Source organism: Neobacillus sp. NPDC093182, assembly GCF_044754045.1.
On record NZ_JBIVOI010000002.1, the window covers coordinates 398,370 to 568,306 of the forward strand.

General features: G+C 38.9%; 171 protein-coding genes, 7 tRNA genes, 1 rRNA gene, 6 pseudogenes, 1 riboswitch and 1 other annotated feature (1 of these 187 only partly in view). Of the genes and pseudogenes, 46 read left to right on the top strand and 139 right to left on the bottom strand.

Annotated elements, in window-relative coordinates; all coding sequences use genetic code 11:
- Positions 1 to 376 carry the 5' portion of a glucuronate isomerase gene (uxaC, locus tag ACIQAA_RS06535; protein WP_402616592.1) on the bottom strand. Its footprint begins 1,028 nt before the window's first position, so only the first 376 of its 1,404 coding nucleotides appear in the window; it begins with the start codon at positions 374 to 376; its stop codon lies beyond the left edge, outside the window.
- Between the two features lie 237 nt (positions 377 to 613).
- Between uxaC and ACIQAA_RS06540 the strand changes: the two genes are divergently transcribed.
- Positions 614 to 1,810 carry an ROK family transcriptional regulator gene (locus tag ACIQAA_RS06540; RefSeq protein ID WP_402616595.1) on the top strand — a complete coding sequence of 399 codons (1,197 nt, stop codon included), beginning with the start codon at positions 614 to 616 and terminating at the stop codon, positions 1,808 to 1,810.
- Positions 1,811 to 2,000: 190 nt separating this feature from the next.
- On the opposite strand, the gene ACIQAA_RS06545 is transcribed toward ACIQAA_RS06540, so the two are convergent.
- Positions 2,001 to 3,407: an MFS transporter gene (locus tag ACIQAA_RS06545; protein WP_402616598.1), complete on the bottom strand. Its 1,407-nt coding sequence runs from the start codon at positions 3,405 to 3,407 to the stop codon at positions 2,001 to 2,003.
- Positions 3,408 to 3,786: 379 nt separating this feature from the next.
- Positions 3,787 to 5,202 carry an MFS transporter gene (locus ACIQAA_RS06550; protein ID WP_402616601.1) on the bottom strand — a complete coding sequence of 472 codons (1,416 nt, stop codon included), beginning with the start codon at positions 5,200 to 5,202 and terminating at the stop codon, positions 3,787 to 3,789.
- 389 nt (positions 5,203 to 5,591) lie between these two features.
- Between ACIQAA_RS06550 and ACIQAA_RS06555 the strand changes: the two genes are divergently transcribed.
- Positions 5,592 to 6,110: a DinB family protein gene (locus ACIQAA_RS06555; RefSeq protein ID WP_402616603.1), complete on the top strand. Its 519-nt coding sequence runs from the start codon at positions 5,592 to 5,594 to the stop codon at positions 6,108 to 6,110.
- Between the two features lie 97 nt (positions 6,111 to 6,207).
- On the opposite strand, the gene ACIQAA_RS06560 is transcribed toward ACIQAA_RS06555, so the two are convergent.
- The 4 genes from ACIQAA_RS06560 to ACIQAA_RS06575 are packed head-to-tail and all read right to left on the bottom strand — an operon-like array spanning position 6,208 to position 8,335.
- A complete protein-coding gene (locus ACIQAA_RS06560; protein ID WP_402616605.1) occupies positions 6,208 to 6,816 on the bottom strand; it encodes an exonuclease domain-containing protein in 609 nt (202 codons plus the stop codon).
- 47 nt (positions 6,817 to 6,863) lie between these two features.
- Positions 6,864 to 7,037, bottom strand: a complete 174-nt coding sequence (locus ACIQAA_RS06565; RefSeq protein WP_402616608.1) for a hypothetical protein — start codon at positions 7,035 to 7,037, stop codon at positions 6,864 to 6,866.
- Positions 7,038 to 7,042: 5 nt separating this feature from the next.
- Positions 7,043 to 7,612 carry a TetR/AcrR family transcriptional regulator gene (locus ACIQAA_RS06570; protein ID WP_402616611.1) on the bottom strand — a complete coding sequence of 190 codons (570 nt, stop codon included), beginning with the start codon at positions 7,610 to 7,612 and terminating at the stop codon, positions 7,043 to 7,045.
- A 15-nt stretch (positions 7,613 to 7,627) separates the two neighbouring features.
- Positions 7,628 to 8,335, bottom strand: a complete 708-nt coding sequence (locus tag ACIQAA_RS06575) for an MBL fold metallo-hydrolase (protein WP_402616613.1) — start codon at positions 8,333 to 8,335, stop codon at positions 7,628 to 7,630.
- Positions 8,336 to 8,649: 314 nt separating this feature from the next.
- Here ACIQAA_RS06575 and ACIQAA_RS06580 point away from each other — a divergent pair, with 314 nt between their 5' ends.
- Positions 8,650 to 9,162: a DoxX family membrane protein gene (locus ACIQAA_RS06580; protein WP_402616615.1), complete on the top strand. Its 513-nt coding sequence runs from the start codon at positions 8,650 to 8,652 to the stop codon at positions 9,160 to 9,162.
- Between the two features lie 42 nt (positions 9,163 to 9,204).
- On the opposite strand, the gene ACIQAA_RS06585 is transcribed toward ACIQAA_RS06580, so the two are convergent.
- A complete protein-coding gene (locus tag ACIQAA_RS06585) occupies positions 9,205 to 9,435 on the bottom strand; it encodes a hypothetical protein (RefSeq protein WP_402616618.1) in 231 nt (76 codons plus the stop codon).
- Positions 9,436 to 9,667: 232 nt separating this feature from the next.
- Positions 9,668 to 10,114: a hypothetical protein gene (locus tag ACIQAA_RS06590; RefSeq protein ID WP_402616621.1), complete on the bottom strand. Its 447-nt coding sequence runs from the start codon at positions 10,112 to 10,114 to the stop codon at positions 9,668 to 9,670.
- Positions 10,115 to 10,334: 220 nt separating this feature from the next.
- Between ACIQAA_RS06590 and ACIQAA_RS06595 the strand changes: the two genes are divergently transcribed.
- Together ACIQAA_RS06595 and ACIQAA_RS06600 are read left to right on the top strand one after the other, a co-directional pair.
- Positions 10,335 to 11,129, top strand: a complete 795-nt coding sequence (locus ACIQAA_RS06595; protein ID WP_402616624.1) for a nucleotidyltransferase domain-containing protein — start codon at positions 10,335 to 10,337, stop codon at positions 11,127 to 11,129.
- Positions 11,130 to 11,254: 125 nt separating this feature from the next.
- Positions 11,255 to 12,556 (top strand): NCS2 family permease, encoded by a 1,302-nt coding sequence (locus ACIQAA_RS06600; protein WP_402616627.1) that lies wholly within the window; start codon positions 11,255 to 11,257, stop codon positions 12,554 to 12,556.
- A gap of 38 nt (positions 12,557 to 12,594) precedes the next feature.
- On the opposite strand, the gene ACIQAA_RS06605 is transcribed toward ACIQAA_RS06600, so the two are convergent.
- A complete protein-coding gene (locus tag ACIQAA_RS06605) occupies positions 12,595 to 13,242 on the bottom strand; it encodes a glycosyltransferase (RefSeq protein WP_402616630.1) in 648 nt (215 codons plus the stop codon).
- A 502-nt stretch (positions 13,243 to 13,744) separates the two neighbouring features.
- Here ACIQAA_RS06605 and ACIQAA_RS06610 point away from each other — a divergent pair.
- Together ACIQAA_RS06610 and ACIQAA_RS06615 are read left to right on the top strand one after the other, a co-directional pair.
- Positions 13,745 to 14,044, top strand: a complete 300-nt coding sequence (locus ACIQAA_RS06610; RefSeq protein WP_402616633.1) for a YfjL-like protein — start codon at positions 13,745 to 13,747, stop codon at positions 14,042 to 14,044.
- Between the two features lie 13 nt (positions 14,045 to 14,057).
- Positions 14,058 to 14,498, top strand: a complete 441-nt coding sequence (locus ACIQAA_RS06615; RefSeq protein ID WP_402616636.1) for a hypothetical protein — start codon at positions 14,058 to 14,060, stop codon at positions 14,496 to 14,498.
- Positions 14,499 to 14,546: 48 nt separating this feature from the next.
- Here the strand turns inward: ACIQAA_RS06615 and ACIQAA_RS06620 are convergent, their stop codons facing one another.
- A complete protein-coding gene (locus ACIQAA_RS06620) occupies positions 14,547 to 15,038 on the bottom strand; it encodes a GGDEF domain-containing protein (RefSeq protein ID WP_402616639.1) in 492 nt (163 codons plus the stop codon).
- Positions 15,039 to 15,760: 722 nt separating this feature from the next.
- Between ACIQAA_RS06620 and ACIQAA_RS06625 the strand changes: the two genes are divergently transcribed.
- The gene (locus tag ACIQAA_RS06625) at positions 15,761 to 16,234 is read left to right on the top strand and encodes a hypothetical protein (RefSeq protein ID WP_402616642.1); all 474 of its coding nucleotides are present in this window, start codon (positions 15,761 to 15,763) and stop codon (positions 16,232 to 16,234) included.
- Between the two features lie 421 nt (positions 16,235 to 16,655).
- Here the strand turns inward: ACIQAA_RS06625 and ACIQAA_RS06630 are convergent, their stop codons facing one another.
- On the bottom strand, positions 16,656 to 17,333 hold the full coding sequence (locus ACIQAA_RS06630) for an AlkZ-related protein (RefSeq protein WP_402616645.1): 678 nt from the start codon (positions 17,331 to 17,333) through the stop codon (positions 16,656 to 16,658).
- 1 nt (position 17,334) lies between these two features.
- Positions 17,335 to 17,880 (bottom strand): HD domain-containing protein, encoded by a 546-nt coding sequence (locus tag ACIQAA_RS06635; RefSeq protein WP_402616647.1) that lies wholly within the window; start codon positions 17,878 to 17,880, stop codon positions 17,335 to 17,337.
- A 188-nt stretch (positions 17,881 to 18,068) separates the two neighbouring features.
- Between ACIQAA_RS06635 and ACIQAA_RS06640 the strand changes: the two genes are divergently transcribed.
- Both ACIQAA_RS06640 and ACIQAA_RS06645 read left to right on the top strand, forming a co-directional pair.
- On the top strand, positions 18,069 to 18,245 hold the full coding sequence (locus ACIQAA_RS06640) for a hypothetical protein (protein WP_307197443.1): 177 nt from the start codon (positions 18,069 to 18,071) through the stop codon (positions 18,243 to 18,245).
- A gap of 131 nt (positions 18,246 to 18,376) precedes the next feature.
- Complete coding sequence (locus ACIQAA_RS06645; protein WP_402616651.1) at positions 18,377 to 19,156, top strand: alpha/beta hydrolase; 780 nt, start codon at positions 18,377 to 18,379, stop codon at positions 19,154 to 19,156.
- Between the two features lie 41 nt (positions 19,157 to 19,197).
- Here ACIQAA_RS06645 and ACIQAA_RS06650 read toward each other — a convergent pair whose 3' ends face one another.
- Both ACIQAA_RS06650 and ACIQAA_RS06655 read right to left on the bottom strand, forming a co-directional pair.
- Entirely contained in the window at positions 19,198 to 19,713 is a 516-nt protein-coding gene (locus ACIQAA_RS06650; protein ID WP_402616653.1) for a hypothetical protein, read from the bottom strand.
- Between the two features lie 157 nt (positions 19,714 to 19,870).
- Positions 19,871 to 20,323, bottom strand: coding sequence for a DUF2269 family protein (locus ACIQAA_RS06655; protein WP_402616656.1), 453 nt, complete (start codon positions 20,321 to 20,323; stop codon positions 19,871 to 19,873).
- Between the two features lie 139 nt (positions 20,324 to 20,462).
- Between ACIQAA_RS06655 and ACIQAA_RS06660 the strand changes: the two genes are divergently transcribed.
- Positions 20,463 to 20,846, top strand: a complete 384-nt coding sequence (locus ACIQAA_RS06660; RefSeq protein ID WP_402616658.1) for a DUF454 family protein — start codon at positions 20,463 to 20,465, stop codon at positions 20,844 to 20,846.
- A gap of 56 nt (positions 20,847 to 20,902) precedes the next feature.
- Here ACIQAA_RS06660 and ACIQAA_RS06665 read toward each other — a convergent pair.
- The 11 genes and pseudogenes from ACIQAA_RS06665 to ACIQAA_RS06715 form a co-directional block, all read right to left on the bottom strand.
- Positions 20,903 to 21,157: pseudogene (locus tag ACIQAA_RS06665) on the bottom strand (GNAT family N-acetyltransferase); the annotation flags it as partial.
- A 38-nt stretch (positions 21,158 to 21,195) separates the two neighbouring features.
- Positions 21,196 to 21,390: a hypothetical protein gene (locus ACIQAA_RS06670; RefSeq protein WP_402616661.1), complete on the bottom strand. Its 195-nt coding sequence runs from the start codon at positions 21,388 to 21,390 to the stop codon at positions 21,196 to 21,198.
- Between the two features lie 11 nt (positions 21,391 to 21,401).
- Positions 21,402 to 21,911, bottom strand: coding sequence for a GNAT family N-acetyltransferase (locus tag ACIQAA_RS06675; RefSeq protein ID WP_402616664.1), 510 nt, complete (start codon positions 21,909 to 21,911; stop codon positions 21,402 to 21,404).
- A 9-nt stretch (positions 21,912 to 21,920) separates the two neighbouring features.
- Complete coding sequence (locus ACIQAA_RS06680) at positions 21,921 to 22,922, bottom strand: glutathione S-transferase family protein (RefSeq protein ID WP_402616667.1); 1,002 nt, start codon at positions 22,920 to 22,922, stop codon at positions 21,921 to 21,923.
- A gap of 17 nt (positions 22,923 to 22,939) precedes the next feature.
- Complete coding sequence (locus ACIQAA_RS06685; RefSeq protein WP_402616669.1) at positions 22,940 to 23,389, bottom strand: GNAT family N-acetyltransferase; 450 nt, start codon at positions 23,387 to 23,389, stop codon at positions 22,940 to 22,942.
- On the bottom strand, positions 23,386 to 23,892 hold the full coding sequence (locus tag ACIQAA_RS06690) for a GNAT family N-acetyltransferase (RefSeq protein ID WP_402616671.1): 507 nt from the start codon (positions 23,890 to 23,892) through the stop codon (positions 23,386 to 23,388). The genes ACIQAA_RS06685 and ACIQAA_RS06690 overlap by 4 nt, the downstream gene beginning before the upstream one ends.
- 184 nt (positions 23,893 to 24,076) lie before the next feature.
- Positions 24,077 to 25,711 (bottom strand): methionine--tRNA ligase, encoded by a 1,635-nt coding sequence (gene metG / locus ACIQAA_RS06695; protein WP_402616674.1) that lies wholly within the window; start codon positions 25,709 to 25,711, stop codon positions 24,077 to 24,079.
- 251 nt (positions 25,712 to 25,962) lie between these two features.
- Positions 25,963 to 26,237, bottom strand: a binding site (T-box leader).
- A 51-nt stretch (positions 26,238 to 26,288) separates the two neighbouring features.
- Positions 26,289 to 26,435, bottom strand: coding sequence for a hypothetical protein (locus ACIQAA_RS06700; RefSeq protein WP_402616677.1), 147 nt, complete (start codon positions 26,433 to 26,435; stop codon positions 26,289 to 26,291).
- An 81-nt stretch (positions 26,436 to 26,516) separates the two neighbouring features.
- Positions 26,517 to 26,954 (bottom strand): GNAT family N-acetyltransferase, encoded by a 438-nt coding sequence (locus ACIQAA_RS06705; RefSeq protein ID WP_402616680.1) that lies wholly within the window; start codon positions 26,952 to 26,954, stop codon positions 26,517 to 26,519.
- A 19-nt stretch (positions 26,955 to 26,973) separates the two neighbouring features.
- Positions 26,974 to 27,843: an NAD-dependent epimerase/dehydratase family protein gene (locus ACIQAA_RS06710; protein WP_402616683.1), complete on the bottom strand. Its 870-nt coding sequence runs from the start codon at positions 27,841 to 27,843 to the stop codon at positions 26,974 to 26,976.
- A gap of 159 nt (positions 27,844 to 28,002) precedes the next feature.
- Entirely contained in the window at positions 28,003 to 28,287 is a 285-nt protein-coding gene (locus ACIQAA_RS06715; RefSeq protein ID WP_402616686.1) for a YggT family protein, read from the bottom strand.
- A gap of 231 nt (positions 28,288 to 28,518) precedes the next feature.
- Between ACIQAA_RS06715 and ACIQAA_RS06720 the strand changes: the two genes are divergently transcribed.
- The 4 genes from ACIQAA_RS06720 to ACIQAA_RS06735 all read left to right on the top strand — a co-directional run bounded on the left by ACIQAA_RS06720 (position 28,519) and on the right by ACIQAA_RS06735 (position 32,606).
- Positions 28,519 to 28,884 carry an SCP2 sterol-binding domain-containing protein gene (locus tag ACIQAA_RS06720; RefSeq protein ID WP_402616688.1) on the top strand — a complete coding sequence of 122 codons (366 nt, stop codon included), beginning with the start codon at positions 28,519 to 28,521 and terminating at the stop codon, positions 28,882 to 28,884.
- Between the two features lie 169 nt (positions 28,885 to 29,053).
- Entirely contained in the window at positions 29,054 to 29,806 is a 753-nt protein-coding gene (locus tag ACIQAA_RS06725) for a DeoR/GlpR family DNA-binding transcription regulator (protein WP_402616691.1), read from the top strand.
- Positions 29,803 to 30,729 (top strand): 1-phosphofructokinase, encoded by a 927-nt coding sequence (gene pfkB / locus ACIQAA_RS06730; protein ID WP_402616693.1) that lies wholly within the window; start codon positions 29,803 to 29,805, stop codon positions 30,727 to 30,729. Before ACIQAA_RS06725 ends, pfkB begins: the two co-directional genes overlap by 4 nt.
- A 2-nt stretch (positions 30,730 to 30,731) precedes the next feature.
- On the top strand, positions 30,732 to 32,606 hold the full coding sequence (locus ACIQAA_RS06735) for a PTS fructose transporter subunit IIABC (protein ID WP_402617102.1): 1,875 nt from the start codon (positions 30,732 to 30,734) through the stop codon (positions 32,604 to 32,606).
- Positions 32,607 to 32,649: 43 nt separating this feature from the next.
- Here ACIQAA_RS06735 and ACIQAA_RS06740 read toward each other — a convergent pair whose 3' ends face one another.
- The 3 genes from ACIQAA_RS06740 to ACIQAA_RS06750 form a co-directional block, all read right to left on the bottom strand.
- The gene (locus ACIQAA_RS06740) at positions 32,650 to 33,453 is read right to left on the bottom strand and encodes an HAD family hydrolase (protein ID WP_402616696.1); all 804 of its coding nucleotides are present in this window, start codon (positions 33,451 to 33,453) and stop codon (positions 32,650 to 32,652) included.
- Positions 33,454 to 33,549: 96 nt separating this feature from the next.
- Positions 33,550 to 33,993: a hypothetical protein gene (locus ACIQAA_RS06745; RefSeq protein WP_402616699.1), complete on the bottom strand. Its 444-nt coding sequence runs from the start codon at positions 33,991 to 33,993 to the stop codon at positions 33,550 to 33,552.
- A 136-nt stretch (positions 33,994 to 34,129) separates the two neighbouring features.
- Entirely contained in the window at positions 34,130 to 34,318 is a 189-nt protein-coding gene (locus ACIQAA_RS06750) for a hypothetical protein (RefSeq protein WP_402616701.1), read from the bottom strand.
- A gap of 139 nt (positions 34,319 to 34,457) precedes the next feature.
- Between ACIQAA_RS06750 and ACIQAA_RS06755 the strand changes: the two genes are divergently transcribed.
- Both ACIQAA_RS06755 and ACIQAA_RS06760 read left to right on the top strand, forming a co-directional pair.
- Complete coding sequence (locus ACIQAA_RS06755) at positions 34,458 to 34,664, top strand: zinc ribbon domain-containing protein (protein ID WP_402616704.1); 207 nt, start codon at positions 34,458 to 34,460, stop codon at positions 34,662 to 34,664.
- Between the two features lie 28 nt (positions 34,665 to 34,692).
- On the top strand, positions 34,693 to 34,962 hold the full coding sequence (locus ACIQAA_RS06760) for a DUF3949 domain-containing protein (protein WP_402616707.1): 270 nt from the start codon (positions 34,693 to 34,695) through the stop codon (positions 34,960 to 34,962).
- Between the two features lie 67 nt (positions 34,963 to 35,029).
- Here ACIQAA_RS06760 and ACIQAA_RS06765 read toward each other — a convergent pair whose 3' ends face one another.
- A complete protein-coding gene (locus tag ACIQAA_RS06765; RefSeq protein ID WP_402616709.1) occupies positions 35,030 to 35,437 on the bottom strand; it encodes an NUDIX hydrolase in 408 nt (135 codons plus the stop codon).
- Between the two features lie 98 nt (positions 35,438 to 35,535).
- Between ACIQAA_RS06765 and ACIQAA_RS06770 the strand changes: the two genes are divergently transcribed.
- From ACIQAA_RS06770 to ACIQAA_RS06785, 4 genes are all read left to right on the top strand, one after another.
- Positions 35,536 to 35,685 carry a hypothetical protein gene (locus ACIQAA_RS06770; protein ID WP_402616712.1) on the top strand — a complete coding sequence of 50 codons (150 nt, stop codon included), beginning with the start codon at positions 35,536 to 35,538 and terminating at the stop codon, positions 35,683 to 35,685.
- Positions 35,686 to 35,908: 223 nt separating this feature from the next.
- The gene (locus tag ACIQAA_RS06775) at positions 35,909 to 37,162 is read left to right on the top strand and encodes a dicarboxylate/amino acid:cation symporter (protein WP_402616715.1); all 1,254 of its coding nucleotides are present in this window, start codon (positions 35,909 to 35,911) and stop codon (positions 37,160 to 37,162) included.
- A gap of 190 nt (positions 37,163 to 37,352) precedes the next feature.
- Entirely contained in the window at positions 37,353 to 37,976 is a 624-nt protein-coding gene (locus ACIQAA_RS06780; protein ID WP_402616718.1) for a chromate transporter, read from the top strand.
- Positions 37,977 to 37,995: 19 nt separating this feature from the next.
- The gene (locus ACIQAA_RS06785) at positions 37,996 to 38,538 is read left to right on the top strand and encodes a chromate transporter (protein ID WP_402616721.1); all 543 of its coding nucleotides are present in this window, start codon (positions 37,996 to 37,998) and stop codon (positions 38,536 to 38,538) included.
- A gap of 29 nt (positions 38,539 to 38,567) precedes the next feature.
- On the opposite strand, the gene ACIQAA_RS06790 is transcribed toward ACIQAA_RS06785, so the two are convergent.
- The 12 genes from ACIQAA_RS06790 to ACIQAA_RS06845 all read right to left on the bottom strand — a co-directional run bounded on the left by ACIQAA_RS06790 (position 38,568) and on the right by ACIQAA_RS06845 (position 51,404).
- A complete protein-coding gene (locus tag ACIQAA_RS06790) occupies positions 38,568 to 39,281 on the bottom strand; it encodes a response regulator (protein WP_402616724.1) in 714 nt (237 codons plus the stop codon).
- Entirely contained in the window at positions 39,274 to 40,884 is a 1,611-nt protein-coding gene (dcuS, locus tag ACIQAA_RS06795; RefSeq protein WP_402616727.1) for a DcuS/MalK family sensor histidine kinase, read from the bottom strand. Before dcuS ends, ACIQAA_RS06790 begins: the two co-directional genes overlap by 8 nt.
- Before the next feature lie 121 nt (positions 40,885 to 41,005).
- On the bottom strand, positions 41,006 to 41,905 hold the full coding sequence (locus ACIQAA_RS06800) for a hypothetical protein (protein ID WP_402616730.1): 900 nt from the start codon (positions 41,903 to 41,905) through the stop codon (positions 41,006 to 41,008).
- A gap of 147 nt (positions 41,906 to 42,052) precedes the next feature.
- On the bottom strand, positions 42,053 to 42,568 hold the full coding sequence (locus ACIQAA_RS06805) for a TetR/AcrR family transcriptional regulator (RefSeq protein WP_402616733.1): 516 nt from the start codon (positions 42,566 to 42,568) through the stop codon (positions 42,053 to 42,055).
- 135 nt (positions 42,569 to 42,703) lie between these two features.
- Positions 42,704 to 43,231: a DUF3231 family protein gene (locus ACIQAA_RS06810; protein ID WP_402616736.1), complete on the bottom strand. Its 528-nt coding sequence runs from the start codon at positions 43,229 to 43,231 to the stop codon at positions 42,704 to 42,706.
- Between the two features lie 67 nt (positions 43,232 to 43,298).
- On the bottom strand, positions 43,299 to 45,002 hold the full coding sequence (locus ACIQAA_RS06815; protein ID WP_402616738.1) for a GMC family oxidoreductase N-terminal domain-containing protein: 1,704 nt from the start codon (positions 45,000 to 45,002) through the stop codon (positions 43,299 to 43,301).
- Positions 45,002 to 45,673, bottom strand: a complete 672-nt coding sequence (locus ACIQAA_RS06820; protein ID WP_402616741.1) for a hypothetical protein — start codon at positions 45,671 to 45,673, stop codon at positions 45,002 to 45,004. The genes ACIQAA_RS06815 and ACIQAA_RS06820 overlap by 1 nt, the downstream gene beginning before the upstream one ends.
- Positions 45,674 to 45,830: 157 nt before the next feature.
- Entirely contained in the window at positions 45,831 to 45,995 is a 165-nt protein-coding gene (locus tag ACIQAA_RS06825) for a hypothetical protein (RefSeq protein ID WP_402616742.1), read from the bottom strand.
- Between the two features lie 710 nt (positions 45,996 to 46,705).
- Positions 46,706 to 48,172 carry a glycoside hydrolase family 32 protein gene (locus ACIQAA_RS06830; RefSeq protein ID WP_402616745.1) on the bottom strand — a complete coding sequence of 489 codons (1,467 nt, stop codon included), beginning with the start codon at positions 48,170 to 48,172 and terminating at the stop codon, positions 46,706 to 46,708.
- 11 nt (positions 48,173 to 48,183) lie between these two features.
- A complete protein-coding gene (locus ACIQAA_RS06835) occupies positions 48,184 to 49,017 on the bottom strand; it encodes a carbohydrate ABC transporter permease (RefSeq protein ID WP_402616748.1) in 834 nt (277 codons plus the stop codon).
- Positions 49,014 to 49,958 (bottom strand): carbohydrate ABC transporter permease, encoded by a 945-nt coding sequence (locus tag ACIQAA_RS06840; RefSeq protein ID WP_402616751.1) that lies wholly within the window; start codon positions 49,956 to 49,958, stop codon positions 49,014 to 49,016. Before ACIQAA_RS06840 ends, ACIQAA_RS06835 begins: the two co-directional genes overlap by 4 nt.
- A 66-nt stretch (positions 49,959 to 50,024) precedes the next feature.
- A complete protein-coding gene (locus ACIQAA_RS06845) occupies positions 50,025 to 51,404 on the bottom strand; it encodes an ABC transporter substrate-binding protein (protein ID WP_402616754.1) in 1,380 nt (459 codons plus the stop codon).
- Positions 51,405 to 51,617: 213 nt separating this feature from the next.
- Between ACIQAA_RS06845 and ACIQAA_RS06850 the strand changes: the two genes are divergently transcribed.
- On the top strand, positions 51,618 to 52,607 hold the full coding sequence (locus ACIQAA_RS06850) for a LacI family DNA-binding transcriptional regulator (protein WP_402616757.1): 990 nt from the start codon (positions 51,618 to 51,620) through the stop codon (positions 52,605 to 52,607).
- Positions 52,608 to 53,267: 660 nt separating this feature from the next.
- Here ACIQAA_RS06850 and ACIQAA_RS06855 read toward each other — a convergent pair.
- The 5 genes from ACIQAA_RS06855 to ACIQAA_RS06875 all read right to left on the bottom strand — a co-directional run bounded on the left by ACIQAA_RS06855 (position 53,268) and on the right by ACIQAA_RS06875 (position 56,698).
- Positions 53,268 to 53,531 carry an HAD hydrolase-like protein gene (locus tag ACIQAA_RS06855; RefSeq protein WP_402616760.1) on the bottom strand — a complete coding sequence of 88 codons (264 nt, stop codon included), beginning with the start codon at positions 53,529 to 53,531 and terminating at the stop codon, positions 53,268 to 53,270.
- 129 nt (positions 53,532 to 53,660) lie between these two features.
- A complete protein-coding gene (locus tag ACIQAA_RS06860; protein ID WP_402616763.1) occupies positions 53,661 to 53,915 on the bottom strand; it encodes a MerR family transcriptional regulator in 255 nt (84 codons plus the stop codon).
- 45 nt (positions 53,916 to 53,960) lie between these two features.
- The gene (locus tag ACIQAA_RS06865; protein ID WP_402616766.1) at positions 53,961 to 54,569 is read right to left on the bottom strand and encodes an FMN-binding negative transcriptional regulator; all 609 of its coding nucleotides are present in this window, start codon (positions 54,567 to 54,569) and stop codon (positions 53,961 to 53,963) included.
- Between the two features lie 152 nt (positions 54,570 to 54,721).
- The gene (tagU, locus tag ACIQAA_RS06870) at positions 54,722 to 55,654 is read right to left on the bottom strand and encodes a polyisoprenyl-teichoic acid--peptidoglycan teichoic acid transferase TagU (RefSeq protein WP_402616769.1); all 933 of its coding nucleotides are present in this window, start codon (positions 55,652 to 55,654) and stop codon (positions 54,722 to 54,724) included.
- Between the two features lie 330 nt (positions 55,655 to 55,984).
- On the bottom strand, positions 55,985 to 56,698 hold the full coding sequence (locus tag ACIQAA_RS06875; protein ID WP_402617105.1) for a CAP domain-containing protein: 714 nt from the start codon (positions 56,696 to 56,698) through the stop codon (positions 55,985 to 55,987).
- A 389-nt stretch (positions 56,699 to 57,087) separates the two neighbouring features.
- Between ACIQAA_RS06875 and ACIQAA_RS06880 the strand changes: the two genes are divergently transcribed.
- The gene (locus ACIQAA_RS06880) at positions 57,088 to 57,948 is read left to right on the top strand and encodes an AraC family transcriptional regulator (RefSeq protein WP_402616772.1); all 861 of its coding nucleotides are present in this window, start codon (positions 57,088 to 57,090) and stop codon (positions 57,946 to 57,948) included.
- 56 nt (positions 57,949 to 58,004) lie between these two features.
- Here ACIQAA_RS06880 and ACIQAA_RS06885 read toward each other — a convergent pair whose 3' ends face one another.
- The 4 genes from ACIQAA_RS06885 to ACIQAA_RS06900 form a co-directional block, all read right to left on the bottom strand.
- Entirely contained in the window at positions 58,005 to 59,282 is a 1,278-nt protein-coding gene (locus ACIQAA_RS06885) for an FtsW/RodA/SpoVE family cell cycle protein (protein ID WP_402616775.1), read from the bottom strand.
- Between the two features lie 7 nt (positions 59,283 to 59,289).
- Positions 59,290 to 59,697, bottom strand: coding sequence for a PadR family transcriptional regulator (locus tag ACIQAA_RS06890; RefSeq protein WP_402616778.1), 408 nt, complete (start codon positions 59,695 to 59,697; stop codon positions 59,290 to 59,292).
- Positions 59,698 to 59,699: 2 nt separating this feature from the next.
- Positions 59,700 to 60,224, bottom strand: a complete 525-nt coding sequence (locus ACIQAA_RS06895) for a sigma-70 family RNA polymerase sigma factor (RefSeq protein WP_402617107.1) — start codon at positions 60,222 to 60,224, stop codon at positions 59,700 to 59,702.
- A gap of 176 nt (positions 60,225 to 60,400) precedes the next feature.
- On the bottom strand, positions 60,401 to 60,901 hold the full coding sequence (locus ACIQAA_RS06900; RefSeq protein WP_402616781.1) for a YbaK/EbsC family protein: 501 nt from the start codon (positions 60,899 to 60,901) through the stop codon (positions 60,401 to 60,403).
- Between the two features lie 355 nt (positions 60,902 to 61,256).
- Between ACIQAA_RS06900 and ACIQAA_RS06905 the strand changes: the two genes are divergently transcribed.
- Positions 61,257 to 61,490 (top strand): hypothetical protein, encoded by a 234-nt coding sequence (locus ACIQAA_RS06905; protein ID WP_402616783.1) that lies wholly within the window; start codon positions 61,257 to 61,259, stop codon positions 61,488 to 61,490.
- Between the two features lie 187 nt (positions 61,491 to 61,677).
- Here ACIQAA_RS06905 and ACIQAA_RS06910 read toward each other — a convergent pair.
- The 22 genes and pseudogenes from ACIQAA_RS06910 to ACIQAA_RS07015 form a co-directional block, all read right to left on the bottom strand.
- Positions 61,678 to 61,812: pseudogene (locus tag ACIQAA_RS06910) on the bottom strand (FMN-dependent NADH-azoreductase); the annotation flags it as partial.
- 338 nt (positions 61,813 to 62,150) lie between these two features.
- A pseudogene (locus tag ACIQAA_RS06915) lies at positions 62,151 to 62,497 on the bottom strand (zinc-binding dehydrogenase); the annotation flags it as partial.
- Positions 62,498 to 62,500: 3 nt separating this feature from the next.
- Positions 62,501 to 65,143 (bottom strand): aconitate hydratase AcnA, encoded by a 2,643-nt coding sequence (gene acnA, locus ACIQAA_RS06920; RefSeq protein WP_402616786.1) that lies wholly within the window; start codon positions 65,141 to 65,143, stop codon positions 62,501 to 62,503.
- 24 nt (positions 65,144 to 65,167) lie between these two features.
- A complete protein-coding gene (locus ACIQAA_RS06925) occupies positions 65,168 to 66,109 on the bottom strand; it encodes a hydroxymethylglutaryl-CoA lyase (RefSeq protein WP_402616788.1) in 942 nt (313 codons plus the stop codon).
- A 14-nt stretch (positions 66,110 to 66,123) separates the two neighbouring features.
- The gene (locus ACIQAA_RS06930; protein ID WP_402616791.1) at positions 66,124 to 67,335 is read right to left on the bottom strand and encodes a CaiB/BaiF CoA transferase family protein; all 1,212 of its coding nucleotides are present in this window, start codon (positions 67,333 to 67,335) and stop codon (positions 66,124 to 66,126) included.
- A gap of 127 nt (positions 67,336 to 67,462) precedes the next feature.
- Positions 67,463 to 68,647 (bottom strand): FAD-dependent monooxygenase, encoded by a 1,185-nt coding sequence (locus ACIQAA_RS06935; RefSeq protein WP_402616794.1) that lies wholly within the window; start codon positions 68,645 to 68,647, stop codon positions 67,463 to 67,465.
- A gap of 37 nt (positions 68,648 to 68,684) precedes the next feature.
- A complete protein-coding gene (locus tag ACIQAA_RS06940; protein WP_402616796.1) occupies positions 68,685 to 69,749 on the bottom strand; it encodes a cupin domain-containing protein in 1,065 nt (354 codons plus the stop codon).
- 179 nt (positions 69,750 to 69,928) lie between these two features.
- Positions 69,929 to 70,762, bottom strand: coding sequence for a fumarylacetoacetate hydrolase family protein (locus ACIQAA_RS06945; RefSeq protein ID WP_402616798.1), 834 nt, complete (start codon positions 70,760 to 70,762; stop codon positions 69,929 to 69,931).
- Positions 70,763 to 70,796: 34 nt separating this feature from the next.
- Entirely contained in the window at positions 70,797 to 72,260 is a 1,464-nt protein-coding gene (locus ACIQAA_RS06950; RefSeq protein WP_402616799.1) for an MmgE/PrpD family protein, read from the bottom strand.
- The gene (locus ACIQAA_RS06955; RefSeq protein WP_402616802.1) at positions 72,226 to 73,032 is read right to left on the bottom strand and encodes an enoyl-CoA hydratase/isomerase family protein; all 807 of its coding nucleotides are present in this window, start codon (positions 73,030 to 73,032) and stop codon (positions 72,226 to 72,228) included. Before ACIQAA_RS06955 ends, ACIQAA_RS06950 begins: the two co-directional genes overlap by 35 nt.
- Positions 73,033 to 73,061: 29 nt before the next feature.
- A complete protein-coding gene (locus tag ACIQAA_RS06960; protein ID WP_402616805.1) occupies positions 73,062 to 74,222 on the bottom strand; it encodes an acyl-CoA dehydrogenase family protein in 1,161 nt (386 codons plus the stop codon).
- Between the two features lie 42 nt (positions 74,223 to 74,264).
- Positions 74,265 to 75,233 carry a hydroxymethylglutaryl-CoA lyase gene (locus ACIQAA_RS06965; RefSeq protein ID WP_402616808.1) on the bottom strand — a complete coding sequence of 323 codons (969 nt, stop codon included), beginning with the start codon at positions 75,231 to 75,233 and terminating at the stop codon, positions 74,265 to 74,267.
- 9 nt (positions 75,234 to 75,242) lie between these two features.
- Complete coding sequence (locus ACIQAA_RS06970; protein ID WP_402616811.1) at positions 75,243 to 76,436, bottom strand: CaiB/BaiF CoA transferase family protein; 1,194 nt, start codon at positions 76,434 to 76,436, stop codon at positions 75,243 to 75,245.
- 25 nt (positions 76,437 to 76,461) lie between these two features.
- Positions 76,462 to 77,433, bottom strand: coding sequence for an electron transfer flavoprotein subunit alpha/FixB family protein (locus ACIQAA_RS06975; protein WP_402616814.1), 972 nt, complete (start codon positions 77,431 to 77,433; stop codon positions 76,462 to 76,464).
- A gap of 39 nt (positions 77,434 to 77,472) precedes the next feature.
- Positions 77,473 to 78,240 (bottom strand): electron transfer flavoprotein subunit beta/FixA family protein, encoded by a 768-nt coding sequence (locus ACIQAA_RS06980; protein WP_402616817.1) that lies wholly within the window; start codon positions 78,238 to 78,240, stop codon positions 77,473 to 77,475.
- Positions 78,241 to 78,410: 170 nt separating this feature from the next.
- A complete protein-coding gene (locus tag ACIQAA_RS06985) occupies positions 78,411 to 79,592 on the bottom strand; it encodes an MFS transporter (protein WP_402616820.1) in 1,182 nt (393 codons plus the stop codon).
- 94 nt (positions 79,593 to 79,686) lie between these two features.
- Entirely contained in the window at positions 79,687 to 81,126 is a 1,440-nt protein-coding gene (locus ACIQAA_RS06990; protein ID WP_402616823.1) for an aldehyde dehydrogenase family protein, read from the bottom strand.
- A gap of 50 nt (positions 81,127 to 81,176) precedes the next feature.
- On the bottom strand, positions 81,177 to 82,682 hold the full coding sequence (locus ACIQAA_RS06995; protein ID WP_402616826.1) for a tripartite tricarboxylate transporter permease: 1,506 nt from the start codon (positions 82,680 to 82,682) through the stop codon (positions 81,177 to 81,179).
- Between the two features lie 12 nt (positions 82,683 to 82,694).
- The gene (locus ACIQAA_RS07000; RefSeq protein ID WP_402616829.1) at positions 82,695 to 83,147 is read right to left on the bottom strand and encodes a tripartite tricarboxylate transporter TctB family protein; all 453 of its coding nucleotides are present in this window, start codon (positions 83,145 to 83,147) and stop codon (positions 82,695 to 82,697) included.
- 89 nt (positions 83,148 to 83,236) lie between these two features.
- Positions 83,237 to 84,256 carry a tripartite tricarboxylate transporter substrate binding protein gene (locus ACIQAA_RS07005; protein ID WP_402616832.1) on the bottom strand — a complete coding sequence of 340 codons (1,020 nt, stop codon included), beginning with the start codon at positions 84,254 to 84,256 and terminating at the stop codon, positions 83,237 to 83,239.
- A 100-nt stretch (positions 84,257 to 84,356) separates the two neighbouring features.
- Positions 84,357 to 86,093 (bottom strand): thiamine pyrophosphate-requiring protein, encoded by a 1,737-nt coding sequence (locus tag ACIQAA_RS07010; protein ID WP_402616835.1) that lies wholly within the window; start codon positions 86,091 to 86,093, stop codon positions 84,357 to 84,359.
- Positions 86,094 to 86,117: 24 nt separating this feature from the next.
- A complete protein-coding gene (locus ACIQAA_RS07015) occupies positions 86,118 to 88,193 on the bottom strand; it encodes a (Fe-S)-binding protein (protein WP_402616838.1) in 2,076 nt (691 codons plus the stop codon).
- 281 nt (positions 88,194 to 88,474) lie between these two features.
- Here ACIQAA_RS07015 and ACIQAA_RS07020 point away from each other — a divergent pair, with 281 nt between their 5' ends.
- Entirely contained in the window at positions 88,475 to 89,356 is an 882-nt protein-coding gene (locus tag ACIQAA_RS07020; RefSeq protein ID WP_402616841.1) for a LysR family transcriptional regulator, read from the top strand.
- A gap of 258 nt (positions 89,357 to 89,614) precedes the next feature.
- Here ACIQAA_RS07020 and ACIQAA_RS07025 read toward each other — a convergent pair whose 3' ends face one another.
- The 4 genes from ACIQAA_RS07025 to ACIQAA_RS07040 all read right to left on the bottom strand — a co-directional run bounded on the left by ACIQAA_RS07025 (position 89,615) and on the right by ACIQAA_RS07040 (position 93,924).
- Positions 89,615 to 90,676 carry an AbrB family transcriptional regulator gene (locus tag ACIQAA_RS07025; RefSeq protein WP_402617110.1) on the bottom strand — a complete coding sequence of 354 codons (1,062 nt, stop codon included), beginning with the start codon at positions 90,674 to 90,676 and terminating at the stop codon, positions 89,615 to 89,617.
- A 102-nt stretch (positions 90,677 to 90,778) separates the two neighbouring features.
- A complete protein-coding gene (locus ACIQAA_RS07030) occupies positions 90,779 to 91,756 on the bottom strand; it encodes a VOC family protein (RefSeq protein ID WP_402616844.1) in 978 nt (325 codons plus the stop codon).
- A gap of 77 nt (positions 91,757 to 91,833) precedes the next feature.
- On the bottom strand, positions 91,834 to 93,003 hold the full coding sequence (locus tag ACIQAA_RS07035; RefSeq protein WP_402616847.1) for an acyl-CoA dehydrogenase family protein: 1,170 nt from the start codon (positions 93,001 to 93,003) through the stop codon (positions 91,834 to 91,836).
- 24 nt (positions 93,004 to 93,027) lie between these two features.
- Entirely contained in the window at positions 93,028 to 93,924 is an 897-nt protein-coding gene (locus ACIQAA_RS07040; RefSeq protein WP_402616850.1) for an alpha/beta fold hydrolase, read from the bottom strand.
- Positions 93,925 to 94,103: 179 nt separating this feature from the next.
- On the opposite strand from ACIQAA_RS07040, the gene ACIQAA_RS07045 reads away from it, so the two are divergent.
- The gene (locus tag ACIQAA_RS07045; protein WP_402616853.1) at positions 94,104 to 95,909 is read left to right on the top strand and encodes a V4R domain-containing protein; all 1,806 of its coding nucleotides are present in this window, start codon (positions 94,104 to 94,106) and stop codon (positions 95,907 to 95,909) included.
- An 83-nt stretch (positions 95,910 to 95,992) separates the two neighbouring features.
- Here ACIQAA_RS07045 and ACIQAA_RS07050 read toward each other — a convergent pair whose 3' ends face one another.
- On the bottom strand, positions 95,993 to 97,294 hold the full coding sequence (locus tag ACIQAA_RS07050) for an MFS transporter (RefSeq protein WP_402616856.1): 1,302 nt from the start codon (positions 97,292 to 97,294) through the stop codon (positions 95,993 to 95,995).
- 525 nt (positions 97,295 to 97,819) lie between these two features.
- On the opposite strand from ACIQAA_RS07050, the gene ACIQAA_RS07055 reads away from it, so the two are divergent.
- The 3 genes from ACIQAA_RS07055 to ACIQAA_RS07065 are packed head-to-tail and all read left to right on the top strand — an operon-like array spanning position 97,820 to position 99,937.
- The gene (locus tag ACIQAA_RS07055) at positions 97,820 to 98,293 is read left to right on the top strand and encodes a flavin reductase family protein (RefSeq protein ID WP_402616859.1); all 474 of its coding nucleotides are present in this window, start codon (positions 97,820 to 97,822) and stop codon (positions 98,291 to 98,293) included.
- Positions 98,294 to 98,307: 14 nt separating this feature from the next.
- The gene (locus tag ACIQAA_RS07060; protein WP_402616862.1) at positions 98,308 to 99,102 is read left to right on the top strand and encodes a 2-keto-4-pentenoate hydratase; all 795 of its coding nucleotides are present in this window, start codon (positions 98,308 to 98,310) and stop codon (positions 99,100 to 99,102) included.
- Positions 99,103 to 99,148: 46 nt separating this feature from the next.
- Positions 99,149 to 99,937, top strand: a complete 789-nt coding sequence (locus ACIQAA_RS07065) for an adenylyltransferase/cytidyltransferase family protein (RefSeq protein WP_402616865.1) — start codon at positions 99,149 to 99,151, stop codon at positions 99,935 to 99,937.
- A 93-nt stretch (positions 99,938 to 100,030) separates the two neighbouring features.
- Here ACIQAA_RS07065 and fsa (ACIQAA_RS07070) read toward each other — a convergent pair whose 3' ends face one another.
- Entirely contained in the window at positions 100,031 to 100,690 is a 660-nt protein-coding gene (gene fsa, locus ACIQAA_RS07070; protein WP_402616868.1) for a fructose-6-phosphate aldolase, read from the bottom strand.
- A 468-nt stretch (positions 100,691 to 101,158) separates the two neighbouring features.
- Positions 101,159 to 101,302 carry a hypothetical protein gene (locus tag ACIQAA_RS07075; RefSeq protein ID WP_402616871.1) on the bottom strand — a complete coding sequence of 48 codons (144 nt, stop codon included), beginning with the start codon at positions 101,300 to 101,302 and terminating at the stop codon, positions 101,159 to 101,161.
- 878 nt (positions 101,303 to 102,180) lie between these two features.
- Here ACIQAA_RS07075 and ACIQAA_RS07080 point away from each other — a divergent pair.
- Positions 102,181 to 102,492, top strand: coding sequence for a winged helix-turn-helix transcriptional regulator (locus ACIQAA_RS07080; protein ID WP_402616874.1), 312 nt, complete (start codon positions 102,181 to 102,183; stop codon positions 102,490 to 102,492).
- A gap of 14 nt (positions 102,493 to 102,506) precedes the next feature.
- Here ACIQAA_RS07080 and ACIQAA_RS07085 read toward each other — a convergent pair whose 3' ends face one another.
- Complete coding sequence (locus tag ACIQAA_RS07085) at positions 102,507 to 103,604, bottom strand: Gfo/Idh/MocA family protein (RefSeq protein ID WP_402616877.1); 1,098 nt, start codon at positions 103,602 to 103,604, stop codon at positions 102,507 to 102,509.
- Positions 103,605 to 103,938: 334 nt separating this feature from the next.
- On the opposite strand from ACIQAA_RS07085, the gene ACIQAA_RS07090 reads away from it, so the two are divergent.
- Positions 103,939 to 104,703: an IclR family transcriptional regulator gene (locus tag ACIQAA_RS07090; protein ID WP_402616881.1), complete on the top strand. Its 765-nt coding sequence runs from the start codon at positions 103,939 to 103,941 to the stop codon at positions 104,701 to 104,703.
- A gap of 58 nt (positions 104,704 to 104,761) precedes the next feature.
- On the opposite strand, the gene ACIQAA_RS07095 is transcribed toward ACIQAA_RS07090, so the two are convergent.
- From ACIQAA_RS07095 to cdaS, 19 genes and pseudogenes are all read right to left on the bottom strand, one after another.
- On the bottom strand, positions 104,762 to 105,394 hold the full coding sequence (locus ACIQAA_RS07095) for an FMN-dependent NADH-azoreductase (RefSeq protein ID WP_402616884.1): 633 nt from the start codon (positions 105,392 to 105,394) through the stop codon (positions 104,762 to 104,764).
- 257 nt (positions 105,395 to 105,651) lie between these two features.
- Entirely contained in the window at positions 105,652 to 105,867 is a 216-nt protein-coding gene (locus ACIQAA_RS07100) for a hypothetical protein (RefSeq protein WP_402616886.1), read from the bottom strand.
- Positions 105,867 to 106,487: a pirin family protein gene (locus ACIQAA_RS07105; protein ID WP_402616889.1), complete on the bottom strand. Its 621-nt coding sequence runs from the start codon at positions 106,485 to 106,487 to the stop codon at positions 105,867 to 105,869. The genes ACIQAA_RS07100 and ACIQAA_RS07105 overlap by 1 nt, the downstream gene beginning before the upstream one ends.
- 308 nt (positions 106,488 to 106,795) lie before the next feature.
- Positions 106,796 to 107,251: a CBO0543 family protein gene (locus ACIQAA_RS07110; protein WP_402616892.1), complete on the bottom strand. Its 456-nt coding sequence runs from the start codon at positions 107,249 to 107,251 to the stop codon at positions 106,796 to 106,798.
- 67 nt (positions 107,252 to 107,318) lie between these two features.
- Positions 107,319 to 108,416, bottom strand: coding sequence for a GerAB/ArcD/ProY family transporter (locus ACIQAA_RS07115; RefSeq protein ID WP_402616895.1), 1,098 nt, complete (start codon positions 108,414 to 108,416; stop codon positions 107,319 to 107,321).
- Between the two features lie 20 nt (positions 108,417 to 108,436).
- Entirely contained in the window at positions 108,437 to 109,546 is a 1,110-nt protein-coding gene (locus tag ACIQAA_RS07120) for a Ger(x)C family spore germination protein (protein WP_402616898.1), read from the bottom strand.
- A complete protein-coding gene (locus tag ACIQAA_RS07125) occupies positions 109,533 to 111,056 on the bottom strand; it encodes a spore germination protein (protein ID WP_402616901.1) in 1,524 nt (507 codons plus the stop codon). Before ACIQAA_RS07125 ends, ACIQAA_RS07120 begins: the two co-directional genes overlap by 14 nt.
- Positions 111,057 to 111,193: 137 nt before the next feature.
- A pseudogene (locus ACIQAA_RS07130) lies at positions 111,194 to 111,505 on the bottom strand (Ohr family peroxiredoxin); the annotation flags it as partial.
- A 223-nt stretch (positions 111,506 to 111,728) separates the two neighbouring features.
- A complete protein-coding gene (gene wrbA / locus ACIQAA_RS07135) occupies positions 111,729 to 112,340 on the bottom strand; it encodes an NAD(P)H:quinone oxidoreductase (protein ID WP_402616904.1) in 612 nt (203 codons plus the stop codon).
- Positions 112,341 to 112,441: 101 nt separating this feature from the next.
- Positions 112,442 to 112,861, bottom strand: a complete 420-nt coding sequence (locus tag ACIQAA_RS07140; protein WP_402616907.1) for a DoxX family protein — start codon at positions 112,859 to 112,861, stop codon at positions 112,442 to 112,444.
- Positions 112,862 to 112,886: 25 nt separating this feature from the next.
- Entirely contained in the window at positions 112,887 to 113,501 is a 615-nt protein-coding gene (locus ACIQAA_RS07145; protein WP_402616910.1) for an alpha/beta hydrolase, read from the bottom strand.
- Between the two features lie 2 nt (positions 113,502 to 113,503).
- Positions 113,504 to 114,445 (bottom strand): ring-cleaving dioxygenase, encoded by a 942-nt coding sequence (locus tag ACIQAA_RS07150; RefSeq protein WP_402616913.1) that lies wholly within the window; start codon positions 114,443 to 114,445, stop codon positions 113,504 to 113,506.
- Between the two features lie 91 nt (positions 114,446 to 114,536).
- The gene (locus ACIQAA_RS07155) at positions 114,537 to 115,145 is read right to left on the bottom strand and encodes a flavin reductase family protein (protein ID WP_402616916.1); all 609 of its coding nucleotides are present in this window, start codon (positions 115,143 to 115,145) and stop codon (positions 114,537 to 114,539) included.
- 23 nt (positions 115,146 to 115,168) lie between these two features.
- A complete protein-coding gene (locus ACIQAA_RS07160) occupies positions 115,169 to 116,107 on the bottom strand; it encodes a ring-cleaving dioxygenase (protein WP_402616919.1) in 939 nt (312 codons plus the stop codon).
- 92 nt (positions 116,108 to 116,199) lie between these two features.
- A complete protein-coding gene (locus ACIQAA_RS07165; protein ID WP_402616922.1) occupies positions 116,200 to 116,598 on the bottom strand; it encodes a DoxX family protein in 399 nt (132 codons plus the stop codon).
- A 59-nt stretch (positions 116,599 to 116,657) separates the two neighbouring features.
- The gene (locus ACIQAA_RS07170; RefSeq protein WP_402616925.1) at positions 116,658 to 117,080 is read right to left on the bottom strand and encodes a MarR family winged helix-turn-helix transcriptional regulator; all 423 of its coding nucleotides are present in this window, start codon (positions 117,078 to 117,080) and stop codon (positions 116,658 to 116,660) included.
- Positions 117,081 to 117,202: 122 nt separating this feature from the next.
- Positions 117,203 to 117,606: pseudogene (gene spxA, locus ACIQAA_RS07175) on the bottom strand (transcriptional regulator SpxA).
- A 200-nt stretch (positions 117,607 to 117,806) separates the two neighbouring features.
- Positions 117,807 to 119,132 (bottom strand): glycoside hydrolase family 18 protein, encoded by a 1,326-nt coding sequence (locus tag ACIQAA_RS07180; RefSeq protein ID WP_402616928.1) that lies wholly within the window; start codon positions 119,130 to 119,132, stop codon positions 117,807 to 117,809.
- A 30-nt stretch (positions 119,133 to 119,162) separates the two neighbouring features.
- On the bottom strand, positions 119,163 to 119,792 hold the full coding sequence (gene cdaS / locus ACIQAA_RS07185; protein ID WP_402616931.1) for a sporulation-specific diadenylate cyclase CdaS: 630 nt from the start codon (positions 119,790 to 119,792) through the stop codon (positions 119,163 to 119,165).
- 235 nt (positions 119,793 to 120,027) lie between these two features.
- On the opposite strand from cdaS, the gene ACIQAA_RS07190 reads away from it, so the two are divergent.
- The gene (locus ACIQAA_RS07190; protein ID WP_402616934.1) at positions 120,028 to 120,522 is read left to right on the top strand and encodes a hypothetical protein; all 495 of its coding nucleotides are present in this window, start codon (positions 120,028 to 120,030) and stop codon (positions 120,520 to 120,522) included.
- 121 nt (positions 120,523 to 120,643) lie between these two features.
- Here ACIQAA_RS07190 and ACIQAA_RS07195 read toward each other — a convergent pair.
- The 6 genes and pseudogenes from ACIQAA_RS07195 to ACIQAA_RS07220 form a co-directional block, all read right to left on the bottom strand.
- Positions 120,644 to 121,615 (bottom strand): annotated as a pseudogene (locus ACIQAA_RS07195) (glucose-6-phosphate isomerase); the annotation flags it as partial.
- On the bottom strand, positions 121,608 to 122,267 hold the full coding sequence (gene fsa, locus ACIQAA_RS07200; protein WP_402617113.1) for a fructose-6-phosphate aldolase: 660 nt from the start codon (positions 122,265 to 122,267) through the stop codon (positions 121,608 to 121,610). The gene fsa (ACIQAA_RS07200) and the pseudogene ACIQAA_RS07195, both read right to left, overlap by 8 nt.
- A 27-nt stretch (positions 122,268 to 122,294) precedes the next feature.
- Entirely contained in the window at positions 122,295 to 123,188 is an 894-nt protein-coding gene (gnd, locus tag ACIQAA_RS07205; protein WP_402616937.1) for a phosphogluconate dehydrogenase (NAD(+)-dependent, decarboxylating), read from the bottom strand.
- A 100-nt stretch (positions 123,189 to 123,288) separates the two neighbouring features.
- Positions 123,289 to 124,791, bottom strand: a complete 1,503-nt coding sequence (zwf, locus tag ACIQAA_RS07210; RefSeq protein WP_402616939.1) for a glucose-6-phosphate dehydrogenase — start codon at positions 124,789 to 124,791, stop codon at positions 123,289 to 123,291.
- A 41-nt stretch (positions 124,792 to 124,832) separates the two neighbouring features.
- Positions 124,833 to 125,501 (bottom strand): ribose-5-phosphate isomerase RpiA, encoded by a 669-nt coding sequence (gene rpiA / locus ACIQAA_RS07215; RefSeq protein ID WP_402616941.1) that lies wholly within the window; start codon positions 125,499 to 125,501, stop codon positions 124,833 to 124,835.
- A 33-nt stretch (positions 125,502 to 125,534) separates the two neighbouring features.
- The gene (locus ACIQAA_RS07220) at positions 125,535 to 125,675 is read right to left on the bottom strand and encodes a BA3454 family stress response protein (RefSeq protein WP_402616943.1); all 141 of its coding nucleotides are present in this window, start codon (positions 125,673 to 125,675) and stop codon (positions 125,535 to 125,537) included.
- A 335-nt stretch (positions 125,676 to 126,010) separates the two neighbouring features.
- On the opposite strand from ACIQAA_RS07220, the gene ACIQAA_RS07225 reads away from it, so the two are divergent.
- A complete protein-coding gene (locus tag ACIQAA_RS07225; protein ID WP_402616946.1) occupies positions 126,011 to 126,451 on the top strand; it encodes a YaiI/YqxD family protein in 441 nt (146 codons plus the stop codon).
- 73 nt (positions 126,452 to 126,524) lie between these two features.
- On the opposite strand, the gene ACIQAA_RS07230 is transcribed toward ACIQAA_RS07225, so the two are convergent.
- Positions 126,525 to 127,712 carry a helix-turn-helix domain-containing protein gene (locus tag ACIQAA_RS07230; RefSeq protein WP_402616948.1) on the bottom strand — a complete coding sequence of 396 codons (1,188 nt, stop codon included), beginning with the start codon at positions 127,710 to 127,712 and terminating at the stop codon, positions 126,525 to 126,527.
- Between the two features lie 256 nt (positions 127,713 to 127,968).
- On the opposite strand from ACIQAA_RS07230, the gene ACIQAA_RS07235 reads away from it, so the two are divergent.
- Complete coding sequence (locus ACIQAA_RS07235; RefSeq protein WP_402616950.1) at positions 127,969 to 129,576, top strand: glucose PTS transporter subunit IIA; 1,608 nt, start codon at positions 127,969 to 127,971, stop codon at positions 129,574 to 129,576.
- 115 nt (positions 129,577 to 129,691) lie between these two features.
- Here the strand turns inward: ACIQAA_RS07235 and ACIQAA_RS07240 are convergent, their stop codons facing one another.
- Entirely contained in the window at positions 129,692 to 130,075 is a 384-nt protein-coding gene (locus tag ACIQAA_RS07240; RefSeq protein ID WP_402616953.1) for a MazG nucleotide pyrophosphohydrolase domain-containing protein, read from the bottom strand.
- Between the two features lie 489 nt (positions 130,076 to 130,564).
- Between ACIQAA_RS07240 and ACIQAA_RS07245 the strand changes: the two genes are divergently transcribed.
- Complete coding sequence (locus tag ACIQAA_RS07245) at positions 130,565 to 130,984, top strand: (deoxy)nucleoside triphosphate pyrophosphohydrolase (protein ID WP_402616956.1); 420 nt, start codon at positions 130,565 to 130,567, stop codon at positions 130,982 to 130,984.
- Positions 130,985 to 131,022: 38 nt separating this feature from the next.
- On the opposite strand, the gene ACIQAA_RS07250 is transcribed toward ACIQAA_RS07245, so the two are convergent.
- Positions 131,023 to 131,697, bottom strand: a complete 675-nt coding sequence (locus tag ACIQAA_RS07250) for a uracil-DNA glycosylase (protein WP_402616958.1) — start codon at positions 131,695 to 131,697, stop codon at positions 131,023 to 131,025.
- Positions 131,698 to 132,135: 438 nt separating this feature from the next.
- Between ACIQAA_RS07250 and ACIQAA_RS07255 the strand changes: the two genes are divergently transcribed.
- Positions 132,136 to 132,444, top strand: coding sequence for a DUF3870 domain-containing protein (locus ACIQAA_RS07255; RefSeq protein ID WP_402616960.1), 309 nt, complete (start codon positions 132,136 to 132,138; stop codon positions 132,442 to 132,444).
- 111 nt (positions 132,445 to 132,555) lie between these two features.
- On the opposite strand, the gene ACIQAA_RS07260 is transcribed toward ACIQAA_RS07255, so the two are convergent.
- The 14 genes from ACIQAA_RS07260 to ACIQAA_RS07325 all read right to left on the bottom strand — a co-directional run bounded on the left by ACIQAA_RS07260 (position 132,556) and on the right by ACIQAA_RS07325 (position 150,555).
- Positions 132,556 to 133,767: an acyl-CoA dehydrogenase family protein gene (locus tag ACIQAA_RS07260; protein ID WP_402616963.1), complete on the bottom strand. Its 1,212-nt coding sequence runs from the start codon at positions 133,765 to 133,767 to the stop codon at positions 132,556 to 132,558.
- Positions 133,764 to 134,978, bottom strand: coding sequence for a CaiB/BaiF CoA transferase family protein (locus ACIQAA_RS07265; protein WP_402616966.1), 1,215 nt, complete (start codon positions 134,976 to 134,978; stop codon positions 133,764 to 133,766). Before ACIQAA_RS07265 ends, ACIQAA_RS07260 begins: the two co-directional genes overlap by 4 nt.
- Positions 134,979 to 135,046: 68 nt before the next feature.
- Positions 135,047 to 137,065, bottom strand: coding sequence for an oxidoreductase (locus ACIQAA_RS07270; RefSeq protein WP_402616968.1), 2,019 nt, complete (start codon positions 137,063 to 137,065; stop codon positions 135,047 to 135,049).
- 71 nt (positions 137,066 to 137,136) lie between these two features.
- Positions 137,137 to 138,075 (bottom strand): glutarate dioxygenase GlaH, encoded by a 939-nt coding sequence (gene glaH, locus ACIQAA_RS07275; protein ID WP_402616971.1) that lies wholly within the window; start codon positions 138,073 to 138,075, stop codon positions 137,137 to 137,139.
- Positions 138,076 to 138,399: 324 nt separating this feature from the next.
- On the bottom strand, positions 138,400 to 138,738 hold the full coding sequence (locus ACIQAA_RS07280; RefSeq protein ID WP_402616974.1) for a DUF3870 domain-containing protein: 339 nt from the start codon (positions 138,736 to 138,738) through the stop codon (positions 138,400 to 138,402).
- A 27-nt stretch (positions 138,739 to 138,765) separates the two neighbouring features.
- Complete coding sequence (gene lhgO / locus ACIQAA_RS07285; RefSeq protein ID WP_402617116.1) at positions 138,766 to 139,980, bottom strand: L-2-hydroxyglutarate oxidase; 1,215 nt, start codon at positions 139,978 to 139,980, stop codon at positions 138,766 to 138,768.
- Between the two features lie 50 nt (positions 139,981 to 140,030).
- A complete protein-coding gene (locus tag ACIQAA_RS07290; RefSeq protein WP_402616977.1) occupies positions 140,031 to 141,473 on the bottom strand; it encodes an aldehyde dehydrogenase family protein in 1,443 nt (480 codons plus the stop codon).
- A gap of 50 nt (positions 141,474 to 141,523) precedes the next feature.
- Complete coding sequence (locus ACIQAA_RS07295; protein ID WP_402616980.1) at positions 141,524 to 143,005, bottom strand: sodium:solute symporter family protein; 1,482 nt, start codon at positions 143,003 to 143,005, stop codon at positions 141,524 to 141,526.
- Positions 143,002 to 143,196, bottom strand: coding sequence for a DUF3311 domain-containing protein (locus tag ACIQAA_RS07300; RefSeq protein ID WP_402616982.1), 195 nt, complete (start codon positions 143,194 to 143,196; stop codon positions 143,002 to 143,004). The genes ACIQAA_RS07295 and ACIQAA_RS07300 overlap by 4 nt, the downstream gene beginning before the upstream one ends.
- A gap of 184 nt (positions 143,197 to 143,380) precedes the next feature.
- Positions 143,381 to 144,808, bottom strand: coding sequence for an amino acid permease (locus ACIQAA_RS07305; RefSeq protein WP_402616985.1), 1,428 nt, complete (start codon positions 144,806 to 144,808; stop codon positions 143,381 to 143,383).
- 70 nt (positions 144,809 to 144,878) lie between these two features.
- Positions 144,879 to 146,054: a Glu/Leu/Phe/Val family dehydrogenase gene (locus ACIQAA_RS07310; protein ID WP_402616987.1), complete on the bottom strand. Its 1,176-nt coding sequence runs from the start codon at positions 146,052 to 146,054 to the stop codon at positions 144,879 to 144,881.
- A gap of 104 nt (positions 146,055 to 146,158) precedes the next feature.
- Positions 146,159 to 147,631, bottom strand: coding sequence for an aldehyde dehydrogenase family protein (locus ACIQAA_RS07315; protein WP_402616990.1), 1,473 nt, complete (start codon positions 147,629 to 147,631; stop codon positions 146,159 to 146,161).
- A 76-nt stretch (positions 147,632 to 147,707) separates the two neighbouring features.
- The gene (locus ACIQAA_RS07320; protein ID WP_402616992.1) at positions 147,708 to 149,426 is read right to left on the bottom strand and encodes a thiamine pyrophosphate-binding protein; all 1,719 of its coding nucleotides are present in this window, start codon (positions 149,424 to 149,426) and stop codon (positions 147,708 to 147,710) included.
- A gap of 70 nt (positions 149,427 to 149,496) precedes the next feature.
- Positions 149,497 to 150,555 carry an aromatic ring-hydroxylating oxygenase subunit alpha gene (locus ACIQAA_RS07325; protein ID WP_402616995.1) on the bottom strand — a complete coding sequence of 353 codons (1,059 nt, stop codon included), beginning with the start codon at positions 150,553 to 150,555 and terminating at the stop codon, positions 149,497 to 149,499.
- Positions 150,556 to 150,894: 339 nt separating this feature from the next.
- Between ACIQAA_RS07325 and ACIQAA_RS07330 the strand changes: the two genes are divergently transcribed.
- Positions 150,895 to 152,265: a sigma-54 interaction domain-containing protein gene (locus ACIQAA_RS07330; RefSeq protein WP_402616998.1), complete on the top strand. Its 1,371-nt coding sequence runs from the start codon at positions 150,895 to 150,897 to the stop codon at positions 152,263 to 152,265.
- 373 nt (positions 152,266 to 152,638) lie between these two features.
- On the opposite strand, the gene ACIQAA_RS07335 is transcribed toward ACIQAA_RS07330, so the two are convergent.
- Complete coding sequence (locus ACIQAA_RS07335; protein ID WP_402617001.1) at positions 152,639 to 153,913, bottom strand: amidohydrolase; 1,275 nt, start codon at positions 153,911 to 153,913, stop codon at positions 152,639 to 152,641.
- Between the two features lie 53 nt (positions 153,914 to 153,966).
- On the opposite strand from ACIQAA_RS07335, the gene ACIQAA_RS07340 reads away from it, so the two are divergent.
- Positions 153,967 to 154,530, top strand: a complete 564-nt coding sequence (locus ACIQAA_RS07340) for a hypothetical protein (protein ID WP_402617004.1) — start codon at positions 153,967 to 153,969, stop codon at positions 154,528 to 154,530.
- A gap of 404 nt (positions 154,531 to 154,934) precedes the next feature.
- On the opposite strand, the gene ACIQAA_RS07345 is transcribed toward ACIQAA_RS07340, so the two are convergent.
- The 3 genes from ACIQAA_RS07345 to ACIQAA_RS07355 all read right to left on the bottom strand — a co-directional run bounded on the left by ACIQAA_RS07345 (position 154,935) and on the right by ACIQAA_RS07355 (position 157,364).
- Positions 154,935 to 155,564 (bottom strand): YczE/YyaS/YitT family protein, encoded by a 630-nt coding sequence (locus tag ACIQAA_RS07345; RefSeq protein WP_402617007.1) that lies wholly within the window; start codon positions 155,562 to 155,564, stop codon positions 154,935 to 154,937.
- Positions 155,565 to 155,862: 298 nt separating this feature from the next.
- On the bottom strand, positions 155,863 to 156,360 hold the full coding sequence (locus tag ACIQAA_RS07350; RefSeq protein ID WP_402617009.1) for an LURP-one-related/scramblase family protein: 498 nt from the start codon (positions 156,358 to 156,360) through the stop codon (positions 155,863 to 155,865).
- A gap of 452 nt (positions 156,361 to 156,812) precedes the next feature.
- On the bottom strand, positions 156,813 to 157,364 hold the full coding sequence (locus tag ACIQAA_RS07355; RefSeq protein ID WP_402617012.1) for a YhcN/YlaJ family sporulation lipoprotein: 552 nt from the start codon (positions 157,362 to 157,364) through the stop codon (positions 156,813 to 156,815).
- Between the two features lie 148 nt (positions 157,365 to 157,512).
- Between ACIQAA_RS07355 and guaC the strand changes: the two genes are divergently transcribed.
- Entirely contained in the window at positions 157,513 to 158,496 is a 984-nt protein-coding gene (guaC, locus tag ACIQAA_RS07360) for a GMP reductase (protein ID WP_402617015.1), read from the top strand.
- Between the two features lie 558 nt (positions 158,497 to 159,054).
- On the opposite strand, the gene ACIQAA_RS07365 is transcribed toward guaC, so the two are convergent.
- Positions 159,055 to 159,915, bottom strand: a complete 861-nt coding sequence (locus ACIQAA_RS07365; RefSeq protein WP_402617018.1) for an EamA family transporter — start codon at positions 159,913 to 159,915, stop codon at positions 159,055 to 159,057.
- Between the two features lie 392 nt (positions 159,916 to 160,307).
- Positions 160,308 to 161,156: a DegV family protein gene (locus tag ACIQAA_RS07370; protein WP_402617021.1), complete on the bottom strand. Its 849-nt coding sequence runs from the start codon at positions 161,154 to 161,156 to the stop codon at positions 160,308 to 160,310.
- Between the two features lie 336 nt (positions 161,157 to 161,492).
- On the opposite strand from ACIQAA_RS07370, the gene ACIQAA_RS07375 reads away from it, so the two are divergent.
- From ACIQAA_RS07375 to ACIQAA_RS07405, 7 genes are all read left to right on the top strand, one after another.
- Positions 161,493 to 162,575, top strand: a complete 1,083-nt coding sequence (locus ACIQAA_RS07375) for a branched-chain amino acid aminotransferase (protein WP_402617024.1) — start codon at positions 161,493 to 161,495, stop codon at positions 162,573 to 162,575.
- Between the two features lie 308 nt (positions 162,576 to 162,883).
- Entirely contained in the window at positions 162,884 to 163,348 is a 465-nt protein-coding gene (locus tag ACIQAA_RS07380) for a M15 family metallopeptidase (RefSeq protein ID WP_402617027.1), read from the top strand.
- Between the two features lie 185 nt (positions 163,349 to 163,533).
- A riboswitch (Lysine riboswitch) is annotated at positions 163,534 to 163,713 on the top strand.
- Between the two features lie 127 nt (positions 163,714 to 163,840).
- Positions 163,841 to 164,719: a 4-hydroxy-tetrahydrodipicolinate synthase gene (dapA, locus tag ACIQAA_RS07385; RefSeq protein ID WP_402617029.1), complete on the top strand. Its 879-nt coding sequence runs from the start codon at positions 163,841 to 163,843 to the stop codon at positions 164,717 to 164,719.
- 193 nt (positions 164,720 to 164,912) lie between these two features.
- Complete coding sequence (locus tag ACIQAA_RS07390) at positions 164,913 to 165,755, top strand: hypothetical protein (RefSeq protein WP_402617032.1); 843 nt, start codon at positions 164,913 to 164,915, stop codon at positions 165,753 to 165,755.
- Between the two features lie 115 nt (positions 165,756 to 165,870).
- Positions 165,871 to 166,350, top strand: coding sequence for a DUF2243 domain-containing protein (locus tag ACIQAA_RS07395; RefSeq protein ID WP_402617035.1), 480 nt, complete (start codon positions 165,871 to 165,873; stop codon positions 166,348 to 166,350).
- On the top strand, positions 166,351 to 167,139 hold the full coding sequence (locus ACIQAA_RS07400) for a cytochrome c oxidase assembly protein (RefSeq protein ID WP_402617038.1): 789 nt from the start codon (positions 166,351 to 166,353) through the stop codon (positions 167,137 to 167,139).
- Between the two features lie 178 nt (positions 167,140 to 167,317).
- Positions 167,318 to 167,503, top strand: coding sequence for a hypothetical protein (locus ACIQAA_RS07405; protein ID WP_402617040.1), 186 nt, complete (start codon positions 167,318 to 167,320; stop codon positions 167,501 to 167,503).
- 88 nt (positions 167,504 to 167,591) lie between these two features.
- On the opposite strand, the gene ACIQAA_RS07410 is transcribed toward ACIQAA_RS07405, so the two are convergent.
- The 10 genes from ACIQAA_RS07410 to rrf form a co-directional block, all read right to left on the bottom strand.
- Positions 167,592 to 168,062 (bottom strand): SRPBCC family protein, encoded by a 471-nt coding sequence (locus ACIQAA_RS07410; protein ID WP_402617043.1) that lies wholly within the window; start codon positions 168,060 to 168,062, stop codon positions 167,592 to 167,594.
- 25 nt (positions 168,063 to 168,087) lie between these two features.
- Positions 168,088 to 168,951 (bottom strand): nitroreductase family protein, encoded by an 864-nt coding sequence (locus ACIQAA_RS07415; RefSeq protein ID WP_402617046.1) that lies wholly within the window; start codon positions 168,949 to 168,951, stop codon positions 168,088 to 168,090.
- Positions 168,952 to 169,088: 137 nt separating this feature from the next.
- Positions 169,089 to 169,162 (bottom strand) — tRNA-Ile (locus ACIQAA_RS07420).
- 6 nt (positions 169,163 to 169,168) lie between these two features.
- A tRNA-Gly gene (locus ACIQAA_RS07425) sits at positions 169,169 to 169,242 on the bottom strand.
- A gap of 13 nt (positions 169,243 to 169,255) precedes the next feature.
- Positions 169,256 to 169,330, bottom strand: a tRNA-Gln gene (locus ACIQAA_RS07430).
- Positions 169,331 to 169,366: 36 nt separating this feature from the next.
- Positions 169,367 to 169,442: transfer RNA gene (locus tag ACIQAA_RS07435), tRNA-His, on the bottom strand.
- 39 nt (positions 169,443 to 169,481) lie between these two features.
- A tRNA-Met gene (locus tag ACIQAA_RS07440) sits at positions 169,482 to 169,558 on the bottom strand.
- Positions 169,559 to 169,635: 77 nt separating this feature from the next.
- A tRNA-Val gene (locus ACIQAA_RS07445) sits at positions 169,636 to 169,711 on the bottom strand.
- Positions 169,712 to 169,729: 18 nt separating this feature from the next.
- Positions 169,730 to 169,804, bottom strand: a tRNA-Glu gene (locus ACIQAA_RS07450).
- Between the two features lie 39 nt (positions 169,805 to 169,843).
- Positions 169,844 to 169,937 (bottom strand): 5S ribosomal RNA (gene rrf, locus ACIQAA_RS07455); the annotation flags it as partial.

Here is a 169,937-nt window from a genome sequence, read left to right on the forward strand (position 1 = left end):
TTTCACGTGCAGTTGAAGGGCTTAGTAATTTCTCAATCCCAAAGTACATTTTCAACTCCATGTGAGTCCAATGATAAAGCGGGTTACCAATTAAGTTTGGCACCGTTTCTGCCCAAGCAGCGAATTTCTCCCAATCTGAACCATCACCAGTAATGTATTTCTCGCCAATACCGTTCATACGCATGGTACGCCATTTATAATGGTCTCCGCCCAGCCATAATTGAGTAATGCTTTCATATGACTTATTTTCCCAAACCTCTTGTGGATCTAAGTGGCAGTGGAAGTCAAAAATCGGTAACCCCTGTGCTGCATTTTCATATAATTTTATGGATGTTTCTGTATCTAACAAGAAGTCTTTGTCTAAAAAAGTTTTCATTCGACACCCTCCAATTACTACTATTTTCTGTAAACCCTTACAAATTTATTAGATAATTTCATGAAAGTTTTCCTTAATTTGTTTAGTAAACAAATTAATTACATTACTAACTTATCATGTTTAATTTGTTAAGTCAATTGACAGTTTATATTTTTTTGCTATTCGACAGAGACCTACATCAGATAACCTGTTATACTATTGTTATAGTAGAAAAGTCGCTCGAAATGGAGGATACAAATGATTACCGGTGACGCGTCATATATAAAAAAAATTAATCGCTCGATTATTCTTCGAGAGATTGTCAAAGAAGGTTTAATTTCTAGGGCAGATTTATCAAAAGTAACAGCTCTTACACGTGCGACCATCTCAGCACAGGTAGCCGACTTATTAGACGAAGGTCTCATAATAGAAACACAGCTTGAGCATTATACTGTTGGAAGAAAACCTATTATGCTTTCCATTAACAGTGAGGCAGGTTACGCTCTTGGCATTGACCTTGATTATGACCATATTTCTTTTACGGTTTCTGATCTTTCGGGAACTCCGATCAACTCCAAAAGGATAGAAACAAATACGACAGACTACAAAGAGATACTAAATCTTTTAGTTGAGCATATAAAAGTGTATAAATCTGAATACGCTTACAGTCAATATGGAATTATCGGAATTGTTATTGCCATTCATGGTCTAGTTGGAAAAGATGAAACAATACACTATGTACCACGCTTACGCTGGAATAACATTACCCTTAAGAATGATATTGAAAGACAAATCGATATCAACGTTTATATAGAAAACAATGCGAACCTAAGTGCTTTTGCCGAGCGGGTTTATGTGCATCATGAAACAGATAACTTATTATCTGCTACTCTTTATTCCGGTATAGGTCTCGGAATGATGATGAACAACGAGTTTTTCCGCGGGCATGACGGATTTGCTGGTGAGATTGGCCACATGATTGTTGTACCAAACGGTATTCAATGCAATTGCGGAAATAAGGGTTGCTGGGAAAGATATGCCTCTGAAAATGCAATTTTCAGGCATTTATCAGATACTAGGAAAATGAAGTCTGTGTCATATGAAGATATCCAAAAATGGCTTGATGAAGATGACGAAGAAGTCTATCAGTTAATGGAACAATTTATTTTTTACCTCTCAATTGGTTTAAATAATATGATCAATATGTACAATCCTGACGTGCTTGTGCTTGATAGCGAGCTCCTGCGTATGTATCCGAATGCTCTCGATAAAATAAGAGGAAATTTGAATTCTTCTATTAGTCATTACCGTGCACTACAGATTTCTTCAATAGGAAGAAACTCCGCTGTTCTTGGAGCTTGCGCTCTTGCCATTAAACATTTTTTAGAAGTTCCGATGTTGAACTTAAAATATGATTTTCAGCCAAATAATAAAAATGCAAGCGTTAACATATAGCGTTCAGCTCATTACTTTGCAAATGATCCCCTTTCACTTTACGAAAGGGGATCTTCTTTATATTATTTCTTTCTGTTGTTTAAGCCAACGAGACTCTTCTCTGCCCGCGACTAGCATTCAAAACAAAAATGTTCAAAAAAAGATAAGATTGTTAAGGAACAGTCATAACAATCTTACCTCTTATGAAATATTAAGCTTTTCTTCTTGCAGCTAAATCCATTGCAAGTTGTGTAGTACGCTTTTTGTTTAATGGATATAAGAATACAATCATTAGGAACACGACACCAAGTGTAAGTGCAGGTACTAAAGTTGCAAGTGTATGAATTCCTTGTAATGTTTCAGCCGATTGTACCTCGGCACCCGCATTGTAACCAACGGCTGCAATCGCTGCACCGCCGGCACCACCAGCAACCGCTTGTCCGATTTTACGTGCCATTGAATAGATTGAATAAACGGTACCGTCTTCTCTGAGGCCTGTTAAATACTCGTGATAATCTATTACGTCTGTAACAAACGCCCACACTACAAGGTTAAACACACCATAACCAAACATAGCAACTGTTAATACACCAATAAATTGTGTTGCTGTTAAATTCGGAAGGAAATATAGAACTCCGTATACAAGCGCGGCGACTAATAATCCGCCGGAAGCCACTTCTTTTTTACCAAATTTCTTAACCAATGGTTGAATAAATGGCATGGCGATAAATACAGCAACTGCTTGAAGAAGACCTACTATACTTAATGCTTTAGCATTCGTGAAATAATCCTTAAATAGATAAACGTTAACCGTACCAATTAACATAAAGACAACCATGAATGCCAATGCAGCCGCAAGGAACACCATTAATGGTTTGTTTTTCGTAAGCCCCTTCATGGTTTGACCAAAATTGACTTTTTCTTTATTTGATTCATCCATAACGATACGTTCAACAGATAATTTATAACAAGCAAGGTAACAAGCAAGTGCTAGTCCACCGAAAATTAATGCTGCGAGAATGAAGCGATTCGCATCCGGTTTATTATTAACGAATAAAATAATTGGGCCAACTACGTTAATAATTAAACCTGCCATTTGACCACCTAACGTTCTCCAGCTTGATAAGGAAGTACGTTCTACCGGATCACCAGTAATCACTGAAGCCATGGAGCCATAAGGAATATTAACAGTCGAATATAATGTTCCCCACACAATATATGTGACATATGCATAAGCTAGGTAAAACCCTTCAGACATGCCAGGTATCTTTACGAACATCAAAATACCCATGATTACAAGTGGAAATGACATTCTTAAAATCCATGGTCTAAATTTTCCTTGAGCAGTTGCCTTTCTCGTATCAATGAAACGCCCCCATGTTACGTCGGCAAAAGCATCCCAAAGACGGGCGACCGTGAATAATAGTCCGACATGAGCAGGATTAATATGAAAAATATCCGTATAAAATACCATCAAGAATGAGGCGGCTAGGATAAAGAAGAAATCGTTTCCAAAGTCTCCAAACAAGTAACCTAATTTATCTTTAAAACCAAATGGACGTACTGTTTTCCCACCAGATTGTGGGGATTCTACTTTCTTTTGCAATGCTTGAGCCATTTCTATACCCTCCCAATAAAGTATTCTAAAAAATCTTTTCTAAAATGATGATATTGCTTTGAAACTATTTTGTGTAACCCCATACTAAATTACACACAACAAAAGACTGACTTCTCGAGAGTGTTTTCTGTTTTAATTAATTTGTTTAATAAACCAACAAATTAATTACACACTTAGAATATACCCATTTTTGATATTCGTCAATAATATTGTAAGCGGTTGTAGTGGTAAGTTTGTTTGAAAACAATGGTAGGCCGTCAGCGACTTCTATTTTTCACCCAATAACCATTAATCCCCTTTAAGCAATATGCAAAAAGGGGTTACTAAAATAGAAAAAGGCAGCAAACAGTTGTTGCTACCTTTTTCTTCAAAATATAATTTAGTTTTTATATGATTTTCTTTTTTCAACTAAATCAAGTGCAAGTTGTTCTGTGCGTTTTTTGTTTAATGGATAAAGGAATACAATCATTAAGAATATAACAAACAGTATCACCGCTGGTACTAATGTAGCAAGTGTATGAATTCCTTGCAGCGTTTCAGCTGATTGAGCTTCGGCACCCGCATGGTAACCCACCGCTGCAATCGCTGCACCACCAACACCACCAGCAACTGCTTGTCCAATTTTACGAGCCATTGAGTAGATAGAGTAAACGGTTCCATCCTCACGCAGTCCAGTTAAATATTCGTGGTAATCAATGATGTCTGTAACGAAAGCCCAAATAACTAGGTTGAAAATTCCATATCCAAACATACCAACTGTTAATACTGCGATAAATTGTGTTGATGTTAAGTTAGGTAAGAAATATAAAACCGCATATACAATTGCTGCAAGTAAGAGACCAGCTGAAGCCACTTCTTTTTTACCAAATTTTGAAACTAACGGTTTTACCATTGGCATCCCAACAAATACCGCCACTGATTGAAGAAGACCAACCATACTTAATGCTTTAGCGTTTCCAAAGAAATCTTTAAATAAATATACGTTTACAGTTCCAATTAACATAAAGCAAACCAAGAACAATAAAGAAAGAGTAAGGAACACAATGAGTGGTCTGTTTTTACCAAGACCTTTTACCGTTTTGCCAAAGTTCGCTTTTGGTTTATTTGTTTCATCGATTACAATACGTTCAACAGATAATTTATAGCATGCCATATAACAAGCGATTGCAAGAACACCGAAAATGATAGCGCCTAAAAGGAATCGATTTGCATCTGCTTTATTGTCAACAAACAAAATCATTGGTCCTACAACATTAATGATTAACCCAGCTAAGTTCCCCCCTAATGTTCTCCAGCTAGATAATGCCGTACGTTCAACAGGATCACCTGTGATGACAGAAGCCATAGAGCCATAAGGAATATTAACAGTCGAATATAATGTTCCCCAAATAATATAGGTTACATATGCATACGCAAGGTAAAATCCATCAGACATTCCTGGAATATGAACAAACATTAATATACCAGTAATGACAAGTGGAAATGACATTCTAAAGATCCAAGGTCTGAACTTTCCATTCTTTCCTGCTTTCCTCGTATCGATGAAGCGACCCCATGTAATGTCGGCAACTGCATCCCATAAACGTGCAATCAGGAATAGTCCCCCGACGGCAGCTGGATTAAGACCATATACATCGGTGTAATAAACCATAAGGAAAGCTGCAACTAGAATAAAGAAGAAATCGTTTCCAAAATCACCGAATAAGTAACCCAACTTATCTTTCATACCGAATGGACGTACTGCTTTCCCACCATTTTGTGGGGTTTCAACTTTCTGTTGAATTGCTCTAGCCATCATTAACCCTCCTATTAACCGTTTTAAAATAATAATGTAAACCCTTTAAATAATTGCTAAGACATTTGAAGCTTTTTTTATGAATCCCTTTACAAAAATACTCAATGCATATTTTATTAACTTCTCGAGAGTGTATAAATACCCCGATTAATTTGTTTAATGAACTAACAAACTAACTGTATACATAGAATATCACCCTCGACAAAATTCGTCAATAATATTTTGTAAGCGTAAAACAAATTTTTTTCTTCATTTTGTGAGTCTTCCATCTTTAAACAATTGAGCTTCTGAGTTTATCGATTCAAACAGTTTTAATATTGTGATAGGATAAATTTAGTAATGAAGATATTTCCAAAGAAAAATAAGAATTGAGAGGAGTGGAACATTCAATGCTTCAACGTCCAATAGAAAACGAATATCCAGAATATTATCAGCCTTATATTAAACTGGTTCCCAATGGTGAGATTGTAAAGATTTTGCAGGAAAATCTTTTAGCGGTGGCTAAGCTTTTTAAAGGGCTTTCCGAAGAGGAGACTAACCTTCGTTATGCTCCGGGAAAATGGAGTGTAAAAGAAGTGCTTGGACATATAATCGATACGGAAAGAATTATGACCTATCGCCTGCTTCGTGTAAGCCGCGGGGATCAAACTCCTCTAGCCGGCTTTAATGAAACAGATTATGTTGAAGCAGCCCAAACCGATAACCTATCGATGGAGGCAATCCTTGAAGACTTCCAAGCAACAAGAAATGCAGCCATCACCCTAATTAAAAACACCCCTGCAGAAGCATGGGCAAACAAAGGCAATGCAAACGGAATGGAAATCACCACAAGAGCGATCGCCTACATCATCGCTGGACACGAAATGCATCACCGTAAAATCGTTGAAGAGAGATATCTAAAACAGTAATGGTGTAAGTGCCTTGGTGCCTGTCACCACCCGTGGACACTGTCCACCTCAGGCGGACATTAAAAGACATACAGTCGGGTGACTGTATGTCTTTGGTTTATCCCATTTTAGTTCGGGTTGCCGCTGGCTGATATTTTCGCATCGGGCCATTTTCTAGGACTTCTTGAAGATAGAGAGTTCCACTAGGACTTGTTTTTCTGAGCAGGTCCATGAGGTATGTAATATCGTCAAGCGCTCTATGTGTTTGATGATTTGTAATTTGGTAAGCCTGCAATAGTGTCAGCAGTTTACCATTTGGAAAGCCATAGTTTTTCCATTTCACACCGCGCATGGTGCAATACCATTTTAAATCATTCACTTCTGGGTACATATGATAGAGAAAACTTCGGTCAAAGGAAGCATTGTGCGCAAAAACGGAATCTGCACGATGGAAATAAGATTTAATCTTTACATCGGTGAAACTCTTCCCTGCTACTAATTCATAGGGAATCCCATGGATTTGATACGCCCGGTCATAGTTTCGTCTGGCAGAACTAGATAAGGGTTCTCTTAAAAAAGAATCTTCCTCAATTATTTCTTGAATCTCTCCCGTATCTGTTCTATAAGAAAACAATTTCAGTGCAAGTTCTATTACTTCGTCGGTAGTCGGCCCTAATCCTGTTGTTTCCACGTCCAACACTAAACCTAACTTCTCAAATTTACGCATAAATTTCAGTCCTTTAATCAAGATATTACTACTATTATAACATCTTATTAAAAAAAGAAGACTTGCCATTTGGCAAGTCTCTTACGTTTAGGAAAAATCGTATTATTTTCTTTTGTTTTCAAGGCTTTGGTAATTTTTAGTTTAATTTTACCTCGCGATATCTGCGATAATTCAAATATATCCACGATAATCTCAATATTCGGCGATACTGTTTTTCCCATAAAAACTAACTCTCTTGAATGCCTTGTATAAAGGCATTGATGATAATCTCCAAACTCTCATCCAAATTTAACCTCATTTTAAATCCGCCACTCTTTTCTAATGAGGAAAAGCCGTGTAAAATGCTTCGAAGCCCTCGTACTGCATGTAAGGCAGTGTCCCCTTCTAATCTATACGCCTGTAAAACACGCACAGTGAGGTCAACGATTTTAGAACCGGCATGCTGAATGTCCGCATCTTCCATATCCGGTGCCATCAAGGTTGCCTCATAGAGCCCAGGATGCTTCCGTGTAAAATTAATATAGGCTTTACTTATAGTCAGTACGGCTTCGTCTCCAGACACTCCGATGGCAGCTTGAGCTAATATTGCATGCAGCCGGTCTATCCCATAAATCGCCATTTTCTTTCTTAACCCGCCCAGCCCATCAAAATGGTTATATAAAGACGGAGGACGGATTCCTAATTTCTTCGCTAGATTTGCCAGCGTAACTTCCTGCATTCCATATTGGTCCGCTAACTCCGTTGCTGCTTCCAGAATCTCTGTTATTTCAAGTCCAACCTTTGGTCTTGGTGACATCCATCTCTAACTCCTTTAGTTCAATTTCTGCTCAAAACGTTTAATCGCCTTTTCCATTTCCCCTGCCGGATTCTCCAGCATTTCACCATGTCCGACAGCAAGAAGCTTAGGCTGGTAACTCACTAACTTCATTACACTAGCTAATGAAGTTTCCTTACTCCATGTACCAAGGGCTGGAAACGGAAACCATGGCTTCATGTCTCCTGCTGCTGCTAGCCCGCCTCTAGTTTGGTAGGCGTCTCCTGCAATCAGGGCTTTCGTGCGAGTATCAATGAACGACATCGACCCCGGTGTATGCCCCGGAGTTTCAATTGCTGCCAATGATCCGATTAGGTCTCCTTCTTTTAATAGTACATTTGCTCTGGTCTTCAGCTTCTTTGGGACGCCGCCCTTAATTGGAGTCTGGTGCTCATGCGCATCAAGCGAAGTGTCACCATTCAATATTCTGTTATCCCTCACCGAAATATAAACCGGTACATCTGGAAGGTCTTCCTTTATCCTATCAAGTGCACCCACATGATCCTCATGTGCATGAGTCAAAATTATTTTTGTAATTGGTTTCCCAATCATTTCTGCAGCCTTAATTATTCCCTTCTTACTATATGGAAGAGCTGCGTCAATCAAGGTTAATCCAGCCTCTTCCTCAACCAAATAACAATTAACCGGAAAGACACTTGCCATAAATGTAACCTGATATAAAAAACCGTTATTGAGCAACCTCACATTCCCCAACCCCTTTAACTAATATCATTAGTTTTATCTTAACTAATGATATTAGTTTTATCAAGAGCTTTTTGTAAAAAAAACTCCTTCCCTTTTCATTCGTATACCGCTTAAGTGAAGGTCCGAAAAAGGCGATTTCCGAATTGAAGAGCAGCATTATTCAATTTTGCAATAAAGCATTGTTTACAATTTGTTCAAATCTTTTTTACAGATATGTGAAATAATGAGCATTTTACCCTCAATTCAAGATTTATTTGTTATATTAGCAGTGTAATAAATATCTAAAACATATTTAACAAGGAGATGGCTTTAAAATGTTTATGAACTTTTTAAGAGAAAGTAAAATCGCGGCTGGAATATTAACAGTCTTACGTTTATATCTAGGGTATTCTTGGTTTACTGCAGGTTTAGGCAAGTTAACAGGCGGCGGGTTCGATGCTTCTGGTTTCTTAAAAGGAGCAGTTGCTAATCCAGTAAAAGGCCCAGATGGCAACATGGTTTACGGCTGGTACGTTAACTTCCTAGAAAGCTTTGCTTTACCAAACATTGATGTGTTTAACTTCATTGTTCCTTGGGGTGAAACATTAATCGGTTTAGGACTTATGCTTGGATGTTTAACAACAGCTGCTATTGTTTTTGGACTAGTAATGAACTTCTCTTTCTTCTTAGCAGGAACAGTATCTCATAACCCAACAGACATTTTCTTAGGATTCATCATCTTAACTGCTGGTTACAACGCAGGCCGCATTGGTCTTGACCGCTGGGTGGTTCCATTCATCCGCAAAACTGTTTTCAAAGGCAAAGAAACAGCAAAACAACTTGCGTAACAAAAAGTGCCTCAATCACATGTTGATTGAGGCACTTTATTATTAATAAATATTATCTTCTTCACCGCTTTCAAAACCTACACGATCCTGATACCAATTAGTAATTTGCGTAAGGATAGCAAATACTAAAAAGAAATTCATCGCCCATACATTAATAAATGGTGCCAAGCCGCCAAATTCAATTCCATGATACCCTTTAATTTTCATCACGATCAACGATTCTATAAAAATTAAAACAAAACCCAAGACACCAGCAACCGCCATTCTAATCATCCCGTTCCCTCCCTATCTACAATTTATGTTTAACAGATTTCCATTATATTAATAAAATAAATTTGACAATTTTGTGAATTTTATATCCCTATTATATGGCAAATTTCATAAGGACAACAACAAAAATCATTTGTGTTTTAGGAAGAAATTTTTTAACAGATTGAAAGATGAAGAAAGAGGCTTATAGTTATTGTTTTGAGGTAAAACGGAAGGATTTCATAATCATAGCTGATTACTTTTTTATCCAACGATATAATGATGTGCAGAACGTTACTATAGAAGCATAAATGAGGAACGTGTGAAAATTAACAAAGATCGTATTTGTGTATTGATTTAACCACGGAAAGCTGTAAATCTTTGATTCTTCATTCGCAGGCGGTCCGCCTAATTTCCGAATTAACTCGGAAACGTATGCAAATTCTAACACACTTGCAGCTAGCAGGACGATAAAGGAACCAACCATAATATCTCGCAAAGTGGAAGCTTTAAATGACGCTTCCTTAAGTTTTAAAAACAACTCATATCCAAAAAGAGCAAATGTCAACACGACGAATGGAAAAATAAGAATGACAGGATTACCATTATCTGAAAAGGACTCAGGACTAAATGTAAATTCCCTAACCATAACAATCGCAATGATACAAAGCAGGAAATAGATAATTATTTGCCTTGATAACATCACATCTCCCCCTATTAAAATAACTAAAAAAGGAATAATGCCTTATTGTTTATATATTCAAGAATAAGGACGTTATTCCCAGGTTATCAATAGACAAGTCAGAAGAAAGGATACAACGTGTCAAGATGACATACTATACTGTATTATAATAGGTTTTATATTAACTATGGAAATGATATGGAAAGCAGCAACTTAACAAAAGGTAAATGAGGTTTTATAATTGTTAGAACATATCTTAAAGGTACTCAAACAAATTGAAAAAGAGTATGATGTAAAAATCCTATATGCCTGTGAATCAGGCAGCAGAGCCTGGGGCTTTCCCTCCATTGATAGCGATTATGATGTCCGATTTATTTATGTTCATAAAAAGGAATGGTACCTCTCTATCGATCAAAAGCGCGATGTGCTGGAAGTCCCGAAGCATGATAAGCTTTCCATCCAAGTAGACAAACTGCTGGACTTGAATGGCTGGGAACTAGCCAAAGCATTGCGGTTATTTCGCAAATCGAATCCGCCGCTGCTGGAATGGCTGCATTCAAATATCATTTACTACCAGGGGTCCTCTGCAATCAATAAAATGAAAGAGTTAGAAAGCCAAATTTTTTCTCCTACATCTGGTATTTACCATTATTTAAAAATGGCAAAAGGTAATTACAGAGATTATTTAAATCGGGAGGAAGTTAAAATAAAAAGATATTTCAACATATTCCGCCCGCTGTTAGCAGCGAGATGGATTGAAATGCACCATGCATTTCCCCCAATTAAATTTACTCAACTGGTCGAGGATAACCTTCCAACCAGGGAGATTAAACTAGTACTCGACGATATTATCATGCTAAAAAAAGCGGGTGAAGTTCTTGATCCAAATCCTAGAACTGAGCTCATCAATCACTTCGTTGAAGCCGAGATTGACCATTTAGAGAAATATGCAAGGGAAGTATCAGTAAATAAATCCGACCCAACCGAACTCTTAAATCAATTGTTTCGAGAAACACTTGAGGAAGTTTGGGGTTAACATATAAAACTGCCACTATTAAAGATTGTGGCAGTTTTTATTTTTCAAGGAAAGCTTGAAAAACACACTAAAAACGAATATTATATAAAGGTTGTCAAAAAACGTTCGTGTTTTGGAGGAGCCTTATGTTTAAACTAAAAGAAAACCAAACAAATACAAAAACAGAACTGCTTGCGGGAATTACAACCTTCTTTACAATGGTCTATATTGTGGTTGTTAACCCAGTCATTCTTGCGGACGCGGGTGTTCCGTTTGAACAAGTCTTTACCGCAACTATTATCTCTGCAGTTGTTGGGACACTTTGGATGGCACTGTTTGCAAATTATCCAATCGCGATTGCACCAGGTATGGGGCTTAACGCATATTTCGCCTATTCCGTCGTTGGCGGCGGGCAAAATATTAACTACGAGACAGCCTTTGCTGCTGTTTTTATTGCTGGTATTATTTTTGTTATCTTATCTTTAACACCTTTTAGAGAAAAATTAATCGACGCGATTCCAGATAATCTCAAACATGGGATTACAGCAGGTATAGGTTTATTCATCGCTTTTATTGGGTTAAGACTTACACACATTATTACAGCTCATCCTACCAATCTTGTTGGATTAGGTGATCTCCAATCTCCTTCAGCCCTGCTTGCAATCGTCGGATTAGCGATTACACTCATTCTGATGGTGCTGCGAATCAATGGAGCTTTATTTTTTGGAATGATTATTACAGGATTTATTGCCTTTTTTACGAACCAGCTTTCTTTTGATCAAGGCTTTGTTTCGTTACCCTCTCTCCCTGAGGGTTTAATTGCAGGCAATCCGCTGACAGCTATAAGTGATGTCATTGAGCACAGTCTATATGCAGTGGTTTTTTCATTCATTCTAGTAACAATCTTTGACACGACCGGAACAATGATCGGTGTTGCAAACCAGGCTGGATTGATGAAAAATGGAAGATTACCACGTGCACGTCAAGCATTGCTCTCCGACTCTGTTGCTACATCCATCGGAGCCATGTTTGGTACAAGCCCAACAACTGCTTATATTGAATCCACTTCAGGGGTTGCGGCTGGCGGACGGACAGGATTAACTTCCCTAACCGTTGCTGTTTTGTTTATTCTATCGGCATTTTTTGGACCTCTTGTCAGTGCTGTTTCAGGAATTTCTGCGATTACAGCACCTGCCCTTATCATTGTCGGAAGTATGATGATGGGAAGCATTGCAAAAATTAAATGGAATGAATTAGATGAAGCTTTTCCAGCATTCCTTGTGATACTAAGCATGCCTTTAACATCCAGCATTGCCACCGGTATTGCACTTGGTTTCATCAGCTACCCGCTTCTGAAGATAGCGAAAGGAAAATGGCGTGAAGTTCATCCACTGCTATATGTTTTCGCTGTATTGTTCTTTTATCAACTTGCATTTTTACCGCATTAAAAAATGGAGTCCCAACCACTAAGTTGGGCTCCATTTTTTTAAAACTTATCTGGGAACTGCTTGATAATCCCATCTGTAATAGCGTCTGACATATGCAGCAGATGAGCTAAATTTTTATCAAAGGCAGCAATATCAGCATTGTAATCCTTATTAATTCTTGCCGCTACACTTTGTGTGACCAGTTTTAAATGCATGTAAAACATTTCTTTTATTTCATTTTTGTTAAAATGAGGGTTTGCAGATATTAGAAAATCGGTAATTTCATCTGCGTTTTTAAACCATTGATCATTGTACTTTTTGAAATCTGGCTGATTACCACTTTTGGCGGCGGCCAGCACTTTACCAGCAATTTGTATATGCTCTCTTAACAGCAGTGCAAGCTTGTTACCCACTTCCTCACCATAAAAGGGTTTAATCGCATTTCCAATATCATCTTGATTTTTCAATAATCTAGCTAGTACAACTTCTTGGTCCTCATGCCCTGCTATTGCACTTACTACATACCTTTCAGTCCAAAAAGCATGCTCCGTCCATAGTACCCTCATATCAGCCATCAGCTGGGCAGCTTTTGGACTTAGCTCTTGCGTTTGCCTCTCTGATTGCTTGCTGCCTTCCGCATTTGTGAATGCTGGGCAGATTAATACTAATGAGAGAAACAAAATCATGATTTTTGATAAACGTTTCATTCGATTCATCTCCTAATAATAAATTAAACTAGTCAATTTATTATTAGATATTTTATCCATTTTCACTCACACAGAAAAAATTTGATTTTTGCATCTTCATAAATTCCACATAACTTCTCTATAACTTCTACAAATGTTTATTCTATTATAAAGATAACTTATTTGAGACTTAGGTTTTAGGAACCTTATTCTTAAAAACTTCCCATAATTTGATTGGTACCCGGGTACCAATCTTTTTTTTGCCTAATATGTCATCTTCACAAATTCCACATAACTTCTTTATAACTTCTACAAATGTTTTTCCTATTATAAAGGTAACTTAATTGAGTCTTAAGGTTTAAGGAACCTAATTCTTAAAACTTCCCATAATTTAGCTTGGTACCCGTGTACCAGGCTCTTTTTTTTTTGCCCATTTTAAAAAACTAGCGGTACCAAATAGTGTAATTTTACACTATAATGAAAATACAATAATAGTAAGTTTCGCTAAGGGGTGTGTGTATTTATGAAGGGAAAAGCAATGTTATTGTCCATTCTTATTTTTGTGCTGATCTCGTCCGGATTTGTTTACTTCTTTTTCAAAGGCAGCCCTGTCACAAAGGAAAAAGGCAGGGAAATCGTAACCAGCTACCTTGAGGAAAATTACCCTGAAGAATCTTTTAAGATTACAAACATTGCCTATTATCCTGGTGAAGGCACGTATATCGTTCACGTCATTTCGAAGGATGGAAACATAGAAGGCGATATTGATGTTAGAAATGGAAAGATTATAACAGAAGGCGGGGAATTTCCATTTCGGGAATGAGAGGTGATACTTTTTGAATCTCCCTAAAGGAATCACGGGTTTTCGCTCAATAAAAGCTAAAGAACTCCCGTTAATGGATTCCATTCCATTTAAACAACTGAGCCACACATTTGTACGAGAGTTGGGTGGAGAGATTAAAGGATTCAGTAAACCTTTCTCTCATAGAAACCACTTCAGCGTCGAATATATGCTCCGTGGAGAATCATATTTTGTTTTTCTCAATTGCCATCATCCATTTGTGGCCTTTGCCTTAAGAGGGGAGGAATTTACCTTTCTTGATATTCCAGTAATGACAGCAAAATACAAACAGTACTATACTGTCTTAACAAAGGAGTATTTGGATACACCTTTATCGTTGGAACATCTATCGTCATTATCAAAAGCGGAATTAGAGCAAGTTTCATATTGGAAACCCATGACTGTTGGAGAAGTTATTTTTAATAATTGGGATTAAGAATCGGTTCATATATGTACAAAAAGGGTCAGTGCCTGGCACTGACCTTTACTTAATATAACTAACTTGATTCCTTCCACAATTCTTACATCGATATAAACCTTTATCTGCACGATTCAATAAAGAATCAATATTGTCTCCTGGTTTAGAATGGGTAACCCCAAAACTTGCTGTAAGGTTTCCCGCCCCTTTGAAATGATGGTTAGCCACTACTTTCCTAATATCCTCCGCAAGCTTAACAGTTTCTTCCCCTGCCATACTAGAGATGATAATGAACTCTTCCCCACCCCAGCGTCCAAAAAGCTCTCGACTAGTAAGGTGTTGCTGGATAAGTTGTGCTAACTCTACGAGGACCTCATCACCAACTTTATGCCCAAAGCTATCATTCACTGATTTAAAATGGTCAATATCAAAGAAAATGATGGAAAAGCCTTCTCTCTTGTCCTCAAAAGCTTTGAGTTTCTTTTCAAGCCATTCATCAATCCTTAGACGATTGGCAATTCTCGTTAATGAATCGTAGTAGGCATGCTTTTTAAACATTTCAAGATCTCATAAGTCTTAAACACATGCTGCGCATAGTAGAGAACGATAATGTAAACCAGGTTAGCAAAGTAATACTGACCCAGCGAATCAATCGATTCTGAGGAAAGAACGTGTAAATACATAATTCCAATAACAAAGGTTGTAAGAAATATGACTATGGAGTAGTATAACCCTCGTTTCGTACCAAGGGTTAAGAAAAAGAACAAGGTGATAATCGGCATCCAGATGATAAAATCTCCAAGAGACCCCTGCATCTACAACCATAAAGTTACGGACAGCATCAAAAAAAGTCGTAACTTGATAATAGCTGACTAATGCCAAATTGGAGTATTCAGTGAATTGTATAAAAAGTCTTTTGTATAAGAAAAACCAACTAATAATAAACCAAATTGAGAGAATGTTATTAATGGTAAAATCGAATGTGTTTAGGCCATCTACATTTTGTAGAAGCGTATTAGAGATGAGAGAAATAACAATACAAGGTACAACCCATAAATAAATGCGTATCTTAAGCTCATTAAGTTATTCAAATCTCTTTAACATTAGATGATTTCATCTCCCAACTACACATCTATCCACTATTATATCAAACATATTATTAGGAAAACTATAATGTAATAATTGTTAAATATTTAAGTTTAACCATATGCTGAAATCCTCCCCCCTTTGCATATCCCATACACGGATGGGCACATTAAAAAATAAAAAAGGGAAATTTCATGATAGGACTTTTGATTGCAATTGTCACCTTTAATTATTTGGGTTTTAAAACAAATAAATTACTAAGCGGGAACCAAATTTTACATATTTGGTTATTTACCATTGCCCTTCAAGTGCTTTTCGACCTTTTTATTGAATTTAAGTATCATGCTTACTGGTACTTTGACAAGGAATTAGACTGGCGGGGAGTATTCCCTCATGTGTTCCTCATTCCGCCAGTAAATATGTTTTTTCTAAATTGGTTCCCTTATAAAAAGGGATGGATGAAACAAGTAATTTATTTAACTAGTTTTATAATGGCCATTTTAAGCTACGAACTCATTACTCTGCTGCCTGAGCCATGGGGATACTTTCACTATGGCTGGTGGAAACTATGGCATGCGTCTATCTTGGACCCTATCCTGTTACTTATCTTATTAGGTTTCTATAAGTGGATTTGTAAATTAGAAAAAAAAGCGTGTTCCAAGTATTGATTGGTCTAGCATCTGTTCTGATGACCACATGTGAAACTGGTTTTTAGCTTCATGGAATTATACATGATATTTGCTTGTCTGCCCTTTTTGGTTTGGGGATTTCTTTTGGAATGAAGGCATTCCATAAACTTTTTATCACAGTAACAAGAAGAGCTTCCACGCTTAAGACAAAGATCATGTTTGTAGCAGCAGGAATCTACATCATTGATAGGTGCTCCTGGACCGCTGCAGCCAGGTCCACACCATCTATAACCAGGAAAAATACAGAGCGAAAACGTTTTTCTTCTACAATTCATATTTTTCATCTCCTTTTTAATATAATATGAAGTTGCAGGGCAGCGGGGACATGCTAGTATCACGGCTGTCTGAAAAAATGCCCTTTTACTGGATACGCAAAAAAAGGAAATCATAGTGATTTCCTCTATAATCCAAATATTTTATTAATAGATTTCATTGCCTCAGGACTGCAAATGGCAGCAAAATGATCTTTTAACATCATTTTAGCATCTTCCACTTTGATCGTATTTTCCTTAACGCTATGATTCTGTGCCCAATATTCCATTGTCTCAAAAGAAGTACTGCTCCAGCCGTTTTTCTCTCCAGCTTCGTTTGTCTTTGCCTTCGTTCCAGAAACTACAATATCCATGGAACCCTGTAAGTCAAGCAAAGCATGATCAAATGGCTTCTTCTTATCTTTATCCTTCATTCCTGCCTCGACTCTCAGAACTCTTGTGTCTATGCCTTCATTCTCGCTAATAAGTGTATACAGCTCGACGGCTTCTTTTGACATAAGCCCATCCTGATAACGATCCTTTACGGATACAGAAGTCCCCAAAATTTTGCAAATCAATGGTAACAATTCAGTAGATATGAGAACGGATTTCTTTTTAACAAACTTTCCATAAGCGGCTGCTCCATCTCCAGGAAATTTAGCACGCCACATCCATGGATCCAGCTCGGAACCAGTATACCAATGCTCTTTCAACGTTATACTGTCGAGCGAAGGATAATCAGGGATGAGCTTTGCCAAAGGCAGAAATCCAATTTCTTTTATTACATCTATCGCTTCTTCATATGTATGAACCTTGTAATCCTTCATCCTAAGTCAACTCCCTGAAAAGTCTATCTACTTCAGCTCGTAATTCAGTTAGTAATTCAAAAGAAGATTGGGTGCCCAAACTATCTACAACATTGGTGTAATACCACTTTTGCTGCTCTTTACCAGCATTAAATCTACTCCAAACCTCTTCGCCAACTTGTTCATAATCTCTAATGATTGAACGGATATTATGAAGTTTATCAGCACAGACCACAGCACGAACATCCTCGGAAGCAGTTTTTAAAAATTCAATAGTATGCTCCTTCCTATCCTTCCATGATAGGGATTTATCAGGTTCTGAACTGCCATCAACAATCTCAGCTATTTTTGATCCAAATTCCCTTTTGATTTCATCAAGTGTTAGTGGCGTATCCTCGACAGTGTCATGTAAGATTCCAGCTGCAACGATTTCCTCACTGTACCCTTTCCTTAATAACATAAATCCTACAGTGACAGGGTGTGTAATATAAGGAATATCGGTGTTTTTCCGATATTGTCCTTCATGACTTTTACTAGCTGTCAGCAGAGCCTTTTCTAAAATATCCACTTTTTGACCTTCCTTCCATCATTCTAACAATCCTTTATTTTTACCTTATTTCAACATGTTATACAAATCTCCTTCTTACTTTTCAAAATGGATAATTTATTTCAAAAGAAAATATGTGTAATTTGTCCAATCACATACTTTTATACAAGCATATTCTGTAGTACAAGCCTGAAAAGGGGGGATATGGAATGAGTAATGATAGAAGACGTCGTGATGATGATCGCAGAGAAGTCAGAAGAGTATTTATTGATGCAGAAGAAGTTATTATCCGTGCTGATAGAGTAAGAATTGTTGGCGATGATGACAGAAGAGACGACAGAAGAGATGACAGAAGAGACGACAGAAGACGCCCATTCTGGTTTTAATCAGTTTGTCTAGGGAATAATTGATTCCTCAGGCTGGTGAGACAAAAAAATCTCATCAGCCTGTTTTTATTGCTCCTAAACGTTAAAAATATGGTAAATTAATGAAGTAGAATATAAGAATAGCAGGTGATATGGTGCTAGAAAAATATCATGTTTATATGTCCTCATTCGAACAGGAAAGAATGATTAGAGTGTATTTGCCTGTAAATTACTATGAGTCAAACAAACGTTATCCCGTATTATATATGCACGATGGGCAAAATGTTTTTGAAGATGAAGGTGCTATTAAAGGTGTATCTTTAGGATTGAAGGATTACTTAGATAGCAGCAAAGTAGAAATAATCGTAGCGGCCATTGATTTAAACCCTGAAGGAGAAGAACGCATTAACGAATACTGCCCATGGGTCAATGGTGCGATCGCTGAAAAAATAATTGGTCACCCTGTTTCTGCAGGCGGTAAAGGTGATCTATACTTAGAATTTATTGTAAATGAACTTAAGCCGTTAATAGACCGTAAATGCCGAACTATTAAGGATCATACTTCAATGGCAGGAATTTCGTTAGGAGGACTTATCTCTACATATGCTGCATGCCGATACCCACAAATTTTCAAGCGAATTGCGGCTATATCACCTGGATATTATCGGAACCAAGAGGAACTTGAGGTATACGTAAGAAATTCCGACCTGTCCGAAATCGAGAAGTTTTATATGGATTTTGGCACTCATGAAGTCAGTGGTGATAAGGAACTTAATAACGAGTTTTCAGAAATGATTCAATCCATCTATGAAATCGTTAGCAGTAAAATTGCTGATACCCGCTATGAAACTGTTCAAAGTGGAGAGCACAACTATACATCGTTTAAAAAGCGAATAGGTGAAGTGATATCTTATCTTTATTCCGATTTGTGAGGTTCAAAAAGGTATGGTCGAGGATGACCATACCTTTTATGTTACTTTTCAGCAGCTATAGTTACCGAATAGGCCGCTCTTTTGATTTTTTCGGTCACTATGAACCTTTTATTGTTACCGTAATTCCTGCTCTTTTCATTTATCGGCACTATGAATCTCTTATTGTTACCGTAAATTCTGCTCTTTTCACTTATCGGCACTATGAGCCTCTTATTGTTACCGTAATTCCTGCTCTTCTCATTTATCGGCACTATGAACCTCTTATTGTTACCGTAAATTCTGCTCTTTTCACTTATCGGCACTATGAATCTCTTATTGTTACCGTAAATTCTGCTCTTTTCACTTATCGGCACTATGAACCTCTTATTGTTAACGTAAATTCTGCTCTTTTCACTTATCGGCACTATGAGCCTCTTATTGTTACCGTAATTCCTGCTCTTCTCATTTATCGGCACTATGAATCTCTTATTGTTACCGTAAATTCTGCTCTTTTCACTTATCGGCACTATGAGCCTCTTATTGTTACCGTAATTCCTGCTCTTCTCATTTATCGGCACTATGAGCCTCTTATTGTTACCGTAATTCCTGCTCTATTCACTTATCGGCACTATGAGACTCTTATTGTTACCGTAATTCCTGCTCTTCTCATTTATCGGCACAATCCATCCTCTTATGTTACTCGAGCCATCTGTGTTTGGTCACCTTGGGCGGAAACTAAAAAGGTTTTAGTATCATTAAAGCGATAATGACAATAAAAATAGCATTTTCCAAATGTTCATAACGGAATAGTATTCTTGATAAACGATAATACTCTTCAGGAATTTCCTCGCCTTTATGTGACGCTAACAAAGCCTTAACCGGTTTAGATCTTGGTGATAATACAAGCGGGCCAATTGCCAATGCAGCTAAAAAGAGAACAAGACTTGTTACATACCAGCCCATACGAAACAGACTGGGATTCATGAGGCCCATGATTAAACCTGTGATGAGTAAAAGTGTACCGCCTACCATTACAAAGATATGCAGTTTATGTCGAATGGCATAGGAATGCCTTAACTCAGTCATGGTTTTTCCCGACTTTACCACTGTGGTTAAAATAAACCCAGGACCCATTCCCATAATCGCCGAAAAAATATGTAAAACTACGAGAATTTTATAGAAAGTCATTTGACCAACCCCCATTATCTTGACTCCATTATTCTAACATAATGGTGGTTGAAACGGTTTTTATGTACTTATTCTGTCAAAAAACTTTCTTTTTTTTAATGCTATAATATAGTTAAATAAGACAGAAGGGGCAGCAAACATGAGTAAAATTATTAAATTTCTATATATCATCATCGGTTTTATTGCCCTGGGTTTGGGAGTTTTGGGTCTTGTTTTACCAGTGTTACCGACAACTCCATTGCTTCTTTTAGCCTCCTACTGCTTTGTGAAGGGGTCTGAACGATTCGAGCGTTGGTTTAAAGGAACAACTCTTTATAAACGTCATTTAGAGACCTTTGTAAAAGAGAGGGCCATGACCTTAAAACAAAAATTGACGATTTTGTTATTTGCTGACGTGATGATCGCCATTCCTTTTTTTATCCTAGAAAGCTTTTTCGTCCGGCTCATGCTGGTATTGATTGTTTTTTATAAATATTATTACTTTATCTATAAAATAAAAACGGTGCCAGAACCAAATAAATAACCGAGAGCGAGGAAAACACTCCAAGCTCTCGGTTATTTATAGTTGACGACAATATCTCAGTGATATGTAGTCTTCCCCATCTGCATTTCCATACCCATTTTGTTCATGCTGAAAAATAAATCCTCTTGCTTCATAAAAAGGGATTCCTTTCTCATTCCCTTTTTGCACGAAACCCACTGCTCACTGGCATTAAATTCTTCTTTCTCCTGTTTCGTAATCGCCTCAAGCAACATGGTTCCAATACCTTTATTGCGCCGGTTAGGATTCAGATACAACACAAAAACTTCTCCAGCTGTATCATTGATCATTCCTCCACCTCCGGCACCAACTACTTCATCATTTTCGACCGCTACAAAGTAGCCTCCCCAATCCTGCTGGTTTTGGTTACTTCATCTAAAATTCTGTCGGTGTTGTAGAACTCGCTTATGATTCTCTCAATATATTCTTCTGAATGACTTTCACCATATGTAGCACGATATCCATCAGAACACACTTTTGCTATTCCTTGAACATGGCTAGGGTTTGCTTTGGAAATTTTAATCATAGTGCGACTCCTTAATCTTTATTAAGAGAAAGTCGATAGGCTTTTACAATGATTCCATCGTTAGCAGGTTCAAAGTCGTGTTGTGGCAGTCGTTCAAATCCCATTCGCTCATATAATTTCATTGCAGTCTCCATGAATTCTCCGGTATGCAGCCCAACCGCATGACAGCCCTTCGCTTTAGCCCGTTGAATACATTCGGCAACTAAAGCGGCCGCAACACCTTTTCCTCGCATTTCCGGTAATACAGCAAGCATTCTAATTTCCGGATAATCCAGTATTTCCACATTTCCTTCATACGCATCGATATTAGCCGGAAACAGAACCACACTTCCTGCAATCTTCCCATCGATTTCAGCTACTATTCTCTCAACACCTGGAAGTCTATCACCCTCCGATAAAATTGCCTGCTTTAGAGCCAGCCAATGACCTTCAGGAATTTCTGCTGAATGTTCTAGATAAGCGTTGACCCTTTGCTCTCGTAAATAAGGTAATTCATTTTCCAAAGCTTCTCGAATGATCATAGTACTCTCCTAATCAATTAAAAATTTTTCTACCTTATTGCTTATATTCTGACGATTATGTTCTGAATAAAGTCCAGATAAATCCGGCCCCTTAGGCAAAATACCATTATGACCGTTTTGATCATTGCTTGCTATGTGATTCGAAAGATGATAATGTCTCTTAATCGCATCAAAATCAGTAGTATCACCAAAACCAGGAGTTTGATACAAATCACTTACATACCCCCAAAGGTGTGGAAAATCTACGATCCGGTTACGATTGGTTTTAAATGCTGAATAATAAGCTGCATCGAAGCGAATTAATGTTGCATATAGCCGTACATCTGAGTCAGTAATATAGTCTCCGAATAAGAAACGTTGTTTTGATAGCCGCTCTTCTAGTTCATCTAATCTTGCAAATAAAGTATCATATGCCTGTTCATATGCTTCCTGAGACTGAGCAAAGCCACATTTATATACCCCATTGTTGACTTCATTGAAGATGATTTCATTTAAGGCATCAATCTCTCCACGCAAAGATTCCGGATATAAATTTGGGGCATTTTCCTTATGAAAGGCCGACCAATCTGTTTCTAAATAGTTTGTTAGTTTGAAATAATCATTGTTCACAACCTTTTGTTCCTTCACATCCACGATGACAGGAACGGTCGGTCTCCCTGAATAATCTGGATCAGTCTTTTTATAAATTTCACTCATATAGCGAATTCCAAGTACAGGATCTACTCCATCTTCATCTAAAGAAAATTCCCAGTCTACATGCGGAAGTTTAGGTCGCATCGGGCTTGCCGTACCTAGACTAATTACCTCCTCTAAACCAAGAATTCTTCTTACAATCACTGAGCGATGTGCCCACGGACAGACTGCTGACCATAATAAACGATATCGTCCTGCCTCTACAGGAAGCTCGCCTTCACCGAATCCAAACGGTGTATTAAATCTATTTTTTTGCCGTTTAAACGACCCATCCCCGCTAATTTCAGCAGCAAGACTTCCCTGCTCTTTTTGTACCATCTAAAAGCACCTCTTTTTTATAGCTTATAAAAATAATAACGGAATTCCTCATCTAACTTAAATCCTTGTTTCTCCCAAAACGCCCATGCCTTCTTATTTGTATGTTCGACCGAAAGTTCAATACCTTTCGACTTTGTTAGCAGAGTAAATTCCTTCACCTTCGCAAAAAGCTGTGTTCCAACGCCGCTCCCCCTAAATTCCTCTGCTATAAAAAAGTCGTTTAAGAGCCACACACGCTGGAGGGTTAACGAAGAAAAGACAGGATAAAGCTGTGCAAAGCCAACCACTTCATCCTCATGCTGTGCAATAAAAATGACCGATTCCATGTGTTCGAATTTTTCAAATAGGAACTGTTCCACCATCACCGGGTCTTTTTGCTGCTTAAAATACTCCCGGTAAGAGTCAAATATAGGTACTATTTTTGATAAATCCTGTATGGCTGCTTGTCTAATCGTAAGTTTGGTCATTTTAAATGAAGCACCCTATGCTCATCGTCCAAATAAACGCCATTCAGTTTCATCGCTTTTTCTTCTAGTCCAAATACTTTAAATCCCAGTTTTGTATATAGCTTCTTTGCTGGCTCATTACTTGCCACAACGGATAAGTTAATTTTTTCGATTGCTTCTATTGATTTAGCTTTATTGATTGCCTGTGTGAGCAATGCTTCTCCCACACCTGCTCCTTGTTTCTCTGGAGTCACATACATCGCAAAGATGTTTGCTCTATGCTGTATTTTCTCGGATTTTTCTTGCAATAGCGTTACAACCCCAATTAGCTCATCACCTTCAAACGCCCCAAATGTGTAATTTCCTTCTGTTGAAAGATTATTTTCAACTTGATCAATCGGATTTTCTCTTTTTATTGCGTCCTCATAACTAGTTAAAAAAGCTTCCGGAGCCTGCTGTAAAGCTTCTAATCTAAGATCCCAGTATTTTTCTGCATCCGAAGAGGTTAGTTGCCTAATTTCCATGAGACATCCTCCTTTAACAATCTATAATATACCTACTATATTACTAAAATTCAAAAAAGATAGAAAATAAAAAAGAGCGTCGGTACCTATCGGAGGTCATTCTATGAGAAACCGTTCATGATGACCACTTTTCGCTTTTTATTTGATTTTTGGTCATCATGGAACCTTTATGGTGACCACTTATTTAAACAGTTTGTTTATTTAATCTTTCAAGCTCTTCTTCGATTCTAGAGGGATCAATTCTTTCAAATAATGGCTCAACATTGGACAGAACGATTGGTTTAACCAAAAATGGTTTCCAGTTTGTCTCTGAAATATTGAGCATATTCATAACCTTTTCGCTCGAAAATGGGAGAAACGGTGTTAAGATATGTGCAATGTTAGCAATTAAATATACGCAATCGGCTAGGGTTTGCTTGCAAGACTCTTCGTTTTCGTGGATTTGCTTCCACGGTTGTTGCTCATCAAAGTATTTATTAGAATAGCGCACCAGCTCAAATACTTTTTCCAATCCTTGTTTGAAAGTGGCCTCTTCAATTAAGCGGCCAGTATCCTTATATAAAGTATCGACCTCATCTTGGAGTACAGAAGAAACAACTTTATCGGGAACAATACCATCAAATGATTTTGTAATAAATTTCAACGTTCGATTTACAAAGTTACCATATGCCCCTAATAATTCGCTGTTATGACTATAGATGAATTCCTTCCACGAAAAATCTGCATCCCTGCTTTCTGGTGCGTTAATCGTTAGAAAGTACCGGATAGAATCTGGATCATATCTGTGTAAAATATCAGGAACCCATACTGCCCAATTCCTGCTGGTCGATAATTTCTTTTTTTCCAAGGTCACATACTCATTGGAAACGATATGTGTAGGTAATGGTTCCTTTCCGAGTCCAGCCAGAATCCCTGGCCAAATAATCGAGTGGAATGGAATATTATCCTTCCCATGAATGTAATAGGATGTAGCAGAAGCATTCCAAAACGATGAATCATCCTTACCAGCTTCTTTTGCCCAAAGCTTGCTGGCGGTATAGTATCCCGAAACAGCCTCAATCCAAACATAGATTTTCTTTTCTTCATAACCAGCCACAGGGACACTCACTCCAATAGGTAAATCCCGAGAAACTGCTCGATCCTGTAAACCTTCCTTTAAATACCTCTTCGTAAGAGAAATAGCATTCTCCCGCCAAAGCTTGTTATTTTCCGCTGTTTGTACATAGTTCTCCAAATGAGCTTGGAATGAGCTTAAGGAAAAATAGAAATGCTCAGTAAATCTTGTAGCAGGCGGATTTCCGCATATTTTGCATCTGCTATGCAGCAATTCATGGGGTTCTAAAATAGTTGAGCAATGATCACATTGATCCCCGCGAGATGGTTCTTTGCATACAGGGCAGATTCCTTCCACATATCGTTCCGGCAAGAATTGGGCACATTCCTCACAATAGGTTTGTTCAATTTCTTTTTTATAGATATGACCCTTTTCAAGCAGCTCAAAAAAAATCTCCTGAACCAATTTGTGGTGATGTTCGGTATCGGTTCGAGTATAGCAATCATATGAAAATCCTAATTTTGAAAAGCAATCTAGGAATTCCTGGTGATAACGATCTGTAATGACTTGAGGACGTACTCCTTCCTGTCTCGCACGAATCGTTATAGGCGTTCCATTACAATCGCTTCCTGAAACATAAAGTACTTGTTCCCCTTTCAAACGGTAGTATCTCGCTAAAATATCCCCAGGCAGCAAACTTGATATATGACCAAGATGCAAGGAACCGTTCGCATAGGCCCATGCCCCTCCGATAAAAATACTCATCCAATAAAACCTCCTTTTTTCTTTTAAAAATAAGGCAGTGTTAAAATTGGCTGTTGATTTGCGCTCCAGGCGCTACGCTTTCCGCGGGCTCGCCCGTGAGCCTCCTCGGTCGTGACGACCTGCGGGGTCTCACTCAGCTCGTTCATCCCGCAGGAGTCGAGCGCCTTCCGCTCCAATCAACAGGTTCTAAGATCAACAGTATTCTTTAACACAGCCAAAAAAATAAAAAAACCCCGCCCTCAACTGTAAAAGTTAAGGACGAGGTTTGATAATCCACGTGATACCACCTTATTTCGCAAAATAGCTCACACTATTTGCCTTAGCAAGTACGGAGTACGAATCTACTCTTATACTGTGACATGGATAACGAGTGCCAAAACTCGTCGCAGCCTACTAATACCTTTAAGTATGTTCAGTACGAAGCTCAGAGACCATTTTTCAAATGAGTGTTTTTGCTTCTTTTCAGCTACCGAAGCTCTCTGTGAAAAAACCATGCCATTCTACTTTTTCTCTTCTTTGCCTTTATTTGATAAATTTAACAATATAGTATTCGAATGATTTCAAAAAGTCAATCAAATTATTCGTCCGACCTGCCCGAATCATTCTTATGATGAGTGGAGCTATGCGGGTTCCCTTCTGTAATGACACGGTCAATATCCAGATAAGGTTTTCCGCGCAGCGCATCGTTAGATATAATCGTTGTATTTTGTTCATTATTATTCATAATAACTACCTCCTCTTTGATGGATTAAATTTCCCTCTAGAAGTAGTTTGTGTTAATTACTAAAATTTACAACCATATCCTTTACAATGAAAAATAATAAAAGTAATTTGATTCCTTTTTGAATCCTATTTTTTCATACAGGCTCTGTGCCGTTACATTATCATGACCTGTCTCTAATGACACGCCTTTTGCACCTGTTTCCTCTGCAAATTCAATCGCCTTTTTAATTAACTTCTCCCCAAAACCCTTTTTTCGTGCAGACGCATTGATATATAAATCGTTCAGGACCCATGACCGTTTCATACTCACAGAGGAAAAAGTAGGATATAGCTGAACAAAGCCAACCGGATTAGTCTCATCATAGGCGATGAAAACTACTGATTCATCGTTTACTAACCTTTCTTTTAAAAAAGACTTTGCACCTTCAACGTTTGATTCTTGATTATAAAATATTCGATACGAATCAAATAGCTCCGACAAAGAATTTAAATCATTTATTGTTGCCCTTTGTATCATCATATTTTCCCCCTTTATTTTTCTATGAATAGTGCGGAATTAAAGATTTTAAAAGACTATCTAATGATGTAAAACGGAAGCCCAATGACTGAACCAGACTGGTATTCACTGACCACGACCCAGGTAAATTATAGGGAGATGGATGACCGTCTTCACTTAATTTTGCTTCTGTTTCAATTAGTTTCTCAATTAATCCGATTAAGTCGCTCAAACTGATATCTTCCTCGGAGCCTGGATTAATGGGCCCTTCATAGTCCGACTTCGCCATACTTAATAAAAAGGAAGCCGCTTCGCCTGAGTCAATAAAACTATATCTAAAGTCAGGATGTTCAATGAACATCGGTTTTCCTTCTTTTACCTGCTCAACATGGAATTGTAAACGATTCGTATAATCGTCTTTTCCAATGATTATCGGAAAGCGGACGGCAACGACCGGGAAGTCAGCATTCTGAAAAAGGATGGCTTCGGCTGCTCGTTTTGCTTCCTGATATCCAACATAGCCTATGTATTCTCTTCTGGATTTTAATACTGGCTGATACTCGAATGGATTGAAACTTTCCTCCAAATGATGGGTCCCAAAGTCATAAACTGCCTGACTCGATGTAAAGATATACTTTTGAACTTTTCCATTTAGTGCTTTCAGTGTATCAAGTGCTTCTTGTGAGGAGTAGCAGGTTTGATCAAATACAACATCCCATTTTTTATCCTTAAAAGCTTTTTCTAGTGACTCTGCATTTTCACGGTCTATTATCAATCGAGAAACTTGATTACCAAAGGCATCGGACGCGAGACCTCTTGTTGCAATGGAAACCTCGACCCCTTCGTTGATTAATAATTGTACCAGCCGCTTTCCAACAAATTGTGTTCCCCCAAGTATTAACGCTGATTTCATCCTAATCTCCCCTTTAGATCATCCTATTCTCTAGAATACCTCAATTTACCATTTAAGTGGTACTCTCAACATGACCTGAATCAAAGGAAAATTTTTAAAAAACAGCAATAGGGCTTTACTTACGACAAAGTAAGTAAAGCCCTATATGTACGTTTTTAATTAAAATGCACCGAGCATGATTAATAATTGGCGAAGACCCTCTAAAGCAAATCTCCCTATAAAGCTGTACGCAAAAATCGCAATGATTGGTGAAAAATCAATCATACCCAGCGGCGGGATAAACTTCCTAAAGATAGATAGGTAAGGATTAACCAGTCTGCCAACGAGCGACCCTATTTTGGATGTTTGAAATTGCGGAAACCAGGAACCAAAAATATTAATCAAAATTAACCAATAATAAATATCATAGATATAATTTGCTATTACTAAAATATTTGTGCCCAAATTTATTCTTCCTATCTATAATTTTTTTCGATACTGCTACTGTACATATACGTATTATACTCAATAAGGTTTCAAATATATCTATATTTTTAACTAAAATTGTTTAATTTCTCAAAAGAATGAAGACTCTAAAAAGTTCAGAAAAAGTTCACCTCCTTCGCAGTTCCCAATTAGTATTATAAAACTATGAAATAGGCTTTGGTTTTACTAATTTCTAGGGGGAATTACTAAATGGCAAAAGCAATAAGAGAGTATTCTTTGGAAGACCTAATGGAAAGAATTGAAGAAATCTTCAATCAAAATCCCGGTCCCATTAAAGGTTTTGACGCTGTTGTTCAGTATGACGTTTATGGCGAAGAAAAAGGAACCTATCAGCATTATTTTAAAGATAGAAAACTAACCATAAAAAAAGGAATAGAAACCACCCCAACCTGCACTATGCAGTTATCGTACGATAATTTCAAGAAATTTTTATTAGGAAAACAAAGCGGAACGATGGCGCTGCTTACTGGAAGAGTTCGAGTGTTAGGAAACTTGAGTACAGCCATGAGGATTGAGACCATTTTACGTCGATACAATATTAGAGAACCATTTTAAATTTATTTTGGGAACACTATCTGTTACAAGGATGCTAAAGAGGCATCCTTTTTTATTTGGTGCTTTTTGAATGAAAAAGAATGTTTTTGAATTTTTATGATTGATTTTTATTGTTTTCAATTGTAAAATGAAATTAGTAATCATGAAAGCGTTTTAGGAGGCGGTAATGATGTTAGAGCCAGAACGCCATCAAATTATATTAGAAGCATTAAAAGTTAAAAATTCTGTAAAGCTTCAAGAACTCGTGGAATTAACAAATTCCTCTGAGTCAACCATCCGAAGAGATCTTATACAGTTGGAACAAGGAAAATTTCTCAAGAGAGTTCATGGGGGTGCTGCAAGGCTGCAAGGAAAGCTGCAGGAACCAAGCATGATGGAGAAATCCTCCAAAAACCTTCAACCAAAACGTCAAATTGCACAATACGCTGGGAGCTTAGTAGAAGAAGGAGACTGTATATATTTAGATGCAGGTTCCACCATATTTGAAATGATTCCTTTCCTTCCAGAAAACATCGTGGTCGTAACAAACGGATTAACACACGTAAATGAACTACTTGAAAAAAATATAAAAACTTTTTTAATAGGAGGCTATGCTAAGCCATCCACGAAAGCCTTAATTGGACGCGGGGCATTAGATAGTCTAGAACATTATCGTTTTGATAAGTGCTTTCTGGGTGTAAACGGAATTCACTCACAATTTGGCTATACCACACCCGACCCTGAAGAGGCAATGGTTAAAAAATTAGCAATGTCATTAACACGTGAAGCATTTGTGGTGTCGGATGAATCAAAGTTCTCAGAGATTGCTTTTGCAAAAATTGCTGACTTACATCTGGCAACGATTATCACAAATGAATTAGACCCTGATACGCAGGAGCAATATCACAGCAAAACAAAAATTAAGGTGGTTGTTACATCATGATTTATACCGTTACGTTAAACCCATCACTTGATTATATCGTAGAGGTAGACCAGGTAACGCTTGGTGAATTAAACCGTACAAAAAAGGAAACCAAATTTCCAGGCGGAAAAGGAATTAATGTTTCTCAAGTTTTAAAAAGATTAGACGTTGACAGTCATGCTCTTGGATTCTTAGGCGGTTTTACCGGTGAATATATTGAAAAATTCCTAACATCCAAAGGTATACACACAGACTTTGTAAATGTTACTGAAGATACACGAATAAATGTAAAACTTAAATCTGATAAAGAAACAGAAATAAATGCAAAAGGCCCCAACATTACAAAAGAAAACTTCGAAGCCTTAAAAGGAAAAATTAGAGAACTAACAAGTGAAGATATCCTTGTGCTCGCTGGCAGCATCCCATCTACTATGCCAGAAAGTACGTATGAAGAGCTTGTAAAACTATGTAATGATAATGGCACGAAATTTGTTGTCGACGCGGAAGGTGAATTACTTAAAAAGGTACTTCCATTAAACCCCTTCCTAATAAAACCTAATCATCACGAGCTCGGTGACTTATTCAATACAGTTATCAACTCTTGTGAAGAGGTCATTCCTTATGCAAAAGAGCTTGTAAAACAAGGTGCTCAAAACGTGATTGTATCTCTTGCCGATAAAGGAGCTGTCCTGATCAATAAGGACCTGGCCTTAATTGCTACTAGCCCTAAAGGTGATGTGAAAAGCTCAGTTGGTGCAGGAGATTCCATGGTGGCTGGTTTTATCGCTTCCTATGAAAAAACAAAATCGATAGAAGAAGCTTTTCGTTTTAGTGTGGCAGCTGGCAGTGCGACTGCCTTTTCAATCGGATTATGCACACGCGAAAAAATGGAAGACTTGCTCCCTCAAGTACAAGTAGAAAAGTCGAACCTAAGAGGAGAATGATGATGAGGATTACAGAGCTTTTAACAAAAGAAACCATCAACCTTGCATTAACAAGTACAACAAAGACCGGGGCAATTGAAGAGTTAGTAACAGTTTTAGACAATGCAGGTAAGTTAAATGACCGCTCAGAATATAAAAAAGCCATTATTAAAAGAGAAGAACAAAGCACAACAGGGATTGGTGAAGGTATTGCGATCCCCCATGCAAAAACAAACGCTGTTAAACATGCAGCAATTGCATTCGGAAGATCAAAAGCTGGTGTAAACTATGAATCTCTTGACGGGCAGCCTTCCCACCTCTTCTTTATGATTGCAGCTACAGAAGGGGCAAACAATACACATTTAGAAGCACTTTCTCGACTTTCTACGATTCTATTAAAAGATGAAGTACGAAAACAGCTATTAGAAGCTAATAGTGCTGATGAGGTCTTAACGATCATTAATTCTTATGATCAAGAGGAAAAAGAAGAAGAACAATCGATGGCTGGCAAGAAACAATTTATTGTTGCTGTAACAGCTTGTCCTACTGGTATTGCCCACACGTATATGTCTGCGGATTCACTAAAAGCAAAAGCAGCAGAAATGGGTGTTGATATTAAAGTTGAAACAAACGGTTCCGGCGGGGCTAAAAACGTTTTAACACCTGAAGAGATTGAAAATGCTGTTGCCGTTATCGTAGCGGCTGATACAAAAGTTGAAATGAATCGATTTAATGGAAAGCATGTAATTGAAACAGCCGTCGCTGATGGGATTCGTAAGCCAAAAGAACTCATCGAACGAGCATTAAAACAAGACGCTCCACTATACAGCGGCAACGGAAAATCTAGTCAGGAAAGCGAACAAACTGGTGGAAGAGGATTCGGAGCAACTATTTATAAGCACTTAATGAACGGTGTTTCTAATATGCTTCCGTTTGTTGTCGGCGGCGGTATCTTAATCGCAATCAGTTTTATGTTCGGCATTAATTCAGCAAATCCTGATGATCCAACCTATCATCCAATAGCTGAAGCACTAATGACGATTGGCGGAGGAAATGCCTTTGCCTTAATGGTTCCAATTTTAGCAGGTTTTATTGCCATGAGTATTGCAGACCGCCCTGGTTTTGCTGCTGGTATGGTCGGCGGAATGCTGGCAACAAGTGGCGGAGCTGGATTTTTAGGCGGGCTTGTTGCAGGTTTCTTAGCAGGTTATTTAGTAGTAGGATTGAAAAAGATTCTATCTGGCATGCCATCTTCTCTTGAAGGAATTAAAACCATCTTGTTATATCCTTTATTAGGGATTGCTTTAACCGGCTTCATTATGTTATTTGTTGTTAATAAGCCTGTTGGTGCTTTAAATACAGCTATTTCTGATTGGTTATCTGGTTTAGGTACAGGAAATGCTGTATTACTTGGAATTATTTTAGGATTAATGATGTCGTTTGATATGGGTGGTCCAGTCAATAAGGCAGCTTATGTATTTGGTACTGGGTTACTAGCAAATGGTGTCTATGAACCAATGGCTGCGATTATGGCGGCAGGTATGGTTCCTCCATTAGCCATTGCCATTGCAACAACATTATTTAAGAAAAAGTTTAGCAAACAAGATCAAGAAGCAGGCAAAGTGAACTATATTATGGGACTTTCTTTTATCACAGAAGGAGCTATCCCATTTGCAGCAGCTGATCCACTTCGTGTTATCCCTTCTGTTATGGCGGGTTCAGCGGTTGCTGGTGCTTTATCAATGATGTTTAGTATCGGACTTCGCGCTCCACATGGTGGATTATTCGTTATCCCACTGGTTGACGGCAGCTGGCTAATGTATTTGCTTGCCGTTGTAATTGGTTCAATTGTTGCTGCTTTATTAATGGGCTTCTTGAAAAAGCCAGTTTCTAACTAAATGATTAAAAGCCCAAATTCCTTCGGGAGTTTGGGCTTTTTGATTATTTTTCATTATTAAGTAAATGACGAACAGCATAGGCAAAGCCATCTTCATCGTTGGATTTAGTAATGATGTCTGCTTTTTGCTGTACATGAAGCGGTGCATTAGCCATTGCAACAGATGTGGTTGCTGCCTCAAATTGCGCAAGGTCATTTCCGCCATCACCAAAAGCAATAATCTCTTCAAAATCAAGATTCAACATTTTCTGGTACCGCAGTAATGCTTTTCCTTTATGCGCTTCATTTGAAGTGATTTCTACATTATTTGGGAATGAAGAAGCCATTGAAATATCAAATTTACCCTCGAGAGCCATCTTAACCTCTTCGACTTTTTCTAATTCATCATGGTGTGTTAAAGCTATTAATTTATAGATTTTCAACTGATCTTTTTCAAGAATCTCATCATAATTGAAATCTTCAAAAAGAATATTTAACTCTTCTTTGCTTTTTTTATGCAGCGGAGGTAAAGTGGATGGAAATCCTCCATAATTGGTATACACTAGTATTCCAACACCTAATCCCTTTAATATCGGAAAAATTTCTCTATACATTTCTTGCGATATAGTCGCCTCATATAAAAGTTCTCTTGTTTGCGAAAATAAAACAGCTCCGTTGACACAGAAAATTGGAATCTGTAAATTTTCTAATGCTTTTATTTTAATGACGTCGCCATAAGCACGACCTGTGTTCAAAATAACTTCATGACCATCTTCAAGTAATTCATGAATGGTTTGCAGGCTGGCTTCAGTTATATCATGTTCAGAATTTAACAAAGTACCGTCTAAATCGATTGAGAAACATTTCATCGTGTAATCTTCCTCTCCCCTATCTTTCTCAAAGACTACTATATCAGATATTCCATGAATACAAAAAGTTTAATTCTGGCAGATGTCAAGGGGACATTAAGGATTGGGATGTCCATTTGCATTTTCATTTTTTCTTTCTTTTAAGATATCTTGGATGATTTCCATATGAAACGCTGCCCATGCTTTTTCACTAAAATGGATAATCACACTGACTGCTAGTGTAAAGATATAAACGATACAAAAACCTGCCCACAGCCATTTTCCCTCATGAAATAAATAGGCAGATAATTGCTTTGAAAATAAAAGTAGCAGCCAGGGGGCAGAGGAAACCAGAATAGGAATCATTCCTGACCCGTTGTATTCTTTTATCATTCGGTAGTGAATCAATTGCAAAGTATTGCTGTCAAGAGACTTGTATAGAGTTTGGATTTCTTCGATTTCTTGATATTCCTTCATGCTTTTGATGGTATCGCCATTTTGTACCGTTCTCTTCAAGCGCAGAAAAACCTTATGAGCGTCCCCTTTTGTAGAAAAAATCACCAGCGCATCCCCTCCATTGTATAGGATTTCCAAGATGGCTATTTTTTTATTAAAAAAATTTAATCAAACGTTTGATTAGTTTTTACAAAACAAAAAGAAGCGTGTTGATATACGCTTCTTTTTGTTAATAGAGATATTATTCTCCTTCGTTAACGATAATTTTATATCCTTCTTGTTTGGGCCCATCTTCATAAACTTCTCGTGATACGATGTAAAAGGTTTCCTCTTTATCGTCAGTGATTACCATCTCACTTGGACTTTTATCAACGGCTGCAGCCTCTAGGCTGAAATAACCCATACCTAACATGGAAACATCAAATGCCACTTTCATCCCTCTTTTCTAGTTTTATTGCATTTTACCCTTTTTCATGTAAGGGTACAAGCTAAAATATTTGATTATTATGAAACATTTTGACTGCCCTTTCCGTAAATAAATGGAAAGGTTCATAACAGGGGGGATCGCAATGAGCGAAAAAGGGTGTATAAAATGTGGTTCTAGAGATACGGGACAAAAGGAAGTTGCTATGACTGGAACGGGATTATCAAAAATATTCGATGTTCAACACAACACATTTATTGTTATCTTTTGTAAAAACTGCGGGTATTCCGAGTTTTATAATAAGAAATCATCCACTTCCTCCAACATCCTCGATCTATTTTTCGGTGGGTAATAGACAAAATAAAAGGGGGTAATTCTAGATGAATGAAGTTTTAATGATATTTGTTGGCAGTTACATTCTATTATCTTTGATTTTAATACCTTTTCAATATCGATATGTTGAGCAAATGGAAAAGATGCGGAAAGTGAATGAGAAGAAGGGTATCAGTCAAAGTGAAATGATGGAAAATATGAAGTTTGAAGAGCAGATATTACATGCCAATGTACAGGGAAGTATGATTTTCTTCCTTGCAAATATCTTAGCAACGATTGTCTATAAAATGAAACAACGTCAAAAAGTGGCGAGATAACTTTCTTCTCAAGCAAAAATCGGCACCAGGAATGGGTGCCGATTTTGTTTTATGTGTTTTCATGAAATCAAAAACCAATGTAAAAAGGGTGCATTTTCTCATCTAAACAATATTCAATTCTTTGCCTAAAATTATTCCAGGTGACCATTTCCAATGCTTCTTCTAGTTTGTAAAAACCTACTTCTAAACTCTCTGGGCTGGTTGTTAATTCCCCGCCGACAGGTTTCCCTAAAAATAATGTGTTACAAACGGATCCGTCTATATTTTGAAAGATTCCACAAAACTTAACCACCTCAATGTCGATTCCAGATTCTTCTTTTGTTTCCCTGATTACGGCGTCCGTTAAGGATTCCCCTTCTTCCACCTGACCGCCAGGTATTTCCCAGCCTCTTCGCGGGCCTTTAATCAGTAATAGTTCATTCTTGTCATTTAAGACAACCGCTGCTGCAGAAACAATATGTTTTGGTACAGTCATTTTTTCTCCCCCACTCGGTCTCTATAGATATAATCTAATCAATCTCGTTGAATTTGTCATTTACTTTTCAACCATACTATTACATGGAGGTGTAAATAATGCCAAAAAATAATCCAATTGAATTTACAGGGAAAGTTCTTAATCAAAGGAACCAACTAACTGGTCCAGATGATCCGGGCAAGAGAGGCTATCCGGAACGGCCGAAGAATGTTTCTATTCAGGATTCAAACAGTAAAAAGGACCAATAATACTCCAGATAGGCTGCCAATAGGGCAGCTTTTTCTATGGCAAGCAGCCTTCCCTATGTTCCCCCTCATAGCAAAAACAAGTAACCACTCTTGCTGCTTATTTTAATTACAAAACGATTTATAAAGTATTATAAACTATTTTAATTGTTCACAAAATTGTAATATATCTATAATTCAATAAATTGAAATCGTTTTCAAAAAAATCAAATAGGAGGCATGGATAATGAAAATTAATTTTAAGAGTCTCACAACACAGGTTATTCTGGGAATTCTTCTTGGTATTTCTGTCGGTTTTGTTGTTCCTGAGATTGGCTCACAACTAAAGGTTATTGCAGATATTTTTATTAAACTAGTAAAAATGGTGATTGCTCCAATTATTTTCCTGACCATCGTAATTGGAATCGCAGGTATGGGAGATTTAAAGAAAGTTGGTAAAATCGGCGGGAAGGCTTTACTCTACTTTGAAATCGTCTCCACCATCGCTCTAGCAATCGGAATTATTGTAGCTAATGTTTTTAAGGCCGGAAAAGGGATTGATGCAGAAGCTGGTAAAGGCGACATCTCCCAATACACAGAAAAAGCAGCCGAAACGAGTCACGGATTTATGGATTTTGTGGTATCAATTATTCCTGATAGCTTTATAGGCGCGTTTGCAAATGGTGAATTATTGCCAGTACTTCTCTTAGCTATAATGTTCGGGGCTTCTTTGGCCCACTTAGGTAAAAAAGGAAAACCAGTTATTGAGTTTTTTGAAAGAACGGCTGAGGTGTTCTTCGGAATCGTTAATATCATTATGAAAGTTTCTCCGTTTGCGGCATTTGGTGCTATGGCTTACACGATTGGAGAATTTGGAGTTGAATCATTATTCTATCTTGGCAAATTAATGGGCTCCGTTTATATTACTATGGCATTATTCATTGTTATAGTTCTTGGCGGTATTGCCAAATTGTACGGTTTCAGTATCTTCAAATTCATCGCTTTTATAAAAGAAGAAATCCTTTTGGTCATCGGAACATCATCATCGGAAGCAGCACTGCCAAAAATGATGGAAAAGCTTGAAAAATACGGCTGTTCAAAGCCCGTTGTAGGATTGGTTCTTCCAACAGGATATTCCTTTAACCTTGATGGAACTTCCATTTATCTCTCAATGGCGGCATTATTCATCGCTCAGGCCTACGGAGTAGACCTAAGTATTTGGCAGCAAATTACCCTTCTTGCCATACTAATGTTGACTTCAAAAGGGGCAGCAGGCGTCACAGGATCAGGTTTTGTAACACTTGCAGCCACACTAGCCGTATTCCCATCCATACCTGTGGAAGGAATGGCACTTATTCTAGGCGTTGACCGATTCATGTCAGAAGCACGCGCTATCACAAACCTCATCGGAAACGGAGTAGCCACCGTCGTCATCTCCAAAACAGAAGGTGAATTCAAACCAGTCCAAGAAGTTCCAGACAAAAACCAAATCACAGCCTAAACCACCAAAATGTGAGCCCCTCCGGCTCACATTTTTTTATTCTCTTCTTTCCCTTTCATTGACTGTCACCAGTGACTCTAAATTACATTTGTTGCCATTTACCCATCTTGTTTCTTTTGGTACCTTTATATATGGTGCTAGATTCATAGGAGGCACGCTTTCTTTAGTTTTTTTGGAGAGAAGGATTTTTATGACTGTTGAATGGAAATTGATATTTGAGATTTTTTGGACGTTTACTAAGATCAGTCCTGTGACGTTTGGCGGGGGATTTGCGATGATCCCCTTAATCATAAAAGAGATAGTTGAAAAGAGAAAATGGTTAACAAATGAAGAGATTACGGATGTCATAGCCTTATCTCAAACAGTGCCAGGCGCGGTTGCCGTGAATTCAGCGACCTTTATCGCGCATAAAATTGGCGGAATCAGAGGCGCTTTAGCTGCAATGATTGGCGTTTCGCTTCCAACCTTTTTAATTGTCCTTTCTATAGGAGTGTCTTATTTTTACTTGGATGATAACCCAAAGCTAGAAGCAGCCTTTGTATCCATCCGCGTTACCATTGTAGCAATCATTGTGTATGCAGCCATTAAAATAGCTAAAACAGCTATATTTGATAAGACTACATTTTTCATAATGGTCGCAGGAGTACCAGCACTGTTTTTTATCCATCCAATTGTAGCCATCTTTCTTGGGGCGATTACGGGATTAATCGTAGTTTCCGTTAAGACAAAATTAGGCTGCATGATTGAAATGAAGAATAGTAAGGAAGAAGACCCAGCCAATGATCCTGAATATTACATGGGTGCCGGAATTTAAGAATAAGGAGGTGAACGGAATGGTGTTGCTGGAACTTTTTCAAACCTTTTTTATCATGGGGTTTGTTTCATTTGGCGGTGGTTACGCTATGATCCCTATTATTGAATCAGCAGTAACAGAATACGGCTGGATGTCTTCAGAACAGTTGACGAATATCATTGCAATTTCTGGTATGTCTCCTGGTCCCGTTGCTTCTAATAGTGCCATATTAATAGGTTATACAGCGGCAGGCATTAGCGGTGCTATTGTATCTGCTATAGCTATATTACTTCCTTCGCTACTCTTAGTGATTAGTGTTGCAGCCTTTTTTTTAAAATTGCACCATAATCCAGTGGTTGAAAAAATGTTTTATGGCTTAAAACCCATAGTAACGAGTTTAATTATATTTGCTGCCATTAAATTTGCTTTAGCCAATAATCTGGTTACCTTCGATTTATCCTTCCGTTCGATAAGCTTAGTCATCATATTTGGACTATCCCTATTTGCCTTATTAAAACTTCGGTGGAATCCAGTTTATGTCATTCTACTTTCCGGCTTGGTGGGAGTAGCCCTATATTCTTAAAAAATAAAAAAGTGGCAATCGCCACTTTTTCATAGATACATAGATATTTGTTTTAGCTGGTCCTTCTTTAATGTGTAAAAATAAACAGGTCTGCCAATTCCATACGTTAATGACTCCTCTAGGACTCCAAGCTGGGTTAGATATTTCAAGTATTTTCGCACAGACACTCTGGAAATATATGTACTTTCGGCAATTTCGTCGGTTGAAAAAAGGGTTCCATCCTTCGATTTAATCACATTAATAATGTTCTGCAGCGTACTATTGGTTAACCCTTTAGGCAAAGCCTGCGTTAATTCCCCAGAAGCCCTCTGATCACCATGAAGAATTCTATCATCTAAATCTTCCTGATTAAGTACTTGTTTTCTTTCAAATAAGGCGGATTTATCTTTATATTTCTCCATTGCCTGACTAAACCGCTCAAACTCAAATGGTTTAATTAAATAATCTGCTGCTCCAAGCCTTAAGGCGGTTTGAATTTTTTCTGTATCAGCTGCCGCTGTGATGAGAATGACATCGACAGCCATTTTTTGTTCTCTAATAAAATGAAGCAGTTCAAGACCATTCATACCTGGCATATAGACATCAAGCAAAATGAGGTTAACCTTTTCCTTTTCAAGAAACTCTTTGGCATCCTTTACGTTATGAACAATGCCAGATAAACTAAAACCTTTTATTTCTTTTAGATATCGTTTATTAAATTCCGCTACCATCGGGTCATCTTCAACAATCAGAACCTTAATCATGATTTACCCCCTTAACCTCATATGGAATGGTTATATGAATCTCTGTTCCAAGCAAAGATTTAGAATCAATGGTCATTTCCCCGCCTAAGTTTTCAATGCTTTTTGTAACCAGATAAAGGCCAAAACCACGGTTTTCCCCTTTTGTGGAATACCCTTTTTCAAGTACGTTCCTTTGAATCTCATCAGGAATTCCGGGTCCTGAATCCAATACTTCCAATGTTAATAGCTTTTCCGAATAATGAAGGGTAACATTTAGTGTTTTATCGATAGAATCTGCCATCGCCTCAATGCCATTATCTATTAAATTACCAAGAATGGTGATTAACTCATGGGTAACTTTTGAGTTCGCCGGCTCAGGAATGACCGTATGAACGTCAATGTTAAACTCCACTTGTTCCTCCCTGGCATAGCTTAATTTCCCCATAAGAAAACCAGCCAGTGCAGGGTCTTTAATATGTTGCGTGATGTTTCCTAGCTCTTGGTTGTGGTGGCCGACTAACGCACGAATATAATCAGAAAGTTCATCGTGACACTTCATTTGCACCATTCCTAGGATTACATGCAGACGATTCATAAATTCATGGGACTGGGCACGGAGTGCTTCCGCATAGATTTTCACACCTGTTAATTGCTCAGCCAACTGATTTACCTCTGTCTTGTCCCTAAAGGTTGAAATCGCCCCAACCACCTCGCCATTTACAATAAGCGGAACGCGATTGACCAGGATGGAAACCCCGTTAATCATTTGTTCCTCATCCAATTCAGGTTTTCCCATCTCCAGGACTTGGTCTAGTCTGGTTGATGGCAGATACTCATGGATTTTCATCCCAACCGGGTCCTTAGAAAGCCCCGCCTTTTTAAAAATTTGCCTTGCAGATCGATTAACCAGAGTAATGGTTTGTTCATTATCAACTGCAATAATTCCCTCATGTACGGACTGAAGCATCGTACTCCGTTCCACAAAAATTTTGGCAATCGCAAAAGGTTCAAGTCCAAAAAGGATTCTCTTAATATACCTAGCTAGTAATACAGCACCAATGATACCAACAAGTATACCTAATACGGTAACCGTAAGAATACTTCGATGGCTTTTACCTAAAGCTTCTTCTACACTTTCCAACGCAATGCCGACTGCCGCCACACCAATCTGGTCGCCGGTCACATTGTAGATGGGTGTAAAGGCACGTAAGGATTCCCCTAATGTCCCATTGGAGCTTGATACATACTCTTTCCCTTTAAGTGCCTCCTTTTCATCACCGCCAACAAAGTGTTTTCCAATTTGTTCTGGATTCGGATGCGACTTCCGTATCCCGTTCATATCCATAACTACTATAAACATCATGTCTGTGGCAGCTTGAATACTTTTCGTATACTCCTGGATTTCCATAGATTTTTGGTCATCCTCTAATGCCTCGATAATAATATGAGAGGTTGCAACCGACCGCGAAACAAGCCTTGCTTTCTCCTCTTGATGTTTTCGGATATTCTCACTTACCGTGCTACTTATCAATAAATCCGTAATCATTAATGATACAAGTACCACTAAACAAACGAAGAAAATGATGACCGTGCTTAATTTAAACTTAAATCGTTGAGTTCGCACATGAAATCCCCCACTTTCAACTCTATCTATTATTTTAGCAATATTTGCACTAGTAGGGAAAAGATAAATTATTATACAAGAAGGTGCAGTGACCGTATAGCCTCTTCTTTTTCATATTCGGTCACTCCAGCACCTCTCCAGTAACTGTGAATTCTCTTCTTTTTATGATTAGCAACCAGCATGCAGTGCATACTGTTCCAAACCAAATAAGCAATAATAATAAAGCAATGATAGGTAATATGGATAACTGAAAAATAGATTGCCCAAATGCAGTTTGGAGGCCTAACAGTAATACCATGAGCATCCAAGCAATGCTGCCAGTATGAATTAGAACTTTTTTAAATCTTTCATTGACCAGAGCCTTTTCCAGGAGCCAAGCAGGTAGAATTAATGTTTGCAATGCATGGAATCCCACTCCATGAAGGACTAATAAATTGCCAGCCTCCCCTGTAAGCCGGTCTTGAAGAAGAATCATCCATATCCCCGCAATATTTGCTGCTAAGACTGAGAGAAATGCATAACGGATCCCCATTACCAGCAATGGTCGTTCATGAGGTTGTTTCATACGTAAAAAATGGACCATAAGCACAATGGCTAATGTAACAAGTACTAATGAAATAACCCCAAATAGCATTCCAGCAGCGATATCGATTACCGTTCCTTCACGTGAAAATCTTGGATTAATGCCTCTAAAGTTCTGAAGTGATTCAATGGCATATGAATATAAGCTTGCGATGATAAAAAACCAACGAATAACTTTTCTCTTTCTTTCTCCAAATCTTGCAAGGGGCAGAATGGCAGCAATGGATAGGATAAACATACCTATAGCAGCATTAAAAGAAAAAGCATCTTTCACATTCCCTTCTGGCGCAATGATAGGGTCGTTAAAAAAGATAAAAATAGCAATGCCTGCTGATAGTAAACATCCGATTATTCCTGTGATTACAAGGGCTCTTTCTCCTTCAAAAAGCTTAACAGAGGGTTCATTTTCAATTTGACTAACTTTCAAAACCTTCCACATAAAAATCCCTGCTTTCCACCATTTATTTATCAATCAATAAATAACACTTCAAAAAAATATTCAACCAATTAAAGATTTTCTCGTTTTATTTATTTATCAATCAATAAATAACGCTTCAAAAAAAGGAGAGCTATCACGCTCCTTTTTTCAACAATGATCTTTGCCATGAGTTAATTGCGGCAGATTCAATACTTCAGCTAAGGTTATTAAAAGCCCTGTTCCAATAAAATGGGCAGCTGTTTCCTTTGCACTTGGTATGCCTGCTTTATTAAATTTCAAGGTTAAGGATTCAAAAATCTTAAGAAACAAGCTGCTGACATGTTCCCGAATACCCGGATCAGATATAGCGTGTGCCTGCATCACCATCAATACTTCATCACGATGTGTTTGAATGATTTGTTCAAACGCATGCCCCATCGTTTCAATTAATTGCTCCGCAGGTGCATTAACTTGAGCAAAAGTATCATAGATCCGGCTAAATGCACGATCAATCACTGCCTTGAATAATTCTTCCTTGTTTTCAAAAAAATGAAACACATAAGGCTGTGTAACTCCAGCAGCCTTTGCCACCATTGCAGTGGTTGCTTTATAATACCCCCTTTCAGCGAAGACTCCTACTGCGTTTTCTATTATGATTTCCTTTTTATCTTCTCGTACTACCACGTTTGCTACCATCCTTATTTATTGATTGATAAATAAATATTATTCAACCCAAACACAAATGTCAATAGGCTTTTTATTTTTCTCATATTTAAAAAAGCCACAGATTTTTTCTGCGACTTAAGTGTACATTAAAAACTATGCTTTGTAATAAGGAGGAATTCGAAGCCACTCATGCCTATCTAAATACTGTTTCACCGTTAAGCCAGCTGTTGTTTTCTTCAAGATTATTTTTGAAAAAATTAAACCAACATCTGCCCGAATAGATTCAGTAAGTCCTTTGGAAGCATAATTAACTCCCATAGCAAGATTATAGGACATTAAATTAGCTATTTCTTCATCATTTAACTTAGCACCCTCTGGTATATTCCGATAATCGCCAACCGGTTTTTCCGGTGTTGACTGTGGAAAAGGTACACCTTCCTTCATGAGAAACTCTCTAAGCTCGTCTCTAATCGGAATATGTACGTTTTCCATAATATCCTTTAAAATTTGCTTCAGTTCCGGATCTTGGGCAAGATTGTAACCGATTTCCTCATTTCGCATGGTTGTTTCAGTACCTAAAAGAAAAAACCATAGGTTAGAAACCTCCATCACATTTAATGGTCTTTTCTCGCCGTCCATAAATGGTTGAAATATATCTTGAATTAGTTCGAATACTTTCATGTTAGAAGATCCCACCAAACTTTGATTAGTTATGATGGTAGCTTTTCCATTTAGTCAATAAAGCATGCTAGTTGAAATACTTTTCAAATAGTTTTTCCGCCGTACGGGTAGCTAATGCCTGCGTCGTAAGGGTAGGATTGACTCCGCCCAAACAATTATAATGGACGCTGTTGTCAGAGATATATAACCGTTTTACTTGAAATGATTCGCAATCTTGATCAACGACAAAGCCCATACGCATTGTACTTTCAATATGAATCATCATTCCTGCAGGCCAATTTGTCCATATTATTTTTTTTGCCCCCGCCTTCTTTAACAGGTCTGCTGCTATTTTAACAAGTTGACTTCGTTTCCGGCTTGATTTGCTGGTAGGCTGATAGCTCACAACTGGGACAAATCCATTTTCATCACTAATTAATGGATCGAGAGTAATCCCGTTTCGCTGATCCACTTCATCATCAGTACTTACTAAAATATTTAAAGTTTGACGGTAGGAGTCCATTGATTCTTTTATTTCATAACCATATAGACGCCCCTTTATATCCCATGAATCATCCATGTCAGGCATGTTTAGGAAAGAGTATCCAGACTCACTCACCGCATAAAAAGAAGCTGTTAAGCCCGGACTCATCCCAACCGACTGCAGCGCACCATATCCCGGATAATCCAATCTTGCTCCGCATGTATTACCCACAAAGGGATTAACATCTGGTGTCCCCAAAATTGGAATCAAATCCTTTTCCTCAAATATCCCGGATACCCAGTCCATGTAATGATTAACCAATCCTCTTCCTACCCATGGATTATCAGGCAGTCCTGAATTTAACCAAAGCCGTGGACTTTCAATGCTTCCGGATGCCAACACGATGATTTCTGCCCTTAGCTCTTCCTGCTCCCCCGTCCAAGTATCCCTGATATTTACTCCAATCGCTTGAAGCCCTTTTGACTGGTTATTTTCTGTTACTATTTTTATAACAAAGGCATTTGGTCTAATACAGACATTTCCTGTCTTTAAGGCAAGTGGCACATAGCTGACATTCGTGGACCGTTTTGCAATTTTATCCATAGATGGGCCATGTGGACAGCCGTTGATGCAATGCCCCGCAAGCGTGCAGCCTTCCATCCAGGATAATTGTTCGTCTGTGATGTTTGGATTTATTATATTTTCATTGGGAGGCAAAATTGCATTCGGCTGTGGCCTATAACCTGGACCTGTCACATCCAATGTAGGAATCAAATTCCATCCTGCCTTTTTTGCACCATAATAAAATAATTCTTCCTTTGCCGTCGTGGCAGCGAAATTCACCGGTAATGTCGCTTCCACCTTTTCATAATATGGTACAAGTTCCCGGTAAGAAAGCGGCCAGACATTATCAATTGCTGCTGGATATGCCCGGGGACAATTAGCCGTATAGGTTTGGGTTGTTCCTCCAACACCGGAGCATTGCCAAATTACGCCTTTTTGGTTAGCGTTCCGAAACCATTGGGAACGACTTCGATCCGCCGGGCCCCATCGAAACCTTCCTGAAACTAAATCATTCATATTCATTTCAAACTTGTTTAATAATTGTTTATATAGCATGACATCCAAGTCATCATTTGTGGAACTGGATACTCCTCCGGGCTGTAAATTTGGATTGGGCCACTTTTTATTCCCGTACCAGGGACCAGCTTCTAAAACCAAAACCTTTAATCCCAATTCTCCCAGCTCTTTTGCTATAACAGCTCCTCCGCCGCCAGCACCAATTACAATCACGTCTTGATTAGCCATTAGTCAACCACCTTCTTGTGCTGGATGATTGCTAAGAACCCGCGAAAATCCCGGTATCCAAAAGATGGACCTGGATATTGGGCCTGGAACCATCCAGGTGAAAAATATTCGACTCTTCTGTATTCAGGAGAAAATAGTCGTGTTGTTCCGTACGCTGTCCATTCCGAATAGTGGCCAAACATGGGAAGCTCATTTAGTACATCCATCATATTTTGAACGAGTCCCGGGTTATTTTTGTATGGAATGCTCAAGTTTTCAAGATTAATGTCTAGGCGTTCTATTAGGGTAATCGCCCTTAACCTATCTATTGGCGAAAGTGCAGAGAAAGGACCCCCGCTAGGATATGTTGTTACATTTAATGGGTAGAGAATCTGCCCCTTCTGGATTAATCGGGCAGATCCTGCGTCCAGTAATTCAGCAGTGGATTTTACCATGGAACCATTAACTAACTTAAGCTGCTCTTTTACAGGGAAAGAAATTGAATGATCTAATATCCAAATAACATATTCATAAACATGTAATTCCTGTGCACCTGCCACGTGAACAGTTCCTATATACTCTTTATATTTAAGATGGGTTGGAATGATAGCATGAACTAGTGCCTGAAAAGTGGACGTGATATAAGGATTTAAGGATCGTTTCCATCCACTTGCTTCCGAAATTTTCCCCACCTCCTTTAAAGAATGTTTCTTACCCTTCCTATTAATATTTATGTTTTCACTCTTATATGTATGGTAGTTAATTGGTAAAGAAAATCAATCTCTGACATTTCCCCTTATCATAAATATGGCGAACAGTGACTGCACACTGTTCGCCTGAATGTTTCGTCTAACTTTTTAACGCTTCTTGTTCAACCTTTTCCATGAATTCCTTCACTACGACATTGTTGCTTTTCTCACTGCCGAGCTTCAACATCGTTCTTCCTTGCTTATGCTTTCTACATAGTTTATAGGCATTGGAAATAATGCTGGATTCCTTTAGAAAGTTCTCCAAACAGAACAGGACTTCTATAGCACAAAAAGCCGATACCCTAAGACAATAAGGTATCGACTTTTTTATTGAACGCTCTTCAACAATATCGCCCGATTGTTGAAGAACAATAGCTAGTTCAAGTAAAGAACTATTTTGTCATGGAACAGCTACAATATAAGCAGTAAGAATAGAAGATCTTATTACTTAAAGATTAGATGATATTTTTGAAACGATTAAAAATAGAAGGCTATGCATAGGGATACCTCACGCAAAAGGAACCTTCATAAACAAGGGCCTTTCTAGATAGAAAGGCCCTCTACTCACTGTTACATTTCTTATTAATCTTTCCTTACAAGTAGTGAACAGCACTCCACATGTCCGAAGTGTATGTGACAACACATGTGATGCTGGTGTGTTTTTCACAAATTTAATAGTTCTATTTTTGATTCCAATCAAAAATGAACCGCCAATTGATATTAGCGGTCATAATACAGCATTTCCTCTTTGAGAAGAAAAAAAATTTAATACTCCGTTTTGATCAACTGATACAAATGCTAGCCCTTCTCCCCATCATCGCTTCGTAAACAATATGATGTCCTATTCCCCTGAAACAAAAACTCATAGTATCTTCATTTTTATTGTCTACTTAACAACGATAAGTGAATCATACCTCTTTAATTGATTTGCTGACTCCTATATATACAACTTCTCTGCCATAACTGTTAATGACCTTACGACAAAGTATTTTCATGACAAAATGTGCCATAAATGACTTGTTTTAATTCCGCATTACATTGACCAAGAATCGAAATATCTTTTCCTTTATCCTGATCATACGCTGTAAAACTGATTACCTTCTCCCCAGAATTTATGAACAGCTCAATAGAATGACGGTCGATGAAGAATTCTAGCGTCAGGTCTTCATTGGCGTTTAAGGCATCTGTAATGTTGATTTGGTCCTGACTGCTGTAATCAGACTCAAATGAAATCATGGTGTTCTCAACATCTACTTCTATCCGGGTAGACTTCGTTTCACTTTTGTTTAACTCCACTGTAAAGCGCTCCGTGTTCGATGAAGATACACTCATGTACAAATAGCCTGTACGTTCACCTTTGAAATCAATCTTTTCACCCGCATTTAATTGTATTTTTTCATAAATAGCAGAAGGATTGAAATACTGTTCGATTTCAATGGCTGGTTGTTGAATTAAACGATGATTCTCGATGCTCAATTTTCTCGGCAGTGATATCATCCCATTAAATCCATATTCTTTCGGCGGTGTTGTTTGATGCCAGCGGTGCATCCAGCCAATTAGCAATCGTTCGCCGTTTTTCCCCTCCGTTGATTGCGGCGCATAAAAGGTATGGCCATAATCAAGAAGACCGTCGCTTTCCGTTTTAAATATTCCTTTTTCAAAGTCCATCTCACCTATAACGTAAGCCGTTTTATTATCTACTTCCGCCTGAAACTCCGGATCACAAGGCATAATTGAGAAGAGCAGTACATCCTTATTGCCGATACGGAACAAATCAGGGCATTCTAAAAGTATATTTTCCTCTTCTTTACTTTGGTAAATGGATGAATAGAAAGTCCAGTCTACTAGATTACTTGACTTAAACATAATAATTTCCCCACGTCGCTTTTCATTTCTAACCGATAACACGCAGTAATAGACTCCATTTACCTCCATCACTTTTGGATCTCTAAAATCACAAATCAGATACCCTTCAGGCAATTCTTTCTCACCGATGACAGGGTTATTTTCATATTTTTTAAAATTGATTCCATCTTCGGAAATAGCAATACATTGACGTTCAATGATTTGTGGTTCATCTCGGTCAAAACCAATGTTAGGATCGATATGGCCTGTGTATATTAAGAATAGTTTTCCATCCTTTTCAATGGCACTCCCGGAAAAACACCCATTGGCATCATACACTTTATCATTGGCCATTGCGACTGGCTTATGATTCCAATGAACAAAATCAAGAGTCGTCGCATGGCCCCAATGCATGTCATTCCAGACGATATCATAAGGGTAGTACTGATAAAACAAATGGTATTCTCCTTGATAAAAACAAAAACCGTTCGGGTCATTTATCCACCCAATCTCAGGTGAGAAATGAAAAAATGGCCGGTTCGTCACCTTTTGTTTATTGTTTTGAATATATTGGTTTGCTTTTTCTAATTTATTCATAGTTCTCTCCTCTATTTGATGCCGCTTCGCATCGAACCTTCAACAATGTATTTTTGGAAGATCATATATAAAACCACAATTGGAACGGTCACAATCGTTAATGCCGCCATAATATGACTCGTAAAAATATTATAGGTGTCGCTGAAAATCGCATTTAAGGCAACCTGGATTGGCATTAAATTTTCATTAGAAAGCGCCATGACCGGCCATAGGAAATCGTTCCATGAAGCCAAGAACGTCAGAATCCCCACCGTAATATACATGTTCAAACTTGATGGAACGACAATTCGAAAGAAACACCCTACCTCACCTAGTCCATCAATTTTTGCAGATTCAATCAATTCTCCTGGAAAGGAGAGAAAGTGCTGTCTAAATAAAAAGATATTCATGACATTGACCAAAAACGGAATTAAGTATCCTGGTACTGTATTGATCATCCCTATTTCGTTCACCACTAAAAATAATGGTAGAATGGTCGCTTCGATCGGGACAATCATAAGGGCGATGATAAAAATTAGAATGGCATCTTTAAAAGGGAACTTGAATCTGGCTAAGGCATACCCTGCCAACGAGTTAATGGTTAAACCAAAAATAACTGTTACAGATGCATAAATCAAGCTGTTCAACAAGTTTCCAAATATATTATAGTAGCCCAACAACTCTGCATATGATTTAAGTGATAGGTCCGAAAATCTAGGAATGATTGCAAAAATTGTACCGATATCCTTGTAGATTACCTCGTCGATTTTAAAAGAAGAAAGAATCATCCAGACGAGAGGAACAAGGAATTGCAATGCCAAAACAGTTGCCAACATGTAAAATAATACTTTTTTTACAATCTTCACGCCGTTTTTTCCTCCCTAAACATTTTCTTAATTCCAATTGATAACACAACCAAGAAAATAGTAAACATTAAGGTGATTGCACTTGCATAGCCAATATTTCTGTGACGGAACCCATACTCATAAATGTATTGTAAGATGGTTATCGTCGAATAATCAGGTCCCCCTCCTGTCATGACCATTGGTTGTACAATTAGCTTAAATGCTTGAATGATGGTGGTAATGACAAGAAACATGGTAATCGGTTTCAGTGATGGAAGAGTAATATACCAAAATTTGTGCAATACACTTGCGCCATCAATATCAGCTGCCTCATATAACTCATGGTCGATATTTTTTAAACCGGCCAAGAAAATCATCATCTGATAGCCGCATCCAGACCAAGCAGAGATGAAAACAATCGTAAGCATCGCCTGGCTTGCACTTGTTAAAAATGGTTGTTTGGATAAACCGATGTTGGAAAGAACTTCGTTGATCAGTCCAGATGTCGGGTTTAACATAACGGTCCACAAAATTGAAATGACAACCAGTGACAAAACAGCTGGCGAAAAATAGGCGGTTCTGAAGAAACCGTTCCCTTTGATTTTTTTGTTGATAATAAGAGCAAGTCCGAGAGCCATTGAAAGCTGGATAGGCACCACTAGCACTACAAATTTCAATGTGTTGAAGAAACTATTAAATAACACTTCATCCGACATCATTCGTTTAAAATTCTCTAAACCAGTAAATTGCTTCTCATTTGGTTTTAATAAATAATAATCGGTAAACCCGTAGGTGAAAGCTAATCCAATAGGCAGGACAATAAAAAGTATTGACAACACCATCGCCGGCGTTAAAAATCCAAATGCGGATAAAATATCGCCTCGTTTATAGTGCTCGCTTTGTCTATTGTGTTCAGAAAGATTCCTCACTGTTACAAATCGTTTATAATTTAGACTTCTCACCTTTACACATCCTTTATCCTTTGCATAAGAGGTGAGACAAAAAGTCTCACCTCGCCATTGAATAGACTATTTTCTGTATTTCTCAAATTCCCCATCAATTTTTTTGCTGGCATCATCTAAATATTTTTTGATGGTTTTTGGGTCTGTTGCTTTATTTTGTGCAATCTTTAAAACGACATCTTTTGAGAACGTTTCAGATAAATATGGGTATCCTGGAGATACTGGACGAGATTTATTCGTGTTCTCTACTTGATATTTTAATACCTTCCAAGCTTCATTGTGGTATGGATTTTCCGTATCCGTATCAATCACGTCAATAGAATTGATTCTGCCTGGAATAGCACCGTTTGCATGATAATATTCTTTATGCGCTTCATCATTATTGAGCCATTCCATGACTTCTACAGTCTGTTTAACGCGCTCTTCATCTTCAATTTGACCATTACGGACAAAGGCCCAGCTTCCAGATGGCGTGTATAAACCGTCAAAATTTTCACTCATTTTCGGATAGCGGACCGTCTTAAATTTAAGGTTAGGATAGTTATTTACAATATCGCTTACAAACCAGAATCCACTTACAGATAAGGCTGCTTTCCCTGTATGGAATGCTTTTTCAGATTCTGACGCACTTGCTAGCGGTGACCCTTCAAATAATTTAGAAAATTTAGTTAAAGCTTCTACAGACTTTTCACTGTTTAATACGCCGTCTACCTTTACACCATCTTCTGCTACAATATTTGCATCATTGCCCCACAATAAAGGAGTGAAAAAATAAGTACCTAATTCGTATGCACCACCAGGAATTTCCCATAATGATAAACTGACAGCCACTTCATAATCTTTAAATGCCGGATCGTTTGTTGTTTTTGCAAAATCATCTATCTTTCTGGCAAGGGTCACAAATTGATCCCATGTCCAGTCTTCATCACTGCTTGGCACCATTGCTTTAATGTCTTCTGGCAAGGCATTTATGATATCTTCATTGTACATTACAGCTACACCGGAATCTTGGTAGCCCATTGCATAAAACTTCCCATCAACCGTTCCTTGATCAATCATCGCTTCGGTGAATCCATCTTTAAAGCCTTCTGACATATGACCATCTAATTCACCCAGAATTCCTGATTCAACGTATGCTGCCACATCAGGACCATCTAGAGTAAAAATATCAGGTACACTATTAGAGGTAATGGCTGCATTCAATTTGTCAATATACCCAGAACCAGCGCCTGCTCTCGTTATATTTTTTATTTCAACCTGAAGCTTGTCCGGGTTTGCTTTATTATATTTCTTTACCCGTTCAGAAAACATTTTCCCTTCTGGATGATCCGCTGAAGCTTGTGTCCAAATGACAATTTTTTCTTTGTCGCTAGCCTGTTTTGAATTGCATCCTACTAATGAAATGGCTAAGACTAATGCTGAAACTAACAAAATTAACTTTTTCATACTGCCTTTTAACCCCCTAGTTAAGAATATTTCGTGAAAACGTATTCACACTTTCTGATTTCATGTTACAATATGGAAAAATGTGTGTCAACAATTTTTACAAACGCTTTCATTAATCCAAAATATATATTATACTAAAAAAGATAATACCTTTAATTTAAAATATTTATATATTAAAGAATACGTTTTCTCAGCGCTTGAAAGGAGCCCTGTATGAGTAAACTTACGATGAAAGAAATTGCGAAACTTGCAAATGTTTCACAAGCCACTGTATCACGGGTGATTAATGGTAATAAAAGCGTCAATGAAGAGGCTGCAAAACGGGTACTTAAAGTCATTGAAGAAGTAGGGTTTATCCCAAATAATGCGGCCCAAACATTAAAAAGAAGCCACTCAAACATTATCGGTGTCTGTGTGACCGAGACCTTTAACCCATATTTCGTTGAATTGATTGATATACTAGAACTTGAGGCGCGTAAACGTGGATACAATATTTTATTGCACAACTCAAAACACAATCCGATTACCGAATGGGAAAGCATCCAAAATTTCATTGCCCGGCAAGTAGACGGAATTATCCTTGTCCCAAATGGTGAGTACAATATCCAACGATTGAACAAACTTGCTATCCCAACTGTGATCATAACGAAAAATCGAGAATCTCTAGATAGTATCGGTCTTGATCACATGCAAGCTGGAAAGATCGCTGGCGAGAATTTTATCTATGCAGGTCATAAAAAATTTGGGTTTATCGGGACGGTTCCTGATAAGAAGCATTTGGGCTATGAAAGTGTCTTGTATGAAAACGGTTTTGAGTTAAACAGTTTAATCAAAGTTAAACAGACCTCGACAAATAATTTTTTGATCCAACAAGACATAGAAGCATATTTTAATCAGGCTGACCGCATCGATTTCACATGTGTCTTCGCTGCAAACGATATCATGGCGCTTGAATTCTTGAAAGCCGCTCAAAAAAGGGGACTCCGTATCCCTGAAGATATCAGTTTGATCGGCTTCGATGATACGTATCTTGCTAAAATCATGGGGATTTCCAGTATCCATCAACCAATCGAAGAAATGGTCAAAACCACCATTGAGATTCTTCTCAATCGAATTGAAAATGAAGTCTCATCAGAAGAAAAAATCAATATACAATTGGCCCCTACATTAATTGAAAGAAAAAGCTCTAATTTTAAAAGATAGCAATATCACTTTGGCTGTAAAAAGGGGCTATAATACTATATTAAAGATATGATTAATATCACAGAACTTATTTCAAAAGAAGGCAACTTTCCCTTATTGTCAGAAACCATATCCAATGACGGTGTTTTCGGAAACGAACATGTCGGTGGCTAAGAATATTCGCCACCGACATGTTCGTTTCCTTTTTATTTTCGCCATATTTATTGGCATTTTATGGTTATAAATACCATTGAATTCCGTAGTAATTTGTATTAATCTCGATAAAGAAAAAGGACCTGAAGGTCCTTAAAACGGTAGTCATCAATTACTCTCTCGACAGAGTCTTCGTCGACTAACTCTTGTTTTCGGGAAACCGCGTCTAACAGGCATTCTGTACATAAACGGTTGGTTAAGCGCAGATTTCCGCGCGTTTCCTTGTAAACCAATTTAAGCGATGATTCAGTGAAAACCTGTCGTTTCTACCAGTTTATTGAATAAAAATATAGTAACTATTTTTTAGAAACCAAAATCAATTTGTGTAGGGAGTATTGACAGTTTCGTTCATATCAGTACAATCTTTCACAAACACCTTACTATCATTACCATAATTATTCAATTTTTTCTTGAGATTCTTCCTCCATTGAATGGCCCGTTTGTTGAAAAATAAAATAAACCCCTTAATTAATAAAAGCCTTTGTTTTCGTTGAGGAAAGGCTTTTTTTGACGAGTTTCTTCTATTAAGTTTTTGGAGTGATTAGGTAATAAAGTTTCCCATGCTTGAGGTAGAGGAACCCCCATAATTTCCCGATATTTTTCGATAGGTGTTTGTCCTTCCCACTTACCTAATGATGTTAAATAGTTAAAAGTATCTTCCAAAGACAACTCTAAAATTTTATTTGTTTGATATAATGTTCCATCCATATCAAAGATTATTGATTCTAACATCGCTTTCTCTCCTAACTTTTTCTTTTAATTAATCACAAAATTAAAGGTTATTTTGTGGAATTATTATGTCATTTTAGCAGGCAAATTGCATTAAAAGGTGGCCGTTATTTGGTTGCCACTTCATTGCCGCTAGCTATATAACACGACATCGAGGGTGGCTGCCATGACAGAAATCATTTCCTGTATCGTAAACCCAAATCTCCTAAGCTTCACTAAGAGAATTGCTAAAAAGTAGCTTCCATCATCATAATAGCGGTAATTGTTTTCGGGATAAATGTAGGCAGGTTCTAGTAACTTTACTTCTGCATAATATCGTAACGTTTCTTTGCTTAATCCGGTCATCTTCGAAAAATCACTAATCTTGTACAGATATCTCCCCCCCACCTAAATAATAAACTGTGTGGTACTCCACACAGTCAACCATTACTTTTATTCATTATTTTTCTTCATAAGTTGTGCTATATGTATATCATTTTGATCTGTACTTTTTTCTAGTTGCTTAATAATTAGTTCTTGTCTAGCTGCCGGATGATTTTGACTTAGTTTGGCTTTCCCCTCTATTTTGTTAATGTTGATTTTAAAACCTACAATGCCTTTACTCATGCCCTTAATAAAATTTTCATCAACATTTTCTAAATGATAGGAGCTATCTGGTTTTTCATATTTATTTACCATGTCTGCCAATGAATCAAATACTTCCTTCTCTTCCTCGACAATCTCCAGCTCTCCATAAACGTGTACCGCAACATAATTCCAAGTTGGTACTGCTTGATTGGTCTCGTACCATGATGGTGAAATATAACAGTGCGGGCCTTGAAAAATCACTAGAACATTTTGATTTTCGATATCCTTCCACTGCTCGTTCTGCCGGGCAAAATGTCCATACAAAAAACCTTTCTCTTTATTCAAAAGGAGTGGCAGATGAGTGGCGTAAGGTTCTCCATTATGCTGGGAAAACAATGTAGCAAAGCTATTTTTATCAATAAAATCATAGATAACTTCATCATTTTTGATAGTAAAATGTTTTGGTATATACATATCTTTCATCTCCATTTAAAAGGTACTTAAAATATTTCTATTTCGGATTATAAAAACCTTCTTTTGTATAGTTAACCATTCAGGTTTAGAAAAAGAAAAGAACTGGCTATGATAATCGCCAGTCCTTTAATCGGAATTTTAAGCTAATAAAATCAGCTATCAGTATTCATTTCTAATTGAGCTTTCAGTTCATCCTGAATGCGCTTTTGTTCTGCTAGAGTTACCATTCCATAATAGATATTTTCAATCATTTTTCCTTCTGATTGTATGGTCAGCTGTTCGATGTTTTTTCCAGCTTCTTTATAATTCTTTTGGATGTTAATCATTTCTTCGAAGGTAAGATTCGTTTTGACATTGCTGCCAATTGCTTGAAAGATATCCGGGGCTTTCGATAAGCTTGAGATGCTCGCACCCTCTTTGATTACTGCTTGAATCACTTGGCGCTGGCGTTCTTGGCGGCCAAAGTCGCCATTCGGATCATCGTATCTCATTCTGATGAAAGCTAATGCTTCCTCACCATTCAGATGAATCTTACCTGCAGGAAAACTATTTTCTTCTACTTTAAAAGCAAGATCATTCTCGACATTAATCCCGCCCACTGTATCAATAATATCCTTAAAGCCTTCCATATTAATTTTCACGTAATAATCTATCGGAATATCAAGGAATTCCTCCACCGTATTTACCGCCATTGGAACTCCGCCAAATGCGTAAGCATGGTTAATCTTATCTTCTTTCCCCTTACCGACAATCTCTGTCATCGTATCTCTTGGAATACTTAGCATTTTTACAGAATTATTGTTTGGGTTTACTGTTAACACAATCATCGTGTCAGAACGTCCGCTATCTCCTTCACGCTCATCAACACCAAGCATTAAAACAGAAAATGGTTCTTTCCTCTCTAAGGCTTCAGGCTGCTTCTTCTTACTTTGTTTGTCTTCGAGAGGTTCATGCATAGTTGCTACTGCCTTATTAAATGAATGATAGACTGTAAACCCATAAATGCCACCAGCAATAAGTAGAATAAATAATAACAAGCCTATTATATTTCGCCAGTTAAGCCTCCGCCTTTTCCTCGTTCTCATTTCATGGTCTCCTAACCAAAATCAGCATTTTAAAACTAGGTTACCAAAGGGTTGTGTCAAAGGAATTACAGGTACATGTCGATTTATTGTTTTTTACTTTACATTTTTACTAGTTTATCGACATAATTTGGAGGAAATATTGTTAATCAAATGTTTAATTAAAGTCAGCTTAGCCCCTTTAGTAAACCAACTTTATTTATTTCCTAGAAAATTTTTTGTCGATTAGTGATTTTCATTTCTTTCTAAAAGTCTACAAACACTGCAAAATAAATAAAAGATTGCACTAAAAAAGCCCGGGGAAAATTTATCCCCAAGCTATTTTTATTTGATTTATTTGCCGATAAACTCTTGAGTCCAATAATTGCCTTGTGCGACATACCCAACACCAATATAGTTAAAGTTCGGGCTAAGGATGTTCTTGCGGTGCCCTTCACTATTCATCCAAGCTTTGACCACTTCTTCAGGAGTTCGCTGACCCATGGCAATATTTTCACCTGCATATCGATACGAGATTCCGTATTTTTTCATCATATCAAAAGGAGAACCGTATGTTGGGCTTGTATGGCTAAAGTAGCCATTTGCAGACATATCACGTGATTTTTCACGTGCCATTTTGCTTAGTGTTAAATCTACTTTAAAGGCAGGTAAGCCATTCTTTGCACGCTCTTGATTGGTAAGGTCGACCACTTTTTGCTCATAAGCATTTAAAGCACTTGCCGTTTGTGTGGTTGTAGTTGGTTGTGTTGTTGTCACAGGCTGTTGCTGCTGATCAGGTTGTGGAGTCGTTGATTGAGCAGGCTGCTGTGTTTGTGCTGGTTGTGTTGGTTGTGTTTGGACTGGCTGCTCAACAGAAAATTTATATCCAAAACTAGCAAGGTATTTTTCTATTACACTATTAATTTCATTCAGATTTGATCCATGATATACATAGACCTTCTCCTGAACAACAGGAGTATAACTAGCAGCCTCTGCTTTATTTAATGCTGGATTTGCCATTACGACTGCAGCCGCAGCAGCTATGGTTAAAAGAGCCTTTTTCTTAATCATTAATTACTCCTCCTACATTTGCTGTTTTTAACAAATTCATCGTAACATACGATTTTTGTCATATTTAAGGGAGGATTTTACAGGTATAAAACTACCATACTTATTTATTGCTCCAAATCCTTATTTATCCATTAAAATGCAAGCGTTTAAGAATATTTACTCCTTATTCACTTTTATTCCATTTTCAGGAAGCGTAACCGGTATTTATATAAAAATAGAGGGTTGACAACCTTCTAAAAAAAGAATGTTTTTAACAAATATTTCAGAAAAGTATCATTACTAACAGAAATATTAATCAATAAAAAATACTATCTGTTAAAATAGAGCAGAAAATGACAGGATTAAGAACGTAGCCGTTGTTACTATGTACATAGGGAGTGAGCGATATGGGATGGGTAGAATCATTACAGAAAGCAATCGATTATATGGAAGATCATTTACTTGATGATCTTCCAATTGAAAGTATAGCGAAACAAGCAAATGTGTCGGAGTTTCACTTTCAACGTATTTTTTCAGTACTAACAGACATAACTGTTGGTGAATATCTCCGGCGCAGACGTCTAACACTTGCTGCACAAGAACTTTCAACTACTGACAGCAGGATTCTTGATGTTGCCTTAAAATATGGCTACGACACTCCCGAATCTTTTGCAAAAGCTTTCCGCAGACAGCATGGGTTCACACCAAGTCAGGCACGTAATTACACAGGAAAGCTGAAATCTTACAACCGCATGTCTATTCAGGTAAATTTGAAAGGAGCCGAACCTATGAATTACAAAATCATGGAAAAAGAGAGTTTTAAAGTTGTCGGGGTAAAGCGCGAGTTTTCATGCGAAAATGGAGAGAATTTAGCTGGGATACCTAAAATGTGGGATGATGTCCATGTTGATGGAACAAATGATATATTATTTCAATTAAATAATGGTCAAATTAAAGGTGTCCTAGGGGTATGTGTCGATAAACGCGCAGCTGGTTCTCCATTAATGGATTACTGGATTGGTACAGATCATAAGGGAGACACACCTGAAGGTCTTTTGGAACTTGAGATTCCTGCTTCAAAGTGGGGAATATTTGAAGTACACGGAGCTATGCCGGATGCTATGCAGAATACTTGGAAACAAATTATCTCGGAATGGTTTCCATCTAGCCATTATCAGCATGCGGGAACCCCAGATTTAGAAGTCTACTCAAATGGAAATCCATCCAGTTCTGATTATTATTCTGAAATTTGGATTCCACTGAAATAAGGTCAATTACAAAAGAAGACCCTGATAACTGGCCGTTATCAGGGTCTTCTTTTTCATTAGTTTGTAAATACCATATCTTTACGGCGGTAAACACTTAACACTGCGCCTATTAATACTGCATTAAGTATTGTAGGCATTACTCCATAACTAATGAATGGTAAGGACATTGTCGTCATAGGGAAGAACCCAAGTACCATTCCAATATTGCTTACCAACTGAACGCCGTAAAGTGCCACACCTCCTATCAAAAGAAGTTTCCCATAAGAATCCTTTATTTTTGGCTGGATGGCGATCATTCTTGCTGCAAAAAGCAAGAGAATCACAATCAGCAAAGCTCCAAAAAGCCAGCCGTAGTAATAGGTAAAGCTTACAAAAACAAAATTTGTATGCGCTTCTGGAATAAAGTTTTTTGGTGTAGGCTGACCAAACCAGCCGAATAATCCAGCGCTGGCCATCAGTTCTTGAATTTTAAGAATCATGAATCCTGCACTGTCTGCATACTTTTCTGGCTCAAATAACACTAGCAGTCTTACAATTTGATAAGGCTTAATAAATTGCCAAGCTACAATGCCTAATATTATTAGTAAACTAATTGTACCACCCGTAATGATCAATTTTACCTTCTTGCTAAACTTACTCCACCATAGCATAACGAATACCATCACAACATACAGATAGACCGTCGGAATACTCGCCGCTGCTAGAAATAGAAGGATTGGGCTAAGTAACAATAAAAAAAATTGCCAAATTCTTAATTTTTCATTGTTGAAAAACGAAGCCCAGGCAAGATAGAAGAACGGTAAGGCCATCAGACTTTCGATAGTAACAGGTCCAAGCTTAAGCAGCGGCACCCCATTTATCATTGTATTAGAGAATAACACTAGGCTAAACAACAGCAAATTCCCCACCGTATAAAATACCCATCCTCGTTTTTTCCATTTTCGGTAATCTGCCAGCATTAATCCCACTGTCGCAGTAATCCCAAGCAGGACAATAAGAATTTTATAGATTAAAAAGTGGATGCTTTCCATGTAACCCAGAGATATCATTGGCAAGAAACTAAGCCCTAAAGTCGTCGTTAGCAGGATTACCAGCCACCAATCAACCTTTGGACGGTGAAGCTTGTTCATCTGGATACCTAATTTTGTAGGGCTTCCCATTTGTTCGACTGCTTTTTCTTCCGCCTCACTTTCTGGTAATCCTTTCTCCATCCAGATCCTTTTTGCTTCCTTTAGATGATAATTCAATTCATTTGCTACGTATGCCTTTGCTTCCTTTGATCGGATTTGGTTAGTGACCTCATTTAAGAAAATTTGTTTTTTATTATTCGACATAAACTAGTCACCCCTCTAGCAATTCCTTAAATACAAATCTTCTTTTTGTTTGCTTTTGTTCTGCCTTGTTTAACAATTTCCTGCCTTTATCCTTTAACCAATAATATTTAGCTCCTGAATCATCCCAGTTGGTTTGGATGCATCCAGACTGCTCTAACCGATGTAACACGGTATACAAAAAACCTTCGTTGTTTTCAAATTTCAGAATCCCCCGTCCCCGAAGAAGCCCTGTTAATTCATGTCCTGTTTTTTCTTGAACAAGAAGCTGCAAGACTGCAAGTAAGATATCCTCATCGCTTTCTTCCTGTTGATTTATTTTTCTGCGTATTGCCTTTTGATGGTCCTCTGAAAAAGTTAAGTCAGCAAATGTTCTCTTATCCATTACTTTCTTCAAATTCTTTAAACGATCCTCCACGCTTATTCCTCCAATCGTTCCTTGAGAAGTTCTTTAGCTCGTCTTAGTCTGGTTTTAACGGTATTTACGCCTGTTTCTGTTACGGCAGCGATTTCCTTGATTGGCAAATCTTCGTAGTAAAAAAGGTATATCACTTCCCGATATATAATCGGGAGTGTCATAATCGCAGCTATTAATTCATCATCTTCTTCTCTTTGGATGACAGTCTGCTCGACCAGTTCCTTATTCGTACCGTGGATTGGTATTTCTTCACCTGCTGTAACCACATTCTTTTGATACCAGCTTCTGTGAAAATCCTTGCAATGATTAATGGCAATCCGCCACAACCAGGTTCTCAATTTTGCTTTTCCGCTATATGTATGGAGGTTTTTATAGCATTTAACAAAGATGTCTTGAGTTAAATCCTCCGCAATCGCTATATTATTTACGTAGGAATACGCCAGCTGCAGAATCTCTTGTCCATACTGATTCATAATTTCATCAATGATGAGTTCTTTATCTTCTATGGCCGTTCCCTCGATTATCATTTCTTCCACCACTTTCACTCTCCTTCCTATACTTAGACGATGTCACCTGTTAGGAAGTTTTTAAAATCTTTCTTCTTCCAAAAAAAGAAGCCTAGAATAAGTTAACCTTATCCTAAAGCTTCTTTGTTTCATTTACTAGGTTGGACGAACGCAAGCGAAACATATTAATTTGTTTTTTAACCAACCTTCTCTACATGCTCAGACTCTTCCCAACCTTTACAAACATCCACCCATTCCTTAGCATATGAATAGCGATAAATCTCTTCATTCGTTAGTTCAATCGCTGAATTGGTGCTGCCACAGGCTGGGAAAAGAATCTCGAACCTTTTCATGGAGACATCTAAGTAAACATCTAGTTCATCTTTTAATCCGAATGGGCAAACTCCACCGATTGCATGGCCGGTCTGCTCCAGCACTTCTTCCGGAGTCAGCATTCTGGCCTTGAACCCAAAGGTATGGCGAAATTTTTTGTTATCAATTTTCACATCTCCGGCAGCGACAATCAAAAGGGCTTTTTCACCTTCTCCTCTAAATGATAAAGTTTTTGCAATGCGGGCCGGAATAACTCCAATTGTTTCGGCTGCTAAATCCACTGTTGCACTTGATGTGTCAAATTCCATTACATCTTGTTCTCTGTCCCATTGCCTGAAATGGGCTTTTACACTTTCGATTGACATCCTGTCCATCCTTTCCTACTATTTATTATGGAAAATAATAACACACTTTAGTTAGGAAAAGCGAAAAGAGGCTCATGGTCCAATCAAACCTAATAGTCTCCGTTTTGTTAAGCTTGACAAAATGTACACTTTTAATAAAGTTATAATTGATATGCAGAATATCTACATCATTTTCTGCATATCAATTGTTGTGTGGAATAGCCGATTCCTGGCAGCATAATGCATGTGAAAGAAGGTAGTTTATTTTGATTCAAAGACAAATCCACAGTTCACTAAAAGTATTACTCGTTTCAAATCTAGAAGAATCAAAACAATATTATAGGGAATTCTTGGATGCGAGGTAACTGAATGGTGGGTGATTCGTGATGGTTTCTCTGGATTAGGGATTAAATTACTTCAAGCTAATTCTCCTGAAGATGTTAGACCAAATAAGACCGCAAGAGGATATACTCAAACTGCCCCAGATGTTTATTGTTATGTAGAGAACTGGACTGCACTCGATGAACTCTATGCAGAATTTAAAGAAAAGGGTGCTAGAATAATCATCGAACCCTGGATTGATGGGGCTGCGGTCCGTGGAAAGAATTAGCCATTGTGGACCCTGATCACTATTGCATTGCGTTTGGTGGAACCAATAAAGTCAATTAGTATGTTTAATCAAACGTTTGATTAATTTTTTTACTCAGCAGCCAATTAAAACACGTTAAAAAAAGGAGCTTGAAAACCAAGCTCCTTTTTTAAATCGTCAATAATTAAACAGCTACTGGTGATAATTTCTATGCTGCTTCTTTTACTTTTTCTAAACCTTCAGCAATAATCTGTTCTGCTTGTGCCGGCATTGCAGCGTGACCTTCGATAATGACTTCGTCTACGATTTCCATACCGAATACGCCGCCAACTACGTTTTTAACTTCCTTAGTAACGGAATTGGCTGAAATTTACCCTCAGGCTTATAAAGGAATTAATAGGATTAAAAGAGGCTGGAGCCAATAGTCATAGACATGTGGCCCAGCCTCTTGATTTAAATATTCCACGACTTGTACTTGATGGTATTGAAGTTAGTCGGATCATTAGTTGGGACTCGTAAAGATTTAGATTAACCTTTTTAATATTTACTAAGTAAATCGCACCAACGTTGGTTGAAACAGAAAAAATATTTTACACTAGCAGTTACACTTGTGCTGTTTAAAATCAAAGAGAGACGTGAATATGCAATTATTTAAAGTCCAATGTACCACTGCCAATCCGTATTTAAATCCATAGTTTCTGATGATAAACCTACTACGACTACCTTACCATAAGCACGTACTGCATTAACTGCTGAGTTAAATGCTAATTTAGAAACTGCTGCGACTACTGCAGCATAGGCTCCACCAACTTGTTCTTGAATAATTTTATCAACTTCCCCTTGTGTAATAGGGTTGATTGTTATATCTGCACCTAATTCTTTGGCTAGTACTAACTTATCATCATTAATATCTACTGCTAAAACTTTAGCATTGAACACATGTTTAGCAAATTGGATAGCAAGTTTCCTAATCCACCACAACCATAAACTACAATCCATTGACCAGCTTTAATCTCAGAAACTTTGATATTCTAAACTTCTAATCTCTCTACCCATTGGTCTAGGATATTTTGAAAAACACCCTTTTTCAAATATAGCTTAATCTCCATGCGGGTATCCAAACGCAACACTGTCTGGAACGCGGTCCTTGAGCCATCCGGTTTAATGGCTTCGACCCTCACCTTTTGAAGCGGACTGAGCGGCTCGTTCAACCCTATGATAGAATAGGTCTCTAGGCCGTTCAGATTCATCGATTCATAGTTTTCGCCAGGCATAAATTGAAGGGGCACAATCCCCATCATGGCCAGGTTACTGCGGTGGATGCGTTCAAAACTTTCCGCTATGACTGCCTTAACGCCGAGCAGATAAGTGCCTTTAGCAGCCCAATCCCTTGCACTCCCCATCCCATAGTCTTTACCGGCTAAGATGATCAGCGGCGTATTTTCCTGTTGGTAAATCATGGAGGCAGAATAGACATCCATTTCTTCCCCGCTCGGTACATAGAGGGTGAAACCGCCTGTTTTCTCTACTAGTTTATTCTTTAGCCTCGGATGGGCAAAAGTCCCCCTGACAAGTACCTCGTGATTTCCTCGTCTCGAACCGTAAGAATTGAAGTCGGCGGGTTCGACGTCATGCTGAAGAAGGTATTGTCCGGCAGTACTCTCATAAGGAATGTGGCCGACCGGCGAAATATGGTCTGTTGTAACGGAATCACCAAGCATTAACAAAACTCTGGCTAGGGGAATATCTCCTGGCTGGTATTCTTTGATCTCTGCTTTGAAGAAAGGAGATGCTTTAAAGTACGTGGACCGATCATCCCACCTAAAAATCGGATGATCATCATATTCTAGATCCTGCCATCTATCGTCGCCTTTAAACACATTTTCGTAGGCTTCGAGAAATACATCGGATGAAATCGTGGAATCTATCAAGCTAGTAATTTCCTCGGAACTCGGCCAAATATCCTTCAAATAGACCTCTTTGCCCGATGCAGATCGACCCAGCGGTTCGGACTCCAAATCAATATCTATGGTGCCTGCGATAGCAAAGGCGATGACTAAAGGAGGAGAGGCCAAATAGTTAGCTTTGACTAAGGCGTGAATGCGTCCTTCAAAATTACGGTTTCCGCTTAATACGGCAGCTACCGTCAAATCATGCTCCTGAATCGCATTTTCTACTTTTTCATCCAGTTTGCCGCTGTTGCCAACACATACTGCACATCCGTAACCAGCATGATAAAATCCCAGCTTTTCCAAATATGGCAGCAACCCTGCTTTTTGCAAATACGCTGTTACCGCCTTCGAACCAGGTGCCAAAGAAGTCTGAATGGTTTTTGGTACGGTTAAGCCTTTCTCCACCGCCTTCTTGGCCAAAAGACCTGCACCTATCATATTGAAGGGGTTTGATGTATTCGTACAGCTTGTGATGGCTGCAATCACGATGGATCCATCTTTTAATGGTGTGCTCCTGATATTTATAGTGTTATCCTCGTTAGGAGAAAGGGATTTGGGAAACGATTGTCTCACCGCGCGAAGCGGCATTCTGTCTTGCGGACGCCTCGGGCCAGAAACACTCGCTTCCACCGACTGTAAATCAAACATCAAAAGGTCGGAATAAGCTTTTCTATTCCTACTGGAATCGGATATATGGAACAGTCCTTGTTCTTTACAATATCGCTCCACAAGATCGACTTCCTCATCCTGTTTGCCCGTCATACGCAAAAATTTCAACGTCTCTTCATCAACCGGAAAGAAGCCGCAGGTTGCCCCGTATTCTGGTGCCATATTTGATATGGTCGCCCGATCGGGGAGGGAAAGACGCTTTAAGCTAGGACCAAAGAATTCAACAAATTTACCCACGACATTGTGCTTTCTTAGAAGCTGAGTTATCGTTAAGGCAACATCCGTCGCTGTAACTCCCTCATTTAATTGCCCAGTAATTTCGACTCCCACCACTTCAGGTACTGGTATACTGACAGGTATACCCAGCATGGCTGCTTCCGCTTCGATTCCTCCAACCCCCCAGCCCAGCACACCTAATGCATTCACCATTGTGGTATGGGAATCCGTCCCAATTACCATTTCGGGATTGGCCATTCTCTCATGATTCTGATTTGATAATTGTACAATTTTAGTCAAACATTCCAAATTTACTTGATGAATGATTCCGTTCGCTGGCGGTACGACGCGAATGTCAGTAAATGATTGCTGAGCCCATTTTAAAAACTTGTATCTTTCCTGATTTCGTTCATATTCTATATGAAGATTTTTTGAGAAGGCAGATGCCGATCCAAAGTAATCAACTTGGACCGAATGGTCGATAACCAAATCAACGGGAATAACGGGATTTACGTGATTTGGATCGATTCCTTCCTCCATCAATCGTTGACGAAGCGACACCAAGTCAACTAAAGCTGGCACACCCGATGCATCCTGCATAATGACTCGTGTGGGCACAAGCGGGATTTCAACCGATTCATTGGAGCTTCTTGAAGCCACACGGATCAAATCCTGTTCTGTAAGCCCGATTCTGCTTTGATTTCGCATGAGCGATTCAAGCAGAATCCTCGTTGTATATGGCAAGTTATCCACATTCACAAAGCCACTTTGTCCCAACAACTGCAGACTGTAAATGGTAACCGATCCATTGGCAGTACTTAACTTTTGCTGATACACTCGTAATCCTCCATTTCTCCCTAACTATAACTCCACTTTTTGCTGAGTCATTGGACTTGCGGATAAGTCCGAACATTTGCCTGCTTTCAGTACAAAACTGTCTACATATTGAGGAAGACTCTGCTGAATATCCTTGGCAGCCTCCAATACGCCATTTAATGAAACTCCGGTATGAATCCCCATTTCCTCAAATCCATGAATCAAATCCTCAGACGCTATATTGCCGCTCGCTCCGGGTGCATAAGGACAGCCTCCCAATCCGCCAGCAGAGCCGTCAAAATGTACAATGCCTTCCTCCCATCCGGCCACGGCATTGGCAAATGCCATACCTCTCGTATTATGAAGATGAAGGGAAAAAGTGAAGTCTGGAAATCTCCTCATTAATTCACGAACATTGTTTTTAATTCGCAGTGGATTTGCCATACCTGTTGTATCTGCCAGTGAAACTTCCTTAATTCCTAAGGAACGATATCGTTCACAGATCATCACGAGACGTTCAACCGGAATTTCACCTTCATAAGGGCATCCAAACGCAACAGAAATCGATCCCGACACCTTCATGCCACTTTTTTCTGCGAGTTCGACTAACGGTACAAACTTCTGAAAAGCCTCTTCCGTCTTGCAGTTTGCATTGCTTATGCTATGAGAATCGGAAGCAGACAACATCAGCTTCACCTTATCTACGCCAACTGCTATGGCTCTTTCTAATCCGCGGGTATTTGGAACCAAGGCCCGCAGCTTCACCTGTTCCGAGCGTTTAATTCTTTTCAACACTTCATCTGCATCCTTCAATTGCGGGATTGCTTTGGGATGCACAAAAGAAGTAACCTCAATCTGTTTATAGCCGCAATCCATTAGTTGATTAATAATTCTGACTTTCTCTTCCGTTGGAATCCATTCACTAACGCTTTGAAATCCGTCCCTTGGACAAACCTCAGTAATGAATACCTCTCTATTACTCGCCAAATTCGAACACTCCTTTATATCACTTTTTTCTCTATTAAACTAGCAATGGTTTCCTCGTCCAGCTCCAAGAGATTTTTTAGTATTTCATCATTATGCTCGCCTAAATCCGGAGCAATTTGCCTGATGGAACCTGGTGTTTCAGAAAATTTTGGAACAATCCCAGGGATTTTGACTTTACCCAGACGCGGATGTTCAACCTCAACAATATTTTCTCTCGCCTGATACTGAGGATCTTCATAAATATCTTTGATACTGTAGATTTGACTCATCGGTACACCGCATTCGTCTAGGAGATGCTGCAGTTCATCCTTTGTTTTCGTTTTCACCCAATCAGACACTATCCCATTGACTTCATCAAATCGCATCAATCGGACTGAATTGGTATGATAGCGTTCATCCGTCAGCATATCTTCTCGATTCATGGCTTTTGCCAAACGTTCAAAGGTCTTGTCGGAGCTCGTAACCAAAATAATCCACTGTCCGTCCTTAGTGAGGAAATTTCCTGCAGGTGCTGAGTGACCGCTCAAACCTGGTGATCTCTCCTTAATGTTGCCAGTTTGATCATAATCTGTTATCAAAAATTCCATCATTCTGAACATAGATTCATATAAGCTGACATCCACGTACTGACCTGTTCCTTCATCTTGACAATCCCTGTGATACAAGGCTGTAACCGCTGCAAAAGCGACATAAATTCCCGTTACATAATCGGCTAAGGAAAAAGAAGGGCTAATCGGCGGTCGATCAGGGTATCCATGCAGATATGTAAAACCGCTGAAGGCTGTGGCGGGTGTACCGAACCCTGCTTTGTGTGAATAAGGTCCGGTCTGTCCATAGCCAGTTACCCTGATCATGACTAAATCAGGATTGTATTTCTTCAGCTCTTCATAGCCAATCCCCCATTTTTCCAGTGTACCGGTTCGGAAGTTTTCAATGACCATATCCGATTTGCTAACCAGCTTCCGCAGAATTTCCTTCCCCTCTTCCTGTCGCAAATCCAACGTAATTGATTTCTTGTTCCGAGACATGCCCGGCCATCTTAATCCTTCCCCTTTATAATAGGGGCCAAGATTCCGCAATGGATCGCCGACCTCTGGCATCTCAATTTTTATAACTTCTGCCCCAAAATCACCAAGAAGTGCGGCACCATAGGGGGCAGCAATAACCGTTGACAGATCAAGAATGCGGATACCCTCTAAGGGACCTCTCGATTTAATAGATTTCATGTAATCACGCCCTTGAATTTATATAATCAAATCATTTTATTAAGAAGTATACTTAAAGGCTATATCCTAGAATGTATAAAGGAATATAGCCTTTGAAATAGTTGAGTTAGAACCTGCCTGCTTAATTTTAAACAGTGGTAAGCACTCTCTCTTTGTATAACCAATCTAAATATTTGTAATCGTCTGCTGAACGGTTCAGCATGATTGTATTACGAAGAAGTCTTGTAACCGAATCTTCTGCATGCTTGATTTCTCCCCAAGTCCTTGCCCCACGCTGTACCTCCGCCGTTCTAGGAATACGTTCTTGTTGATATTCGTCCAACGCTTTCGCTGTATTTGAGCCGTTCGCACGTATTTTTTCCGTTAAACAAACTGCATCTTCAAGTGCTTGACAAGCCCCTTGTGCAAGATATTGCAGCATCGCATGAGCACTATCTCCCAGCAGTGTAACGCGATTGGTTGACCACTTTTCCAACGGTTCGATATCAAACAGCTTTGTGATCAAACCGCGATCTGCAAACTTCAGGGATTCTTTAATGGTCGAACAGCTATCTGCAAACATCTGATGGAGTTCCTCCGCTGTTCCCCAATCATCGGAGTCCTTATTATATTTATAGCTTTTGAACACAGCTACCTGATTAATTACACTCTTATGACGTACTGGATATTGTACTAGATGAATACCAGGTCCGATCCACGTTAATTTCTCGTCCCAATCGATATCAATCGTCATTTCTGTCATCGGAACGGTAAAGCGATATGCCACATACTGAGAGATAATTGGCTCTGCTTGACTTACTAATTTACGTGTCATCGAACGGATACCGTCAGCACCGATTACTGTTTCCGCTAGCAGTACCGCTCCGTTTTCACAACGTAATTCTACATAATCGGCGAATTCTTTAACGGATTCCAATTTATGATTGGTTAAGAATGAAACATTATCTAGAGATTGGCAAGCCTTCAGTAAGACACTATGCAAATCGGAACGATGGATAACAATGTATGGATACCCGAAGCGCTCACGGAATGATTCTCCAAATTGAACAGCCGACAGCTCCTTGCCGCTTAACGCGTCCATGAACACATGACGGCGAGGAAACACCGCCAACTTATTGACTTCTTCTAGGACTCCCAAAGCATCCAACGCCCGCAGGCCATTTGGACCTACCTGTAAACCTGCACCCACCTCACCAAACTGTGGCGCCTGCTCAAGCAGTGTTACTTTTTTTCCTAATTTAGCTATACCGTAAGCAGCGGCTAAACCGCCAATTCCCCCGCCTACAACGATAACCTCTTTAACTTCTCCCACATAATCACCCCTTCTAGTAAATTGGTTAATTATTCTTTTAATCTATTGCTATAACATCTGAGTGTTCAGTCTCAAAAACGGATAAGATTTCCTGATAACCGCCATTTTCTGTATAAGCTTCTTCTCTTTCAAAGCCAAAAGGCTCCAAAATCGGCAGATCATTCGTAGAGAATAAAAATGCCTCTTCTGTTTCCGATGTATTCACGTGCTCATGCCATGTCCAGGCCGGCAGTGCGAAGAAGTCGCCCGCTTCCCAATCAAAACGAACACCGTTCATTACCGTATACCCGCGTCCCTTGTGTACATGATAAACCGAGCTGTGCATATGGCGATGCGCTTTTCCCTTATATTGAATCGGCAGTTTCTGCATTCTGGCGCCGATCCTTCCATTTGCGTCTTTGCCGGTGGAAGGATTGATATATTCCACTGCGAACCCGTCGAATAGATCAGGAACAAATTCACTTTGTCCATCTAGTGCTTGTTTCGTTAAATCCCATGTGTACCGTCCGATCGGTGCAGGTGATGGCTTACGATCCGAAATCGGCCGTACCATCCCGCCTGCATAGCGCTTTGTGCCGTAATCATCAGGAAACTCAACCGGCTGCTGCTCCTGCGGATACAGTTCAAAGAAGGAACTTGTCAATGCCGAAGTGAAAGGGATATCTAAACAGTCCATCCACAACACCGTTTCGTTTCCTTCATTTACATGATCGTGCCAGCACCACTCCGGCGTAATGACGTAGTCCCCCGGTTCGAAATGATATTTCACACCGTTCACAATACCGGAAGCGCCCTGACCTTCCATAATAAACCGCAGCGCTGAAGTCATATGCCTGTGAGATGGGGCAATTTCCCCAGGATTAAGAGCTTGAACGGCAGCATACAGCGTTTGCGTTGCCCCGCCCCATCCGTGTGGCTCCAAATTCTTCATACCAGGATTGATTAAATATACAGCTCGCCGATCAATGGATCCAGTACCTACCTCGAGCAGCTCCTTTGCTTTGTCCAACGCTTTGAGAATCTGATTCTTTTTCCACAAATAGGGGATCGCTCGCGGCTTTGGCTGTGATGAGCTAAATACGGACGCCCATAAGGGCCCCATATTCTGATCCTTCAGCTCCTCGTAGAATTCCAGCAATTCTGGTGTCCATTGTTGATTTGATTTATGTTCCGACATATTACTTCCCCACTTTCGTAATTAACGTACAGTAACAATAAAGTCAATTAGGCAGTATCAAACTCGTCTAATGATTTACTTAACCTCTTATCAAAATAAACTGATCAAATGCCCGGTTTATAGTCAACCTCTACAGAAAATTCACCGATTCTTTCAATGTGAATCCGTACGGTATCGCCTTTTGAAATTGGAGCCACTCCTTCTGGTGTTCCAGTCGTGACAATATCCCCCGGTAGCAGCGTCATTACACTGGAAGCCGCCTCAAAAAATTTATAGCAATCGTAAATGAGATCACTTGTGTTGGCTGATTGTCGGATTTCATCGTTTACCCACAAGTTCATCTGCAGTTGATTCGGGTTTTCCACTTCGTCACCCGTCACAATCCATGGACCGATTGGAGTAAAGGTGTCGAAGGATTTACGCCATGGTCGATCTTCCTTACCACGGACCGTAATGTCCATTAAGGCAAGGTATCCGAAGATGTACTTAGACGCATCCTCCGCCTTTACATCCTTGGCCTCCTTACCCACTACGAAGGCAATTTCCGCTTCATGATCTACTCTCCGGTCTCTGAACGGCAGCAGGACCGTTTGATCAGGTCCAATAATTGAAGAAGGCGATTTGAGGAAAAAGCCAAGACCGTCCACCGTTAAAGCGGTGTTCATCTCTTGTTTGTGCAGGATATAATTAATAGGAGCTGCTACGATTTTGCTCGGATTTGGCACAGGGGCACGAAGCGACACATCCGATACTTGATAAACAGGACAAGACCCCAGGCCTTCTTCAATTTTAGGTTTCAAAGCCTCAAATTCTTTCATCAGCTTGACTAGGGAAGCTTGCGGCTCCTCGTTGTTCCAATCTGTTAATTCAGTAATATCGGTCACGCTGCTGCCATCAACAACACCTAAGCGATTTTCATTGAACAATGCAATTTTCATTATGATACTCCTTCCATTTGATTCCTTAATTGAATCAAACCATCTGTTTTTGATTAAAATCATTCAATTGGTTGTGTATCTCGTTTATCCAATCACTAAAGCATGTGAATGTATCGATTCGCAAACCTTGATCATACAGCTCATGAGCGATGTTCTCTATACGGCTATGTTGAAGTGAAGACTGAGCATAGTGGCTCAGGCAGCTGATCCACTTCTCTCGATGCTCTGCTTCACTCAGTGGTTTTTCTTTGGAGCCTGGTGCGTGTTGCACCTTTTTTTCATACACTTGTCCATTCGTTGTTTTTATTCTTATTTCTACCGCTAATCTTCGATTAAGCCGCTTGTCTTCCTCAGATTCCTGCAATTCCAACACCTTGACCGCAGGAATTAGCTTCTGAATGTCTGCACGGAGCACTTGATTGTCTTCAAAGCTGCTCAGCCTCACATGTCCGTCGGCTATGGCCGCCAATACGGTATATTCCGCACTGAACTTTCCTTGTAATCCAGTTACAGGTCGAGAATGAACTAAAGGCAAGAGACTTCTCGGCTGAGCTTGCAGCACAATTTCATCTATATCCTCTAAGCTCAACTGATGCTCGTCTTTAAGCTCTAGTGCTCCTTGTATAAAGCGGTGTGTACCAAAGCAGCAAGGGAACTTTTTGACGGATAATCCTTCTAGCATATCGAATGGCTCTCCGAAAGTGATGGAATCCATCCCCTTTTGCAGCTCCTCTTCGTCCGCCCCGCCGCTAAATGCCATGAAAAAACCGCGTTTTCCAAAGATATCCTTATTCCCTGTGAAGCCTTGATTAGCTAAGATGGCTGCCTGAATGCCGTGTGATGCTGCCAATCCAACATGCAGCGATTTGGTCATAGAGCCGAAATTCTTCTGCAGCCCTCCGGTCATCGATGCAGCAATGGCAATGGCATGGGAGCATTGATCTTCAGTGAGATGAAGCAAATAGGAAGCAGCAGCAGCAGCTCCAATCGTGCCCAATGTATCGGTTGCATGCCAGCCGAGATTATAATGCCGTATTCCCATCACTTGCCCAATTCGGATCATGACCTCCGTTCCGATACTATAGGCTGTAATGACTTCCTTACCCGAGCTTTTCAGCTTTTCGGCAAGAGGCGTTATCGCAGACAGAATCGGAGCGCTGGGATGGATGACGACACCAACAGAAGCATCGTCATAATCCAACACATGGGAAGCGGTTCCATTAATGATGGCTGCTTTATCACAATCCACCTTCACTGGCTCCCCCCAAAGAGAGGAGACACCACCCAGCCCGCTTTCCTGGGAGACATATACCTTTTTAGCCTTTTCTACGGCAGGTTCATTCCACCCGGCTATTGCCACCCCAAGGGTATCAATGATTGCCTGCTTGGCTAATTCCACCATTTCCTCTAGAAGCTTCTCATAGGATATATCTGTAATAAAGGCGGTGAGCCTTGACATCAAGTTATTGATTTTTCCATCTTGGTTTACGCTTTTCATTGAAAGCTGCCACTCCCTCTAACCGGTCTTGTGATGTTACCAACTGGTTGTAAGCGGCAATATCCAAAGCGTAAGCAGTTTGGTAATCCGTGTCAGATCCTTTATTAATCGAGACCTTTGCCGCTCGAACTGCCATCGGGGCGGTTTCTGCTATTTTTTCCGCTAATTCCAGTGCGGTTTCCAGAGCTTTTCCTTTTGAAACGACGCGGTTAACCAAACCCCATTCGTATGCTAATGCCGCATCAATTTTACGGCCTGTATAGATAAGCTCCTTAGCTCGTCGTACGCCAATCGCTCTGGCTAAATTTTGCAGGCCTCCGCCGCCAGGCAGAATCCCTCTTAATGCTTCTGACAAGCCGAAAACAGCTGTTTCTGAAGCAATAATAAAATCAGTTGACAGCGCCAATTCACAGCCGCCGGCAAGGGCATAGCCTTCCACGGCAGCGATAACAGGTACCGGAAAATCCCGTGTTAACAGAACTAAATCCTCAATGATATGATGCTGTCGTTTCCAAGTACCGTCGCTCATTCCGTTGCGTTCCTTTAAATCGCCTCCGGTACTAAACGCTCTATCCCCTGCACCGGTGATGACAACGCATCTTAAATCTTCGTTATAGGCCTCTTCGCGGAACAGCCTTAGCCTTTCCTCGAGCATTTGAGTATTCATCGCATTCATTACTTCAGGCCGGTTGAGCGTAACAACCAGAATTTCGTTGTTTTCTCCTTTATATTCAACCTTCAACATTTCGTAGGATTCTTTCACTATAGTCACACCAATCGCCCTCCTTTCTTGAATCTCTCTTAATATGATCTTGGCATTTTCAACACGTGCTGGCCTACATAACTTAAAATCAGATTTGAAGAGATAGGAGCGATCTTCATCATTCTTGCTTGCATCCACTTGCGGTTAATGTGATACTCATTTGCTGCAGCATAGCCGCCATGCGTTTGCATACACGCTTCAGCCGCATGATAAGCAGCCTCAGAACACAGGTACTTCGCCATATTTGCTTCTGCACCAGCTGGCAGATTGTTATCGAATTTAGTTGTTGCTTTATACATAAGCGCCTCCGCAGCTTGAAGCTCCATATACGCCTGTGCAATCGGGAACTGTATGCCTTGGTTTTGACCAATTGGACGGTTAAATACAACACGCTCGTTCGCATACTTGACTGCCTGGTCAATAAACCACTTACCATTACCAAGCGCGGAACCGGATACAAGAATCCTTTCAGCAACCATTCCGTCCATCACGCAGTAAAGTCCTCTTCCTTCTTCACCGATCAAACAATCTTCTGACACTTCAAGGTCGTTAAAGAACAATTGATTCGTGTCTCCGCCTAGCATCGTCGAGATTTTAGTTGATTCAATGCCGTTTCCAACGTCACGGGTGTCAATTAGGAATAAGCTGATGCCATGTGTTCTCTTTTCTACTTTGTCAAGCGGGGTTGTACGAGCAAGAAGCAGCATCAAATCTGTGTTGTTGAAGCGGGAGATGAAGATTTTTTGTCCGTTAATAATGTAACGGTCGCCCTTCTTCACAGCAGATGTTTTAATTTTTGTCGTGTCCGTACCAGCATCCGGCTCCGTTACAGCGAAGGTTTGCAGCCTCAAGGAACCGTTTGCAATTTGCGGCAAGTATTTGCGCTTTTGCTCCTCACTGCCGTGTCTCAGAAGCGCACCCATCGTATACATTTGTGCATGAACTTGGTTGGAGTTTCCGCCAGATCGGTTGACTTCTTCTAAGATAATGGCTCCCTCTGTAAAACCTAACCCTGAACCGCCGTACTCTTCCGGGATAAGTGCCCCTAACCAGCCCGCGTCACTCATCGCTTTTACAAATTCTGTCGGATAGGTACCTTCCTCATGGGATTGTCTCCAATAATCTAAATCGAACCGTGAACAAACATCTCTCACGCCAGCGCGAATATCATTCTGTAAGTCAGTAAATTCAAAATCCATCTTATATTCCTCCATCATCTACGATTATTTATTTCTATTAATTTATGATCCTTGTACCTGCATCCACGAATGCGGCCTGATTCCAGAGAGGACTCCGCCTTTAGACAGATGCCCAGGGAGCTCACGACCTACCATCTCTTCAGCCATCTTGGCGCATTCGACCAAGGATTCCAAGTTAAGTCCTGTATCGATGCCCATTTGTTCGCATAGAAACGCGACATCCTCTGTAGAGATATTCCCTGGTGCCCCTTTCACTTCAGCAAATGGACATCCTCCGAGTCCTGCAACCGCCGTATCGAATTCCCACAGACCTTCATAAAGCGCCGAGTAAACGTTTGCGAGACCCAGTCCGCGTGTATCATGCAGATGCAAGTGTATATTAAGTTCCGGCCATTTATCTTGAATGGCACGAACTGTTCGCTTAATCTGTTCCGGGTTGGCCCAGCCCATTGTATCGGCTAGTTTGACCTTGTGAATCTTTTCTCCATAGCTTTCTGCTAAGGAAATAACCTTTCCCATGATATCCAGTAAATGGTCTAAGTAAATATAGCCTTCAAAGTTGCAGCCAAAGGAAGCCATGAATCCCATCTGTTTCACCTTAATGCCTGCATTCTTATAGGCCTCAATCCATTCTGGCAGTGTTTCGAACATTTCACTCGTCGATTTATTCATATTCCGCTTTGAAAAGGCATTACTAGCAGATAGGACAAGACTTCCATCCATTGTTACGTTGTTGACCAGCGCCCGCTCAAGCCCTTTTAAATTCAGATATGCCGCCCGATAAGCGACCCCTGGCACTCTATCAATCTTTGCTAATACCATTTCTGCATCTGACATCTGCGGTACCCATTTCGGACTAACAAAGGAAGTAACCTCAATGTGTTTGAGTCCAGTCTGGCTCAGTGAGTTAATGAAGCTAATTTTATCTTCGGTTAGAATCTTACTTGGTTCCGATTGAAAGCCTTCCCTTGGCCCTACCTCATACAATTCAACGTGTCGGGGTAATGTCATGGCTGCCTCCTAACCAACAATGCTCTTACTCTTGAGCTGCTCCAATAATTCTTTTGAATAATTTAATGAGTTAAGAATTTCATCCGTATGCTCCCCTAGCAGTGGAGGTAACGATTGAAGATTGCCTCGTTCTTCATTGATACGGAATGGAAGATCGACCATTCGGAAATCAGAAACTCTAAAATCTTCAACTGGTTTAATCATTGAGAGCGCATTCACTTGTTCATCACGGAGCACCCGATCCAATGTATTGATTGGACAACTTGGTACATTGTATTCCGCCATTAAGTTGACGAGGTCGTCCACTTCATATCCCAGGGTGCATTCTTCTATAATTCGATGAAGCTCTTTACGGTTTTGGACCCTGGTTGAATTGGATTCAAATCGAGGATCCTCGACTAGCTCTGGCATTTGAAGCGCCGCACATAAATTTTTAAACAGTCGATTGTTTCCAGCTGCGATAATAGCCCATTGATCCCCTTTGGTTTTAAAAGCTTCATAAGGTGCTGTCGTGGCCATTCCCGTTCCCATCTTCTTCGGAAGATTTCCGGATGCCATATACGTGGAAAGTTGTAATGTGACCCATGCAATTCCCGTTTCTAACAGACTGTTTGCTACTTTGCAGCCTTTACCGGTTTCGTTGCGCTGGTGAAGGGCACTTAGTATACCAATTAGAGACCACATACCTGTTGCCATATCCACAATGGATACACCGACGCGAGCTGGGTCGTCACCCGCATTTCCTGTCAAACTCATAATGCCGCTGTATGCTTGAATAAGTGGGTCGTAGCCCGGCTTGTTTTTCATTTTCCCTTTATCTCCGAACGCACTAATAGCCGCATATATTAAAGAAGGATTGATTTCGGATAAATGCTCATAACCGAGTCCGCGAGATTCCTCACTTCCAGGCTTTAAGCTATGGATAAAGATGTCTGCAGTCTCGCATAATTGTTGGACTATTTTCTGCCCCTCTGGATGATTAAGATCGACGCAAAGGCTTTTCTTATTACGATTTAATGCCAGAAAGGTGGAAGATTCCCCTCCCCATAATGGTGGATGCCAATGCCTCGTATCATCTCCATGTCCCGGTCGTTCAATCTTGATAACTGTCGCTCCTAAATCGCCTAACATTTGTGAACAAAATGGGCCCGCAACGTTTTGCGTCACATCAATAACTGTAAGACCCGATAGAATATTAGCCATGTTCGTTTCCCCTTTCTCTTTTGTTTTATACTGGAACTTTCTTGAACTCTTCAGTCAACATTGGAACCACTTCAAATAAGTCTCCTACAATTCCATAATCAGCCACTTGGAAAATCGGCGCTTCCGGATCCTTATTGATTGCTACGATAATTTTGGAATTAGACATCCCTGCCAAGTGCTGAACCGCACCGGAAATGCCGCATGCAATATATAAATCGGGTGTTACCACTTTCCCGGTCTGACCTACTTGCATTGAGTAATCACAGTATCCTGCATCACAAGCTGCGCGGGATGCACCAACAGCAGCTCCCAGTGCTTTTGCTAATTCATTAATCGGGTTGAATCCTTCTGCGCTCTTTACACCCCGGCCGCCCGAAACAATAATTTTAGCCTCTGTTAAATCAATGGTGCCTGCTGTCTTTCTTACAACATCTTTAATGACCGTGCGAATATCCTTTATGGTCGCTTTATATTCAATCGTGTCTGCTGTACGACCCGCATCAGGTTTCCCTTTGGCGATATTATTAGAACGAATAGTAGCAAAAATGATTCCGTCAGTTATTTTTTTCTTTTGGAACGCTTTCCCTGCGTAAATCGGGCGAACAAAAATCACTTCATCTTCATTTACTTCTATATCAGTACAATCAGATACTAATCCAAGTCCCAGACGTGCAGCTACCCTTGGTGCCAAATCACGACCTACAGCTGTATGACCAAGCAGTACGGCGTCCGGGTTTACGTTTTGAAATACTTCTGTGAACGCTTGCGAGAATGCATCCGTTGAATAAGCATTCAATTCCTCGTTGTTAACCAGGTAGACTTGATCTGCTCCATATTGAGCCAGCTGCCCCGCATCTCCGTTGTCCCCTTGGCCAAATAATACCGCAGTCACTTTCCCGCCAGCCGCTATTTTTTGGGCAGCGGCAAGTGCTTCAAACGATACATTTCTCAAACTGCCATTTCGTTTTTCTGCAACAACTAACACATCTTTACTCATTGATGCCTTTCCCCCTTAAATGTTATTATCCCGATATGATTACACGACTTTTGCTTCAAAGCGCAGCACTTCTACGAGCTTAGAGACCTGTAATGGCAGTTCCCCTTGTAGAATTTTCCCGGCCGTTTTTTGCTGCGGTAAATATTGTTCCAATACTACTGTCTTCGAAAGAATCTCTTTAATGTTTAAACCTAGCTCTGCGGCAGTAAGCCGTTCGATTGGTTTTTTCTTTGCCTTCATGATTCCTGGAAGTGAAGGGTATCGCGGTTCATTTAAGCCCTGCTGTGCAGTGACCAGTACAGGCATGCTCGCTTCAATGATTTCGATATCGCCTTCCACATCTTTTTCCACTTTTACCTTGCTGCCATCCACTTCCATATTCGTAATGGTAGAAATATGCGCGATCCCCAGCTCTTCGGCTAATCGTGGTCCAACCTGAGCAGCTCCATCATCAACCGCCATATATCCCCCTAAAATCAAATCATAACTATCTCTTTTCGCAACAGCAGCCAGTACTTTGGAAATCATATATTCATCACCGAAAACAGATTCATCATCCACGATGACCGCCTTATCAGCTCCCATTGCTAAAGCCGAACGAAGTGCAGCTTCAGCACGTGACGGGCCTACAGTCACAACCGTTACTTCTCCACCGTGTTTTTCCTTGATGGCCACCGCCTCTTCGACAGCGTATTCATCATAAGGATTAATGACGAATTTGACTCCGTTTTCGCTTACTTTTCCGTTGGTGAGTACAATAATCTCTTCTGTGTCAAATGTTTGCTTGAGCAGCACCAAAATTTTCATGTGATCCTCCTAAAAGTAAAATTTTCATTTTTTATTTCGTGAAATTATTTTTGAATAATCTGTATATTTTAAATTTAGCACAGGAATAAACATATTACTAATATCTATAAAATAGACTTCCCATATGATTTAAATATGGTATTTAAGGTATAATTTCGTTGTTGATTCAACTACAAATGTTGTTTCTGATTCTTAGTCTTATCCACTTGCAAAGGCAAAGGGCGTGTTATATAACCAAAGACCGTAAGAACAAGCCCGCTACCCCAAAAAATAGCGGAAACCCCAAGCAAACCGCCTAGTCCTCCAAAGATGAACGGAATGGCAAATTGGGAGACGCGATTAATCATCATTTGAACTCCTAATACTTGTCCATGACGATCGGGTAAGGATCCTTCCAGCAGCGCAGCAGTGCTAAGAGGCTGTGCTAGACCTAAACCAGCTCCTAAAATACCAACCAACACAAAAAGCACTACTATCCAAGAGGAAAAAGGAGTGACAAGATAAATGATACCAGTAACGAAAAGAGACCCTGTAAGGATTCTCATGCGGCCAAAAGAGCGAACGAGAGACGTTTGGGTAAACCGAATAACGAGCATGGTCAGACCGCAGAATGAGAGGAGAATCCCTGTCATTGTTGGACTAATACCCATATTGTCGGCAAGCAAAGGAAAGTACACGCTAAACAGCTCTCTATAGGAAAAGATCAATCCTCCAATTAGAATCGCATTCCTTAAATCACGGTTTCGCATGAGGGTCCAAATTGATTCTCTGCTCTCCAAATTTTTTTGTTGGTTCTCAACCGTTTTTTGCATATTCTCTTCGTTTAAATTCCTCATACCCATCTCGCTGAACAATGCGATAGCAATGATTAACATATTAAAAAAGATACAAATATGGTACCCGTAGTGATCATACAGAAAGGAACTAATAATGGGGCCAATCATTGCGCCAACTGATCCAAACAGACTATAGTTAGCCACCGTCCGATCGATGTCGCCTCCTAAGTTACCAATTCTCTTCTGCAAGGCAAGCATTAGGCAGGTAGAAGCAATACCAACCATCGCAAGCTGGATTAAAAAAATGAAAAAAGATGGAAATATGACACTTACTAATAACGAAATTAAATACATAACGTTCCCTATGATCACCATGGGACGTGTTCCTATATGATCAATCCATTTGCCAATATGTAAAGCCAATAAGGCCGGGCAGATAGCAGAACTAGCAATAATCATGCTGATTTCTTGAGGGGAAAGCCCCAAAGAGTAGGCATATAAAGAAACAACAGGCTTGATCCCTGTAATTGTTGTGATAAGGATGGTATTCATCAGAATAATAATGTAATAATTCAATTGATTCACCGCCAAGAAAGAAGTACAATGCTAAAAGGAATGGAAAATAAAAAGGACTCCCCAAATCTGGAGAGCTTTTTAAACCGATCAATTATTATTTTTTCTTATGGAAATTAATCCCATGATATTCAATAAATTCGTCAAAAACCTCGATAGACTTTTCTCTTCCGATTCCACTTTGCTTGATTCCGCCAAACGGGATGTATTTTGATCCTAAAGGTGTTTGTCCATGACCATTAATGAAGGTCATACCCGCTTCTATTTGGTTCGCAACGCCCAATGCACGATCAAAATCCGAAGACCATACGGAAGAACCCAAACCGAATTCTGAATTGTTGGCCATGTGAATAACCTCTTCTTCCGTATGATATGGAATCAGCGGGAGCACTGGACCAAATTGTTCACAGGTCACAATCTCAGCATAGGGATCAACATCTCTTACGATAACTGGCTGAAGATAGTATCCATTATCCCAATTCTCAGGTTCAAGTTGCTTTCCTAACTTGACTAAATTAGCCCCGCTGTGTTCCAGTCTTTCGATCAGTTCACTAATCCTTTGATATTGAAGTTGGTTGTTAATTGGCCCCATTGTAGCGTCTTCGTTTAATTGATACCCGATTTTATAGGAGTCTGTTAACGCGCAAGCCTTTTCATAGAACTCATCATACATATCATAAGGGATGTAAACGCGCTTAATCGCAAAGCAGAATTGACCTGTTCTTCGGAATGCTCCTTCTACAATTTTTGGAACGACTTCATTAAGATCTGCGTCGTTTAGTACAATAGCTGGATCGTTACCCCCTAATTCAAAGTGAACCCCTTTAAGTGTGTCAGCAGCAGATTTCATGATCGCCACTGCAGTACTCCCTCCGCCGGTAAAGGAAATTTTACGTACGAGCGGATGAGAGGTTAAAGCACTTCCTACATCACCACCGCCAAGAACAACATTAATTACGCCTGGTGGGAAAAATCCCGCCATTGTTCTTAATAGCGTTACTACGCCCATTGAAGCAGTCGGAGACGGTTTAACTACAATTGTATTGCCCGCAAGAAGGATCGGCGTTATTTTTTGCAAAGTCAGAATAATAGGGGCATTCCAAGGAACGATACAAGCAATCACACCCATCGGCCTCTTCACTACGCTGACCCAGCCGCTTTCATCCTCTATGCTGCGTTGTTTAAAGGCAGATGGCGCCAATTCTATTATAGTTCTCATATCCATCAAGCCTAACTTAACTTCATCAACGGTTCTGCCAAGCAGCATGCCGTTTTCTTTAGCCGTCACACTGGCGATAGATGACATATTTTTCTCAATTTCTTCAGCGGATTTCAATAGAATTGACATTCTTTCATCAAGTGTAGTTAGGCGCCAGGAGTGGAAGGCTTGATGTGCAGCTTGCACAGCCTGATCAATATGGCCTGCATCCCCTTTGGCGATAATACCAACTACTTCACTTAATCTGCCTGGATCCCTTACTTCATCATAATGCTCTGTTGTCACATCTTCATTGTTTATGAACAAGTTCACCTTCATGTGCATTCACCTCGTTATGTCCATTTCATTTCATTTCATTCGTTCCTGCATTACATTTCAACATCGTCCGCCAGATTCCCACGCTTATTTTTCACTCCGCTATAGACGCTAATGGCAAATATAATGAGGGCAACGCCCATGATAACGGCTGAAATTGGCTGAGTAAAAAAGATAAGAAAACCTTCAGTTGAAATAGATAAGGATTGCAGCATTGAAGTCTCCAATTGGGACCCTAATATAAAAGTTACAATCATCGCGGACATCGGGATATCTAATTTCTTCAGGATATAACCAATAACCCCAAAAATCAGCATCATCCCAACATCCCAAAGGCTGCCATTTAGACTGTAAGTTCCAACTAAAATGACCATCAGGATAATCGGAAACAATAACTTATACGGTATCATCGCAATTTTGGCCCACATACCGACTAAAGGCATGTTCATGATCAGCAATAAAACATTTCCAATAAACATACTGGCAATCAGGCCCCATACAAAGTCCGGATTTTTCGTAAACAGGGCTGGTCCTGGCGTTAATCCGTGCATAACAAACGCCCCTAAAATAACCGCCATGGTTGGCGAGCTTGGCAGTCCTAAGGAAAATAAGGGAATTAATGCCGCACCGCTGTGGGCGTTATTCGCCGTCTCAGGTCCTGCTACCCCCTCGATCGCTCCTTTTCCAAAACGGGACGGATCCTTGGCAACCTTTTTTTCTAAAATGTAGGAAAAAGTTGACGCAATAATGGAGTTTGCACCTGGGATGACTCCAAGAATCATTCCGATGCCTGTTCCCCTTCCGACGGATTTAAGAGTTGGTCCCCATTCTTCCCGCTTAGGAAGAAGACCTGTGACCTTTTCTGGCTTGGAGACTTTTGTCGGGTTTTCCGCATTCAGCAAAATCTCTGAAATTCCAAACAGACCCATGGCCATGACCGCAAAATCAATTCCATCCATCAACTCTATGGAGTTAAATGTGAAACGGAATTCTCCAGTGACCATGTCTTGTCCTACCATCGCAAGCAATAAACCGAGAAATGCAGCAATTAATCCCCTGACCAAAGACTTTCCCATCAATGCCACAATCATCAGCATGCCAAGCAGCATAATGGCAAAGAACTCCGGAGGACCAAATTTCAACGCAATTTTAGACAAAGCAGGACCTACAAACGTAAGCGCCGTTACAGCAACAATCCCACCGATAAACGAGCCAATTGCAGCCACCCCAAGTGCCGCTCCCGAACGCCCCTGCTTTGTCATCTCGTAACCGTCTATACATGTAATGACCGATGCAGCCTCACCTGGCACGTTCACTAATACAGAAGTAATCGTTCCTCCATACATCGATCCATAGAAGATTCCAGAAAGCATAATAATAGCAGTGACTGGCTCCATCCCGAAAGTAATCGGAATAAGCAAAGCAGTACCAGATACTGGACCAAGACCAGGGAGAACGCCGATGACCATCCCAAGCATTACACCAATAAGGCAGTAGAGAAGATTTGACCAGCTTAAAGCCGTTTCAAATCCATGCAAAAGCAATAACAATGAATCCATTTAACTGCCCCCCTAAAATAGTATCCCGCCTAAAGGTAAGTACACCTTTAAAACTGTATTAAACATCAAGTAAATGAATACTGTTATTCCGACAGACATCAATAAGGTGGTGTACCATTTATACTCTTTGTAGAACAAAATGGCCAAAAAGATAACACCCGCAACTATAAATCCGAATAATGAAAAGAGAATCACGAAAAGGACCAAACTGATAATGATAAACAAAATATGTTTTAATGAACGTCCCGTTGGCCACGATTCACTGCTTACATTTTTCCCTTTTACGCTTTCATAGATATACCAAATCGAGAGGGCCATCAGGATACCGCTCAACCAAGTAGGAAAGAAGCCCGGTCCCGGTCCAAGAGCACTAGAATAGGAATACTGCAAGGACAGTACAAACAAGAAAAGAGCTAGAAGGAAAATGACTGCCCCAGCCCAAATTCCTGACCTGTAATTACTCATGATAGAAATTCATCCCCTTCCACAAACAAATCGAAAATGGAGGGCATTCAGGTTCAACCCGAATACCCAATTATGTTTCATACACAGTTTTATTTAATTAGCCCTAGTTCCATTAACATTTTTCCAAATCTAACATTCTCTGCATCAACCTCTTTTTGGACAACCTCAGGATTGCCATATTGAGTCTGTAGAGAGGCTTTCTTGAATTCTGCTAACACTTCAGGATCTTCCATTGTTTTCTTAAGCGCTTCTTCTAGCATCGTAACAATTTCTTCGGGTACACCCTTCGGTGCAAAAAGCGAGGTATTGCTGTCAATCGCAATATCGAAGCCTTTATCTTTCAAAAGCGGGATATCAGGAAAATAAGGAACAGGTACACTTGCGACATTAAATAATCCGCGAAGCTCACCAGATTCAATCAGCGCCTTGGCATCACTCGGCTGTACCATAGCCCCCTGAACATGCCCGCCTAAAACACCTGTGATTGCGGGAGGCGTACCTTCAAATGATACCGCCTTTGCTTCAAAGCCCGCCTGCTTTTCCAGTTCTGCCACCGGTATATGCGCTCCTGATCCAATCCCGCCAGCTACACCATATGAGAATTTACCAGGGTTTTTCTTCACGTAATCGAGCCATTCTTCAAACGTTTCCCAAGGAGCATCTGCTTTAACTATCATGATTTGCTGGTTACCGAATACTTTTGAGATTGGTTGAAAACTGTCATGGGAGTATTTCACATTCCCATACAAAGGCTGCATGGAAATAGCACGGTGTGTAGACATTGCAAGGGTGTATCCATCAGGCTTGGAGTTAAATAAATCCGTGATCGCAATTGAGCCGCTGCCGCCTGGTTTATTCACAATTACTAGCTTGGCACCAGGCAAATATTTAGGAAGGTATTTTTCTATGATTCTCGCACCAATGTCTGTAGAGCCGCCCGCTGCAAATGGTACGAGAACTTCAATCGGTCTTGTTGGATACTCAATTTTTGTCTGTTTTTCATTTTTTGCTGCCGTAGTTGCATCCGAACCCGTTGATTGTGAAGATTGCGCACAACCTGCCAGTACAAGAAATAAAGCTGTCAAACAGAGCATAACGAACTTTTTCATTTTCTAAATTCCCCCTAATTTTAAATTTCACAGCTTTAATAAAAACTTATTTAACCGTCCATCACCTCCCAACGAAATCATAATTTCAGAAAAACTTAGATTAATAATCTTTCTGATTCGAAACTTTGGCCAGGCGGACATCCACAACAGCTGATTTTCCGTTTTTCACTTCATTCATGGCCTGCTGTAATACTTCAGGTAACTCCCTTGGATCTGTCACCATCCTGGCGTATGCCCCACCTGCCGCTTCAGCAATTTTTGCTAGATCGGCCGATTGATCAAAATTCACCCAGTAACGGTCCGTTTGTTTGGCTATGCCGTCTGGATATCGCTTTAATAGATTCTGCTTCGTTGCATTCCAGCCTTCATTGTTGTAAATGACCGTCAGGAATGGCGCTTGATATCTGCGCGACATCCAGTGAACCGAGGCAGGAACGCTGAATAAGTATGATCCGTCACCGGTTAAATTGACTATCGTTTTCGTTGGATCAGCGAGCTTGATTCCAATAGCTGCACCACCGTTCCATCCTAAGGATGTACCTCCGCTGCTAAAATAGGTGCCTGTCTTTGAGCGCGGCAAATGTTTGGCTACCGTCATGGTATTCGTAATCGTCTCATCTAATATGATGGTCTCAACGTCCACCACATTACGCAAACAAGCCGTCAGCCATTCCGGGGAAATCGTGTATCCTTCCCCCTGTTCTTTCTGCTTCCAATCTTTACGCTGCTCTTCGTGGCATTTGGCTAAACGAAGATAACGTTCTTGTACTTGCTCCTGATTAATATCCCTCTGGGCTAGATCATCATTTAATTGAATTAAGGAGGCATAGGCATCCGCACGATAATTCTTTACCGCGGGAATGTGCCATAATGGAATGTCTTCCTTGATTGGATCTAAATCAATATAGTAGACTTTGCATTCGTCCTTTGGCTGAACTTGTGTAGCGACCCAAGGAACATCCGTATCAATGGCGATAATGACATCTGCTTCGGAAACAAATGGATTTGGATCGTACCCCAGATGCAGAGAGTGGTCCCTCGGGAAATTAACGAAAGTAGGAATCTGTTCCACAACAGGTATAGCCATTTTTTCGCAAAATTCAATTAATTTTGGGACCGCTTTCGTATTTCTGCCTAAATAAGAAGTAATCAACAATGGATTTCGGGCTTCTAATAAAGCGCTTACGATTTCATCAAGACCCCATTTGGGTAAGGAGGATTGTTCAATTAGCGCCCATCCCCCCCAAGAGTCTGGCAGTTTCTCCACATTTTCCTCTAGCACTTCTCTTGCTCCGGTCAAATAAACCGGTCCAGCTGGATCACTTTGAGCCATCTGCATCGCCCGGTAAATGAGCTGTTTAACGTTTTTTCCCGTTCTGATATCTGATTCCCATTTGACATAGGACCTAAGGATTCCACGCTGATCGTATACATTTTGCAGATAATTCACATAGGAATTGCGGCTGCCCGGAAGCTCTCCGTCCATGGTGAACGGTGTTTCTCCAGCGAAAATGAACACCGGGACGCGAGCTCGAAATGCATTATGAACAGCACCTCCCAGATTTTGGGTCCCCACATCCGTATGAATGATTACGCCCTGTGCCTGGCCTGTCAGCATCGCATACCCTTGAGCTGCGGATAAAGCGGTACTCTCATGCGGACAAATGATGGCCTTGGGAAGTTCCTTCCCTTCCTCCTTGGCCTTTGCCAAGGCCTCAATCATCGAAGGATGATCGCTGCCTAGGTTGCAAAACAGGTAGGAAATGCCGACTTCCTGCAACGCTTCCATCAAAGCATCAGCTGTCGTGTACCTTTCGAACTTGTCTTTGTTGTTCATGAATTCATCTCCTATATTATCCTTTTAAAATTCAACCGACTTTTCAATGATTTCAGCAATATCCAGCGTCTGCACCTGTTCCTCGACTTCCTTAGCCTTAGTGCCATCGGAAAGCATCGTTAAACAATAAGGGCAATTGCTGCCAATGACCGTTGGGTTCGTTTGAAGCGCCATTTCCGTCCGTGCTATATTTACTCGGGTCCCTTCGCGCTCTTCCATCCACATCCTGCCTCCGCCGGCTCCGCAACAAAGTGCATTTTCCTTGTTTCGTTCCATCTCGAGCAACTTAATTCCCGGGATTGCACGCAGTATTTCCCTTGGCGAACCGTAGATATCATTGTAGCGTCCGATATAACAAGAGTCATGATAGGCCACTTTCTCTTCAACCTTCTTCGTTGGCTTGAGTCTGCCTTCTTTCAGTAGATCAGCCAGAAGTTGGGTATGGTGCACGACTTCCGCTTCCAGCCCAAATTCCGGGTACTCATTTTTAAAGGTGTTAAATGCATGGGGATCTGTCGTCACAATTTTGCGCACACCGTACGTCTGGAACGTCTCAATGTTTTGAGTGCATAAGTCCTGGAATAAGTACTCGTTCCCCATCCGGCGCGCTGTGTCCCCTGAATTCCTCTCTTCATTGCCGAGAATCGCAAATTTCACCCCTGCCTTGTGCAGCAGACGGGCAAAAGATCGGGCAATCCTCTGGCTGCGGATGTCGTACGATCCCATTGAACCTACCCAGAATAAAACATCAAATTCAGGGGTTTCATCAACGGTCTTGATAATATCCTCCATGCCTTCACGCCATTTGATGCGTTCATTGCGGTTAGAGCCCCAAGGGTTTCCTTGTCTCTCGATATTATTGAAGTAGCGTGAAGCTTCAGCTGGCATTTCTCCTTGCGTCATAACCAAAAACCTGCGCATATCGATAATTTTGTCAACATGCTCATTCATTACCGGACATTGATCTTCACAATTTCGGCATGTCGTACATGCCCACAGTTCTTCTTCCGTGATGATATCCCCGATTAGATTTGGTATTTCAACAGAAGCGGCTACCTCGGAATTCCCACCCACTGTCGCTTGTAGAGCCATTGGACTGGCTTTCGTATCCTTAAAAGCAAAGGCTGGCACCCAAGGCGAACGCGATGTGATCGAAGCTCCCTTTTCCGTCAGGTGGTTTCGCATTTTCAAAATGAGTTCCATTGGTGAAAGGGTCTTACCTGTACCGGAAGCAGGACACATATTTGTACATCGTCCGCATTCTGCGCAGGCATACAGATCGATCAACTGCTGTTGGGTAAAATTCTCGATTTTTCCAACACCGAATTCCTCAGCCTCTTCATCCTCGAAATCGATTTTACTCAATTTTCCGACAGGACCGACTTTCTTGAAAAACAAATTAAATAACGCGAATAGCTCATGCGCTTGCTTTGACTGCGGGACGAAAACCATGAAGGACAACACGGTCAGCAGGTGCACCCACCAAAATACGTAGAACAATATTGTTCCTGCACTCGTGCTAATGCCCGAGAACACCGCAGCAACCACACCAGAGAATGGAGCATAGATTAAATCCGGTTCATGCCCGAGCATCACAGTTTCAAAACCCAGCGTGAGCAGGATGGACGCTGTCAGCGTGGTTAAAGCAATGATGACCACAGCCGCTTTGAAATCTCTTCTGAGCTGTAAACGCTTTAATTTTTCAATATAGCGACGGTAAAAAGCAAATACTACTGCGCACAGCATGAGGAAAGTTGTCCACTCCTGCATAAGACTGAAATATTTGTGCAGGGTTCCAAATGGGAATTCGTATCCTTTGATAAATCCCTTGATGATGATTTCAATAAGCCCAATTTGAATGACGAAAAAACCATAGAACAAGATCAAATGCATCAGACCGCTTTTCTTGTCTTTAAACAATTTCCTTTGACCAAACCCATTGACTAACACACTATTCAATCGTTCTTTAAGGTTCAGTTCAAATGCGGTTTTCTTGCCGAGCTTCACAAACAAATACCGACTGTAAACGATTTGAATAAATAAATACAAAGCATATCCTGTCACAGCTAAAACTGCTGCAGAATTCAAATATACTAGCACCACCGCACTTCCTTTCTTAACTAAAAATATATATCTGAAGCTTCCACCAACCGTACGCTTTACACTTCGGATTGAATGGGGCTTGTTTCATTAACTCCTATTTCTTACTTATGAAACCATGCGCACGGTCTCTAGCTAAAACATCTCCAGCAATTGTTGTTTTGTGATTTTTATTATTCTGAATATTATTTATTTTGATAGTAGCATTTGGTATACTAATACTTCAAATATCTATTTAATAGGTTTGCGATACGATAAAAATATGGATAGGTGATCAGCACATGGATATACGCCAATTACGTTACTTTGTGACAGTATCAAATGAAGGACAAATTACACGAGCTGCAAAGAAATTGAATATGGCCCAGCCGCCCCTAAGCCAACAGCTAAAGTTAATCGAAGAAGAGCTAGGGACCTCTTTGTTTATCCGGAACAGCAGGAGCGTCGAGTTAACGGAGGCTGGAATATTACTCTACCAACGCGCAGTTAGTATCCTAAATCAAATCGATGACACTGTAATGGAAGTGAAAGAAACGGGAGATGGCTTACGGGGACAGCTCTCAATAGGTACTGCGAAAACAGTGGCCGCGGCCTATTTGCCGGAAAAAATTCAAGCGTTCCATAGTCAATATCCACTCGTTACCTTCCGCATAGAGGACGGCCATCCCCATGAAGTTGTTAAGTTTTTAGAAGATAGATTAGTAGAATTAGCTTTCGTTCGCTTCGTTTCAGACCTATCTTTGGATTATGCATCAAAAACTTTACACGTAGAACCTTATGTGTTATTCATTCCAAGTAAATGGGAGTGGGATACATCTAGAACATCTATCCGTATGAAGGATCTCGAAGACATCCCGCTTGTCATGTTCGTACGAGAAAACAAGTATGGAAAATATACCGCCTTTCATGATGCCTGTATAAAACTAGGAGTCAAAACGAACATCGTCTGCGAATCTCATGATGCTGGCATTATCTTTTCCTTTGTCGCGGCCGGGATGGGAGCGGCCGTTCTGCCAAGATCAACACTCGCCATTCACACGTCAGATAATATAAAAATTGTCGAAATAGAGGATTGTCCTCTTCAAAATAAAATCTCTCTCATCTGGGACAAAAATCGTCCTCTATCGAAAGGTGCCCAACGGTTTATTGAGTATTTTGATTGAACGATCACTACCTTTTGGTATAAATAAAACAAGAGCCTTATATTATATATTAGGCTCTTAGTTTATCGTTTTTTTTAAACTGCGGCAGTGCACCACTGCGTCCCCCGAATCACTTCATAAGCATGACAAAGAAGCCTATTAAAATACGATTTTTTCGCTAGGCTGCTTTTTTCTGCTTTACTATCGTTTCATACACAATACCGAGAATATCAAAGACTGTTTTTTCTTCTGATATCGATGACACTTACGCCGACGCTTTTATATATTAAATACTTTACTACACCTCCTTCTTGATTGTAGACAATCTCTTTTTTTTTCTTGCCAACGATAAAATATTTTCAGCAAAGGCATAATTAAAATAAAAATGAACAGCAGCCTGAACGTTTGGAACATAGTAACAAGCGAGACCTCTCCATTAACTGCATCTGCCAATAATACCATCTGATCTAAGCCACCTGGGGCCGTACTTAGGAAACTTGTAGCGAATGTTGTGTCCATTGCAGACGACATTAGGAAGCTTGAGCCATAAGTTAGGGCAATCAGTGCGAATGAGCTGAAAATACCGCCTGCGAGTACGCGTACTGGCAGCTTAATCATATGTGGCTTGAGCATGAGACCGATATGGGCGCCGATTAGTAACTGTGCGACGTCCATGACAGTGCCAGGTACTTGTGGCATTGCCATTGGTGTTGTGAGTTGCAACATAATTAACAAAATAATTGGTGTGATGAAACATGCTACTGGCAAATGGATGCGTTTCGTTAAGTGTGAGCATACCCATGCTAGTGCAATTAATAAGACTAAACTAATCGTTAGCTTCGCGTCAGTTGGCTGCTTACTTATTACTTGGCCACTGACGATAAAGGGTACGAATACAACGACTAGTAATAGCCGAATTACTTGAAAATAAGAAATAACGCCGATTTCTATAACCTTTTCTTCCTCGGCAAAGACGACGATTTGACTTAAACCGCCTGGGATAGCCCCTAGTACAGCAGCTTTCATCGGGATTTTTGCCCATTTGCACGTTAAATAGGCGATGCCGATTGAGCCGCCGATTAAAATAACGTTTACCGTTATCATGTAAAATAAAATAGAGCTCATCATGCCGAATAAATCGCTGTTAAATTCTACACCTATTGCGGTACCGACCATGACGACACCTAAATCACACATTTGGCCGGACCATTTGAGCGGTCCTTTATAAATAAATTGGGCTAACATGACGAAACCAATCGGGCCGAGCATCCATGGAATAGGGATGTGCAGCAGGCTAAAAATATAACCGCCAAGTAAAGATAAGACTAACACCGTTAACATTGCCTTCAACAGCTAACACCCCTTCCTATAAAAAACTATCTACATTTATTGCTAAAAAACCACCAGTGTTTATCGTTATAATTACTGGTGGTTTAAGTATTATTATTTCACTAATTCTTTTACTTGTGCTTCACGATCTACGTCGTCGCGACGACGATCACCCCAGTATGCAGAACCATTCTTCAAATATTCTTCATAAGTCCATTTCACTGGCTCCCAGTCTGGCTCGAAGATTAAGTAGCCGTTTGTAAAGATTTCAAGACGTAAGCCGCTTCCTGGGTCTTTTACGTAAATGTACATTGCTTGAGAAATACCATGTTTACCAGGACCAACGAATTGTACATCTGATTCGCATAAAATGTCAGCAGCACGTAATAAGTCTTGTGCGTTGTCTAACCAGTAAGCGATATGGTGCATTTCGTTTGGCTCTTTCGAACGTGATGTAGACATGATTGCTACGTCATGTACCAAGTTTGTTACTGATAACCAGCTTGCTACTTGTACATCGTCTGGATTTACGAAATATTCGCGCAGCTTGAAGCCTAATGCTTCTTGTAAATATTTTACGATCTCAGCGTTGTCGTGAGAAGTTTGTAAGTTTACATGGTCGATACGGCGTGGAGATACACCTTTCGCCCAAGATTTATAAGTTTGGTTTTTAAGCACTGATTTACGAGATTCATCAGCAGGTGTTTTTTCCATATCATAGTAAAGTTCGAAGCGGTGACCACTTGGTAATTCGAAGCGGATTGCCTCACCTTGTGCTACTTCTTCGCCTGCTTCTATCCAACGTACTTCTGTACCAGCATCTTCTAATAATTTTGCGAAAGTTGCTATGTCCTCGCGACGTTTTGTACGCCAGCCGATGTGATCGATGTAAGAAGTTTCACCAGCTGTAATTGATAATGTATGGTGTTCGAAGTCGCCCCAAGCTCGTAAGTAGTGTACGCCATCTACAACTTCTGTTTCTTCTAAGCCGATTGTGTCGCGGAAGAACCATAAAGATTTTTCAAGATCTGCTGACACTAATGCCACGTGTCCTAATTTTGCAATTTCTGGTGCGTAATGAAATTTTCCCATTTATATTCACCTCATAGTTAATTGTTGTTTTATAAGAGGACATGTGAATTACGAATTCTTACTTTATGAATGTGATATTACCCTTGAATGTTTGTATTAACGCCGAATAAATGTCTGCCGTAACCTAAAATGCCGTCTTCATATAAAGAAGTAATGTGGGTTGCGATTGCCATTAAGTCACGAGTAAATAGCTCTACTGGATGACCTTTTAATAAGGCGTGTCCGCCTAAAGTTAGCAGTGATTTCACGCCGATTTGTGCACACTTATCAATTATCTTTGCACGGATTGCTTTATATTTTGCCCCTTCGTAAGGGCCGCCTTTATCTGTTTCCATCATTGAGATGTATTCATTTAATAGGCTTTTAGCAGAGAGCATTTCGAGCTTTAACTCCGAAAGTACGCGTTGGCTCGCAGGAGAATCTTTTTCGTTTATGCCCGAGAACCGTACGCGGCCTGCTGTATGCTTTTCGAATTCGTCAAGAACACGCTCGGCACCGCCAACAGCCATCGCTGCAAACCCTACATAGAAGCCAGGGTAGAATGGTGTGTTGTAGTATAAGTATTCTTGATCGAAATCTTCATACGGCGGCTGGCTCTTTTCGATAATTTTGTTAAAGCGTAAAATGGCATCAGGCTTAACGAAAACTTTATCAACGATTAATGTATTACTACCTGATCCACGAAGACCAAGCGAATCCCAGGTTTTCACAACTTCTAAGTCAGAAACTTTTAATAAAATACCTACTCGCTCAGGCTTGTCGTTATCTTCGAATTTCATAAATGCGCCAACGCCAACCCAATCGCAATAGTTGATACCGCTTACAAAGTTGTACTTACCTGAAACAATATAGCCGTTTTCAACTGGTTCTACTTTGCCGATTGGTGCAAATACGTCAGCTACGAAGCCGCCTTGGTTAATGACTTCATCACGAATGTGCTTTGGATAGTAGCATACCCAAGAGTTGTGCACGGAGAAAAAGTATGTTAACCACGAAGCAGATAAGTTGTGGTAACCTACTGTGCTTACCATATCAACGAACGTGCGCCAATCAAGTTGTGGATAGCCAAACTCTTTCGGTAAAATTAAACGATGAATTTCCTCCTCGCGGATAATATCCGCGAGGCGTGGAGAAATTGTCGAGTTTAGATCTGCTTCAATTGCTTCCAACTCTGCAGCTTCCCCGATACGCTTTGCTTTTTGCATAATTTCTTCATAAGGAGCTTTATTATGAACTGCTGTTAACATCTGATCATTCCTTTCAAAAATAGTTTATTGTGCTGAAACTGCTTGATCTTTTTCAACTGCTAAAAAATCGATAACAAGTTTGTTCACGATTTCTGGTTGGTCCGTTTGTGCTTGGTGACCGCAGTCTTCGATATATTCGAATTTAATGTTCGGTAATAATTTCTGAAGCTTATAGCCTGTCTCTACCGGTGCGACAGCATCTTGGTTACCCCAAATGAATAAGCCAGGAATTTTTAATTTTGGTAATGAATCCTTAATACAGTAACGATCCCAAAGCTTTGGTTCTTCATTCATTCTTGCTAAGTAAGTATCAAACGCTTGATTTGATTCTTTTACACCTGGGCGGGTTGCTGCTTGATGACGAAGTTGAATTAATTCTTCAGGAATGACTGTATCTTCACTTGAATTGCGATACATAAATTTACGTAACGATTCTTCTGTATAGTCGTAACCAATCACTTCTAAGAATGAACGCAGCCTTCTTTCGGGTACTTCTTGCATTGCTTGATAAATCGTATTACTGCCAATGTAAACAACCTTATTTACTTTTTCAGGATGGTCAATTGCATATTTAGCTGCAACGTAAGCACCTTGTGAGTTGCCAACAAGTGATACTTCATCTAGGCATAATGCTTCAATAAAATCATGTACATGATTCACTAAGCTTTGATGACCATTTACTGGCCATGCGTGAGGGCGTGCATCTGTGAAGCCCATTGATAGTTGGTCTACTGCGTATGCACGGAAGCCAGCTTTTGCTAATGCAGGCAACATAAAACGCCAACCCGCTGCGCCGCAAGCACCAGGTCCTGCACCATGTAGTAAAATTACAGCTGGTCCTTCTGTTCCAGCCCAAGAATAATGTGTACGTACACCTTTTGCTAATACGTAACTATTATGAAATCCTTCAAAAATTGTCATCGTTTTTTGCCCCCTTGTGCTGATTGGCTGTTTTCTGTTGTTTTGAGTATAACGGTTAATAAATTTAAACATAATAGCGATTTTTATTGAATGAATAGTCGTAATCATTAAAATTTATTGAAAAGTGAACTTAATTTTAGTAATATGGGGAATAGAAAATCATAGGGGATGTGATTTTAATGAGTGAAATAGCATTTGATTCTAACGAAACAAAAAATATTTTAATGTCGGCAAATGCCTTCCACACATTAAAAAACAATTTATTTAACAATATTGGCTCTCATAAAACGAAAGGTTTTTTATTCCGATTTGGTAAAGAGTTTGGGATGGAATCAGCAAAAAATAGGCTTCAGAATAAGAACTCGGTGAGTCCTGTCGGTAAAAGACATTCGCGCTTAGGTCATGTAAAAGATGTAATTTTCATGGGAGAAATTGTGCGCCATCCGGACGGCACGATTGAATGTAACAATACGTGGGGACAATGGGTAGAATCATTCGAAGCAGCATTGCACCTTAAAAATTACGGTTTAGCAAATGAATGTGTTTGTCACATGTTATGCGGGTTTGCGAGTGGTGCATTAACATATGAGTTTGGCGAGTCAATTATTGCGGTTGAGTACAAGTGCGTTGCAAAAGGTGATCCATGCTGCGAGTTTAAAGTCCGTTTAGAGCGCGATTGGCTCAACGAGAAGGAGGAGCTTATTCACCTTTATCAAAACGACAACATCTTATCTGAGCTGGAAATGACATATGATGCACTTTTGCATCATAAACAATTGCTCGAAAAAATTTCAATGTTTCATGGTCAACTCACGCAAAAAGTAACAGATAAGCATTCTATGGATGAAATTGTACAGGCTGCGTATGAGCTGTTGAACATCCCAATTTTGATTGAGGATATTCATGGCACTCCATTAAGTCAAATTGGTTTAACCGAAGAACAGCAGCTACTAATTGAAAAAGATAAGGCGAAATTATTGCATTTTGATGATAAGCACAACGTTTCGCATTACAAAGGCAATGAATATTGGAAGTTGACCGCACCTGTTCTTATTAATAAAAAAAATTATGCCTCTTGTTCTTTTTTTTACTTTGACGATCAAAGTATGGATGAAAACGATCACTTATTTTTAGAGCGTATTTCTACGGTGGTGGCGTTATGTATTTTATACGAGGAAGCGCAGTTTGAAGAGCAGCAGCGTATGCGCAGCTCGCTATTAGAGCGTTTAATTCATAATCGAAATATTAAAGATATCGAATCTTACTATAAGTTTTTACCGTTTATGTTTCGGCCGCCGTTTTCTACAGGTATTATTAGTGTGAAAAAGAAAAAGAAAAATAAAGAAATTATTGACATTCACGATCAGCTGACACAGCTCTCAAAGTTGGCAAAAGAGTGGGATTTACCTTGTATTTTTGCAGTACTGGGGGAAGAAATTGCTCTCCTTAACTCACTTAATAGTGATAAGCAAGGCTGGCAGAGGAAAATGATTAAGATTTTTCAAAAGATGGAGAAAAAAAATAGCAATTATAAATATTCAATCGGGCTTAGCGGAACGTTTAGCAACTTTAAAGAATTTGAACATTCTCTTCAAGAAGCGCGTATCGCACAGCGCTTCCCAAATCAAAAGCTGCTAACAGATTACGAAGATTTAGGTATGCTTGGCGATATTGTAAGGAACATGAGTATCGAACAGCTACATGAAATGGCGAAAAAGACGTTAAAAGACTTATACAATTTCGACGATCCTCGTAAAAAAGAATTGCTGCACACGCTTTACGTTTATTTATTAAATAGCCAGCGCTTAAAAGAAACGATGGATGAGTTGACGTTATCAATCGGCGGTATCCAATATCGTATAAAGCAAATTGAAGAGCAGCTGCAAATTTCACTAAAAAACGCTTCAACAGCCGCGTATACTTTATTAGTGATTCAGGCGCTAATATTGTCGGATAGTTTATGCTTTGAGGAATTTGCACGATAATATAACGAGGTTTAAAACGATGAAAAAAGACTGTAGACAAACTTATTTTCTAGTTTGTCTACAGTCTTTTTTCATGTGGGATTCTATTGTTCTACAGAAACATCTAGGCTCATTTGCTTTTCTTCCGTAGTACGACGTGCATCTTCTTTTTCAGTTGCTGTAATTTTTAATTTACGTGTAGCTAATAACACTATCGCAGTTACAACATATAAACTAACTATCACTAACACCCCTGAGTTGAAGCCAGAGCGAACGTCATCACCTGTAAATGTAATTAAGTAACCAGTAATCCATGGACCGATTACTCCAGCCATACTTGAAATAGATAATGAAATCCCTGTTACACTGCCTACTAATTTTTTCGGAATGATCAACGTTTTTATTGCAACATTTAACGGTAATAGGCTTGTGTTCATTACCAGGCCTCCGCCTAAGAAAATACATGCTAAAACTGGTGATGATACAATGGTTGTCATTGCGTAAGAGAGCGCACCAACAAGTAAAACTATAACTAATACACGGTCATAAGATTTGATAAGGCTTTTATTTTTCTTGAATAAGATGTCTGTAAATTTACCTGCACAAATAGCGAATACAGTACCTACAATACCCATTCCAGCAAATACTAAGCTCATAATATGCGGCTCAAGACCAACAATTTTTGTTAAGTAAGTTGGTGCCCATGTTAAAACCCAAGTTGTAATCCACATTGATACGAAACCTACAACTAAAATTGATAATACATACGGGTTGATTAAAACTTCTAAAATATACTTGAACGGTACTTCCTTGTTAGAAGCTAAAGATTTTACGTCTTCAACCAGTGGCTGCTTAGGCTCGTCTCTCATAAAGAAGAATAATAATGCCCATACAAAGCTTGCTGCCCCTAGTATTGCGAAAGTATGTTGCCAGCCTAAGTTTGTAATCCCCATAACCAAAAGTGGTGCAGCTAAATACGTACCAACTGTTGTACCAGAAGTCATAATAGCTGAAGCGACACCGCGTTGTGAACTAGTAAACCATCGTGCAAGGTGTACTATGCACAAACCGAGCGTACCACCCTCGAAGAAACCTAAACTAACACGTAGTAAAATTAAGTTTGTTACCGTTTCTACAAAATAAGCGCTTGCTAATGAAACAGTCCATCCAGTAGCAATTATCAATAATAAATATTTTGTGTTGAAGCGATACGTTAATGTACTTAAAATAATACTTCCGACAGCGTATGCAGCGAAGAAGCTGCTTCCTACTAAACCAAACTGATCGTAAGATAAATCTAATTCAGACATGATTGGTTCTGCGGCTAATCCTAAAACTGTTTTATCCGTATAGTTTAAAACAGATAGTAAGAATAGAAATCCTAATACAACCCAACGCATATGCATAAAATCCCCCTTGTATTACTGAATTTTCCTATCCACATCATTTCGTAATTATATTGTTAGATTTTTCCGAAAATTCTTGAGGTAATTGTTAGCGTTTTCAATATAATGTTAGAATAATATCACACCTCCATTTATTTTGCTAGAAATGCATTCATTTCGGCACTTTTTTTACTTTCTTTTTTTAAAAAATAGTGGCTAATGGAAACATTCAATATATGAATCTTCCATGAAAAGAATTCTATTTGAAAAAAAAGAGATTTACAAGAAAAAAAAAATGATACTTATTTGGGTTTGTATGAGAACAAAAAAGAAAAGATTAAATTCCCAATTCCAAAAATGTTAAAATTATTTCATTGACATATATTGATAAATCTGAACTTTTTTGAAATTTTTCCACAAAAAATTTCAATTTAGTCTTGCATAAATATTATTGTTTTTTTCTCAATTTTCAATAAAAATAACAATGACAATTTTAAATAGACTCCTTTATGATTAAATTATTCGATTAAGGATGGAGGAATTGGGATGGATGATCGTTTATTTAGAGATGCAATGGGGAAATTTGCCACAGGTGTAACCGTTCTTTTAACTGAAAACGAGGGAGAAACACATGGAATGACAGCAAACGGTTTCATGTCAGTATCATTGGATCCGAAGCTTGTCTTAATTTCTATTGGACATAAAGCAAAATTTTTAGAAAAAGTCTCACAGTCTAAAAAATATACAGTAAATATTTTAGCGGAAGATCAAGAGCATTATTCACGTCATTTCGCTGGAAAACCTGGTGAAGCAGTAGAATTTGAAACGTTAGCTGAACTACCAGTACTAAAAGGGGCTATCGCTCAAATCGCATGTGAAGTTGTATCAGAACATGTAGAAGGTGACCATACATTATTCATTGGCAGAGTGGTAGATTTACGTCTTGAGGGTAAAAATCCGTTATTATTCTTTAGTGGTAAATATCGTCAATTGACTGAGGTAGAAACAGTTAAGTCTTAAAAGGAGAATTCTCTATGAATATTCAATTAATGGCTAATGCATTGCTTGAAGCAGAACGTACGAAACAGCCAATCACCCCATTAACTGAAACCTATGAAAATATTACGGTTGCTGATGCCTATGCAGTGCAATTAGCGCAAATTCGTCAAAAGATTGACTCCGGTGCGACAGTAAAAGGGCTAAAAATTGGTTTAACAAGTAAAGCGATGCAAGAAATGTTGAATGTATATACACCAGACTACGGTTTTATTTTAGATACAATGGTATATGATGAGGCAGATGGTTTAGCTGCTGAGTCCTTTATTCAACCAAAGGTAGAGTTTGAAATTGCATTTGTTTTCAATAAAGAGTTAAAAGGACCAAAAGTGACACCGCAAGATGTAATCGGTGCCACTGCTTATGTTGTACCAGCCGTAGAAGTAATCGATAGCCGAATCGCAAATTGGAAAATAAAATTCGAGGATACGGTAGCAGACAATGGTTCTTCAGCAGGTGCGATTTTAGGTGAAAAGCATACACTACTCAAAGATATTGAGGACATTACAAATATCCCAATGATTGTGAAGAAAAATGGTAAATTTTTAGACGAAGCAACGAGCTCGGCCGTGTTAGGTAACCCACTCAATGCGGTTGTCTGGCTAGCAAATGAATTGAGTGCATATGGCATTTCTATCAATCCGGGCATGTTTGTTTTATCAGGAGCACTATCAAAAGCTGTTCCCTTTGAAACAGGCGATGAGTTTGAAGTTGACTTCGGTATACTCGGCGGAGTAAGCGCTAACATTTTAAAGGAAGTCGTGAAAAAATAAAAAATCTATGAAGTAGTACAAATAAAAGAAAAAGGAGAGAATCGCAATGAGGGTAATCTATGTGAATGCTAATAACTTACAAGAGATTAAACAATCAGCTCCCAATGTAGCGATGGCACTTGGTTATTTTGATGGTGTGCATTTAGGGCATCAAAAAGTAATTCAAACAGCTAAAGAAAAAGCAAAAGCAGAAAATTTATCATTAGCGGTCCTCTCTTTTTTCCCGCATCCAAAAAGTGTGTTATTTTCGGACATAGAAGTCTCATATCTAGAGCCACTAGAACAAAAAGTTGAAAAGTTAGAAAGGCTTGAAGTAGACATTTTTTATATCGTAGAGTTTACAAAGGAATTAGCTAAAGTAGAAGCGAACGATTTTTTAAATGATTATATTATAGGTTTGAATGCTGAGGAAATTATTTGCGGTTTCGACTACACATATGGGGCAAAAGCAAGTGGTACTGTTAAAACACTGGCAGTTTATGCGGCTACACAGCAAGTAGGCCTAACTGTTGTCGAAGAGCTAAAGTGGAATAATCAAAAAATTAGTTCGACTTTGATTAGAAAGTACTTAACAGAACGAAAGCTTAGTGAATTACCGAGTCTATTGGGAGGCTTTTATAAAACTAAGTATTGTCAAAAGAACGGTTTACTGCCGAATTATTCGTTACCGAATGTAGGTAGTTATAAAGTATTGATTGAAGATCGACATTCTTTTATTGAGTGTGTTGCCACTGTAAAGTGTAATAGATATATTCAGATTCATAATGAAATGCCCACACTGCCGAATTTATTAACGATACTATGGGTTGACCAATTAGAAACAATACCAAGCTGAGATTCCGGTTCTTTTTCCAAAATCTTATTATAAAAATAAGAGGGGCTTTCAAGGTCAGTTTTACCTGACTTTTTGACAGCCCCTTTTTGCTTTTTAAACTGTTTTCCAGTCAGCAGCAAACTTTTCAAGACCTTGGTCAGTTAACGGGTGTTTTGATAATTGCTCAATAACCTTAAATGGAATAGTTGCAATATGAGCTCCTGCTAACGCCACACGAGTAACATGATCAGGATGACGAACTGATGCTGCAATGATTTGTGTATCCAAGTTTTGAACCTGGAACATCTTCGCGATTTTTGCAACTAATTCTACACCATCTTCGTTAATATCATCTAAACGGCCTAAGAATGGTGAAACATATGTAGCTCCGGCACGAGCTGCCAATAATGCTTGGTTCACACTAAAAATTAGTGTAACGTTCGTTTTAACACCTTTTTTTGTTAGATAACGGCAAGCCTCTAATCCGTCTAAGTTCATTGGCAATTTAATGGTGATATTTTTATCGCCACCGTTAATTTTAATAAGCTCGTTAGCTTCCGCAATCATTTGTTCAGCTGTCAAAGCGTTCGGTGTAACCTCAGCAGAAACAGACTCAACTTCTGGAACTGCGTTTAGGATTTCAGCAATACGATCTTCAAATTTCACGCCCTCTTTCGCTACTAAAGAAGGGTTAGTCGTTACTCCTGATAACACCCCGATTTTATAAGCTTTTTTGATTTCTTCAAGGTTTGCAGTATCGATAAAAAATTTCATGCTAATTTTCCTCCAAACTTAATATAGTAAAAAGCTGATTTGACAGCATTTTATACTTAACTATTAAAATATCTAATTAACATAACTAACCATAATACAATTATCCAAGAATCGTCAAGAATAATATCTCATTTTCAAGATATTATTCCATTATAATATTACTGACAATCCTTATTTATGTTTGTCTTTCTTGGATCTATTAAATCGGTGGCCCTTATCTAAATTCACCCATGACCCGGTTGGTCCTTGAACCGGTCACTCCAGTGCTTGGGCACTGACCGCCACCTCCTGTTAAGTCAGCCAGAATGCAGGTCCACTTTTCACTTCCGTCACATCACCACATCCAATAATGCCCCAACGAACTTTGTTTAATCTCATAAAATACTCCTCTTCATTATCTATCTTAACTTTTCATATGTGGGGATTCAGGGTTCATTTCCATAAACTCAAGCCAATTTCCATCTGGATCTAATACCCAGAATGGTTGATTTCTGTGTCTTCTCTCAATTTCCTCAACTCTGGAACTATTTTCACGACATGTTCACTTTTATTGTGTTGGTTGATAACCTCTTCATTCTCCCATTCTTCAATGGTTGTAATGATTGACCGCATTGATATCTTCATGAAGAGTATACATAATGCATCCATTTTCTTTTCTGGTCTCTGTCACCACTTTTCTAGCGCACCCATGGCCCAGTGAATCTAGCACCGCTCACTCCCGTTCCGTTCCCAATCATACCAATTTTAACTATATTCATATTTTTAACCATCATTTTTTAATATTTTTTCTAAAATAGAACTTCTAAGAAAACATTAAGTCCTTAATTTCATTTTTAGTAAACGCCTTTTTGTTTTACATTTGACCACATAGCGATACACACGTACCGCAATGTGATTACCCTAAGTATAAAAATGTTTAATTACCATGTCAATAAATAACTAAATTATTATTAGCCCCTCAATATATTGGCCCTGCTATACTTCATATTTTATAAACGCCCCATTTTAATCCCTCATTTCTTTAATCCATTGTTAAAAATGGTTTGCTTTTTTTATTTCATACTCTATCATTTATATTGAATTCGAGATAAATGATAGAAAAATAACTCCTATTTCACTGAATAATTAACCGCTTACCTTTTTTAATTTTCACCACTTTCCTGTTAACTAATAAGCTATAAGATTCTCCTTTTAGCAAAATCCTTAACTTTTAATATCTTGAATTAGAGACTTAATAAAAAATGAAATTTCTAAACAAATTAGTGATTAAAATTTGTAAAATAATAGTTGCTAAGTAACTTTAAGTAACCATAATAACTTTTTATGATTTTGTTATCAATTTTATATGTGTCATATTCGTGAACATATAAACACAGAGCTGTAAACTTGGTAATTTTATTCCAGTAAATACTTTATTTTAATAATTGATTCTGCTATTATTAAATTAAGGTTATTAAAAATAACTAGGAAACCATTTGAGGTGTTTATATATGGATACAGAAAATAAATTATGCAGCAAAGTTGAAGAGTGCTATCATATACTAGGAAAAAAATGGGTGGGTCTTGTTATTCACACATTAATGGAGGAACCTAAAAGATTTAGTGAAATCCATGCCTTTATACCAGACTTAAGTAAAAGAGTATTAAATGAACGGATGAAAGAGCTCGAGGAAAATGGAATTGTGTTAAGAAATGTAATTGCAGACCGTCCTGTACGGACCGAATATTCGTTAACCAAAAAAGGTATAGAACTTGGACGATCGCTCAAATCATTAGAGGAATGGGCAGATAAATGGTTGTAAATTAAAAGACCTCTCTAATTTTTAGAGAGGTTTTTCACTGCATGCAATGCATTTTGTAATATTTTTACAGGTTGACCTGTACGTGCGGATTGATAAATAGCTAAAATAATTTTTAGTGGTTTTAATCCCTCTTCCCCATTCACAAAAGGTTCTCTATCCTCCTGTATAGCATTTAGCATATCAATAAACTGTAAACGATGGGAGGCACCATCAAGTGCTAAAGGATCAACAGATACATGATCACGATCTCCTCCATTATGATTTTCAATATCAGCTAAGTTGATAGCTTCTGTTTCATTACTTGGATTTCGCAGATAATGCTTAAGTAATTGATCATTCTCAATCACTGCTGTACCATTTGTTCCGATTATCTCCAAGCGGGCTGACAGACCTGGATAAGCAGCTGTAGTTCCAACAATAGTTCCTAATCCGCCATTTTTAAATTTTACCGTGGCAACAGCCACATCCTCCACTTCTATTCTTTCATGAGCTAATATGGCTGTATGTGCGTATACACTTTCGACCTCTCCCATGAAGTACTGAAATAAATCGATAGTATGAATGGTCTGATTGATTAATACGCCGCCTCCATCCATTTCTATTGTTCCTCTCCACTTACTAGTATCATAGTAGCTTTGAGGGCGATACCAATTCACTGCCGCTTGCCCTAATACCATTTTCCCAAATTTTCCTGAATCAATATCTTCTTTAATCTTTACAGCTGGTGGATCAAAGCGGTGTTGAGAAATAACACTTAATTTAACATGATGTTCACGGCATATATCGATCATTTGCTGTGCTTTCTCAAGGGAAATATCCATTGGCTTTTCAACGATTACATGCTTTCCTGCCCGCGCAGCCTCTATTGCCATGTCAGCATGAGTGCCGCTTGGTGTAATAATCGATACAATATCGATGTCTTTTCTCTTTAGCATTTCTTGATAATCAGTATACCAATCTGCACCGGCCTTTTTCGCAAGTGATTTTGCTTTTTCCTCCTTACGGGAGTAAATAGCAACCACTTTTGCTCCTTCAATCGCTGAAATTTGCTCATAATGTGTGGTACTAATTAGCCCGGTTCCGACAATTGCAAACCCGAATTCCCTTTTCATTTCAACCGCTCTCCCTCAGTCAAACATCCCAATTATTTTCGGTATCTCATTTATTAACATTCGTATTGAACAAAGTTATAATCGTAATAATTAACCACAATGCGGTATACATGTACCGCATTGTGGTTAATTACAGTATAATTTATTATAAAAGAACCTGTCAATTATTCTTTCTTGATAATTTTGTTATTATAATATATGTATTTTGCTTTTCCGTATTTGCTGAAATTGAATCGGGTATTTATTATCTAATCTAAATAAATTATGCAAATTTGAAATAGTAATATTAAAAATTTATATAAGAGATCGGTTTAAAGGAAGGAGTTTAAATATCTTGAACCTCAATGACCAAAATCAAAATAAAACATCTAGTATTCAAGTTATTACCCGTGCAGCAAAAATACTGCGAACGCTTAGAGAGTATCCAAAAGGATTAAGCCTTACACAGATTGCAAAAGAAGTTGACCTAGCTAGGTCAACCGTCCAAAGAATTGTAGCAGCATTAGAGCAAGAAAACCTAGTTACAGCAGCTTCTGTTAACAGCGGATTTCGCCTTGGCCCTGAGATTGCGAGGCTTGCTGGGGCTGTACATAGTGATTTAAGAGAAGAATTAAGACCATTTTTAATCCAGCTTTCTAATATGATCAATGAAACGGTCGACCTATCTGTATTAGATAACGGTAAGGTTCTGTTTGTAGATCAAATTATTGCGGCTCACCCATTACAAGCAACATCGCAGCCTGGTGCCTCTTTTCCTTCGCATTGCACTGCAAACGGAAAATCCATTCTGGCTTCCCTGCCTATCACTGAGGTGGAAAGCCTGCTGCCGAAAGAGCTAAAACGGTACACGGATAAAACCATTACGAATCGTGATGAACTGTTAAAGGAGTTAGAAACTGTCCGAAGAGAAGGAGTTGCTTTTTCAAGAGAAGAGCACATTGAAGGAATATGTGCAGTCGGGGCTGTTGTAGTAGATCGGTTGGGAAATCGGAGTGCAGTCTCCATTCCGCTCCCTTCTACACGTTTTTATGGGAATGAGGAAAAGCTAGTTACTGCCCTTATCAAAACATGCCAAAATATTAATCGACACTTCAAATAAAAGATAAAAAGAAAGGCGCTGGGATATCCAAGCGCCTTTCTCTTTGTTTACTTCATTATTATACTGTTACTGGTGATAATTTCTTTGCCACTTCTTTTACCTTTTCTAATCCTTCAGCAATAATCGTTTCAGCTTGAGCTGGCATTGCAGCATGACCTTCAATAATAACTTCGTCAATAACTTCCATGCCGAATACGCCGCCAACTACGTTTTTAATATAAGTTGCAGACATTTCCATTGGCGCTGCTTCTGGTGTTGAGTAAACGCCGCCACGTGCACTTAGGATAATCGCTTTTTTATGTGTCATTAATTGGACAGCTTGACCATTTTCATCGTATTTGAAAGTGAAACCAGCTTGGTATACATAATCAATGAAAGTTTGTAATGGTGCTGGGATAGTTAAGTTCCATAATGGGAATGCGAATACCACTAAATCAGCTGCTGTAAGAGCATCCATTGCTTTTTGTTTTGCGGCTAGAAGACGTTTTTCTAGATCAGTCATTTCTTCCCCTGATTCAACTTTACCGAAAGCGTTAAATAAATCTTGGCCAAAATATGGCATATCTTCAGCAAAAACATCAAAAGTTGTGACATTTACACCTTCTAAGTTCTCCATAAAAGTTTCATACATTTTACTTGATACAGCTTCTGAAGCTGGACGATTATTTGCCTTAACTACTAATACATTCATATATAATTCTCCTTTTTATCCTTGATTTTATTATTTTTAAATCATATATCTTGAATTAATAATATATAAATCTAGTATTCTTGTCAATAAAACACTCATAGTAGATATTTCCTATTTTCGATAAAAAGCTAATAAAAAAGTCTGTGGAATTATAATCCCATCAGACTAATTATATATATTCTAAGTATTCGAGGTAATTATTGAGTCGGATAGACAGTTTTATGATCAGCAAGGATAACCAATTGTTTTTCCTCAGGTCAGAAATTTATCTTTGCATCAGAGGAGTAATACCAAGTTTTTTCTTTTTCCTTTACTTCAAATATATTTAACTCCTCCTGAAATTCTGAAACCTTCGAAGCAGTTTCTTCATCAATTGATAAGGAGATTTGCCAACGATCGTCTTGCTTTTCAATACGGTAATTCGTAGTTTGACACAGCAATCGACTTCCTATAGAGTGACGAATCATTAACACTAAAATCTACCCCCGGGTAAATCAATTAATAAAAAGAAACTATCTAGATTTCCTTGAATTGTAATTTCATGAATGTCAGTGATCCGGGCAGCATCCTGGGACTTTAAAACAGTATCTCCATTAATTAAAATTTCCCCCTCTATAGTAAAGACATAAATCTTCCTGCCCGCTTCCGAGAGTACAGGTAATAAGTTATTTTCTAATTGTTCAACATCATAAGAGATATCTTCATAGGATGGTGTTAACTTTTTTTCATTTGGTGAAAACCATAGTTGTAAAAATCGGACTTCTTCATCATTGGAAGCATTAAATTCAGAATGAAGCACTCCCGTTCCAGCACTTATTCGCTGAATATTTCCATAGCTGATAATTCCAGAGTTCCCCAAATTGTCTTCATGTTTAAGCTTCCCCTTTAGAACAATTGAAACAATTTCCGCTTCCCGATGCGGATGAATTCCAAAGCCGCGACCACCTTGGACAGTGTCGTCGTTAAAGACATGCAGTGGACCAAATCGGATATTGGAAGTGTCATAATACTCACCAAAAGAAAAACTTAAATTACTCTCTAACCATTCATTTTTTACTGTGTATCTTGTATCTGCAGGATAAACTTGAATCAATTCCGTCACTCCTTATCTGAATTTCTTAGCCATAAATGTGGAGCATTATTTCTTTCATCCAAAACAAAAAGTTGGAATTTATAACAGGAGTTCCTCCGCTATATGCTCCAACTCTTTTTTCTAAAATTTCCTTATGCTTGATATTTTTTAATCAAATCAACAAACGCATTGACGAATGTTTGTAAGAATTGGACCGTTCCGTCATCTTTAATTTTGCCGTTTTCATCAAATAAAGTTGAAACACTCTATGCCAATAGTTAAGCTTTTAGTTTTTGCGAAATAGAAGAGAGAATTAGCTCTCTATAATCTTATGCACTCTTTACCTTATCCAATTTTTTTAATAAGCCAACTAAACCTCTTATTGTAAATAAAGTAAAATTTACACTTGCAAAAGTATGAAAGGGTGTCCATTTTTTCCATTTGAATAATTTGGAATTCTTTTCAAAGAACCATTGACCGATACTCATGGGAACACTAAATAGTAAACTTTTCAGAATTATTTTGCCAAGTTGATCGTTATAAGAGAGTTTAACCCAGAAGACACTTAGAAGTGGAAAAAACAATATGTCATAAATAATGTTAGTTTTGAAAATTTTCGGAAAAGGACGAACAGGATATTCAAGTCTTTTGGAACCAACCACATAAGCATCAATCAGAGTTGCAATTACTCCTTTTGAGAAAAAAATAACGAGATTTTCTCTCATTTTTGAACCTTTAAATAAGAATGGCAAGGCAACTACACACAAAGCTGTAAGTAAATTCAACAACTTTTTCTCTATTAATTATCATCCTTTTTTTAATAAATTTTCATAAAAAAATACCCCGATAAAGTTATTTATTCCTATTCTTTGCAAATCGAATGATATTTACCAAAAAAAATAAAAAAGGGATATATAGGAATAAAATAATTGAACTAAAATTTATTAAAAAATCCTCCATTTTATCAATACCTGCACTACTTTTTATAAGAACTACCATGACATGAATTATAACAATCGACATTGACAATGATATTTTCGGTTTAAAATTCAATGATTCTTTTAAGATTCGTACTCCTCCCCATAATGCAATACAACAGGTAGGCAGTATAACTAAAAGCCATGTAAATATATAGACATACTCAAACCTTTCAATAAATGAAAAACGAATAATTTTAGTCATAATAAGGGTTGGCCATATTGTATGTTTAAGCTGCCCTTGGCTAAAATAAGCAAAAGTTAAGATTGTAGTAAGTAAATATAGAAGTGTCGAGTACCCTAAGGCAATATGTACCCATTTTTGCGATTTATTATTATTTTTAATAAAGGGGAAATAAATAAGCAATAATTCTGGTCCCAAATACATAAGAATACTTTCTTTAGCAGAAATAACATAATCACCTAAACCGTGATTAAACATTGGTAATAAATTTGACCAGTAAGCATATTTAAAAGGAAAATACATAGTCAAAAGTAATAAAGAGGGAATAATTACTCCCCAAAAACATATTCCCGTTATTACTCTAAAGCCTCCAATTACTATATTTGTAATCACTATTACCATTACTAAGGATAAAATCCATAAAGGAATATTCGGAAATACCCATGTAATCAAGACTTCTAAATAGGACCTCACAACAATAGATACAAGTAAAATGGTATAACCATAAAAAAACACATTTAGTGTGTTTCCAAACAACTTACCAAATAATTGTTGATGTAAGGACATGATATCTCCGTTATTTGAGTTCTTTAACAAAGAAAATATGAGTAATAAAACAAGATGAAAAAAAATTCCTACTAATCCTACTGAAATCCAGGCATCCTGTTCTGCACCCTTAATAATTTTGCTTTGGAATCCCAATAAACCTACCCCTGTTTGAGTTCCATGGATAAGAAAGAATAAAAAAAAGGGAGAGACAGTTAAACTTTCCTTAACTTGTTTACTCATACTCACTCACCTTAACCTCACTACTCACCAATACCTGACCGAGTTAAATCAATATTGAGATCTATTTCATAGGTAACATTCCGATATGCAGTTTCATAAAACTCGTTCTCATCCCAGTTTTTAGAATGAGCTCTTACTAAATCACCTATACCTAACGGGTCTACTTGATACTCTTTGAATTTTATCAAAAGATTTTCAAAATCCTCTTTCATTTGCATTTCTAATTGATTTTTTAAAAAAAGCTTATACTTATTTTCTCTAAGGTCCAACCAGACCGGATAATCCTTTACCAATCCTTGTATATCCATTTTCATTTTTATCTTTATTTTCGATTGTCTAAATGTTACAGATTTTTTGTTTTGCCCATAAAGTATGTTTAGTGCTGCCAATCCTTCTTGATTTCCTTTATGTAATTTAAATACAGTTCCTCCTTTCATTATTCTTCCTCTTAACATTTTATATAGGAAAGTTTCCTTCTGATTTAGAATGAGCTGCAGTTTGTCGTTTTTAAAAACCGCCAATCCACTAATCTCAATTTTATCTTTTGAATTTACTTTTAAATATGGGATTGATACGTCCCAGCCTTCGCCGTAGTAATCGAATAAAAAACTTTGCAAATTTGGGAGAGGAACATTTTGGTTTCTGTAATTATGTTCTATCAAATTATAAATGTAGGTACTACTTTTACCTTGAGCACTCTTTAATAATTCCTCTGCTCTCCCCTCTGAAACAGCCAAGAACATATTACTTCCAATTAATGGGTCTCGGCAAATAGTTTTCACAAAATACGAAATTCCATCTTCAGCTAATTCTCTTCCAAATAATAAGAGATTCAGTTTTCCAATTTCGATTGGTTTTGGTGATTGAGTACCTGCTTCTTGTATAATTATGCTTGCTTTCAAATCCTCTCCTTGTAAAATTACTCCTTCCCCATTCTTTTCTTGTTTAGTGAAATCTGAAAAAAGCATTGTTCCAATATACCCTTTTTTTCCTCTATCAAACCCTATTACCGATTGAATTTGTATATCATCAATTATTTTTTGATACGGATAAGAGCATGCTGACAAAATCAATATTAGATATAAAAAAGCACAAAAACACAAAATAAGCTTTGACTTACGACCAATCATCGTTCTTATCATCCTTATCTTGGCTTGGAGTATACCTACTAGGTAAAAGAGGTCTTAAGAATTTACTTCGATTCGTTGTAAGTTGATATGATGATCGTATAAAACTGTCTTTAAAATCTTTAACTCTGAAAGGAAAAAGCGGGACCATATACGGATTACCTAAAGATTTTAGTTTTAATAAATGACTTAGGAGAAGAGCAAATACTATTATAATTCCAAACCCTCCCAAAGTTGCCGCAGCTAAAATAAATGGGAACCGCAATAAGCGAATTGCATTTGACATTTTATATATAGGAGTCGTAAAAGAAGCTAGAGCAGATAAAGAAACAATAATAAGTAAAATATTACTTGTTAATGCTGCTTGTACAGATGCTTGCCCAATAACAATTCCTCCAACTATTCCGAGTGTCTGTCCAATTTTGGTAGGCAGTCTTGCACCCGCTTCACGTAACAATTCAATAGTTATTTCCAAAAAAATTGCCTCTATTACAGGTGGAAACGGAACGTGCGCTCTAGAGCTAATAAGAGGTTCTAATAAATCGTTAGGTATAACTTCATAATGAAAAGTTAATATTGCTACATAAATAGCAGTTGAAAACATTGAAAATAAAACAGAAAAAATGCGGATAATTCGAAAAAAAGAGCCTAAAATCCATGAAAGATAATAATCTTCTGGAGAAACGAAAAAATCTAAAAGGGTAGATGGTCCTGTAACAATATAGGGTGAACCATTTGAAAGGATCGCAACTTGGCCAGATATCATCGCGTATACCACCCTGTCTATCCTCTCGGTTGATAAGAATATCGGAAAGGGTGTGTTGGAATTATCTGAAATAATTTGTTCAAGTTGGGAACTATCGAAAACCACATCAAAATTTATATCATTTAGTCGTTGTCTAACGGTTTCAATATATTGCGGATTTGTAATTCCGTCCAAATATGCTATAACTATTTCTGATTTAGATAATGAACCGATTTTTATCTCTTCAAAAACTAACTTAGTATCGGCCATTCGTTTTCTTAATAGGTGAATGTTTACAGCTATACTTTCAACAAAGCCAACCTTTGGTCCTATTACACTAAATTCATTCTCTGTTTCATTGTTTGTCCGGTAACCAAGGTTATCGTCTTGGATATTAATAGTTAGAATCTCTTGAGTTTCTGAACCCTTAAAATGGATAATAACGTATCCCTTTGTAAGTTTTTTTTCCACCTCAATCGGATCACTTGTGACTAAAACTTCGTCAAAGGGAATTAAATTTTTTATATCACTTGGTTCCTTTATTTTTTCAAAATGTTCTTGAATATTAGGAATGAGAAGATAATTAATTATTTTAGTGTCAACCAATGATTTGTAATAGCTAATTATAATAGTGTCTCTTTCTTTAAATGGACTAAATTGATGGAAGTCGCTCGATTTACTAGCTTGTTGAAAGATCGTTTTTAAGGATTGGGATTCATTTTTTGCCTTATTATCACTCTTGATATACTTTACAAATTTGAAAGACACTATGGGTCACCTACTATTAAAATAGTCCCTATTCTATAACAGCGTTTATAGATTTATCTTTGTAGACCGTTCATATGGATTTATAGATTCCCTTTCTTCACACATCCCGCAAACTTGAATTATCAAAGTAACATATTTTATTCTACAACCTCTAAAGTAACATCAATATTCCCTTTTGTTGCTTTTGAGTATAGACAGAATTCATGGGCATTTTGTACAAGCTCTTGTAATTTTTCTTTTTCAATCCCCTGTCCTTTTACTTGTAACGTTACAGCAATTTTGAATCCTTGATCGACTTCATCTTTTAAGAAACTTACATTTGCAGTTACTTCAGAATCAAATTTGACACGCTCTCGCCTTGCAATGTTCTGTAACGCCCCATCAAAACAAGCAGAGTAACCACATGCAAACAATTGTTCAGGATTTGTGGCATTGGGTAATTCTTTTGCTCAATAAGGGTTCCTGTTTAGTCATCGTTCTTCTCCTTTATTGTTAAATGAAAGCACTATAAGATTTATAAAATGTTACCTAAAAACCTAATTTTTAAACATAATTTCCTACTTATTATTTCATTGGGTTGTATTTATTATTCCTAAGAGTTTTAAAGTACTTTATATGTAATTAAAAAGCTAATCGAAAGGCACCGATTAGCTTTTTAACTTAATTAAGATTTTATTGGTTCGCTTTTTTTACCCATTCTGCAACGGTAACAGTACGTTTTGCTTGATGTTTTACAGCAGCTTGAACATCTTCAATCATTTTACCGTCCTGACCCACTGTGACACTTGTCCCATATGGGTTACCGCCAGCTCCAAATGTGACAGGATCCGTATAACCAGGAGCAGCGACAATTGCACCCCAATGATACATGGTTGTGTAAAGTGATAAAATGGTTGCCTCTTGACCACCGTGGGAGTTTTGAGCTGAAGTCATTGCACTTACAACCTTATTAGCAAGTTTTCCATTAAACCAAAGACCACCAGTTGTATCTAAGAATTGTTTCATTTGAGCTGGCATGTTACCGAAGCGAGTAGGCACACTGAAAATAATCGCATCTGCCCATTCTAGGTCATCCAATTTAACCTCTGGTACATCTTTTGTTGCATCTACATGTGCTTTCCAAACTGGGTTCCCTTCGATAGCTGCTTGCGGAGCAAGTTCAGGTACTTTTAATACTTTTACTTCAGCACCAGCTTCCTTTGCACCTTCTTCTGCCCATTTTGATAATTGATAGTTTGTTCCACCCATGCTGTAATAAATAACTGCTAGTTTTACATTTGTCATGTTTTCATTCTCCTCTTTTGGTGAATTTCCAAATAATCTGGATAAAAAACCCATGTTGTTACACCACCCATTATTTACTTATTTTTAAATTTCTATTTATATTACATTGCTTTTGCGTTCGTTGAATCCCTTTGAAATAGTAGTTTACTTAATGAGAATAGCTTGCTTCCATTAATGACAAGATATACCGCAATAGCTAAGAACGCTAGATCTAATTCATAACCGGCCATTTGACCATTTCCTAATAAACCAATTGCTAGTTTTACTTTTACTGTTGCTCCGATCATTAATAATGCAAACAATGCTGCTACCAGTCTAGTTGCCAATCCAACAATTAATAGGATTCCCCCAATAATTTCGAGTAAAGCAACTCCATATGCCGTAACCCCTGGTAAGCCAAGACTTTCAAACCAGCCTGCCGTGTTTTCTATTCCGCCTTGAAACTTAACAACTCCGTGAATAAAAAATATTGCTCCTAATGTAATTCGTAAAATAAATGCTCCAATTTCAGTTTTTAACATTTTCGTAATTCCCCTTTAAGTTATATTATTTAATAATAAAATGCTGTCGATACCAAGTTGCAGCTGCTTCAACTTCTTGACTGGTTAATTGATGGCCTCTATTTTCCCAATGGAGTTCTACCTTCGCCTTTGCCTTTTCTAATAAAGACTGAAGCTCTGAAGATTCCATAGGGGAACAAATGGGATCATTTGTCCCCGCTGCAATAAATACTGATTTCCCTGTTAAATCAGGAAGGTCAATTCCTTTTCGCGGCACCATTGGATGATGAAGAACCGCACCCTTTAATGCATGTTGATAGTGAAATAATAAACTAGCAGCAATATTTGCTCCATTTGAGTAACCTATAGCAAGAATATTATCGCGGTCAAAATCATACTTTTCAGAGGCTTCATCTAGAAACTCGTTTAATTCTTTTGTTCGAAAAATAAGATCTTCCTCATCAAAGACACCTTCTGCTAATCTGCGGAAAAACCGAGGCATGCCATTTTCTAATACATTCCCACGAACGCTTAATACATTTGCCTCATCATCAATCAATCCTGCAAGTGGCATCAGGTCTAATTCATTGCCTCCAGTACCATGAAGCAGTAACAACGTTGGTTTTGCCGGATTTTGTCCCTTATTGAATATATGTTTCATTATTAATCTCCCTCCAGAACTCGAACCTCTACAGGCGGTAAGGTCTCTTCTAATTCTTCTCTTTTTGACTCTAGCCAAGATGGCAGCATAAGTTTTACCCCAAGTTCAGCGACTGGTTCATCCACTGAAAAGCCTGGTGGGTCGGTAGCTATTTCGAAGAGGATGCCCCCTTCTTCATGAAAATACACTGCTTTAAAATAGTTTCGATCCCGAATTTCTGTTGGGTAGTAGCCTTTGTCTTGGAGAAGTGATCTCCATCTGAGTAAATCCTCTTCATCTTTTGCTCTCCATGCTATATGATGAACAGTACCTGCACCCATTAAACCGCGGACGGATGGGTTAAGCTGAATATCAATGGTGTTTCCGAGATGTCCTTCTGCCTTAAATCTTAGATAATCACCTTCTTGACCGATACATTCTAATCCCATCACATTTTCTAATACTTCTGTTGTTTTATGTGGCTGAGCAGAGTAAAGAATCGCACCGCTAAACCCTTTAATCGCATTTTCTGCATGAACCCCGCCAATACTCCAATGATTGATGGGTCCTTCATCTCTCTCGACTAGTTCAATCTGCAATCCGTCTGGGTCATTAAATTTGATATATTTTTCTCCAAAACGAACGGATGAAAGGTATTCAACATTAAACTTTTTCAAGCGATTCTCCCAAAATGAAATGGAACCCTTTGGAATAATGTAACTTGTTACACCTACCTGTCCAGTTCCAATTCGGCCTTTTAGTTGTTTTGCCCAAGGGAAGAAGGTAATGACCGTTCCCGGGTCTCCTGTTTCATTTCCAAAATAAAGATGATACACTTCAGGACGATCGAAGTTGATTGTTTTTTTAATAAGCCTTAATCCAAGCACACCAGCATAAAAGTCGATATTCCTCTGGGCATCATTGACCATCGCCGTGATATGATGGAGGCCTGCTGTTTTCTGCATCGTTTCCTCTCCATTTCATTAATGGGATATTTATATGAACTTTTATGTGACCAAGAAGTAAAGGGAATTCGTTAAATTGGTCACATAGAGATTATTTAGGTCGTTCTATTTCAAAAATCTCACCGATTTTTGCGTAATTATGCCCAGCCAATCGGCTCACCGCTGCTAAACCCCTAGGATCAATTCTTCCTTTTTCATAAATGTCACTTTCGATATGAAATTGAACAATTCTCCCAATAAAATGATCACACCCTGGCGAATCCAAACCGCCTAATTCAATGGAATGCTCTAAAAGGCATTCCATTCGAATTTTGGCTTCTTTTACACCTGGTACAGAAATCTTTACACTATCAACTGGAGTTAAGTTAGCTAACTCAACCTCACTTTGATCAGAAGGAAGCCTTGCAGCCGTCTCATTTATTTTTTCAACGTTGTTTTCGTCAACAATGTGGACCACAAATTGCTTAGACTCAATGATATTTCTCGCAGTATCCTTGTGTCTCCCAGCTGAACGTTGAATAGATAATGAAATCATCGGCGGATTGGATGACACAATATTAAAATAACTAAATGGTGCCCCGTTAATAATTCCATCTTTTGAAACCGTTGTTACGAAAGCAATTGGTCTTGGGATAATGCTTCCTATAAGAAATTTATAATTTTCTCTTTCAGACAATGAGGCTGGATCGATTGAAAGCAAAGAAATCATTCCCTTTCGTAAAATCAGTCTAATTCTCTTACCTTAAATGGAAGCAATTGGCGTTCAATTTGATCTCTGTGTGGTTCATACTGTGCAGGAAGCATTAATTTCTCTCCCATCGTTTCTTGTGATTCATCATGGGCAAAGCCTGGAGGATCTGTTGCAATTTCAAATAAAATTTCCCCGTGTTCTCTAAAATATATCGCATTAAAATAATTTCGATCCTGCACTGGAGTAACACCATAACCATTCCCTGCAACATACTTTTGCCATTCCAATTGATCCTGATCATCACTAGCCCGCCATGCGATGTGGTGCACTGTTCCAACACCCATTTGTCCACGTCCAATCGGAGTTAATTTTAGGTCAATGACATTTCCAATATCAGCTGAAGAACGATAACGAGCGAAATCTCCTTCTTTACCTACAAGTTCAAGGCCCATAACATTTTCTAATAAATCTGCCGTTTTATTAGGCTGTGTTGATAATAGAGTGGCTCCTCCAAACCCTTTAATCGCAACCTCTGGTGTTACCCCGCTAAAGTTCCAATTATTAACTTCGCCTTCTTCCCTTTCAACAATTTCCAGGTGAAGACCATGTGGATCATCGAATTCCAAATATTGCTCGCCGAATCGTTCCATTTTTGTAAAAGGTACTTTGAACTTTTCTAATCTATTTTCCCAAAATCCCATGGCACCTTTAGGAACTACATATGAGGTAACTCCTACTTGACCGTCACCGATAGTACCTTGACGAGCTCCTGCCCAAGGGAAGAATGTGATGATGGTTCCAGGTTTTCCTTCTTCATCTCCGAAATAAAGGTGATACGTCCCAGGGTCATCAAAGTTTACCGTTTGTTTCACTAGACGTAATCCTAAAACACCTGCATAAAAATCAACATTCTCCTGTGGATGACCTACAATAGCAGTAATATGATGAATACCCATTGTTTTCTTACTCATTTTGAACACACTCCTTTTTAAATTATGATGTCTAATTTTTAATTAAATTATTGATAAAATTTTTAAATTAGGATTCTCCAATTCGAGATATTTTAGAATAAAAAAGCATCCAATGCATATTGTCCAGGTCCAATTAATGCTAAACCAATTACCACTGCAATCAGTGTCAAGTTATATTCGTACCCATTTTGTGTTGCCCAATATCCATTAGGAGCATGAACCTTTACAATCGCCATTACCATTGTAGCTGCAATCATGATTCCTGCAAGAGGAGTAAGAAGTCCTAATGTAAACAATAACCCCCCAATTAATTCTGCCAATCCCGCCATGAGGGCCATCATCACACCAGGTTTCAAACCGAGGGACTCCATCCAGCCACCTGTACCCTTTAAGCCGTAGCCGCCAAACCAGCCGAATAATTTCTGTGCGCCGTGAGCCATGAATGACACACCAATCACTACCCTTATAATTAATAATCCAATACTCACCATTTTATTTTCCTCCTGTTTTTTATCTCGATTTCGAGATATTAATTTAAAAAAATTTATTATTACACTCTGTTATTAACTTTATTTAAGTAACTGACCATCAACTCGCGCTCATCATCTTTTAAATCTCCAAAAAAAGAGTCAACTATTTCTTGATACTTCGGCATAATATTTTCCATCATTTCCATTCCTTCAGTCGTTAAGGTTATATGAATAACCCGCCTGTCTTCTCTACAGTCATTTCTTTTTATAATTCCTTTTTGTTCAAGTTTATCAATCACATAGGTCATTGAGCCGCTTGAGATCAGGATTCTATTTCCAATCTGCTGAATGGTTTGTTTTCCTTGGTAGTAAAGTACCTCTAAAACAGAAAACTCGGTAATATTAAGTTTATTTTTGGACATTTCATCTCTTATTCGTTCCTGAATCGCTTTTGAGGTTTGCATTAACAGCAAAAATGGCTGGTTTGAACATTTCCTTTCCATATTTACACCTCCTGCTTAAATACCCTGAATTAATAAATCTTGAATTCAAGATAATAGTAATACAAATTTATAAGTAAGTCAATAACAACTTTTCTTTTAATAATCTGGGAGACACATAGACATTATTGAACTTCTTCCAAAAAGCTATAGATTTCATCAAGTTGGAATATACGCATATTACGTGGCAAAAAACTCCTTATTTCTTCTTCATTAAACCCGACTTGTAATCTTTTTTCATCCAGAATTAAGGGTCTTCTTAATAACCCGGGATTTTCTTCAATAATCGTATACAATTCCCGAAGTGATAATGAATCGATATTTATATTTAACTTCTTATAAGCTTTTGACTTAGTTGAGATAATTTCATCGGTGCCCTCTTCTGTGAAGTGAAGGATATTCTTAATCTCATCTAATTTAAGCTTTTCAGAAAGGATATTTCTTTCTTTGTAAGGAATATGATGTTCATCAAACCAGCTTTTGCTTTTCGGCATGAAGCACAACTAGGTGACATATATAAAGTTACCATTATTAACACTCCCTTGTTTTTTTAGTCCGTTCGACTGATATCAAATAAATTTCCCGTTTATCTCAAATCAAGAATCTCGAATTGTAATATCTCATATTAAAGATATTTTTATTATATATCATCTTCTCCATATGTCAACAGAAAATAGTAGAAAAATAATAAAAACCCCTTTATGAGATTTTTCATAAAGGGGATCAGTTTTACTGCACATTGAATTCCTCTAACAGCATTTCTTCAGTTTGAGGCATCGTTAAACCCAGATGCCAGCATCCCATACCTCCTAGTCCATATTGGCGGACTAATCGGAACTTAACAAGCAGGCTTCGCGGGTCTTCAAACCACACCTCGTGTAATATGCCCTTATTGTCTACATAGCGAAACCACGGTGCAGCAGCCTTCTCGTCATAATGCACAGCACTTTGATAGCCTGTATATAAATCAATGGCATGCTGGGTTGAATAAGCCTTTCCAGACTGTTTCTCTTCCTTTATCGTCCAATCATAAGCATACTGCGGTATTCCAAGCATTAACTTTTTTCTATCTACAACGGATACAGCATAGTCAAGTGTTGCTTTTACTTCTTTAATGGGGGCTATTGGACCTGATGGGCCTCCTGGCCAATGCCAATCATAAGTCATTAAAAATAACCTATCCAGATACTTTCCAAGCGTTTGATAATCATACCCTGCAGAATAGGATGGCTCCTGATCTCCTTTTTTAGGTGGAACAGCCATCATGACCTCCATTCCTGCTGGGTGCAGTTTTTGGGCTAATTCTTTAATAAATTGGTTAAGGAGGTTTCGATCTTTAGGTCTAACTTGTTCAAAGTCGATAACAACACCTTTATAGTCGTGGCTGTCCAAAAGGGAATAGATATTGTTAATGAATTTTTGTCTTAGCCAATCAGTACTAATTAATGTATGAATTAGCTCAGGATCGAATCCCTTTTCACTTAAATTTGATAAAGTAGCATATGGAGTCAGATTCTTTTTCCATGCGATTTTATGTGCTTCATTCTCCTGCACTTCAATCAGATTGCCTTGTACATCAGGTTTATACTCAAACACAAAAATACTAGAGAGGGTACTTGAATAATTATTAATCATCCAAGTATTCGCGTTCTTATCTTTTGGAACAAAGTAGGTTCCAGTCCAAACATCCACCTTAGGTGGATGGGGGATAGTCAATTTTTGTCCAGGAACAATGACTCGACTTTTCAACCCATTTTGGTTCATTAATGTTTGTTCATTAATTGCATGTCGTTTTGCAATCTCCCAAACGCTTTCTCCTGGTTGAACTATATATGTAGAACCGGGTATTAACATTGCCTGCCCAAGAACTAGTCCTGTATTTTTTGCTAAACCATTTAGCTTTGCAAGTTCGTCTTTGTTAATTTTATATTGTTTTGAAATTTTACCTAAGCTATCTCCATATTTCACTTCATGAATAACTTGTGCATTTGCCAAACTTGGGGTCATCAAAATGATACAAACTGAGATTAATAACACTTTAAGCTTTTTTACCATAAATTTATCTCCTTTTTTTAAAAATCATTCTCATGCATTAAACAAGATAGGGTTTCTAGTGTTTATAGGATATAGTTTCCCATCTAACGCAAAAGAAATTTTACCCGTTTCTTCAGAAACAACAAGAGCAAGTGCATCGCTTTTTTCAGATATACCAAGTGCAGCCCTGTGACGTGTTCCTATTTTTTTTTCCTCTGTTACGATTGTTGTCAGCGGGAGAACATTTCCTGCTGAGACAACTTTATTCCCCCTTATTAAAACAGCTCCGTCATGTAATGGGTTCCCTGGATAAAAAATGGTTTCCAATAATTTAGGTGTTACAAGAGCTCCAATATCAGTTCCTTTTTGAATTATGGTGTCAATAGAATCACTACGTTCCACTACAATGAGTGCACCATGATTGTGTGCTGATAAGTACTGAACAGATTTGGATAAAACTTCATATGTATCAGTAAAGGATGATAAATAACAATTTAAATAAAAGGAAGCTGCCGTGGATTCAATCTTTATTAGATGGTCTTTTACATCCTCAAGACTTCCCAATACACAGTAGTTTTCGTTTCCAAGCACACTTAAATTGGATTGGAGTGAATCAATAATATATTTAATACCATCCTCTAAATCTTGCTTCAATGGTGAAAAATCACAATTACTTTCCATATAGGTATTCCTCCAACTATTAGCTAAACGCCTTTAATTCCAGCATCTTTTTATTTACCGTACTTGTTAGAAATAGTATTAGTCTTGTGTTTTAAAATTATTTATGAGCATTCCGACAAAATCCTACGTACCTTTAATTGATTTTTTTACTCATGTTTACTATAATGTATTTAGGTTACTAAAAGTATACATGTTACTTTTTATATAAAATTATTTTAGAAGCGAGGTATGGCAAATGAATATGTTAGAATCAAAAGTAATTCAAACAAGATTTGAAAAAGAGATTTTTATTGAAGAAAAATCAAATATTAACATTAATGGGTTTCGTTCTCTTGATAAGAACACTCCTTTTATTGAATTTATGATAGGTTTGGATCTAATTCGGATTAGGGATAATGAATATTATGGAACGAAGAAAAATTACGTTAGTATAAGAATTTCTGAAGATTTACAATCTCTTTTCGTATTAGAGCCTGATGTCCAAAGTATTTTTGCCATCAAAAATAAACAAGAAAAAGAAGCAGCAATTGAATTAATTCATTATTTATTGGTTGATTCACAAACTTTTAAACAAGTGGTTTCAGAAATGATAGGTAACCTAAAGAAAGAAAATGTCGTTAATGTATTTGAAGTCAAGGAAGTAAAGGCTAAACTAGCTGTGCTAGAAAGATTATTAAATGTCAGTGATGAAGATATAAAATTCACGATTAGAATGGAGCATATAGCTTAGTTATAGCAATCAAAAGGGAGAGAAGCCTATCTTTAAATGGCTTCTCTCCCTTTTTTTCGAATTGTTTCATACTTGAATATAATAAAACACCCTTATCTGAGAAAAGGGTGCTAACAAAAGTTTATTTAGGAATACGTTTTTGTAATTCTTCTCTTTCCGCTTCATATCCTGGTTTGCCCAGGAGTGCAAACATGTTCTTCTTGTATGCCTCTACACCTGGCTGATCAAAAGGATTTACTCCCATTAGCAAGCCGCTGATTCCACATGCTTTTTCAAAGAAATAAACCATTTCGCCGAAGGTATACTCATTTAATTGATCCAATTCGACACTTAGGTTTGGAACTCCACCATCCACATGGGCTAAAACTGTACCTTGTGCCGCATTCTTATTAACATAGTCCATGGTCTTCCCGCCTAAATAATTCAATCCATCCAGATCAGAATCCTCTTCCCCAAGGGTAATGTCTAGTTTAGGCTCTTTTATAGATACAACGGTCTCAATAAGGTCACGGCGTCCTTCTTGGACATATTGTCCCATTGAATGAAGATCCGTGGTGAAATCGACAGAAGCAGGATAGAGACCTTTTTGGTCCTTTCCTTCACTTTCACCAAATAACTGTTTCCACCATTCTGATACATAATGAAGGGATGGTTCAAAATTTACTAGAAGCTCAATCGATTTTCCTTTTCGGTATAGAGCATTCCTAACTGCAGCATACTGATAACTTTGATTTTCTGCCAAGTTCGAATTACTATACTTATCCGCAGCCGCCGCAGCCCCTGCCATCATTTTATCAATATCTAACCCCGCGGTTGCAATCGGTAATAATCCTACTGCGGTTAACACAGAGTATCGGCCGCCAACATCATCAGGTATGACAAAGGTTTCATATCCTTCCTCATCAGCAAGTGTTTTTAAAGCTCCTTTAGCACGATCTGTTGTGGCATAAATACGTTTTCTAGCTTGTTCTTTTCCATACTTTTTCTCCATATAATCACGGAAAATACGGAACGCAATGGCAGGCTCTGTAGTTGTACCTGATTTTGAAATCACATTGACTGATATATCTTTGTCTTTCAGTACATCAAACAGTTTTCCAGTCAGCAGCGAATTTCTCAATTCCTTGGTCAGTTAACGGATGTTTTGATAATTGCTCAATGACTTTAAATGGAATCGTTGCAATATGAGCTCCAGCCAATGCGACACGGGTAACATGGTCAGGATGACGAACAGATGCTGCAATGATTTGAGAATCAAGATTTTGAACACGGAACATCTCAGCAATTTTCGCGACAAGTTCTACACCATCTTCATTAATATCATCTAAACGTCCTAAGAATGGCGAAACATACGTTGCCCCTGCACGCGCTGCCAATAATGCCTGGTTCACACTAAAAATCAAAGTAACGTTAGTCTTAACACCTTTTTTCGTTAGATAGCGGCAAGCCTCTAGTCCATCAAGAGTCATTGGAAGTTTGATGGTAATATTTTTATCACCGCCGTTAATTTTAATTAGTTCGTTTGCTTCCGCAATCATTTGTTCAGCGGTCAAAGCATTCGGCGTAACTTCGGCAGAAACAGACTCTACCTCTGGAACGGCATTAAGAATTTCAGCAATACGATCTTCGAATTTCACGCCTTCTTTCGCTACTAAAGAAGGGTTGGTTGTTACACCTGATAACACACCAATTTTATAAGCTTTTTTAATTTCCTCTAGGTTTGCAGTATCGATAAAAAATTTCATCATGTATTCCTCCAATTTTTATTAATTTTAGTTTTTTTCGACAGGATGGCCGCCAAATTCATTCCTTAGTGCAGCTACAACTTTTCCTGTAAAGGTATCATCTTCCAGCGAGCGATAACGCATTAATAATGACATAGCAATTACTGGTGTGGCTGTTTTGAGGTCTAATGCTGCCTCTACAGTCCATTTTCCTTCACCAGAGGAATGCATAATCCCTTTAATTTCTTCCAAATTTGGATATTTCGAGAATGCATTTTCTGTTAATTCCATCAGCCATGAACGAATAACGGATCCATTATTCCAAACTCTTGCGACCTTTTCATAATCAAAATCAAATTCACTTTTTTCCAGTACTTCAAAGCCTTCTCCAATAGCAGCCATCATGGCATATTCGATTCCATTATGAACCATCTTTAAGAAATGCCCGCTTCCTGCTTTACCGGCATATAAGAAGCCATTTTCAACGGCTGTATCTTTGAAAAGAGGTTGGACTACTTCCCATGCTTCTGGATCACCGCCAATCATATAACAAGCTCCATTTCGAGCCCCTTCCATACCGCCTGAAGTACCTGCATCCATAAATCTCACGCCTATTTCCTTTAATTCATTGTAGCGTTGAATCGATTCCTTATAGTGAGAATTACCAGCTTCAACCACAATATCGCCTTTTTCCAAAAAGGGTAAAATTTCACCGATAACGGAATCAACCACTGCATGTGGGACCATAATCCATACAATTCTTGGATGATCCAAAGACTGGATGAGTTCTTTATAACTTGATACACCAGTTGCTCCATATTGCTTCATATTTTCAACTGCACTTGGATTCACATCAAATGCTACTACCTCGTGATGGTGATCCAATAAATTTTGTCCTAAGTTTAATCCCATTTTTCCTAAACCAATAAGTCCTACCTTCATTATGCTCTCCTCCAATTGCGTTATTAATTTGTTTTATCTTTTTCTACTAAGAAAAATTTAAGACACTTGATAAAGTTCTAGTTATTCCTCCCCGCTATTCTTAGATGTTTAGTACCTTTTCTTCGCTTTCTTTAATGTTTTCATCTAGCCACCATTTAAAACCATTTTCCCTTAATAAGGAATTAGCAGCTTCGGGACCGTAAGAACCCGACTGATATTTATTGAGCGGTACTAGATTTTCTGCAAATGCATTTAAAATTGGCTGTACCCATTCCCATGACAATTCAACTTCCTTCCAATGAGCAAAGAAGGTAGAATCTCCATTAAAAGCATCATATATCAGTCTTTCGTACGCTTCGGGCACGCCCAATCCTACTTGATCATTAGAAAAATTAATCCTAATTGGTGTAACCTGTCCATTATTCAATGGATCTTTGCTGTTTAATTGCAATGAAATATTTTCATTAGGATTAATTTCAATAATTAATAAGTTAGGATTGATTTGATTATTTTTATATTGATGGTTTTCCTTATTTTTAAATTCAATGACAATCCGCGTTGATTTTTCCTTCATTCTTTTCCCTGTACGGATGTAAAAGGGGACCCCAGTCCATGATGGATGATCAATCCACAAACGGGCAGCAACAAATGTATCTGTTTTGGAATACGGATTTATCCCTGGTTCTTCTAAATAGCTAGGAACTTTTTGACCATTTACCTCTCCTGAGATGTATTGGCCGCGGACAATTTCGTATTGAACATCTTTTTCTTTTAAGGGACGAAGAGCCTCCATGATCTTCCGCTTTTCATCTCTAATTCCTGCTGCGTTAATTTTTTTAGGCATATCCATGGCTGTCATCATTAGAATTTGCAGCATATGGTTTTGAACCATATCACGGATTGCTCCTGCATGATCATAATAACCCGCTCTCTTCTCAACCCCAACTATTTCACTCGCAGTAATTTGAACATTTGCAATATGTTCTTTATTCCACAAGGACCGTAGAATCGGGTTTGCAAAAGACAAGGCTTCCAGGTTCTGAACCATCGGTTTTCCTAAGTAGTGGTCAATCCGATAAATCTCCTCTTCCTCAAAGGCACGGCTTAGTTTTTCATTCAGTTCCCGTGCAGATTGGAGATCATGACCAAATGGCTTTTCAATAATTAATCGTCTCCACCCATCTGTCTCACCAAGGCCATTATTTTTAATATTTAGGGCAATGGTGTCAAAAAATTCTGGTGCAACCGAAAGATAAAACATGCGATTTTCTTCTAAATGAAGTTCCTTTTCTCGCTGCTTTACTAACTGAAGTAACGATTGATAATCTTCTTCACGGTTTACATCCAATCTACTGTAGCGAAAGTAATCTAAAAATCCCCCCATAGTAGCAGCATCATGTTCTAGGCGTCGTGAAAAGTCCAAAATTGAGTCTTTCACTTTTTCTTGAAAATCGGTGTGTGAATATTCCCCTCTTCCAAGTCCGATTATTGAAATGGACTGCGGTAATTTTTGGTCAACGTACAAATTGTATAGAGCAGGGAAAATTTTTCTCTTTGCTAAATCCCCTGTTGCTCCAAATAAGACAAAAGTCATTGATTCCATTATTCTTCCTCCCCCATGTTCGTAACTATTTTCTCTTCTATCTATCTTCGGGCTTTGGTTACAAGTTTGTTATCAACAATGGTAATAACCGCATCCGCCATTCCTACAAATAATCCATTATCCACCACACCAGGTAGGAGGTTCAGATTTTTCTCTAATACTTCTGGCTGGTTAATTTCTTGAAAGCTGCTGTCGATAATATAGTTACCGTTGTCAGTAAGAAAAGGGGTTCCTCGCCTTTGGCGTAGCGTTGGGTTACCGCCAAGCTCTCGAATGTATTTCATGGTCATTCTATATCCAAATGGCACCACTTCGATAGGCAGTGGAAAAGTTCCTAAAGTATCTACATTTTTGTGAGAGTCTGCAACGACAATAAAAGTTTTAGCCGCCTTTGCAATAATTTTCTCTCTTAAAAGGGCACCGCCACCGCCTTTAATGAGGTTTAAATCTAGGTCAACTTCATCTGCTCCATCGACAGCTACATCAATTTGCTCAATCTCTCGGAACGAAACAAGTGGGATACCGTGCTCTATTGCTAATTTTTCTGTCTGCTTAGAAGTAGGGACCCCTTTAATTGACAGTCCTTGCTGGACTAATTCACCAAGCTTAGAAATGAAATAATATACGGTAGACCCTGTACCAAGTCCCACTGTCATTCCGTCTTTTACGTACTCTATAGCTTTTTCTCCAACTTCTTTTTTTTCCATCAAGGCATTATCCCCTTTCAAGTACAGCTGGATTCCTCAATGATAATTTGTCCATTGTTTCCTAACTTGTTCCCTTGCTATCTGCAAGATTTGATTATCTGGAGTGTCTTTCCTAACAATGACATTCGTTTGATAATTTTTTCCTTCGTAATTTAGCTTTACAGTTACTTCAATCATAAAGTTCACTCCTTGATGATTTTTTAATTTATAATTTTCTTCTTATAACTTTCATGTTTAGGTTATTTTTGTTACATGAGTTACTTTATGTAACCATAATATATCTTTCATTTAAGAATCGTCAAGTAAAATATCTCGAATTAAAGATATTATTTATTAATGTAAAAAAAACCACGCAAACACTAGTCGTTTAGCGTGATATACTTTTCTTATTCTTTATCCCCTCTAAATGTTGTATATTTTCTAAATGAGGTGGAAATGAATAAATCGCACTATTCCTCAATCATGTAACTTTCTAATTGGCAGTTCCGAGTATATTTACAGGAGAGATAAAAATGAAAATTTATGTTGATGCAGATGCTTGTCCGGTAAAAGATATTATTATCTCTGAAGGTACGAAAGCTGAAATTCCTGTTATTCTTGTTACTAGCTTTTCTCATTTTTCGAACGCGGAACAACCATCAGGCGTGGAAACGATTTATGTTGATTCTGGAGCAGATGCTGCCGATTATCGGATTATGAAGTTAGCAAAAATGGGAGATATAATCATTACGCAAGATTATGGTCTGGCTTCGCTGGGTTTAGCAAAAGGGTGCACGGTTCTTCACCATACTGGGTATACCTTTACAAATGAAAACATTGACCAATTATTACAAACACGTTATTTGAGTGCGATGGCGCGAAAAAGCGGAAAGCGCACAAAGGGGCCAAAACCATTTACAGCAGAAGATAGGGAGAACTTTAGGAGGCTTTTTAAAAGTGCGATTTCATCTTAAAAAATTATGATCTATATTTAAAGAAAACCTTGCAGCCGGCTATTTCCCTTCTCCTTTTCCTTAGATATCGAATTTACTTTTGGTATTCTCCAGCCTCATCTCGATATTGAGTGGGAGTCCTTCCTGTTTCCTTTTTAAAGACTCTTGTAAAGTAGGAAGGATCTTCGTAGCCTATGGTCCAGGCAATTTCCTCAACCGATAGATTCTCTGTTTTTAACAAGTGTTTTGCTTGGTTTATTCGTAACATCTGCTGGTAAGCAGTTAAGGTCATCTTTGTTTCTTCTTTAAATTTTCGGGAGAGATGACTGGGATGGGTAGACAGTTTTGCAGCCAATTCCTCTTTATTGATTGGTTTATTATAAAAACTGCGAATATATTCAATCACCCGCTGGGTCATAGTTGTGTATTTACTTAATGAATTTGAAATAACTAAATCACAATATTCCTCGATCATGCGGTCTTCTAATTGGTGCAGTGTTTCGACCTGAATTGCATTTTCAATTTCATAGGCAAATTTTTCTGAGATTTGATGAATCATGATAGCAGGTACATGACTATTTCTTGCTGACGTACGCAGCAGGGTATTCAATATGATGGCGACATTTTTTAGTCTGCGTAATGGCTGATTTGGAAAGCGTTCCGAGAAAGAAAACAGCATATTTTTGGAATTAATGAGTGCCAGGGCCGTTTTTTTATCTCCACATTCAACCGCATGCATAAAGTTCTTTTCCGTCTTATATCTCAATTTAACTATTTCTGCTTCTTCATCAGCGTTAAGTTGGTCCTCATGATTGCGAATAGAACTGCTGCTTTTATCAGACAAAATAACTAATGGGGCCATTTCCTGCTCCATCATGTTTGTAAACTGCTGAAGGACACTTCCATAACTGCTTGCCTGCTCGACAGTTAGTACATAGATTTTATCTGCTATCAGCCTTAACTCTTCACTTTGTGTACCTGAGAGATGGTATTCCTTTGATAAGAGGTATAGATTCGGTGTTTTATCTAAATAAGGGCCAATAATAATGGTATAGCCATCCTCCCTTTCGCTGAAGGAATACCCGAAATAGTGTAAGTCCCATTCATTGATATAGGAATATAGCTGTCCTTGCTGCTCCATATTGTCATACAAAAATAAAATATCTCTATCCCCTGAACCTGGCATGAATGCAGGGATAGAAATCATTTCATGATGATAAACAAGCTCCCGATTTTTTTTTAATACATATGTATTTAACTTGGTTATATGTTGTATTTTCATTGCCGTTGAGACGATCTTTGATTGTTCCAGTGTGACTTCCTCCAATAATGCTACAAATAATAACTCAATCTTGTCCGGATAATATCAAATAAATCCTACTACTAAACATTTGAGTTTATTATACTAATATTACATTAACGCTTTCAATTCATGATCTTGACAAATGAAAGCGTTAAAAATTTTTAATGTCCTTCAGAGATAGTAATATTGGAAACTAAAGCAAAAGATATAGGATATGGGAGTGAGGTACACAACTATGAGTAATCAAAAACAAGTTCATCCTGATCAAATACATTCACCAAATCAATCAAAAGAAACGAAACTGGCTAAAGTATTAGGGGTTATCTCAGGAAGTTTCGCCCCTATTATCGGCGTTCTCGCCGGTGCTGGACTTTTAAAAGCAATGATATCGGTTTTAGACACAATCGGCTGGCTGTCAAATGAAAGCGGAGCCTATATCATTTTATCAGCAGCCGGAGATGCCATTTTTCACTTCCTTCCATTGTTTCTCGGAATATCCATTGCGCTTAAACTGGGTGCTAACGGATATGTAGGTGGTGTTATTGGGGCATCTATACTGACTCCTGAAATAATGCACCTTGTAGAAAACGAGGTGAAGAGCATTGACTTCTTTGGCCTTCCAGTTTTATTAGCAGATTATTCTTCTACTGTTTTTCCAATCTTTATTGCCATGTTTGTTTATGCAGGTCTAGATAGACTTTTAAAGAAAGTCATTTATAAAGATATCCAAATGTTTATCAACCCTATGATTTCATTAATCATTCTCGTTCCATTAACCATGCTGGTGTTTGGTCCTATCGGGACACTCTTGGGAGAAGGATTAGGTTCCGTCATTAACTTTCTAAGCGACAAAAGCGGACTTTTAGCAGGTGCAGTTTTAGGTGCTTCATGGACTTTCCTAACGATTATGGGATTGCATTGGACCATTATTCCATTAGCGATTGTAAATCTCGCAACTGGTCCTGACCCTATTATTGCCATGGCTGCGGCAGCTCCGTTTGCTCAAGTTGGAATAGGCATTGCGGTTTTTCTGAAAACACATGATAAAGATTTGAAGGCTCTAGCAGCAAGTGGAATCGTTCCTGGCGCATTGGCTGGAACAACCGAAGCAATTAATTACGGAATTATCCTTCGTTATCGGAAAACAATGATATATGTTATCATTGCTGCCGCAATAGGCGGGGCTATCAATGGAAGTGTCGGAGTTGTAATGAATGATTTTGTCCTTCCAAGTGTACTTTCCATTCCTGCGTTTACACCAATTTGGGAGTATTTAATTGGAATTGGCGCAGCTTTTGTCATCGGATTCCTACTGACATATCTACTTGGATTTGAAGGCAAGAATTCAAAAGTAGATGATGGTTTTACCCAAGATATGTTTGGTGTAAAGCCGGAAACCCTTAAAAGTCCATTACGCGGTAAAGTTGTTCCATTAAGTGCCATTCACGACCCATTATTTGCAACCGAAACGGTAGGTAAAGGAATCGCCATTGAACCGGAAGTTGGCAAAATTTATTCACCTGTTGATGGAGTGATTACGACACAATTTCCTACAGGACATGCTGTTGGCATAAAGTCTGAAAATGGTGCTGAAGTATTAATTTATATTGGCCTTGATACGGTGAAGCTGAAAGGAAAATATTTTACACCACATGTAAAACAAGGTGATCACGTCAAGCAAGGCGACCTACTCATCGAATTTGAAATGGACCGAATAATAGCAGAGGGGTATGAAACAACCACATTGGTGGTTATTACAAATACTGATCAATATATTGATGTTAAAGCCACTTCTAGAGAAACGGTTGAACAAAATGAACTCTTGTTGAAATTAACAGTTTAACCATATTGTTAAAAGGGGTGGTCCTCGTTGGACCAACCCTTTTTATTCGTTTTAAGTTTACTGATGTATTCTTATATTGATATCACAAAATAAATCTTGGTTCTTATGAATGGTTTCATTTCTCAGTTTTTACTAAATCCTTGTTCCTGCGATTTTTAACTTCTTCCATTTTATCGTAAAAGCTTTCTTCTAAATCGATTCCAAAATAATTATAAAATTTCAGCATGTACGCCAGACAGTCTGACAATTCCTTGCCCATGTCATCTTTAATCTGATACTTTGCTAACTCAAATGCCTGTTTCTCGTCCATGCCATTTTCGACATAGGAAGTCTTCAGGTTAAATGCCTTCCGCAGCTCTTCCGCAACTTCGGCGACCTCCGTGGTTAGAAGCATGTAATTATTTAATAGAGAGTCCCTACTCTTAGCATAGCTCTCCTCAGAAATTTCCCATCCCATTTCTTCTTGATACTTTTTTGCAAAAGTTTGTATCTCTTTCATGATAATCCCTTCCGTCATTAGACTGCCAAATTTGTTCATCAAACGTTTAATTAGATTTCAAAACCAGATGTACCAAGACTTCTCACCCGTTAATCAAACGTTTGATTAGTTTACCAGTCGATTTAATCAAACGTTTGATTAGTTTTTGCTTTACAGTCTACAGCTTAGTAATATCACTGATACATTTAGGCAAATTACAAATTTATTGTATTATTAACAGATTGAATAAACTGTCTCATACACCATGAACATTTCTGCAACTAATCACCTTTTTCTATAGTAATAGAAATTTTATCATTAAAAACTGAATTGTAGAAACACTTTAGGGAATCACAAGGAAGGATTATTTTTAGAAAAACAAATATATTTATGTTGGAATCATTAGGATTCTGCTTAAAAGGTTCTAAAAAGTATCTTTGGCCTTTACCTTTCATGAGAATCTATCTTAAAGAAAGTGATATTATTATTATAAAACCATTGGAGGCTTTCATGAAAAAACTCGTAAAAGTCGTTGCTGCAATTATTGAAAATGAAAATAACGAAATACTATGCGCGCTAAGATCGCCAGAAATGGCTATCCCTAATATGTGGGAGTTCCCTGGTGGAAAAGTTGAGGCAAATGAAGACATATATTCAGCACTGGAAAGAGAAATTGATGAAGAATTGGAATGTAAAATTGAAACAACAAAAGAAGTCTTTAACAACAACACACACGAATATGAAACATTTATCATTAATTTAATTTCGATTAAATGCAAAGTTGTCAAAGGAACCCCAATTCCGAGTGAGCATTCCAAGTTAATTTGGTTAAAAAGAAACAATCTTGAATCTCTCAAGTGGGCACCAGCAGATATTTCGGCAGTAGAACAATTAATAAAAGAAAAAGAGGCTAACCCAAAAGGTCGTTGATTATCGATCTTTTGGTCAGCCTCAGTTATTTTTAATACTTATAAATTTTTAATTTGCCAATCAATCTCCTTACTCCCTATTTCCCTCAAGTACATATTGGCTTGGGAAAATGGCCGGCTGCCGAAGAAGCCATTATGGGCAGACAATGGGCTCGGGTGAGGTGATTTAATAATGAAGTGATGGGATGATGTAATCAATTGTTGTTTTTGCTGTGCAAAATTACCCCAAAGGACGAAAATTACAGGCTTCTCCCTTTGATTCAATCTTTCTATGACTCTATTGGTAAACACTTCCCAACCGAGACCTTTATGTGAGTTTGCATTTCCAGCCTGGACAGTTAGTACCGCATTTAACATCAATACCCCCTGCTTGGCCCATTCCACTAGGTAACCATGATTAGGAATAGAGCACCCCACATCTTCCTGAAGTTCCTTATAGATATTCCGTAAAGATGGGGGAATTTTCATTCCCGGTTTAACGGAAAAACTTAAACCATGAGCTTGTCCAGGGCCATGATAGGGATCTTGACCAATAATAACTACTTTCGTATCTTTATAGGAAGTGTAATGGAGCGCATTAAAAATATCATGTTTATCCGGATAAATGACCTTTGTTTGATATTCCGTCAGTAATTTTTTTCTTAATTGTTGGTAATACGTTTTCTCAAATTCCTCTTCCAAGAAAGAAGCCCAACCATTTTTTAAAATTTCCATTCTCTTTCACTCTCTTCTCAAGATTGTTAATTTAATTATAAGTATAAAGAAATACTTTGCACCATAAAAAACACGAACAGTGCCAGGCACTGTTCGCAAGTAACAGTATTCTCAGTTTAAGAGTGTGAAGGAGTTTAATATGCATGTGGAGATGTGGTTAGCGGTGAAGAAGAAGGAGTTTTCAAAGGGGGAATTGGTCGGGTTGAAACGGCTGGTTCGTTTTTCTGCAAAAGTTCCCGGAGTTTGTAATGTAAAGATTGGAACGTTACTAAAAGCAATTAATGAAGAGTACAAAGGTTTTTATCATTTCCTACTCTTACAATTCTTTCTACATTCACTACAAAGCTTATATATTATATGGAGTGCAGTAATTATCCTTACTATTTCTTCGATTTTATATTATTCTAAAAGTAAATCTTCATTTAGGAGAGTGTTCGAATGAATACCATTTTTATTGCTGGACATGCGAAATTACCTACAGGAATGGCAGCTAGAAGTATATATGAAACACTGACTATTACGGCAGAAATTGATAAATATTACGGGGTAATTGTGGATGCCTCTTGTACGCTGGCAACTGAACATGGGAGAGATTATATTGCAAGACTGCTAAAAGGCCATAGTTTGAGAAATGGGATTGACATGCCTCTTGAAGAGTTAAAAGAGGGTTATTTAGGAAAAGCCAATCACGCGCTAATTGCAGCGTTAAAGGATTTGTATAAACAATATGAATCTCTAAATCAATAATTCGGTGATGTTAAGGGACATTTTACCTGTTCGGCCAAAACCAGTAATAGACTTCCCCCGTTAACAAGGGAAGTCTATTACATTCATTCTATGCTTTCATTGTGAATTCCTTTACCTACTCTTTACCGTATCTTTTTCATACGGCCATGCCGGCAGTTTTTTATTTAACGACTTATCCACACGATAACCAAGAACATATTCAGCCTGCATAATCGTATGAACTTCCCTAGTTCCTTCGTAAATAACAGGTGCTTTTGAGTTTCTTAAGAATCGTTCAACAGGATATTCGCTTGAAAACCCGTAAGCCCCATGAATTTGAACCGCGTCATCAGCTGCTTTGTTGGCAAAATCACAGGCCTGCCATTTAGCGAGTGATGTTTCCCTTGTGTTACGTACTCCCCTATTTTTAAGCTCACCGGCACGGTACACGAGTAAGCTGCTCATTTGCAATCCAGCTTCCATATTTGCAATCATTTGCTGTACAAGCTGGTGCCGGCCGATTTCTTTGCCGAATGTTTTACGCTCATGACAATATTTTACGCTTTCCTCCAAGCTTGCCATAATCAGACCTACAGCTCCTGCTGCAACGGTAAAACGACCGTTATCAAGTGCGGCCATAGCGATTTTAAACCCTTCACCCTCTAAACCTAATAGGTTTTCCTTTGGAACCCTTACATTATCAAAGAATAACTCTCCTGTATTTCCGGAACGGATACCCATTTTGCCTTTAATTGCTTTTGATGAGAAACCAGGCATGGTGCGCTCCACAATAAATGCAGAAATACCGTGGTGTTTTTTCGATTTATCCGTATAGGCAAACACAATGAAATGATCCGCTACATCACAAAGGGAAATCCAAGTTTTCGAACCGTTTAAAATATAGTCATCCCCGTCTTTTACTACAGTTGTCTGAAGGGCCGCCACGTCTGAACCTGCCCCTGGTTCCGTTAACCCAAAGGCGCCGATTTTTTCACCTTTTGCCTGCGGAACGAGATATTTTTGTTTTTGTTCCTCATTACCCCATTGCAGTAGTGTTAAACTGTTTAAGCCGATGTGAACGGATACAGCGGTACGGAAAGTAGTATCGCCTCTTTCCATTTCTTCACAAACAATGGCGAGTGAATTGTAATCCATGCCGCTTCCGCCATATTCTTCAGGAATACAAACACCCATAAGATCCAGCTCACTTAATCGTTTCCAAATAATCGGATCGAATTTCCCTTGCTCGTCCCATTCTTTCATATTTGGAATAATTTCTTTATCTACGAAACTTCTAACCATTTTTCTTAACATTACCTGCTCTTCCGAAAATTCAAAATTCATAGCGTATAGGCCTCCTGGTAAATTTGTATAATATTATTCTTTTTTAATTGTTCAATTTCCACGTGTGAATATCCCGCCTGCTCCAAGATTTCAACGGTATGTTCCCCAGCAATCGGGGGATGACGTTCTATTTTTGTCTTCGTTCTTGACAGTTTAATGGGCGAGCCGACTAGCTTGACTGAACCAGCTTCCGGGTGATCCACTTCAACGACCATCTCCCGGGCCAATACTTGTGGATGATTAAATACCTGATCCATCATCGCAATAGGACCGCACGGAATATTATGCTGTGAAAACAGCTCCATCCACTCATTGACTGGTTTGATTTGCAGCAGGTTTTCTAAAATGCCAGTGAGTTCAAGTTTATTATTAACCCTTGCTTCATTGGTATGGAACCGTTCATCTGCTGCAATTTCACTTATTCCCATTACTTCACAAAGGGTGGCAAACTGCCGGTTGTTACCAACTGCAATGATTATTTCTCCATCCATTGCCCTGAATGTTGAGTAAGGCACAATATTTGGATGGTCGTTACCAAGTCTTCTTGGGATTGCTCCAGATATAAGATAATTGCTTGCTACATTGGCGAGTGAGCTTACCGCCGTATCCATAAGCGACATATCTATTTTTTGCCCTTGTCCGGATTTCTCTCTTTCCAGTAATGCTGCTTCAATCGAAATGGCAGAATATAAACCTGTTAAAATATCAACCATTGCTACGCCAATTTTCATTGGCCCACTTCCATCATTCCCGGTAATGCTCATCAGTCCACTCATTCCCTGAATAATGTAATCATAGCCCGGCAAATGCCGATATGGTCCCGTTTCGCCAAAGCCTGTGATGGAGCAATATACCAGCCTCGGGTTGATCGCTTTCAAAGAGTCATAGTCCAAGTCCCAATTTTCCATTGAACCGGTTTTGAAGTTATTAATCACTACGTCCGCATCTTTGGCTAAAGTGCGAATGATTTCCCTTCCCTCTTCGGTTTTCAGATTTACGGTGATGCTGCGCTTATTGCGGTTAGCGCATAAATAATAGGCACTTACACCATTTTGGAACGGCGGCCCCCAGCCCCGCGTTTCATCACTGCCTCCCGGAGCCTCCACTTTCATGATATCTGCTCCAAGGTCCCCAAGAATCATCGTACAGTATGGACCCGCCAGTACCCTCGTTAAATCCAATACTTTTATACCTTCCAAAGCTCCTTTCAAAAACTCCCACCTCCTGCTCATCCCATACATTCAAGCTCTTATTTTTAAAAACTTTGAGGGTTTCAATATTATTTCGTTAGAAGCCCTTTACTAGTTGAAATGGAAAGATTTCCATTGTCTTGGACTCCTAATCGCAAACTTATAGACATACCCTCAAAAGTTGCCTCTTCTATTGTTCTCGGCGCCAAGCAATCACCGATTTGCCATACTTCAGGTGCTAATTTCTTCATTTGTTCATATAGTTCACTATTTGGTACACGACCGTGCGAAAGAATAATAGAACCCCAATTTTCCATTGTCTCTTTTTCATATGAGAATAGATTTCTAATGACAACACGGTCCCCTTTAATTTCTCCTAAATCATAGTGTGGCATCATTTTTACGTTTAGTTGATAAAGCTTTTTTACATATTCATTTCGTAAGTATTGAGGCACGCCTTCACCCACATGCAGCCTTGCAGTAATTAGCGTGACGATATGCCCCTTTTCCGCCAAATCAATCGCCGCTTCCATGGCTGGCCAATCACCGGCAAAATCAAATACAATAACGTTTTTCCCAATATGGTTATTCGGATGATGAAACACCTCTTCCACCATCATTACACGCGGATCATGGATTCCTGGAATATTAGGGGTATACGGTCTTGATCCTGTGGCGCAGATAATGGCATCCGGTGAAATTTTGTTAATATCATCTGGTTGTAAAGCCATTCCAAGCGTAACGTTCACGTTACTAGCAGATATTTTTCGCGTATAATTATCAAGCATCGATTCAGCAAGCTCATGTCTCATTGGCATCTTTTTTAATGTATTCAATAATCCGCCGATTTTGTCCGCCTTATCTGCCAGAATAACCTTATGGCCAAGTTCATCTAATGAAGCCGCTGCTTGCATGCCTGCTGGTCCAGCACCAATCACAAGAACTTTCTTCTTGTCTCTTAGGCTTTTCTTAAGTGTTTGCACTTCATTTTCCCTGCCTGCTGAGGGATTTTGAACACAGCCGATGGTTAAACCATTGTGATAATGCCCGATACAAGCCTGTAAACAGCCTAAACAGGCATCAATTTGCTGAAGATTGCCTGACTTTGCCTTGTTAGGCATGTAAGGATCTACAATTAATGCACGAGTCATGCCGACAACATCTGCTTTTCCTGTTGCCACAATCTTCTCCCCTTCTGCCGGATCTACAATACGCGAGCCGACGAAAACCGGTACAGCACCAGCCATTCTAATTTTAAATGAATAGGGTGTGTTATAACCATGCTTCATAGGAGATGGCGGCACAATATGGGTGGATCCGGCAAATGTACTGGAATCTCCGGAGGTGATATCAATAAAATCCACTCTTACTCTGTCGACCAAATATTCAACAATTTGTACGGCATCTTTTACGGTTGTTCCATCCATTGTCATTTCATCTGCACTCATACGGATTCCAACCGTAAAGTCCCTCCCAACTTCCTGCCAGACCCGCTCCATCACTTCGACAATAAAGCGCATTCTATTTTCAAACGATCCCCCATATTCATCGGTACGATGATTGGTCTGCTCCGACCAAAACTGTGCGGGCAAGTATCCGTGTGAGCAGCAGATTTCTACACCATCCAGCCCGCCTTCCTTCGCAAATTTAGCTGACAGTGCAAATCCTTCAATTACATCTTTAATTTCCTCAATACTCATCGGTTTGGGCATCGTACTGAACCTGAGGCTCGGAACCGCTGACGGTGCCCAAGCCGCATTCCGATACTCACTTGAAACTACTTCCCTGCCGCCATGGAATAATTGCGAAAATACTTTCGCTCCGTATTTATGCAATTCATTGGAAAGCCCCTGGTAAGCAGGGACAACCTTTTTATCATATCCGGCAATTGTCTTGGTTGTCAGCATCCCCGATGGGTGTGCGGCGGCGGCTTCTAGTATAAGTAATCCGGCACCGCCCTTTGCGCGTTCTACATGATAGGCAGTCATATCCAATGTAGGGATTCCATTCCTAACATGATTTGTTTGGTGTGCCGTACTTAGAATCCTATTTTTCAATTCAGTATGGCCAATTTCAACTGGACTAAATAAATGTTTAAACGGTGTCAATCATAATCACTCCCAGAAAAAGAAAATTGGATTTTTGACAAAATCCTGGCGGCGCTTGTCTTTTGAAACGATTACTGTTTAAAACGTCCTCGCTGACGTAGTAATTCGCGGTTCAAGTTGGGATTTACCTCAAAGGCTGCACGGCCATGTAACCAGAATATATTGTTCACAACTACTAAATCTCCGACTGGAAGTTCGAGTTCTGTAACACTTTCATCGGTCTCCATTGAATGTGAAAGGTCACGAAGATATTTAGCTTCTTCAATGGTTTCAGGATAGACAAATTGGTCGATGAAGCATGCACCAGGCTTATTATTGTAATTGAAGAAGGTTAAGCGCTGGATTTCCTGATCTACATTTTTACTAGAAGGTGCTTTGTAAGTAAACTTATGGCTTGCCAATGGATGAGTTGAAAACTTATCAAGGTCTTTCCAATCATCAAGGTGTAATAATCGAGATTCACCACCGCGTGCATTTTCTTCTACCATTTTCATCATTAACAGCCAATCTGTCGGCTCATCTACAAATGTCCCATCCGTATGAAGGGTAAATAAGCGATAGGCTTGACGGAGATAGGAGTCACTGTTATCGGTATGTTTGACAGAAAAGCGTGCATAATATTTACCAGACATTGAATCAAAGTTTGATGAACCTAATAAATAAGAAATAGCAGTAGAGAAAATAACGTATTCGTCTGTATCCTCAGTAACACCATCCAAACCAATAGTAAATCCGCCAGATTCACGGTCATGAACGATGTTTCGAAGTAACTCGCCGAATTCCTCTCCAACATGATCTAATAGAATAGAAGAGACAATCAGTCGAGAATAGGGTGTATATTCTAAATGCAGGACAGAATAATTCTCTGCTTTGACGGTATCCAAAAACCCTTGAATGGCCTTTTTCGAAAGCTGAATGTGGTATAAACGGTCTGTTTGCGGGTGAATTTCCACTTCATACATGTTTGTTTTTGTTTCGAATTTCCCTTTTTGTTTTTCTGCGATTACCATCTTTCATTCCTCCAGTTTTGTGTAAGATTGTTAAAATATGGATGTCGAGAAATATAAAAAGCCAGCTGCACAAAGTACCCAAAAATAGCGGGACTCTTTGTACAACTGGCTTATATTCACTTCACAGCTCTATGGTTAATAGAGTCACAATGAATTAGCAGTTAATTGTTATTTATATTTCCTGTTTCCAAGTATTAATAATCTATCCATGGATCTGAAAGGGTGTTATTCAGAGAATGGAAGTATTAGTAATAATTGACTACTTTTAATATACTTTGTATACGCTAGATTGTCAACAGACTATTTCGAATAATTTGAAAACAATTATATTACCTTTTGCTTTTCTTCCGTTTTTATTTGACGGAAATGAAGGTCTAGATCCTTTAATGCCGCAACAAGAGCATTTGTTGCCTTGCCTCGGTAATAGGTTTCAATTTCTTCAATTGCGCCTTCCACTCCATCATATAGACTAACGCCCTTTAATATACGGCCAATAAAGTCGCTCCCCTGTTCGGTTGCTAACGTACAAGACGCCTCTACTATTACGCCATATATACGATCGACTTCAGCTGTGATTGTTAACGTATCGAAGACACTTTTTGCTGCCATTCCTTGCGGCAGACGGGCGTGACCTGCAATAAAAATTGTTTTGCCATTTAGCATAATAGGTCTTCCTCCCGAAAGTATTAGTTAAACTAATACTTCTTCTTTTAAGTTTGTTTGTTCTGGTATTCTATTCACAACTTCTTTTCCGATTTCTATTGAAGCGGTTGCAGCAGGAGATGGCGCATTACATACATGGATTGTTCGTTTCCCTTGAATGATATGGAAGTCATCCACCATATTTCCATCGCTCCTTAATGCTTGAGCACGGACTCCAGCAGGTGCAGGAATTAAATCATCTTCTTGGATCTCGGGAATCAGTTCCTGAAGGCTCTTTGTAAATTGTTTCTTACTGAAGGAGCGAATATATTCATCAAGCCCCTCCTTCGCAAATTTCCCTGCCATTTTCCATAATCCAGGAAAGCTTAATGATTCTATCAAATCCTTTGCATTGAAATCTGTCTTTCTGTATCCTTCCCGTTTAAAGCTAAGCACAGCATTTGGTCCCGCATCAACTTCACCGCTGATCATTCGTGTAAAATGGACCCCCAGAAATGGGAACTTTGGATTTGGAACCGGATAAATTAAATTTTTTACTAGATAGCGCTTTTCAGGTTTTAATTTGTAATACTCGCCTCGAAAAGGCAAAATCTTCATGTCTGTTTTATATCCTGTTGCTTGTGCCACACGATCACTGTGAAGCCCAGCACAGTTAATGACCATTCCAGCTTTTAATGTTCCGCGATTCGTTTCAATGATTACTTGATCCGATTCTTCGTGCATTTTCTCCACTTTTGTATTTAGACGAATCTCTCCGCCACTCTCTCGGATAATTTCGGCGAACTTTTCACTGACTTGTCTGTAATTTACGATGCCGGCCATCGGAACACGTATTGCTCCTATACCATTAACATGTGGTTCAATTTCCTTTAATTCATCTGGACCGATTCTATGAATAGCTAAATCATTTTCCAGCCCTCGTTTATATAAATTCTCAAGAATCGGTATTTCCTCTTGTTTGGTTGCAACAATGACTTTCCCGCAAATATCATGGTCTATACCATGTGTTTGGCAGAATGCAGTCATCGATTTACTTCCTTGGCGGGCAAAACGAGCTTTGATACTACCGGGCTTATAATAAATGCCCGAATGAATTACACCGCTGTTATGCCCTGTTTGATGTTCGGCAACAACGGATTCCTTCTCAATTACGACTACCTTTGCATTAGGAAAACGCTCATAAATGGCTATCCCTGTTGATAAACCAACAATTCCTCCGCCAACTATTGCAAAATCATACATTTTCATTAGGACCCCTCTCCATTTTGATTTTCTTTGTTGAGTAGTAAGAATTACATTGGATCCATATAAACAGTCTTCACTTCTGTATAAAACTCAATAGCAGCTTTTCCTTGTTCACGACTGCCGGAACTAGAATTTTTATATCCGCCAAAAGGCATTTGTGGTTCTGCTCCCGAAGTTTCCGAGTTCACATGTACAAGTCCCACTTCCGCATCTTCAACGAACCTGCGGGCCAATGTTAAGTTGTTTGTGCAGATGGCTGCGCTAAGACCAAATTCTGTATCATTTGCCAGTTCCACTGCTTCCTCGTAATCTTTGACTTTAAACAATGTAAGAACTGGACCGAAAATTTCCTCACGGGCAATCCGAGCATCTTTAGGTACGTTTTCAAAGATTGTTGGTTTTACATAAAAACCATTCTTTAATTCTTCATCTTCCGGGATCTCTCCACCGCAAAGCAGTGTTGCTTCTGATTTCCCCGTTTCAATCATTTCGAGCACCCCATCAAGCTGTGCTTTTGACACGGCCGGCCCAATAACTGTTCCCTCGTTTAGCGGGTTTCCAATTGTTAATTCCTTCGTACGCTTTACAAGCCTACCACGGAATGACTCGTAAATCCCTTCTTCGACAATCACACGACTCGTTGCTGTACATTTTTGACCGATAGATTTAAATGCTCCGCCTACAGCTAGTTCAACCGCTCTTTCAAGATCTGCATCATTTAGAACAACTAGCGGGTTCTTTCCCCCCATTTCCATCTGTACCTTTTTTCCGTGTTCTACAGCCTGTTTTTGAATCTGCCGTCCGACTTGGTTCGAACCGGTGAAAGAAATGGCTTTTATATCTGGATGTCTCACCAATTCATTTCCAATAACAGATCCTCTGCCAAATACACAATTAAGGACACCTGCTGGCAGACCAGCTTCATCAAAAGCTTTCATAACACGATAGACAGATTTCGGTGTTAAATCAGCAGGCTTAATCACCACTGTATTTCCGTATATAAGTGCTGGTGCCATCTTCCAAACTGGAATGGCAATGGGAAAATTCCATGGTGTAATTAACCCAATAGGACCCAGGGGTGTACGGGTCGTATACAAAAATGTTTTCTCACTCGCGGACGGAATAACATCTCCAAGTGGCTGCCGTGCTTCAGCTGCAAAATATTCGAGGATGCTTACTGCGCGATTCGCTTCCCCCATCCCTTCCGAAAACGCTTTTCCTTCTTCCTTAATTAGATCCCGTCCTATTTCCTCTATGTTTTCTTTCAAAATAGCCGCAGCCTTTTGTAAATAAGTGGCCCTTTGTTGAATAGAGAGTTTTTTCCAAGCAGGAAAAGCATTCTTTGCAGCAGCTACAGCGTCGTGAACATCTGCTGCTGCACTAGATGGGAATTCCCCCAAGCCTTCTCCATTATGTGGACTAAGATTCTCTTTATATTCATTTGTAGTTGGTTCTTGCCATTGGCCGTTAATGTAATTCAAATGGCGCATCGATAAACCTCCTATACTCTTCCTTCTATCAATCTTTTTTAGTCTTTTTTTCATACTAGATTACTAATAGTAGTGTCATCATCCACTCTTGCCGCCGACTTCTTCGTTACAACACTTACTCCCAACGTTACAGCAATATTGATAATTAATACGGCTAATCCTAAATCTAAATCCTTAATGACATTCGGAAATGACGGGAATAACGTTGCAAGTGACATTTCTGTAATGGTTGAATAAATGACGATGATACTGCCAACAATCATTCCAGCGAAGGCCCCTTGAACGGTAACTGGGTTCCTTTTCCAAAGGCTAAAAAACAAAGCAGGAAATAACTGAACCATAAAGCTATAAGACATAAGATATAGCGTAAGAATCGATTCCCCTCCATTAAATGTAAAGAAAAGTGTTACCAACGCTATAATCGGCACAAACCTTTTGGCCAGCTTTGCCAGCTGTTGATCTGTTGTGTTCGGTTTCCATGCTTTATATATATTTTTAGAAAGAATCGTTGAAACCGCCGTCAATACCAAAGAACTCGGGATAAGGGCGGCCATGGCTCCAGCTGCCCCAATGACCCCGACAAACCAAGGGTCGAAAGACAATTTCGCCATTTTAAATAAGGCTAAATCTGTATCTGGCCCCTTTAAATCTGGCACTTGTAAAACACCAGAAAAACCGATGATCAAAGAAAAAACGATAATAATCTGATAGATAGGCATTACCCCTGCATTTATACGCAGTGATTTTCCACTTTTAGCTGAGAATATCCCCGCCATCATATGTGGAAACATGTAGAATGCCAGTGCTGTCATGATCGTAGCCGAAACAAACCACGAAATGCTTAATCCTTGTTCTGGGAATAGTAAAAATCCAGTTTTGGCGGTATCAATTGCTTCAAACATCGGCTCTATGCCGCCGTAATAATGAAAAGGGAAATAAAACCCCATAAAGACCATAACAGCTAAGATCAAGATATCTTTAATAATGGCTGTCCATGCGGCTCCGTGCATCCCAGATACCGTTACATAAATGGTAACAGCAATAACCGCTACGACGATTGCCGTGTGAGGAGAAATAGAACCATAGGACGCTTCAGATACAATAATTCCTAATCCTTTTAACTGCATCACTAAGTAAGGGATAACGGCAACAATACTTATGATTGATACGAGAATGCCAAGTGCCTGACTGTTATACTTTTTCTCGTAAAAATCTGATTGGGATAGGACTTTATTTTTCTTAGCATACTTCCAAATAGGCGGCAGCAGCCAGTAAGCGATTACAAAGTAGAAGCAATTGAAAGCGTATAGGGCAGGAGGCATGCCGGATCGATAAGCACCACCACTTGCTCCCAGGAATGTATAGGTAGTAAACATCTCACCCGCTAACAAAAAGAACATCAAAAGACTTCCAAAACCCCGTCCACCGACAGACCACTGCTCCATATTCATTTCTTTCCCTTTTCGGGCTTGAAGCCCTAACCAAATACACAATCCCAGGAAAAAAAGGATGACTAGAAGGGCTGCGTTCATAATTCTTCTTCCTCCTTATTCGCTGGATCCAGCTTATTAGCAATGATCAAGAACAAAGATGTCAGGCCAACCCAGCATATAGCCCAAAAAAGGACAAATGGCAATCCAAGTACATAGGGTTCCACTCGATTAATGACAAAAAGTGAACCCAAGGCTGGTATTAAAGTTAATAGATATACCTTCTTGTTCATATTTCACCATCCTAGTTTAGAATAGATACATGTAATTCAGTAAACGATATGTTTTATTTGGATAGCCAATATTCGAACCTTCTGACAATTAAAACCCCATTAAACCATTTTCTCTTTGAATTGGAAAGGTGTCTGATCTTTGGATGCCCATCTTTTATCCATACACCACTAGACTTTTTTAAATCTATTGCACTAGTTTATCGGGCTCCCCATTTGTTAGGACGGTTGTATCCATTTTCTTTCTTGTAAATTTAAAGTAGTAAAAAACATAACAAGCGACAACAAAGCCGAATCCTATATAAAGCGATGTCCGCTGTGCCGGATCGAAAGCAGTAAACACGACGATTCCTACGCACATGAGAATGCAGACAATTGGAACTAGCGGGAAGAAAGGAACTTTATATTTCAAATCCGCAAGCTTTCCGCCACCCGCAATAAACTGTTTGCGGAATTTATACTGTGCAAACGCAATGGCCATCCACGTAACGACCCCTCCAACACCACTGATCGCAAGCAGGACAACAAATAATGTTTCTTCTGCTATCACACTGGTAAGCAAGGAAAGCAAAGCAAAGGCGAGTGTCACAAGCAATGCGTTCATAGGAACACCGCGTTTGTTTACCTTACCGAATGCTCGCGGAGCCTGACCGCTTTGGGAAAGTGAAAAAAGGATTCTCGTACAAGCAAACAAACCTGTATTTCCCACTGAAAGTATCGCTGTTAATATAACAAAGTTCATAATATCAGCCGCATAAGGAATTCCTGTCATATCAAATACAGTTACAAATGGGCTTTCGAGCACACCCGCCTGTTTCCACGGAACAATGGCTGATAAGACAAAAGTGGCCAGTACATAGAAAAGTAAAATACGGACGATGATACTCCGGATTGCTTTTGGGATACTCTTTTCGGGATCCTCTGTCTCACCCGCTGCAACTCCCATAATTTCTGAACCCATAAAGGCATAAACGACTGTCATCACGGATATAAAGACACCGATGAAACCTGTTGGAAATATTCCGTCACCGAAAAAGTTTGAAAGGTAGGGGGCCGATTGTCCCTTTATAGGAACCAAACCGAAAATCGCTGCCCCGCCAACGACAATAAAAAAGAGAACAGCTACTACTTTAATGGCAGAGAACCAGTACTCCATCTCAGCAAAGCTTCTTGTAGTCAAGGCATTTATACCGAATAAAAGTAAGGAGAAAACGGCACACCATACCCATACCGGTACATCTGGAAACCACCTGGCCATCAGCAAACCGGCTGCAATAAACTCTAGTCCTACATAAATGGCCCAGCTAAGCCAGTAAGTCCAGCCAATCATAAACCCAGAGGCAGGGCCGATAAACCGCTCTGCATGGGCCTGAAATGAACCGGAAACCGGCATTACGACGGATAGCTCCCCAAGACAAACCATAACCAAGTACATGAGCAAGCCGCCGAATAAATAGGCGGTAATAGCTCCGAAAGGTCCGGCCTCACCAATCGCATACCCCGATCCTAGGAAAAGACCAGTTCCAATGACTCCCCCTATGGAAAGCATAAATAAATGCCTGCTTTTCATCGAACGTTTTAATTCTTTTGGTTGACTCCCTTGTTCTGGTTTCATCTAATTCCCCCTGTATTTTTTCTATCCGTATAAGGGATAGGGCAAATCATGACCAATTTTTATTATCTGCTTATCTGACGGTTTCCTTTTCAGACATGCTTGTAAACTCTACTAAATCACTGACTTCAGGTTTAAAAATTTCATACGCAACATCCCGCTGATATCGGTTTTGTTTCTTCGCTTCTGAAAATAGTTGATTGGTATTTTTTCGGCATAGCTTTTCAATATCATCCATCACTGCCTGCGGGTCTGGTTTGACCAGTCCAAAAATAACAGCGTCATAAAATCTTATTGCCCCTAGGTTCGCAACAAAATCATTAACGATGTCAATGCCTCTTTGTTTGATGATTTCATCTCCTTCGGAAGATACTGGTATATTAGCAGCTTCAACAATCAAACTCGCTTTAACCGTGTCAGCATTAGACTTGTTGATCACGTCCTCTAATGCACATGGGATAAGAATATCGCAATCCACATCGAGCCACTCAGAGTTCGGTCTTACCGTATAGGTTGGTTCAAAATAAGCCTGGTCCATTTCTCCATATACATTCTTATGGTCAATAAGATTTTGGATATCCAATCCTTCTTCACATGTGAGCAACAAGTTCGCATCTGAAATTCCGACGATGTTGTAACCTAATTGAGAAAGTTTTAATGCACAGCTTGCCCCCACACAACCAAAGCCTTGGATAACAACCTTCGCGCCGTCCTTACCATTTTTAAACTTCCAAGCTTCATCGGCTGAAAATGCAACACCATATCCTGTGACGGCATCATTTAAAAGCAATCCATCAATTCTTGTTTTCATCAGTCCATCAAAATCCTTGATCCCTTGAAGGACAGCAGGGTCTTTTTTCATTGACTGCGTTAGAGGAATGTCGATGCCGAATTCGTTAAAGATTTGGAGGACATCTTCGTATTTCGTACCTAGGTCACTTCCTAAAGATACCCCGCTATCAATATAAGGCATCATGGCAATTAAAAACCTTCTTAAAACGGCATAAGCATCTGGAGCTTTATAATCATACTTAATACCAGCTTTACATCCTCCGGTCGTTCCGCTGTCACTAGCTACATACTTATAAGCCATTGCTTGGGCCAATCTTTCAACCTCTTCTTTTGTTACTGTCGGATGCATTCTCGTACCGCCACCTGTATAGCCTTTTACGAAATTATGAACAACAAGCCACCCCTGTGCATCCGTTTCCGTATCATTCCACTCAACAATTAAATATGGTTTAGACATTCCAATACCTCCCAAGAATTTCTTCTTTCAAGCATCATGCAGTCACTATTAAAAATACTATTAACACTACGAATATGTTGTTAATACCTTAAAAAAATAAGTTACTATTCAAACCAGCGAATAGGCGCAGGATCCAGATTAATGTTAATCTGTTTTGTTTCCTGGTATTCATCCAATCCATACGTGCCAAGGCTTCGGCTGATGCCGCTTTGTTTATATCCGCCCCATGGAGCTTGAATAGTTGTAAGATGGTAAGCGTTTACCCAAGTAATCCCGGCACGAACCTTTTTGATGACACGTAAGGCTTTGTTTTGGTCAGTAGAGAAAACAGCACCTGCAAGTCCATATTCTGTGTCATTGGCAATCTTGATTGCCTCATCTTCATCTTTGAATCTCTGTATGGTAACGACAGGGCCAAAGATTTCTTCCCTGACAATCCGCATATCAGTTGTTACATTGGTAAAGACAGTAGGTTCAATGAAAAATCCATCTTCCAAATCGTTACTCTCGATTCCATTTCCGCCAAGAGCAAGGTTCGCACCCTCTTCTTTACCAATCTGGATGTAATTTAGAATGCTTCTAAAATGCTTTTCGCTTACAATAGCCCCCATTTGGGAGTGCTCATCATTTCCAGGACCTACTCTAATCTTCTTTGCCTTTTGTATATATTTCGTTACAAATTCATCGTAGAGTCCTTCTTGGACAAGAATCCGGCTCCCAGAAGAGCAAACTTGACCAGATCCCATAAAAATGCCAAATAAAGAGTAATCAACGGCTGTTTCCAAATCGGCATCATCAAAAATGATATTCGGAGATTTCCCTCCCAGCTCAAGGGACACTTTTTTCATATTTCCGGCTGCGGCCTGCATGATATGCCGGCCGACCCCTGTGCTTCCAGTAAAGGAAACAATATCTACATCATCACTTTCAGCAATCGTTTGGCCAACCACCGGTCCATCTCCCATAATGAGGGCAGCTGCTCCCTTTGGTAAATCGGACTGATCAATCAGTTCAAACAATTTTACTGCTGTCATCGGAGTAATTTCCGCCGGCTTTAGAAGAATGCTATTACCAGCCGCAAGTGCCGGGGCAATCTTCCATACACTCATCAATAAGGGGAAATTCCAAGGGACGATTAATCCCGCAACGCCCATCGGTTCCTTAATGATCAATGTCTGCATATTTCCTGAGGTTTCATAAACCTGGCCGCTTGGCACATTCAGCAGACCTGCATAATAACGAAATGTATTCACAGCCTCCTCAACATCCGACTCTGCTTCTCTTTTTGTTTTTCCATTATTCTGGACTTCTAAATCTCTTAATTCATCTATGTTTTCCTGTAATAGATCAGCAATCTGAAGTAAAACAGCCGCCCTCTCCTGCGGGGATTGATCAGACCATATCCCACTTTCAAACGTTCTTTTTGCTATTTTGATTGCCTCTTCTGTTTCTTCCTTCGTAGCACTCGGTGCCCTGGCAATGACTTCCTGCGTAGCGGGATTAATAATATCAAGTTTGGTCGGGTTACTAGATTCTACCCATTGCCCATTTATATAGTGTTTTAACTCTTTTGTCATAGCTTTGTACCTCCAAGTATGGCTTACGCTCCCCCACTTTAGAAGCGGGGGATGAATGTTAAATTTCGGCGGAAATCTATCCCTTTTTTGGACGGAAAGATGCGATATATTCGTCCGAATCCTTGTATTCCAATACGCCTACTGCTTCTACATCGACTACAACCATATAAGGCTTTTTGCTTGCGATGGCATTCGCTAATCCCACCTTGAACTCTTCCACCGAGTGAACTTTCTCTGATTCGAAGCCCATTGATTTTGCCAGCATGACGAAATCTGGATTTTTCAAGTCTACCGATATACGCCGGCCATATGCCGCTTCTTGATAGTATCTTAAGATCCCGTAGCCGCCATCATCGAATAATAGAACGATAATCGGCGCATCTTCCTGAATCGCTGAGATCATCTCACTTGAATTCACCATGAATCCACCATCACCAGCAATCAGAACCACTTTCTTTTCTGGCTGACCAATTTGGGCGCCAATCGCCATTGGCAAACCTTGTCCGATTCCGCCACCTGTCATGTAGAGGTAGTTTCTTGGTTCATAAATATCGAACAATTTATTTCCCCAAGTGTATCCAGGGATGGTTACGTCCGTCACCAAAACTGTATTCTCATGTAGCTGTTCACGCATAATATCCGCCACTTCACCATAAGGCCCAATTTGGCTCCGAAGGTCATCACGTACAGCCTGACGGACTGACTTCACTTCATCGACATAATCTGTATCCGGATGTATCTCCTTATTGGCTAAAAGACTATTAATCTCTTGTAAAACTGCCTTGGCATCCCCGTTCAGTGTATACAATGTATCAAAATTACGATTAAAGGCATGAGGGTTCAAATCAATATTGATGTGATTTTCCGGTATTGGAAGTGTCCATCCATTCGTTTCACTGCTACGGAAACGGACCCCGACACTAATAAGTAAATCCGACTTTTTCAATAGTTCCTCCACTTGAGGGAAAAACGCGAAGTTGCCGATGCAAAGCGGGTGGTTTTCAGGGATAGACCCTTTTCCGGATTCACTTGTAACGACCGCAGGCTGAATTTTATCTACCAGCTTTTGCAGTTCCCCTGATGCGCCTGAGGCAATGACCCCATTTCCTGCCCAAATGATTGGCCTTTTTGCTAGGGCAATCCTTTCAACCACATCAGCAGGAATGTTGATTTTCACTTCTGGGTTTTGAACTGTTTCCACATCAATTAATTGATTTTGCGGAATGATTTGCGCTTGGAAATTGGTTGGAATGGAAATAGTCACAGGACCTGTAGGAACAGTTAGAGCCTCTTTGATCGCTTTACGCATAAACGGAATGATTTGCTTAGGACGCTTCAATAAATAAGCTGCTTTGTTCGCACCCTCCATCATTTTTAACTGGTCTTTAGCTTCGTGAATATAACGTTGGTCTGTTCCAATATAATTGGAATCCGCTTCCCCAGTAATGTGAAGAACAGGAGTCCCTGAGTTCCATGCTTCTGACAAGGAACCTGCACCATTACCTGCTCCAGTACCAGTACTAGAGATGACAACGCCCAATTTTCCTGTAGCACGGGCATAGGCATCAGCCATGTTGACCGCGCCGCTTTCACCACGGGCAGTAACGGTGCGGATGTTTCCATCCCTAAGGATTGCATCATAAATTGGCATATTGTGGATACTTACGATTCCAAATACTGCCTCCACTCCAGCTTGCAGGAGCTCTTTTACGATGGCATCCGCAACTGTAAATTCTGCTTGGTCATTTTTAACATTTCGTTCTGCAACTGCTGTGAATTCTGTTTGATTATTCATTTTCATCCTCCAAATAGGTCTAGTAATATATTTCTCTATAAATCTATCTTCATATAAACGAAGGGGTACGCTATAGCATGCCTTCTTTCACGTTCATAGCTTCATCATAAAGGTTGTGAAAAAATTTGATGGCATACTCAGTCGGTGAATATACTCCATGCTTGAAGGCATTCGTATGGAAACCTTTTTGCAATAACTCTACAAGGTCAAAATCCTCTAATCTTACCTGATCGACAAAACGGATCAGTTCCTCTTGCTCTTTGTTAATTTCATCCGATTTAAAGTAGTAGCTATAGATGGCAAGTGATTTATCCGGTGCCAGCGGCAAAATTTGACTGGTCGTCATATTCCCATCTTTCCCAGGATAGATGCTCACCATCAAGTTTGGCCATACCCAATAGAAATTGGCGTGATCTTCTTGTTGTTCATTCGACTTTTTGGTTAATTCTGAATATTGACATGAGAAATTGCCATGTAAGTCAATGTGGTAATTTTTCATATCAAATGTTTTTGAAAACTCAGGATGGGCAATCTTACAATGATCGCACTCCAGGTAATTATCAACAACCGCTTTCCAGTTAGCATCAATGACCCTTTGGGTTACCCGAACCTTTTTCAAACAATCCAAGAAGGTGTATCTTTCCAGATTGGCCATGAATTCTCCGTACGTTTCTTCCATTGGTCTTGCTTCTGGGTTCAAATTTATGAAGATCATGGACTGGAATACTTTAAGCTTTACTTGTGGCATACAGCTATGGTTTCCTAATTCATTTGTACCGAAGTTTGGCGCCTTATTCAACTTCCCATTCATGTGGAATGTCCAGCCGTGATAGGTACAGGTGAAAACCTTCTTATTTCCACACTCGTTTTTTTCCACTTTGGTTCCTCTATGCGGGCAAATGTTGTAAAAGGCATTCAATTCATTGTTTTTATCCCGGCTAATGATTAATGGCTGATCTGCTATTTCAAAAGTAAAGAAATCCCCCGGATTTCCCACCTGGCTTATATGTCCAGCTAAAACCCAGCTGTCTTGAAAAATCTTTTTCTTTTCCTCTTCAAATATTTGCGGATTCACATAATTATCGTATGGTAGAGTGTGCTCCAGAGCATTCTCTGTTAGCGGTTTCATTTGTCATTCCTCCTTTTGTCATTCAAATCCTTTAAAAGTATTTTTCATAATTTGTTATATGCAAATTTCGTGCCAACTATCTTTTTATCTAAAAAACCGAGATTAATAGGTTTTTAAAAGGGCAAGTGAGTTCATTTGTGTTCACCTGCAGACTTTCCCCCTGATATTTTCCTATTTTAGACACTTCTTCAGCTATTTACAATTCAAAATATTTCGACTATTATTTAGGTGGGATGTGACTATAATCACACTTTTGTCTACGGTAACATTTTACTGAATACAATAAAACTCACTCTGAGTCCCATCGAGCTCAGATGTTGATTTTCGGGAGGTCACTTCATGCCATTATCCAATTTTCAAACCAATTTAGATTTAAATATGGAAGCGCTTATAAAAATTTTAGATTATTCTTCTGACGAAATCTTTGTTATCAACAAGGATCAGAAAATTATCTATGTAAATGATGCCTGTAAGAAGCATTATGGGTTAAATAAGGAAGACGTTATAGGGAAAGCGAGCATGGAATTAGCTGATAAAGGCTATTGGTATCCCTCTATTTTCCCCGATGTTTTGGAAAGAAAAGAGCCAATTACGATTAAACAAACCACCATCCTTGGTGCGGAACTACTCACCTCTGTCGTCCCTATTTTAAATGATCAAAAAGAAGTGGAATTAATCGTAACGACAGCAAGGGAATTACAAAGCTACAAAATGCTGAAAGTAAAAGAAAGCGATTCAAAAAAAAGTAAAAAAGCTGAAGACCCATTTGGCAGCATCATGACAAATAATGAAAAGGTGAAAAATGTGTTGAAGTTTGCCAAGAAGGTGGCAGCTGCAAACTCTACGATATTAATTCTAGGCGAGTCCGGAACAGGTAAAAGCATCTTAGCCCAATATATTCACGAAAAAGGAAATAGAAGGAACGGCCCATTTTTAACCATTAATTGTGCTGCCATCCCTGCTGAATTAATGGAGTCCGAGCTTTTTGGCTATACACCTGGTTCTTTCACTAATGCAAACCGTTCCGGAAAAAAAGGGATACTGGAAAGCGCGGATGGGGGTACGGTGTTTCTTGATGAAATAGGGGACATGCCATTGCCTCTTCAGGCTAAAATACTGCAAGTTATTCAGGAGAAAAAATTTATTCCCATTGGCGGCATTAAAGAAAAGTCAGTCGATATCCGAATTATTGCCGCTACCAATAAAGATTTAAGTAAAATGGTGAAAAGTAAAACATTCAGGGAAGATTTATTTTATAGGTTAAACGTGGCGGATATCAAAATGCTCCCGCTTCGGGAAAGACGGGAAGATATCATCCCGCTCATCTATAATTTCTTATACAAATTTAATCGAATCCTTGAAATGAACAAATTAATTTCTAAAGATTGCCTCGAATGGCTTACCCATTATTCATGGCCCGGAAATATTAGACAATTAGAAAACCTAATAGAAAAGCTTGTCATTGTAAGCAATGATGTCATCGGTATCGATGACCTGCCCGAAGACATTTATAACCAAGGACTGGCGCAAATTGAAAATACTGCCCCTGCTACCCTTAATGAGGCAGTCGAACTGGCAAAAAAAGAGATGATTCGTAAATCCTATAAAGTGAATAAAAGCTCTAGGCGCGTGGCCAAGGATCTGCAAATCAGCCAAACATATGCGGCCAGATTGATTAGAGAATATTGTCAGGACTTATCGGAGGATTGAGCTTCCAATTTAATGATGCGGCAAAAAGCCTACAAAAGTTCTCCGAATTTAAATCTTTTTCTCAAAAAAGGCTCTCACCATGCTATGAGAGCCGAACTTGCTATCTAAAAATGGGGTCTGGCCCCTGACGAATTAATACTTTACTTTACTGGGGGTCTGGCACCACTATCCTGTATTTGATTCTATTTTACTATCCATCAGGAGTACCTGGAACAAAAAATGAAAACAGGAGAATTTTCAGAGTTAAAACATAAACAAGTACTGGTAACAGCAATTCCGGAAAACTCAGGAATGTTTACCGGAATTTTACTGCTTTTCAGTTATTGCAAAATGAGGGTCTCTCTAAACTCCTGAGCTCATGCTACTGGGTTACTTATAATTCTGCAAGTCCTTTGAAAAGTTCCACTGCGGTTTCGATGATTTCATCGCGGAAGTCATACTCATAGGTATGGATGTGAGGATAATTTTCACCGTTTCCTATATAGCACATAGCACCTTTTGTTAACTTCGTGTAGTGGCCGAAATCTTCTGAGGCGCGGAAGGCTTCTTTCATTTCAACCAACTGAAATCCTTTTTCTTGGCTGACCTTACGGATCTTATCAGAACTTTCTTTGTGGTTTACTGTCTCCGGAAATTCATCGTTGAAGGAGAAGCTTATCTTCAGTCCATACTGGTCAGCTTGCTCACGTGCAAGATCTTCAAGGTTTTTCTGAAGGTTATCCAATTCTGCTTCGTACAGAGCACGGATGGTTAAGAGAAGATCTCCTTTACTCGCTGCTAAACCGAATGCTCTTTCCCCTATGTTTACTTGAACAACAGTACAAAGTACCAAACCTTCATTGTTTTCAGGAGAGGTAAGCTCTGGAATGGCGTCAATAATCTTTGCAATCGCAAATGAAGGATTGACTCCATTCTCAGGCTGGCTGGCATGAGCAGGAGAACCTTCCATGTGGATAGTCATGCCCCTGGATGCACAATGAGCGGTTCCGTCAATTACATTGATGGCGTTAAAAGCCATTCCACTCATATTATGAAAGGCGAATATTTCTTCAATGTTATGTTCCTCAATAAAAGTGGCACATTGGATGGCACCTTCTCCAGTTTCCTCCGCGTGCTGGAAAAGGAAAAAGATGTTTTTGTCAGCACCCTGTTGGTCGACTTCCAGTGCAAAACCGGCTAGGCTTGCAGCATGCCCATCATGTCCACATTTGTGGGATACCCCTGGATTCTTGGAAGCGTGCGGTACGTCGATCACTTCCGGCATTGGAAGTGCGTCAAAATCTGCACGATACGCAATGTTCTTTTTATCTTCACCTGCTCGATAAATCGCATAGAACCAACGGCCTCTATCTACGATTTGGAGATTCGTATGCTTTTTTAGAAAATTGATTAAATGCTGTTTAGTCCAAACCTCTTCATTCGAAATTTCAGGGTGCTGGTGCAATTCATGACGCAATTGTTTAGCTAATTCTAAATTTTTTAAATCCAACGTACCATAACCCCTTCCTAGTGATATGTAAGTGTCCGCAATATCACCATGTAATAATCCTCTTCTATTCCAACTATTATAATATAAGTAAATCAAAGTGGGCATTGATTTCCAATCGTCTATTCCAGTGGAAACAGCTGCATATAGATGGCTATACAAATAGATACCGCCCCCCCTAATCTTCTTAACTAATACAAAAGGGTGATTACTTTATGATTTGGAATAAGGATTTACAGGAACACATTTTACCCGTCATCACTATAGTAAGAAACCGAAGAAGTTTCACCTTTAAATTGGCCGCTTCATCGTTATTGGGTTTAATCGCAGCGATCTTGCAGGGTGCAGGCGGAGCCATCCCAGGAATCGGAATGCTTATAAGCCCCTTTTCCACCGCCCCCATCATCATAAGCGTGCTGCTCCTGCCATCGTATGGGATCTTAAGCTATCTTCTAGCAATTTTCCTATTACTGCTCATTCAGCCTTCTGAACTGTTTGTCTTTCCATTTACAACAGGTGCAATGGCCTTAGGAATCGGCTATGGGTTTATCCTGTTTAACAAGGGTTGGAAAGTTATATCCTTTTCTAGTTTGTTTTTATGTATAGGGATTTGTCTCTTACTCTATGTCTTTCAATTCCCTGTTTTAGGTCCATTTTTAATCGAATTTAGAGTAGTGAATATGATCATTATTTACTTATTTTCACTTGCATATAGTTGGTTATGGATCGAACTTGTCCTGCGATTACTCCCTAAACTCATAAACCCAATAAAAAGCTAGAGAACTATTTCACGACAAAATAGTTTTTTTAGTAAATGAAAGGGAAAAATAGGAAAACACAGCTTGAAAGGAGAGTCTTATGAAAGTAACCGATTTACTTGTTCATTGCTTAGAAAATGAGGGCGTTGAGTATATTTTTGGAATCATGGGCAAAGAAACCCGGGGTAAGACCCAATCAATTGAATGAGTTTGTACAAGTATTGGAGGATGCTTTAAAGCAGGCCAATTAACTTACACTGATTGATGTTAGCCAAAAATAGACTTTTATTATAGAAAGTGGACCGTGGGGACGGTTCTCATGGCCATTTTAATTTTATATACCAGGCTGGGTGTAGACACCTGCCAAGGTAAGTAATAACAAAAGGCAGTACCAGGAGAACCGTCCCCAAGGCACAAAGGCAAATCTATGCTGCTAGTGTTTGGTGCTCAGCAAGTAAGTAATTTAGTAGTTTTTTACATTGCGGTAAGGAATAGCCTACCATTGGACCTAAGAAAAAGGCAATGATTACTGTTCCAATCCCGACTGGTCCGCCTAATGCCCAACCTAGGATGAGTACTAGTACTTCCATTCCATTTCGAACCCACTGTAAACTCCATCCTGTTTTTTCTACAATCAAGATCATGATACTATCTCGTGGACCAGAACCCACATCAGCCGAAACATATAGTCCAATTCCAAAACCTAATAGAACAACACCTAAAACAAAAGAAAATAATGCACCTATGAAGTTATCAATACTTGGCAATAACCATAAGAAGAAGTCCATAAATAACCCAAGTAACAACATATTTAAAAACGCACCTATTTTAGGTAACTTTTTCGTTGCAATAGAGACAGCCGCAAGCAATAGGCATCCCATAATTATCGACCATGAGCCAATTGTTAGACCCACCTGCAGAAACAATCCATAATGCAGCACATCCCAAGGACCGATTCCTATTAACTGTCCTTCGATTGTTAATGCGGCACCTAATGCTAGAATAATAAGTCCAAATACAAAAAACGACCAGCGAAGAATCCATTCTTTTCTCATAATTTCCCCTCTAATCTAGAAACTTTTTACCTTGAACACTATACCATATCAATTATTAGGGAAACATAATTATTAAATGGAAATTAAGGATAGACGGAGTCATTATTAGTAACCTTCGAAATTAATTAAAGAATCATTTAATTTAAAGAGGCACGAGTTTAATCTGCGCCTTTGTTTTAAAAAATAGCTAATTACAAGTGAGATATTAAAACCTCATTTACTTATGGTAAGGTTTACCGCACCTATTCAAGCGGCGGTTTATTATAACCCGTTAGCTTTAATAATTTACACCCTGATTTTAAGTCGTAGGTGCTGAAGACGCAGCTGATTGGTCAGCCTTCACACAATCAATTGCAACTACGAGTGCAATAATAATCGTTTCCATCTCTTGATCCAATATTTGAACCTTGTAGCTATCTCCCCAAGTGAACCATTCCTTGCTCACTTTACCTACGACTTCACCATGCTTTAATACCTGAAAATCCATATCCCACCAATTCCCATGTACTTCAATGCCTGCACCATCAATCGTATAGCGTGCTTTAAAGAAGGAAAACTCCTTCTTAATCGTTAATACTTCTCGACCATTCACCTCAACAAAAAACTTCGGTAAAAAGCTAAACACTTTTTTCGTAACAAGTGCTACTTTATCTCTTGTCGTATTCATAATGGAGAAAGTCTTTGGAATTTGCATAAAACTGCCTTCCACGTAATATACATCCTTCTCCTGATGATCCTTTACTGTAAATTTGCCACTAAGACTGAATACCTTCTGCTTTATATAAAGTTGCTTCATATTTCGCCTCCTCTTATATAATCATATTACTAATAAGTATATTGATGTTCTATATGGACCTTTCGAATTTAAGTTGGGAAAACAACATTTTCAAAGATTTATCAATGGATTCATATATAATGATAAATAGTCGTGCGACACAGTTAATGACTATCTTACATATCGAGAAGCAACGTAATGAATTTTTCTTATGAAAATTCATATACATTAGCTGTCTGGTTATGTTGGGCTTAATTTACTTATAGCAGAATTCATAGTACGAAAGAAAATATTCTTATAAGAGAGTAGTATCTAAACAGAAGACTGGGCATTTCCGCTGAGAATTGTAACGGAAATGCCCAGTTTATCTTCTATTTGAATACAATTGATATTATTTAAAAATTAAAAAGGACTACTACTATAGCTAGTAAACCTTAGATTATTCTAGGTAATTTTTGATTCAAAGGGCCAGATTAATCCTGGTTAACCCCAGTATGATTATTAAAGACTCTCCGAACCATTTTATTAAATCCGCCATTTAGTCCATCTGCTTGTCTTCCATTTTGTATTTGGTCTCGATAATGGCTCATCTGTTTTACGAAGTCACGATTGCTTGAAATATATACATTTTGAATAGATGCGTCTGCAGACCGTACTTGTTGTGCAATTTGATCCTCGACGTATGGGTAAAGTTCACCATGAAAGTCGTCAACCATATCAACTGCTACATAGGCATTACGGTTTACAGCAATGATTTCCGCACGTTTGACTTCATCCAAGTTCTTAACATGATCCTCTGCTTCCTCCACTACCCGTAAACCAGGTCTGGTTGTCTTAGTGTTCGTGTTCGTGTTCGTAAAGTTTAAATTTGGATTACCTAAACTATTTACTATATTTGAAGCACCAGCATTGCGATTATTTATCTCGCCGTGCTGATCGGTTTCTCTTCCTTCTTCCTTCATATTACACCCAGCAGCGAATGCAGCAATGCATAAGCAGGTTAATATAATCTTAAACTTCTTCATATGATTCCTCCTAATATGAGTTCATGATTACAATTACCTTTATTCCCTATTTTTATGTGGAAATAAGGAGGAATTTTTTTAAAAAGAATAAAAAGAAACCTTTCCAAACACACTAAACCATTGATGATTTTGTTTGAGGAGGCTTCTTATGGATAGTGTATTCGATTATGAAGATATTCAACTAATTCCGGCAAAAAGTGTGGTGAACAGCCGAACTGAATGTGATACAACAGTTTCTTTTGGCGACAGAACCTTTAAACTGCCTGTGGTACCTGCCAATATGCAGACCATCATTGACGACAAGATTGCAATCTTCTTAGCGGAAAAAGGCTATTTTTATATCATGCATCGTTTTGAACCGGAAAAACGGCTAAATTTTATTAAAGATATGCAATCACGCGGGTTATTTGCATCTATTAGTGTTGGAGTCAAAGAGGAGGAATATCGTTTCATTGAACAGATTGCAGAAGAACAGCTTTCTCCGGAATACATTACAATTGATATTGCACACGGTCATTCCAATGCCGTGATTAAGATGATCCAACATATTAAGCAATACCTGCCCCAAAGTTTTGTGATTGCGGGCAATGTTGGAACTCCAGAGGCCGTTCGCGAGTTAGAACGAGCCGGTGCAGACGCGACGAAGGTTGGGATTGGGCCTGGAAAAGTATGTATCACGAAGATTAAGACGGGATTTGGAACGGGCGGCTGGCAATTAGCGGCTCTTCGCTGGTGTGCTAAGGCAGCAAGTAAGCCGATCATTGCTGATGGTGGTATTCGAACACATGGAGATATTGCAAAATCGATCAGATTTGGTGCGTGTATGGTGATGATTGGTTCCTTATTTGCCGGGCATGAAGAATCTCCTGGCGAAACGATTGAAAAAGATGGCAGGCTCTATAAAGAATACTTCGGATCCGCTTCGGAATATCAAAAAGGCGAACGTAAAAACGTAGAAGGCAAGAAAATGTTAGTGGAACACAAAGGTTCATTAATCGATACACTTGTAGAAATGGAGCAAGATTTGCAATCGTCTATTTCCTATGCTGGTGGAAAAGAGTTAGATGCAATCCGTCATGTAGATTACGTTATTGTGAAGAATTCTATTTTTAACGGTGATAAGGTTTATTAAAAAGGTTTACGAAGTTATCTGCGGTCGGTGATTTTGTTAGGCCGATAAACAATGGAAATATGCAGGTAAAAAGGAATCTATGCAGGTAAGCGACTAAAAATTGCAGGTGGAGTATACATTTTGGCAGGTAAAGAATTTTTAATAAAAAAGGTAACTAAAAAAACCGTACCTCAATCCATAATCTACGCTTAATTCCGAGAGGAATACCCTTATATTGGAAATAGAAATACCTGAGCCAGGCCGCAGCCTGGCTTTTCAGTGTCGGGTTTGGGTGGCTGAATTTGTTAGGCAGATAATAACCGAAATATGCAGGTAAAAAGGAATCTATGCAGGTAAGTGACTAAAAATTGCAGGTGGAGGAATCATTTTGGCAGATAAAGAATTTTTAATAAAAAAGGCAACTAAAAAACCGCACCTGAATCCATAATCTGTGCTTAATTCCGAGTCTAGTATCCATATATAGGATATACAAACACCTGAGCCAGGCAGCAGCTAGGCTATTTCAGCGCCCAGGGGTTTTCGCTTAGCTTTTACTTATTTCCCCAACCCCCATTTGTCTTATAAAATCAGTAATACCGTTCCAATCGTTATGACGATACCACCGATTATCGTATGTTTAGCCGCTTTTTCTTTTAATATGACAAAACTTAATATCATCGTGACGACCACGCTAAATTTGTCTATAGGGGCGACAATTGAAACTTTGCCTATCGCGAGAGCAGCAAAATAGCATAGCCAAGATAAACCAGTAGCCACTCCGGATAAAACCAAAAAGACGTATCCCTTTTTCGAAATGTCCTTCAATTTCTTATGTGTTCCTTGGAACAATACGATCACCCAGGCAAATAACAGGATGACAATGGTGCGTAGAAAAGTCGCCACATTGGAATCGACCCCTTCCATCCCGACTTTTGCCAGTATCGATGTTAAGGCCGCAAAAACAGCCGCTAAAATCGCATACACAATATACCGCTGTGATCCTGAAAATCGTTTCTTTTCTTCATTTTTCCCGATTAAAATAAACGTTCCAATTGCTATGATTGCTCCTCCAGCCATAATAAAAGGTTCTGCCGGCTCCCCTAAAACCAGGATTGAAAAAATAATCGTAAGCACTACACTGGATTTATCAATCGGTACAACTTTGGAAACATCGCCAATGGCCAGAGCTTTAAAGAAAAATAACCACGAAAAGCCGGTCGCAAAACCAGATAACAGAATAAACCATAATGCGCTGGTTGAAATCTGAGGAATCGTTTCAAACTTGCCCGTTATCAATACCATAATAAAAGCCATGATTAATACCACAATTGTCCGAACTGCGGTCGCTAGGTTGGAATTTACATTTTCAATTCCTACTTTTGCTAAAATCGCTGTAAATGAAGCAAATAAGGCCGCCAATAATGCTAAAATAATACTCATTTTACACCTGCTTTTTTCTATATTTACTTACTTACAATGATAAAGAAAGTTGTTCTTTACAGGAAGCATGAGTAAGATTAATTTTTTCTTGCTCAACTTTTTTGTCGGAATATAAAAGAAATATTTTTATCATTGCTGAATATATATATTTTAAAACCAAATTTTCACCAGAAAGGGGAGTCTCGTCTTATGGATATCTGCATTTCTTGTGGAAACGAATTATCTCTCCCAGAGAGAAATCGAAGTGAATGCTGGGATTGCAGGGATACGACAACTGAAGCCTATACAGAAGATGAATGAGGCAGGGAACTGATTTTAGTCTAGATATTCGAAATTATAGCATATTATTTAAGAGACACCCTATCACAATGGATATGGTGTCTCTTCCTTTTTTATTCGTTAACCCATGAAAGTCCAAGTGTCCCAACACCTGTATGAACACCTGCAACGGTAATGAGCATTAACTTTTCTGTTTCGATAGCTGGGAATGTTTCATTTATGATTTTTTCAAGGCCATTTGCCTTTTCTTGGTCGTTCGCATGTACTATAGCCACTTTCTGAACTGTATTTGTATCTAGGTCTTCTTTTAAATTATTTACCAGCCAAGCAAGCGCCTTCTTTTCAGTTCTGACTTTATCCTTAATCTTTGCGGCTCCCTCCTCAATGGATAAAATCGGCTTTATATTAAATAGCGAGGCCAGTATTTTTTGACTTCCAGATACCCTGCCGCTTTTATGAAGCTGATCCAAGTTGGAAGGTACCAAAAATAATCGAGTGTGATCGCGTAAATTGTTTAATTGGTCAACAACTTCTCCAATTTCAAGGCCCTGTTCAACTAGATCTATTCCCCTTTTCACCAGGAAGGATAAAGGGAAGGAACCGGTACGAGAATCGATGGCAAACAATTTAAATCCAGCCATTTCTGCTGCCATAACAGAGGTTTGATATGTGCCAGTTAAGGTACTGGAAGCATGGATGGCTACGCCAAAGTCATACTCTTCTTTTAACTTTTCATAAAGGTCGACAATGTCCCCGATATTTGGCTGGGATGATTGGAATTTCCCTTCCTCATTTTTCATTCGAGTATAAAAATCTTCCTCGGTAATATCAATTGTTTCTTTGTAAAATTTATCGTTAATGACAACATGTAAGGGAATAACATGTATGTCATGCTTTGCAATAAACTCTTTGCTAAGAGAAGCAGTTGTGTCTGTAATCCAGGCAATTTTAGGCTTGTTCATTTTATCACTTTCCTTCAATGAAATTCTCTTAATTTATAATAGGAATAACTAAAATTAGTAGTATGGTAACGAGGTTAACATTACAAAAATGAATAATTTCTCACAAGTTATATTTGTCATATATGACAAAGTTTATTGAGTCTGATAAGCACGATTGTCACCGCTTTGACAAAACTAAAACAAAATTAACCTGTTTGAATCTAAATAGTGGTATAGTAAGAGAAAGTATTTTTACTATTTCAAAAATATAATTATCAGAGGTTTCGACATGATTCATGTTTAGAAGGATTGATGAGTGTTTAAAACTGAACCTATAATTAAAAATGAGGTGTGAGCATGAAACAGGAGATTTCATTTATTCAAAGAGAACAATTAAAAGCCAAGCCTGATACCGCTTCACTGGGTTTCGGTAAGTATTTCAGTGATTACATGTTTGAAATGGATTATCATGATGACCTGGGCTGGTTTAATCCAAGAATTACTCCTTATGAGCCATTAACGCTTGATCCTTCAGCGATGGTTTTCCACTATGGACAAGCTATCTTTGAGGGGATGAAGGCATATAAGACTCCGGATGGTTCCGTCCAGCTTTTCCGTCCAGAGAAAAACATGAAGCGTTTCAACGAATCATGTGACAGGCTCTGCATTCCCCAAATTGATGAGGAGTTTTTATTAGAAGGCATTAAACAATTGATTACCACAGAAAAAGAATGGGTTCCAGATGGTGAAGGGACATCTCTTTATATTCGTCCGTTTATTTTCTCAACAGAGGCTTATCTTGGTGTACGCCCTGCCAATCAATATAAGTTGCTCGTCATCCTCTCCCCGTCTGGAGCCTATTACGGCAGCCAATTAAGTCCTGTTAAGATTTATGTGGAAGAGCAATACGTTCGTGCGGTAATTGGCGGTGTTGGCCATGTAAAGACAGCAGGCAACTATGCTGCCAGCTTGAAAGCACAAAAAAAGGCAGATGCAGGCGGCTACGCTCAAATCCTTTGGCTCGATGCGAAGGAGAATAAATATGTAGAAGAAGTCGGCAGCATGAATATCTTCTTTAAGATTAATGGCGAAGTGGTAACACCAAGGTTAAATGGCAGTATTTTGCCAGGTGTCACACGTGATTCAGTTATTCAATTGCTAAAATATTGGAATATTCCTGTACGTGAAGAGAAAATATCCATAGAAGAGGTATTTGCTGCACACAAGCGCGGTGAACTCGAGGAAGTTTTTGGAGCAGGAACCGCTGCTGTTATTTCGCCTGTTGGTGAACTAACTTGGAAAGACCAATCGATTATCATCAATAACAATCATATTGGTCAGCTGTCTCAAGATATTTATAATGAAATGACAGGGATACAACTTGGGAAGAAAGAAGATCCATTTAATTGGACAGTGAAAGTTACTCAAGTTGAAGGATAACTCATGAACTACTTACTATGGAAGATCCAGTTGAGCTGGATCTTTTTTTTGTATTGAAAGACTTTTCACGTATAGAACAACATAAGGATATACAAAATTAGGAAGGCAACTTTTTGAAACAATGATTCTTTATTTCTCGTCTTTACTAATGCAGGATTTTTGACAAGAAAGGATTTGCGATTTTGAAACTTAACTGGAAAGGCAGACTGCTATTTACATTCATTATTGGCCTTATTATTTTATTCTTTGTGCAAAACCCTATTGGCACCAGCTTACTAAATGGTTTCAACATAGGAGGTTCTGCTCCAATGCCAACCGAACTTCATCCAATAGTGAGAGATCGGAGCAATCAATTAATCCAGCAAGCAGCTGATAAAGGGATTGTGATGGTGATTACGGATGACTTCCGTAGTGCTGAAGACCAAGATCGACTTTATGAGCAAGGCCGGACAGTCGCTGGAAATATTGTAACGAATGCAAGAGGAGGAGAATCCTTTCACAACTTTGGGCTGGCCATTGATTTTGCCATAAAAACATCTTCTGCAGATATTATTTGGGATATGCAATATGATGGCAACCAAAATGGAATAGCAGATTGGAACGAAGTTGTGGAAATGGCAAAAGCCCTTGGATTTGAATGGGGCGGCGATTGGGCTCAATTTAAAGACTATCCCCATTTACAAATGAACTTTGGCTTAACACTAGCAGACCTGCAAAATGGAAAGAGACCGGCAGATTTATCCCTAACAGCTGATTCTGATGATATAAAATAAGCGATAGAAAAATCGGGAACTGTCCGTCTGAGGTGGAAAGTGTCCACGGGTGGTGCCTGTCACCAAAATGGTCACCGCTCCTGCGGTGACCATTTTGGTGACAGGCACCTTTGCTCTTGAATTTTATAGAATTTTCTGGTATATTTATTAATAATTAAATATTTTCTTACTTCATTACCTTTTGAAGTGAGGATAGAGGTGCAAAAACCATTAGTACGCAATGGGAGGATAGTGAGGTCCTATGATCATTGTGGAAAGGGGAATTTGCCGAAGCGGATAGAATCTCATTTGTCTTGAAGCTGGTTCTGCTGTTGAATAAATACAGAACTGTCATATAGGTGACTATATGGAGGGCTATCTTACGCAAAGGAACGATTTTAAATTATGTTTCTACTGCAGCAGCGAGCCTTCGTTGCTGCTTTTTTGCGTTTACTTTTGATTGACCTGAACTACCTCTAATTTTTCTAAAAAATTATGTAAAGGGTGAGCTTGATGAATTTCGGCCAAGTTTTAACAGCTATGGTGACGCCATTTGATCAGCATGGAGAGATTGACTATAACGCAGCTAGAGCACTAGTAAATTACTTAATCGCTAATGGTACAGATGGATTAGTAGTTGCAGGAACCACTGGAGAATCTCCAACATTAACAACAGAGGAAAAAATAGCGTTATTTAAATTCGTGGTCGAGGTTGCAGCCGGCAGGGTGCCTGTCATTGCTGGAACTGGCTCCAATAACACGAGAGCATCTATCAGCTTAACGAAACAGGCGGAAGAAGCAGGCGTTGATGGAATTATGCTCGTAGCACCATACTATAATAAGCCATCTCAAGAAGGATTGTTTCAGCACTTTAAAGCCATTGCGGAAGCTACTTCTTTACCAGTAATGCTTTATAATATTCCCGGGCGCTGTGCCGTCAACATCTCTGTAGAGACGATTGTCCGCCTCTCTGCAATTAGTAATATTGTGGCGGTAAAAGAAGCAAGCGGCGATCTAGACGCCATGGCAGAGATCATTAGCCGTACTCCGGATACATTTACCTTGTACAGCGGTGATGATGGACTAACTATACCAGTTCTTGCAATCGGCGGTGCAGGTGTGGTTTCGGTTGCTTCGCATATCATTGGCAATCAGATGCAGGAAATGATTACACTGTTTAAAAATGGCCGTGTTCAAGAAGCAGCTGTTGCACATCGCAGCCTACTGCCAATCATGAAAGCCTTATTTACGGCACCCAATCCTACCCCTGTAAAAACAGCATTAAATTTGCAAGGTATCCAGGTAGGAGATGTCCGTCTGCCAATGGTTCCTTTAAATGATGAAGAAAAAAGCGCGCTGCAAAAAGTCCTGCCAATTAACTCATTGGTATAAATGTTTACAACCTGTCCCTCCATGGGGCAGGTTCTTTTATAACTAAAAATTAATTCTCGAATATTCACAAATATTACAATTCTCCTTATCATCCTCCTCACTATTTGATTGTATAATACGAATTGTTACATCCTTATTCCCCTGATTTACCCTCTCTAACTACTTCTAAAAAATACTGAAAGCAGGTCGATTTATGAAAAACAGTAAAAAGAAAAATTCTTGTGGTAAAAACATGCCGGAAATAAAAGCATGGGCGATTCCTATGACGACTCCTCAAGAAAGAAAAAACGTATTTATGGACTTGGCGATAAGTTCTGAATTTGGAATGAGGAATCGCGGTCTAGTCTTTTATTATGGGAAAGATTTAATTGCATACAAACGTGAAAGACCTTCAGACCAAAACCGCAATGAATTTCTCCGCATACTTGCAAAATTTATGACCGATTGTTTAGAAGATGATTGTCCTTCCTCCTGGGATCTATGTGGGTCCTCATTCTGGGAAAAATTCATCTATTACTTTTATCCCCAAAACATAGCAATCTCACCAAAGATGAATGAAGTAGAAAACTTCCTAGTCCAATTGAAAAAGTTTATTCGCTGGCTAGATAAACGAGTTGGTACACATTACTACCCTATTATTGAAAAATACTCCACAGAAGCTGCTCCTAATCTAAAATCCTGTGAACAACTATTAAATATCCTCTTTTTAAAACATTTTCCTCAAGCTTATAGTCCTAACTGGAATCCCGAAAAAGACATAGAAGAATTAACCTTAAATGGCACCCAATTTTTAAATTCCCAGGAAGGTGTATTTGAGGTTACAAGTAAAATTGAAGATACCTCTGTATTAACTGATTTGAGTTCTCATCACACTTATTATGTAAAAGATTTACCGTCAGATTATGTGGAAATAGGTATGATTTTAAGTGGTGTCATAGGTAAAAGAAAAGGGGAAAAACATTGGAATTGGTATATTAGCGTTGCCATTAATCCACAGCAGGCCAAAACCTATATTCCCACTTTCCTTACCTGTTAATCAAACGTTTGATTAGTTAAACATAATCTTTATTCGGACATCCATAATCTGTTTGGAATTAATTCAGACAGGTTAAACTAATGGGTAGGTAAAATTGGAATAGGGAGAGAAACAAATGACTAAACGTCATGATGAACGGCTGCACTACTTAGGACGAAATCTATTGTCAGGTTGTTTACTAGGAATCGGTTTTGTTGCTTTTATTGATGAGGCTGTTTTCCACCAGCTCCTGCATTGGCACCATTTTTATGATAAATCTACCCCAGATATCGGACTGGTATCAGATGGAATTTTTCATGCATTTAGCTGGTTTTCAACGGTTGCAGGGGCATTTCTTTTCTCCGATCTCCGTCGAAGAAATGCTTGGTGGCCAAAAAGATGGTTTGGTGGATTCCTAGTTGGCGGAGGGGGGGTTAATTTGTTCGATGGTACGGTGCAGCATAAATTAATGAAGATCCATCAAATTCGCTATAACGTGGAGATTGCGCCTTACGATTGGGTATGGAACATACTTGCCGCTATCATGTTAATCGCTGGATTAATGATGGTTTTTCGGACAGGACGGGAATCAAAAGTGATGGAAGGAACAGTCTAAATGAAACAAAACCATGTCCACCATGCAAGTGAACTGCCAAACGAACTTCTTTTGGCTCCCCCCTTTGTCCTGGCTGTCCTGATTTACCTCCTATTAGGATTAGTCTCAAACCAACGTCATAAACGATGGCCGATTTTTCGATACATATGCTGGCTATCCGGTGTTCTTTGTGCTGCTGCTGCACTAATAGGTCCTATTGCGGACCGTGCACATGAAAATTTCACGGCACATATGGTTGGTCACCTGTTCCTTGGAATGCTGGCACCTATTCTTATAGCATATGCTGCTCCTATGACTCTTCTGATGAGAACACTAAGTGTTGGACACGCTAGAAAACTATCTGGCGTGTTAAAGAGTTTCCCAGTTAGCATTTATTGTCATCCTATTGTTGCCTCTATATTCAATATCGGAGGCTTATGGATATTGTATACGACAGAGCTGTACTCGGCGATGCACCATTATGCCCTTCTTCATTTGGTTGTACATCTGCACGTATTTTTAGCAGGATATCTCTATACGACTTCGATTATCTATATAGACCCAATTCCCCACCGATATAGTTTTATTTTTCGTACTATCGTGCTAATCCTATCGTTAGCCGCCCATGGGGTCCTTTCAAAGTACATTTATGCTTATCCCCCAGCTGGCGTACCAATTGAACAGGCCCAAGCGGGTGGAATGATCATGTATTACGGCGGGGATATTATTGAAATGGGCTTGATAGTCTTATTTTGTCAACAATGGTATAAAGCTGCACGACCACGAACCATTGTGTCCATAAGTGATTAAGTATAGATAGCTTAACACTAAAAAAAACTCATTTATAAATTTTATCCAGCTTGTCTATGATGGTAATTAAGAAAGATGGAAGCTAATGAGAAACCATCCCAAATACCTCTTGCCCTGCATAAGTTTAGCTCTACGAAAATATGATTAAACTAAGTATCCTAAAAAAGGAGTTGTTTAGATGGAAATCTTTAATAAAATCGCTCTATTTTTTGTCGTTTTATACTCTGTCATCATTATCTTAAATACTTATTTAGGAGAAACTGAACGGGTACAATCCAATGTTATTTACTTTTTAATGAATGGATTTGCATATATTGTATCGGCAATGGATATTGAAAAAAGAAAAGTGGAGCTATCAAAGTAATCATTCTGACCCTTATTAAATTAATTAAACGTTTGATTAGTTCCTTTTCATCCGGTGAAAATCCTTTTAAATTACGGGCTCAACTTATTTAATCAAACGTTTGATTAGTTTTTGTTTCAACGATTTTCTTGAATTCTATGGCACGTGCCTCAATAAGTTTTTCTATATATTTTGCTAAAAACAATTTATCAATTAAGACTCCAATAAGACTGAACCGTGACTTATATTGAAAATGATCAATCATTATTGTCCCCGCTTCTTCTTCAATAAACTGGTGTATATGTATGGAATACCTAAATGGACCCTTTACCATTTTTTCTACAAAACTATAAGGATTCTCCATAAATATTACCCTCGTGGTTACCCTTAGTTTAATTCCATAGTGTACAGACTCCCAAGTTACACTGTTACCTTCCACCAGCAGCCCCTTTGTCACACCTCCGACAGCCTTTCCCTTTGTTTTCAAGATTGGTTGTGTATGAACCCCGACATCTCTGGCTAACTCAAAACAACTATCAATAGGCGCCTTAATAAATTGTTTGTGCTCAATAAGGGGCATTTCTAACTACTCCATTCATGATTCATTAAAGGAAATTCCAACTGACAATATACTCAGTGTGCTCATTTGGGAGTTTTAAAGTTGGATTTGTAACAGACCAATCACCTTTAATATCTAATTCCTTACAGGCTAATTCAAACTGACACATGGCAATTCCCATATCTAAAAGCTGCATATCATATCCCAGTTTTGAACTATAATTCGGTGTATGCTCAATGAAAAAATGACAAACCTTTCTATCGCGGGTCAATAGTAGTCTCCAAGGCTGTTTATTGGAAGCAGATGGTCCAATCCTAACCATTTCAATAGGTATTTCAAGTGATCCAGCATTTTCTTGGTTCAATGGCACTTCAAATGTTGAATCATAAAATAGCTTATCCCAAGGCTTTTTGTTATCAGCTTTTACAACGTACCGGAGTGCCTTATCGAATACCCGTTGTTTTTGGTTTGGATAGCCAATTGGTGTTATGCATGGGATAAACTCTTCATCCGCTAGCTGGATTTCTTGTTCAAACGAATTTCGGTTAAACGTTCCTCCCATCCAGCAAGTACCGATTTCTAACTCCGTTAACCATACCACTAGTTTTTGAAAGGTATACGCAAACTCAACAAGAGAGTATTTACCGTTTTGTGCTACACCTGTCAAATATGCCTGTGGGTTTTTAATAAATCCGTACGTGCCTAGCTTAATGCCTTTATCACTTACATTATTGGTTACTTGTATGAACTCTATTCTGCCCTTACTCCCAAATGGTCCAACCAAGTTCTCTTCATTGCTTATGTATTCCTTTATTCTTTTAACATGAGAATCTTTAATGGTTTGAGTATCAAAGTTTCTAATGGATTGGCGTTTTTTCATGGTTTCAATGGGTGATTTATTAAACCTCATAGTTAATCCACCTTTCTCAATATTATTGTAACCATACCCAAATTAAATTCCTAGAATAAGCTAATCGTTCCGCTTTAAAAAAGTCCATAAAAAAAAGTGATTACTATGAATAGCAATCACTTTTTTCGAAGTATTTATGGGCCTAAATGGACTCGAACCATCGACCTCACGCTTATCAGGCGTGCGCTCTAACCAGCTGAGCTATAGGCCCTTATTATGGAGCGGGTGATGAGAATCGAACTCACAACATCAGCTTGGAAGGCTGAGGTTTTACCACTAAACTACACCCGCAAAAAAGAAAAAATGGCTGGGCTAGCTGGATTTGAACCAACGCATGTCGCAGTCAAAGTGCGATGCCTTACCGCTTGGCTATAGCCCAATGATAATCTTTTATCGTCATCCAAAAATGGTCTTATGGGGCGACTGATGGGAATCGAACCCACGAATGCCTGAACCACAATCAGGTGCGTTAACCACTTCGCCACAATCGCCAAAATTATATAGTTGAGGTTTAAACCTAGAAATTTAATTGGTTGCGGGGACAGGATTTGAACCTGCGACCTTCGGGTTATGAGCCCGACGAGCTACCAGACTGCTCCACCCCGCGATAGTAAAAATAATAATTTTTTAATGTGCTCTTTGCACATTAACATATGGAAAGCTATTTTCGCTATTGAAAAACTATGGTGGAGGATGACGGGATCGAACCGCCGACCCTCTGCTTGTAAGGCAGATGCTCTCCCAGCTGAGCTAATCCTCCATATTAGGATAAAAACTTTGGTGACCCCTACGGGATTCGAACCCGTGTTACCTCCGTGAAAGGGAGGTGTCTTAACCACTTGACCAAGGGGCCATTCAAAAATTCACAAAATAAAAGCCCCGAAGGGGCAATGCCTGGCAACGTCCTACTCTCACAGGGACAAAGTCCCAACTACCATCGGCGCTGAGAAGCTTAACTTCCGTGTTCGGTATGGGAACGGGTGTGA

Excerpts from the sequence above, each read along its gene's own strand:
- ACIQAA_RS06645 (WP_402616651.1), top strand. The coding sequence starts at position 18,377 with ATGGTGCTAGAAAAATATCATGTTTATATGTCCTCATTCGAACAGGAA.
- ACIQAA_RS07390 (WP_402617032.1), top strand. The coding sequence starts at position 164,913 with ATGAAAAACAGTAAAAAGAAAAATTCTTGTGGTAAAAACATGCCGGAA.
- ACIQAA_RS06570 (WP_402616611.1), bottom strand. The coding sequence starts at position 7,612 with ATGTCACCAAGACCAAAGGTTGGACTTGAAATAACAGAGATTCTGGAA.
- ACIQAA_RS06735 (WP_402617102.1), top strand. The coding sequence starts at position 30,732 with ATGAGGATTACAGAGCTTTTAACAAAAGAAACCATCAACCTTGCATTA.
- ACIQAA_RS06975 (WP_402616814.1), bottom strand. The coding sequence starts at position 77,433 with ATGAGTAAAGATGTGTTAGTTGTTGCAGAAAAACGAAATGGCAGTTTG.
- ACIQAA_RS07230 (WP_402616948.1), bottom strand. The coding sequence starts at position 127,712 with ATGAAAATACAACATATAACCAAGTTAAATACATATGTATTAAAAAAA.
- ACIQAA_RS06705 (WP_402616680.1), bottom strand. The coding sequence starts at position 26,954 with ATGATGATACAAAGGGCAACAATAAATGATTTAAATTCTTTGTCGGAG.
- ACIQAA_RS07150 (WP_402616913.1), bottom strand. The coding sequence starts at position 114,445 with ATGCAGAAAACAGCAGGCCTCCATCATATCACGGCGATGGTCAATGAT.
- ACIQAA_RS06790 (WP_402616724.1), bottom strand. The coding sequence starts at position 39,281 with ATGATTAAGGTTCTGATTGTTGAAGATGACCCGATGGTAGCGGAATTT.
- ACIQAA_RS06970 (WP_402616811.1), bottom strand. The coding sequence starts at position 76,436 with ATGGCTAATATTCTATCGGGTCTTACAGTTATTGATGTGACGCAAAAC.
- ACIQAA_RS06900 (WP_402616781.1), bottom strand. The coding sequence starts at position 60,901 with ATGTCAATCGAAAGTGTAAAAGCCCATTTCAGGCAATGGGACAGAGAA.
- ACIQAA_RS07065 (WP_402616865.1), top strand. The coding sequence starts at position 99,149 with ATGAGGGTAATCTATGTGAATGCTAATAACTTACAAGAGATTAAACAA.
- ACIQAA_RS07410 (WP_402617043.1), bottom strand. The coding sequence starts at position 168,062 with ATGCCCCTTATTGAGCACAAACAATTTATTAAGGCGCCTATTGATAGT.
- ACIQAA_RS07030 (WP_402616844.1), bottom strand. The coding sequence starts at position 91,756 with ATGGGAAAATTTCATTACGCACCAGAAATTGCAAAATTAGGACACGTG.
- fsa (WP_402616868.1), bottom strand. The coding sequence starts at position 100,690 with ATGAAATTTTTTATCGATACTGCAAACCTTGAAGAAATCAAAAAAGCT.
- ACIQAA_RS06940 (WP_402616796.1), bottom strand. The coding sequence starts at position 69,749 with ATGGGGCCCTTATGGGCGTCCGTATTTAGCTCATCACAGCCAAAGCCG.
- ACIQAA_RS07055 (WP_402616859.1), top strand. The coding sequence starts at position 97,820 with ATGGATGATCGTTTATTTAGAGATGCAATGGGGAAATTTGCCACAGGT.
- ACIQAA_RS06540 (WP_402616595.1), top strand. The coding sequence starts at position 614 with ATGATTACCGGTGACGCGTCATATATAAAAAAAATTAATCGCTCGATT.
- ACIQAA_RS06965 (WP_402616808.1), bottom strand. The coding sequence starts at position 75,233 with ATGACATTACCCCGACACGTTGAATTGTATGAGGTAGGGCCAAGGGAA.
- ACIQAA_RS07305 (WP_402616985.1), bottom strand. The coding sequence starts at position 144,808 with ATGAAACCAGAACAAGGGAGTCAACCAAAAGAATTAAAACGTTCGATG.
- ACIQAA_RS06865 (WP_402616766.1), bottom strand. The coding sequence starts at position 54,569 with ATGTATATACCAAAACATTTTACTATCAAAAATGATGAAGTTATCTAT.
- ACIQAA_RS07160 (WP_402616919.1), bottom strand. The coding sequence starts at position 116,107 with ATGAGTAAGAAAACAATGGGTATTCATCATATTACTGCTATTGTAGGT.
- ACIQAA_RS07225 (WP_402616946.1), top strand. The coding sequence starts at position 126,011 with ATGAAAATTTATGTTGATGCAGATGCTTGTCCGGTAAAAGATATTATT.
- ACIQAA_RS07280 (WP_402616974.1), bottom strand. The coding sequence starts at position 138,738 with ATGCTAAATGGCAAAACAATTTTTATTGCAGGTCACGCCCGTCTGCCG.
- ACIQAA_RS06855 (WP_402616760.1), bottom strand. The coding sequence starts at position 53,531 with ATGTTAGAATCAATAATCTTTGATATGGATGGAACATTATATCAAACA.
- guaC (WP_402617015.1), top strand. The coding sequence starts at position 157,513 with ATGGATAGTGTATTCGATTATGAAGATATTCAACTAATTCCGGCAAAA.
- ACIQAA_RS07060 (WP_402616862.1), top strand. The coding sequence starts at position 98,308 with ATGAATATTCAATTAATGGCTAATGCATTGCTTGAAGCAGAACGTACG.
- ACIQAA_RS07165 (WP_402616922.1), bottom strand. The coding sequence starts at position 116,598 with ATGGTGAGTATTGGATTATTAATTATAAGGGTAGTGATTGGTGTGTCA.
- ACIQAA_RS07020 (WP_402616841.1), top strand. The coding sequence starts at position 88,475 with ATGGATATACGCCAATTACGTTACTTTGTGACAGTATCAAATGAAGGA.
- ACIQAA_RS06770 (WP_402616712.1), top strand. The coding sequence starts at position 35,536 with ATGCCAAAAAATAATCCAATTGAATTTACAGGGAAAGTTCTTAATCAA.
- ACIQAA_RS06610 (WP_402616633.1), top strand. The coding sequence starts at position 13,745 with ATGAAGGGAAAAGCAATGTTATTGTCCATTCTTATTTTTGTGCTGATC.
- ACIQAA_RS07010 (WP_402616835.1), bottom strand. The coding sequence starts at position 86,093 with ATGAACAACAAAGACAAGTTCGAAAGGTACACGACAGCTGATGCTTTG.
- ACIQAA_RS06640 (WP_307197443.1), top strand. The coding sequence starts at position 18,069 with ATGAGTAATGATAGAAGACGTCGTGATGATGATCGCAGAGAAGTCAGA.
- ACIQAA_RS07400 (WP_402617038.1), top strand. The coding sequence starts at position 166,351 with ATGAAACAAAACCATGTCCACCATGCAAGTGAACTGCCAAACGAACTT.
- ACIQAA_RS06675 (WP_402616664.1), bottom strand. The coding sequence starts at position 21,911 with ATGATCATTCGAGAAGCTTTGGAAAATGAATTACCTTATTTACGAGAG.
- ACIQAA_RS06565 (WP_402616608.1), bottom strand. The coding sequence starts at position 7,037 with ATGGGAAAAACAGTATCGCCGAATATTGAGATTATCGTGGATATATTT.
- ACIQAA_RS07045 (WP_402616853.1), top strand. The coding sequence starts at position 94,104 with ATGAGTGAAATAGCATTTGATTCTAACGAAACAAAAAATATTTTAATG.
- ACIQAA_RS07395 (WP_402617035.1), top strand. The coding sequence starts at position 165,871 with ATGACTAAACGTCATGATGAACGGCTGCACTACTTAGGACGAAATCTA.
- ACIQAA_RS06685 (WP_402616669.1), bottom strand. The coding sequence starts at position 23,389 with ATGACCAAACTTACGATTAGACAAGCAGCCATACAGGATTTATCAAAA.
- ACIQAA_RS06625 (WP_402616642.1), top strand. The coding sequence starts at position 15,761 with ATGATAGGACTTTTGATTGCAATTGTCACCTTTAATTATTTGGGTTTT.
- ACIQAA_RS07415 (WP_402617046.1), bottom strand. The coding sequence starts at position 168,951 with ATGAGGTTTAATAAATCACCCATTGAAACCATGAAAAAACGCCAATCC.
- ACIQAA_RS07295 (WP_402616980.1), bottom strand. The coding sequence starts at position 143,005 with ATGAACGCAGCCCTTCTAGTCATCCTTTTTTTCCTGGGATTGTGTATT.
- ACIQAA_RS06560 (WP_402616605.1), bottom strand. The coding sequence starts at position 6,816 with ATGCGTAAATTTGAGAAGTTAGGTTTAGTGTTGGACGTGGAAACAACA.
- ACIQAA_RS07040 (WP_402616850.1), bottom strand. The coding sequence starts at position 93,924 with ATGACAATTTTTGAAGGATTTCATAATAGTTACGTATTAGCAAAAGGT.
- ACIQAA_RS06700 (WP_402616677.1), bottom strand. The coding sequence starts at position 26,435 with ATGAATAATAATGAACAAAATACAACGATTATATCTAACGATGCGCTG.
- ACIQAA_RS06995 (WP_402616826.1), bottom strand. The coding sequence starts at position 82,682 with ATGGATTCATTGTTATTGCTTTTGCATGGATTTGAAACGGCTTTAAGC.
- ACIQAA_RS06990 (WP_402616823.1), bottom strand. The coding sequence starts at position 81,126 with ATGAAGGTGAACTTGTTCATAAACAATGAAGATGTGACAACAGAGCAT.
- ACIQAA_RS07380 (WP_402617027.1), top strand. The coding sequence starts at position 162,884 with ATGCCAACCGAACTTCATCCAATAGTGAGAGATCGGAGCAATCAATTA.
- ACIQAA_RS07255 (WP_402616960.1), top strand. The coding sequence starts at position 132,136 with ATGAATACCATTTTTATTGCTGGACATGCGAAATTACCTACAGGAATG.
- tagU (WP_402616769.1), bottom strand. The coding sequence starts at position 55,654 with ATGAGAACGAGGAAAAGGCGGAGGCTTAACTGGCGAAATATAATAGGC.
- ACIQAA_RS07405 (WP_402617040.1), top strand. The coding sequence starts at position 167,318 with ATGGAAATCTTTAATAAAATCGCTCTATTTTTTGTCGTTTTATACTCT.
- ACIQAA_RS07220 (WP_402616943.1), bottom strand. The coding sequence starts at position 125,675 with ATGATTGAAGTAACTGTAAAGCTAAATTACGAAGGAAAAAATTATCAA.
- ACIQAA_RS07325 (WP_402616995.1), bottom strand. The coding sequence starts at position 150,555 with ATGAAACCGCTAACAGAGAATGCTCTGGAGCACACTCTACCATACGAT.
- ACIQAA_RS07120 (WP_402616898.1), bottom strand. The coding sequence starts at position 109,546 with ATGATTGGTCGTAAGTCAAAGCTTATTTTGTGTTTTTGTGCTTTTTTA.
- ACIQAA_RS06845 (WP_402616754.1), bottom strand. The coding sequence starts at position 51,404 with ATGAAAAAGTTAATTTTGTTAGTTTCAGCATTAGTCTTAGCCATTTCA.
- ACIQAA_RS06810 (WP_402616736.1), bottom strand. The coding sequence starts at position 43,231 with ATGAAAGTATTCGAACTAATTCAAGATATATTTCAACCATTTATGGAC.
- ACIQAA_RS07180 (WP_402616928.1), bottom strand. The coding sequence starts at position 119,132 with ATGGTAAAAAAGCTTAAAGTGTTATTAATCTCAGTTTGTATCATTTTG.
- ACIQAA_RS06690 (WP_402616671.1), bottom strand. The coding sequence starts at position 23,892 with ATGGAAATTAGGCAACTAACCTCTTCGGATGCAGAAAAATACTGGGAT.
- ACIQAA_RS07190 (WP_402616934.1), top strand. The coding sequence starts at position 120,028 with ATGAATATGTTAGAATCAAAAGTAATTCAAACAAGATTTGAAAAAGAG.
- ACIQAA_RS06585 (WP_402616618.1), bottom strand. The coding sequence starts at position 9,435 with ATGATTAGAATGGCGGTTGCTGGTGTCTTGGGTTTTGTTTTAATTTTT.
- ACIQAA_RS07370 (WP_402617021.1), bottom strand. The coding sequence starts at position 161,156 with ATGAACAAGCCTAAAATTGCCTGGATTACAGACACAACTGCTTCTCTT.
- ACIQAA_RS06710 (WP_402616683.1), bottom strand. The coding sequence starts at position 27,843 with ATGAAATCAGCGTTAATACTTGGGGGAACACAATTTGTTGGAAAGCGG.
- ACIQAA_RS07035 (WP_402616847.1), bottom strand. The coding sequence starts at position 93,003 with ATGTTAACAGCAGTTCATAATAAAGCTCCTTATGAAGAAATTATGCAA.
- ACIQAA_RS07310 (WP_402616987.1), bottom strand. The coding sequence starts at position 146,054 with ATGTCTAAACCATATTTAATTGTTGAGTGGAATGATACGGAAACGGAT.
- ACIQAA_RS06580 (WP_402616615.1), top strand. The coding sequence starts at position 8,650 with ATGTTTATGAACTTTTTAAGAGAAAGTAAAATCGCGGCTGGAATATTA.
- metG (WP_402616674.1), bottom strand. The coding sequence starts at position 25,711 with ATGAGTATTTTTATCGGAGGGGCATGGGCCTATGCGAACGGTTCCTTG.
- ACIQAA_RS07365 (WP_402617018.1), bottom strand. The coding sequence starts at position 159,915 with ATGAGTATTATTTTAGCATTATTGGCGGCCTTATTTGCTTCATTTACA.
- glaH (WP_402616971.1), bottom strand. The coding sequence starts at position 138,075 with ATGGTAATCGCAGAAAAACAAAAAGGGAAATTCGAAACAAAAACAAAC.
- ACIQAA_RS07235 (WP_402616950.1), top strand. The coding sequence starts at position 127,969 with ATGAGTAATCAAAAACAAGTTCATCCTGATCAAATACATTCACCAAAT.
- ACIQAA_RS06780 (WP_402616718.1), top strand. The coding sequence starts at position 37,353 with ATGACTGTTGAATGGAAATTGATATTTGAGATTTTTTGGACGTTTACT.
- ACIQAA_RS07315 (WP_402616990.1), bottom strand. The coding sequence starts at position 147,631 with ATGACAAAAGAGTTAAAACACTATATAAATGGGCAATGGGTAGAATCT.
- ACIQAA_RS06720 (WP_402616688.1), top strand. The coding sequence starts at position 28,519 with ATGGCAAAAGCAATAAGAGAGTATTCTTTGGAAGACCTAATGGAAAGA.
- ACIQAA_RS07080 (WP_402616874.1), top strand. The coding sequence starts at position 102,181 with ATGGATACAGAAAATAAATTATGCAGCAAAGTTGAAGAGTGCTATCAT.
- ACIQAA_RS06655 (WP_402616656.1), bottom strand. The coding sequence starts at position 20,323 with ATGACTTTCTATAAAATTCTCGTAGTTTTACATATTTTTTCGGCGATT.
- ACIQAA_RS07350 (WP_402617009.1), bottom strand. The coding sequence starts at position 156,360 with ATGAAGCAACTTTATATAAAGCAGAAGGTATTCAGTCTTAGTGGCAAA.
- ACIQAA_RS07260 (WP_402616963.1), bottom strand. The coding sequence starts at position 133,767 with ATGAATTTTGAATTTTCGGAAGAGCAGGTAATGTTAAGAAAAATGGTT.
- ACIQAA_RS07095 (WP_402616884.1), bottom strand. The coding sequence starts at position 105,394 with ATGAATGTATTAGTAGTTAAGGCAAATAATCGTCCAGCTTCAGAAGCT.
- dapA (WP_402617029.1), top strand. The coding sequence starts at position 163,841 with ATGAATTTCGGCCAAGTTTTAACAGCTATGGTGACGCCATTTGATCAG.
- ACIQAA_RS06895 (WP_402617107.1), bottom strand. The coding sequence starts at position 60,224 with ATGATAATCGAGGGAACGGCCATAGAAGATAAAGAACTCATCATTGAT.
- ACIQAA_RS07050 (WP_402616856.1), bottom strand. The coding sequence starts at position 97,294 with ATGCATATGCGTTGGGTTGTATTAGGATTTCTATTCTTACTATCTGTT.
- ACIQAA_RS07340 (WP_402617004.1), top strand. The coding sequence starts at position 153,967 with ATGATTTGGAATAAGGATTTACAGGAACACATTTTACCCGTCATCACT.
- ACIQAA_RS06600 (WP_402616627.1), top strand. The coding sequence starts at position 11,255 with ATGTTTAAACTAAAAGAAAACCAAACAAATACAAAAACAGAACTGCTT.
- ACIQAA_RS07115 (WP_402616895.1), bottom strand. The coding sequence starts at position 108,416 with ATGAGTAAACAAGTTAAGGAAAGTTTAACTGTCTCTCCCTTTTTTTTA.
- ACIQAA_RS06555 (WP_402616603.1), top strand. The coding sequence starts at position 5,592 with ATGCTTCAACGTCCAATAGAAAACGAATATCCAGAATATTATCAGCCT.
- zwf (WP_402616939.1), bottom strand. The coding sequence starts at position 124,791 with ATGGAATCAATGACTTTTGTCTTATTTGGAGCAACAGGGGATTTAGCA.
- ACIQAA_RS07240 (WP_402616953.1), bottom strand. The coding sequence starts at position 130,075 with ATGAAAGAGATACAAACTTTTGCAAAAAAGTATCAAGAAGAAATGGGA.
- ACIQAA_RS06980 (WP_402616817.1), bottom strand. The coding sequence starts at position 78,240 with ATGAAAATTTTGGTGCTGCTCAAGCAAACATTTGACACAGAAGAGATT.
- ACIQAA_RS07025 (WP_402617110.1), bottom strand. The coding sequence starts at position 90,676 with ATGTTAACGGTGTTAGTCTTATCTTTACTTGGCGGTTATATTTTTAGC.
- ACIQAA_RS07170 (WP_402616925.1), bottom strand. The coding sequence starts at position 117,080 with ATGGAAAGGAAATGTTCAAACCAGCCATTTTTGCTGTTAATGCAAACC.
- ACIQAA_RS06605 (WP_402616630.1), bottom strand. The coding sequence starts at position 13,242 with ATGAAACGTTTATCAAAAATCATGATTTTGTTTCTCTCATTAGTATTA.
- ACIQAA_RS07300 (WP_402616982.1), bottom strand. The coding sequence starts at position 143,196 with ATGAACAAGAAGGTATATCTATTAACTTTAATACCAGCCTTGGGTTCA.
- fsa (WP_402617113.1), bottom strand. The coding sequence starts at position 122,267 with ATGAAATTTTTTATCGATACTGCAAACCTAGAGGAAATTAAAAAAGCT.
- ACIQAA_RS06775 (WP_402616715.1), top strand. The coding sequence starts at position 35,909 with ATGAAAATTAATTTTAAGAGTCTCACAACACAGGTTATTCTGGGAATT.
- ACIQAA_RS06740 (WP_402616696.1), bottom strand. The coding sequence starts at position 33,453 with ATGAAATGTTTCTCAATCGATTTAGACGGTACTTTGTTAAATTCTGAA.
- ACIQAA_RS06725 (WP_402616691.1), top strand. The coding sequence starts at position 29,054 with ATGTTAGAGCCAGAACGCCATCAAATTATATTAGAAGCATTAAAAGTT.
- ACIQAA_RS06815 (WP_402616738.1), bottom strand. The coding sequence starts at position 45,002 with ATGGCTAATCAAGACGTGATTGTAATTGGTGCTGGCGGCGGAGGAGCT.
- ACIQAA_RS06670 (WP_402616661.1), bottom strand. The coding sequence starts at position 21,390 with ATGATTAAAATTTCCAAAGCAAACCCTAGCCATGTTCAAGGAATAGCA.
- ACIQAA_RS06785 (WP_402616721.1), top strand. The coding sequence starts at position 37,996 with ATGGTGTTGCTGGAACTTTTTCAAACCTTTTTTATCATGGGGTTTGTT.
- ACIQAA_RS07075 (WP_402616871.1), bottom strand. The coding sequence starts at position 101,302 with ATGCGGTCAATCATTACAACCATTGAAGAATGGGAGAATGAAGAGGTT.
- cdaS (WP_402616931.1), bottom strand. The coding sequence starts at position 119,792 with ATGGAAAGTAATTGTGATTTTTCACCATTGAAGCAAGATTTAGAGGAT.
- wrbA (WP_402616904.1), bottom strand. The coding sequence starts at position 112,340 with ATGACAAATGTAAAACTAGCAGTTATTTATTACAGCATGGGTGGAACA.
- ACIQAA_RS07250 (WP_402616958.1), bottom strand. The coding sequence starts at position 131,697 with ATGGAAATTTTAAAAAATGGTTGGGCTTCTTTCTTGGAAGAGGAATTT.
- ACIQAA_RS07320 (WP_402616992.1), bottom strand. The coding sequence starts at position 149,426 with ATGAATAATCAAACAGAATTCACAGCAGTTGCAGAACGAAATGTTAAA.
- ACIQAA_RS06830 (WP_402616745.1), bottom strand. The coding sequence starts at position 48,172 with ATGAATAAATTAGAAAAAGCAAACCAATATATTCAAAACAATAAACAA.
- ACIQAA_RS06680 (WP_402616667.1), bottom strand. The coding sequence starts at position 22,922 with ATGGTACAAAAAGAGCAGGGAAGTCTTGCTGCTGAAATTAGCGGGGAT.
- ACIQAA_RS06620 (WP_402616639.1), bottom strand. The coding sequence starts at position 15,038 with ATGTTTAAAAAGCATGCCTACTACGATTCATTAACGAGAATTGCCAAT.
- ACIQAA_RS06880 (WP_402616772.1), top strand. The coding sequence starts at position 57,088 with ATGGGATGGGTAGAATCATTACAGAAAGCAATCGATTATATGGAAGAT.
- ACIQAA_RS07355 (WP_402617012.1), bottom strand. The coding sequence starts at position 157,364 with ATGAAGAAGTTTAAGATTATATTAACCTGCTTATGCATTGCTGCATTC.
- ACIQAA_RS07085 (WP_402616877.1), bottom strand. The coding sequence starts at position 103,604 with ATGAAAAGGGAATTCGGGTTTGCAATTGTCGGAACCGGGCTAATTAGT.
- ACIQAA_RS06800 (WP_402616730.1), bottom strand. The coding sequence starts at position 41,905 with ATGTGGAAGGTTTTGAAAGTTAGTCAAATTGAAAATGAACCCTCTGTT.
- ACIQAA_RS06885 (WP_402616775.1), bottom strand. The coding sequence starts at position 59,282 with ATGTCGAATAATAAAAAACAAATTTTCTTAAATGAGGTCACTAACCAA.
- ACIQAA_RS06930 (WP_402616791.1), bottom strand. The coding sequence starts at position 67,335 with ATGAAATCTATTAAATCGAGAGGTCCCTTAGAGGGTATCCGCATTCTT.
- ACIQAA_RS07245 (WP_402616956.1), top strand. The coding sequence starts at position 130,565 with ATGAAAAAACTCGTAAAAGTCGTTGCTGCAATTATTGAAAATGAAAAT.
- ACIQAA_RS06550 (WP_402616601.1), bottom strand. The coding sequence starts at position 5,202 with ATGGCTAGAGCAATTCAACAGAAAGTTGAAACCCCACAAAATGGTGGG.
- ACIQAA_RS06760 (WP_402616707.1), top strand. The coding sequence starts at position 34,693 with ATGAATGAAGTTTTAATGATATTTGTTGGCAGTTACATTCTATTATCT.
- gnd (WP_402616937.1), bottom strand. The coding sequence starts at position 123,188 with ATGAAGGTAGGACTTATTGGTTTAGGAAAAATGGGATTAAACTTAGGA.
- pfkB (WP_402616693.1), top strand. The coding sequence starts at position 29,803 with ATGATTTATACCGTTACGTTAAACCCATCACTTGATTATATCGTAGAG.
- ACIQAA_RS07140 (WP_402616907.1), bottom strand. The coding sequence starts at position 112,861 with ATGTTAAAAACTGAAATTGGAGCATTTATTTTACGAATTACATTAGGA.
- ACIQAA_RS07000 (WP_402616829.1), bottom strand. The coding sequence starts at position 83,147 with ATGAGTAATTACAGGTCAGGAATTTGGGCTGGGGCAGTCATTTTCCTT.
- lhgO (WP_402617116.1), bottom strand. The coding sequence starts at position 139,980 with ATGTATGATTTTGCAATAGTTGGCGGAGGAATTGTTGGTTTATCAACA.
- ACIQAA_RS07005 (WP_402616832.1), bottom strand. The coding sequence starts at position 84,256 with ATGAAAAAGTTCGTTATGCTCTGTTTGACAGCTTTATTTCTTGTACTG.
- ACIQAA_RS06590 (WP_402616621.1), bottom strand. The coding sequence starts at position 10,114 with ATGTTATCAAGGCAAATAATTATCTATTTCCTGCTTTGTATCATTGCG.
- ACIQAA_RS06960 (WP_402616805.1), bottom strand. The coding sequence starts at position 74,222 with ATGGATTTTGAATTTACTGACTTACAGAATGATATTCGCGCTGGCGTG.
- ACIQAA_RS07145 (WP_402616910.1), bottom strand. The coding sequence starts at position 113,501 with ATGAAACATATATTCAATAAGGGACAAAATCCGGCAAAACCAACGTTG.
- ACIQAA_RS06545 (WP_402616598.1), bottom strand. The coding sequence starts at position 3,407 with ATGGCTCAAGCATTGCAAAAGAAAGTAGAATCCCCACAATCTGGTGGG.
- ACIQAA_RS07330 (WP_402616998.1), top strand. The coding sequence starts at position 150,895 with ATGCCATTATCCAATTTTCAAACCAATTTAGATTTAAATATGGAAGCG.
- ACIQAA_RS06755 (WP_402616704.1), top strand. The coding sequence starts at position 34,458 with ATGAGCGAAAAAGGGTGTATAAAATGTGGTTCTAGAGATACGGGACAA.
- ACIQAA_RS06630 (WP_402616645.1), bottom strand. The coding sequence starts at position 17,333 with ATGAAGGATTACAAGGTTCATACATATGAAGAAGCGATAGATGTAATA.
- ACIQAA_RS07290 (WP_402616977.1), bottom strand. The coding sequence starts at position 141,473 with ATGCGCCATTTGAATTACATTAACGGCCAATGGCAAGAACCAACTACA.
- ACIQAA_RS07345 (WP_402617007.1), bottom strand. The coding sequence starts at position 155,564 with ATGAGAAAAGAATGGATTCTTCGCTGGTCGTTTTTTGTATTTGGACTT.
- ACIQAA_RS06660 (WP_402616658.1), top strand. The coding sequence starts at position 20,463 with ATGAGTAAAATTATTAAATTTCTATATATCATCATCGGTTTTATTGCC.
- ACIQAA_RS06950 (WP_402616799.1), bottom strand. The coding sequence starts at position 72,260 with ATGAAAAGCGTAAACCAAGATGGAAAAATCAATAACTTGATGTCAAGG.
- ACIQAA_RS07375 (WP_402617024.1), top strand. The coding sequence starts at position 161,493 with ATGAAACAGGAGATTTCATTTATTCAAAGAGAACAATTAAAAGCCAAG.
- ACIQAA_RS06850 (WP_402616757.1), top strand. The coding sequence starts at position 51,618 with ATGAGTAAACTTACGATGAAAGAAATTGCGAAACTTGCAAATGTTTCA.
- ACIQAA_RS06945 (WP_402616798.1), bottom strand. The coding sequence starts at position 70,762 with ATGAAAATTGCATTGTTCAATGAAAATCGCTTAGGTGTTGTTGATGGC.
- ACIQAA_RS06765 (WP_402616709.1), bottom strand. The coding sequence starts at position 35,437 with ATGACTGTACCAAAACATATTGTTTCTGCAGCAGCGGTTGTCTTAAAT.